This window comes from Rhodococcus sp. S3, from assembly GCF_058211795.1.
The window spans coordinates 1,319,315-1,550,000 of sequence record NZ_CM177074.1; the positions used below are offsets into that span (position 1 = coordinate 1,319,315).

Genomic DNA, 230,686 nt, shown 5'->3' on the forward strand with positions numbered 1-230,686 from the left:
GCCGGTCTCGTTCGTCCTACCGGGTGGTCTCGGGGTCAGTCGCCACCCTTGTACTCGACCTCGAACTCACCGGCCATGATCTTCTCGCGGTACTCCTCGAACAGTGCCATCGCCTCGGGCGAGATCTTGTCGACGAAGGCCGGATTGATGACGACGTCCAGGCCGCCTTCGGTGATGTCCACCTCGTAGTACTTCGCCGGGTCGACGTTGCCGGCCTCGACGTCGGCGATCATCGCGCGGAGGACCTCGTCGAGATTCCACACGACGGAGGAGACGACGTTCTCGGGGGCCAGCGGGGTCTGATCCATCGTGTAGCCGGCGACGCCGACACCGCGCTGCTTGGCGCCTTCGATGGTGGCCGCGTCGACACCGCACGTGGAGAACTGGTCGGCGCCCTGGTCGACGAGGGCGTTGACGGCCTCGAGGGTCTGGGCCGCTGCGTCGGACCATCCGCCGATGTAGGACGGACGCAACTGGATCTCACCGGGGCCCTTGTAGGTCAGGCGCGCGCCGTCGGCGAACGCCTCGATCTGGGCCTTGCACACCGGGATCTCGAAACCGGCGGTGCCGGCGAGGATGCCGGTCTCCGTCAGGTCGCCGGCGAGGATGCCGGTGAGGAACGAACCCTGGTAGAACGGCTGGCTGTAGTCGGCGAGGTTGGCGGTGATGTCGCCGAAGCCGCCGGGATAGGCGAACAGCACGTCGGGGTAGTCGGCGATGATGCCCTTGATGGGTTCGCCGTAGTTGAACGAGTGGCCGACGATGAGCTGGTTGCCGTCCTCCGCGAGGTCGGTGACGATCTGGGCGATCTGCTCCGAGGTCGCGCCCGAATCCTGTTGCACCACCGTCAGGTCGATGAGACCTTCCGCTTCGAGTTTCTCGGCGCCCTCGACCATGCCCTGGTTCCAGCCGACGTCGTTGACCGGACCCGAGGTGATGATCGCGGCCTTGACGACCCCGTCGGCCGAGCCGCTCCCACCGGAGTCGGAACTCGAACACCCGGTCACGGCGGCTCCGACGACGGCGGCGGCCGCCACAGCGGTACCCAATTTCTTCACGTGGTTCTCCTCGGGGAAGGGAGGGCTCGCGACTACGAGCCCCATGACTGACGGGAAAGCTGACGGAAAGCTATTTCGCGGGGACGAACGGGACGCCGAGCGCCTTCGGGGAATTGCTGCGCGAGAACCACACGGTGGTGGCGATGACCGCGAGCAGCGTCACCGCGTACGGCATGGCCTGGAACAGCTCGTACGGCACCGATGTGGCCTGCCCACCGGATGCGGCCTGCACGCGCAACTGGAAGGCGTCGACGAGACCGAACATGAAGCCACCGGCGATGGCGCCGAGCGGATTCCACCGGGCGAGGATGACGACACCGAGCGCGATCCAGCCGCGACCACCGGTGATGCCGTCCTGGAAGAAGCCCAGGCCGTCGATGACGAGCGCGCCGGCCATACCCGCTGCGGCGCCGGAGATCAGCAGCGTGCTCCACCGGGTACGGGGGACGGAGACGCCCACCGAGTCGGCGGCCTCGGGGCTCTCCCCGGCCGCGCGGATCGACAGGCCGAAAGCGGTGCGGGTGAGCACCCACCACAGGGCGACGACGATCGCGAGCGCGAGGTAGACGAGCGGGGACTGCGAGAACACGACCGGGCCGAGCACCGGCAGGTCGGACAGCACCGGAAGGTCGAGGGGCGTGGTGCCCTGGATGCGCGGCGGTGTGCCGGTCACGCCGAACACCTGCAGGTACAGGAAGGACGCGAGGCCGGTCCCGAGGATCACCACCGAGATGCCCGTGATGATCTGGTCGACGGCCATCGTGATCGTCAGATAGCCGACGATCGCGGCGATCACCAGGCCCGCGGCGGCACCGGTGGCGGCGCCGAGCATCGGTTGCCCGGTGTAGTACACCGTCACGAACGCGATGATCGCGCCGACCATCATCTGTCCCTCGATACCGAGGTTCATCAGCCCCGAGCGCTCGGCGAGGCACGCGCCGGCGGCGGCGAGGATGATCGGCACCGCCAGACGCAGCGCGGCGGTGAACAGCGGGACGAGCGCACCGGCGCCCAGGACGTCGGACCAGTTCATCGGGCACGCTCCACAATTCGGTTGGCGAGCAGCACCGTCAGGATCATCACTGCCTGGACGACGGTGCCGATGGACGCGGGGATCTCCTGGGTGCGCTGCACCGCCTGACTGCCGAGAGTGAGCCCGGAGACCAGCGCCGCGGCGAGGACGATGCCGAACGGATTGCGACGCCCGAGCAGCGCCACCACGATCGCGGTGAACCCGATCCCGGACGAGATCGCCAGGGACAGGCGGAACTCACTGCCCAGCAACATGATCGCTCCGGCGATACCGCCGAGGGCGCCGCTGATCAGAGCGGAGGTGACCACGGTGCGGGCGACGGAGATGCCGTTGGCCTCGGCGACGCTCGGGCTCTCACCGACGATCTGCGACGCGAAGCCGAACCGGGTCGAACGCATGAGCCACCACACCAGCGGCACCGCTGCGATCGCGACGAACACACCGATGTGGATGCGGGTGCCGGGGATCGTCGCGAGCACCGCCCAGTCGGGGATGCGCTCGGACTCGGGGGTGAAACCGTTGGGGTTGGCGAGGGGTTTGCGCACCGCCCACGCCAGTGTGTAGAAGACGAGGTAGTTGAGCATGAGCGACGAGATGATCTCGTTGACCCCGAGCCGCGCCTTCAGCACACCCGCGATGCCGCCGATGCACGCACCTGCGGCCGCGGCGGTGACGGCGACGATCGGGATCGCGATCCAGCTCGTCCCCAGCGGCATGCTCAGCACCACGGCCGTGGCGGTGATCGCGCCGACGTCGTAGTGGCCCTGCGCGCCGATGGTGATGAAGCCCGTGCGGTACGCGATCGCGTAGCCGAGCCCCATGAGCACGAGCGGCGTCATGCCCGTGAGCAGGCGACCGAGCTGCGTGTCGCCACCGAGCGCGGCGTCGAGCATCGTCGCGTAGGCCTGCCCGGGATTGCCGCCCGCGAGGACGATGAGGATCCCACCCGCCGCGAGACCGACGGCGACGGCGAGCAGCGGCACGCCGATGGTGGTCGCGAGGCCCCGGATCCGCGACGCAGTGGGCGGCTCGGGCGGTGTCGTCACCGGTGGACTGAGCGTGGCGGTCATGCTGCGGCCTCCTGGAATCCGCCCATGGCCGAGCCGAGGGCTTCGCGGTCGAACGGGCCTTCGTCGAACTCGGCGACGATCCGTCCGCGGTAGAGCACGACGATCCGGTCGGCGAGGCTGCAGATCTCGTCGAGATCGGACGAGATGAGCAGGATCGCAGCGCCCCGGGAGCGATGGTCGACGAGGGTGTCCCACACGAACTCGGTGGCACCGATGTCGAGACCGCGGGTGGGCTGGGCGACGACGAGGACGTCGGGCTCACCGTCGAGGACCCGACCGAGCACCACGCGCTGCGCGTGCCCACCGGACAGGGTGCCGGCGAGCGTGCGCGGGCTCTGGGCCTTGACCGACAGTGCGGCGATGATGCGCTCGGCGCGTTCACGAACGGCGGCCCGCGACAGGCGTCCCCAGCGACGCGCGAGCGGGGGATCGGTGTAGCTGTCGATCGCGAGATTGGTATCGATTCCCAGCGACTTGATCAGTCCTCGGGTGTAGCGGTCGGCGGGGACGACGCCGACACCGGCCTCGCGCATCGCGCGCGGCGACGAGGCGTCGATCTCCCGTTCGGCGACGACCACCGCGCCGGTGGAGTCGGGGGCGAGCCCGGACAGGACGTCCTCGAGGGCGGACTGACCGTTGCCCTCGACTCCGGCGACGGCGACGAGCTGCCCGGATGCGACCCGCAGGGTCACATCGTGCAACTGGCCGGGGACGGACACGCCGACCAGTTCGAGCATCCGGCTCCCGGCCGGTTCGGTGGCCGCACGACGGATACCGAGTCCGACCTCGCGGCCGACCATGTCGCGGGCGAGTTCGGCGGTGGTGACGCTCTCGGCGCCCTCCCCGCGGATGGGGCGTTCGGCGACGAGTCGCCCTCCTCGCAGCACACCGACCCGGTCGGCGGCCTCGAGGACCTCCTCCAGATGGTGGGTGATGAGCACGATCCCGACGCCTCGCTCGGTGGCGAGTCGGCGAACCTGTGCGAGCAGTGAATGCACCTCGGCCGGCGCCAGATTCGCGGTCGGTTCGTCGAGCAGCAGGTAGCCGGCGCCCAGGTGCAGGGCGCGCAGGATCTCGACGCGCTGTTGCTCGCCGACCGACAGGTTCTCCACGCGTGCGGTGGGGTCGCAGGCGAGGCCGGTGTCCTCCGCGAGGGCGGCGATCTCGGCCTCGGTGCGCCGCAGTCGTTTCCGGCCGACCACTCCGCGGGAGCGGCCGAGCAGGAAGTTCTCGGCGACCGTCATGCTCGGCACGAGCATGAAGTGCTGGTGGACCATGGCGATCCGCTCCCGGCCTCCGTCGGCGAGCGACTTACCATCCACGGCAATGGAACCGGAGTCCGGCGGGAGCAACCCGGTGAGGATGCGCATCAGGGTCGACTTGCCGGCGCCGTTCTCGCCGAGCAGCGCGTACACCTCGCCGGGCCGCACATGCAACGACACGTCGCGCAGGACGGTGTTCTCACCGAAGGACCGGTGGATACCGCGCATCACGACGCCCTCGGCGGGAACCGATTCCGTCGCTCCCGCAGCGGTGGTGATGCTCGCGGGCGAAGTTGCTGTCACCATACGGTGGGACCTTCCGAGTAATCGCTATGTGTTGAGTCGAGACGATCCAGGGTTGTAATTGAGCGGCCGTGTCCGATTCATGACGATTGTGTTTCGGGCGGCGGGAGGGGATGGAATTCGTGATGCCGACGGAGAGCGCAGTGCCGGAACAGGATCGCGTCGCCCGGGTGGGCAGCGTCATCCGCGCCGTTCGCAGACAGGAGGGACTCACCGCGCGGGCGCTGGCCTCGCGCGCCGGGGTCAGCCAGGCGTTCCTCAGTCAGGTCGAACGGGGCCTCAACGCGCCCTCGCTCGCGACGCTGTACAGGATCGCCGACGCGCTCGGACGGTCGCCGTCGGACTTCCTCGATCCGGCGCTTGCCGACGACGTACTGGTGGTGCGCGCCGAGGGACGCCTCGCGCGGGCGGTGATGGGAACCCCTGCGGCACCGGTGACCTGGATGGCCCGCGGCAACGGAGCGATCGCCGAGGTGTACCAGTACGAGATCGGCCCGGACGACGACATCGCCGGCTGGTTCCGTCGCTCGGACGATCTCGTGCTGGTCATGACCGGCGGACGGCTCGAGGTGGAGGTACGCGGACGCCCGGCGGTCGAGCTTGCGGAGGGGGACTGCCTGTTCGCCGCGGCGGGGACCGAGATGCAGTGGCGCCATCGGGGTTCGGTGCCGGCTCGCCTGGTGCTCTGCGTCGGAGCGCGTTCCCAGGATCCGTAACACGGTCCTCACCGCAGCGAGACGGACCCGCAGCATCGCAGGAATTAACTCAGAGCGATCATCGGTCCGTTCCTGCCAGGAGTCACCCATGGAATCCCTGCCTCTCATCGATCTGCATCCGCTGCGCGACGGGAGCGACCCGTATGCCGTCGCCGACGCGCTCGACGCCGCGTGTACCGACCTCGGCTTCTTCGTCGTCACCGGTCACGGACTCGACCCCGACCTCCGTGCGGCGACGATGGAGCAGGCGCGGCGCTTCTTCGCGCTGCCCTTCGAGGAGAAGATGGAGATCGCCATCGCGAAATCCACCTGCCACAGCGGATACGTGCCGTCGAAGACCGAGACACTCGACCCCACCGTCGGAGCCGACGGCAAGGAGGCCTTCGACATCACCACCGACCGTGCGGCCGATCATCCGGAGGTGATCGCGGGCACGCCGCTGCACGGTCCGGCACAGTGGCCGGCCTCGCTGATGCCCGGCTTCAAGAGCGTCGCCGACGAGTACGCGAAGGCATGCCTGGACATCAACGCTCACCTCATGCGCGGTCTCGCACTCGCTCTCGGTCTCGACGCCGACGCCTTCGTGCCGATGTTCACCGACCCGCTCGCGTCGCTCCGTATGCTGCACTACCCACCCGTTCCCGTCGGCGACACCGCACTCGGCATCGCGCCTCACACCGACTACGGCTCGTTGACGCTGCTCGCCCAGGACGACATCGGCGGGCTGCAGGTCGCCGCGCGGGGCGGCGGGTGGATCGACGTCGTGACCCCGCCCGACGCGCTGATCGTCAACCTCGGCGACATGATCGCCCGATGGACCAACCACCGCTACGTCTCCACCCGTCATCGCGTGCTCAATCCCACGCACGGACACCGCTATTCGCTGCCCTATTTCGTCACTCCGGACTACCACGCCGTGATCGAGGCGATCCCGACCTGTGTCGAACCGGGTGCGGAGCCGATCCATCCACCGATCGGGGCCGGCGAGTACCTGCAGTCGCGGTTCGAAGCGACGCACGCGTACCTCGGGGCCCCGACCGACGATCAGATCGACAAGCACACCGTCTTGGTCTCCAAGTAGTTCTCCAGCCCGGCGGCGCCGTTCTCGTAACCCCAGCCGGACTGCTTGTGGCCGCCCTTGACCAGTTCGGGGGAGAAGTAGGAGTGGCAGTTGATCCACACGGTGCCGGCGCGGATCGCGTCGGCCACCCTGTGGGCCCGCGACAGATCCGATGTCCACACGCTCGCCGCGAGACCGTAGTCGGTGTCGTTGGCCCAGGTGATCACTTCGTCGGGATCGTCGAAGGGTGTCACCGTCACGACCGGGCCGAAGATCTCCTCGCGCATCATCGGCAGATCCGGGGCGGCGTCGACCACCACGGTGGGCTCGTAGAAGCTGCCCGTCTCGCCCACCATGCGACCACCCGTCACGACCGTGGCACCCGCGCGGACTCCGTCGTCGACGTAGGACGCCACCGTCTCGCGGTGCCGCAGGCTCACCAGCGGCCCCAGGTCGGTGTCGTCGTCGAGTCCGTGGCCGAGCCGCAGGGTGTCCGCAGCAGCGGCGAGACCGTCGACGACCTGCTCGTAGACGCGCCGTTCGGCGTAGATCCGGGAACCGGCAACGCACACCTGCCCGCAGTTGGCGAAGATACCGCGCGCGAGACCGGGGATCGTCAGCGGCAGATCGGTGTCGCCGAAGACGACCGCCGGGGACTTTCCGCCGAGTTCGAGGGTGAGCCGCGAGAGATTGCGGGCTCCGGCCGAGGCGACGAGCTTCTTCCCGACCTCCGTGGACCCGGTGAACGTCACCTTGTCCACCCCCGAGTGTTCGGCCAGCATGCGCCCGACCTCGCCGCCACCGGTGAGGATGTTGACGACCCCGTCGGGAATTCCGCTCTGCGCGAGCAGTTCCCCGAACCGCAGGGCGGTCAGCGAGGTGTCCTCGGCCGGCTTGAGCACGACGGTGCATCCCGCGGCGAGCGCCGGCGCCAGCTTCATCGCGGCCATGAGCAGCGGTGAGTTCCACGGCACGATCGCAGCCACCACACCGACCGGTTCGCGCACTGTGTGCGCGACGACCTTCCGTCCCGGAGGTGCGTAGGTGATCGAGGGCGTGACGGTGGTCCCCGTGATCTTCGTGGCCCAACCCGCGTAGTAGCGGAACTGCTCGGCTGCGGAGGGGATCTCCGCGAAACGGGAGGTCGCCCAGGCTTTCCCCTGGTCGAGGGTCTCGAGTTCGGCGAGTTCGTCGGCGTGGGCGTCGATGGTCTCGGCGATCCGCCACAGCACGCGAGCGCGGGCCGCGGGGGTGCACGACGCCCACTCGTTCTGCAGGGCGCGGCGCGCGGCGGCGACCGCGGTGTCCACCTCGCCGGCTCCCGCCGACGCGAGCGTCGCGAGCGGCACGCCGGTGGCCGGGTCGATCGTCTCGAAGGGTTCGCCGGAACCGGGGATCCACCGGCCGTCGACGAGCAGCGATTTCGTGCCGTCGCGGAGGAAGTCGGCGCAGTACCGGGGGAGGGCGGAGGTGATCACGTGTCTGCTCCTCGGGGATGGACGGGACGGAACGGCAGGGCGCCCCAACGCAGTCCCTTGGCCTTGAGCCAGCGCCGGTAGGTGACCGACGAGGCGTCGGCGCGGGTGGGGATCTCGTCGCGCGGATCGAGCGGCAGTAGCAGCGGACGCTGGTTCTCGACGATGATGCGGTCCTGCAGGAAGATCACCTGCTCGAACTGCACCAGTTCGGTGTGCGTGGAATCCGGGTCGACGAGGTACATCACCGGTTGTGCGCGGCACAGGGTTTCGTCGATCGGCTGGATGAACAGGGCGATCGCGTCGAGACGGGTGGGATCGGAGGGCGAGACCCGGTAGAGCATCACCTGATACGGATTCGGGACGCGGTAGGTCAGTTGCGCGAACGTGCCTTCGGAGGCCGCGGAGATCTGCGGCTGGAAGAACGTGCAGTCGGTGGCCCACACCTCGTCGGTCTCCCGGCGGATCTCCCACTTGTAGCGTGCGACCTCCGTGGCGGCCTCGCCTCCGAGGATGCCGGTGTGCACGAACGGGAAGTGCGCCATGTCGAGGAAGTTCTCGACCACCCGGCCGGGCGACGACCGCAGCGTGACCCACCCGCACGGCACGTAGCGCCGGTCGGGTTCGTCGGCCTCGTCGATGGGGAAGACGTCCTTGTCGGGGGTGCCGAGCGTGGTCCACACGAACCCGTATCGGCGTTGCACCGGAAGCACGGCGTCGCCGTCGCGCACCGTCGGTTCGCCGTCGGCGTCGACGCTGCACTCGATGTCGGCGCCGAGCAGGCGGGTGCTCACGACGCCCTCGGCGACCTCCTGTTCGGAACAGACCGGATACCACTGGTTCAGCACGACCGGGTCGTCGCAGCGTGTGGTGATGCTGGTCGTCACGACAGTCTCCTCTCGGTTCCGGTGATCAGCGCGGCCGCGCGCTCGGCGAGGGCGATCACGGGGGCGTTCGTGTTGCACGACGGGAGCACCGGGATGACGGAGGCGTCGACGACGCGCAGTCCGTCCACGCCGTGGACACACAGGTCCGGGTCGACGACGGCGTCGGGTCCCACGCCCATCGCGCACGTGCCACCCGTGTGGAAGAAGGTCGCGCAGCTGGAGCGGACGAAGGCCTCGGCGTCGGTGCGGCCGAGACGACGGTCCGGTGCGGCGGGTGCCTCGACCAGTTCCTGTAGCGCGGAGGTCTCGGCGAGGTCGAAGATGCGGTCGAGGCCGGCGACGAGGGCGTCGAGGTCGCGGGGATCGGACAGATAGCGCGGATCGATGATCGGTGCTGTGCCCGGATCCGCGGACCGCAGGCTCAGCTGTCCGACGCTGTAGGAGCGCATGAGACCCGGGGAGATCGCGAAGACGTCGCCGGTGACGTCGTAGCGTGCGGCCACCTCCGGGGTGGCGTGCGCACCCTGGACGACGAAGGCGTGCAGGTCGGGCAGGTCCAGCGACGGGTCCGAGCGCCAGTTCAGGATCGCGCCGCCGCCGTTGTCGCGGACCGGCCCGAGCGGGTTGCGGGCCCGGAAGTTCACACCCATAAGCAGGGGATGGTCCTGAAGGTTGCGTCCGACACCGGGAAGTGCGGTGTGGACAGGGATTCCGTGTTCCTGCAGGTGCGCGGGATCGCCGATCCCGGAGAGCAGCAGCAGGTGCGGGCTCGAGATCGCACCGGCACAGAGCAGGACCTCGGCGTCGGCACGGACCACGGTGTCCGTGCTTCCACTGCCGTACCGCACACCGACGCACCGGTCGCCGTCGAACACCAACCCCGACACCGTGACGTCGGTGCGCACGGTGAGATTGGGCCGGGTCCGCGCCGGATCGAGATAGGCACGAGCCGTGCTGACGCGATGGCCGTCGTCGATCGTGAGGTTCGCCAGGGAGGCGCCTTCGATGTCCGGTCCGTTGCAGTCGTCGAGCACGGCCATGCCGAGTTCGGCTGCGGCGTTCAGCAATCCGGTGGCGATGGGATGCGGGTCGGCGGGCCGGGTGATGCGCACCGGGCCTCCGGCGCCGCGGAAGGCGGTGGCGCCGCCCTCCCAGTCCTCGGCACGGCGGAACCAGGGGAGCAGCGACGCGAAGTTCCAGCCCTTCGCGCCGGCGGTCTCCCACGCGTCGTAGTCCGAGGGGTGCCCGCGATACCAGAGCATCGCGTTGAGGCTGCTCGATCCGCCGAGAACCCGGCCGCGGGGGATGGGCACGGCGCGACCGTCGAGCAACGGGTTGGGCGCGTAGCTGTGCCCCCAGTCGTAGTCGCCGCCGAGCAGTCCCGCCCAGGTCGCCGGCGCGTCGATCGAGGTGAGACCGGCGTGGTCCGGTCCGGCCTCGAGGAGCAGCACGGTGGTGTCGGGATCCTCGGTGAGGCGGGCGGCGAGGACGCACCCCGCCGACCCGCCGCCGACGACGACGTAGTCGAATCCGTCGGTTGTGTTCACTTCAGTTGTGTTCACTGGGACCCATGATGGTGATGCCCTCCGTCGCCTCCACGTGGCGAACGAAGATGTACTTGTCCTCCCGGCCGTCGCTGTGCTTGCGCTTGATGCCCGGCTGCACGACGCTCGAGACCTTCGCGACGAGCACGTACGGCTCGTCGGCGGACAGCCCTGCGACGCAGTGCTTGTCGAACTCTTCGAGGGTCTCCGCGGTGTAGGCCTTCTCGATTCCCGCTCCGCGGGCGATCGCGGCAATGTCGACCTTGCCCTTCGCCGTGTGGGTCGGCGGCCCACCGATGGACTGGTAGCACTCGTTGTCCCACACCACCGTGAACAGGTTGCGGGGCTGCTCGTTGGCGAGGGTTGCGAGGATGCCGAGGTTGAACAGCATGCCGCCGTCGGTGTCGAGCGAGACGATGCGGCGGTGCGGCAGGCCCACCGCGAGACCGAACGCCTGCGGGGTCACGCAGCCGAGCTGCTGCTGGAACAGGCTGGCCTCGCGCATGTGCGGGGCGGCGTTGTACCACTCGTCGACGCTCGCGCCGAGGGAGAGGATGACGAGTTCGTTCTCGAGCCGGGCGGCGAGTGCCTGCATGCACTCGAATCGGGTCATGCGCATGGTGGTCATCGGACGAGTCCTCCTCCGAGGGCGATGGCGGAATGGTGGTAGGCGGAATAGGACCACTCGAACGCGTCGTGGATGGCGCGTTCGATCGCGTCCTCCTCCCGCACGATGCGGTACGGGATGCGCAGGGCATCGAGGATCGGCTCCATCGTGATGCCGTGCGGCACGGCCCACCAGTTGTTCTCGCCGAGCTCGCCGCGGTAGCTCATGAGCATGATCACCGGGATGCCGGCACCGAGGCCCATGCGGGCGAGGGGTTCGACGGACGCACGCAGGCCGGAGTTCTCCATGATGAGCGCGGCACGCTTGCCGGACAGGAAGATTCCGCCGCAGATCGCGGCGCCCTCACCCTCGTTGGTGACCTGGATGGTGCGGATCGTGGGGTGCGCGTCGAGGGCGGGGTAGAGCTCCTTGAACAAGGAGTCGGGCAGGTAGCACACGGTGGTGACGCCGGCCTTCTCCAGGCCGCGGATCACCGCGTCGACGGTGGACTGTTGCATGTGGCGTCCTTTCGGAATGTGGGCGGTCGGAAAGATCAGGGGAAGACGGGGATTCCGGGCATCTCCACGAAGCCGGGAAGTTGCTTGATGCGCCGGATCCAGCTGCGCAGGGCGGGGTAGCGGTCGTGGTCGATTGCGATGTCCCGGCTCAGGGCAGCGGCGGGGAACAGGGCGATGTCGGCGACGGTCGGCCGGTCGGCGGCCACCCATGCGTCGTCCGTCGTGCGGGACGCGAGGAGGTCGTCGAGCGACTGCACCACCGCGCGAGCGGCCGTGGTGTCGACGGGATCCGTCGTGTACAGCGATCGTTCCCGGCAGGAGTAGAACTGTTCGAGCGGTCCGGTCGCGAAGTCGATCCAGTCGTCGGACGGTGCGGCCCATGCGGTTCCGCCGGAGATGTGGACGAGGACGTCGATCGATCCGACGAGGGTCGCCGTTCCGGTCTCGAACACCGGAAGTACGCCGGTGGGGGTCAGCTCGCGGTAGGGCGGTTCGAGGTGGGCGCCACCGGGGAACACGTCGACCGGTTGCACGCGATGCTCGACGCCGAGCAGCGCCAGTGCCAGTCGTACGGAGTAACACCGCGGGTCGAGCGGGAAGTCGTGCAGGACAGGGATGCTCATGAGACCACTACCTCTCGCGCGGACGACACGGAGTCGCGGAGCTCGTGCAGTCGGTGGACGAGGGCGTTCACGGTGTCGGCCGGGACGACGCCGGCGGCGACGACGTGCACGGCCGTGGTGTGCGCGTCGATCGTCTGGATGCCGGCGATCACGTCGGTTCCGTCGATCGTGCCAGTGGCGACGGCACCGGTTCCGTCCAGGCCGAGGAGGGCGAGGGCGGTGTCCCGGTCACCGTCGATCCACACCGATCGCACCGGGGTGATCGCCGTGTCGGGAACGTCGGGTGCGCCGTCGGCATCGGTGGGGGCCACCCACACGAATCCGGCGCTCTCGACGGTCCGATACTGCTGCGGTTTCACGGTTTTCGGCGGTTCCATCCGCGGGTGGGCAGGGACGTGTCTGCACGCGCCGGCGCCGTCGAACTGCCACCCGTGGTAGAGGCAGACGAGGCGGTCCTCGCGGACGAATCCGAAGGACAGGCGCATGCCGCGGTGCGGGCAACGATCGGCCCACGCGTGCACGGCGCCGTCGGTGCCGCGCCACAGCGCGACGGAGTCCCCGTCGACGGTGGTGCCGGTCGCGGTGCCGGGCTCGATGTCGCGGGCGAGAGCGACGGGAGTCCAGACGGTCATGGGGTCGGGTTCCTCTCGGTCGAAGTGAGATCGAGGACGACATTGGTGCCGGGGGCGAGAGCGCAGGCCGTTTCGAGGGCGTCGACGAGGTCGGGGTCGCCCTCGGTGCGCAGCTCGATGCGATGCCGGGTCGCAGTGACGACGGTGGCACGTACCTGCAGCAGGTCGGCGCGGGCGGCGACGAAGTGCGCCATGGCGCCCGGATCGAATCGTCCTACCAGCGTGAGGGTGGACGAGATCGTGCCGCACATGTCAGCAGTGGGTGCGCCGGCCGTGGAAGGGGCTCGGTGTCGGGGAACATCGCATGGAAACCTCCGGGGACGTGGGGTGCTTCGTCTGCGACGGCCCTCGCGCCCGTCACCGGAGAGTCCTCCTCCGGAGGGGAGCTCCGGATCGTTCACCGGCCCTGGGCCGGACGGACATCATCGGTTCGATTCCCGATGTGGTTCAGTACTTTACACAGCGCGATGGGTCGAATCGACCCCGCTGCATCAACTTCGTGTTACGGCTGCGTTGCGTGTCCGGCCGTACAACGAACGAGACCGATGTCGTGTGCGAGATCCGGCCGGAAATCGCACACAACACCGGTCTCGACGGATCGGTCTCACTGCATGAGTCGCCAGATGCGGTCGCGGGACAGGGGCAGCTCGTGCGGCCGCACCCCGATGGCGTTGCGCACGGCGTTCGCCAACGCCGGGGCCACCGGGTTGAACGGGGCCTCGCTCATGGACTTCGCGCCCATGGGGCCGAGTTCGTCGTAGGTGTCGGCGAAGTAGACCTCGGTGCGCGGGACGTCCGCGAACTGCGGAATGTGGTAGTTGCGCAACACATCCGTCGTCACACGACCCGCGTCGTCGGAGATGATCTCCTCGTACAGCGACGCACCGAGCGCCTGCGCAGCGCCGCCTTCGATCTGCCCGCGGCACTGCTCGGGGTTGAGGACGGTGCCGGCATCGGCGGCCTGGACCGAGCGGAGGATCCGCACCTCGCCGGTACGGGTGTCGACGGCGACGCGGAATGCCTGCACGTTGAACGACAGCGACCGCGGCAGACCGCCGTGACGTCCCTCGGCGCGCAACCGGCCACCCGCGACCTGCAGCAGCTCACTGGGAGGGACGAGACGATCGCCGCACCGCACGCCGTCGGCTCGCAGTTCGGCCTGCTCCGGGTCGAGGCCGGTCAGCTCCGCAGCGGCCTTGGTCATCCGGCGTCGCAGTTCGTGGGAGGCTGCCAGCAGGGCCTTCGACGCGACGACCGTGCCCGACGACCCGAACGCGCCGGTGTCGTGGGTGGTGACGTCGGTGTCGGACTGGTGGACGATGATCCGGTCGGGGGTGGTGCCGAGAGCGGTGGCCGCGATCTGGGTGTGGACGGTGGTGGTGCCGTTGCCGAACTCCGCCGTGCCCACCCGAGCGAGATACCGGCCGTCGGGCAGAAGTTCGATCGACGCCTCGGAGATGTGCCCGTTGGGCGGGTTGGTCGCGATCATCGCGAGCGCCATGCCCTCGCCGATCCGCCAGTGATCACCGGTCGGCGCGGGCCGGCCACCCGTGCGCGCCATCGCCCGTTCGGCAAGGTCGAGACACTGGTCGAGTCCGTAGCTGCCGTACGTCAGGTCGGCGCCCTCGGGATGCGCGGCGACCAGCGGATCTCCCGGCAGGATGATGTTGCGGCGCCGGAACTCGTACGGGTCGATGCCGAGCTTGCCGGCGAGTTCGTCCATGGCCGACTCCACCGCGAAGATCACCTGGCCGAGACCGTAACCGCGGAAGGCACCCGACGGCCGGTTGTTCGTGTACACGGATTCGGCGTCGACGCGCTTGTTCGGGCACCGGTACACCGCGATCGACTCCGTGCAGCCGTGGAACATCACCCCGGGGCTGTGGTTGCCGTAGGCGCCGGCGTCGGCCAGCACGTCGATCGCGAGGGCGGTGAGGACACCGTCGGTGTCGGCGGCGAGGGTGACGTCGACCCGCATGGGATGCCGGCACGGAGCGACGGTGAGCTGATCGGAGCGGGTGAACTCCCACTGCACCGGACGGCCCGTCCTCAGGACCGCCGCCGCGACGACATCTTCGACCAGCATCTCCTGCTTGGCGCCGAAACCCCCGCCCACCCGGGCGGTGTGCACGCGCACCCGGTCCCGTTCGAGTCCGAAGATGTGGCACAGCTCGTCGCGCACCAGGAACGGAACCTGGGTGGAACTGCGGATGACGAGCCGTCCGGTCTCGTCGAGATACCCTATGGCCCCGTGGGTTTCGAGGTGGGTGTGCTGGACCCGGTGGGTCTGCCAGCGTCCCTGCACCACCGCCGCAGCGGAGGCGACCGCCGCGTCGACGTCCCCGCTGCTGCCGTGGATCGCGGCGACGACGTTGCGTCCGGGATCGGCGATGCGTGCGTCGGGGGACTTGTCGGCGTGCAGCAGGGGAGCCCCCGGCTGCCGGGCCTCGTCGGGATCGAGGACGAAGGGCAGCTGCTCGTACTCGACGTGGATCGACGCGAGCGCCTGGTGCGCGATCGCCGGGCTCTCGGCGACCACCGCGGCGACCCGCTGTCCCCGGAAGCGCACGACCCGGTCGAACAGGTAGGTGTCGTCGGGATCGTCGTTGCGGTTCTCGTGACGGGCCGTCGAGTAGGCGGTGGCGGGGGCGTCGCGGTGGTACAGCACCGCGTGGACACCGGGGAGTGCCTCGGCGGCCGAAGAGTCGACGGAGACGATCCGCGCATGGGTGTGCGGGCTGCCGAGGACGGCGATGTGCAGCAGGCCTTCGACGGTGGTGTCGAGGGTGTACGGCTCGGTGCCGGTGACGACGCGCGTCGCGGCGGGTGCGCGCTGCGAGCTGCCGCACGACGGGCCGTCGACCTGTTCGACGTTGGTGCGCGACCGCAGGGCGTCCTCGATCGACCGGTAGCCGGTGCACCGGCACAGGTTGCCCTTCAAGCGTTTCGGCAGGTCATCGAGATCCTCGTCGGTGAAGGTGGATGCGGTGACGATCATGCCGGCGGTGCAGAAGCCGCACTGGAAACCGGCGGCGTCGGCGAACTGCTGTTGGACGGGATGCAGGTCGTCGGGGGTGCCGAGACCGGCGACGGTGGTGACCTCCCGGCCCTCGACCCGCACGGCCGGGACCACGCAGGAGTGGACGGGTTCGCCGTCGAGCAGGACCGAGCACGCACCGCAGTCGCCGGCGTCGCAGCCCTTCTTGACCTCGAAGTGTTCGGTCTCGCGCAGCAGGGTGCGCAGACACTGGCCGGGCCGGGGGTCGACGTCGCGCTCGTGGCCGTTGACGGTGAGTTTCACGGCTGAACCTCCGTATTCGACAGCGCAGCGTTCGACAGTGCAGTATTCGGCAGTGCAGTGTTCGACAATTCGGCGCGGATCTCTTCGGCGAGAACCGCAGTGACGGCACGTCGCCAGTCGGCTGCGCCGTGCGCATCGGTGTAGTAACTCGTCGCCGGGACGAGACGAACCAGTGCGTCGGACAGTTCCTGTGCCGGCGGGACTTCCGTGAACCGCAGGAGACAGGGACGCACCGTCGACGCGGTGATCGAGAGCGTGACGCTGCCGTCGAGATCTCGTCGACCGATCACGACGGCTCCCGATCGTCCGAGCGGGGACAGCGCGATCTTGCGGAAGGCCGTGCGGGAGTTCAGAGCGTGCAATGGGATCCGGATGCTTCGCAGGATCTCGCCGGGTGCGAGGGCGTTGGAGGCGACTCCGAGAACGAAGTCGGCCACCGGGATCCGCCGTTCGCCGCAGTCGGTCGTCCAGATCACCGCGTCCGCGTCGAGTGCGGTCGCCAGCGAGATCATGGCGCCGGCGGGGAAGGACAGGCAGATGTTGCCGCCGACCGTGGCGCGTTTCCAGATCTTCCACGACGCCAGCAGTGCCTCGGCGCACTGCCGGAACAGCGGTGCCGCAGGATGTTCCGCTTCGTCCGAGAGTGCGGCCAACTGTTCGACCGTGCAGGTCGCGGCGATCTCCAGAGCGTCGGGATGCCGGGTCACCGCGGGCCAGTCGAGACCGGACAGATCCACGAGCCGGTGCAGGTGCGGTTGCGGTTCGGAGAACAGCCAGGTGCCACCGCCGAACGGGGCGGCGCCGTCCTCGAAGGTCAGATCGGCGCGGTCGCGGGCGATGTCATAGGCGGTGATGTTGTGCAGATCCATCGCTTTCACCCCGCCTTGGCGACCAGCGCGGCGTGTTCCGCCGCGACCTGCCGTGCCACGACGTTCTCGTCGACGGTCCGGACCTCGTCGCGGACGACCACCTCGCGGCCGTCGATCAGGAGCAGTTCGAGAGGAGGTGTGCTGCCGAGGACGAGGGCCGCGACCGGGTCGGCGATGCCGGAGTGGGCGAGGCCGTCGATGCGCCACAGCGCCAGGTCGGCGAGCTTGCCGGGTTCGATCGATCCGATCTCGTTCTCGCGTCCGAGGACCCGGGCGCCGCCGATGGTGGCGAGTTCGAGGCTCTGGCGCACGGTCATGGCGCGGGGGCCGCTGCGGGCACGGGCGAACAGTGCGGCGTGGTGGGCCTCTTCGAGCATGCAGCACGACTCGTTGCTCGCGGCACCGTCGACACCGAGGCCGAGCGGTACGCCCGCGGCGTAGAGGTCGGCGGCGCGGGCGATGCCGGCACCGAGCCGGGCGTTCGAGGTGGGGCAGTGGGCCGCACCCGTACCCGACGCGGCGAGCACACCGATGTCGCGGTCGTCGAGGTGCACGGCGTGCGCGTACCAGACGTCGGGGCCGGTCCAGCCCAGCGATTCCATGTACTGCACGGGCTTGCATCCGAACTTCTCGAGGCAGAAGTCCTCCTCGTCGAGGGTCTCGGCGAGATGGGTGTGCAGCCGCACCCCGAGATCGCGGGCGAGCAGCGCCGACTGCTTCAGGAGCTCGCCGGTCACCGAGAAGGGCGAGCACGGCGCGAGCGCGACCCGCAGCATCGAATCGAAGGACGGATCGTGCCAGCGGTCGACGGCCTCGCGGCTGCCCTCGAGGATCGCGTCGATGTCCTCGACGATGTGATCGGGCGGCAGACCCCCGGCGCTCGCACCGAGGTCCATCGACCCGCGGCAGGGATGGAAGCGGATACCGACCTCGGCCGCTGCGGCGATCTCCGCGCCGAAGACGTCCCCGCCCTCGCGGGGCACGACGTAGTGGTGGTCGGTGCTGGTTGTGCATCCGGTGCGCACCAGATGCGCGAGTGCGCCCTTGGCCGCGACGTGCACGGCGTCGGCGTCGATGCCGGCCCAGACGGGATAGAGGGTGGTGAGCCATTCGAACAGGGTGTGGTCGGCGGCGAGCCCGCGCGTGATCCATTGGTACAGGTGGTGGTGGGTGTTGATCAGGCCGGGGGTGAGCACGCAGCCGGTGCCGTCGACGATCTGCGCGTCGTCGTATCCGGTCGGTTCGCCCGAGCCGACCGCGACGATCCGGTTGCCGGAGATGACGACATATCCGTCGCGGTGTTCGGCGCGGGCGGCGTCCATGCTCACCACGTGTGCGCCGCGGATGACGAGCGGCCGGGTGGTGGGATGCGCGTGCATAGTCGACTCCTCGGATCGTCGGAGTCTCCAGTCAACTGCGCCGGGCAGATGTACCTCTGCGGCAGCACGCACGAAACACCTCGGAAATCCGCGGCTCGTACTGTGCGATCGTCCAAGACCGTCACCAGGAGGTGAACATCGTGCTTCTTCGAGATGTGGTGGAGGCGCCGGGGCTCGGAATCGGTGTACTGCACGGCGATGCGGAGGCCCTGAGCCGTCCGGTGCTGCGCGCGTGCACCACCGACATGCCCGACCCCACGCGCTACGTCAGCGCAGGCTCGCTCGTGTTCACCGGCCTGGTGTGGCGGCGCTCCGCCGAGGACTCCGATCTGTTCGTCAAACGGCTCGTCGGAGCGGGGGTGACGGCGATGGCCGCGGGCGAGGCCCTGCACGGCCGGGTACCCGACGACGTGGTCGAGGCGTGCGCGCGGCACCGTATGCCGCTGCTGGTCGTGCCCGACGAGGTGCCGTTCAGCCGGGTCATCGAATACATGACCGGGCAGATGGCCGGGGCGAGGATGGATCGCCTGCAGACGGGTCTGGCACGGCAGCGGCAATGGCTCGCCGCCGTCGCCGACGGCCGGAGCGTGGGGGAGCTGCTCGACGGACTCGCGCAGCAACTCGGGGTGGAATCGGCACTGATCACCTCCACGGGAGTGACGGTCGCGGGAGGCGCCGAGCTCGACGAGACCGAGCTCGACCGGATCACCGCAGCCGCGCTGATCGCCGACCGCTTTCCGCTGCGGCTCGTGGGCGATCTCACCGTCCTGCCGGTGGGACGCGGACTGACGGACCGGATCGACGCGTGGTTCCTGGTGATCCGGCACGATGAGAGCGGACCGGAGTGCGTCGAGGCGTTCTCCGAGCTCGCCGCGGTGGTCGCTCTCGATCGGATCCGGCGCGACGAACGGCGCCGGGTGGCATGGGAGATCACCGACCGGACCCCGACCGTGCGCGCTGCGGATTCGCGGGTCGCGGTGGTGGCCGAAGTCGAGGGCCGGATCTCGCCGGACGTCCTGCGCGGTCTCGTCGAGGACGTCCTGGACGGAGCGGTCACGTCGATCGACGCGGCGAACAGGGTGGTCGCCCCGGCGATCGGCAGCGACGTCGATGTGGCACGGCTGTTGAGCCGACGCCTCGGGCGTCTCGCGCCGGCGTTGCGCGGCGACCGGATGTTCGTCGGTGTCGGCGGACAGAGTTCCGACGACGACCCGGCCGGCGCGGTCCGTGCGGCGGCGTCGGCATGCGCTGCCGCACACAACGATCCGGGTCCGGTGTCGGTGCGACGCGCCGAACTCGATTCGGCGCTCGACCTGTTGTCGACCCTGCCCGACGAACTGCGGCGTGCCTACGCCGACCGGTTGCTCGGGGACGTCGTCGAGCACGACCGGCGCACCGATGCGGGTCTGCTCGCGACCCTCGAGGCATTCCTCGACTGCGACGGATCGTGGCGGCGCACGGCCGATCGACTGCACGTGCACCTGAACACGGTGCGCTACCGCATCGGACGGGTCGAAGCGCTCACCGGGCGTTCCCTCGCGCGCACCGGTGACCGCTTCGATCTGTATCTCGCGCTGCGTTCGCTGGAACCCGCTCTCGCGTGAGCGACATCCGTCGTGACTGCGTGAGCGATTACATGGCGCCGGTGTAGGGCTCCCAGGCGATGCCGGCATCGGGGGCGTCCTCGCGCAGCACGCTCGCCTGGATCAGTCCGTAGGGCCGGTCGTCGGCGTGGAAGACCTCACCGGCGTTCTCCACTCCGAAACGTGCCAGGTCGTAGAGGAAGTGGTGCTTGTTCGGTGCGGACAGGCGGATCTCGGCGATCGACGGGTACCGTTCGAGCACGGCGCGGCCCATCTCGTACAGGCTCTGCTGCAGGGCCTTCGAATGGAGGTTCGCGAACACCTCGAGCAGGGTGGCGCGCACGCCCGCGTACACGGTGTCCCACTCGACGTCGGTCGACGCGAACCGCCAGCGCGCCTGGAGGCTCGTCGCCATGATGCGATCCTCCGCCGGTTCGAGGACCGTGTAGGGGTCGGTGAGGAAGCCCTGGAACTCCGAGCCGGTGGACTTGAGGACGACGAGGTCCTTCAGGCCGCCGACCACCCATTCGCGTCGGTCGGTCCCGGTGCCCTCGACGGTGATCGCGGCGGTGCGGACCTCGGATCCCTTGCGTGTCCAGGTGTGGTCGTGCTCGGTGCCGTCGACGACGACCCGCTCCCAGGCGTACTCCTCGATCTCGATGCGCGCCGAGCGGACGGGTTCGACGTCGTCGACGAAGTGCCGTGCGAGCGCGAGGCCGTACTCCTCGACGAACTCGACGCCCTTCTCCTTGGCGTAGGAGTAGATGGTCTGCTTCTGGCTGTCGGTGGGCAGCACCGTGCCCTGATCTCCTTCGAGATGCGCGGCGTCGAAATCGCCGTGCAGGCAGGAGGAGACGTTCAGGTCGCGGATCTCGTGGCGGTCGGTGTCGCGCACGATGCGCACCACCCGGTTCTCGGCCTTGCCGTAGCGGTGCGGTCCGAGGACGATCTTGCCGGTCAGTTCGGTCATGGTGGTCAGCTCCCGCGGTAGGTGGAATACGAATAGGGCGACAGGAGGAGCGGCACGTGGAAGTGGCTGCTGCCCTCCGGGATACGGAAGGTGACGGTCACCTCCGGATAGAAGGACGCGACTCCGTGACCCGAGAACCACTCGCCGGTGGCGAAGGTCAGGTGGTAGGTGCCCTCGGGCAGTGCGTCGGTGAAACCGGCGAGGCGCCCGTCGTCGTCGGTGACACCGGCGCCCAACGAGGTTCCGTGCATGTCGGTGAGGGTGACGCGCAATCCCACTGCGGGCGTACCGGCTGTCGCGTCGAGGACGTGGGTACTCAGGGTGTTCATATGCGGCTCCCTGCGGTCTCGGTGACGATCCGCTCGAGGCGGAGTCGGGTGATCTCGGCGAGCGCGGCTCGCATCTCGGCTTTCTCGGTCTCCGGGTCGTTGCCGAGGCGCCGCTCGAGGATCTCCAGCAGTTCCGGCGCCGTGCGGCCTGCGGCGCGAACGAGGTAGACGTGCCCGAACCGTTCCTCGTATTCGCGGTTGCCGGCGGCGAGCCGGTCGAGGATGTCGGCGTCGGCCGTGGTGACGGCGGACTGCTCGCGGCGGGAGGCGGCGTGTTCGCTGCGTTCGCCGATGCGCGGGTGGCCGGCGAGGGCGTCGGCGAGGTCGTCACCGTCGAGGTTCTCGGCCGCAGCAGCGGCGGTGGTGAGCAGCACGGTGCGCGAACGGAACGGGCGCGCCGCGACGACGGAGTGCGCCCATGTCCGGCTCGAGCAGCAGTCGAGCAACAGTGCGACGGCGTCGTCCTCGGGCATCGCATCGAACCGGGCCGTTGTGAGCTGCACGGACCCTCCTTTCGTCGGTGCATTCGATACTGTCCGGTGGACGTGCGGCGGGGGAGGTGCAAGCGGTACAGAGTTCGGTCCGCCGCGGGTGCGCCGGTTGGATGATCGGCCAACGAGGTGGTTGCGTCTGGAACGTTTTTCTGGAATAGTTCCAGTTATTGGATTTATTCCAGAAAAAGTGGGCGACCCGGATGGGGTCGCAGGGGTTGAAGGAGTGATCACATGTTCACCGCCGACCGTCCTCGAGCAGTGACGCTTCCGCCGGTCGTGCTCGGCGGACTGCGGCCTCTCTACCGGCAGATGGTCCGCAACAACGTTCCGGCCGCATCGTTCGAGCACACCGCCGGACGGGCCGTCTTCGAGATCTGCCTGATCGCGGGGGAGCACGGTCCGCAGCTGCAGGTCCGCGCCCGCGACTTCGGAATCGACTTCACGCTCGCGATGACCACGCATTTCCGTATCGCGCCCGTGATGAGCGACGACCAGTACCGCGCACTGTGCTCGGTGCTGGCACCCGGCGCCGAACCGGCACCGGGCATCGTCCTCGACTTCCTGCAGCAGGTGGTCGTGCAGTCGCCCGCGGTGCTCGCGCGGACGCACACCTGCGCTGCCTGACGAGCACACGACGGTTCGAGCCCGGTGGGATCACTCCCGCCGGGCTCGACCCGTATCGGAGCAGGCGTCAGAGCAGAGCCGTGTCGAGCGTGGTGATCGCCTCGGGATCCGCGATCACCTCGAGCGCCACGATGCGACCGTCCTCGACGGTGAAGCGGAACACCGACCGCACGATCCCGCCCGGCGCCCACGCCGCCCCGGGTACACCGTCGATCGTCGCGGGCACCGCACCGCGTGCGCGGCCGTGGAAGGCGTGTGCCACCGCCTCGGCGCCGCGCAGTTCCGGCTCGAGCGCGGGGCCACCGTGCAGCCGACCCGTCTCGGCATTCGCTGCCGCCACGGTGTCGGCGCGGAGCACCACGTCGGGATCGAGCACCGCGAGCAGATCCTCGAAACGACCCTCGCGGGCCGCGACGAGGAAGGCGTCGACCACCCGACGCGGATCCCGGGCACCGGACGACGCCGTACGTGCACCGCGCACCCGCCGCCGGGCACGGCTGGCGAGCTGACGCGTCGCGGCAGGGGATCGGCCCACGACGGGCGCGATCTCGTCGAACGGCATGCCGAACATGTCGTGCAGCACGAAGGCGAGACGTTCGGCGGGTCCGAGCGCGTCGAGGACCACCATCATCGCGATACCGATCGAATCTGCAAGCACGGCTTCGTCTTCCGGAACCTCGGAGCTGTCGTTCCGTCGAGGTGTTTCGACGGGTTCGCCGACGACGACCTCGTGACGCGCCGAACGTGCCCGCAGCATGTCGAGGCACACGCGGCTCATCACGGTGGTGAGCCAGCCGCCGAGGTTGTCCACGGAATCGGTGTCGGCGCGGGCTACCTTCAACCACGTCTCCTGCACCGCATCGTCCGCCTCCGCAGCCGATCCCAGCATCCGGAAACCGACCGCGCGCAAGCGCTCGCGGTGTGCGTCGAACTCCCTGGCCAGAAATTCCTCGTCCATCGTCGTCACATTCTTCCGTCGGGATCCGTCAAGGAAATGACGGATCCCGAAGAACCGATGTGACAGGAGCAGACGATGGAAGCACGAATGAACAATCCCGTGATGGTGCTGCCCGGCACCCTCGATGCGTTGCAGGCCGCGGGCCGGACCTACGAGAACACCGGGCTTCCGGCCCTCACGGTCCACCTGGTGCACCTGCGGGCGAGCCAGATCAACGGGTGCAGCTTCTGCGTGGAGATGCACACGCGTGAAGCACTGGACGACGGGGAGAGCGTCGAGCGGCTCACGGCGGTCGCGGCCTGGCGCGAATCGCGACGGTTCACCGAGGCCGAGCGCGCCGCCCTCGCGCTCACCGAGGCCGTCACACGGATCGCCGATCGGCCGGAGTCCGTCTCCGACGAGGTGTGGGACGCCGCGGCCGACATCTACGACGAGAAACAACTGGCCGCGCTGGTCATGCAGATCGCGACGATCAACATGTGGAACCGGGTCAACGCCACGATCCGGCAACCGGCCGGAGCGGCACCCCGGAGCTGACATCACGAACGGCCCGGCAGGAATCCTGCCGGGCCGTTCGGGGTAGTGCGTCTACAGGGAGCCGGGTCTACAGACCGGGGCGCTTGCCGACCGTGAGCGTGACCTCGCCGGTGTGCGCGAAGAAGTCGTTGCCCTTGTCGTCGACGACGATGAAGGCGGGGAAGTCCTCGACCTCGATCTTCCAGACCGCTTCCATGCCGAGCTCTTCGTACTCGACGACCTCGACGTTCTTGATGCAGTCGAGCGCCAGGCGCGCGGCCGGGCCGCCGATGGAACCGAGGTAGAAGCCGCCGTACTTGTGGCATGCGTCGGTGACCTGCTTGGAGCGGTTGCCCTTCGCGAGCATCACCATCGAGCCGCCGGCGGCCTGGAACTGGTCGACGTAGGAGTCCATGCGACCGGCAGTGGTGGGGCCGAACGAACCCGACGCGAGACCTTCGGGGGTCTTCGCCGGACCGGCGTAGTAGACCGGGTGATCCTTCAGGTACTGCGGCATCTCCTCGCCGCGGTCGAGGCGCTCCTTGATCTTCGCGTGCGCGATGTCGCGCGCGACGACCAGCGGACCGGTGAGCGACAGGCGCGTCTTGACCGGGTGCTTGGACAGCTCGGCGAGGATCTCCGGCATCGGCCGGGTGAGGTCGATCCTGACCGCGGCGCCCTTGCCCGTGCCCGAGACGCCCGACGTCTCGGAGTCGAGCTGGCTGTCGGTGACCTCGGGCAGGAACTGGCCGGGGTTGAATTCGAGCTGCTCGAGGAAGACACCCTCGGGCGTGATCTTGGCCTTGGCCTGGCGGTCGGCCGAGCAGGAGACGGCGATCGCGACGGGCAGCGACGCGCCGTGGCGCGGCAGGCGGACGACGCGGACGTCGTGGCAGAAGTACTTGCCGCCGAACTGCGCGCCGATGCCGATCTTCTGGGTGAGCTCGAAGACCTTCTTCTCGAGTTCGAGATCGCGGAAGCCGCGGCCGGTGATGGCACCCTCGGTGGGCAGCTCGTCGAGGTAGTGCGCCGAGGCGTACTTGGCCGTCTTGAGCGCGAACTCGGCGGAGGTGCCGCCGACGACGATCGCGAGGTGGTAGGGCGGGCACGCCGCGGTGCCGAGCGAGCGGATCTTGGCCTCGAGGAACTGCATCATCGAGTCCGGGTTCAGGATGGCCTTCGTCTCCTGGTACAGGTACGACTTGTTGGCCGATCCGCCGCCCTTGGCCATGAACAGGAACTTGTAGGCGTTCTCGTGGCCCTTCGCGGTGTCCGCGTACAGCTCGATCTGCGCCGGCAGGTTGTTGCCCGTGTTCTTCTCGTCCCACATGGTCAGCGGGGCGTTCTGCGAGTACCGCAGGTTCAGCTTCGTGTACGCGTCGTACACACCGCGCGCGATGGACTCCTCGTCGTCGCCCGGGGTGAGCACCTGCTGGCCGCGCTTACCCATGACGATGGCGGTGCCGGTGTCCTGGCACATGGGCAGCACGCCGCCGGCGGCGATGTTCGCATTCTTCAGGAGGTCGAGCGCAACGAACTTGTCGTTGTTCGACGCCTCGGGGTCCTCGAGGATGCTCGCCAGCTGCTTCAGGTGATCCGTGCGCAGGTAATGGGAGATGTCGTGCAGCGCGGTCTCGGTGAGCAGGCGCAGGGCCTCGGGCTCCACCTTCAGGAAGGTGCGGCCGTCGGGTCCTTCGACGGTGGACACCCCCTCGGTGGTCAGCAACCGATACTCGGTGGGGTCTTCCCCGATCGGCAGCAGGTCCTCGTAGAGGAAGTCGGCCATTGTTTCTCCTGGAAGAGGGCTGATGATCGCCGTACACGTTAGCGGCGCCGACGCAAGGCCTTGACAACGGGGCATGTGACGGACTCGACCTGCAGAGTGAATGTGACCTGCGTCTCGCGACTTTCGGTGGCGTGTTTATGTCGCCGACGACCGGAAATCCCGGAAAGAAGTCGGGGCCGGAGTGTCCGCCGTCACGGCGGCCGGCAGGCCCCGAACCGTACACTTGACCGGATGTTCGAGAGTTTCCGGAGGGATCGCACGTGACCGTAGAAATCGAACGGTTGCCCTCGCCCGAGACCGGACGCCTGCCGTCGCTGGCCTGGCTTCCCCGTTTCCACGCCTGGATCGATCTCGCCGTCGTGATCGCGGTGCTCGTCACCACCAACCTGATCGCCCACTTCACCACGGCGTGGGCGTCGATCGCGACCGTGCCGATCGCAGCATGCGTGCTGGTCGCGATGATGCGCCGACGCGGCATGCGCTGGTCGGAACTCGGACTTTCACCCCGGCACTGGAAGAGGGGGACGCTCTACTCGGTAGCGGCCGTCGGCCTCGTCCTGGCGGTGGTCGCGATCGGCATCGCGTTGCCTTTCACCAGGCAGTTCTTCCTCTCCGAGCGCTACGCCACGATCTCCGGCGCCCTCCTCGCCTCGATGATCATCATCCCGCTCCAGACCGTCATCCCCGAGGAACTGGCCTTCCGCGGGGTGCTCCACGGAACCCTCGAGCGGGTGTGGGGCGCACGCGGGGTCTTCGCCGCGGGATCTCTGCTGTTCGGCCTGTGGCACGTCGCCTCGTCGTTCGGTCTCACGGCGGGCAACGCCGGCCTCAGCGCCTTCCTCGGAGCCGGGTTGCTCGCGCAGATCGCCGGCATCGTCGGTGCAGTGATCGCGACCGCCGCCGCGGGCTTCGTGTTCACGTGGCTGCGTCGCCGCAGCGGCAGCATCCTCGCGCCCATCGCCCTGCACTGGTCGCTCAACGGCGCCGGTGCCCTCGCCGCCGCGCTCGTCTGGCACGCCACACTCAACTGATGGCGCTGGCGGTCTGTCTCCTGTTCGACACCGAGACCGACCGCGCGATCCGGCGCCTGTGGGGCCGACTCGAGGAGAGCGGCATCCCCACCCTGCTCACCCATACGCACCGCAAGCACGTGCCGCACCTGTCGTACGCGGTGCTGCGGACCTACGACCGGGCCGCCGTCGTCTCGGCCCTCGAGGACATACCCGACGGGGGACCGGTCCCGGTCTACATCGACACTCTCGGATTGTTCCGGCGCGGCCGGGCGTCGCTCGTGCCCGCGCCCTCGGCCGAACTCGTGCAACGGCAGGATCGCGTCGTGCGGGTCGTGGAGACGACGGGGGCGGACCTGCACCGCTACTACGTCCCGGGGCGCTGGACACCGCACTGTTCGCTGAGTCCCCGAACGCGGCGCGAGGAACTCGACCGTCTGGGTGCGGTCGTCTACGACGTGCTGCCGATCGAAGCGACACTCGATCGCGCGGTGCTGATCGACACCGCCACCGGCGAGCACACGTCGCTACGGATGATCCCGTGAGGGAAACTCACTCCTCGGGGTTCTCCACCCACGGTCCGTACGGGGGTGGGCCCTCGCTCTGGATCTGCAGACCGAAGTGCGGACAGTGCTTCCACACGTAGCCGTGCAGGACGTGTTCTTCCGACGTCGCGGTGTTCATCAGTACGAGGTCGCCGCTGGGGCGGTGTTCGAGGGCGAAGCCGGACTCCCGCTGATCGAGAACCCACCATTTCGCAGTGCTCATGTCGGTGTCCTCCGCATGATCCGCTCGGCAGACGCGCACCTCCACGTTAGCGCGGAAACCGTTCGTGATCGGCCGATTCGGCGATCACGATCCGCTCAGCGCCCGGGCCGTCGCATCGTCGGCGGGATAGAACGCCTCGATCGCCAGTTCCGACACCGTCACGTCGAGCGGGGTCCCGAAGAGGGTGGTCGTGCTGAAGAACGACAACTCGCCGGCCTCGGTCCGCAACCGCATCGGCACGACCAGCGAATGCGGTTCGACCTCCTCGACCGGATCGTCGCAGGGGTAACCGGCGAGTTCGTCGTACAGGCGCAGCAGGACGGGGTCGGCCGTCGCCCCGATCTGGTGTTGCAGTCGGGCGAGCAGATGACCGCGCCACTGCCCGAGATCGACGATGCGCGGCGCCAGTCCCCGCGGGTGCAGGGTCAGTCGCAGCACGTTGATCGGCGGTTCCAGCAGCTCCGGAGCGCACCCCTCGACGAACACCCCGACGGCGTCGTTGGAATCGACCATCGTCCAGTGCCGGTCGACGACGAGTGCGGGAAAAGGACGGTGCGACGACAGGATTCGCGTGATCGCGTCGGAGATCGCCGCCATCGGCAGGTCGCCGAGGTGATGCTCGGGGTAGACGGGCGCGTGTCCCGCCGCGACCAGGATGGTGTTGCGTTCGCGCAGCGGGATGTCCAGCCGGTCGCTCAACTTCAGCACGGTCGCGCGTGACGGTCGGGACCGGCCGGTCTCGACGAAGCTGAGATGCCGCGACGAGATGCCGGCGGTGTGGGCCAGCGAGAGTTGGCTCAGGCCGCGCCGCTCGCGCCATGCCCGCAGCAGCGCTCCGGCGTGGGGAGTGTCGACCGTGGTCATGCACCCGACAGTAGAGCCGGCCGGGAACGGTCACCATTACTTCCGGGGTAATCGATTCCGTGCACGACGAGGCGCAGGGTGGTCCCCATGAACGCATACGCAGTGGCTCATCTCCGCACCATCGACCTCAACGACGACATCGTCCGGTACCTCGAGACCATCGACGACACCCTCGCCCCGTACGACGGTCGCTTCCTCGTCCACGGCGTCGATCCCGAAGGGATGGAGGGACCCTTCGAGGGGAACCTCGTGATCATCGAGTTCCCCGACGTCGACCGTGCCCGGACCTGGTACGAATCCCCGGAGTACCAGGCGATCCTCCCGCTCCGCACCGAGAACTCCGAGGGATGGGCGGTCGTCGTGCAGGGCACACCGACCGGCTACCGCGCCACGCACTTCCTCGACAAGGTGTTCGGCGCTCAGCGGTAGTTCAGGACAGGATGCCGGCCGCCCGGGCCGGTTCGGCGTAGGCCCGCGCCAGAGACTCCACCGTCTCGTGGGCATTCAACCCGCTCGGATTGGGCACCACCCACAACGGGACGTCGCCGATCGTGTCGTCCTGCCGCCCGGCCTTCGCCTTGCGCCGGCCGAAGGCCGCGCGGTAGGCGGTGATGCCCGCGACCGCCACGGCGCGAGGGCGGAACTCCGCCACCACGTTCGCCAGATGACGTCCGCCCTCACGGAGTTCCTCGTCGGTGAGCTCGTCGGCGCGGGCCGTCGCACGCGGCGCCAGGTTCGTGATGCCGACACCCCGCTCGAGCAGGTGATCGCGGTCGGCGTCGCTCATGCCGGACGATGCGTCGATCAGCCGGTCGACGATGCCGGCGCGGAACAGGGCGGGGTAGAAGCGGTTTCCGGGCCGCGCGAAGTGGGCTCCCGTCGCCGCGGTCCACAGTCCCGGATTGATGCCGACGAACAACAAGCGGCAACCGGGCGCGACGAGGTCGGGGATCACCGCATCGCGGAAGGACTCGAGTTCGGCTCGTGTGAAACCCATCCACCCAAACTAGCCGGAGCGACGCTCAGTCCGGCGGGAGCCAGGCTCCGTGCAGGCCGGCCGGAACGCGGATCGGCAGACGGACCCGCGCGATCGGCCCCGAGGCCGGGTCGGTCTCGGGGAAGACGAGGAACCAGCTCGTCATGTCCGCCCGGTCGGTCGCGATCGCGCCCCAGTAGCCGCCCGAATCACCCGTGAGATAGGCCGGTTCGCCGGGGGAGAGCGTCTCGTGTGCCCAGACCGATTCGGTTCCGGACGCCACATCGAACCAGAAGAGCGAATCGGCCGCTCCCGCAGGGAGTTTCTGCGTCCTGCTGCGTCCGATGGTCGCGACGACGGAGTGGCCGAGGGTCAGCGACCGGTCGTCGATGCGGGGGAACTCGATGTCGCGTTCGTGCAGGGTCGTGCGGGTCACCCCGTTGCGGCCGATCACGGCGCGTCGCAGGACGGACCGGTTCGGACCTGCCTTCTCGGTCAACGCGCCCGGATACGCCCACTCCACGTAGTCGAGTGCGACGTCACCGTCGGGCAGGTCGAACGCGTTGGCAGTGTGCCACATCCAGAAGGTGTCGGTCGAGAACCACCGCACCGCACCGCCGTCGCGGGGGACGAGCGCGACCCGCGTTCCGAGATCCGGCTTCCAGTCGAGCGGCGACCCGCCGGAGAAGATCTGCGAGAGGTCGAACACGAGCGGGGCCAGGACCAGGACGGCGTAGGTCGGCGTCAGCGCCATGTCGTGGATCATCAACGGCCGGTCGGCGCCGTCGATCGGGGTCGGCGCGCGCGTCACCGTCCCGTCCGGTGCGACCACCGACCAGGTCAGGTACGGCGGGTCGAGCATGTAGCAGAAGGCGACCATCTCGCCGGTGTGCGGATCGATCTTCGGGTGCGCGGTCAGCCCGACCGGCAGGGTTCCGTCGAAGGTCTCGCGCCCGAGCGTCTCGAGGTCGGAACCCAGCGTGTACGGCGGCGCTGCCTCGGCCATCGCCATGAGCCGCCCGCCGTGCCGGACGATGTTGATGTCCGGCAGTTCGCGCATGGTGTTCGCCAGGTCGGGCCCGACCTCCTCCTCTGGAGGGAAGTACGGATCGGTGATGCCGGCCCACAGTGCGCGACCGGCCTTCTCCTCCGCGACGACCTGCGGGGTGCGCACGAACCGGTTCGTGTAGCGCGCGGTGCCCTCGGCGATCTGCACGCGGTGGACCATGCCGTCACCGTCGATCGGATAGACGTAGTGGCCGATCGGGTCGAAGCGCGGATTGGGCCCGTTGCGGAGATAGCTTCCGTGCAGATCGGCGGGGAGTTCCCCGTCGACCTCGAGATCGCGGACGTCCACTTCCTCGCGTTGAGGCGCGAACAGGCCGCTGAGGTGCGGATGGTGTGCCAGGTCGACAGGCGCCGGACGTTGCATGGCGACTCGCTTCGGTGGAGGCGAAATTCTTCCGTGGGGAGATCGTAGGACCGGGGAGGGCGATCGGTTCGTGATTCGGCGCGCCCGATCCCGCACCCGCGGACAGGGGCCGTCCATCGGATAGGGTTGTTGCCTACGTGCAGGACTGATAGTGCGGCCGCACGGCCGCGACGTTAGGGGAAGGTGTGCAGCGCCGGAACGCGATCGGAAACTCCGTCCGGAACACCGGAGGTGGCGAGGCCACGTTGCCGCCGTACACGGATCTTCTCTGGCCGACCGTGCAGGCGGTGATCGAGCTCGGCGGATCCGGCGTCATCGAGGAGATCGACTCCGCCGTGATCGCCCGGACCGGACTGTCCGAGGAAGCGCAGGCGGTACTCCACGGCGACGGCCCCGGAACGGAGATCGAATACCGGCTGGCCTGGGCCCGGACGTACCTCAAGGGCATGGGTCTGCTGTCGAACACCCGCCGCGGTGTGTGGAGCGTGACCGACCGCGGCCGCGCCGTCCGCGAGTCGGAGATCAAGCCCATGCAGGTCGCGTACACGGCCGAGAAACGCCGCAAGCGCATGGTGCGGAACGTCTCGCAGGGCGCCCAGGTCGTGCCGCTCGCGGCCGCCCCCGAGGATCCCGAACTGTGGCGCGAACCGGTCCTCGGTGCCGTCGCCGACCTGTCGGAGGACGGATTCGAACGGCTCGCCACCGCGGTGCTGCGCGCGGCCGGATTCACCACCCTGACGATTCCGGCGCCGGGCGGATCCCATGAGCCCGAGGGCGCCGGCCACGTCGAGGGCACCGGTGTGCTGCGCGTGTCGCTGCTGAGCTTCTCCGTCTTCTTCCGTTTCCTGCGGGCACCGGAGAAGGCGGGTGCCGACGTGGTCCGCGAGTTCCGCGCCGCGATGGTCGGGCGGGGCGAGAAGGGCCTGCTCGTCACCACCGGATCGTTCACCGAGGACGCGCGCGCCGAAGCCCACCGGCACGGCGCGCCGCCGATCGATCTCGTCGACGGCGACGGGTTGTGCGATCTGCTCAAGGAGCACGGTCTCGGTGTCCGTTCCACGGTGCGGACGGTCGAGGACGTCTCCCTGGTGCCGGCCTTCTTCGCCGAACTGTCCGGCCGCTGACCTCGTAGCGCCGTCGCGATATCGGCTGCCGCGACCTGTCGAATTCCCGGTGTGGTCGGTGGGACGCCTGTGATTGTGATGCAATACGGCGGACGTACAGACGGCAATACGAAGGACAGGTTGCGATGACCCTTTCGCGGCGGGACATGTTGCGGTACGCGACGCTCGGATCGGGCGTCGCGTTGATCTCTGCGCTCGGAGCACCGGGCCTGGCCCAGGGACGGCCGGTGCTCGGCACCATCGTCGACTACTCGGCCGCCGTGCCGTCGCCCTCGTCGATCCGCGCCGCCGGCCATATCGGCGCCATCCGGTACGTGTCCGATGCGCGACCAGACGCCGCGTGGATGCGCGCCAAGCCGCTCACCGGACGGGAAGCGGACGCGCTGCTCGACAGCGGACTCGAAGTGGTCTCCTGCTACCAGTACGGCAAGGCCGCGACCGCCGACTGGCACGGTGGTTACGAGGCGGGTCTGAAGCACGCCCGGCGCGGCCTCGACCTCCACTACGCGGCCGGTGGCCCGGAGAACCGGCCGATCTACGCCTCGATCGACGACAACCCGACCTTCGAGCAGTTCACGCTCCAGGTCGTGCCGTACCTGCTGGGCTGGCAGGAAGTGGTCGGCGCCGGAAATCTCGGTGTGTACGCCAACTCGCCGACCATCGACTGGGCGTCGGCGGTCTCCCTCGGGTCCTTCTACTGGCAGCACGACTGGGGCACGCCGAAGGGCTACGTGCATCCGCGGGCGAACCTGCACCAGATTCCGGGCGAGGTCCGGATCGACGGCATCGGCGTCGACATCAACCACGTGCTCACGCCCGACTACGGCCAGTGGTCGCTCGCAGGCAGCGCACCGAGCTCCGAGCCCGGACTGCTGGGTAGTTAGCGGTCGGGGTCGGTCTCGTCGACGGGTCGCACGGAGCGGCCCGGCGGCGGGATGAGGACCGTGAAGACGAGCGCCACCACTGCCGCGCCGACCGCTACCAGGAAGCTGGCGCGGAACCCTTCGAGGGCGGGCACCACGGAGTCGCCGATGCGCTGGGTCATCGCCGCCAGCATCACGCCGACCACCGCTGCGGCGCTCGTCGTACCGATCGACCGCATCAGGGTGTTGAGGCTGTTGGCCGCGGCGGACTCGCGCAGCGGCACGGCACCCATGATGAGCGCGGGCATCGCGGCGTAGGCGAGGCCCACACCGGCGCCGATGAGCATCGAGGCGCCGACGATGTGCCAGACCTCCTGGTACAGCACGTACGCCATCAGGTAACCGAGGCCCACCAGTACCGCGCCGCAGCCGAGGGTCACGCGGGCACCGAACCGCGTCGTGATGCGCGCCGAGACGGGGGACAACGCCATCATGACGAGCCCGGCGGGGGCGAGTGCGATCCCGGCGGTGACCATCGTCTGCCCGAAGCCGTAACCGGTTTCCGTCGGTGCCATCAGCAGCTGCGGGAACGCCAGGATGTTCGAGTACATCGAGAAGCCGAGTGCGACCGACGCGAGATTCGTCATGAGGATCGGCCGGCGGGCGGACAGCCGAAGGTCCACGAGCGGTCGCGGTACCCGCAGTTCGTACAGGCCCCAGCCGACGAACACCGCGAGCGCCCCGGCGAGCATCCCGAGGGTCGCCGGGGCGGTCCAGCCCCAGTCGTTGCCCTTGGTGACCGGCAGGAGCAACAACACGAGGGCGACCGAGAGCAGCAGTGCCCCGGCAATGTCGAAGCGTCCCGGATTGCGTTGCGACGACTCGGGCACGACGAACAGGATCGCGGTGATCCCCACGAGCCCGAGGACCAGGGACGCGACGAAGAGCATGTGCCAGTCGGTCGCCTGGGCGACGAAGGCCGCGGCGGGCAGGCCGATCGCGCCGCCCACACCCATCGTGGCGCTGATGGTGGCCATGGCGCCCGGGAGTCGGCGGGAGGGCAACTCGTCGCGCAGGATCGCGATACCGAGCGGGATCGCGCCCATCGCGGCGCCCTGGAGGGCCCGACCGACCACGAGCGGGACGAGGCTCGTCGCGAGCGCGCAGACCGCCGAACCGAGCACCATCAGCGAGAGCGAGGTCAGCAGCATCCGGCGTTTGCCGAACATGTCGCCGAGACGACCGCTGATCGGGGTGACCACCGCGCCGGCGAGCAGAGTCGCCGTCACGGCCCAGGACGTGTTCTCGGGTGACGCACCGACGAGCACCGGCAGCCGGGGGAGGATCGGGACGATCAGGGTCTGCATGAGCGCGACGCTGATACCGACGGTCGCGAGGACCGGCACGATGCCGCGCGGGGCAGGGACCTCCCTGGTGGAGAGCGGTGTCTCTACGGCCATGCGGCTCCTCGGTCCGGGGGCCGGGGGTGACGCGGCCTACGACGACAATTTGTGCGCAATACGAACGACGCTGACATCGTGTCTAACACGGCAGGGCCGTCGATCCCTAGTACCCTCCCGCACTCCGGACCTGTGTGGCCGTTCGAGCGGCCTCGAGGTGTCAGGACTGACAGTGCTTGTCGGGCTCGGATTCGTCGACGGTGATCGAGAGCGGCGGATGCTCGTCGGGTGCGGCATGGTCGCCGCGCCACGCCAGCAGCGACCAGCGCGACAGGCCGGACAGTGCCGAGCCGAGACTCGCGAACGACAGCGAGGACAACGCCGAACCGAACGATCCGACGGAGCCGATGGACAGGACCGACCCGCAGCTACCGATCGACAGGATCGAGTACGAGGAACCGATCGACAGGATCGACCGCTCCGAGGCGATCGACAGGATCGAGCGGTGGGAGACGAGCGAACGGCGGGAATTCACGGACGCGGCACCGGCCGGGTGCCGCAGACGACGCTGCTTCGAGGGGATGCGCGACGCGGTGGAGGCCATGCTCCGGTCTATCACGCCCGACAGCGACGGGGGAAGAGACGCGAAGGCTGCCGGGAGAAACTCCCGGCGGCCTTCGGTGAGTACGTGAATCAGGGAACGGCGACGAGACCCACGGTGGGCAGGAAGGTGCACGAACGCGGATCGGCGCCCTCGTCCTGCGTGGTGATTCCACCGGAGATCACGGCGAGGACCTGACCCGAACCGGTGTCGGCGATCGTGCTCAGCGTGGTCGGGCCGTCGGGGTTGATCTTCGCGTCGTTGGTGAGCGGCTGCGTTCCCGTGCGTCCGTTGGAGACGTTGACCCAGCTCAGGGTGAGCGGCTGCTGCTGTTCGCCGGCGGCGGGTGCGGTGCCCAGCGCGGTGAAGACGAAGCCGGTCTGGCCTGCGCCCGGTCCGGGAGGGGGAAGGTGCGACGGACCCGCGACCGCGAGGGCGGTGCCCACGGAGTCCTGGCTGTCGCCGATGCAGCCCTTGCCGATCGTCGGGTAGAGGAACTGTGAGATCACCACGGCGCCGGGCTCGGGGATCTCGGGTCCGCCGCCGCCGCTGCCGTCGAGGAAGGTGATGACGCGCTGGAGCGTGCTCTTCACGGACTCGGGGAGCTCGGAGTTCGCGAGCAGTTCCTTGGCCTGCGCCAGCAGGTCGTTCTTGCCGTCGGCCGCGTCGGCGACATCGGCGGGGCCTGCAGCCGCACCGATGATCGCGGGTGCGAGGGAAGCCAGGGCCTCGACCTCTTCGGGGTTCGCCCGGACTCCGGCCAGAAGGTCGGTCAACGACTCGACGGACAGATCGGCGGGAATTTCGAACCGGGGCAGTTCGACGAGCCCTGCCAAATCCGGCAGCGCGGGTAGCGCCGGTTGCGCGACGGCCTGCGTAGGCACGGCCAATCCCGCGGTGGCGGCGAGTGCGCACAGCGTGAGCGCCCGTCGCATTCCTCGAGTACGAAGCACTGTTCCCCATCCTTGTCGTTGAAGCATCCGGTTGTTCGGGACGAACGACCGGATGCTGACGGCTCGAGGGGACACTCTATGGACCCCCCGCACACGGGACAAGCCTGCCGTTTCGGAACGGCGCGCCCATCGCTGGTTCGGGATTCTAACCACGGGGTGTTCCGTCCCTCGGATCCTGTCGAACATAACGCGTCCGACCTGAGAAGATTGTGACTGTAGATGAAATCGTTACGGGAGTGAACTCCGGTTCGTTTGCATGCCTATCGGAACGGTAATCTCCTTCGCCGGGTCCGGTTCACCGGACGGACGTTCGACGGGAGAGGCCGCACCGCAGTGCCACGAGGGTTTCCTTCGCACCGGATGTGGTGGTGCGCGGCGTTACTGGCGCTGTCCGTCGTCGTCCGCGTGGCCTGGGGATTCATCACTCCCAACGGCATGAACCTCGTCGACCTCCACGTCTACGTCGACGGATCCGCCGCTCTGCTGCAGGGCGACCTCTACGGATTCACCTATTCGGAGGACACCCCCGACTTCCCCCTGCCGTTCACCTATCCACCCTTCGCCGCGCTCGTCTTCCTTCCCCTGCACCTGATCCCGTTCGGGATCCTGGGCGTGGCCTGGCAGCTGCTGACGGTCGCGGCGCTGTTCGCCGTCGTGTGGATCTCCCTCGAACTCGTCGTGGGCGCGCGGGCGCGGAGCCGGTCGTGGATCGGTGTCGCGATGCTGTGGACGGCTGCGGGCATATGGACCGAGCCGGTACGCACGACCCTCGACTACGGCCAGATCAACGTCTTCCTCGTCCTCGGCGTGATGCTCGCGGCCCGCAGTTCCCGATGGTGGCTGTCGGGTGGACTCGTCGGCGTACTCGCCGGGATCAAGCTCACGCCCGCCATCACCGGGCTGTACTTCCTCGCGCAGCGACGCTGGCGGGAGGCGGTGTTCTCCGCGGTCGTCTTCGTGGGGACCGTCCTGGTGAGCCTGCTCGTGCTCGGCTCCCAGGCCGCCACCTATTTCGGGTCCCTCTTCGGCGACGCGGATCGGATCGGCCCGGTCGTCTCGGTGTGGAACCAGTCGCTGCGCGGAGCTCTGGGTCGTCTCGCGGGTGAGGACGTCGGGCTCGGTCCCGTGTGGCTGGTCGGCGTCGTCGTCTGCGCGGTCCTGGCGTTCGCGGCGTGGCGGTCGCTGGGACCGCTGCCCGACGGAACACAGCCCGACGGAACACAGCCCGACGGAACACAGCCCGACGGAACACAGCCCGACGGAACACAGGATCGTCTCGGCACGCTGCTGATCGTGCAGCTGTTCGGTCTGCTCGTCTCGCCCATCTCATGGGTTCACCACTGGGTGTGGGTGGTCCCGTTGCTGCTGTGGCTGGTCTACGGGCCCCTGGCGCGATCGCTCGGTGCCCGCATCGTCGCCGCGTGCTGGGCCGTGGTCACGCTGATCGGTGTCCCGTGGGTGCTGAGTACGGCGCAGAACTCGATCTGGGACGTCGAACGTCCCGCCCCGCTCGCCTGGCTCGGCGCCGTCAACGTGGTCGGTGTCCTCGCCGTCTACGTCGTCGTGATCCTCGCCGCCCGGCGGCGCGGGACGCACGGCGAGCCGGTGACTACAGACCCGAGCGCCGTGCCTCCTCGTCGATCCGACGCGCAAGAGCCGGATCCGACTCCGTGAGGCCACCGGCGGAATGCGTGCTCAACGCGAAGGTCACCTTCCGCCACCTGATGTCGATGTCCGGATGGTGATTCGCCTCCTCGGCGACGACGGCCACCCGGTCGACGAGCGCGATCGCATCGGGGAAGGTGGACGCTTCGATGGTGCGGACCAGCGACTGTCCCGCGCGGTGCCAGTGCGGCAACTCGGCCAGCGCGGCGTCGATCTCTCCGTCCGTCAGCAGCTGGGACATGACTCATTCTGGGACGATGCAGGTCATGTCTGCAAGCGCATCGTCTGCGAGTACACCGGCGCCCGACGGGCACGTCGTGGCCGGCGCCGTCATCCGGGACGGCCGCGTGCTGCTCGCCCAGCGCACGCGGCCCGTCGACCTCGCGGGCCTGTGGGAGTTGCCCGGCGGCAAGGCGGAACCGGGGGAGAGTGTGGAAGCGGCGCTCGTGCGGGAGCTGAGGGAAGAGCTCGGTGTCGAGGTGCGCGGTGCGGAGCGACTGGGTGTCGCGGTGCCGTTGGCGGGTGGTCGCGAGTTGTGTGCCTACAGGGTCGAACTCGTCTCGGGTGATCCCGAGCCGCTGGATCATGCGGCGTTGCGGTGGGTCGACGCGGACGAACTCGGGCAGGTCGATCTCGTCCCGGCCGATCGCGCGTGGATCCCCGATCTACGCGAACATCTGCGGCGTTGAGGTCATACGGCGCATGCCTTGTGGTCAGGCGGCGCGGGCCTTGTCGAGATATTTGCGCAGTTCCTTCTTGCTCAGGCCGTCGTTCTCGACCTTCTTCATGCGCATCACGACGACGGGGCATTTGAGGCACCGCGTCTTCTTGCGGCAGCACTTCTTCTTCGGCTTCAGGCCTGCGACCTTGCTCGCCTTCACCTTCCCCATACGTCCCGCCTGCCTTCCACGGTCCTGCGCGGCGAATCCACCGGCGGGCGAAGGTTAGCATCCCCTTACTTGTGAACCAAGGGGTGTATGTGGTGCCGGATTCGGCGGTTACGTCTCGTGTGGGAGTGTCGAGCGTCACCCCGATCGTCGCCGACCTGCAGGTATCGGATGAGGTAGAAGCGGCGACCGACAAGCGGCCTGTAAAGTGTATTGACGGCCGCAGTGCCTGCACGCCGAGAATCGGACGGGGCAGGTAGCTCGCAATCTCGCGTCGCGGCCATCGAGACGAACGCCGTACGGGCGAGGTGCCGACCGGGTCCAGTGCCGTGTGGCCGGACTACAGCCAGGAGAGCTATCGCGTGAGCACCGCTGATTTTCGGAACGTCGCCATCGTGGCGCACGTCGACCATGGAAAGACCACTCTCGTCGACGCCATGTTGCGCCAGTCGGGCGCGTTCGCCGAACGTGCGGAACTCGTCGACCGGGTCATGGACTCGGGCGACCTCGAGCGCGAGAAGGGCATCACCATTCTCGCGAAGAACACCGCGGTGCACCGTCACCACCCGGACGGCACCGTCACTGTCATCAACGTCATCGACACCCCCGGCCACGCCGACTTCGGCGGTGAGGTCGAGCGCGGCCTGTCCATGGTCGACGGCGTCGTCCTGCTGGTCGACTCCTCCGAGGGCCCGCTGCCGCAGACCCGCTTCGTGCTCCGCAAGGCGCTCGCCGCGTCGCTGCCGGTGATCCTCGTGGTCAACAAGACCGACCGACCGGACGCCCGCATCGCCGAGGTCGTCGAGGAGAGCCAGACCCTGCTGCTCGACCTCGCGTCCGACCTCGACGACGAGGCCGCCGAAGCCGCCGAGCTCGCCCTGGAGCTGCCCGTCCTCTACGCCTCCGGTCGTGAGGGCAAGGCCTCGAAGAAGCAGCCCGAGAACGGCCAGGTCCCCGACGCCGAGAACCTCGACGAGCTCTTCGAGGTCCTCATGGAGTGCATCCCCGCACCCAAGGGCGATCCGTCGGCGCCGCTGCAGGCCCACGTCACCAACCTCGACGCCTCCGAGTTCCTCGGTCGTCTCGCGCTGCTGCGCATCCACCAGGGTGAGCTGCGCAAGGGCCAGACCGTCGCGTGGATGCACGCCGACGGCGTCAAGAACGTCAAGATCACCGAGCTGCTCAAGACCGTCGGTGTCGAGCGGCAGCCCGGCGAGGTCGCGGTCGCCGGCGACATCGTCGCCGTGGCCGGTATCCCGGAGATCATGATCGGCGACACCCTCGCCGATCCGGAGAACCCGGTGGCGCTGCCGCGCATCACCGTCGACGAGCCGGCCATCTCGATGGTCATCGGCACCAACACCTCGCCGCTCGTCGGCCGGGTCAAGGGCCACAAGCTCACCGCCCGCATGGTCAAGACGCGGCTCGACTCCGAGCTCGTCGGCAACGTGTCGCTGCGCGTCCTCGACATCGGACGACCCGACGCGTGGGAGGTTCAGGGCCGAGGCGAACTCGCCCTCGCCATCCTCGTCGAGCAGATGCGCCGTGAAGGCTTCGAGCTGACCGTCGGCAAGCCGCAGGTGGTCACCCGCACCATCGACGGCAAGCTGCACGAGCCCTACGAGGAGCTGACCATCGACAGCCCCGAGGAGCACCTCGGTGCCATCACCCAGCTGCTCGCGAACCGCAAGGGCAAGATGGTCCAGATGACCAACCAGGGCACCGGTTGGGTCCGTATGGAGTTCATCATCCCGTCGCGCGGTCTGATCGGTTTCCGCACCGACTTCCTCACGGAGACCCGTGGCACCGGCATCTCGAACGCCATCTTCCACGGTTACGCGCCGTGGGCCGGCGAGATCCGCGCCCGCCACACCGGTTCGCTCGTCTCCGACCGTGCCGGCTCGGTCACCCCGTTCGCGATGATCCAGCTCGCCGACCGCGGCACGTTCTTCGTCGAACCGGGCAGCGACACCTACGAGGGCCACGTCGTGGGCATCAACCCGCGCGCCGAGGACCTCGACATCAACGTCACCCGCGAGAAGAAGCTCACCAATATGCGCTCTTCGACCGCCGACGTGATGGAGACCCTCGCCAAGCCGATCGAGCTGACCCTCGAGGCCGCGCTCGAGTTCTGTGCTGCGGACGAGTGCGTCGAGGTCACCCCGGAGGACGTGCGCGTGCGGAAGCTGCACCTCTCGCAGACCGACCGCGCGCGTGCGCGGTCGCGGGAGAAGGCCCGTAACAAGTAGTCCAGGTGTGGGGTGGCCCCGGCGAGCGCATGCTGGCCGGGGCCACCCATGTACCACCTGCCTCACGGAAGGAGCCCGAGTGTCGCGTACGCGCGCTCGTCGCCGACTGATCGGGGCGACGGCCGGCCTGGCCGTGGCTGCGCTGGTCCTCACCGGCTGCACCGCCGACCCGCCGCCTCCCATCGAGCAGACGGAGCCGACCACGACTCCCGCTCCCGCTCCGAAGCGCAGCACGGTGGTGGTCGCGATCGACGAGGTCGGCTCGGGATTCAACCCCCACCTGCTCGCAGACCAGTCGCCCGTCGCGAACGCCGTTGCCGAACTCGTGCTCCCGAGTGCTTTCCGGGCCGTGCCCGACCCGGAGAATCCCGCTGCCACACTGTGGGTTCCGGACGACTCGCTGCTGCTGTCCGCAGAGGTCACCGACGAGGCGCCGTTCACCATCAACTACCGCCTGCGCGACGAGGCCCAGTGGTCGGACGGAGCGCCGATCGCCGCCGAGGACTTCCGGTATCTGTGGCGGCAGATGGTCACCCAGCCCGGCGTGGTCGATCCCGCCGGCTACCGCCTGATCGACGACATCCGGTCGTCGGGCGGAGGCAAGACCGTCACCGTCACCCTGCGCGAGCCGTATCCGGCCTGGCGCGAACTGTTCACCAACCTGCTGCCCGCGCACCTGGTCAAGGACACTCCGGGCGGCTTCTCCACCGGCCTGTCCGAGACGATCCCCGTGTCGGGCGCGCGATTCCACGTCGACAACGTCGACCGCGGACGCGCCGAGGTACTGCTCGAACGCAACGACCGGTTCTGGGGCACCCCGGCCGGACCCGACGAACTGCTCATGCGCCGCGCCGGCACCGACGCCCAGGTGACCGAATCGGTGCGCAGCGACGACGCCCAGGTGGTCCAGAGCGCGGGCGGTGTCGCTCTCGAAGCGCAGCTCGCCGCCGTGCCGGGCGTGCGGACCGGCGTCCAGCTCCAGCCGCGCACCCTCGATCTGACCCTCAACACCCGCACCGCCGAACTGGCCGACCCGGTCGTCCGGCGAGGCGTGCTCGACCTGCTGGATCCCGAGCTGCTCGGACTCGTCGCCACGGCCGACAGCACCGAGGTCGTGCGGGCGCGGGCCCAGGTGCTCGCGCCGTCCGATCCGGGCTACACCGACACGATGCCGCCGCGTCTGCCCCGGGAGCAGGCCCTCGACCGTCTCGCCGAGGCCGGATATCTGCCCGTTCCGCCTGCCGTGCCCCCGGTGCCGGCAGACCCGGACGCACCCGACCCCGGAACACCCGGGAACGATGCACCGGAGACCGAGGCATCCGAGACCGGTACATCCGGGACTGCGGTGCCGACGAGCGCGACTCCCGAACCGGGAACCCCGAGCGGACCGGCCCTGCCCGAGGGCACCCTGGCCCGGAACGGCGTGCCGTTGACGCTGGTCGTGGGCGTGCCGGAGGGCGACGAGACCGCCCGCGCCGTCGCACGTACCGCCGTCGACCTGTGGCGCGGCGCCGGGATCGACGCGTCGGTCGACGAACTGCCCCCCGACGAGCTGTACGGCGAAGCCCTCGTCGAGGGCACCGTGCACGCGGTCGTCGGCTGGATGCGTGCCGGTGGAGACCCCGCCACCGCCGCGCTGTCCCGATTCGGATGCGTCCCGGTGGCCGCAGCACCCACGGCGGCGGGGGAGGACCTGCCGACCGCGCCCGAGTCCGGCCTCCCGGCGCAGCCCGACGCCCCCGGGACGACGGAGGCGGCACAGCCGTCGGACCCCGCGACCACCACGCTCGACGAGGACGACGTCGAGGAACGTGAGGATGCGCTCGCAGCGCAACTCGAAGCTCCGAGCAACCTCTCGGGCGCGTGCGATCCCGGTCTCGAGCCCGATCTGCTCGCTGGGCTGAACGGCACCACCGACCCGGCGAAGGTCGTCGCCGACGCACAGACCAGGCTGTGGGATCTCGCGGTGAACCTGCCGATCCTGCAGGACCGCGCCGTCGTCGCCGCCGGCCCCGGTGTCGAGAACGTCTCGCTGACAGCCGCTGTCGCCACCGGTATTCTCGGCGACGCCCATCTGTGGGGAAGGACCACACCGTGACCGATACTCCGGGGGCTCTCCCCGACGTTGCGGATCGACGACTTCTGCTCGTCCACGCCCATCCCGACGACGAAACCCTCACCACCGGCGGCACCATCGCCCGGTACGTCGCCGAAGGCGCCGAGGTCACCGTCGTGACCTGCACGCTCGGCGAGGAGGGCGAAGTGATCGGCGACGAGTGGGCACAGCTCACCGCCGACCGCGCCGATCAGCTCGGCGGGTACCGCATCCTCGAACTCACCCGGGCGCTCGGAGCGCTCGGCGTCGACCGGCCGCGCTTCCTCGGCGGTGCCGGGCACTGGCGCGACTCGGGAATGGCGGGCACCCCGTCCGCCGCCAACCCCCGCGCCTGGGTCAACGCCGACCGCGAGGAAGCGGTCGAGGCGCTCGTCGCCGTGATCCGTGAGACGCGTCCGCACGTGGTCGTCACCTACGACCCGTTCGGTGGCTACGGGCACCCCGACCACATCGCGGTGCACGAGAGGGTGACCGCGGCCGTCGAAGCGGCCGGCACCGAGGACTATCCGTCCGCCGGGGCGGCGTGGACCCCCGCGAAGGTCTACTGGACCGTCGCCGAACGGTCCGCGCTCGAACGCGGCATCGCCGCCATGGGCGCGCTGCCCGAGGGCTGGCGCCGACCGGAGCCCGGCGAACTGCCGAGCGTGCCCGACGACGAGGTCACCACCGTCGTCGACGTCCGTTCGGTCCTCGACGCGAAGCGGACCGCGATGGCCGCGCACGCGACCCAGGTGCTGGTCGCGGAGGACGGCGAGCAGTTCGTGCTCTCCAACCTCGTCGCCCAGCCCGTCTTCGACCAGGAGCACTTCGTGCTCGTGCGCGGGCAGCTCGGCCTGACCGACTCCACGGGACGAGAGGACGACCTCTTCTCCGGCATCGGCTAGTGTGATCCGCGTCATCAACGAGGCTTCGAGTGGCTCGCGCCACCCGGACTCGTGCACTACGCAGACACACCGTGCAGGGGGTTGTCGATGTACAACTGGTCCGTCCAGAACCAGATCGTCGCGTTCGTGGATTCGTTGAGGCCGTACGCCGACGAGATCCGGGCCGACTACTGGCACGCCCTGTACTCCTTCGCCGACCAGCAGAGCGCGCTGCTCACCATGCTCGGATACCCGCCGGTTCCCTGACATCCGGTGCCTGGTCCGCGGATGGTTCCGCGGACCCCGGTTGCGCTCGCGCGCGTCCGGTAGCGCACCATCGAAGCATGACGGTCGATCCAGCAACCGCTGCACCCCTAGCGTCACCGGTGGACGTCCAGCCCCGCCGGGGACTCGTCGCGCTGCTCGTGCTCGACGGTGCGCTGTGCGCCCTGTTGTCGGTCTTCTACCTCGGCCTGTACATCGCCGGGGTGCCCTTCCCGATCACCATCCTGTTGGCCGGCGCCGCGAATCTGCTCCTCGTGATGGCGGTCCGCGCCGAGACCGGCTCCCTGCGCAGCGCGGCCCTGCCGCTGCTGGCCTGGGCCGTCGTCTTCCTCGTCTGCCTCGTGGGCGGGCCGGGCGGCGATCAGCTCGCGCTCGGCGACTGGCGGACCCTGCTGCTGCCCGTGGCTGCGCTCGCCCCCGCCGGCGGATACCTGTTCTCGGCCCGTATCAAGGAGATCACTCAGGCAGTGGGAGGGACGCAGCCCGCGCCGCGTCCCTGAGCACGTCGGTCACCATCTCCTTCGTCAACCGGCCGGTGAAGGTGTTCTGCTGGCTGACGTGATAGCAACCGAACAGGTGCAGCGGGTGCTCCCGTGCCTCGGTGGGGGCCAGCAGCGCGTGCGCACCGTGTCCGAACTTCGGGCGGGGAACCGGGATCGTCCACCCCGCGGCCGACAGGACGGGCAGCAGCGCCTGCCACCCGAACCCGCCGAGGACGACGACCGACCGCAGTGTGGGAGCGAGCAGGTCGAGTTCCTGTTCGAGCCAGTGCCGGCAGGTGTCGCGTTCGACGACCGTGGGGCGATTGGCCGGTGGCGCGCAGTGCACCGGCGAGGTGATGCGGGTGCCGAACAGTTCGAGCCCGTCGTCGATGTGTGTCGCGGTCGGTTGCGATGCGAGTCCCGCGTCGTACAGGGCCGCATACAGCACGTCACCCGACCGGTCTCCCGTGAACATCCGTCCGGTGCGGTTCCCGCCGTGCGCGGCGGGCGCCAGCCCGACGATCAGCAGGGACGCATCGGCCGGACCGAAGCCCGGGACGGGCCGGCCCCAGTACTCCTCGTCGCGGAAGGCCGCTCGTTTCTCCCGGGCGACCTGCTCACGCCATGCGACCAGCCGCGGACACGCGTAGCAGTCGACGAGCGCGTCGTCGAGTTCGGTCAGCGTCGTCGGGGGAGTGCCGTGCAGGGGGCCTTTACCGGACGTGGGTTTCATCGGTCGATCCATGCTTCTCCCATACCCGGTGTGACCTCCTGGACAAGCGCCCACGCCTCGTCCACCGGGATGTCGATCACCTCGTAACGTCCCGCACCCGCCGGGGTCGCCGCGACGACGGTCGCGAGACCCGCACGGCGCTGGAAGAAGGTCTGCCGCACCGTCCAGCCGATCACACCGTCCGCGTCGAGGCAGATGCGCTGCCGGTCGATCGAGCCGCTGCGGGCGACGAGATGCCCGTCGACGACGGCGTGGCCGAGACCCCGGTAGCGGTCCTGCGCCAGCGCGCACGCCCCCGCGACCAGCACCACGACCACCGTGGCGATCACGGCGAACGGCACGCGCCGGTCGGTGACGGTCAGGGCGACGAGTCCGGCGACGACCACGACGGCCACCGGCGACAACGTCCGCGTGTAGCGGCGACGACGGGCACGGGGACCGTGGCTGCGCAGCGGAACCTCGAGCGGCAGCCGCCCGGTGAGCACCTCGGCCGCGACCCGCCGGACCTCCTCGTCGGGTGCGGACGGCAGGACCAGCGACGAACCGCCCTGCTGCGCGGTCCTGCCCGTCATGACGGCATCGAGCCGCGCGGCACCGACGAGCCGCAGCGCCAGGGGCTCGCGCAGCGCAACTCCACGCAGCCGCGCCTGGTCGAGGGTGGTGTGACGGGTCGTGAGCAGGCCGTGCGCGATGCGCAGGACCCGGTTGTCGTCGGTCACCTGCAGATCGCCGTAGAGCAGCAGGTACCGCACGCATGCGGCCGGGCTGGCGACGAGCACGACGACCAGCACGAGGATCACGAGCGCGACCACCAGGCCGAGGTCCTCTGCGGTCTCCACCGCGCGGCGGACGACCTGCGATTCTGCGATCCACCGGCCGAGCCCGAACTGGAAGGCGGCACCGGCGATGGCCGCGACGGCGAGCAGGCCCGTCGTGGAGAAGGGGGCGTAGCGCACCCAGGCCGGGTCGAAGCGCGCCAGCTGACGCTCGGTGACGGCAGGGGTCGGGGTCGCCTCGGCCGGCGCCTCGTCCTGCTGCCCGCCCCTCAGGAGAACGGCACGGAGCTCGGGGACGGCCGCGATCGGGATGCCGTTGAGTTCGAACCGGTTGCGATCGGCGCCCCCGCTCTGGCCCGTGCCGATCTTCACGAGCGCGAGGCCCAGCACGCGGTGCAGGAGGCGTTGCTCGACGTCCACCGACCGGATACGGCTACGGGGGATCGACAACTCGCGTCGTTGCAGCAGGCCGCGGCGGAGTTCGACGTGCTGCGGTCCCACGCGGTAGGTGGTGGTGAACCAGCGCAGCAGACCGACCAGCACGAGCACGCCCGTCGCTGCGAGGCCCCACACGGGATTGCCGCTGGTGGTCCCGATGACGAACGAGCCGGCGAGGACGGGCAGCAGGCGCAGGATCTCCTCGATCGGGTGGATCAGCAGCATCCGGCGATCGAGGCGCGACCACGGCACCTCCTCGTCCGTCCCGGCCACGGGCGCGACGGCCTCGTTCATGTCGCGTCCGCCTCCGAGCTCGCCGCGAGCGTGGTCAGACGGGCGACGGTCTCGTCGGCGACCCGGCTGTCGAGGCCGACGATCTCCACCGCACCCGCAGCGGAAGCAGTGGTGACGGTGACGGTGGTCAGATCGAGCCACCGGTCGAGCGGGCCTCGCTCGGTGTCGACGGTCTGGATCCGGGAGATCGGCGCGATGCGGTGTTCCTGCGTCCACCAGCCCGAACGCGTGTAGACCGCGGTCGCGTCCATCTCCCAGCGATGGACGCGGTAACGCCAGACCGGCACCACCGCGACGTGCAGCGCACCGAGGACGACGGTCGCGACCGCGGCGGCGATGTGCCATCCGGCGCCCACCGGTGCGACGAGCACCCACACGACCTGCGCGACGACCAGCGGCAACCACATCAGCGCTGCACTCACGGCCCACAGCACACGCGCCTTCGGGCTCGGCCGCCACGACGGTTCCCTCATCACCACGCTCGTCGCTGCCGTGTTGTCGGCCGACCCCGCCGGCGAACTCTCGTCGTCCTCCACCCGCACCTCCTGCTCCATCGGGCCCCGTGTCCGGTTCCACGCTAGGCTGGGATCCGTAGAACCGGCCGGACTCGCCCGATCCGACCTCGCGATCGGGCCCTACGAGGAGGAGATCGCAATGACGGAGTCGAATGCGCTCGACATCGAGATCCAGTCCGACAACGATTCCGAGGCCGACCGGATCGAGCAGGCCACTCCCGTCTACGACGATCCTGCCGACGACCTGCCTTCGGACGTGCCCCTCGAAGCCGACCCGGCAGACACCTACGAGCAGTCCCGCGAAGTCCCGGCGGACGACGACTACCCGCGCGGATAGACCCCGAAGTGGCATGGGGGTGCTCGTAGGCGCATGATCGGGCCCATGACCGATTCCGCAGACGACACCCCGCAGTCCGCGATGCTCCCGACCCCCACCGTGCGTCCCGGCGCTGCGCACCGATCCACGGCGACTCCCTCGGGAATGCGTCGAGCGTTGCGCCGGGCTCGCGACGGGGTCGCACTGAACGTCGACGAAGTGGCGGTCCTGCTGCAGGCCCGGGGTGCCGATCTCGAGGATCTCTGTGCGTCGGCGGCGCGGGTGCGCGATGCCGGCCTTCTCGCGGAGGGTCGACCCGGCACGGTCACCTATTCGCGCAAGGTCTTCGTCCCCATCACCCGGCTGTGCCGGGACCGATGCCACTACTGCACCTTCGTCACCGTCCCCGGCAAGCTCCGCGCCGAGGGTCACGGCATGTATCTCGAACCCGACGAGATCCTCGAGATCGCCCGTCAGGGAGCCGAACTGGGGTGCAAGGAAGCCCTGTTCACACTCGGCGACCGACCCGAGGACCGGTGGCCCGAAGCGAAGCAGTGGCTCGACGAACGCGGTTACGACTCCACCCTCGACTACGTGCGCGCGATGGCGATCCGCGTCCTCGAGGAGACCGGTCTGTTGCCGCACCTCAACCCCGGGGTGATGAGCTGGGCCGAGATCTCGCGGCTGAAGCCGGTCGCCCCGTCGATGGGCATGATGCTCGAGACCACCTCCGAACGGTTGTTCACCGAGAAGGGGCAGTGCCACTACGGCAGCCCCGACAAGGATCCTGCGGTGCGGCTGCGGGTGCTCACCGACGCGGGCCGACTCGCGGTGCCGTTCACCACCGGCATCCTCGTCGGCATCGGTGAGGACTTCACCGAGCGCGCCGAATCGATCCACGCGATCCGCAAGTCGCACAAGGCATTCGGTCACATCCAGGAAGTGATCGTCCAGAACTTCCGCGCCAAGGACGACACCGCGATGCGCGAGCACGACGACGCCGATCTCGACGAGTTCCTCGCCGCGATCGCCGTCGCACGGCTCGTCCTCGGACCGGGAATGCGCATCCAGGCCCCGCCGAATCTCGTCTCGCTCGACGAGTGCCGCGCGCTGCTCGGGGCGGGTGTCGACGACTGGGGTGGCGTCTCGCCGTTGACGCCCGATCACGTCAATCCCGAACGACCCTGGCCGAACCTCGACACCCTGGCGCGCCTGAGCTCCGAGGCCGGCTTCGAGCTCACCGAACGGATCGCGGCGCAGCCGAAATACGTGCTCGCCGAGCAGCCGTGGATCGATCCGCGCATCACTGCTCACGTGCACGCCCTCGCCGATCCGGACACGGGCCTCGCACGCGAGGTGATCCCGTCCGGACTGCCCTGGCAGGAGCCCGACATCGACTGGGAGTCGTCGGGCCGGGTCGACCTGAACTCCGAGATCGACGTGACCGGACGCAACACCGAGCACCGCTCCGATCTGGGGAGCGCCTTCGGCGACTGGGAGACCGTCCGCGAACAGGTGCTCGAACTGGGTGCCTCCGCGCCGGTGCGGCTCGACAGCGACGTGCTCTCGGCGCTGCGCTCCGCGGAACGGGATCCGGGCGGTTGCACCGAAGCGGAGTACATCGCCCTCGCCAACGCCGACGGCGCCGGTCTCGAAGCGCTCGTGGCGCTCGCCGACCAGTTGCGCCGCGACACCGTCGGCGACGACGTCACCTATGTCGTCAACCGGAACATCAACTTCACCAACATCTGCTACACCGGCTGCCGGTTCTGCGCCTTCGCGCAGCGCAAGGGCGACGCCGACGCGTTCACCCTCTCGGCGAGCGAGGTCGCCGACCGGGCGTGGGAGGCGCACGTCGCCGGCGCCACCGAGGTGTGCATGCAGGGCGGCATCGATCCGGAACTGCCGGTGACCGGCTACGCCGATCTCGTCCGCGCCGTCAAGGCGCGGGTGCCGTCGATGCACGTCCACGCGTTCTCGCCGATGGAGATCGTCAACGGTGTCGCGCGCAGCGGCACATCCATCCGGGACTGGCTCACCGAGCTGCGCGAGGCGGGGCTCGACACCATCCCGGGCACCGCTGCGGAGATCCTCGACGACGAGGTGCGGTGGGTGCTCACCAAGGGCAAGCTCCCGACCGCCGAGTGGATCGAGGTCGTGACCACCGCGCACGAGGTGGGACTGCGCTCGAGCTCGACGATGATGTACGGGCACGTCGACCAGCCGCACCACTGGGTCGGCCACCTCGAAGTGATCCGCGGGATCCAGGACCGCACGGGCGGATTCACCGAGTTCGTGCTGTTGCCCTTCGTGCACCAGTCGTCGCCGCTGTATCTGGCCGGCGCGTCGCGCCCCGGCCCGACCATGCGCGACAACCGTGCCGCGCACGCCCTCGCCCGGGTCATGCTGCACGGCCGGATCGACAACATCCAGACCAGCTGGGTGAAGCTGGGTGTCGCCGGGACGCAGGCCATGCTCGAGGGCGGCGCCAACGACCTCGGCGGCACGCTCATGGAGGAGACGATCTCGCGCATGGCGGGCTCGCAGCACGGCTCGGAGAAGACCGTCGCCGAACTCGTCGCGATCGCCGAGGGCATCGGGCGGCCGGCGCGCCAGCGGACCACCGCGTACACGCCGATCGAGCTCCCGGTCACCTCGGGCTGACCCGCCGCGGCGGCCGGCACTCCGAAGTAGGGGACCCTTACTCCGGAGGGTCGCACGGGGACGGGGGATACTGGAGGACCGTGGGCGTCGAGGGCGCCCGCTCGGGCGAGACCGCGCAGGTCGGCGGGCTTACAGAGAGGCAGGGAGAACAGCAGTGACGTACACGATTGCGGAACCGTGCGTGGACGTGTTGGACAAGGCATGCATCGAGGAGTGCCCCGTCGACTGCATCTACGAGGGCGGTCGCATGCTGTACATCCACCCCGACGAGTGCGTCGACTGCGGTGCGTGCGAGCCCGTGTGCCCCGTCGAAGCGATCTTCTACGAGGACGACGTCCCGGACGAGTGGTCCGAGTACGTCAAGGCCAACGTCGACTTCTTCAACGATCTCGGCTCGCCCGGCGGCGCCGCGAAGCTCGGCAAGGTCGACTACGACCCGCCGTTCGTCAAGAACCTCCCTCCCATGGGCGAAGAGTGACGAACGGACCGGTGGAACTTTCGTGAGCACGCGTGTCCGCCGTTCGGTGGCGAAGAGCCTTCCGGACTTCCCCTGGGATTCCCTGACCGACGCGAAGGCGAAGGCAGCGGCGCATCCCGACGGCATCGTCAACCTGTCGGTGGGCACACCGGTCGACCCGGTCGCCCCCGTGATCCGGGAGGCGCTCGTCTCCGTCGCGGAGGAGCCGGGTTATCCGATCACGCACGGCACCGCCGAACTGCGGCGGGCGGCCGTGGGTGCACTCGAACGGCGCTACGGCATCACCGGTCTCGACGACTCGGCGATCCTGCCGGCGATCGGCACCAAGGAGATGATCGCCTGGCTGCCGTCGCTGCTCGGCCTCGGCGCCGACGATCTCGTCGTGATCCCCGAACTGGCGTACCCGACCTACGAGGTGGGTGGCCTGCTCGCCGGTGCCCGCATCATCCGCGCCGACGGGCTGACCCGCCTCGGTCCCGAGGTCGCGTCGCTGGTCTTCGTGAACTCGCCGTCGAACCCCACCGGCAAGGTGCTCGGACCCGACCACCTGCGCAAGGTCGTCGACTGGGCGCGCGGCCGCAACGCGATCGTCGTCTCCGACGAGTGCTATCTCGGACTCACCTGGGAGGGTGAGGCCCTGTCGATTCTGCACCCGAGCGTGTGCGGGGGCGACCACACCAACCTCCTCGCGGTGCACTCGCTGTCGAAGACCTCGAATCTCGCGAGCTACCGGGCCGGTTTCGTCACCGGCGACGCCGACCTCGTCGCCGACCTGCTCGAGGTCCGCAAGCACTCCGGCATGATGCTGCCGCTGCCGATCCAGGCCGCGATGACCGCGGCACTGAACGACGACGAGCACGAGAACGCCCAGCGCGAGAAGTACCGCAAGCGTCGCGAGGTGCTCCTCGAGGCCGTGCGCGGCGCCGGCTTCACCGTCGACCACTCGGAGGCGGGCCTGTACCTGTGGGCGACGCGCGGTGAGGAATGCCGCGCGACCGTCGACTGGTTCGCCGAACGCGGCATCCTCGTCGCACCCGGCGAGTTCTACGGTCCCGGTGGTGTCCTGCACGTCCGGATCGCACTCACCGCGACCGACGAGGCCATCGACGCCGCCGCTGCGCGACTGCGCGGATAGAGCGCAGCCTCCGGCTCCGCACGAAGTTCGCCCGCCCCACGTGAATGCGGATCGTGGGGGAGGTTGTGTGCGGAATTCCCGAGAAACGCGCACACAACCTCCCCGTCGATCGTCCCGTCGGTAGCTCTCCTGTGTCGGACGTCGCCGACGCACCGCCGGGCGAGCGGCTCGCCGGTAGATTGGCCCCGTGAGTTCGTCCGGTGAGGATCCGCTGCTGTGGGTGCTCTATGTCGCTGTGGTGGCGATCGCTGCGGCGAGCGCGTCACGCTCCCACTCGGGAAGTGCCGCCCGCGCGACGACGCGATCGTTCTGGTGGCCCCCGCCGGTCGCGGCGACGATCCTGTGGTCGGTGGTCGCCGTGGCCTCGCTCGCTCGGCTCGTCTTTCCCGGACTGCTCGACGTCTTCCGGCGGCAGCCGGTGCGCACCCGTGACTCGGGGGAGTGGTGGCGCGTCCTCACCGCCGGTCTGATCGAGGACGGCGGCGTGCTCCTCACCGTCGTGAACCTGCTGTTGCTCGCGGTGGTCGCCGTCGCGATCGTGCGGGTGTGGCGGTGGTACCGCGCCCTCGGCCTGTTCGTGATCGGCCAGGTGATGTGGGGGTTGTTCACCACCTTCGTCTTCCCGTCCGACGGCGCGGGAACGACCGGCGCGACCCTCGCGTCCGCCGCGACCCTGGCGGGACTGTGGCCGGTCGTCGGAGCGACCCGCCCGTTGCTCGTCGCCTCCGCGGCGACCTTCCTGCTCGGTGTGGTCCTCGTGATCGCGGGCGACGCGCACGGCGTGGCCGTCCTCATCGGAATGCTGCTGGGCGCGGTTCTGGCCACCGTGCTTCCCCCGGTGCACCTCGCGCGGGCATCGGTGTCCGCGGCACGCGGCGACATCCGTACCTGACCGCCTCTGCGGGAGTGCCGCAGCGATATGGAATCGTGGCTGCTGTGTCTGCACTGCTTCGTTCGCTGAACCCGCTGGCCGTCGCGCGCGGCGACGATCTCCCGGACGCCGTTCGCATCGACGGCCACACCTTCTCCCGCAGCGATCTGCTCGGCGCGGCGACCGCGGTCGCGGCACGGGTGGCCCGCGCCGATCGGGTGGCCGTGCTCGCCACCCCGAACGCGACCACCGTCGTCGCCGTGACCGGTGCCCTGCTCGCCGGGACGACCGTGGTGCCGGTGCCGCCGGATTCGGGGCCCGCCGAACTCGCCCACATCCTGAGGGACTCGGGTGCGCAGGCCTGGCTCGGTCCGGCGCCGGAGGTGCAGCATCCCGACGTTCCACAGTTGCCGAGCCTGCCGGTCCGGTTGCACGCCCGCGACTGGCACCACCTGCCCGAGCCGAACCCGGCGCGAATCGCGTTCGTGCTCTACACCTCCGGGACCACCGGCCTGCCCAAGGGTGTGCTGCTGAGCCGCCGGGCGATCGCCGCGGGCATCGACGCCCTCGCCGAGGCGTGGGCCTGGACCGAACGCGACACGCTCGTCCACGGACTGCCGCTGTTCCACGTGCACGGACTCGTGCTCGGTGTGGTCGGAGCCCTGCGGGTCGGCAGCCGGCTGATCCATACCGGCAAGCCCACCCCACAGGCCTACGCCGAAGCGCAGGGATCGCTCTACTTCGGGGTGCCGACGGTGTGGACACGCATCGTCGAGGACGAGGACTCCGCCCGCGCGCTCAGCGGTGCACGACTGCTCGTCTCCGGCAGCGCGCCGCTGCCGGTGCCGGTCTTCGAACGGCTGCGTGAGCTCACGGGGCTGGTCCCGATCGAGCGCTACGGCATGAGCGAGACGATGCTGACCCTCAGCACGCGGGTCGACGGCGAGCGCCGTCCCGGCTGGGTCGGCACGCCCGTCGCCGGAGTCGAGACGCGACTGCGCGACGAGCAGGGCCGCGACGTGCCCCACGACGGGGAGAGCATCGGTGTCCTGCAGGTACGTGGGCCGATGCTCTTCGACGGCTACCTGAACAGGCCCGAGGCCACCGCCGCCGCGTGGACCGAGGACGGATGGTTCGTCACCGGCGACGTGGCGGCCGTCGACGAGGGTGGCTTCCACCGCATCGTGGGTCGCGAGTCGACCGATCTGATCAAGACCGGTGGTTTCCGGGTCGGTGCGGGGGAGATCGAGACCGTTCTGCTCGGTCATCCCGCTGTGCGGGAGGTTGCCGTGGTGGGCCTGCCCGACGACGATCTCGGTCAGCGGATCGTCGCGTTCGTGGTGCCCGCCGCGGACGGTCCCCAGGTCGACGAGTCGGAACTGATCGACCTTGTCGCGCAACAGCTCTCCGTGCACAAGCGGCCCCGGGAGGTACGTGTGGTGAGCGACCTTCCGCGCAATGCGATGGGCAAGGTGCAGAAGAAGAAACTGGGCTGACGGGGTCGGTGGGGAGCGCCCGCGGTCAAGTTCCTGTTACCGGAACTTCGTGGAAAATCGGTCACAGGGCTTGCATGTGTCACACTGCGAGGCGGATTCTCTACTGCACCGTATGTAGATCTACTCACTTCGATGGGGGTTCGAGGGATGTCTGTAACGGATCAGGTCCGGTTGCCCGGGCACGACCGTCGGGGGGACGGTGACAACGCCCCGCTCTTCCTGGTGGACGGCAAGCCCGCGTCCGTTCCGCTGCGCGATCTGCCGGCCGTGGCTCGCAAACTCGTGGCGCACTTCGCCGACAACGTGGCGCCGTGTTCGCTCCGACCGGGGGAATCGCTGCGCGGCGACGTCACCGAGGTCACCGTGCGCTGCCTGCGCATCGCGATCCATCTCCTGGACTCGGGAGAACTGCCGTCCGACGCGGAGCTCGCCGACCTGCGCAGCAGCGCCGCCCAGTGGGCCCGCGCCGGTTTCCGGCTCGAGTACATGCTCCGGATCTACCACGAAGGCATCCGTCTCGGTTGGGAACTGGTCACCGATCGGGCCCGGGAGGGCGACGTCTCCTCGGTCGCCGACGCGTCCCGCCTGTGGATGGCCCTGCTCGAGAAGGTCACCGTCGCCGCGACCACCGGTTTCGTCGCCGAACTCGACGCCATCCGCCGCGAACGCGACGTCGCCGCGCAGGAACTGGTCACCGCGCTGCTGAGCGGGCAGGACGCCGCGGCCGTCGCGCAGCGTTCCGGGCTGGTGCTCGCCGACACCTACACGGTGCTCGCGGTCTCGCTCACCCGTCATCCCGACGAACGCAATCCGCACGTGCGGCCGGAGGTCGTCGCGCGGCGCACGCTGCGCCGGGTCGAGACCGAACTCGAGGCGATCTGCGAGGGCCGCCATCTCGCGATGCTCGGCCCCGAGGGCGGCACCGTCCTGCTCCCCGAATCACCCTCGACGGAGGCGATCGAGGAGTTCCGGCAGCGCATCGAGACCGTGGCCGGGGTGTCCGTCACGCTCGCCCTCGTGCACGCTCCCGTCCGGGAGGTACCCACCGCGGCGAAGCAGGCCCACGAGCTGCTCGACCTCGTGCGACGGCTCGGCCGCCCGGTCGGGGCCTACGGCATGCAGGATCTCGCACTCGAATACCAGCTGACCCGGCCCGGACCGGCACGCCGCCATCTCGCGCGCGTACTCGATCCGCTCGAGGAATCACCCGAACTCGTCGAGACGCTGGAAACGCACATCGCCCACGATCTCAGTCGCCAGCTCACGGCCAAGACCCTGCACGTCCACGCGAACACTGTCGACTACCGCCTCAAGCGGGTCGCGCAACTCACCGGATTCGACCCCACCCGGCCCTCCGGACTGCGCCAGCTGCAGGCGGCGCTGATCGCTCGACGACTCGAACTGGAGAGCTCCGAACAGGGCTGATATCGCGTCGGATTCGGCTTCCCGAGGCGTGCCGGTCTATATCATCGGTCTCGGGCGACCGAGGGGCGTCACCCGGAGTGAGCACGAGGGGGCCGACGCATGGCGGGGGAGTCCGGACCGTCCGAGTCGGATCCGCCGAGCCGTCGTGGCGGCGTGAGTGGGGATGCACGGCCGGGCGGGGGTCGGGCGCGCTGGTTCGTCGTCGCCGTGATCCTCGTCCTCGCGGCCGGATCCGTCGCCTTCCTGTTCGTGGAGCGGCGGAGTGGGTGCGACGACTCCGAGCGCTACACCGTGGCGGTCACCGCCGACCTCGCACCGGTGATCGAGGGGACCTCGGTATCCGGATGTACGGAGTTCGAGGTCGTCGAACAGGAACCGGGGGAGGTGTCGGCGCGACTGGCGACCGACGACGTTCCTGACCTGTGGCTCCCGGCGGGCGGATGGTGGGCGTCGTGGGCGGGTGAGACCGCCACGGGCCCGGTGCGCACGGTGTCGACACCGCTGGCCACCACGCCGCTCGTGATCGCGGGTGCGCCGGGCACCGTCGAACCGGCGGCCGACTGGCAGGAGGCCCTGTCCGATCCCGGTCTCGTCTTCGGCAATCCATTGCGCTCCGGTCCCGCGGCAGGTGCCATCCGCGCCGTGCTGGCCGAGGCCGCCGACGATCCCGTCGCGATGGGCACGGTCCGTCCCGTCATGGCGCCGCTCGCCGAGCGGGAGGGGGTTCGCGACGAGGAGGTACCTACCGGATCGACCTTGCTCGAGGAGACCGTCGCCGATGGTGGGACGGTGGTGAGCACCGAACAGCAGGTCGAGACCTATCGCAGCGTCCACAAGCGCGAACTGGGCATCGAGGTACCCGCCACCGGGACGCTGCTCGTGGACTATCCGGTGGTCGTGACGGCGCGCGGAGAACGGCACGACGCCGCGGCGGCGGCCGCCACGGCGCTGACCGACGCGCTGCACACGTCCGAAGGACTCGACAGGCTGACCCGTCACGGCTTCCGGGACGGAGGCGGACGACCCCTGCCCGACGGCCGCGGTGTGGGAGCGGTGCCGGTGCTCGAACTCGACGACGAGACCGTCGCCGAGGAGGCGATGAACGTGTGGGCGTTGCAGGCGCTTCCCGTGCGCACCGTGTTCGCGGTGGACGTCTCCGCGTCGATGAACCGTAATCTCGGCGACGAGAGTCGGATCGAACTGGTCCGGCGCGCCGCGACCGCCGCCAACGAGGTCCTGCCCGGGAACGTCTCAGCGGGCCTGTGGTTCTTCGGTGGGGGAGTGAGCGACTACGCCACATTGCCGAACGACCGCGCCGAGGCAACGGGGGACTACATCGTGGCGGCACCGATCCGGCGCTTCGATGCGGTGGTGGACGACGGTACCCAACGCGACCTGCTCACCTCGCTCGTCGCGCAGATGGCCGGTACGGCCGACGAGACCACCGCGCTCTACGACACGATCCTCGCGGCCTTCCGGTACGTGCAGGACAGCTACGATCCGCGCGCGGCCAACAGTGTCGTCGTGGTGACCGACGGCGCCGACAACGGTTCCGCGATGTCGAAGGACGAACTGCTCGCGGTCCTCTCGAACGAGAACGATCCGTCCAGGCCGGTACGGATCGTGACGATCGGACTCGGTGAGGACGTGGACACCGCAACCCTCGAGCAGATCGGCGCGGCGACCGGAGGGGTGAGCTACCGGACGAGCGATCCGCTCGACATCACCGAGCTGGTGCTCACTGCGCTGGCCGATCGGACGGGTGGCTGACCGTCTTGTCGTCGTGGGTGCGGTGCCAGAGCAAGCCGAGCGCCGTGATGATCAGGAACAGCACGAAGGTCGACGCGAGCTGGACCCGGGCCGCGCTGTCGGACAGCATCAGCACGATGAAGCCGATGAGCATCGAGAGCGTGAACCAGCTGAGATAGGGGAACAGCCACATGCGCAGGCGGATGGTGCCTTCGCGCTCGAACTTGCGGCGCAGCCGCAGATGCGAGACGACGATGAACAACCAGATCGCGATGAGCGCCGATCCGACCGCGTTGAGCAGGATCCCGAGGATGGTGTCGGGCAGCAGCCAGTTGAGCCACACGCTGACGAAACCGAAGAACACCGAGACGAGCACCGCGTTGCGGGGCACTCCGTGGTGGGTGAGTTTGCTGAGCCAGGCCGGGCCGTCGCCGCCGCGTGCCAGCGAGTAGGCCATGCGGGAGGTGCCGTAGACGTTGGCGTTGAACGCCGACAGCAGCGCGATCACCACGACGAGTTCCATGAAGCCGGACACGTAGGGGATGCCGGCGATGTCGAGCACCGAGACGAACGGGGAGGTCTCGCCGCTCGCCGCGGTCCACGGCAGCACGAGCACCATGATCGAGATCGACCCGAGGTAGAAGATCGAGATGCGCCAGACGACGCTGCGCACGGCGGTCGCGATGGACCGTTCCGGGTCCTTGGATTCGGCTGCGGCGATCGTGACGATCTCGATGCCGCCGAACGCGAAGGCCACTGCGAGCAGACCGGCGGCGATGCCGGCGATGCCGTTGGGCGCGAAACCGTCGCCGTCCCCGAGCAGGTGGGTGGTGCCGACGGGTTCGGTGCCCGGGAGCAGACCGAACACGAGCAGGATGCCGATCACCAGGAATCCGAGGATGACCGTGACCTTCAGCGCCGCGAACCAGAACTCGAACTCGCCGAAGTTGGCGACCCGCGCGAGGTTGACGACCGCGAAGAAGGTGACGAACACCAGCGCGACCACCCATTGGGGTACGCCCGGTAGCCACGACTGCACGATCGCGGAGGCGCCGGTGATCTCGACACCGAGCACCATGATCAGCATGAACCAGTACAGCCAGCCCATCGAGAATCCGGCCCAGCGGCCGATCCCGATGCGCGCGTAGTGCGAGAACGAACCGCTCACGGGCAGCGCGGCACCCATCTCGCCGAGCATGCGCATCACGAAGATGATCATCACACCGGCGAGCAGGTACGACACGATGATGGCCGGACCGGCGGCGGCGATACCCACTCCGGAACCGAGGAACAGGCCCGCGCCGATGGCGGAGCCGAGTCCCATCATGGTCAGATGGCGGACCTTCAGGCCGCTCCCGAGATGTTCGACCTCGGAAGCGGGCCGCTGGGTTTCACTCACAGTTTCTCGGTTCCGAATCTGTCGTGGGGTGCAGAGCTAGTCGTTGGCGTGCAGAGCCGCGTTCAGTTCGACTCCGCTGCCCTTGTTCGGCACGACCTCGACCGCACCGCTCACCGAGTTGCGTCGCAGCAGGAGGTTGGAGGCGCCGCTGAGCGTCGCGGCCTTGACGACGGTGCCGTCCGGTCCGGTGACCTTGGTGCCGGCGGTGACGTACAGGCCGGCCTCGACGATGCAGTCGTCGCCGAGCGAGATGCCCACGCCCGCGTTCGCGCCGAGCAGGCAGCGCTTGCCGACGGAGATGACCTCCTTGCCGCCACCGGAGAGGGTGCCCATGATCGAGGCGCCACCACCGACGTCGGAACCGTCGTCGACGACGACACCCGCGGAGATGCGGCCCTCGACCATCGAGTTGCCGAGCGTGCCGGCGTTGAAGTTGACGAAGCCCTCGTGCATCACGGTGGTGCCGGACGCGAGGTGCGCACCGAGGCGGACGCGGTCGGCGTCGGCGATGCGGACACCGGCGGGAACGACGTAGTCGACCATGCGGGGGAACTTGTCGACACCGAAGACGGTCACCGGTCCGCGGATGCGCAGACGCGAGCGCACGGTCTCGAAATTCTCGAGCGAGCACGGGCCGTAGTTGGTCCACACGACGTTCGCGAGCAGACCGAAGATGCCGTCGAGGTTGAGTCCGTGTGGCTGGACGAGACGGTGCGACAGCAGGTGCAGCCGCAGGTAGACGTCGTGAGTGTCGACGGGGGGCTTCGACAGGTCTGCGATGTCGGTGCGCACCACGACCTGCTGGACCTCGCGCGCCTCGTCGTGACCGGCGAGCAGGGCGAGATCGGACGGGATGTCCGTGCCCTCGAGTCGCGTCGTTCCGGTTTCGCTCGGCTCGCCGAGGGCGGGTGCCGGGTACCACGTGTCGAGGACGGTCCCGTCCTCCGTGATGTTCGCGATGCCTACTGCTGATGCTCCGTGTGCACTCACGGGTGAGAAGCGTACGCGAGGCGGTCCTGCGCCTGTGTCCCCCCTGAGAAAATCGTGTGCGGGGTCTGAGGAACAGGCGCGTTTCGTATCGTGCAGGTATGCCCGTACCGCAGCTGGACCTGCACGCCGACCCCGTCGAACTGACCGCCGCGCTCGTCGACATCCCGAGCGTGTCGCAGGACGAGACGCTCATCGCAGACGCCGTGGAGACGGCTCTGCGCGAGCAGACCGACGGCTTCGAGATCGTGCGCAACGGCAACTGTGTCCTGGCGCGGACGAACCGCGGGCTCGGCAGCCGTGTGATGCTCGCCGGCCACCTCGACACCGTCCCGATCGCCGACAACGTGCCGTCGCGGCGCGACGGCGACCTGCTGTGGGGATGCGGCACCTCCGACATGAAGGCCGGCGACGCCGTCTTCCTGCACCTCGCCGCGACCGTCACCGATCCCGCGCACGACCTGACGATCGTGATGTACGACTGCGAGGAGATCGCGGCCGCGTACAACGGGCTCGGACGGATCGAGACCGAACTGCGCGACTGGCTCGACGCGGACGTCGCGATCCTCGGCGAACCCACCTCGGGTGAGATCGAGGCCGGCTGCCAGGGCACCCTGCGGGTGCGGATCACGACCGGCGGTGTGCGGGCGCACTCGGCGCGCTCCTGGCTCGGCGACAACGCGATCCACAAGCTCGCTCCCGTGCTGGACCGGCTGGCCCGCTACGAGGCGCGGTCGGTCGACATCGACGGCTGTGTGTACCGGGAAGGACTGTCGGCCGTGCGCATCGAGGGCGGTGTCGCCGGGAACGTGGTGCCCGACGCGGCCGCGCTCGACGTGAACTTCCGGTTCGCCCCGGATCGCAGCCCCGACGACGCACTCGCGCACGTCCGGGAGGTCTTCGACGGTCTCGCGATCTCGATGGAGCTCACCGACATGTCGCCCGGCGCGCTGCCCGGACTGTCGAACCCGGCGGCGGCCGCGCTCGTCGAGGCCGCGGGTGGGAAGTTCCGGGCCAAGTACGGCTGGACCGACGTCTCGCGGTTCGCGGCGCTGGGGATTCCGGCCGTCAACTACGGCCCGGGCGATCCGAACCTCGCGCACAAGCGCGACGAGCACGTCGAAGTGGGGCGGATCACCGAGGTGACCTCCGTTCTGCGCTCCTATCTCACCCGATAACGTGGCCGCCATGTCCGGCGACAACTCCTCCTCCGAACGCGGCTCCCGTCGCGAGGTCGTGCACCAGGGCCCGGTGCAGCTGCGCGGCTCTCTCGCCCGCGAGACGACGACGATGGACCAGCGGCTGCTCGATCGCCGGGGCCCGTCCGATTGGGTGCACACCGATCCGTGGCGTGTGCTGCGGATCCAGAGCGAGTTCGTCGAAGGCTTCGGTGCGCTCGCCGAGGTGCCTCGCGCCGTCACCGTCTTCGGATCGGCACGCACCCCGGCCGGTCACGAGGAGTACGAGATCGGCCGTGAGCTCGGCGCCGCACTCGTCCACGCCGGATACGCCGTCGTCACCGGTGGCGGCCCGGGCGCGATGGAGGCGGCCAACCGCGGTGCCAGCGAGGCCGGGGGACTGTCGATCGGTCTGGGGATCGAGCTGCCCTTCGAGCAGGGGCTCAACGAGTGGGTCGATCTCGGACTGAACTTCCGGTACTTCTTCGCGCGCAAGACGATGTTCGTGAAGTACTCGCAGGCGTTCGTGTGTCTGCCCGGCGGTTTCGGGACGCTCGACGAGCTGTTCGAGGCACTGACCCTCGTGCAGACCCGCAAGATCACGCAGTTCCCGATCGTGCTGTTCGGATCGGAGTACTGGAACGGTCTGGTGGGCTGGCTGCGCGAGACGCTGGTCCGCGGCGGCAAGATCTCACCCGCCGATCTGGACCTGCTGTACGTCACCGACAGCATCGAGGAGACGGTGGACATCATCCTCGAGGCGCATCGCGGCGAGGACGAGAACGAACTGTACGGAAACGGGAGTGGATGGTGACCGAATCTCTGTCGGTCTGTGTGTACTGCGCGTCGGGACCTGTCGACCAGAAGTTCCTCGAACTCGCCGCCTCGGTCGGCACCGAGATCGGCCGACGGGGCTGGCAGCTGGTCTCCGGTGGCGGCAACGTGTCGATGATGGGAGCGGTCGCCGACGCGGCCCGCGCGGCGGGTGCGCACACGATCGGGGTCATCCCGAAGGCGCTCGTGCACCGCGAGGTCGCGGACGTCGACGCCGACGAGCTGATCGTCACCGAGACGATGCGCGAGCGCAAACGCATCATGGAGGACCGCGCCGACGCCTTCCTGACCCTGCCCGGCGGCATCGGAACCCTCGAGGAACTGTTCGAGACGTGGACCGCGGGGTATCTCGGTATGCATGACAAGCCGGTCGTCCTGCTCGATCCCACGGGGCACTTCGACGGCCTGCTCGGCTGGCTCGGGTCGATGGTCGACACCGGCTTCGTCGCGCAACGCGCACTCGACGGTCTCGCGGTCACCACCGACCTCGCGGACGCGCTCGACCGCTGCGCTGCTCCGTACGCGGCGGTCTGAGGTGTTCCACTTCGCCGCGCGCTTATCTACTCTTCGGTAAGTTCGGGGGAACGCCGTGGGTGTCGCCCGAGCGAACCCGCCCGTCCCCGACGTCGCCGTGAGGAAAATTGTCGTGACCACTCGATCCGATCGAGGCAATGCCCCCGTCGTGTCCCTGCCCGGACTCGTCTCGAAACTGCCCCGGATGGCTACCGATCTCCCCATCGTGTTGCGCGGAGCAGCCGGGATGACCCGGAAGCCGACCGCCCGCGAGACGATCGGGTCGGTCTTCCAGAAGCTCGCCGAGCGTCACCCGGAGCGCCCCTTCATCCGGTTCGAGGGCGACTCCATCGGGTACGGCGAAGCCAACGCGCAGGTCAACCGGTACGCCGCGGTACTTGCCGATCGTGGGGTCGGCAAGGGCGAGGTCGTCGGCATCCTCATGGGCAACCGGCCCGAGACCCTGCTGGTCGCCCTGGCCGCGGTCAAGCTCGGTGCGGCCGCCGGCATGCTCAACATCAACCAGCGCGGTGAGGTGCTCGAGCACAGCCTGTCGCTGCTCGACAGCGCCGTCCTCGTGATCGGGGAGGAGTGCGAGGAGGCCGTCGACTCGCTCGGCGGCGAACCGCAGGCGCGCACCGTGCTGCGCTTCGACGAACTCGCCACCGCCGCCCGCGACGCCGATGCGTCGAATCCCGCCGTCACCGAGGACCTGCAGGCGTCGGAGACGGCCTACTACATCTTCACCTCCGGGACGACGGGGCTGCCGAAGGCCAGCCGCATGACGCATTTCCGGTGGCTGAAGTCGATGTCGGGTCTCGGCAGCCTCGGCGTGCGCCTGCGCCGCACCGACGTCCTGTACTCCTGCCTGCCGCTCTACCACAACAACGCCCTGACGGTCGCGTTGTCCTCGGTGCTCGCCGCCGGTGCCACCTTCGGGCTCGGCCGGAAGTTCTCCGCGTCCAACTTCTGGAACGACGGGGAGCGCAACGGCGCCACGGCCTTCATCTACATCGGCGAGATCTGCCGCTACCTGCTCAACCAGCCGCAGCGGGAGGACGACGCCGACCACGGGATCCGCCTGGCCGTGGGCAACGGCCTGCGCGCCGAACTGTGGGACGAGTTCACCGAACGCTTCGGCATCGACCGCGTCGCCGAGTTCTACGGCGCCAGCGAATGCAACATCGCCTTCATCAACGCGCTCGACCAGAAGCGCACCGCCGGCATCTGCCCGCTGCCCTACGCCGTCGTCGAGTACGACCCCGATTCCGGGCAGGCGCGTCGCGGCGACGACGGCCGGTTGAAGAAGGTCGGCAAGGGCGAGGTCGGACTGCTCCTCGCGAAGGTCACCTCGCGCGCACCCTTCGACGGGTACACCGATCCCGAGGCCACCGAGAAGAAGCTGCTGCGCGACGCGTTCTCCGACGGCGACGTCTGGTTCGACACCGGCGACCTCGTCCGCGACCAGGGCTGGATGCACGTCGCCTTCGTCGACCGGCTCGGCGACACCTTCCGGTGGAAGGGGGAGAACGTCGCGACCACGCAGGTCGAGGCCGCGGTGTCGTCGCACGAGACGGTCGCCGAGGCCGTCGTCTACGGCGTCGAGGTCGACGGGGCCGACGGCCGCGCCGGGATGGCCGCGGTCACGCTGAAGGAGGGCGCCGAACTCGACGGGGCGGCACTCGCGAAGTCGCTGCACGACGCGTTGCCGGACTACGCCGTCCCGCTCTTCGTCCGCATCGTCGACGAGCTCGAGTACACGACGACCTTCAAGAGCCGGAAGGTCGATCTGCGCAAGCAGGGCTACAGCGAGACCGGCGAGGACGAGGTGTACGTCCTCGCGAGTCGCAGCGAGGGTTACCGTCCGATCTTCGACGGCTTCGTCGACGGCTTCGTCGACGGCGTCGCGCGGGGAGAATTGCCCTGTCGCTGAGCATGTCAGGATGGGATCATGAGCGGCCCCGCGACCGATGTCGACGAGCAGACCCCCGTGACCCGTCCCGGTCCGGCACCGTCCACCCTGTGCGGGCGCCCCGTCGCCACCGACAGGGCGCTCGTCATGGCGATCGTCAACCGCACCCCGGACTCGTTCTACGACCGGGGAGCGACCTTCGAGGACGAGGCGGCGCTCGCGGCTGTCGACCGTGCGGTGGCCGAGGGTGCCGACCTCGTCGACATCGGCGGGGTGAAGGCCGGGCCGGGTGAGGTCGTCGACAGAGACGAGGAGATCCGGCGCGTCGTGCCGTTCGTCGCCGCGATCCGCGAGCGGTATCCGGATGTGCTCATCAGCGTCGACACCTGGCGCAGCGAGGTCGCGCGTCGCGCCGTGGGCGAGGGCGCCGATCTGATCAACGACACGTGGGCCGGTGCCGACCCCGAGCTCGTCGCGGTCGCCGCCGAACTCGGGGCCGGCATCGTCTGCTCCCACACCGGCGGCGCCGTCCCGCGCACCCGTCCGCACCGCGTGCGGTACACCGACGTCGTCGAGGAGGTCGTCGCGGAGGTCGTCACCGCCGCGGATGCCGCTGCCCGCGCCGGCGTCGCGAGCGACTCGATCCTCATCGATCCGACCCACGATTTCGGAAAGAACACCCATCACGGACTCGCTCTGTTGCGGCACGTGGACGTTCTTGTAAAAACCGGGTGGCCTGTGCTTATGGCGCTGAGCAACAAGGACTTCGTGGGGGAGACTCTGGGAGTCGAACTCGCCGACCGGTTGGAGGGCACATTGGCAGCGACAGCTTTGGCCGCAGCGGCCGGCGCACGGATGTTCCGGGTACACGAGGTGGCAGCCACACGTCGGGTGGTCGACATGGTCGCGGCGATCGCGGGCACACGCCCGCCGGCGCGCACGGTGAGGGGGTTGGCATGAGTGCACCTGCACGCACATGGAACGAGGTCAACAGCTGGGATCGGCCCGCCTGGGCGATCGACGAGCTGATCGCGGCCAAGGCCGGTCGCACGGTGACCGTGGTGCTGCCCGCCCTCAACGAGGAGGAGACCGTCGCGGGAGTGATCGACACGATCCACCCGCTGCTCGGTGGTCTCGTGGACGAACTGGTGGTCCTCGATTCGGGTTCCACCGACGAGACCGCCTCCAGGGCGCGCGCGGCGGGCGCCCGCGTCATGTCCAGGGAGGAAGCGGTACCGGGCATCGAACCGGTCCCCGGTAAGGGTGAGGTGCTGTGGCGGTCGCTCGCGGCGACCTCCGGCGACATCATCGCCTTCGTCGACTCCGATCTGATCGATCCCGATCCGGCCTTCGTGCCGAAACTGCTCGGGCCGCTGCTGCTCGGTGACAGTGTCCACCTCGTCAAGGGGTACTACCGGCGGCCTCTGCGCACCGGTGGTGGCGAGGACGCCCACGGTGGTGGCCGCGTGACCGAGCTCGTCGCACGACCGCTGCTCGCGGCCCTGCGACCGGAGCTGACCTGCGTGCTGCAACCGCTCGGCGGTGAGTACGCGGGGACGCGGGAACTGCTCGAGTCCGTCCCGTTCGCACCGGGTTACGGGGTGGAGATCGGGTTGCTGCTCGACACCTACGACCGGTTCGGTCTCCACGCGATCGCGCAGGTCAACCTCGGGGTCCGCAAGCACCGCAACCGGCCGCTGTCCGAACTCGGGGCGATGAGCCGGCAGATCGTGGGCACGATGCTCTCGCGATGCGGGATCCCCGATTCGGGGGCGCCGCTCACCCAGTTCCTGGTGGAGGGCGACGCGTTCGTCCCGTTCGACACCTCCGTCGATCTCACAGATCGCCCGCCGATGGTGACGGTCACCGGCTGAGCCGACCGTCCGGCACCGGTCCCGGCCGGTGTCGGACGCTCGTGCCAAGATCGGAGCATGCTCACGGTTCTGCTGTACGTGCTCGTGATGGCGGGCGTCGCCGCCGTGCTGTTCTTCGTCGCGAGCGCCGTCTTCGGCCGGGGCGAGACGTTGGCGCCGCTGCCTCCGGGCACCACTGTCACGGTGCTGCCGGCCACCGACGTCACCGGCACCGACATCCGCGACCTGCGGTTCCAGCAGACCGTGCGGGGTTACAAGATGAGCGAGGTCGACTGGGCGCTCGATCGTCTCGCCCGCGAGGTCGACGATCTGCGGGTCCGCCTCGCCGACGCCGAGGCACGCGCGGCCGGGGAACCGGTCGACGGCGCCGGGCAGGAGGTCGGGGCAGAAGAGCTCGAAGCGGAGGACGTTCCGGAGAGCGCTTCGTCGGAGTCGACGGGGGAGTCACGATGACGGCGGACGGGCGGGGGCCCGTGGCCGATACCGACGACCGCGTGCGGTGCCCGTGGGCCGTCGACGGTCCCGGTTCGTCGCTCTACCGCGACTATCACGACTACGAGTGGGGCCGGCCGCTCCACGGCCGCGACGAGATGTTCGAACGGCTCTCCCTCGAGGCGTTCCAGTCGGGACTGTCGTGGCTGACGATCCTGCGCAAGCGGGAGGCCTTCCGCGCGGCCTTCCACGGCTTCGACGTCGAGGCCGTCGCCCGCTTCACGGAGGCCGACGTCGAGAGGTTGCTCGCCGACCCCGGCATCGTGCGCAACCGCCGCAAGATCGAGGCGGTGATCGCCAACGCGCGGGCCGTGCTCGAACTGCCCACCCACCTCGACGAGCTGCTGTGGTCGTTCGCACCGCCGCGACGCGCGCGACGTTCGGTAACGGTCGAGGAGATTCCGGCGGTCACGCCGGAGTCCACGGCGATGGCCCGTGAGCTGAAGCGTCACGGCCTCCGGTTTGTGGGCCCTACCATTGCATATGCGCTGATGCAGGCCACCGGGATGGTCGACGATCATCTCGAATCGTGCTGGGTGTCACTCGACCCGTAGAACCCGGAGGAGTCTCTTACCCAGGAGTCAGCTACGCGCACGTATTCCGGATAGGGAAGAATGAGAAGGTGCGCGTCGCCGCGACCGGCGATGCAACCACACGGTAACCCACGCGCCCGGCGGTCGGGTGCAGATTTGGAGGGAGCAGAGGATGGCGGCCATGAAGCCCCGGACCGGGGACGGTCCCCTCGAAGCAACCAAAGAGGGACGAGGAATCGTCATGAGGGTTCCACTCGAGGGCGGCGGACGTCTGGTCGTCGAGCTCACGCCGGAAGAGGCTGCGGCACTCGGCGACGAACTCAAGAGTGTCACCAGCTGATCGGCCCCTCTCAGGGCACTCCGGGCCCCGCGCTCCTCGGCGCGCGGGGCCCGGTGTCGTCCTGAGAACACGATCGGAGGCGCGATGCTCGCCGACGTGATCGACCTTCTCGCGTGCCCTCACTGCGAGTCCGCGCTCGACCTCGACGACAACGTCGTGGTGTGCGATCGCGGGCACAGCTTCGACGTCGCACGCCAGGGCTACGTGTCGCTGCTCGCCGGCGGTTCGACACCGTTCACCGGCGACACCGCCGACATGATCGCCGCCCGCGCCGACTTCCTCGGTGCCGGGCACTACGACCCCATCCGCCGCGCGGTCGCCGACGCGTGCGTCGACACGGCCGATTCGGTGGACACCGGCGCCCATGCGGTGGACACAGCCGCCGACGCTGCGATCCTCGAGGTCGGGGCCGGTACGGGGCAGTACCTCGCGTCCGTGCTCGACGCCCTGCCGGCAGCGCGCGGCATCGGACTCGACGTCTCCAAGCCCGCGGTGCGACGCATCGCCCGCAGCCATCCCCGGACCGGAGCGATCCTCGCCGACGCGTGGCAGCGACTGCCCGTGAAGTCGGCGTCGCTCACTCATGTGCTGTCGGTGTTCGCGCCCCGCAACGCCGCCGAGAGCCATCGCGTGCTCGCCCCGGGCGGAACGCTCGTCGTCGCGACACCCACCTCGGAGCATCTGCGCGAACTGGTCGAGTTGCCCGGCATGGTGAGCGTGGACGACCGGAAGACCGAGCGGCTCTCGTCCGCCCTGTCGGGACGTTTCGGGCGGGCGGGACGGACGGACGTGCGTTTCACGGCCTCACTCCCGCGCGACGTGCTCGGTCTCGTCGCGGGGATGGGGCCGTCGGCCCACCACGTGACGTCCGACCGGCGCGCGGAGTTGCTCGCCTCTCTGCCCGACCCGTTCGACGTGACGGTGTCGGTCACCGTCACCACGTGGCGACGGATCGGAACGGCCGACCAACCTACCGCGCCGTGATCACCTGCTGGTAGACGGCGACGGTCTGGCGGGCGATCTGCGCCCACGAGAACTTGCTGACGGCGCGGTCGCGTCCGGCCCGGCCCCACTGCGCGGCACGGTCGCGGTCGCGTGCGACGTCGTTGACGGCATCGGCGAGCGCACGCTCGTAGGTCGCGGTGTCGAACGCGTCGTAGTGCACCAGACGCCCGGTGGTCCCGTCCTCCACGACCTCCGGGATGCCCCCCACGTCGGAGGCCACCACGGCGGTCTCGCAGGCCATCGCCTCGAGGTTGACGATCCCCAACGGTTCGTACACCGACGGGCAGACGAAAACCGTCGCCACCGAGAGCAGTTCGCGGACCGATTCGGTGGGCAGCATCTCGCGCACCCAGTGCACCCCGTCACGGGAATCCTGCAGGGCAGCCACCGCGCGTTCGGTCTCCGCGGCGATCTCGGGGGTGTCGGGCGCGCCGGCACACAGGACGAGCTGGATGTCGGGATCGAGGTGGTGCGCCGCGGAGATCAGGTGCCCGACGCCCTTCTGCCGGGTGATGCGGCCGACGAACACGACGATCGGGCGGTCCGGATCGAGACCGATGCGGGTGACGACGGACTCGTGGCCCGGCTCGGCCGGGCCCGGATGCCAGACGGTGGTGTCGATACCGTTGCGCACCACGTGGACCCGAGCGGGATCGACGAACGGGTAGGCGTCGAGCACGTCGAGGCGCATCCCGTCGCTGACCGCGATGATCGCATCGGCGTACCGGACGGCGTTGCGTTCGGACCAGGAGGAGATGCGGTAACCGCCACCGAGTTGCTCGGCCTTCCACGGCCGCCGCGGCTCGAGGGAGTGCGCGGTGAGGATGTGCGGGACGTCGTGGAGTTCGGCGGCGAGATGACCGGCCAGCCCCGTGTACCAGGTGTGCGAGTGCACCACGTCGACCCCGGCGGCAGCGTGCGCCATGCGCAATCCGGCGGACAGGGTCGTCAGGGCGGGATTGGCGTCGCGCAATGCCGGGTCGGGGGAGTGCACGAACGCGGTGTCGCGCGGTGCACCTGTGCAGTGCACGTCGACCTCGACCAGTCGACGCAGTTGTTCGACGAGTTCGGTGACGTGGACTCCGGCCCCGCCGTACACCTCAGGCGGATATTCCCGCGTCATCATTGCCACCCTCACCGCCTCAAAGTAGCGGGCCGCGCAGGTTCCGGCCACCCTGCCCCGACACTCCGATCGGCGTCGAGATCGCGCTTCGCTGGCGGCGGCCTGGGTCGGGGGATAGGTTGAAGCGTGTGAGGAGCCAGCCCCATGTGCTTGGAATCGTTCTCGCCGGCGGCGAGGGCAAACGTCTGTATCCGCTGACCGCGGACAGAGCCAAGCCGGCAGTGCCGTTCGGGGGCGCGTACCGCCTCATCGACTTCGTGCTCAGCAATCTCGTGAATGCCGGTTACCTGCGCATCTGCGTTCTCACGCAGTACAAGTCGCACTCCCTCGACCGGCACATCTCGCAGACCTGGCGCCTGTCCGGATTCACCGGTGAGTACATCACCCCGGTGCCGGCCCAGCAGCGACTCGGCCCCCGCTGGTACACCGGCAGCGCCGACGCGATCCTGCAGTCGCTCAACCTGGTCTACGACGAGGATCCCGAGTACATCGTGGTCTTCGGCGCCGACCACGTGTACCGGATGGACCCCGAGCAGATGGTGCGCCAGCACATCGAGTCGGGAGCCGGCGTCACCGTCGCCGGTATCCGTGTCCCGCGCAGCGAGGCCTTCGCGTTCGGCTGTATCGACAGCGACGAGAGCGGCCGGATCACCCAGTTCCTCGAGAAGCCCGCACACCCGCCCGGGACGCCCGACGACCCCAACGTCACGTTCGCGTCCATGGGCAACTACGTCTTCACCACGAAGGTCCTCGTCGAGGCGCTGCGGGCCGACTCGGAGAATCCCGACTCCGACCACGACATGGGCGGCGACATCATCCCCGCGCTCGTCGAGCAGGGCGAGGCCCACGTCTACGACTTCAACGACAACGTCGTCCCGGGCGCGACCGAACGCGACCGTGCCTACTGGCGCGACGTCGGAACGCTCGACGCCTTCTACGACGCCCACATGGACCTCGTGTCGGTCCACCCGATCTTCAACCTCTACAACCGGCGCTGGCCCATCCGCGGTGCCGCCGAGAACCTGCCGCCCGCGAAGTTCGTGCAGGGCGGTCTCGCGCAGGAATCGATCGTCGGCGCCGGCAGCATCCTGTCGGCCGCCACGGTCCGGAACTCGGTGCTGAGTTCGAACGTCATGGTCGACGACGGAGCGACCGTCGAGGGCAGCGTGCTCATGCCCGGGGTGCGCATCGGCAAGGGTGCGGTGGTGCGCCGGGCGATCCTCGACAAGAACGTCGTCGTCGGCGACGGCGAGATCATCGGCGTGGACCTCGAGCGCGACCGTCAGCGGTTCGCGGTCAGCAACGGTGGTGTCGTCGCCATCGGCAAGGGCATCTGGATCTGAGAACGTGCCCGCCCCGACGGCGGATCAGCTGAGGCGCACCGCGCAGAGCAGACCGTCGCCGAGGGGGAGGACCACCGGAGCGAGACGTTCGTCGTCGGACACCGCGCGGGTCGCCTCGCGCACCGCGAGCACCGTCGCGTCGCGGGCGGCGGGATCGGCAACGCGACCGTCGAGCAGGGCGTTGTGCAGCACGATCACGCCACCCGGCCGCAGCAGACGCACCCCTTCGCGCACGAAGTGCGGATGGTCTGCGGGAGTCGCGTCGACGAAGACCATGTCGTAGCCGGAATCGGCGAGTCGCGGCAGCACGTCCAGCGCGCGGCCGTTGATGAGCCGGGTGCGCGACGCCACGATGCCGGCTTCACGGAAGGCGATCTTCGCGGCCCGCTGATGTTCCGGTTCGCTGTCGATCGTGGTGAGCACGCCGTCCTCGCGCAGGCCGTGCAGCAACCACAGTCCGCTCACACCCGCACCGGTCCCGATCTCCACTACCGTCTTCGCGTCGAGCATGCGGGCGAACATCGCGAGGGCGGCTCCGACGGAGGGGGACACCGGGTCGGCGCCCAGATCTTCGGCACGGTCACGCGCCGCGGCGAGCTCGTCGTCCTCGACGACGATGTTCTCGGCGTGGGTCAGGATGCGATCGGCGTTGGTCTGCACCTCACTGAGGCTATCCTCGGCGATTCGTTCGCGCAGGCAGGCGCGCACGGAGTGGTGCCGTCAGTTGTGTGATTTCGGCGGATGAACATGCCCGGAGCGGTTTTCTCAGGGACGTTTCAGGTTACTCATACGGCGGCCACATCGCCGCGAGGAAAACTGACACTCGACGAACCGGACGATCGCACCGGTTCACGACTTCGAGGACGCACCGCCCTCGGGGAACGTTCCTGTGAAGGAATATTCCCAGCAGGGCGAGTGTTGTAGGCCCCGAAGCCCGTACCACCCTGCGATCCCGACGAGGAGGATCCACCGATCCACATGACCCGATCCCACACCGTTCCCGAGAACGACGCCTCGGCGCTCGAGGCGGACCTGAGCGGCACCGCGGCGTTCGACGCCACCGGGGACCGCGCGGCCATGCCGTCGTGGGACGAACTCGTTCGTGAGCACGGCGACCGCGTCTACCGACTCGCCTACCGCCTGTCCGGCAACGCCCAGGACGCGGAGGATCTCACGCAGGAGACCTTCATCCGCGTCTTCCGGTCGTTGCAGAACTACCAGCCCGGCACTTTCGAGGGCTGGTTGCACCGCATCACCACGAACCTCTTCCTGGACATGGTGCGCCGCCGGAACCGCATCCGGATGGAAGCGCTCCCGGAGGACTACGATCGTGTACCGGCCGCAGGGCCGAACCCCGAGGAGATCTACCACGACGCGCGTCTCGGCGCCGACCTGCAGTCCGCTCTGGACTCGCTCGGACCCGAGTACCGTGCCGCGGTGGTGCTCTGTGACATCGAAGGTCTGTCCTACGAGGAGATCGGTGCCACACTGGGGGTGAAACTCGGTACGGTGCGTAGTCGTATCCACCGAGGCCGCCAGGCACTCCGCGAGTACCTGCGCGAGCATGGAAAGGTCGAAAACGGTCGCGTCGATGCGGGGTAGCCGCCGGGAGGTAGTGATGACGATGGTGCAACCACCTCGCAGGTTCGGCTCCACGGAACATCTCGCCAGCGAGGCAGTTGCCGCATTCGTCGACGGCGAACTGCGCATGGCGGCCTACATGCGGGCCGCCCAGCACCTGTCGATGTGTCCGGAGTGTGCCGCCGAGGTCGAAGCCCAGCAGCAGGCCCGCCACGCCCTGCGGTCCGCTGCCGATCACGTACCGCGTATGCCGAGTTCTCTGCTCGGGACGCTCAGCAACATTCCTTCACACCTGTGCGATCCGTCCCCGCAGCCGCAGGCGGAGGAAGGCTTCGCCGCGCGCCGCTGGTCGATTCTCCGGCGCCGGTGACCGGACGGGCGGTAACAGGTGATCCGATGCCATCGGTGATACTGGGCTGCGTGACGGACCTAGACGGGGGAGACGGGCACGCGTGACGGCCGAATCTGCGCAGCACACCGAACGACGGGCCGGCGACGATCCTCGTCGCGACGACGAGCTGCCCCATGCCTCGTCGGGTAAGGACTCGTCGGGCAGAGGCTCGTCCGGCAACGCCTCGTCGGGGCTGCCCGACGGAGCGATCGCGCGCCCCGACGACGCTCCCCGTCTCGAACCCCGGCCCGTCTACCGGCCCACCGTCGATCCTGCATCGGCTCGTGTCTTCGGGCGCCCGGCCGGCGCCGAGGGATCGTTCGACTCCTCGGCCCATCCCCGCGTCGTCGACCCGCGCGTCCAGCAGGCACCTCCGACCGACGCGATCCTGGCCGAGGCCTACGGACGGCCGTCCGACGCCGACGAGACGCTCCAGCGTCCCCCTTCGCAGCCCGCGACCGAGGCCGAGGACGACACCGAACCCGATCCCTGGCGCGACCCCGACTCCGCGGTGCGGCTCGGTCCGCCCCTGGCCGGGCAGGCGGAGGAGAAGGAACTTCCCCCGGCTCCCGGACTCACCCTGCGTGAAGTGTTGTTCGACCGCCGCGTCCAGCCGCGCGCGCTCGCGACCCTGGCCGCGGTGGCTGTCGTGATCGGCATGGTCGGCGGACTTGTCGTGGCACTGGCGACCGCCGACAACGGCTCACTGACCAGTCGCGGCGTGACCCTGAGCCAGTCCGGTCCCGACGAGGAACTGCCGACCGGCGCGGTCGCTCGGGTCGCCGACACCGTGCTCCCCGCGGTCGTCTCCATCCAGACCACCGTCGGCGGCGACGCCGGCACCGGCTCGGGCGTGGTGATCGACGGTGCCGGTTACATCGTCACCAACAACCACGTCATCTCGATGGCCGCCGGAAATCCCGACGCGAAGGTGCAGGTCACCTTCGACGACGGCACGAAGGTGCCCGCATCGATCGTCGGACGCGACATCAAGACCGACCTGGCCGTGCTCGCCGTCGAGGACGTCGACAACCTGGTCGTCGCCGAACTGGGCCGCTCCGAGGACGTCCAGGTGGGCGAGGACGTCGTCGCGGTCGGTTCGCCGCTCGGCCTGAGCAAGACCGTCACCCGCGGCATCGTCAGTGCCTTGCATCGGCCCATGCGGCTCAGCGGACAGGGCACCGACACCGACGCGGTGATCGATGCCGTCCAGACCGACGCCTCGATCAATCCCGGCAACTCCGGCGGCCCCCTCATCGACATGGAGGGGCGCGTGATCGGCATCAATTCCGCGATCAAGTCGGAAACCGGCGGCTCGGTGGGTCTGGGCTTCGCGATCCCCATCGACGACGTCACCGAGGTGGCGCAGGAGCTGATCCGCACCGGCGAGATGCGCCACCCGGACATCGGCGTGAACGCGCGCTCGGTCGTCAACGACGTCGCGAGCGGCGCGGAGGTCGCCAACGTCCGTCAGGACAGCCCGGCCCAGCGCGCCGGCATCGTCGAGGGCGACGTCATCGTCAAGGTCGGCGACCGCGAGGTCACCAGCGCCGACGAACTCGTCGTGGCGGTCCAGCAGCAGGAGATCGACGAGCCGATCACCGTCCAGCTCGTGCGCAACGGCCGCCTCGTCGACGTCGAGGTCACCCCCGTCTCCGACTGAACGGTTCCCCTCGCGTGATGTGACCTTCCCCGTAGGTGATGCGATCCGGACGCGACCACGTACCCTGGATGCGTGTTCGGCAACATCGGTTGGGGCGAGTTCCTGGTACTCATCGTGGCGGCCCTCGTGGTTCTCGGCCCGGAGCGCCTGCCCGGCGCCGTCTCGTGGGTGGCCAAGTCGCTGCGTCAGGTACGCGACTACGCCACGGGTGCGCGCGACCAGCTCAAGCAGGAACTCGGGCCGGAGTTCGACGACCTGCGGCAACCGCTGTCCGAGCTGAACCAGCTGCGCGGCATGACACCGCGGGCCGTGGTCACGAAGCATCTGCTCGACGGCGACGACTCGATCCTCACCGGCAACTTCGACAAGCCGTCCTCGGCGACCCCGGGAACACCCACCAACGGCGCGGCCCGGCCGAATCTGTCGAAGCCGCTCGCTCCGGACGAGAAGCCGCCGATCGATCCCGACGCCACCTGACAGCTTTCCTACGATCGAGCCCCCGCCGTGAAGCACGGCGGGGGCTCGATCGATATGGGTCTCTACAGGTGACGCGTGGTGTCGATTCCCAGCGACATGCCGGCCAGTCCGCGCTTGCGCACCGCGAGCTTGTCGGAGACCTCCTTGAGCGCCACCGCGGGCGCCGAGTCGGGCGCCGCGAGGACGATCGGAGTACCGGAGTCGCCGGCCTCGCGCACGGCCGGGTCGAGCGGGATCTGGCCGAGCAGCGGCACCGTCGCGCCCACCGCGCGGGTGAGCCGCTCGGCGACGGCCTGACCGCCACCGCTGCCGAAGACGTCCATGCGGGTGCCGTCGGGCAGCTCCAGCCACGACATGTTCTCCACCACGCCGGCGATGCGCTGACGCGTCTGCAGCGCGATCGAACCGGCACGCTCGGCGACCTCGGCGGCGGCCTGCTGCGGCGTCGTCACGACGAGGATCTCGGCGTTCGGGATCAGCTGCGCGACGGAGATCGCGACGTCGCCCGTACCGGGCGGCAGGTCGAGGAGCAGGACGTCGAGGTCGCCCCAGAAGACGTCGGCGAGGAACTGCTGCAGCGCGCGGTGCAGCATCGGGCCGCGCCACACCACCGGGGTGTTGCCCTCGGTGAACTGCGCGATGGAGATCATCTTCACGTCGTGTGCGATCGGCGGCATGATCATCCGCTCGACCTGCGTGGGCTTCGCGGACGTGCCGAGCATGCGGGGGATCGAGTGACCGTAGATGTCGGCGTCGAGGACACCCACCGACAGTCCGCGCGAGGCCATGGCCGCGGCGAGGTTGACGGTGACCGACGACTTGCCGACACCGCCCTTGCCGGAGGCCACCGCGTAGACGCGCGTCAGGGACCCGGGCTGGGCGAACGGGATGACGGGCTCGGTGGAGTCGCCGCGCAGCGACTTGCGGAGCTCGGTGCGCTGCTCGTCGCTCATCACGTCGAGGGCAACCCGCACCTCGCCCACCCCGGCGACGTCGGCGACGGCCTTGGTGACGCGCTCCGAGATCTCGGTGCGCATGGGGCACCCGGCGGTGGTCAGATAGATCGCCACGTCGACGCTGCTGTCGGCGCCGATCTCGATGCTCTTGACCATTCCGAGATCGGTGATGGGCTTGCGGATCTCCGGGTCCTGGACCCGTGCGAGCGCACTGCGGACGTCGGACTCACTGACTGCCATGACGCCCATGGTAGGCGGCAGGCCGCTCGCGACCGGATACGGGTCGAGGTGACCCGACGACCGCCTTCGCCTGTCAGTGGATACGGGGCAGATCCGCGGGGCTCGGGTCGATGCCGGTGGAGTAGGCCGTCGACCAGGCGAGCACGTTCGCCACGTAGGCCATCGAGTTGTTGTAGCGGTGGATCGCCTTCGTCGAGTGCGCGATGTTGCGCATGTCGAGGCCGCCGTCGCACAGGTACTTCGCGGTGGTGAGCGTCGAGTCGTACAGGTTCTGGGGATCGGAGACCCCGTCGCCGTTGCCGTCGCCCGCGTACTGGTTCCACGTGGTGGGGATGAACTGCATCGGCCCGACCGCGCGGTCGTAGACGGTGTCGCCGTCGAGAGCGCCGCCGTCGGTGTCGTGGATGACGGCCTGGCCGGGCAGGCTGCCGTTGAGCGGCAATCCGATGACGGGCTCGAGCAGGTTGCCCTTGTCGTCGGCGCGACCACCGTTGGCGTGTCCGGACTCGACGCGGCCGATGCCGGCGAGGAGCGTCCAGTGCATGCCGCAGGCGGGATTCTCCTCGGCGAGGACGCGCTCGGCGTTGCGGTAGGCGGCGTAGTTGATCCCGGGGATGCCGAGCGGGCCCTCCTCGAGGACCTCGGGCTCGGGTTCCGGCTCGGGGGCGGCCTTGAAGGTGCGCACGGGTGCCGGTTCGGGCTCGAGCATGATCGTCTGCACGGCGGCGACCGCTTCGGGAACCGCGGCGGCGAGGTCGGCCGAGTCGGTCGACGACGCCGTCGGCTCGGTCTCGTGGTGAGCTGCACCCATCAGTGCTCGCGGCGACGCACCCGCAGTGGTCGCGGCTGCGGCGACCAGTCCGACCGGAACGAGTCCGGTCATCGCGATGACGGAATTTCGCCGAAGCTTCGAATCCGACGGTTTGGCGTGGCGGCCCAATGGATAACCCTCCCTCGGGTGCCTCGGAACGAGACACCTTCGTTACGTGCCGGGCCGAGGTTACAGCATTCGATGCTTTTCCGTTACTCAAACGTGATGTAACGGGGGTGCATGCGCACTGCTGTGGCCCATCCGTGCTGGTTCCGTGGGTCGGGTGGGGTGAAAGAAAAAGATGACGACACGCGTGTCGCGCGTGTCGTCATCTCGCTCGTGTGCCGGGAGTTATTCGCAGAAGGCGGGCACCAGGCAGGGGAGTTCGGGCAACTCCGGCATCGCGGGTGCAGCCGGGGCGGCCTGCTCCGGCGAGGGCTCTGCAGGCGCTTGCTCGCCCGATGGCTCGGCCGGCGGCGTTGCGGCCGGGGCGGGCATGGTGACCACCGGAGCCGGAGCGGGGGCCGCGACATCCGCGGCGTTCGGAACCGGCCGCGCCGGGATCGGGGCGAGATCGGCGGGAGCCACCTCGGCCGCCTTCGCATACGCGCCCGACCAGGTCCGGACGTTCGCCAGATAGTCAGGGGACGGATCGACCGCCGCCACCGCCCGCGCCTCACCGTCGGGCTCGCGCAGGTTTCCGCCCTCCGCGCACATCCGGGCACCGGCGGCCAGGGTCGCGTCGAAGATGTTCTGCGGATCGGCGGTGCCGTCCGCGTTGCCGTCGGCGGAGTACTGCTCCCACACCGCGGGGGCCAGGTGCATCGGCCCGAGCAGTCCCTCCGGGGTGACGACCGGCGTGGTCAGCGTGCCCAGGATGTCGGTGCGTCCCCCGTCCGCGTGCCCGGAGCTCAGCCGCCCGACGGCGGCGAGCAGATTCCACGGCAGGCCGCATTCGGGGGAGTCGATGGCCAGCTGCATCTCGGCCGCGCGATAGGCGTAGAAGACCAGTTCGGGGATTGCGAGCGGCCCGTCCCCGAGCACCGCCGCACCTCCTGCCGCGACCAGGGCCTCGGGCGGAAGCTGGGCGAGCGGGTCGCTCGGGCTGCGCAGTGGCTGCGCCTCGCGCACCTCGCCGGGGAGCACGCCCACCGCCGGGGCAGCGCTCGGCTCGGCCTCGGTGGACGTCGTCTCCGCCACCACTGTCGCCGACGACGCTGTCGCTGCGAGTCCGGCAGCGACGATCACCGGCATCGCCAGCGCGACCCTCCACCGCACGCGATCACCCTCCTCCGGTCGTCCGTCCGACTGCTGTGACGAAGGTTACAGAAGGATGTCGCGTTGTGTGCAACCGGGCGTGCCGGACAACAGGACGAGCGGGTGGGTTCCTTCAGCGACGGGGCGCGCGGCTGCGCGGAGGACCGGCGTCGTCCTCGTTCTCGTCGTCGACCAGCAGTGCACGCAGGTCGTCGAGTTCGCGACGCAGATAGTCGCGGGTCGCGACCTCGCCCACCGCGAGTCGCAGGGCCGCGAGTTCACGTGCCAGGAACTCGGTGTCGGCCTTGGTCTGCTCGGCGCGGGCGCGGTCCTCCTCGAGCGACACGCGGTCGCGGTTCTCCTGCCGGTTCTGCGCCAGCAGGATCAACGGCGCCGCGTAGGCGGCCTGCGTCGAGAACGCCAGGTTGAGAAGGATGAACGGATAGGGATCCCACTGCAGGCCGACGGCGGTGATGTTGAGGGCGATCCACACGATGACGACGATCGTCTGGATGGCGAGATAGCGGCCCGTTCCGAGGAACCGGGCGATCGACTCGCTGACCCGGCCGACCGCCTCGGCGTCGAAGTTGAACCGGAACCTCGACGCCTGGGGTGTCTCGAGGCGCGAGCGGCCCTGCGTGCTGCGGTCACTCATCCTCGATGTCCTCCTCGCGCCAGTCCTCCGGCAGCAGATGGTCGAGCACGTCGTCGACGCTCACCGCGCCGAGCAGGTGCCCCTCGTCGTCCACCACCGGGCCGCAGACCAGGTTGTACGTCGCGAAGTATCGGGTGACGGTGGTCAGGGCGTCGTCGGGGGCCAGGCGCGGCAGATCGTCGTCGACGACCCCTCCCACCAGGCTCGCAGGCGGTTCCCGGAGCAATCGTTGCAGATGGACGCAGCCGAGGTACTTGCCGGTGGGCGTCGCGGTGGGCGGCCGCACGACGAAGACCATCGACGCCAGGGCCGGACTCAGATCCGGATTGCGGGCGCGGGCGAGCGCTTCGGCCACCGTGGTCGCCGGTGTCAGCACGACCGGTTCGGGGGTCATCAGACCACCGGCGGTGTCGGGGGAGTGCTCGAGCAGGCGGCGCACCGGCTCGGAGTCCTCGGGGTCCATGCGTTGCAGGAACGACTCGGCGTCCGTGGCGGGCAGCTCACCGAGGAGGTCGGCGACGTCGTCGGGATCCATCGCCTCGAGCACCGCGACCGCCCGGTCGAGACCGAGCTGGGTGAGCAGATCGGTCTGATCGTCGGAGGGCAACTCCTGCACGATGTCGGCGAGGCGTTCGTCGTCGAGCGCCGCGGCGACCTCGGTACGTCTCTTGATCGGCAGGTCGCGCAGGGCGTTCGCGACGTCCGGCGGGCGCATGTCCTCGAACTGCAGGAGCAACTGCGCGACACCCTGTCCGGGCATCGACAGCGCCTGCTGGGTGAGTCCGTGCACGTGCGGCCATTCCACGATGTGGATGGGGGAGCGGCGCGCGAGCCGGCCGCGATGGCGACGCACCGCCACGCGGGCGACGACCCAGTCGCGGGTGCGCATGAGCTCGAGCCCCAGATCCACCACGACGGCGTCGACACCCATCAGGTCCGGCAGCTCCGGGTCGTCGACGCGCACACGCGAATCGAGGACCTGACCGAGGGCGAGCACCTCCGAGGGCCGTTGCGTGAACCGGCGCAGACTCACGTTGCCGGTGACGAGGGTGACCGCGCCGGGCTCGATCGCTGTCACGCGCAGCATCGGGACGAAGATCCGCTTGCGGGTGGGCAGTTCGACGACGAGCCCCAGCGCACGAGGAGGCTGACGCCCCACCCGGATGGTCAGCACGACATCGCGGACGCGGCCGATGGACTCGCCGTCGGGGCCGAGAACGACCAGTCCGGCCAGCCGCGCGACGAAGACCTTGCTCACTGCTGCCATGATTGCCAGGCTAGAGCGTGCCCACGCTGTTCCCGGAACTCGGAGGTCTGGTCAGGTCATGTCGTTTTCGTTCAGGCCCCGGAGGTCGGTACTCGCGGTTCCCGGCAGCAGCCGGAAGATGATCGACAAGGCCAAGGGCCTTCCCGCCGACGAGATCTTCCTCGATCTCGAGGACGCCGTGTCGCCGCTGGCCAAGGAACAGGCCCGCAACACCATCGTCGAAGCTCTGAACGAGGACGGCTGGGGCGACCAGATCAAGGTCGTGCGCGTCAACGACTGGACCACGGACGCGACCTATCTCGACGTCGCGACGGTCGTCGGTGGCGCCGGCGCGAACCTCGACGCGATCCTGCTGCCGAAGGTGCCCGACGCGAGCCACGTGAAGGCACTCGACCTGCTCCTCACGCAGGTCGAGAAGGCCCACGGTCTCGAGGTGGGACGGATCGGCATCGAACCGCAGATCGAGAACGCCATCGGGCTGACGAACATCGACGAGATCGCGACGGCGAGCCCGCGCGTGCAGACGCTCGTGTTCGGCCCGGCCGACTTCATGGCGAGCATCAACATGCGCACGCTCGTCGTCGGTGAGCAGCCCGAGGGTTACGACGTCGGCGACGCCTACCACCACATCCTCATGACGATCCTCATGGCCGCGCGCGCCCACGGGCTGCAGGCCATCGACGGTCCCTACCTCCAGATCCGCGACGTCGACGCCTTCCGCCGGTCGGCGCAGCGCACCGCCGCCCTGGGCTTCGACGGCAAGTGGGTGCTGCACCCGAGCCAGATCGACGCGGCCAACGAGGTCTTCAGCCCCCGGCAGGAGGACTACGACAAGGCCGAGATGATCCTCGACGCCTACGAGTGGCACACCTCGGCCGAGGGTGGCGCCCGCGGTGCCGCGATGCTCGGTGACGAGATGATCGACGAGGCGAGCCGGAAGATGGCTCTCGTGATCTCCGCGAAGGGCCGGGCCGCCGGGTTGCAGCGCACCCAGAAGTTCGAGCCGCCCACCTCCTGACGGGAACGACCAGGAAAAAGAACATATCGGGCGAACCATCGCGGCATGCCGGTCCCCGTCGAGGCAGAATGGAGACCGGCGCCGCGACCGTCGGCGTGCATCGCGAAGGAGCCGAAACGACATGACGAATCCCCTCGGACCCGGTCGCCAGGTACCCGGTCTGCCGACACCTCCCACGGGCTGGCCCGTCGGTTCGTACCCGACCTACGCCGAGGCGCAACGGGCGGTCGACCACCTGGCCGATCAGAACTTCTCCGTCGAGGACGTCACCATCGTCGGTGTCGATCTCATGCAGGTCGAGCGGGTCACCGGTCGGCTCACGTGGCCGAAGGTGATCGGCGGCGGCATCGTCTCGGGTGCATGGCTCGGCGTGTTCTTCGGTCTGCTGCTCGGCATCTTCTCCACCGACTTCCTCGGCCCGCTGCTCGTCGGCCTCGTCGGCGGCATCATCTTCGGCCTCATCTCGGCGAGCATCCCGTACGCCGCGACCCGCGGCCAGCGCGACTTCTCGTCCACCATGCAGCTCGTCGCCGGCCGCTACGACGTGCTGTGCCAGCCGCCCACCGCCGAGAAGGCGCGCGACATCCTCGCCAAGCTGGCCATCTGATCGTCGGGAGGTCGCGCGTTCGCCGAGAACGGCACTCGTCGCGACGGGCCTCGCGCCACTACTGTCGATCCCATGCCCGACCTCGATTCGGTGGCCGACGCCCTCTACGGCCTCGACCCAGGAGACTTCGTGGCGGCCCGCTCCGAATTCGCGGCGCAGGCACGCGAAGCGGGCGACCGCGAGCTGACGGCGGCCATCGGCAGACTGCGCAAACCGACGGTCGCGGCCTGGATGGTCAACCTGCTCGCCCGCGAACGGGCCGACGAACTCGCGGCGCTGCTCGACATCGGAGCTGCCCTGCGCACCGCGCAACGACGACTGTCCGGCAGCGAGATGCGGAAACTGTCCGAGCAGCGGCGCCGGGTGGTCGCCGCCCTCGAGCGCGACGCGGGACGGCTCGCAGCCGACCGCGGCCGCACCGTCTCGGAGAGCGCACTACGTGAGGTGGGGCGCACCCTCAACGCCGCGCTGTCGGATCCCGACATCGGGGAGCAGGTCCGGCAGGGCCGGCTCGACGCGATCGTCGAGTCCGACGGCTTCGGTGACCTGTCGGCGATGCCGCTCACCGTCGTCCGCGGAGGGTCGGAGGAGGACGACGAGGACGACCGGACAGCAGTGGGCAAGCCTGCACGCAAGAGCAAGGGCGAGCACGAACCCACCGAGCGCGAGAAGGCGGAGCAGGCGGCGCGCGAGGCGGAGATCGACGAGGCCGCTGCCGCTCTCGACTCGGCGCACAGCGCGGCCGAGGAAGCACGCGAAGCCGCGTCGGCGGCAGAGCAGGAGCTGGCCCGTCACGAAGACGAGGTCGCCGAGCTCCGGGCGAAGCTCGAACACGCAGAGCAGCAGCGCACCTTCGCGCGTCGCGCCGCCGCCGAGGCGAAGAAGCGGGTGGTCGCCGCCGAACGTGCCGTCTCGGCCGCCGAGGCCGACCTCGCCCGGACGAAGAACTGAGCCGTCAGGAGTGCGCCTTCGCGTGCGCGACGAATTTGCGCTGCCAGGGCGTCTCGACCGCGCGCGGATGGTAGTGCCGCCGAACGAAGTCGACCGCCTCCTCCGGGGAGAGCCCGTCGAGGACGGCGAGGCACGCCAGTGCGGTGCCGGTGCGGCCGCGTCCCCGCCCGCACGCGACCTCCACCCGCTGCCGTCCCGCCCGGATCCACGCCTCGTACAGGATGGCGAGAGCGTCCTCCGGGTCGCGCGGCGTGCGGAAGTCAGGCCAGTGGATCCACCGCGACTCCCACTCGAACGGTGCTGCCGGGGGTCGGCCGAGCAGATACACCCCGAAGTCGGGAAACGGCTCGTCGAACACCGGTCTGCGCATCCCGCGTCCCCGCACGAGTCGGCCGGAGGGCAGTTGCAGCACCCCGGTGTCTGCTGGATCCCACTCGCGTCGCACGCTGGAAACCTACCCGCCCGGAGCCGGTGTACCGAACGTCACGGCCGTTCACCCGCGGTGCAAGTTCGCGGTCGATAGTGTCGTTCCATGGGTGAGCGAACGGAACCGGAGATCAGAGTTCTGGAGTCGGAAGCCGAACTGCGGGAGGCGTCTGCGCTGTTCCGCACGGCGATGGTGGGTCTGCCCTCGTGGCCCGAGGTTCCCGACGGGACGGTGGGCCGTTACCTCGAGGCCGGTCGCACGTGGGGTGCCTTCCTCGACGGCATGCTCGTCGGGACCGTCGACGCCACGAGCGGAAATCTCACCCTGCCCGGCGGCGCCCGGGTGCCGCACGCGGCGGTCACCCACATCGGTGTGCTGCCCACCCACACGCGTCGCGGCGTGATCTCCGGACTCGTGCACCGGCAGTTGAGCGACGCGCGCGACCGCGGTGAGATCCTTGCGACGCTGCGTGCCTCCGAAGCGACCATCTACGGCCGGTTCGGCTACGGTGTCGCCTCGACCTCGGTGTCCGTCGACGTCGACGTGCGTGGTGCCGCGCTGCGTCCCGACGTGCCCGAGTCCGGAGCGGTGCGTCTGCTGACCTATCCGGATGCGTGGGACGTGCTGGCGCAGATCCATTCCCGTCATCTGCCGCCGCGCCCCGGCATGATCGATCGGTCGGAGTACTGGTGGAACTCGCGCCGATGGCGGGCCGACTCGCTCACCGATCCGATGTACGTGGCGGTGCACGGCGAACCGGGGCAGGAGGACGGCTTCGTCCGGTACCACCCGATCGACACGCAGGCGTGGTTCACCAGCCGCAACCGCACCGTCGTGGTCGACGACTTCTTCGCCCCGTCGCCCGCGGCGTACGCCGGTCTGGTCCGGTTCCTGCTCGACCTCGATCTCGTCGACACCCTGCGGTTCGCGGCACTTCCGCAGGACGACCAGCTCCCGCTCATGCTCGGCGACGCGCGTGCCGTGCACTTCCGCTCGGTCTCGGACGAGACGTGGTTGCGCATCCTCGACCTCGATCGGGCGTTGTCGGCGCGGAGTTATCGAGGGTTCGGCTCGGTGAGCGTGGAGGTGACCGATCGGTTGCTGACAGACAATGCCGGTGTCTTCGAGATCTCCGCCGACGGCGTGGCGCGCACCGCGGGACCGGCCGATCTGACCATCGACATCGCCGACGTCGGTGCGCTCCTGCTGGGCCGGCAGGGCTGGCACCGGATGGTCGACGCGGGTCGCGCCCGGGTGCACCGACCGGAGGCCGTCGACACCGCTGACCTGCTGTTCTCCTGGCCTCAGGCGCCCTTCTCGGGGACCTCCTTCTGACCTCGTCGTCGTGCCGATTCCGCTCCGGTTGTACGCCCTGCTCGTTTTGCTACGGCTGGCCGGTACGGGCGTTATCGTCGGATCACGAGGTCCCCGATACGAGCGGAGTCACGCATGAGACGGTCGGGCAAGACACGGCGGACGAGCCGGGCGGTCACAGCTTCTGCGGCCGCGGTGCTCCTGGCGTCGGGACTGGCCGCGTGCGGCAGCGACGACGAGGGTGTCGTCCTGTCCTTCTACACGGCCGCCGACGGTGCCGAGCAGTACGCGCAGGCCGCGGAGGTGTGCACCGCGGAGGCCGGCGGCCGATATCGCGTGCAGCAGAGGACACTTCCGAAGAACGCCGACGACCAGCGACTGCAGTTGGCGCGGCGGCTGACCGGTAACGACCCGGGCCTCGACCTCATGACCCTCGACGTCGTGTGGACGGCCGAGTTCGCCGAGGCCGGGTGGGCGCTGCCCTTGCCCGACGATGTGGCCGCCGAGGTCTCCGAGGGCACCCTCGAGGGTCCTCTCGAATCAGCGACCTGGCAGGACCGGCTGTATGCCGCGCCGCTCAACACCAACACCCAGTTGCTCTGGTACCGAAAGGATCTCATGCCGGACGGGCAACCTCCGGAGACCTGGGACGAGATGATCGAGATCGCGAGCGGCCTCGCCGAGGAGGGCCGGCCGTCGTGGATCGGTGTGCAGGGCCGGCAGTACGAGGGGCTGATGGTGTGGTTCAACACCCTGCTCTCGAGCGCCGGAGGTTCGGTGGTGGGGGAGGACGGTGTCACCGTCACCCTCACCGACAACGACGCGGCGGTGACCGCGCTCGACATCATGAAACGCGTCGCGACGGCGCCCGGCGCCGATCCCTCCCTGAACCAGGCCGACGAGGCGGCCGTCCGTCTCGGCATGGAGAGCGGGCGCACGGCATTCCAGGTCAACTGGCCGTTCGTCCTGCCGGGCATCCTGGAGAACGAAGCGGCCCTGCCCTTCATCGACGAGAACGGCAACGTCACCTCGCAGGACACCGGCAACACGGTCCTGACCGTCGACGGTGAGCAGAATTTCCTTCCCGCGCCGTACCCTTCGGTGATCCCCGGCGAGCCCGCCCAGGTCACCATCGGCGGGTTCAACATCGCCGTCGCCCGCACGAGCACCCACCCCGACCTCGCGTTCGAGGCGATGCAGTGCCTGCGCAACGAGGAGAACCAGCGCAACAACGCCATCGGTGGCGGCGTGCCGCCGACGCTTGCCGCGCTGTACGACGACCCCGAATTCCAGGAGGCCTATCCGGCCTGGCGTGAGGTCCGCGCCGGTCTCGAGAACGCCGCGGTGCGTCCCGCTTCACCGGCCTACCAGAGCATTTCGACGCTGGTGACGGCCACCCTCAACCCGGTCGACCAGATCGATCCGCCCCGCACCGTCGAGGAACTCGCCGAACAGGTGCAGAAGGCGGTCAATTCGGAAGGACTGATCCCGTGACCGCCGTCGAATCGAAACCGACCGACGAGACCCCGAAGGAACCGTCGACGAAGACGAAAGCAGCGCTGTCCGAGGGGAAGAAGGCCGAACGACGACTCGGTCTGATGCTCGTCGCGCCCGCCGCGATCGTGATGCTCGCCGTGACGGCCTATCCGGTGGGATACGCCGTCTGGCTCAGTCTGCAGCGCTACGATCTGCGGTTCCCCGACGAGCGCCGCTTCGTCGGACTGTCGAACTACGTCGCGGTGCTCAGCGACGGATTCTGGTGGCAGGCCTTCGTCGTCACCTCGCTCGTCACCCTGGTCTCCGTCGCGCTCGAGTTCGTGCTCGGTCTGGCGATCGCTCTCGTCATGCACCGCACGATCGTCGGCAAGGGCATCGTGCGCACGGTGGTGCTGATCCCGTACGGCATCGTCACCGTCGCCGCCGCCTACAGCTGGTACTACGCGTGGACCCCGGGCACGGGTTATCTCGCGAATCTGTTGCCCGACGGCAGCGCCCCACTCACCGACCAGATCCCATCCCTGGCGATCATCGTGCTCGCCGAGGTGTGGAAGACCACGCCGTTCATGGCGCTGCTGCTCCTCGCCGGCCTCGCGCTCGTCCCCGACGATCTGCTCAAGGCGGCACAGGTCGACGGCGCCGGAGCGTGGACGCGTCTGGTGCGGATCATCGTGCCGCTGATGAAACCGGCGATCCTCGTCGCCCTGCTCTTCCGCACGCTCGACGCCTTCCGCATCTTCGACAACATCTACGTCCTCACCCGCGGTGCCAATGGCACCGGGTCGGTGTCGATCCTCGGCTACGACAATCTGTTCCGGGCCTTCAACCTCGGCATCGGGTCGGCGATCAGCGTCCTGATCTTCCTGTGCGTCGCGATCATCGCGTTCGTGTTCATCAAGTTGTTCGGTGCATCCGCGCCCGGTTCGGACGAAGGGGGCCGATGATGGCCGAGACCAGGAAACGGACGCTGTCGTGGTCGGCGGTGAACCTGATCGTCCTGCTCTACGCACTCGTTCCGGTGTTGTGGATCGCGAGCCTGTCGTTCAAGCCGCCCGGCACCATCCAGGACGGCCGGTTCATCCCGCAGCAGTGGACGCTCGACAACTACCGCGGCATCTTCCGCACCGACGCGTTCACGAGCGCCCTGATCAACTCCATCGGCATCGGCCTGATCGCCACGGTCATCGCGGTGATCCTCGGGACGATGGCGGCCTACGCGATCGCCCGGCTCGACTTCCCCGGTAAGAAGATCCTGGTGGGCGTGGCGCTGCTCATCGCGATGTTCCCCCAGATCTCACTCGTCAGCCCGCTGTTCGAGATCATGCGCGGCCTCGGACTGTTCGACACGTGGGCGGCGCTGATCCTTCCGTACATCACCTTCTCGCTGCCGCTCGCGATCTACACCCTCTCGGCCTTCTTCAAAGAGATCCCGTGGGAACTCGAGAAGGCCGCGAAGATGGACGGCGCGACACCGGGTCAGGCGTTCCGGAAGGTCGTGGCCCCGCTCGCCGCTCCCGGCATCATCACGGCGGCGATCCTGGTGTTCATCTTCTGCTGGAACGACCTGCTGTTCGCGATCTCGCTGACCTCCACCGAACGGTCCATCACCGCACCCGCCGCGATCGCGAACTTCACGGGTGCCTCGCAGTTCGAGGAACCGACCGGGTCGATCGCGGCGGCCGCCGTCGTCATCACGATCCCGATCATCGTGTTCGTCCTGATCTTCCAACGTCGAATCGTCGCCGGACTGACCTCCGGCGCAGTGAAGGGATAACTACCGTGGCCGAGATCGTGCTCGACAAGGTGACGAAGGAATATCCGGACGGAGCGAAGGCCGTCAGCGACGTGGATCTCGAGATCGCCGACGGCGAGTTCATCATCCTCGTCGGCCCGTCCGGGTGTGGAAAGTCCACGACGCTCAACATGATCGCCGGTCTCGAGGACATCTCCGACGGCGAACTGCGCATCGCGGGGGAGCGGGTCAACGAGCGGGCGCCGAAGGACCGCGACATCGCGATGGTCTTCCAGTCCTACGCGCTGTATCCGCACATGTCGGTGCGCGACAACATCGCGTTCCCGCTCACCCTCGCGAAGGTGTCCAAGGACGAGATCGGCCGCAAGGTCGACGAAGCGGCCCGGATCCTCGATCTCACACAGCATCTCGACCGCAAGCCCGCCAACCTGTCGGGTGGTCAGCGGCAGCGCGTGGCCATGGGGCGGGCGATCGTGCGCAGCCCCAAGGCGTTCCTCATGGACGAGCCGCTGTCGAACCTCGACGCCAAGCTGCGCGTGCAGATGCGCACCGAGATCGCGCGACTGCAGAAGCGTCTCGGGACCACGACGGTGTACGTCACGCACGACCAGACCGAGGCCATGACGCTCGGCGACCGCGTCGTCGTGATGCGCGGCGGGCTCGTGCAGCAGGTCGGGGCGCCGCAGGAACTGTACGACCATCCGCAGAACCTGTTCGTCGCCGGATTCATCGGGTCGCCGTCGATGAACTTCGTTCCGGGACAGATCGAGAACGGTTCGATCCGCACCTCGTTCGGTGAGTTCCGGTTGCCCGACGAGCGGTGGGAGACCGTGCGCCGCAACAATCCGTCGCGCGAGGTGGTCGTCGGTATCCGTCCGGAACACTTCGAGGACGCCGACCTGCTCGACCCGGCCCAGCGGGAGGCGGGCGTGACCTTCTCCGCCGAGGTCGACGTGCTCGAGTCGATGGGCTCCGACAAGTTCGCGTACTTCTCGACCGAGGGTCCGGGCGTGCACTCGAAGGACCTCGACGAACTCGCCGCCGACGCCGGCGCCGACATGTCGGCCGAATCGCTGGTCGCGCGGTTGTCGGTGGAATCGCAGGCCACCAAGGGCGGGACCGTGCAGTTGTGGTTCGACCCGGCGAAGATCGCGCTGTTCGATCAGGAGACCGGCGCGAACGTCACCCTCTGACAAACCGACTTCGGTGGATCCGACCCCGGAAGGCGGGGCCGGATCCACCGAAGTCGTCAGCGGGGTGCGCGACTGCGGAGTTCGTCGACGATCTCCTCGCTCCACACGTGCCGCCGCACGAGTCGGTACCGCTCGCTCGCGATCCACAGATACACCTCGGCGTCGGTGCGTGAGCGCAGCATTCCCGCTTCGCGGGCCATCGCGACGACGGGGACGAACTCCTCCTCGTACCAGCGACGCGCGACCTCCTCGCGGGTGAGGTACTCGCCGAGATCCTGCATGAGCCGGAAACCCCACGCCTCGACGGCCTCGGCCAGTTCGGCGTACCCCCACGGGTCGGACACGCGGATCGCGTCCTGCTCGGCGCCGTGCAGGGGGACGCGGCCGAGGAACATCCGGAAGTGGTCCTTGCGCACGAGATCGGGACGGGCCCTGATGCCCTCCGCGGGCACCTTCGTGGTGATCTCGGTGACGTAGGCGTCGATCGTGTGATCGCCCTGCGCGTAGGCGATCGACACGCGGTGGTGCCCGTCCTGCACGAAGTGCATCGGCCCCACCCGGTACACGGAGATCGGCGGTATGGCCTCGCCGCGGCGCCGCGCGGCCGCGATGCGTTCCCAGCGTGCGCGCAGACGCGCCGAGGTGGGGCGGAAACGCCGGTCGAAGTCGTCGGCGCGGTCGACGCTGCCGACGATCGAGGCGACCTCGATGATCTGCAACCCGAGGCGTCGCTCGCCGATACGCCCGAGGGCGGCGACGACGTCGTCGAAGGGCAGCACCGTGTTGACGTCGGCCGGTTCGCGGCGCAGCCATGCGATCAGCCGGGCGTACTCGGCGCGCCGGCGTTGCCGGGCGAAATCGTCGCCGGCATCGGAGACCGGAAAACCGGTGTCGCGAGCCACGCTTCGACGGTACCGGGCAGTGCGGAGGTCCGGGTGGGAACCGCATGTGCGGGGCGGGGACTACATTGCAGGGGTGACCGACGCAGTTCTCACCGCAGTTCGCAGCCACCTCACCGAGCATCTGACCGCGCCGGGTGATCCGGAACCGGAATCGGCGTCGGTGACCTTCCTCGGTCTCGAACCGATCGAGGTGCTCCGATTCCGCGGCGCCGAACTCCTACGGTACGCGACCTTGGGATGTTCCCGGCACCCGATGGGCGACCCGACCGACATGGTGGCCGATCCGACGCGCGGGCCGCGTGCCGAACTGGTCCTCAGCCTGCGCGACGACGAGGGCGTCACCGCCGGCGTCCACCGCACCCTTGCGGTGCTCGCGGCGCTGCCCGCCGTGGAGGGCGTGGTCCTCACCGACGACGCCCTGCTCGATCTCGGGGAGCCGCTGTGGCCGGGTGCCCCGTTCACCGCGGTGTTGCTCGAGGCGGCCGACGTGCCGTCGCTGGAGTTGCCCGAGCCGTCCGACCCGGTTCACTTCTTCGAGGCCCGCCCGATCACCGGTACCGAGGCGGCCTGGAAGCGGCTGAAGGGAACCGAGGCGCTGCGCGAGGCGTGGGAGGAAGCGGGCATCGACCTGAGCGACCCGCGCCGGGCGCAAGCACGTCTGTGACCGTCCCGGTTCTCACCGACCGCGCGCTCGGACGCGCCACGCTGGCCCGCCAGCACCTGCTGCGGCGGAGCAGCACGGATGCCCTGTCGATGATCGAGCACCTGCTCGGGTTGCAGGCGCAGGCACCTCTCGCCCCGTATTTCGCGCTGTGGACCCGCATACGGAACTTCCGGCCCGACGCATTGTCGGAGCTGATGGAGTCGCGGGCGGTCGTCCGCATCGCGTTGATGCGCGGCACCGTGTTCGCGGTCTCCGGTGCCGACGCGCACGCGTTGCGACCGTGGGTGCAGCCGGTGCTCGACCGGGGCGTCGACGCGAACAAGGCCCACCGCCTCGGCCTCGAGGGGCTCGACAGGTCGGCGCTCGTGTCGGTCGCCCGGGAGCTGTTGGCGGGCACCCCGATGAGTCAGGCCGAGCTGCGGCCGTTGCTCGCCGAACGGTTCCCCGAGCAGGATCCGGCCGCGCTGGCACACGCGGTGCGGTGCCTGCTCCCGCTCGTGCAGGTGCCGCCGCGAGGACTGTGGGGACGATCGGGACAGCCACGATTGGCGCACCTCGACGAGTATGTCGGTCCATCGCCCGCGCTTCCCGGGCCCGATCGGCTGATCCTGCGGTACCTGGCGGCCTTCGGTCCCGCGAGCGTCAGGGACGTGCAGACCTGGTGCGGTCTGACCCGGCTCGCCGAGATCGTCGACCGGCTCCGCCCGCAACTCGTGGTCTTCCGGGACGAACGCGGAACGGAACTGTTCGATCTGCCCGACGCGCCGCGACCCGACCCGTCGACCTCTGCACCCGTACGGATCCTCGCGCCGTTCGACAACGTGCTCCTCTCGCACGCCGACCGCATCCGGTTCGTCTCGGACGAGCACCGCAAGCGCATCATGGCGGAGAACGGGATCATCGCGCCCCTGCTGCTCGTCGGAGGCACGGTCGCCGGTAGCGCCCGCGTGACGACCGACCGGAAGGCTGCCGCCGTGGAGATGACGCTGTGGCGGACGGTCACGGCGTCCGCGCGGTCGGCGCTCGAAGCCGAGGGCCTGCGGTTGCTGAACTTCGCGGCGCCGGAGACCGGCACACACGACGTGCGGTTCGTCGACGCCGATTGAGGCGCTCCCGGCCCGTCGTCATCCCTGCGGCACGACGACCCCGAGCGATCCGGCACCGAGGCACACGGTGGTGCCGGGAGTGGACGAGCGCGCCTGCAACGCCGAGCCGTCCCCGGAGACGCGGACGTACACCGTCCCGAGTCCTTCGGTGACGGGAACCGTGACGGATGCGTGGCCGGGGAAACCGAGGTCGATCGTGCCGTCGGCGGAGGCCCGATAGTTCACCTGCACGGTCCACTCCCAGTCGCCCGCAGGGGAGTCGAGCGGCACGGCCGTGACGGCGCCGGTGGTGACGCGATGACCGCAGTCGGGTTCGGGGCCGGGCGGGACGAAGCGCAGCGGCAGCAGGTCGGCGGGGGTGCGATGGCCGAGATCGTCGAGGACCCACAGGTCGGTCGCGTGGTCGCGGATGTCGGACCTGCCGGGCAGCGCGGAGAAGACGGACCCCACCAGGTTGTGCGGGTAGGTCACGGGCAGCAGGATCCACACCGACACCGGATGATCGAGCACGGGTTGGTCGGGCCGGGCCGTGAGCGCTGCCTTCGCCGCCGCGAGATAGTCGCCCGTCGGATTGTCCGACCAGCTGCGCGCGAACGTCACGGTCGACCACAGCGAGCCGACGGTGAACACGGCCGCGCAGATCCAGGCGGTCGCACGCACGGCACGCGGACGGGTCGTCGTGCCCCGTCGCGGGGCGCGCAGGATCAGCGCCGCGGCGATCGCGACGACCACTGCGGAGTCGGCGAAGTAGCGCAGCGTGCGCGCGAGTTCGTAAGTGGTCTCCGGGCCGAAGCGGGTGCTGATCATCGCGGTGAGGGAGGCGAGTACGTAGGCGATCGTTGCGAGCCACACCGGCCCGGTCCGTCGCCGCCGGCGCACCGTCCACACGGCCGCACCCGCGACGGCGAGCCACGCGACGACGACGAGCCCGAGCGGGGGATCGGCCCAGGGCGGACTCGGATTCCACCGTTCCCACTCCCACGGACCACCGAGCAGCGACGGCAACAGCCCGTAGGAGATGCCGTGATGGGTCAGCCCGGCCACCATCGACCACGGCGGGATCCCGAACCGGGATTCGACGATCGTCGCGTAACCGACCGCCCACACGACCAGCACGGCTGCCGAGCCGAGCCACAACGGGAGGGCCCGTGCCCACGTGCTGCGGATCGGCCGGGCGAGTCCGTCGACGTGGTGCGCGAGCGCGACTGTCGCGAACGCGACGAACGGAACGAGGACCGACTTCTCGAAGAACACCAGCGCCACAGCGGTGACGACGAGGGCGCTCACGAGATGACGCCGTCGACCGGTCCTGCTGTACTGCAGCGCATCTCCCGTCACCCAGGCCAGTGCCGCCTGCAGCGGCAGCGCGTTGAGCGCCGCCGCCCACCACGCGAACGCCGGAAGCGTGAGCGGTGTGAGGAGATAGAACAGCAGCGGCCCCCACAGCGCGCGTCGCGGGCCGAGCAGCAACCAGAGCACCCGCAACACCGCCAGCGACGCGAGCAGCTGACCGATCACGAGCGAGGCCGCCGCCGGCCACCATTCCAACGGCGCGATCGCCGTGGCGATCCCCGCCACGAGGAAGGCCGCGGGCATCAGGTGACCGTCGTGGTCGTACCGCAGGAAGAGATCGGACAGCAGCGGATACGACCCCGCCCGCCCGACGAGGATCAGGTCGTCCCAGTAGAACTCGCCGGTCGCGGCCACCACCGTCCGGAGGATCGTCTGCAGCAGGATCAGTGCGAGGGCGACGGCGAGCACGTGGCGCCGCGGCGATCGCGCCGCCTGCGCAGCGCGTGTCGGGGCTCGGTCGAGTTCGGTCGTCACAGCCAGTTGTTGCGCCTGAAGGTGACGAACAGTCCCACGGTGATCGCGACGATCGCGGCGAGCACGACGTAATAGCCGTACTCCCACTGCAGTTCGGGCATGCGATCGAAATTCATGCCGTAGATCCCGGCGATCATCGTCGGCACGGCGGCGATCGCGACCCACGCGGAGATCTTGCGCATGTCGGTGTTCTGCTGCACGGTGACCTTCGCGATCGCCGCGTCGAGCAGCGTGCCGAGCGTCTCGTCGAAGGCGGCGATGCGGTCGGACACCGTGGTGTGGTGGTCGGCGACGTCGCGGAAGTACCGCCGGACATCCTTCGGTATCGGGTTGCCCGGTGCCCGGATGAGTTGCTGCAGCGGTTCGGCGAGCGGCACGACGGCGCGGCGCAACTGCACGATCTCGCGCTTGAGCATGTAGATCTGGTCGACCGCGATCCGCGTGTCGGGGGTGAACACGAGCTCCTCGATGTCGTCGACGTCGGGCTGCACGGCCGTGGTGACGGCGAGATAGGAGTCGACCACGTGGTCGGCGATCGCGTGGAGCACGGCCGCCGGACCGCGGGACAGACGATCGGGGTCGCGTTCGAGGCGCTTGCGCACGTGCGAGAGCTCGGAGTGGTCGCCGTGCCGCACGCTCACGATGAAGTCGGGGCCGGTGAACAACATGATCTCGCCGGTCTCGACGATGTCCTTGGTGGTCGTCACCGACTCGTGCTCGATGTAGCTGACGGTGCGCAGCACCAGGAACAGCACGTCGTCGTAGCGCTCGAGCTTCGGCCGCTGGTGGGCGTGGACGGCGTCCTCGACCATCAGCTCGTGGAGTCCGAAGGTGTGCGAGACGTTCGTCATCTGCTCCTCGTCGGGGTGGTGCAGCCCGAGCCACACGAATCCCCTACCGCGCCGACGTACCTCTGCCACTGCCTCGGTGTGGCTGTAGCGGCCGGGCAGGCGGTGCCCGTCGACGTAGACCGCGCAGTCGACCACCGCGTGCTCGGTGGGGACCGAGGGAGTAGTGGGGCCGCGACGGGTGGCACGAGAAGGCTGGTGCGGCATGTTGTCCTTCCTCACGGCATGCCGCTGGGACGCGGCCCGGTCGCAGGCCCGCGACGCGGCGGTCGCCCGTCGACAGGGACCGGGCGGGGCAGCTCCAGTCATGCTAGCCCGCCGACCTGACAGACTGGTGGCGTGCGTATCGATCTCCACACCCACTCGTCCGCATCGGACGGCACCGACCGTCCCGCGGAACTGGTCCGTGCCGCTGCCCGGGCGGGTCTCGACGTCGTGGCCCTGACCGACCACGACACGACCGCGGGATGGGACGAGGCCGCGGCGGCCCTGCCGACGGGCCTGCGTCTCGTCCGGGGAATGGAGATGTCCTGCACTGGACGCGGGGAGGACGGCGCCCCGGTCGCCGTGCACCTGCTGGCCTATCTCTTCGACCCGCACGACGCGGTCTTCGTCGCCGAACTCGAGCGGCTCCGTGGCGAACGGGTGTCGCGGATCCGGGCGATGGGTGTACGGATGGCGGACGACGGTCTGCCGATCGACATCGACGCGGTGCTCGCCGAGGCGGGCCCCGCCGCGGGCCGGCCCCATCTGGCGCGGGCGCTCGTCGCCGCCGGCGTGGTGCCCACGGTGGCCGACGCCTTCACCGAGCTGCTGTCGCCGCGCGGCCGTTACTACGTACCGAAGGCCGATACCCCGCTCGCCGACGCGGTGAAGATGGTGACGGCCGCGGGTGGTGTACCGGTGGTCGCGCACGCCCGGGCACGTGCGCGTGGGCGGCTCCTCGCCCTCGACCACATCGAGGAACTCGCCGAACTCGGGCTCGGTGGTGTCGAGGCCGACCATCCCGATCACAACGAGCAGGACGTACGGACGATGCGCGACCTCGCGCGGTCGCTCGGCGTGGTCGTCACGGGATCGTCCGACTATCACGGCGACAACAAGACCGTGAGGCTCGGCAGCTTCACCACTGCTCCGTCGGCGTACGAGGCGCTTCTCGACCGCGCGACCGGCGTGGAGGTGCTCGAGGGATGAGGCGACGGGGCGCGCGGTATCCGGACGAGGAGTACGGGTCGCCGGACGACGAAAACTACTACGACAGTGAGTACTACACCGAGCCGTATTACCCGGACGACGGGTACTACGCCGATCCGTACGAATCCGCACCGCGCCGGGCGAGTCTGCCGGTCCGCGCCCTCCGCGCTCTCTCGGGCGTGGTGTGCGGAGCGGTGCTGGTCCTGACGCTCGTGGTGTGCGGCGCCCAGTACCTCGCCGGCGACCGCGGTTTCCCCGGTCCGGGGACCACCTCGGTCGCCGCGCACCTCGTCGCCGCGCTGGTGGCCGTGATCGCCCAGGTGACCGCGGATCGGCGGTCGGGTGGCGCAGCACTCCTGTCGAGCCTTGTGGTGATCTTCACTGCATCGATTCTGATGATCACCCAGTGGTGGGGATGACGGCCCCGAGTGCCATCTCGGCTACCCGCCGGTAGCCCTCGTGTAACTGCGGAAATTCATGCCGATGCGCCCGCGGCGCGGTGTTCACGGCACGTAAACTCACAGGTGAGGCGACAAAACCGTGAGACCTTCGCAATCGATGCCGATTTGATTGTTCGTCTGCGAAGGTGGCAAACTTGCGGCAATCCGAAAGCCGGAATACCCCGGAATCGGACGAAGGATGGCAGACCCACCCAGGGCTAGATCACCCAGGGCTCGATGCCAGGGCCACCCGCCCCGGCTCCATCACGTTCCGGAAGCCGTACAGCGTTGTACAGCGGCAGTCGTGATCGCGCCCGGAAGCTTCAACCCAATGTCCTTGGCGAAGCACTGCAACTCGATGCATGCACGTGTGTGAAATGCATTGAAATGCGGTGTTTTCGCAGCAACCGAGTCCAGAGGTCGACTCGGCACACGCAGGAGTGTCATCGTGTCAATTGTGTCTGATGCACCTACCCCTCAGAAGCTCGAGTTGACGGACGAGGAGATCTTCTCGAGTCACGTCGACGGCAAGCTGTCGGTCGAGCTGACCGCGCCGCTCGAGAACCAGCGCGACCTGTCCATCGCGTACACCCCCGGTGTCGCCCAGGTCTGCCGGGCCATCGCCGCCGACGAGACCCTCGTCGACCGATACACCTGGACCAACCGCCTGGTCGTCGTCGTCTCCGACGGCACCGCGGTCCTCGGTCTCGGCAACATCGGCGCACGCGCCTCGCTTCCGGTGATGGAAGGCAAGTCCGCGCTGTTCAAGAGATTCGCGGGCCTGAACTCCATCCCGTTGGTGCTCGACACCACCGATCCCGACGAGATCGTCGAGACCCTCATCCGGCTGCGTCCGTCCTTCGGCGCCGTCAATCTCGAGGACATCTCGGCTCCGCGCTGCTTCGAGATCGAGAAGCGCGTCATCGAGGCGCTCGACTGCCCGGTCATGCACGACGACCAGCACGGCACCGCGATCGTCGCCCTGGCCGCCCTCAAGGGTGCGCTCAAGGTGCAGGGTCGCGACATCGCCGACCTGCGCATCGTGATCTCCGGCGCCGGTGCTGCCGGCGTGGCGTGCACGAACATCCTGCTCGCCGCCGGTGCGCGCGACGTGGTGGTGCTCGATTCGAAGGGCATCATCTCCGCCGACCGCACCGATCTCGGTGAGATCAAGGCCGATCTGGCCTCCCGCACCAACCCCGAGGGCCGCAAGGGCGGTATCGCCGAGGCGCTCGACGGCGCCGACGTCTACCTCGGCGTGTCGTCGGGCACCGTGCCCGAGGAGATCGTCGCGACGATGGCCGACGACTCCATCATCTTCGCGATGTCGAACCCGGATCCGGAGATCCACCCCGACATCGCCCACAAGCACGCCGCGATCGTGGCGACGGGTCGCAGCGACTTCCCGAACCAGATCAACAACGTGCTGGCCTTCCCCGGTGTGTTCAAGGGCGCGCTCGACGCAGGTGCCCGCCGCATCACCGAGGGCATGAAGCTCGCCGCCGCCGAGGCCATCCTCTCGGTCGTCGGTGACGAACTGGCCGTGGACAAGATCGTCCCGAGCCCGCTCGATCCGCGCGTGGCGCCCGCCGTCGCCGAGGCCGTCGCGGCCGCGGCGAAGGCCGAGGGTGTCACCGACTAGGGATTCGCTCCCGGCGAGGTCGCACCGAACGCCCCGATCCGAACCGCACAAGGGTTCCGGACCGGGGCGTTCGGCGTCCCGGCGGGCCGGACGCCCCGGGCACGTGCGGACCGTGGCACACCGGTGGGCGACAATGACCGCCGTGGCGAACGAAGCGAGACGGATCCGGCCGGTCGCGGCGACGGGGCTCACCGCATGCGCGGCGGTGATTGTGCTCCAGGGATGCGCGTCACCCGTCCTCGACGAGGCGGCACCGTCGACGACGGTGATCGTCGGAGCGGGGGAGCGGCCCGACGAGGAACTGCTCGCGCAGCTGTACGCGGGAGCACTGCGCGGCAGCGGGATCGACGTGCAGGTCCGCTCCGACGTGGCCGACCCGCCCGCAGCGCTCGACGCCGCCGACCTCACGCTGATCCCCGGCTACACGGGACGGCTGCTCGCGTCCTACGACCCCGGTGCCGACGCGACCGACGCCGAGGACGTCTTCGAGGCGCTGGCGCGGGCACTGCCCGACGAACTGACGATCTCCGACTACGCCTCGGCGCAGGACCGCGCGGTGCTGCTCGCCGACCGCGAACGGCTCACACAATGGTCGGTGAGCCGCGTGGCCGACCTCGCCGACCGTTGCGCCGACCTGACGTTCGCGGTGACCGAGGACTTCGAATCCGCCGGTGGACTCACCGCACTCGAACGCGCCGACTGCCGCCCGCGCGAGGTGCGGCGGATCGAGGATGCGCAGTCCGCTGCCGTCGCATCGGAAGCCGACACGGTCGTCGGAACCACCACGACGTCACCCGCCCTCGCGGAGATCGACGCGGACTCGCCCGTGAGCACCGTGCCCGACGCCCCCGACCGCAACCCGCAGGACGATCCGGAGGCCGACGACGCCCCCGCACCGGTCCTGCCGGCCCAGAACGTCGTCCCGGTCTTCCGCAAGGGCGCACTCGACGAGGCGCAACTCGACGCGCTGCGGACCATCGCCGGTGAGCTCACCTCGAGCGATCTCACCGAACTGCGTGCGCGGGTCGACGAGGGAGACGATCCCGAGACCGTGGCCCGCGAGTGGATCGACGAACACGCCGGAGCGTGAACGGCACCCCGCTGGTACTCAGCCGGCGCGGGTGCCCATCCGGTCGCGGAGGAAGACGCCGAAATCGGAGATCGCCGCGGCGGCCTCGGGAACGAGCGACGCCTGCAACGGCGCGACGTGCCACAGTTCGGGTTGCTCGACGAGGGTGACGTCGACGCCCGCCGCCCGGAGCTTCTCGGCGTACTGCCGCACCTGCGGGTAGAACATCTCCGCGGTGCCCACCTGGATGAGCGTCGGCGGCAGACCCGCGGGATCGGCGTGCATGGGCGCGTAACCGGGATCGGTGGGATCGCCGCCGTCGAGATATGCCTCGGCCGAGGCGTACAGCCAGCCGGTGTTGATCACGACGTCGTTCACCTCGGGCAGGTCGCGGACACCGGGATCGGTCCACGGCGACAGCAGACCGAGCGCGGGCGGGGTGATCCCGTGGCGATCGATGAGCCGGTGCGTGGTGGCCGCAGCGAGACCACCACCGGCCGAGTCGCCGGCGATCGCGGTGCCCGGCACCTCGAAGCCGTGCTCGCTGACGAGTTCGAGATAAACCGCTTCGGCGTCGTTCAGCGCCGCCGGATAGGGATGCTCGGGAGCGAGCCGGTAGTCGAGGACGTACACGGCCGACCCGGACGCGGCCGCGAGATACGCCGCGAGCGAGCGGTGCGTGGCGAGCGACCCGCCGGTGTACGCGCCGCCGTGCAGATACAGGATCGCTGTGGTCCGCTCGGTGGCGCCCACGGTGATCCGCTCGGCGGGGCGTCCCGCCAGACGGATCGGGCGCACCACGGTGTCCTTCGGGAGGAACTGCAACGGCGCCGCGAGATCGAGCAACCGGCGCTGCGTGGCGAACGACCAGCGCGGCGACAGCAGCGCACGGAAGAGAGGACGCAGGGCGGTACGCGCCACCCGCGGTGACATCTGGGGTGTCGGAGGCATGCCGCAGCCTATCCCTTCGGCACGACCCGGGAGGTCACGGTCGCGACGACACGCTGATAGGCCGGTCCGGCGACGCGGACGAAGGCGTCGAGCAGCTTCGCGTCGGCGCCGATGAGCACGCGGGCCTTGTTCTTCCGCACACCGGTGAGGATGGTCTTCGCCGCGTCCTCGGGGGTGGTGCGTGCGAGCTTGCGGTCGAAGAACTCCGCGAAGGTCGCCTGGTCGTCGCCGTCCGGGACGGCGGCGTTGCGCGCGATCGCGGTCTTGATGCCCCCTGGATGCACGCACGTGACCTGTACGGGATGTCGCGCGACGAGCATCTCCTGCCGCACCGCCTCGGTGAAGCCGCGCACGGCGAACTTCGCCGAGTTGTACGCTGCCTGGCCCGGGATGCTCAGCAGGCCGAACAGGCTCGAGACGTTGATCAGGTGACCGTCGCCCGACGCGATGAGATACGGCAGGAAAGCCTTGGTGCCGTTGACGACTCCCCAGAAGTCGACGTCCATCACGCGTTCGATGTCCTTGAACTCGGTGCGCTCGAGGTCGCCGTGATAGGCGATGCCCGCGTTGTTGTACACCTGGTGGACCGCACCGAAGTGGGCGGCGACCTGCTCGGCGTATTCGAGGACCTTCTCGCGCTGGGTGACGTCGAGATGGTCGGCCTTCACCTCGGCGCCGAGTTCCCGTGCGCGACGCGCGGTCTCCTCGAGCCCTGTGGTGTCGACGTCCGAGATCGCCAGGCGGGCACCGTGGGCCGCGAGCGCGAGGACGAGGGCACGTCCGATCCCGGAACCCGCGCCCGTGACGACGACGACCCGGCCTGCGAAATCACTCATCGAACTGCTGCCTCTCGGGACGTGCGCTCCTGCGCGGGACGGTCGGTGGCGACGGGGAGATCCGACTCGGCGACGCTACGGTACGCCTCGAGGTCGAATCTGCGGGTGATACGGCGGAATTCGAAGGTGAATCCCGGCCACAGCGTGGTGTTGTTGCCGTGCTTGTCGAGATACCAGCTCGCGCACCCACCGTTGTTCCACACGCTCGACCGCAGCGCGCGCTGCAGGTCGCGGTTGTACTCGTCCTGCACGTCCGCGCGGACCTCGACCGTGCCGATGCGGTTGCGGTCGATCGTGCGGATCGCGTCGACGACGTAGTCGAGCTGCGACTCGATCATGTACACCATCGAGGTGTGGCCGAGTCCGGTGTTCGGGCCGACGAGGAAGAACAGGTTGGGGAAGCCGGCGACCGAGCTGCCCTTGTACCCCTGCATGCCGGTCTCGTCGAAGACCTCGGCCAGCGAGCGTCCGTCCTTGCCGAAGATGCCGGCGAAGGTCGGGGAGTCGGTGACGTGGAAGCCGGTCGCGACGACGATCGCGTCGACCTCACGTTCGGTGCCGTCCTTCGTGACGATGCCGCGCGGGGTGACGCGGGCGATGCCGTCGGTGACGAGGTCGACGTTCGGCCGGTCGAGGGCGGGGTAGTAGTTGTTCGAGATCAGCATGCGCTTGCAGCCGATGCCGTAGTTCGGCGTGACCTTCCGGCGCAGTTCCTTGTCGCGGATCTGGCGGCGGACCTGGATGCGCGCGGCGAGTTCGAGCGGCTTCATGAAGGCTTGCGCCTTGGCCAGGCCCAGCACCTGCGTCTCGCGAGCGGTGTACTGCAGGGCGCGCGAGAGACGCTGGAAGCCGGGAATGTAGCGGAAGGCGAACCGCTCGGGAGCGGTGTACTCCCGGTCGAAGCGGGGGAGGATCCACGGTGCCGTGCGCTGGTACACGTCGAGCCGGCCGACGGTGCCCGCGATGGCCGGCACGATCTGGATGGCGGAGGCGCCGGTGCCGATGACCGCGACGCGCTTGCCGGTGAGGTCTGCGTCGTGGTTCCACCGTGCCGAGTGGAAGATCTCGCCCTCGAACCCGGAGATGCCCTCGATGTCGGGCAGCGACGGCTCGCACAGGGCACCGACCGCGGAGATCACGACCTTGGCGCTGTACTTCCCGCGCGTGGTGGCCACGTCCCAGCGGTGCGTCGCGGTGTTCCAGCGGGCCGTCTGCACGTCGCATCCGAAGACGGTGCGTCGCCGCACGTCGTACCGGTCGGCGACCGAGCGGATGTACGCCTGGATCTCCGGCTGCGGCGAGAAGGAGCGCGTCCAGCCGGGGTTGAGGGCGAAGGAGTAGGAGTACAGGTTCGACGGCACGTCGCACGCCGCGCCGGGGTAGGTGTTGTCGCGCCAGGTGCCGCCCACCTCGGAGGCGCGTTCGAGCACGAGGAAGTCCTTGCCCGCCTGCGACAGTCGGATGGCCGCGCCGAGCCCGGCGAACCCGCTGCCGATGATCAGCGTGTCGACCTGACGGATCTCCGCGTCGGCGACGGTATCTGTTACCGGAAGACTCATGTACTTGAGGCTAGAGCGTTCCAGTGACCTGGTCAACACTTGTTGACCATAATTCAATAACGGTGTTTGCATGGTGGACGTGGCAGAAGACAGTCCCGGACCCCGCCGGACCCGCCTCGGTCCCGCCCAACGCCGAGCCCAGCTGATCGAGCAGGGCCTCGAGCTGCTCGCCGACCGGCCCCTCGAGCAGATCTCCGTCGACGAGGTCGCCGAACGGGCCGGTGTCTCGAAGGGGCTGCTGTTCCACTACTTCGCCTCGAAGCACGACTACCACGTCGAACTCGTGCGATGCGTCGGCCGGGATCTCGTCGAGTACACCGCACCGGACGAGGGACTCGAACCGATCGAGATGCTGCGCGGCACGCTCGTGGCATACGTCGACTACGTCACCCGGCGCCGCGACATGTACGTCTCGATCCTGCGCGGCGCGACCAGCGGCGACCCCGACATGTGGGCGGCCTTCGAGGACACCCGCACGGCGCTCGTCGACCGGACCGTCGCGCACCTGCCCGCCATCGGGATCGAGCCGACACCGGCCGTGCGGCTCGCCGTGCGCGGCTGGGTGGCCTTCGTCGAGGACACGACCGTCGCATGGCTACGCGATCCCGAACTCACGCGCGACGAGTTCGTCGAACTGGCCATCGCGGCGCTGTCCGGCGTTACGCTGGCGGCACATTCGCTCCACTCTCCGGCCGGCGACGCAGCTCCGGCCGGAGGGGATCTCAGCGATCGTTTCCGGGAAGGTACTCCTGCAGCTTCGTCTTGACGCCCTGTTTCACGAAGCCCCAACGGTTCTCGTCACCGGCGAGCACGGCCTTGGCGACGTCGGTGAACTGCTCCCACGTCGCGTGCGGCGGGATCGGCGGCATGTCCGGATCGGTGTACACGTCCAGCACCGTCGGACGATCCGCGGCCAGCGCGCGATCCCAGGCCGAGCCCATCTCGTCGGAAGACTTCACGGTCTCACCGCCCAGTCCGAGGCTGCGCGCGAAGGCGGCGTAGTCGACGTCCGGAAGCGACTGGGACTCCGCGAATTTCGGTGCCCCGCCCATCGCACGCATCTCCCAGGTGACCTGGTTCAGATCGTTGTTGTGGATGATCGCGACGACGAGCCGCGGGTCGGTCCACTGCTGCCAGTACCGCTGGATGGTGATCAGCTCGGCCATGCCGTTCATCTGCATCGCCCCGTCGCCGGCGAACGCGACCACCGGACGGCCCGGATGTGCGAACTTCGCGCCGATCCCGTACGGCACGGCCGGACCCATCGTCGCGAGGGTTCCCGACAGCGAACCGCGCATGTCGCCGCGGAACCGCAGTTGGCGCGCATACCAATTGGCGGCCGAACCGGAGTCCGCCGTGACGATCGCATCGTCCGGCAGTCGCGGTGAGGCCTCGGCGAACATCCGCAGCGGGTTGACGAACTCCGTCTCGACCTCGGCCTGCTGTCCCATGGTCTGCCACCAGCGCTGCACGTTCTGTTCGATGCCCTCGCGCCACGACCGGTCCTCCTTGCGCTGCAGCAGCGGGACGAGCGCGTCGAGTGCGGCGGCGGCATCCGCGACGAGGTTGACCTCGTTCGGATAGCGCATCCCGATCATGTTCGGGTCGATGTCGATCTGCACGCAGCGGGCCTGATCGTATTCGGGCAGGAACTGGCTGTAGGGGAGGGACGAACCGACGATGAGCAGGGTGTCGCAGCCGGTCATCATCTCGTGGGTGGGCCGTGTGCCCAGCAACCCGATCGATCCGGTGACCCACGGCAACTCGTCCGACAGCACATCCTTGCCCAGCAGGGCCTTCGCCACCCCGGCGCCGAGCAGATCCGCGACCTGTTCGAGTTGAGCACGGGCACCCCGGGCGCCGCTGCCGACGAGCATCGCGACCTTGTTCCCGGCGTTGAGGATCTCCGCGGCCCGCCGGATCGCGTCGTCGTCCGGCGCGATGCGGGGACGGTCGAAACCGACGCTCGACGGCACCATCTTGAACTCGTGGCCGGGCGGGGAGTACTCGAGTTCCTGCACGTCGCCGTGGATGATCACGGCCGTGGGCGTGCGGTAGGCGATGGCGGTGCGCATCGCCCGATCGAGGACGTTCGGCAACTGCTCGGGCACCGTCACGGTCTCCACGAACGCCGACGCCACGTCCTTGTACAGCGTGTGCAGGTCCACTTCCTGCTGGTACGAGCCGCCCATCGCGGAGCGGTCGGTCTGACCCACGATCGCCACCACCGGAACGTGGTCGAGTTTCGCGTCGTACAGACCGTTGAGCAGATGGATCGCGCCCGGGCCGGAGGTCGCCGTGCACACCCCGGGCCGGCCCGTGAACTTCGCGTAGCCGACCGCCTCGAAGGCGCTCATCTCCTCGTGCCGGGACTGCACGAAGACCGGATCGTTGCCGGTGCGCGTCCAGGCGGCGAGGATCCCGTTGATGCCGTCCCCGGGATATCCGAAGACGTGGTCCACCCCCCACGCGCGCAGGCGGTGCAACAGGTAGTCGGCCACGGTCGGATTCGCCATCGGTAGCTCCTCGCAGGACGCGATCGGGGGTCCTCCGAAGGGTGCCCGTCGTGCCCGGTCCGAAACACACCGGAAAGGCGTGAGCCGGCCCGAAACACACCGCACAAGGCGTGAGCCGGGTCGATCGCCCCTCGCGGGGACGAACCGACCCGGCTCACATGAGAACCGTCAAGGACCCGAAGGATCCGAAACGGAGCTTCTAGCGACCGAAGGCCTTCTCGATGATCTCCTGCTGCTCGACAGCGTGGACCTTGCTCGATCCGGACGACGGTGCCGACATCGCACGACGCGACACGCGCTTGATGCCGCTGAGCTTCTCGGGCAGCAGTTCCGGCAGCGCGAGGCCGAGGAACGGCCAGGCACCCTGGTTAGCCGGCTCCTCCTGGACCCAGAAGAACTCGGTGGCGTTCGGGTACTGCTCGAGCGTCTCGGCGATGCGGCGGCGCGGCACCGGGTACAGCTGCTCGATGCGCACGATCGCGACGTCGTCACGACCTTCCTTCTGCTTCTTCGCCAGCAGTTCCCAGTAGATCTTGCCGGAGGTGAGCAGCACGCGGGTGGCCTTCGACCGGTCGGCCGTGCCCTCCTCGTAGGGGACCTCTTCGAGCAGCGAACGGAACTTGCCCTGCGTGAAGTCCTCGACGTTGCTGACCGCGGCCTTGTTGCGCAGCATCGACTTCGGTGTGAACACCACCAGCGGGCGGCGGATGCCGTCGAGGTGATGGCGACGCAGCAGGTGGAAGTAGCTCGCCGGGGTCGACGGAACCGCGACCGTCATCGAGCCCTCGGCGCACAGCTGCAGCCAGCGCTCGATACGGCCCGAGGTGTGGTCGGGCCCCTGGCCCTCGTGGCCGTGCGGCAGCAGCAGCACGACGTCGGAGAGCTGGCCCCACTTGGCCTCACCGGACGAGATGAACTCGTCGATGATGGACTGTGCGCCGTTGACGAAGTCGCCGAACTGCGCCTCCCACAGCACGAGCGCGTCGGGGTTGCCCACCGAGTAGCCGTACTCGAAGCCCAGGCCCGCGAACTCGGTCAGCGCCGAGTCGTAGACCATGAAGCGGCCGCCGTTGCCGGCCTGGTTGGCCAGCATGGCGAGCGGGCTGTACTCGTCGCCGGTCTTGCGGTCGATGATGACCGAGTGGCGCTGCGTGAACGTGCCGCGGCGCGAGTCCTGACCGGCCAGGCGCACCAGGGCACCCTGCTCGGCCAGCGAACCGAACGCCAGCAGCTCGGCGAACGCCCAGTCGATCTTGCCGTTGCGCGACATCTCGCGACGCTTCTCGAGCACCGGCTTGACGCGCGGGTGCACGGTGAAGCCCTCGGGCGCCTCGGCGAAGGCATTGCCGATCCGCTCGAGCACCGAGCGGTCGACGGAGGTGTCGAGACGCTTCGGCGGGGTCTGGTCGAGCTCGACCGACTCCGACGGCTCCGGCGGGTACTTCTCGAGTTCGCGGACCTCGTTGAAGACCCGTTCGAGCTGTCCCTGGTAGTCGCGCAGGGCGTCTTCCGCTTCCTTGAGCGAGATGTCGCCGCGGCCGATCAGGGCCTCGGTGTAGCTCTTGCGGACGCTGCGCTTGGTGTCGATCACGTCGTACATCGCCGGCTGGGTCATCGACGGGTCGTCGCCCTCGTTGTGACCGCGGCGGCGGTAGCAGATCATGTCGATGACAACGTCCTTGTGGAACTTCTCGCGGAAGTCCACGGCGAGCTTCGCGACCCACACGCAGGCCTCGGGGTCGTCGCCGTTGACGTGGAAGATCGGCGCGCCGATCATCTTCGCCACGTCGGTGCAGTACTCGGACGAACGCGAGTGCTCCGGTGCGGTGGTGAAGCCGACCTGGTTGTTGACGACGATGTGCACGGTGCCGCCGGTGCGGTAGCCGCGCAGCAGCGCGAGGTTCAGGGTCTCCGCGACGACGCCCTGACCGGCGAACGCGGCGTCGCCGTGCAGCAGCAGCGGCAGGACGGTGAAGCCGTCCTCACCCTTGTCGAGGATGTCCTGCTTGGCGCGGACGAGGCCCTCGAGCACCGGGTTGACCGCCTCGAGGTGCGAGGGGTTCGCGGTGAGCGAGACCTTGATGTCGTTGTCGCCGAACATCTGGATGTAGGTGCCCTCGGCGCCGAGGTGGTACTTCACGTCGCCGGAACCGTGCGCAGCGGCCGGGTTCAGGTTGCCCTCGAACTCCGAGAAGATCTGCGAGTACGGCTTGCCGACGATGTTCGCGAGCACGTTCAGGCGTCCGCGGTGCGGCATCGCGATGGCGACCTCGTCGAGCGTGTGCTCGGCGGCCTGGTCGATGATCGCGTCCATCATCGGGATGACGGACTCGGCGCCTTCGAGCGAGAAGCGCTTCTGACCGACGTACTTGGTCTGCAGGAACGTCTCGAACGCCTCTGCGGCGTTGAGGCGGCTCAGGATGTACTTCTGCTGGGCGACCGTCGGCTTGACGTGGTGCGCCTCGACCCGCTCCTGCAGCCACTGCTGCTGCTCGGGCTCGAGGATGTGGGTGTACTCGACACCGACGTGGCGGCAGTACGCGTCGCGCAGCACCGACAGCACGTCGCGCAGCTTCATCTTCTGGTTGCCGTGGAAGCCGCCGACGTTGAACTCGCGATCGAGATCCCACAGCGTCAGGTCGTGGGTCGTGACGTCGAGGTCGGGATGCGACCGGAACTTGTCGCGCACGAACTGCAGCGGATCGGTGTCGGCCATGAGGTGGCCGCGGCTGCGGTAGGCGGCGATGAGCTCGAGCACGCGGGTGTGCTTGTCGACGAGGCCTTCCGGCACGTCCTTGCGCCAGCGGACCGGCTCGTAGGGGATGTGCAGGGTGTGGAAGATGCCGTCGTAGAAGTCGTCGCTGATGAGCAGCTCGTGGATCTTCTTCAGGAACTCACCCGACTCCGCGCCCTGGATCACGCGGTGGTCGTAGGTGGAGGTGAGCGTCAGCAGCTTGCCGATGCCCATCTCGGCGATCCGCGCGTCGGACGCACCCTGGAACTCGGCCGGGTACTCCATCGCGCCGGCGCCGATGATCGCGCCCTGACCCTGCATCAGACGCGGAACCGAGTGCACGGTGCCGATGCCGCCCGGGTTGGTCAGCGAGATCGTGACACCCGAGAAGTCGTCGCCGGTGAGCTTGCCGTCGCGGGCGCGGCGCACGATGTCCTCGTAGGCCGAGTAGAACTGCGCGAAGTTCATCGTCTCGCAGTTCTTGATGGCCGCCACGACCAGCGAACGCTGACCGTTCTTGCCCGGAAGGTCGATCGCGAGACCGAGGTTCGTGTGCGCGGGCACGACGAGGTTCGGCTTGCCGTCGACCTCGGCGAAGTGGTTGTTCATGTTCGGGAACGCCTTGACCGCCTGGACGATCGCGTAACCGAGGATGTGGGTGAACGAGACCTTGCCGCCCCGGGTGCGGGCGAGGTGGTTGTTGATGACGATGCGGTTGTCGAACATCAACTTCGCAGGCACCGCGCGAACACTGGTGGCCGTCGGGATCGACAGCGAGGCGTTCATGTTCTTCGCAACGGCAGCAGCGGCGCCGCGCAGAACCTTCTTCTCCTCGGTGGCCTGGCCCGACGGGGCCGCGGCGGGCTTGGGAGCCGGCTTCGCAGGCGCGGCCTTGGCCTTCGGCTGCGCCGCAGGCTTGGTCTCCGCCTTCGGCGCAGGCTCGGCCGGTGCGGCCTCGGCCTGCGGTGCGGGCTTGGCCGACGCGGTCTCGGCCTTCGGTGCAGGCTTGGTGGGGGCCGAAGCGGAGGAACTCGGCGCAGATGCTGTGCTCGGCGCGGGCTTCTCGGTCGTGGCGGTGTCGGAGCCGTTGGTGCCTCCGGCCACCGCGGCTTCCGGCGAATAGTCGGTGAGGAATTCGTGCCAACTCGCATCCACGGACGAAGGGTCGTCCTGGAAGCGCTGGTACATCTCGTCAACCAACCACTGGTTCTGTCCGAACTGTGATGTAGAGCTGCTGCTCACGGCAGTTGTTCGCCTCGTTTCTTTCTTCGGTACCCGATCGGAGCGCCTGTGAATATGAGGCTAGCCCGTGGCATGTGACGATCCGAACTGACCGCGCATGTCGGTGGGCTACCTCACAATCTGGTGCGATGGGGTCTCCATCGATGACGGTTCTCGAGAGCCGATTATTCCCTCTAAGGTGCATCGGCGCAGCGCGCACCCCGTTACAAACGTGAGGACGATCTCATGTTCGATCCTTCCGTCGTCGAAGTGAGCAGGACCTCGGGCTCCTCAGGAACGAGACCACCGGTAGCGAGTTGCCACAAAGTGGTGTACAGACCTCCCGCTCGGCGGAGCTCGTCGTGGGGCCCGCACTCGACGATACGGCCGTCGTCGACGACCACCACCAGATCGGCGCGCGCGGCGGTCGCGAGACGGTGCGCCACCACCACGGCCGTGCGCGAGCGGGCCACCCGCGCACCCGCCTCGAGCACCGCTTTCTCGGTGGCGGGATCGAGGGTCGCGGTGGCCTCGTCGAGCAACAGCAGATCGGGATCCACCAGTTCGGCGCGCGCGAGCGCGATGAGCTGACGCTGCCCGGCCGACAGACCCTGACCGCGCTCACCCACCGGATGGTTCATGCCGCCGGATAGTCCCGCGAGCATGTCGAGCGCCCCCACGGCACGCGCGGCCGATTCGATCTCCTCGCGCGTCGCGTCGGGCCGGCCGTAGGCGATGTTGGTCGCCACCGTGCCCGTGAACAGGTGCGCCTCCTGCGGCACCACACCGAGCCGGCCCCGGTAGTCGCGCAGGCGGTAGCGGCGCAGATCGGTGTCGTCCACCCGCACCGAACCGGACGTCGGGTCGTAGAACCGGGCGAGCAGTTTGACGACCGTCGACTTCCCGGCGCCGGTGCGCCCCACCAGGGCGACCGTCGACCCGGCCGGGATCGACAGGTCCACATCGCTCAGCGCCTCGCGATCGGCCTCGCTGTACCGGAAACCCACCTGCCGCAGATCGACGTCGCCGCGGAGGTGCCCGGTGATGGCGACCGTGCCCTCCTCGGCCGACTCGAGCGAACTCTCGGTCCGGAGCAGGTCGCCGATCCGGCGCAGACCGACCCGCGCCTGCTGGTACCCGTCGAAGACCTGGGAGAGCTGCTGGATCGGCGCGAACAACAGGTTCAGATACAGCACGAACGCGATCAGCACACCCGGCCCGACCGCACCCGAGGCCACCTCACGGGCGCCGACGAAGACGACCGCCGCGAGCGCCAGATCGGACAGGAAGGTGATGAACGGGAAGTACAGCGAGATCGCCCGCTGCGACCTCAGGCGACTGCGCCGATAGGCCTCCGCGCGCTCGGCGAACCTGCGTGCGGCGGTCTCCTCCCGGCGGTAGGCCTGAGCGGCGCGCAGACCCGTGACGTTCTCCTGGAAATCCGCGTTCACCAGGGAGATGCGTTCGCGGGACTGCGCGTACGCCGTGCCGGAGACCTTCCGGAACCACAGGGTCGCGCCGACCAGCACGGGCAGCACCGCCAGCACCACCAGGGCCAGCGACAGATCGGTCGCGATCAACGCGATCGAGATACCGGTGAGCGTGAGCACTGCCACGACCGCGGTGGACAGGCCGGTCTGGATGAACTGCGACAGCGCGTCCACATCGGTCGTCATCCGCGTCATGATCCGGCCCGACAGCTCGCGTTCGTAGTAGTCGAGCCCGAGTCGTTGCAGGTGCGCGTACGAGCGCACGCGCAGCCCGAACAGCACCCGTTCGCCCGCCCGGGCGGTGAGCACGGTGAGGATCGCGACCACGAACCAGCCGAGCAGCGCGAGCACCACACCCGCGGCGGTCGCCTGCCACAGCCGGGACGGATCGCCCGGCGTCACCCCGCGGTCGACGGCGTACCGCACCAGCGACGGGAACGCGATGCTCGTCAGCGACTCCACCGCCAGGCACAGCACGACGACCGCCAGCAGTGCGCGCACCGGGCGCAGGGTCGTCCACAGCCGGAACTGCGGGTCGGGCAGGCGCAGAGCCTCGGACTGCAGCGCCGGATCGCGGCCGGGGGTCTCGGTGGCCGGGGGAAGCGCGTCGACGGCCGCGCGCAGTTCCGGGGTCGGGGCGACCGCACCGAGCGCACCGGACACCGGCCCTCCACGGCCGCCACCGCCCGCCGGTCCGCCGCGACCTCCACCGACGGCCGGTGGGTTCCGGACGGTCCCGGACGGCTCGTCGTCGTCCGGTTCCTCGGGCCACAACACGCCGGCCGGAACCGGGCGTTCCGGTGCCGGTGCGGCCTCGTCGTCGGTCGAGAGCAGACGCCGGAAGACGCGACTGCGCTCGTCGAGTTCCTCGACCGTCCCGATGTCGACGATGCGTCCCTCGTCGAGCACGGCGACCCGGTCGGCGAGTGCGAGCGTCGACCGCCGATGGGCGAGCACGAGAGTCGTGCGGCGCCGGCCGGCCCGTAGCGCGCCGTAGATCGCGGCCTCCGTCTCGGCGTCGACCGCAGAGGTCGCGTCGTCGAGGATCAGCACCCGCGGATCGACGAGCAGCGCCCGCGCCAGCGCGACCCGCTGCCGCTGCCCGCCGGACAGCGTCAGGCCGCGTTCGCCGACGACGGTGTCGTATCCCTCGGGGAGGGCCTCGATGAAGTCGTCGGCACGTGCCGCCGCGGCCGCGGCGCGGATCTCGTCGTCCGATGCGTCGGGCCGGCCGAGAGCGATGTTGGACGCGACCGTGTCGGAGAACAGGAACGGCTCGTCGAAGACGAGGCCGACCGCCCCGCGCAGATCGTCCGCGCGGAGCGTGGCGACATCGAGGTCGCGGCCGTCCGCCGTCAGGCACACCGATCCACGGTGCGGCGCGTAGAAGCGGGGGAGCAGCAGCGACAGCACGGTCTTGCCCGAACCTGCCGGGCCGACGATCGCGACGGTCTCGCCGGGCGCGATCTCCAGGTCGAGGCCGCGCAGCACGTCCCGGTCGTCGTCGAAGCCGAAGGTCACGTCCTTCAGGTGCACCCCGAGCGAACCGTCGGGCAGCTCGACGGGATGCGGGGGATCGGCGACGTCGGGTTCGGTGTCGATCACCTCGTACACCCGCTCGACGGCGGCGCGGGACAGCTGCGCCATGATCACGACCTGCGAAAGGGTGCGGGTCGTCGCCGTCATCGTCGCCACATAGGCGGTGAACGCCACGAAGGTGCCCACGGTGATCCCGCCCTCGAGGGCGAGCCAGCCGCCGAGCGCGATGGTGGCGACGAGCCCGAACTGCGGGATCGCACCCATCGGCGCCGAGAACCACGCGTTGATCCGGGCGGCGCGCAGACGCTCGGCGTACAGCCTGCGACCGTGTCCCTCGAGCTGGTCGACCGCGTGCGACTCCTGCCCGAATCCCTTCACGACCCGCACGCCCGTGACGGTCTCCTCGACGTGCTGGGCGAGGTCGGCCGCGCGCTGCTGCGCCGACCAGGTCGCCGCGAACAGCTTCGGGCGTACGACCCGCACGATGCCCGCGATGATCGGGACGATGATCACCGCGACCAGCGTCAGCAGCGGCGAGAGTGTCGTCATGATCACCAGCGCGAGCACGAACTGCAGCAGCGCACCCGCCGACATCGGCACCATCGCGAGCAGGCCCTGCACGAGTTGCAGGTCGGTGATGGACCGCGAGACCACCTGGCCCGTGCGGATGCGGTCCTGGCCGTGGCCGTCGAGACGTTGGAGCGAGCCGAGCAGACGCAGCCGCAGGTCGTGCTGGACGTCGAGCGACAGGCGTCCGGCGAGCATGCGACGCCCGTACTGGCAGCCGAACCGGATCACCGCACCGCCTGCGATCGCCGCTGCGGCCAGACCGATCAGACGCAGGTCGTCGGCGGGCACGTCGCCCTGCCCGGTCGCGCTGTCGACCGCGACTTTCGTCAGCAGCGGAAAGGTGATGTCGATCAGGGCGGCGACGACGGTGACGGCCAGCGCCCCGACGGCTGTTCTGCGGTGCTTCAGGCATTCGGCGACGAGCCGGGAAATCCATCCCGGCGAGCGCGGAATCGGGTCGTGTGCCATCGAACCGACATTAGCGCCGAGCGACGACAGGGCAGGGCGGAGCCGCTCGACCAGGGACGGAGACGCAGGTCGCCGGAGGTGTCAGAGGACGTCGGCGGTGCGGGCGCGCCACCAGCCGAGGCCGCTGAGCACCACGGTCCACAGGACCAGGAGCAGCGGAGCCGCCGGCCATGTCATCTCCAGCGTGACGTCCTCGGGCATCGACACCGCCGAGAACAGCACGTACCAGGTGACCTGCGCCGGCAGGTACGACGCGATGGCGCCGAGACCGAGACCGTGCAGGACGACCGAGACCATCAGCTCCCCGAACGGCACCCACGCGCAGATCGCGAGCACACTGCCCGTCGTCGACCGCGTGAGCAGACCCAGCCCCGCTCCGATCAGCGACCACAACAGCGCGCAGAACAGGCCGATCCCCATCACCTTGACGACCGATCCGAGATCGGCACCGTCGAAGCCCCCACCGAACAACACGAGCGTCGCGGCCGCCGCGACTTCCGTGACGAGGCAGTACAGCAACCCGATCACGGCGACGGTCGCGAACTTCACGCCGACGACCCGGTCGCGTCCCCGCGCGGTGAGGAAGGTCGTCACGATCGTGCGGTGCGCGAACTCGCTGCCCGTCGCCACCGCACCGAAGATCGCGGCGAACAGGAACACCAGCGACAGCGAGAGGGAGATGCCGACCGCGGCGGCGACGGCCTCGGCGAAACCGTCCCCGAAGCCGAGTTCGAGTTGCCGCGCGACCGGCAGCGTCAGTGCCCCGCAGAACAGTCCCACCAGCAGCGGTGCGATGCCGAGGATCCACCAGTAACGCAGGCTCAGGACCTTGCGGAACTCGGCGGTGAGAAGCGCGGTCATGCGGTGGGACCTCCTTGCCCGGTCGGCGGTCGGTTCGGCTGCCCCCACTGCGACTGCGGGTACTGCTGCGACTGCGGGTACTGCTGCGACTGCGGGTACTGCTGGGCGTTCGGATACTGCTGTGCACCCGGGTACTGCGGGCCCTGCGGATGGTGGGGGCCGTGCCCCGGATACTGCGCGACCGGCGCGGCCGCGTAGCGACCGGCCGTCATCGAGAGGTAGACCTGCTCGAGATCGACGTGCTCGACACTCGTCCCGAACAGCGTCACCTCCGCGGTCGCGGCGATCTCGGCGATGCGGTCGGGAGTCACGCCGACCACCGCGAGCCGTCCGTCCTGCTGCACCTGCGCGTCGGTGTGCCCGGCCGCGGCGAGTGCGGTCGCGAGGCGGGCCGGGTCGGAGGCCGCGACGAACACCCGCGAGCGGTAGGCGTCGCGCAGGTCGGTCATCGAGGTCTCCGCGACCAGGTGCCCGTTCGCGATGATCACGAGACGGTCGGCCATCTGCTCGATCTCCCGCAGGATGTGGCTCGAGATCAGCACGGTCCCGCCGTTGGCGGCGAACGCGCGGAGGAAGTCGCGCAGCCAGGCCATGCCCTCGGGATCGAGCCCGTTCGCCGGTTCGTCGAGCACGAGATAACGCGGCTGTCCGAGCAGGGCCGTCGCCAGGGCGAGTCGCTGCCGCATGCCGAGGGAGAACTCGCCGATGCGACGCCGCGCGACAGGCCCCAGGCCGACGAGATCGAGCATCTGCCTCGCCCGCTCGTCGTGCACGCCGATCGCGGCGCAGTAGACCTGCAGGTGCGTCAGCGCCCGGTGTTTGGGATGGGCGCTGCGCGCGTCGAGCACCGCTCCGACGACCTGTGCGGGCTGCTGCAGGGAGGTGAACGGCACGCCGTCGACGAAGGCGTTCCCGGCGCTCGGCCGGACGAGGCCGAGCATCATGCCGAGCGTGGTGGTCTTGCCCGATCCGTTGGGGCCGAGGAAACCGGTGATCGAGCCCGGCGGCACCGTGAACCACAGATTCGATACCGCCGTGTGGTCACCGAACGTCCTGCTCAGGCCGTGGACGGCGATCCCCGCGCCCGGTGCCCCCGAGGGCACCCGGGGATCGGGTGTGCCGTACGGCGGTTGCGCTGACGGTGCTGTCACGGATTCGGACCCCCGCGTCGTCGAGATGTGGGTGCGGCTCGTACCGCGGTCGCCGTGAGCTTACGGGTCAGTCGAGGAAGGGCAGGACGGCGTCGAGGAATTCGCGGGGCGCGTCGAGCTGAGGACAGTGCCCCGCATCGGGGATGATCACCACCCGTCTTCGGCCGCCGGCCTGCACCCGCCGCGCCGCATGAGCGGGCGTCAACCGGTCGCGTGCGCCCCACACCAGCAGTGCCGGCATGTCGAGGGCGTGCACCATCTCCGGGATCGGCAGCCGGCCGAGCTCACCGATCGCGTGCCGGCCCACCGTGAGCAGCGTGTCGACCTGCTCGCGGGTCGCGTAGTTCGCCGCAAAGGCCGTACGCGCCGCCCGGTCGAAGGTGCCGCGTCGGTGCACGGCGGCCCGCGCATACAGGGCACCCATGGCCTGCTGCATCACCGGAGCGGGCAGCGGACGCAGCAACAGGCGCGACAGCTCGACCGGCATGCGCACACCTCGCGTCCACCACCGGGGGATCCCGGCGAGACCAGGCATGTCGGCGAGCACCACGCGGTCGACCCGGGACGGATGGACCGACGCGAACACCAGCGCGGTGACCGCACCGAGCGAGTTCCCGACCAGCGACACCGGCTCGGGCACGTCGTCGACGAGGTCGGCCAGGACGTCGACGTAGTGGTCGAGCACGGGTGTCTGCCAGTGCTGCGCGCTGCGTCCGAAACCGGGCAGGTCGACCGTGAGCACCCGGTGCCGTTCGGCGATCGCCGGCGCGACCTTGCACCACGTACCGCCGTGATCGGAGAAGCCGTGCAGCAGGACGACGGTGCGCGGTCCCGCACCGGACTCCCGCACGAACACCTTGCCGTCGGCCGGCACGGTCAGTCCTTCGTGACCGGAACACCGGCGTCGAGCGCCGGCGCCTCTCCGCTCGCCGGGAGGACGGGACGGGCGGAAGGCCACGCGGCCGGAGGCGGACCGAAGGCGTCGCGGGCGTTCTGGATCGTGCGCTTGCCCAGCGCGCGGTTGCCGACGCCACCGATCGCGGCACCGATGCCGGCGGGGACGAGCTTGCCGATCAGCAGCGGACTGCGTTTGGCGAAGTACCGGCGGATGAACTTCTTGACCAGGGAATTGTTCAGCGTCTTCAGCTGGGTGCCGCCCGCGCCGGTGGTCAGGGCCTTGGGCCAGTTCCGCAGCGACGCGCCGGTCGCGGTCGCGACGATCTCCCGGCCGGCGTCGCCGAGGGAGACGGCGAGTACCAGCGCGCGGCGCTGCTCGTGGTTGTGGGGTTCGATCCCGTGCACCGACGCGATGGCCAGGGTGAGCAGCGCGGACGCCTCGAAGAAGAAGGCCGTCTCGGCGCCCACCGCGCCGATGGCCGCGAGTGTCCCGATGCCGGGGAAGGCCGCGGTCGCACCCGCCGCGGACCCGCTGCCGGTGACGGTGAGCAGGAACTGCTTCTCGAGCCGCTCGATGATCTGCGCCGGGGACTCGTCGGGGTGTGAGCGCCGCACGAGATCGACGTACTTGGCCACCGCAGGGCCCTGCAGTCTCGCGCCGTTGTCCAGCATCTTGACGATAAAGGCCTCTGCGACGCCTGCCTTGCTGCTCATCGTGCCCCTGTCCTCCGGTGCTCTTGTCTTCCGGACTGCTCTCACTACGCTGGTGCCATGACCGGGTCCGCAGTCGGTGTGTCGGACGGCGCCAGGCGGCGTCCGGCACCCCTGCTGACACCCTACGTACGGTCGTACGAGGGGTATCGGCTCGACGGTTTCCCGCCGGGGACCCATCTGGGTATGCCCTCTCCGGAGGTCACCGTAATCCTCACGATCTCCGAACCCGTCGAACTCTCGCGGGGCGACGGACGGTGCCCGGAACGTTTCGACGCACTCGCCGGAGGGTTGTCGACGCAACCGGTGCCCATCGTCCACCACGGACGGCAGCACGGGATCCAGCTCGCGCTCACCCCCGCGGGTGCCCGCGCCCTGCTGGGTGTGCCCGCCGCCGCACTCGGTCCGTGGGCCGTCGATCTCGAGGACGTCATCGGCGCCGACGGCCGGGAGCTGTTCGACCGGATCTCCGCGGCCGGATCCTGGGACGAGCGGTTCGCCGTCCTCGACCGGATCCTCGCTCGCCGCCTGGTCTCCGCGCGGTCGACGAGTCCGGAGGGGCACCTCGTCCGCGCCTGGCACCTGCTCGTGACGGATCCGGCCCGCCCGGTCCGCGCCGTCGCGGACGAACTCGGATGGAGCAGGCGGCACCTCGCGAACCGGTGCGCCGCCGAGTTCGGACTGTCCCCGAAGGACGTGGCCCGGGTGGCGCGCTTCGACCGGTCGCGACGGATGCTGCGGGCCGACCCCGGCCGCCGCCTCGCCGATGTCGCCGCCGAGTGCGGCTTCTACGACCAGGCGCATCTCGCCCGCGACTGGCGCGATCTGGCGGGCGTCCCGCCGTCGCGGTGGCTCGAGGACGAGGTGTTCCCATTCGTCCAAGACGATCGAGACTTTCCGGGCCGACACTCGGAGGCATGACGAACACAACGAATTCCACGCAGCAGTCGGCCACCGTCGCACCCACCCTCGACACGGTGTGGCCGTGCTTCTCCTACACCGACGCCCGGGGCGCGATCCGTTTCCTCGTGGAGACCCTCGGGTTCGACGAAGCGGAGGTCTACGGGGTAGGGGACCGCGTCGACCACGCAGCCCTGCTCTGGCCGCACGGCGGAGGGGTCATGCTCGGCTCGACCGGTCGCGGGTCGCCGCTCGACCAGCACGCCGACAAGGGCACCGCCTATCTCGTGCTTCCCGACGACGCCACCGTCGATGCCCTGTACGAGAGGGTGCTCGCCTCGGCGCAGGCGGAGGACCCGGCGGTCCGCGCGACCGTGACCGTCGAACTCCGCGACGAGGATTACGGATCGCACGGGTTCACCTGCCGCGACCCGCACGGCGTGTACTGGACGATCGGCACCTACCGACCTCGTCGGCCGTAGGAACCGTCGCAGGGGATCAGCGTCGCAGGGGATCAGCGGGCGACCGCGCCGTGCCCTTCGGGGACCACCTCGCTCGGACGCGGCGGGGGCGGCGGTGTGCCGTCCCCGAACGGCCGCCCGCCGAGCGCCTCACGGCCGTGCGGATCGAGCCAGTTCGACAGATCCGGTCCCTTCGGCACGATGCCCGTGGGATTGACGTCGGTGTGCACGAGATAGTAGTGCTGCTTGATCTGCACGAAGTCGATGGTGTCGCCGAAGCCGGGTGTCTGGAACAGATCGCGCGCATAGGCCCACAGCGCCGGGAAGTCCGCCAGCCGGTTCCGGTTGCACTTGAAGTGCCCGTGGTAGACGGGATCGAACCGGACGAGCGTGGTGAACAGGCGCACATCGGCCTCGGTGATGGTCTCGCCCACGAGATAACGCTGCGCCCCGAGGCGTTCCTCGAGCCAGTCGAGGCGGGCGAAGAGCCGATCGAAGGCCTTGTCGTAGGACTCCTGCGAACCGGCGAAACCGCACCGGTACACGCCGTTGTTGACGTCCTGGTAGACGAGCTCCGCCACCTCGTCGATCTCGTCCCGCAGCTCCTCCGGATACAGATCAGGGGCGCCCTCGCGGTGGAACTGCGTCCACTCGGTGGAGAAGTCGAGGGTGATCTGCGGGTAGTCGTTCGTCACGACCTGCCCGGTGGGCACGTCGACGACGGCCGGGACGGTGATGCCGCGGTCGTATCCCGGGAAGCGCGCGAAGTACGCGTCCTGCAGTCGCGGGATGCCGAGGACGGGGTCGACCCCACCCGGGTCGAGGTCGAACGTCCAGCTGCGCTCGTCGTGCGTCGGGCCGCACAGTCCCAGCGACAGAGCGTCCTCGAGACCGAGCAGCCGCCGCACGATCAGGGTGCGGTTGGCCCACGGACACGCCCGGGCGGCGACGAGCCGGTACCGCCCCGACTCGACGGGATAGCCGTCACGCCCGTCCGCGGTGATGCGGGTGGGGATGTAGTTGGTGTCGCGGGTGAACTCCGCACCCGGCTCGACGTACTTGTTCTCGGTCACCTACGCATCCTTCCGCGCACACTCGTCACTTCCCGGGTGGAACCCGAACCGTCACGAGGGTTCCCCAGATGTCGTATCCCGACACCGCCGCGACCGTCCGGGCACCGCGGTTGTCGCGGCGCATGCGGGCCAGCGGGACGAGGCCGGCATCGAGCGCGTCGTGGGTCGCCAGCGTCGCGACCGTCGAGGCGAGCCCGAGCCGGCGCGCCGGCGGTGTCGTCAGCACCCGCACGTCGGCCAGCAACGACCCGAGTTCGCTGTAGGCCGCGCCGGCGAGGGGACGGTGATCGTCGTCGAGCAACACGAACACGCGCGACGGTCCCGTCGGCGACAGTTCTGCCTCGGTGACGTCGTCGGGCGGGCAGCACCGCAGTAGCTCGGCGAGGTCCTCGGGGTCGTCGGAGATGAGCGGGTTCTCGACGCGTGTCGCGTCGATCCAGTCGGTGCACAGAGCGAGGATCTCCGTGCGACCCGCGTGGCCTGCCACGACGAGCTCGGCGTTCGGGGCGTCGATCTCGGCCGGGTCGGGTTCGGCCGCGAGGCGGAAGACCGCGGTGCCGGGTCCGACGATCGCGGTGGTGCGTCCCACGGCGAGCAGTCGGACGTCGCGGACCGAGTCGTCGATGCGCGTGACGCACCCGGGTTCGACGAGAGCGCCGTCGGGTAGGCCCAGTGCACGACACCACGCGAGGGCGGCGATGCTCGAGATGTGCGGGTCCACCCCGCTACCGTAGACCGCCGACGAGGGGAGAGGTCCGGTGAGCGACGACAGCGAGGTGGGCACGCGCGAACGCGGGTCCGATGTGGCGGTGGAGATGTCCGACGGTGCCCGATGGGCGGCGTTGGGCGCCCTGTGCCTGGGCTTCTTCATGATCCTGGTGGACAGCACGATCGTCGCCGTCGCCAACCCGGCGATCATGCGGACCTTCGGGGCCGACATCGCTGCAGTCGTGTGGGTCACGAGCGCGTATCTGCTCGCCTATGCGGTGCCGCTGCTCGTGACGGGTCGCCTCGGTGACCGCTTCGGTCAGCGCCGGGTCTACCTCTGCGGGCTGGTGCTGTTCACGATCGCGTCGTTGTGGTGCGGTTTCTCGTCGACGATCGAGATGCTCATCGTCGCCCGCGTGTTCCAGGGGTTCGGCGCGGCGCTCATGTCGCCGCAGACCATGGCCGTGGTGACGCGGATCTTCCCGCGTGAGCGGCGCGGGACCGCGATGGGCCTGTGGGGCGCCGTGGCCGGGGTCGCGACACTCGTCGGGCCGCTCGCCGGCGGTGTCCTGGTCGACGGACTGGGCTGGGAGTGGATCTTCTTCGTGAACGTGCCCGTCGGGATCGTCGGGTTCGCGCTCGCCGTGCGGTACGTGCCGGTGCTGCCCACGAGCCCGCACCGGTTCGACGTGCTCGGCATGCTGCTCAGCGGTGCCGGCCTGTTCTGTCTCGTGTTCGGGATCCAGGAGGGCAACTCGTTCGAGTGGACCGCCCGCGTGTGGGCGCTGATCGGACTGGGCATCGTGTTGCTCGTCGTGTTCGTCGCCCAGCAGTCGCGCAACCGCGGTGAACCGCTCGTACCGTTGTCGCTGTTCCGGGACCGCAACTTCGGGCTGGCGAACATCGGCATCGCGACGATGGGATTCGCCATCACCGGCGTCATGCTGCCGATCATGTTCTACGCCCAGTCGGTGCGCGGTCTGAGCCCGACCGGCGCCGCGATGCTCATGGTGCCGATGGCGGTGTTCAGCGGTGTGCTCGCGCCGCTCGTGGGCAGGCTCGTCGACCGGGTCCATCCGCGGCTGATCGCCGGCACCGGCTTCTCGCTGCTCACGATCGGGCTGGGTTGGCTCGCGCTGGTGATGACTCCCGACGCGGAGATCTGGCAGTTGTTGCTGCCGATCGCCCTGATCGGAGTAGCGAACGCGGGCATCTGGTCGCCGCTCTCCGCCACCGCGACGAACGGTCTCGCACCGAGCCGGGCCGGGGCGGGTTCCGGTGTGTACAACACTACGCGTCAGGTGGGCGCGGTGATGGGCAGTGCCGCTCTCGGCGCGATCATGGCGGCGCGGTTGAGTGCCAACGGTGTCGGCGGGGGAGGAGGAGGTGTGGCGGAGATGGAGACGTCCGGCGCGGTCCTGCCGGAGCCCCTGCGCGAACCGTTCGCCGCGGCGATGGCCGAATCGTTGTGGTTACCCGCCGGCATCCTGCTCGTCGGGCTCGTGGCCGTGCTCGCCTTCGACCGGCCCGCGAGCCAGGAGGAACAGCGTGCCGCCGAGGAGCGTTCGGCGCCGGCGAGCGCCTGACGGCTGATCCGTCGACCACCCGCGGCGCCCTCCGAGGTGTCCGTGACCCGTCGTTTCCTCACATGGCTGTGATCCACGCCATATAGTGCAGGCACGCACGCCGGGTGGGAGGTGGCATATCGGTGGCCGTAGTGGAAATTCCTGCAGGGAGTCGTTGGCTCCGGGACGATCGGGTCACTCGCCGCGACAGCGGCATCCTCCAGTACGACTGCCTGGAGCCGTGCCTCGCCGAGCTGCTCGACCGGAGTGCGCTGCGCTTCGCGAACCGCGTCGCCGTGGTCGACCGATGCGGCCGCACCCTCACCTACCGCGAACTGTGGGCCGCCGCCGCCCGCGTCGCCGGTGGCCTCCTCGATCAGGGCGTCGGCCCCGCCGACCGGGTGGTGATCCACCAGCCGAACGGCGTCCGCTGGCTGATCGGTTTCCTGGGCGTGGTCCTCGCCGGCGGTGTCCCGGTGCTCCCCGACCCGAGCTGCAGCCCCGAGGAGGCGGCGGAGGTCGAGGTCCACAGCGGGGCGGTACTCACCCTCGACTCCGATCTTCCCGACGGCGTCGCCTTCCTCGACGGTGGCGCGTCACCGGACGAACTCGCGGTGCTCTACTACGTGCGCGTCGCCGGTGGTGGACTGCGCGGCGTCGAACTGACCAACACCAACGTGCTGTCGACGATCGAAGCCGTCGCCCACGCCATGGATCTCGTCGGCGACGGCGTACGGACGGTGCTGACCGCGCCGCTGTCCACGGCGGTCGGATGCAGCGTCCAACTGCTGCCCACACTCGCCTTCGGGGGAACCGTCGTGGTCTCGGGATCCCGCGTGATCCGCGCACCGTGGCGCCATCTCCGCGCCGCCTTCCCCGCCTCACGTTTCGTGCGGGGATGGGGTGTCGCCGAGACGGGCGGCATCGGCCTGCTGCTGCCCTCGGAACACCGCGCCCGCCACCCCCGCAGTGTCGGCGTGCCGTTCGGAGGGATCGAGGTCGCACTGCTCGGACCCGACGCCGAGCACGGCGTCGGCGAACTGCTCTGCCGCGGACCGAGCGTGGCCCGCCGCTACTGGCGCGATCCGTGCGCCGCGGACGAGGCGTTCACGGACGACGGCTGGTTCCGCACGGGCGATCAGGTGCGCATCGACGACGAGGGCTTCGTCGATCAGATCGCCGTCCGGGTGTCGTGAACCCTGGAACAGGTTCTCGTCGGGTATACAGCCTGTAACCGGGTGAACCGGCATTTTCCGTAGTGGAGAGGTGTGTCCATGTCCGACGTAGTCCTGCTCGAACGACGCGATCGCGTTCTCGTCATCACCATCAACCGGCCCGAGGCGCGCAACGCCGTCAACGCCGCCGTGAGCCACGCGCTCGCCGAGGCGGTCGACCAGCTCGACAGCGACGACTCCCTGTCGGTCGGTGTGCTCACCGGCGCCGGCGGCAACTTCTGCGCGGGCATGGACCTCAAGGCGTTCGTCGCAGGCGAGAACGTGGTCGTGCCCGGCAAGGGCCTCGGCTTCACGGAGGCGCCGCCGCGCAAGCCGCTCATCTCCGCCGTCGAAGGATTCGCCCTCGCCGGCGGAACCGAACTCGTCCTGGCCACCGACCTCGTCGTCGCCGCGAAGGACGCGAAGTTCGGCATCCCGGAGGTCAAGCGCGGCCTCGTCGCCGGTGGCGGTGGCCTGTTGCGCCTGCCGTCGCGCATCCCCTACCAGAAGGCCCTCGAACTCGCCCTCACCGGGGACGCGTTCACCGCCGAGGAAGGCTACGGATACGGTTTCGTCAACCGCCTCACCGAACCCGGTGAGGCACTCGAGGGCGCATTCGAACTGGCCGAGCGCATCACGGCGAACGGACCGCTCGCCGTGGCGGCGACCAAGGAGATCATCGTCCGCTCGGCCGACTGGTCGAGCGAGGAGGCGTTCGCGAAGCAGATGGAGATCATGGGGCCCGTGTTCACCTCGGAGGACGCGCGTGAAGGCGCCACCGCCTTCGCCGAGAAGCGGCCTCCCGTGTGGAAGGGTCGCTGAGCTCCTGACACTCGAGGGCAACCGAACGAGAGATGGCGAGGATCAGGTGACCGACGGATTCGCAGAACTGCACGTGCACATCGAGGGCACGCTCGAACCCGAACTGATCCTCGCCCTCGCCGAGCGGAACCGCGTCGAGCTGCCCTATCGCGATCTCGACGATCTGCGCAGGCGCTACCGGTTCACCGACCTGCAGTCGTTCCTCGACCTGTACTACGCGAACATGGAGGTCCTGCGCACCGCACAGGACTTCGCCGACCTCGCCCGCGCCTATTTCGCTCGTGCGGCGCGGGCGGGCGTCACCCGCGCGGAGTTCTTCTTCGATCCGCAGGCCCACACCTCACGCGGTGTCCCGCTGCCCGAGGTCGTGGCCGGGCTCTCCGACGCCGTCGCCGGGGCACACCGGGAGTTCGGGGTCGACGCGGCGATGATCGCGTCGATCGTGCGTGATCGTCCCGTGCCCGAAGCCCACGAGGTGTTCGGCGAACTGCTGCGCCTCGGCGCGCCGATCATCGCGCTCGGCCTCGACTCGGCGGAGGTGGGCCACCCGCCGTCGCTGTTCGAGGACGTCTTCGCGCGGGCACGGGCCGAAGGCCTCCACATCACGGCGCACGCGGGGGAGGAGGGACCTCCGGAATACGTGTGGCAGGCCCTCGATCTGCTCGGTGCCGAGCGCATCGACCACGGCATCCGCTCGCTCGAGGATCCCGAGCTCGTGGCGCGCCTGGTCGACGAGAGTATTCCGCTCACCGTCTGCCCGTTCTCGAATGTCCGCCTCCGCGTGGTGGATACGCTCGCCGACCATCCGCTGCGCCGCATGCTCGAGGCGGGCCTGTCGGTGAGCGTGCACTCGGACGATCCCGCCTATTTCGGCGGTTACGTCGACGACAACCTCGCGGGACTGAAGGACCAGCTCGGTCTCACCGACGCCGAACGGGATGTGCTCCGGCGCAATTCGTGGGACGCCGCCTTCCTCTGAGTCCGTCCGGGTGCCCGCGGGGTCGCATGCCCAATTTCAGGTTCTCGGGCCGGATCGTCTCCACAGAGCCAGCACCGCGGCGCGCAGGCTCGCGGAGATGATGCGGTGGTCGCGGTGCAGGCGCGGGTTCGAGTGACCGCGGTCGGTGAGGATGCACGTGGCGTCGGATATGGCGATGGGGTCGAGGTCGGCGCGGGCGCGTAACCGGTAGGCCAGGGCGTGGCGGGTGTGGGGGATGCGGTGCGGGCCGGTGTCGACGACGGCCGGCGGGTCCGGCCGGGTGTCGTCGTCGCTGATGCGGATCACGACGTCGCCGGGTTCGAGGCGGGTGCGGCGGTCGGGACCGGGGTTGTCCTCGCGGACCCAGTGGGTGCGGTAGCGCGGGTCCGGTCCACCGGTGCCGGGCGCAGGTGACGTCCGGTTGGTCTCGTCGTCGGTGGGTGTGTAGTCGTGAAGGTGTCGCAGGAACATCCGGTGTACGGGTGTGGGCAGGAAGTCGTGCTCGAGACGCGCGCGGCTGCCGATGCCGGCCAGGGGTACGACGCGGCCGATCTGCCAGATGGCGGTGGCGCTGTCGAGGAACACCTCATCGACTAGGGCGGTGTCTTCGAGCTGGTCGAGGAAGGCATGTGCTGCGGCGAGGGCGTCGGGGTCGTCGGTGATCAGCGCGGTTTCGTCGGCGATGGTGGAGGCGTGTGAGGCGCTGGCCGGGCCGACGATGACCTTCTCTGCGGTGACGATCAGGCCGGTGTGCAGGTTCGCAGTCGACAGTACCTGCACCCCGGCGTCGAGGAAGTGGGCGAGGGCGGTGGGGGAGGTGGCGTGTGCGCGCACCGCGGGGCGGGCGGCGTTGACGATCAGCTGGTCCCCGCTGCGCAGCGGCAGCAGGTCGGGCGCGGTGTGGTCGAGGTAGGCGATGGCCACGCGCCGGGGGCCGCGGCCGCGTAGAGCGGCGGTGATGGCCGGCCAGGGGTGCGGTGCGTGCAGGACGGTGTCCACAACCGGTCACCCTATCGGCCGGCACGTTCCGGATGGGCCGGATGGCAGCCGCGCCGAGGGTGTGTGTTTCCGGCGCCCGGCGGCGTGTCAGCCCAGGCCGGGGGACGTGTCATCAGTGCAGCTCAGAGCGCAGTGTCGCAGCGGCCCACATGATCTGACCGATCTCCGTGCTCCACACAGGCAGGCTGTTCGGATATCGCCGAAGTGCGGCCGGTGGTCAGGTTCTTGCGGGTTCGATGGCCCTGTGCCGGTGCCGGTGTCGGCTCTGCGTTGCGGTGTTGGGTAGCGTCGACGCGTCCGGAACATGAGGGGTCGGGACTATCTGGCTATTCGGGCCGGGGGTGAGGGTGAGGGGAGTCGACGTGCGAAGTCGAGCATCGATGGGGACGAGACGGGCGAGGATGCTCGCCGCGGCGGTGGCGGCGATGATGCTCGTGCCTCTGGGCGGTGGGGTGGCGTCGGCGCAGGACCGCGACGTCGATCCGATCGTGGCCTCGCAGGCTTTGCTCGCTGATCCGGTCGCCTCGAACGGCTCCCACATCGTCTCGAGTGAGATCGACGGCCAGTACCTGACGGTGCAGGTGTACTCGGCGGCGATGGACACGACCATCCCGGTGCGGGTGCAACGCCCCCATGATGCGTCCGAGCCGCGTCCGGTGCTGTATCTGGTCAACGGTGCCGGGGGTGGCACCGATTCGGCGACGTGGTGGGCCAACACCGATGTCGGCGAGTTCCTGACCGGTCAGAATGTCAATGTGGTCATGCCCCTCGGCGGGGCGTTCTCCTACTACACCGACTGGAAACGCGAGGACCCGAACCTCGGGATGAACAAGTGGCAGACGTTCTTCCTCGACGAACTCCCCCCGCTGATCGACGCCGCATTAGGCACCAATGGCGTGCAGGCCATCGCGGCGAACTCGATGACCGCCACGGCGGTGTTGCAGTACGCGATCGCCAGGCCCGGCTTCTATTCGGCGGTGGCCGGGTACAGCGGATGCGCGCAAACCTCGGATCCGATCGGCCGCGAGTTCGTCAAGTTGGTCGTCGAGACCTGGGGCGGCGGCGATGTGCGCAACATGTACGGCGAGGACGATGATCCGGCGTGGGTGGCCAATGACCCGGTGGTCAACGCCGAAGGGTTGCGCGGGACCCGTCTGTTCATCTCGGATGCGACGGGTTTGCCCGGTCCGCACGACACCCTGGGCAACGAGTTCACCATCGGGGAGCAGGACGCGCCTCTCGATCAGCAAGGGCTGGCGTTGGCCAATCAGGTCGTCGTCGGCGGGGTGATCGAAGCGGCCGTGCACTGGTGCACCACCAATTTGCAGACCCGCCTCAACGAGCTCGACATTCCCGCGACGTTCGATTTGCAGCCGGCCGGGACGCATTCGTGGGGTTACTGGCAGGACGCGTTCCACCGGTCCTGGCCGCTGCTGGCCGAGGAACTGGGGTTGCCGCAGCCGCAATGACCCAACCTTGCCGGTGACCGCTCACCGGGATCGTCAGGTACCCGGCACGACTGCATCCGCATGCGCCCGTCTGTGTCGTGATCGCGCGTGTACTGGAGTGCCCGGAACGGGTTCCCTTCATGCGGGGTGGGGACATGCCGTCCGGCCAGTTCAGCGCGTGTTATATGGCGGGGACGGACGCCCCGTTTTGTCAGACGGCGGGGTGATCGTCGTGGCCGGCGGACGTGGCGGCTGCGACGGCCGAAGGCTCGAAGGACAGGATCGCCAGACCCGACATCTTGAGTCGCGGACGGACCTCGTGGTGCCGGGGCTCGGCATCGGGGTGGGCCAGATCGCGCACCCGCACATCGAGGAAGCGGGCCAGCGCGACGGTCTGCTCCCAACTCGGATATTCGACACCCACTTCCCAGCGGTCGACCGCCGGCTCTTCGGCCAGACATGCGGTATCGACCTCGGGGCCGAAGTGTCCTCCCGCATTGAGCAATTCGGTGAGATAGAAGGGGACGAGCTTGCCGGCCCTCCACAGTTCGTACTCGTCCTCGCCGGGCTCGGCGAACGGTGCGGTGTCATGACAGGCGGTCAGGAGCCGTTGCGCATGCTCGAGTTCGTCCGGCGTCGCGGTGCCGATGCATCGGCCCATCCACGACTCGGTCGACGGTGTTGCACGGCGGCGCTTTCGGCGGAAGAACTCGAGCACGGTTTCTCCTTCGGTGCTGTTAGGGGAAGGTCTGGTTCGGGGAGGCGGACCCGGCGTCGTGGGCTGCATCCATGCCCTGTGGGAGGGGCGGCTCGCGCCCCTGTGCGGGGCGTGGGTTGCTCGGACGTGTGGATCACGGCGTTCACGGTAGCCGGGGTGTTCTCCAGCGGTGTCGGCGTTCTGTCCGCGTAGGTGTCGGGGCCGGTAGCCGGCGGGGTCGGTTGTGCGTCCGAGGGTGTCTCGGGCCCGGGTATCAGGGTGGATCGCGCGCTTTTCGCTCACCCGCTGAGCTCAACCTCGTGGGGACGTGTCGTTTATGCAGGTAGAGCGGTCGATGTGCAGTCACGGGTCGGCGCCGGTCGCGTACGCGTGTGCGCCAGCGCGGCTAGGTCGGCGAGCAGGATCGTGGTGACGATCCAGGCGAGGCCACACAACGCCGGGACTTCGACCGTCATCCGGCAGTGTCAGCCGGGGTGCCCATCAGCGCGGAGGTCAGCCGAATGGACAGCAGCCGTGCTTCCTCGGTCAGATAGACCGTGAACGGGGAGAGCCGGCGCATTTCCTCGCCGCGTTCGTCGTCGGTCAGGACGATGCGTGTGATCTCGTCGAGATCGCCGGTGTCGATGAGTTGTTCCCACAGGTCGATGTACCGGCCGTACATCGGATGTGCCCATTGCTCGCGGGTGGTGGCCAGCCGCGCCCGGATGGCGGGACTGTCGATCGGCAGGTTCTGTGCCTTGATCTTCAGCAGCAGCCCGGTGTGCACGAGCTTGCGCCGGACCATCGTCCTGGTCACCACGGCCACCTCCACGCTCCTTCCGCTCTCGCTCCGAGGCTATGTGGTCGACCCCGCGGGCCGGATAGATCCGCCCGGTGTGGGCGTCGGCGGCGGTGTACGTCTACCTCGTGCGGGACTGTCCGGGCCGGCGCCGGGGCCGGGGCCGGGACATGGCGGGTGGGTCCTGTTCTTCCGAAGGTCAGCGGCGGCGGTTGTCCAGTGTCGAGAGCAGGACGAACTTGGTGCCCATCAGATCGAACGCCGCGGCGCTGTCCCCGGCGATGAGGAGTTCGCGTTCGCGGGCGTGCAGCGCCGCGATGGCCTGTTCGAGTTCGTCGTCGGTCATCGCATCGGCTGTGTCCCCGATGGCCTGCTTCGTTGCGTCTACGCGGCCACGCTAGCCGGTGCCGGACGATCCGCCGGTATCGGGAACTGTGCTGCTGCTCGGCGCATCTCACTGAGTGACACCGGTGCGGCAAGGACACCGGGTCCACCACGGCCGGACGATCCGGCCGGGGTGCGTGTCGACAACAGGAGCAAACCAACAATGCGACGTTCGATCATCGCGCGGGGCTCTGGTCACGGCGGCCACGGGGGCGCCGTCGGCCTGACCGGTGCCGGGCTGGCCCAGGCCGCCACCGGAGGCGACTACGTCGACAGCGGCTGGACCGAGTCGACCATCGCTCTCGGCGTCGAGGGCCAGGTTCTGATGCTCGAGACCGGCAAGTAGACCGGCTCTTTCCTGCGGCGAAGTGCCGTGCCCGAGGGGTGCGCACGTACCTCCCGTCCGCGTGCCCGGCGATCGGGAACGTCAAAAGGATGGGCCGGCACGTGCCGCGGCACGGCACTTCGCCGCAGGCGCCCCCTCGCCGGCGTCTCACCGCAGCCGGCGGGTACGACCACGGCCCGCGCGTCGCGCGGTCGTGGCGGGTGGGTCGGTGGGATGTGCTGTGCTCGTGGCCATGCCAGCACCCCACAAGACCGAGGCCGAGGCCCGCGCCGCTGTCGCGCAGATGGAACCGATCATGGCCATCGAAGGCCGGCAGATGAGCGATCGGGACAAGGACCTGCTCGTCGATCTGATCCGCGGGGTGATCACCCCCAGCGAGGTCGCGGCCGTCATCGCCGGCGAGGCGGGCTACGAGCTCGACTGAGCCACCGCCCCTGCCGCTCTCACATCCACCGGTGTCGGTGCTGGTGTCTACGGTCGCCGGGCGCGCACAGCTCGCGCGTGCGGCCATAGAGGCAGTAGCCGCACCACGACAGGGGAGGGGGAGTGGTTGATGCTCGACGACGAGGACCGCGGCTATCGGGACGGCCGCCGCGCGGGGGCGCGGTTCGCGCGCAACCCGACACGCGAGCCGAAAGATCCGGCGATCCCGCGGTGGGTGAGCGATCCGCATGTCTACCTGCGCTTCTGGCAGGAAGGCTGGGTGCAGGGCATGTCCGATCCGGACGGCACCCGGCTGCGGCATCCCCCGCAGCCGATCCGAATCCACACCACCGCACCGACACCGTCCGCGACCGAGCAACCCCGCCCCATGAAGGAGAACTGAACCGTGCCGCGAAGTGTCATCGAAGACCGGCTGCGCACCGAGGTACTGAAGGCGATGCCGCTGCCGGACCTCGCCCTCGACGCCGTGGTGGCCGGCATTGTGCTGCTGACCGGTCAGAACACGACGCGGGGCGGGGGGGGTCCATCGACCTCGCCTGGGGACCGGAGAGCCCGAACCCGTGGGATGAGCACGGCCCCGGCTGGCTGTAGCCCCGTACTCAGATCCCGCGCCCATTGCGGAGGCACCGGTCGCGGCCGGTCCCCGCAGGACCGACCCGCCGGTACCCCGGCGGGATGTCCCTGCGCGCGATGCGGGGGCATGCCATCTACGCAGCTCACAGCACGTGTTCGGTGCCGCGCAGCGGGTCGGTCGGGCCTGTGGGCTGTGGCTGTGCGGGTCCACACGAATCTCGCGAGCAATACCAGCGTGCCGGCCAACAGGCCCTCACACGTGCCCCGATCCTCGGGTTCGCGCTGTCCGCGTGGGTGAATCCGGCGTGGTGCACAGTCCGGGACCCGTCACAGAAACCGGGTGGCGATCGCCGCTGCGACCTCGCCGGGGGCCTGCTCGGGGAGGAAGTGCCGTGCGTAGGGCAGCTCGACGACGTCGAGGTCGGTGAAGGCCGAGCGGATGTGGGGAAGGCAAGCTGCGGGACGGAAAGACGAGGTCGCGCATGCCCCACACGGCCAGCGTGGGTGTCGAGCCGAGCAGGGCGGGGACGTCCTGGGTGAGCCCGGCCAGCAGGGGTGGGCGGCGCGGATCTCCCGGGGCATGACTGTCAGGGCTTGTCGGGCCGAGGCGTCGGGTTGTAGATCCCACCGGACAGATCACGCTCAGAGCACCGGTGCGGGGCTGCACACCGCGCACCGACTCAATTACCACAGCGCCACGGGTACCGGCGCGCCGGGGCAACGTGCAGCCGCTGCCCATGACTGGGGACATGCCATCGATGCAGACAGCCGGACTGAATCTGCGCTGTGTCGCGCGCGGCGCATGAGGGGTCGGTCAAGAGAACTGCGCCAGCCGGACGGAGGGGCCGGTGTCGTGCCGGGTGGCGCAGACGAGCCGACCGGCAGGGACGAGACGTTCAACGGGACGGGATTCACCGTGTCAACCTGCCATTCCCGGGTTCCGGCACACCGACGGGCTGCGAGAGAGACAGTCCTGTGTCGGTACGGAAAGGGATCGATCCGACTGCCGTTGACACCAGGAACACGAAGATTCGCCGGGGTATGCCACATACAGGTGGCATAAGGCTGCTACCTTTCGTGCATGGATCGACTCGACAAAGCGCTCGCAGCTCACACTCGTGCGCAACGACGCGTGGAGGAAACACGCGATGAGTTGTATTCCGCGATCAGATCCGCATTGCGTGACGGGGCACGGCAGTCGGATCTGGTGCGCAGGACCGGATACACCCGCGAACACCTGCGCCGCATTGCACGAGAGGAACCCCAGGTTCCGGCCGGCGGGGTATGACCACTGGGCCCGGATCGCTCGACTCGAGAAAGCCCCACCGCCTATAGCGGCGGAACGACCTGTCCAGGCCGACCACGAGCCTTCGGACAGCACCAGAAGTGAAAGCAGGAAGTAGCGGAAGATGGCAGATTCCGACAATGCTGGGTTGGCAACGCTGCGAACGGTGTGCGTACCGCGAGAAGACGTGCTATCGGGAGGTTTGGCCGACAACCACTTCGCCGCCCAGCTCGACAAAGTCGTCCGCGACGCCTCCCACTACCCGGTCTACGGCGACCCCGACGCCTTCTTCGCCCAGACCTACCCGACGACTGGTCTGCGCACCCTGCTGACCAAGACGTTCGGCCGCGTCAGCGGCACCAAAGGTGTCGCTGCCGAGAACGGCGTGCTGCGACCGACAACCTCGTTCGGTGGCGGCAAGACCCACGGCCTGACCGCGGTCTACCACCTCGCCCGCGGCGCACGTCCGGCGAACATCGCCGACTTCGTCGATCCGGCGGTTCTACCTGACGGTCCGGTGCAGATCGCCGCCCTGGTCGGTGACGCACTCGATCCGGTCGCCGGCGTCGAAACCGGCGGCCACCGCACCTACACCCTGTGGGGCGAGATGGCCGCACAAATCGGCGACGGTGCCTTCGACGTGATGAAGGCCAGCGACGTCGAACGCACCGCACCCGGCACCGCCACGATCAAATCCGCGCTGGGCGGCCGACCGACGATCGTGATCATCGACGAGATCGCCAAGTACATCCGCCAGGTCACCTCCTCCGGCAGCGAAGACGTGCGCCGGATGGCCAAAGCGATTCCGGTGTTCCTGGGTAACCTCTTCGAGGTCGCCTCCGACCCCACCAACCAGGTGTCGGTCATCATCACCCTCGCCGCGGCCACCAACGCATTCGGGGAAGAAACCACCGAGATTACCGAACTGCTCGACGACGGCTCGTCCGCAGCGAGCGACGCCGTGGCCGAGACCGCCGATGTGCTCACCCGCGCTGTCCAACCGGCCGCGGTCATCAAACCCGCCGCCGACAACGAGATCGGCGAGATCCTCAAGACCCGTCTGTTCCAGAGCGTCGACCCGACTGCAGCCCGCGGCGCAGCAGACGCCTACCGAAACTTCTACGAAACCCTCGGCAAGACCGAAACACTGGCCGGCGGCCCGGAACAGCCAGTCACCTACGGCGACCAGGTCGCCGCAACGTATCCGTTCCACCCGGAGCTGGTGCGAGTACTCGACAAACGCCTCGGCGACATCCCCCAGTTTCAGCGCGCCCGCGGCGCGCTGAAACTGCTCGCCGAGGTCGTCGCCGGTATCTACCGCGACGGCAAGGACATCGCGATCATCAACGTCGGCGACATCGACTACTCCGACGCCCCGGTCCTCAACCACCTCACCGACGGCCTCGGCCGCGGCGAATTCGCCTCAGTGGCGATCGGTGACTTCGCCGGACCACAGTCCCACGCCGCCGCGGTCGACGCCGACATCTTCCCCGGCAAGCCGCACTACGCGACCCGCGTCGCCCGCACGGTGTTCACGCACTCGCTGGAGATGAAAACGAACACCGGCGCCGGCCGCAACGACTGGCTCATCGGCACCCTGCGCCCGGGCGAGGACGCAAATGTCTTCGAGAAGGCACTGACCGAGTCGGAGAAGGTGTTCTGGCATCTGTCCTTCGACGGGGCCAGGTGGCGATTCAACGTCGAACCCAACGTCAACGCCATCATCGAAGCCGAAAAACGCAACGTCGCCAACACCCGCGTCGCCGCGGTGGTCGACGAACTCGTCACCCGCGCCTTCACCAACGACGGCGGAGTCAACGCCGTGCACTTCCCGTCCGGACCGGTCGACATCGCCGACGAAGCGAAACTGCGCGTCGCCGTCCTCGACTATCGCGTGCTGTCGGTGAACTCGCGCAGCGCCGAATCCGCCCCGACGCTCGTGGTCGACATGTTCGACAAATCCGGGTCGGTGGGCTCCCCTCGCAAGTTCCGCAACGGTGTGGTCTTCGCGATCGCCGACACCGACCAGATCGACACCCTCAAAGACCGAGCCCGCGCGCTCATCGCCGCGGACAGTCTCGCCGCCGATACCCCCCGGTTGAGCCAGTTCAGCGCCGAGATCCGCAAGAAAATCGAGGCGTACCAGAAGCAGGCCTCACTCGAAGCTCGCATCGCTGTCAACCGCTGCTACAAGCACATCTACTATCCGGTCAACGACAAAGCCAACCACCATCTGCGGCACAAAGAACTTCCCCCGCAGGCACAAGGCGACACCAAGAACGCCACCACCGCGGTGATCACCCTGCTCAAGGACGAGCTCAAGATCCGCTCCGACTCGTTCACCGCCTCCTACCTGCGGTCGAAGACCTGGCAAAAGATCGAGTCCGTCACCACCGCCGACCTGGTCGACTACTTCTGGATCGACCACAGCGTGCCCATCGTCCAGAACGCCTCCCTGCTGCGGGAAGCTTTGACCAACGGCATCAAGAACGAAGGCTGGGTCTACTACGACGGCAGCACCGGCAAAGCCTTCACCGCCCACACCATGGCCGGCATGAACATCGCCTTCCGCAGCGACGCCGAGATCATGACCGCCGCCGAAGCCCAAAAACGGGGCCTGCTGGTCCGCAAACCCACCCAAGCCGACCTTCGGGCCGTGTTCACCGGCGACCGAATCACCGGAGCGGAACTTCGGACACGCCTGGAAGCCGAGTGCGGCGGCGAACCGTCGAAGAGCGACGTCCTCGAGGTGCTCGCAACAGCGGTCCAGGCCGGCGACTACAAGACGATCATCGTCGTCGACACCGAACCGGCTTCCGGTGTCCGGGCACTGTCACCGAGCGCCATCAAAGACAAAGGCCTCGACTCCCTGCACATCCTCACCCGCGAGGACGCTGACAATCTCGGCATCGAGATCCCCACCCGCACCGTGAACACCAAGACGTTCACTGCCACTGGGGCCGGAGGCACTGCGATCGACACCCTCATCGATCAGGTCTCGGACTTCACCATCCGCACCATCCGCCGACTGACTGTCAAGGTCACTGCCGACAGCGACAAAGGCACCAGCGATCTCGATCTCGCTGTCGCAGCGCTCGGGATGCTCCCCAAGTACGCGGTGACGGTCAAGAGCACCATCCGAGCCGAGTACAAGAACGTCCAGGGCGGCGTGCAGTTCAGCGGTACTGCCGAGCGCGCCGACTTCCAAAGTGCCTATGGCAACGTGAAGAAGGCACTGACCGGCGCCGCGAAGATCGCCGGAGACCTGACCCTCGACATCACCTTCGAGCCCCCAGTCGTGGTGGACAGCCCCGAGATCGAGCAGATCCGAACGGTGATCAAGAACCTGCAGCTTCAGCACACCCAGATGAGCGCGGAGGCAGCCCGATGACCGCACAAGCAAAGCGCACCGAGCGCACCCCTCATTTGACGGCCGTAGCGGCGACACGGGCCTTCCGGATCACCGTTGTTCCCGGCCGCGCAGATACCTTTGGTTTGGTTCTCGACGAAACCTACGGCGAGGATGACAGCGCCTTGTCCGCTCGGGTCACCAGTACCGGACCCGCTCAGGTCGGGCGGATCACCGACGCGGTGTTCGCCGCGGTCCGTGGTTCCGGGCATGCCCCGAGTGTCCTGGCGTTCACGCGGAAAAAGCCGATCCGAATCCACGAGGTCGAAGGCGTTCGGCTGGCGCTGATCCTGCTCACCACTGCGCCGATCACCAAACACGCACGCGTCCGGGAAATTGTCGCCGGCATCAACGCGATGAGCGTTGAGGAAACCTATTACTGGTACTCCAAGTGCATCGGAGCCGAGTTTTCCCGAGCTCGTAAAGCACTCCGAATCCTTCTCTCCGGCGACCGCGACTGAAAGACGAATATGACCAACACCAAACCCCGTGTCCTCATCGAAGACTGGCTCCCCGTCGCCGAACTTGGCATCGAATCCCGCCGCGAACGAGCAGCCTCATCCGCACTACCCCCGCTGTCGTATCTGCACATATGGTGGGCGCGCCGTCCCCTCGTGGCATCCGCTGCGGTTGTTCTCGGAGGAGTGCTGCCTCCATGGTCAGAGGAGCTCGCAGCTGCGTTCCCCGCTGCGCCACAAGTACAGTCAGTAAGCGCCTACCGGCGTTGGTTGTTGCACCTGGTAGGAATCCGTGGAGATGTCCTGGGAGCGCATGCAGAGAAAGAAGCCGCCGCGCTGGCCGGAATTCGGCTCAAGCATAACCCTTTCGGCTACAAACAAGCCTATCGGTATAATCCGGACGAATCCGACTTGCAAATTCTCCATCAGATCCTTGTCTGGACTTGGGGTGAGTTGCCAGTAATCGCGGATCCCACTGCTGGGGGTGGAAGCATCCCTTTCGCTTCGGCAAGGCTTGGGCTCCCAACTTTTGCGAACGACCTCAATGGTGTTGCAGCGTCTGTTCTGCACGCAAGTGTGGCCTTGCCAGCCAAGTTCGGAAGTGAACTCAACGCCCCGTTGAAAAAATGGGGCGGGATACTTGTGGACCGGGTGACCGAAGCGTTGGCACCGTATTTCCCTGCGCAACCTGGAGAAAAAATAGCTCGGTACATTTGGGTAAATGCGGTGCATTGCCCTCGTACGGGACGAATCGTCCCTCTTCTTCCGGACAAGTGGTTGAGGAAGGCGAAAGACCAGGAGTCTGCTGTGGTTCTCGTTTTCGAGGAGAACGGAATTCCCCTCGAAGAGCCTCGTATACGTGTAGTTTCTGGCAGAGGGGTCGATAAAGAAGACGCGGCACGGGGGACGATCCGGCGGGGGAGTGGAATCAGTCCGTACGATAACCTGGTTATCGACAGTGAATACATAAAGAGCGAAGCGCAATCCGGGCGAATGTATCAGATGCTGTACGCCGTATCTGTGGTGAAGCCGAACGGGGATACTGATTTTCGTGCTCCTACAGACGGGGATAGGGAGGCGTTGCGCGCCGCAAGTGAGCGCTTGCGGGAAGTGCGCGCGTTGTGGGAGGCGCAAGGAATCCTCCCGACCGAAGATTTCCCGGAGGGGAACGATATGCGCCCCCTCATGTACGGGATGAAAACGTGGGCGGACTTCTTTACAGACCGTCAACTGCTGGTTCATGGAACGTTCGGAGCGGAGTTCAGAGAAATTATTTCCGAGGTCCGTGAGGATCTTGGAAATGATTGTGCGAACGCTGTTCTTTTTGAGTTGGCGGCGATGCAGGGCAAGGCGCTCAACTGGAATAGTAGACTTTCCTCGTGGAACGTGAACTATCAGCGCATGCGTAGCGTATTCGATAGTCACAACTTTGCGATGAAATGGACATTTGCGGAGATGGAGGGGGCTCATGATATTTATGGATGGGCGTTAAGTCAAGCGCTGAAATCATATAGGGACCTATCCGCAATGTTTGCTGTGGGTGAATCCGAGACATTGACGTCGGGTGCTGGCAGGCGGAAAACTGCAGTGGAAGTTCGCCAAGGAAATGCCGCTGAACTTCCGTGGGCAACTGGATCTATTGCTCACGTCTGTATGGACCCTCCCTACTACGACAACGTAATGTACGCGGAACTCGCTGACTACTTCTATGTCTGGGAGAAGGGCACACTGGGCGCTCTAGTCCCAGAGTTCTTCAACGACGCGCTCACTGACAAAGAGAATGAGGCAGTCGCAAACCCTTCGCGTTTTGCGGCCATGGGGCGTCGAAGGAAGGAGCTGGCGGATCTCGACTATGAGTCGAAGATGACCGCAATCTTCACCGAAGCGCGTCGTGTATTGCGGGATGACGGTGTGTTATCGGTGATGTTCACCCACAAGCGGGCCGAGGCCTGGGACACCCTCGGTATGGGTCTACTCCAGGCTGGATTCACCATCGAGACCTCATGGCCAGTCAATACGGAGTTCGAGCACTCGCTGCATCAGGCGAACATGAACTCCGCGGCCTCGACGATCATGCTGGTGTGCCGCAAGCGCGATGACAATCGTGACCGGGGGCGTGTGTACCTCGACGACATCGAAAGTGAGATCCGCGACGCCGCGCGAACAGCAGCCCGGCGGTTCCAGCAGGACGGTATCGACGGTGTCGATCTGTTGCTGTCGACCTACGGTCCGACATTGTCGGTGATCTCGCGGAACTGGCCGGTGTACTCGTCGGTCCCGGATGACGAGGGCCGAGATAAGCTGCTTCGTCCCGAAGATGCCCTCGATCTGGCACGCGAGGAAGTTGTGCAGTTGCGGCGTGCCCGGCTGATCGGCAAGGCTGCTCACGTCGACGATGTGACCGATTTCGTGCTCATGGCATGGGACATCTTCGGGGCGCGTGAATTCCCCTACGACACTGCGCGGCTGCTTGCTCTTGCGGTCGGTGGTCTGGATGTGGAAGCCCTGGAACGAGCGAAGATCGTGAAGAAGAAGTCCGGTTCGGTGGAATTGCTCGCACCGGCCGATCGGCTGCGCCGCGACGTCGACAGTGAACTGCCGGGTGTGCGGCCGGAAGCAGCGAAGTTCGAGTACATGATCGATGCGGTCGACACCGCGCTGTACATCGCGGATGTGGACGGCATGCCGGCGGCGAAGCGGTTCCTCGACCGCCACGGATACACCTCCGATGGCGGGTTCCTCGCCACTGTGCAGGGTTTGGTCAACGCAATTCCACGGACGAAGGCGAAAGGCACCTGGGTCATCCCGGAGGCCGGGCTGCTCGATACCTTGTGCACCCTGTACTTCCCCACGGTCACACTCCCGGAAGCCGAAGATCTAGTGGCGGCCGCGGAGCAGGGATCGTTGTTCGAGGCCTGAACCGATGCCGCCTGCTGCACACGAAGCCTCGCTGTGGGGGCCGTCTGATACGGGGCGGCCCCACCAGCAGGCGCTGGATATTCCCGACGGGAACGACGGCGACTCGTTCCCGAGTCTGCCGATCCAAGCCCGGTACACACCGGACGATCGGCCATTGACGACCTTCTACATTCCGATGCTCTCGCGTGCGATCGCCTACGACCGGGCAGTGGGGTACTGGTCGGCGGCGGAACTACAGTTTGCTGCCCAGGGGACGGCCCACTTCTTGGCCAATGGGGGCAGGATGCGGCTCATCGTCGGCGCGCAACTGACCCGCTCCGACATCGACGCGGTGTTGTCCGGCACACCGCTGGACGAGGCGTTGGCTGCCCGGATGTTGGCCGATCCGGATCTGGAAGGCGCGAAGATCGTCGAAGACGCGCATCTGAGTGTCCTGGCGTGGATGGTGGCGCACGATCATCTGGAGATCCGGGTCGGCGTGCCCTGTGACGGGGATCGTCTGCTGACCTACGCCGAGTCCGGACGCTACTTCCACACCAAATACGGGGTGTTCACCGACCGCTACGGCCACAAGGTGGCCTTCACTGGATCCAACAACGCCTCCGGCCGGGCCTGGGTGGCCAATCACGAGACCTTCGATGTCTACCCGTCCTGGATGACCGCGGTGTGGGAGTGGAACGGTAAGACGGCCACCGATGACTTCGAGCAGCACTGGAACTCCAAACCCGACCAGGGATGGGCCGTGGTGCCGCTGCCGCAGGCCGTTCGCCAACGACTCATCGAGCACGCTCCGGACGCACAGCCCCTGCCCCCCTCCAGGGAGCAGGCCGACACCGACGCCGAGGTCGTCGTCGATGAGCCGCAGACGGTCAACGACGAACAGGCATGGGCACAGCTGGTCGAGCTCACTGCACGTCCGACCCGCTCTGCCTATGTGGGGGTCGGTACCGCACAGGTGGAACCGTTGCCGCATCAGGCGGTGCTGATCGACCGCGTGGTGCGCACCTATCCGCGTGGCTACCTGTTCGCCGACGAGGTCGGCCTCGGCAAGACGGTCGAAGCAGGCCTGGTCTTGCGGGAGTTGTTCCTGTCCGGCAAGGCCCGCACCGCGTTGCTTCTGGTTCCTGCCTCGGTGATGCGGCAGTGGCAGGAAGAGCTCCACGAGAAGATGAACCTCGATGTGCCGCGCTACGACAAAGGCGAGTTCGTCGACCGGCACGACCAACCGATACCCGTTGCACCCGGCACCAATCCGTGGTCGGCGTTTCCGATCGTGCTGGCGTCGAGCCACCTGGCACGTCGGCGGGACCGCCGCCGCGACATCCTCGCCGCCGGCCCATGGGATGTCGTGCTCGTCGACGAGGCACACCATGCCCGGCGTCGCGGCGCAAAACCGACCGACACCCCGAACTCGCTGCTTGCGTTGCTGCTGGAGATGCGCGAGAAGCAGATGTGGAAGGCGCTCTACCTCGCGTCGGCGACACCGATGCAGATGAACCCGCATGAGGCGTGGGACCTGATCTCCCTGCTCGGCCTGACGGGCCGGTGGGCGGAATCGGCCCACAACTTCCTCGAATACTTCGAGCGGCTCCGCGTCAGTGCGCAGGTGCGCAACTGGAAATTGCTGTGCACGATGCTCAACGACTATTTCGCCGACCCGGCCGCCGAGCGCGACACCCGGCTCGAAGCACAGGTCGACGAGGCACTCGGATTCGTCGACGCATACGCGGTCACCGCGCTGGCCGACAACCCGCCTTCGTCGGAGGCACGAGCACAGATGCCGAATGAGACGTCCGAATGGATGGATCGGTGGCTGCGCCGTCATACCCCGATGCGGGACCGGGTCTTCCGCAACACCCGATCGACACTGCGCGAATATCAGAACGCCGGGATCATCGCCGAGGACGTGATCATCCCGTATCGGCACGTCGACGATGTGTTCATCGAGCTCGCGCCGGCCGAGCGCCGGCTCTACGACCGGATCGAGCAATACATCCGCCGGCACTACAACGCGTACAAGAGCGATCAGTCCAGCCAGGCTCTCGGCTTCATCATGACCGTCTACCGCCGACGCTTGACGTCGTCGTTCGAAGCGATCAAGAAATCACTGACCCGCCGTCTCGACGTCCTCGAGAACGGTCTGAGCCTGGCCGAGTTGCTCGCCGACGACGACAACGCCGACGTCGAGGACGCGCTGTTCGACCCGGAAACCTTCGATGCATCCTCCGCGCTCCTGCACGGCGAGTTGCACGAGCTGCGCCTGTTCCTGGCGGAGCTGAACAAGATCACCGGTGAGGACACCAAAGCAACACGGTTGGTCACCGACGTGAACGAATCTCTGCTCACCTACGACAGCGTCGTGGTGTTCACGCAGTACACCGACACCATGGACTACATCCGCGAACGCCTCATCGCCGCCGGCATCACCAGGATCGGCTGCTACTCCGGGCGCGGCGGTCAGATCTACGACCCCGCCACCATCAGCTGGCAGGAGGTCAGCAAAGCCGAGATCAAGGAACGGTTCCGCAACCGGGACCTGACCGTGCTCATCGGCACCGATTCGATGAGCGAGGGCCTGAACCTGCAAACCTGCGGTCGGTTGATCAACTACGACATGCCGTGGAACCTCATGCGCGTCGAACAGCGCATCGGTCGCGTCGACCGGATCGGAGCCAGCTACGAGCACATCCAGGTCACCAACTATTTCTACGCCGACACCGTCGAGCAACGCGTCTACGAAGGCATCGCCGAAGACTACGGCGACTTCACCGACATCGTCGGTGACGCCGCCCCGGTCCTGGGCAACATCGAAAAGGCCATCGAACAACTCGCGTTGGGCGACGGCAGCGACGAAGCCGTCGCCGACCAGGTCGACGCACTCAAGGGCGAAGTGGAACAGCTCCACACTCGCGCGGTGCAGGTGACCGATCTCGGCACCGCCCCGGACTCGGCCGACGAGGTAGAACCTCCCCCCATGCTGCAGGGGGATCTCGGACTGTCCGATCTGGAACAGATCCTGACCACGAATCCGTTGACCGCACCATTGTTGGAGCCGGTCGAGGAGAAGCCCGGCGTGTACCGGCTCACCACGCCCACACCGGTACCCACCCATTCGTTCTCGAGCCAAGCCGGGACAACCTCTGCCGGCGCCTACCGCACCTCAGAGGGCCCTGAAGACACGCGCGCTGTGACCTTCGACCGCGACGTGAGTGACCACAGCACGGAAGACATTGCACTGCTCACCTATGGAACTCCAGAGCTGGAAGCGCTTCTTCCGAGAAGGATCGACACCCGGGCTGGCTCATTCGGTTAGACGGTATGAGGGGTTGGGGACCTCACCCACCTGCGGATGTGGGTCGGTGCGATGTGGGCACTTGCCGCGGGCGTACTAACGGTAGGTTCGGCCGGTCCACTCCGACGTTTCGCCTTCGTGTAGGACACCGACGATCGTCCTGGCCAGCTCGACCCAAGCCTGCGGTTCATACAGTGCATCCTCTGGATGTTCGCCTTCTTCCCCTGGCGCACCGCCGGGGACGTGCGCCCATCCGTCGATGGAGACTTCGGGCCAGGTGTAGGCCAGGAGCAGATCGGATCCATTGCTCCACGAGGCCCAACCATGCACCGGGGAACTCGAGCCGGCGGACAGTCCGCCTTCGTGTTCGGAGATGTCCTGGGACCAGGTGAGCCACGCGACACCCTCCCAGTCGAACGTGATGTCTTGTGCAGAGAATCCGTCTCCGGTGTCGAACATGAAGGTGAACGCGACCTGTCCTAGCTCGACCTTGTCGGGAAGACCGAGGGTGGCGGATCCTTCGTCGCCCGCGGCGGCGATAGCTTCCTCGAGTGCGATAGTGCGCCCGCTGGCGGCTCGCTTCGGCATTCTGTCCTCCGGAGTCGGGCTTTGCTCCACGGTATCGAGGACCGGCGTCCCAGTGCCAACGATCCGCCATCACGATCCGGGTTTGATGGTGATGGCGGAATCTCGAACTGGTGTGCGGCAACACCGGCCGAGCCAGATCGTCGATTGCGGCGGTCCGAATCTGGAGATGCTGTCGGACTTTCTGCGCCTGCTGGAGCGGGTCATCCAGGAGTCATCGTGGAGCGGGGAGGTCGATCTGTCGGATGTGGTGTGCTGGCCGGGGTGTGAGCCGTATTCGTGTCATCGCGGCCCCTCCCCTCACTGGCGGCAGCGTCCCATCTGTTAGCCGGAGAATGATTGGCCCGACGATATGACACGCCTCAGAACCCGGCTTTGGCGGTCGGCGTCCATTCGCGACACCTGCGGTCTCGAGCAACGCAGGGAGGCCAGCTTCTGATCCGAGAGAGCCTGCGGGTAGATCAGATATGGCCGCCATATCCGCCTCAGCCACGACTGTCACTCCAGTCGATGCAAAATCGTTATATTTCACTGTCGCAACGAGCATCCCCGCCCCTCTTTGCGGTCGGGCGGATGCTGCCGAGACGAGGCGCATCGGAGAGCATTGCCGCTGGTCGTCGAATTTTCTTTATATTTCCAGCTTTTTGGCGGCAAAGCCTACAAATAATCACCGTCCCCGCCTCGCTTCTATGCCTTCTATGAAGAAAATGGACCGCAAACAATCGTTTCATTGAAGTATTGCGGCGCAGTCGATTTCGCGCGTGCGGCCTGCCCCTCGGGTGCGCTAACGTCGTGTCTGCCGGCACCGAAACCACCAAATTCCGCAACACCATTCGGATCGAGGATCACCATGAGCATTTCCCCGTTGTCCCATCCTGTCCGCACCATCCGCCCCCAGCTGCGCCTGGTGCCCACCCCGGACCCGCAGGATCGGTCGATCGGATCCACCTCCGGTGTCCGGGACCGTGTCGATGTGTTCCTCGACATGGGGTACGTGATCCGTTCGGCACGTACAGCCTTCGGTTGGCGCGTGGGCTCTCGCACCCCCGATCCTCTCGCCACTGCCTGCGAGATCCTGGCGTTGCGCCACCGGTCCAGCGAACTCGGTACCGTGCACGTCTTCGACGGCCTCCACGACCCGGACCGCCGACCGCTCGACCACCACCGAATGCTCGCCTGGAAACACCAGGTCGAAGCTTCCGGCGAGGTGATCGTTCACCTGCGACCGCTGCAGTACCTGCCCGACGGCGGGTTCCGGCAGAAGGAAGTCGATACCAGTCTGGCGTTCGCCATGGACGATGCGGCCCGCTCCGGACGCACCGAGGCGATCGTGGCGTTCACCGGTGACCGGGACCTGCTTCCCGCAGCACGACGAGTGATCGCCGCCGATGTCCGCTTCGAGTCCGCATGCTGGGGGCAGCGCGGCGGGATCTTTTTGCCGGAGGAACGCACCTGGACGCATAGGCTCGGCCGAGCCGCCTACCAGCGCTGCACCGCCACGGGAGAATTCGGAGACGCCGCGTGAACATCTCGCACCGACCGGTGGGGGAGCTGCTCGACGCGTTCGTCGCGCAGCTCCCCCGCGCGCGCACCGCCGACCGCCGCATCGACCGCACCGCCCGCATCGTCGCCGCCACCGTCACCACCGTGCAGGCATCCTTCGACGTCCCGCTCGAGGCGCTGCGCAGCGAAGCACGTACCCGACTGGCCGGCCACACCGCGCCGCTGCTGCCCGAACCCGACCTGGAAGTCACCTGCAGCGCCGCCCTGTTCGGCCGGATCTGCACCACCGTGTCCGACGCCGCCGCCTTGATGACCCACTGCCACCACAGATCGACGTCGGCGGTCCTGACCGCCGCCGCGGCGGACCTGCGCACCTTGACCCGGCTGGCGACCTCCCCGCTCGTCGACGCCGGCAGCATGCTGGCCCTCGACTCGCTACGCGCCGAGAACATGCGCAGCGCTCACATCGCGCAGATCCTCGGCGTGGACACCGCACCCCCGACCCCACCGATCGAGTACCCGATGGTGGACTCCCGGCCCGGCAGCGGATGTTTCATCGTCGACGAGCTGATCCGGTCCGTACACGCAGCAGCTGATATCGAGGCCGGCCGACTGCCTGCCTCAGCGGTCGATGTGCACGCCGTTCCGGACCGGAGCGACTACCCCGACGATGAGCCCACCATCGTTGCCCAAGCATGCCTGGCCTTCGACCTGCTCACGCACGCCACCACCGTGCTGTGCGCGCAGCTGGCCGAGCTCTACTGCGACGACTGGTGGACCACCAGGGCAGAGGAGATCGCCGAGACCATCGACGCCATGAAAAAACAGGTGTGCCCCCGGGCTGTCCCTCCACTTCGAAACTGACCGCCCCGCTCCACCCCCTCGAGCGGTGACAGTAAATGTGCGATTCTCGTCGGTTGGATATGGCACGCTTTGTCCACTCCGGCGCACTGGTAGGAAAGGGAGTCGCCATGAGCAACGGGATTCACCACACCACTGCCGTGCGGCACCGAGAAGTCAACATCGTGATGAAGAAGGCCCAGGCAATCGCAGACCGATGTCGGACACTCGGGATCAAAGACAAGCGGCTACCGCAGATCGAGACAGCCATCGCGACGGCGAACGAGATGCAGTGCTCGCGTAACCGGGAGATTCTGCGCCCACGCGCATTCCGCCATGCTGTGGTCGCGCTCAACCTCGCCGAGGAACTCGAGGATCACCTCGGGATCTCCGCGTCTTCGAGCTACGCTGCCAGCGAATTGGTCGGGCTGATCAGCCGCACACTGCGCATCGAGGTGCCATCGGACCAGCTGTCTGTTCAGGCGCGTGTACGCCTCGATGAACGGAATGCTGCACTACTGCAAGCGCAGCGAGGCACGCTAGGCGACTCGGACCCACGCCAGCGACGGCGGGCGATTCGGGCGGCGCGCTACGCGCTGGCTATCACCCACGAGCTGCGAGAAGACGGGATACGCCCCGCATCGGCCAGCACGCCGAACACGTCGGCCTCTGTGGACGCATCACGAGCTTCTTCGGGTGAACCGCAACGCGGGAAACCTCAGAAGCAAAACCCGCAGAGGAAATCGAAGAACGTTCACCGCGGCTCGCGTAGCACGAACCATACTGGTCGGGGCATGGAGGCTGCAGGGCGCCGCAAAAGGGCGCGCACCGCCGACATGCAACACGACACATTCGGGCTTCGAGCCGGGGAAGTAGAACGTCTGCGGAAGAATGCACGCGAGCAGCTGCCTGCCGCAGCGCCGGTCTCGGGTGCTGTTCACCGTAATCCGCGGGCGGTCAAGGCTGCGAACGGTGTCGGCCGTGTGGTCTCCGGAGGGCTCCCTGGGACCGCGAAAGGACATTAACCCTCAACCGCCCGAATGCTGCAACGATGACGAGAACCCGCCGACACTACATAGCCGAACATGAGCTGCACGTCGAAGGTGTATCGATCTCGGGTGGCTGGTCTAGAGGTCACACCTTCGCCCGTCTATCAACCCACTGTTCGACGGAGGAGTCAAGGCACCCCTTCCTTGCGGTTTTGCAGTGTGCCTACCTAGTGGTCGGCATCGTCGTGCACGTCTACAATTTGGGTCAACTGTCTGTTGGTCTGAGCGATGTAGGCGAGGCCATGTATGGGCTCAAAAAATGGATCGAACTATAGACTGCCGCGGATAACCTGCGGTTACCGGTCGTATTACCCGGAAAATGATTTGCTGTCTCCAAGGGGCAACTATTATGTCTGCCGCCCTCGATGCTGCAGTCCGCGAGTTCGCTCGCAAGGGCTGGCGAGTCACCACCGTCAGCCGTACTTGCAAGATTGCCAGGCACTGCGAGACCCATAAAGCTCCGCTGATCAGTCGGAAGTACAATCCGGCCAGTGTCATGCTTACCGAGGTGTCGCCGGGCCGGATCGAGATCGAGATGCTCGACAAGTTGAGCTTTCCGCCGGAGTGGTATGGCAAGTACCTACGCCTGTCGAGGAGAGCACGAAAGGCGGCCGAGCGGGCGGCCGGTGTTGTCGACTCGACCACGCGTCGCAACCTCACCCCGCCGGATAATCCTCGCCCGAAGTGGTCGAACGGGTATGGCCTGCTGAGGTGATGGCCTGGCCTGCGGGAGACGGCGGCACGGGTATCCCGCTACCGGTGTGAGAGCGCTTCGTGTGAGCAGAATATATTGCAGCACAGAACCGGTCGGCTCGCGCGTCCCGGTGGGTCGGCTATCGGACGATGCGCCCGGAGCATTCTGCGCTATTGATGGTCCCCCGCGTCAGCGGACTCGACCGCTTCGGCGCCACCGCTGTGCTTCTGGGTTCAACTGGTGCCACTGCGATCAGTGGGCGGTTTGCATTTCCTCCGCCTCGTACTTGGCGACGTAGCGTCGGACTTGAGCCGAGATGTGGTTGCGCAATTGTTCTACCAGGCGATCGCCAGGCTCGGATCGTGGAGCGTCACGTAGGGCTATAGCGGCCATGCGAGCGGTGAGGGTTCCGTGATCGTCCAGGAGTCGTTCCAGTAGTGCCGAAAGCCGTGGGTCGTCGTGCTGGGAGGCGGCGAAGGTGAGCTGATTGACCACGATCGCGCGTATCCAGGGGTCTTTGTCGCGGGAGAGCGCCCACAATGTGTCGACGGCTCTGTCGAGTCCTCGGGCGGCGATGATTTTGATGGCAGCTTCCTTGTGTTCGCGGGTGGGGCCGCACATCAACTCCCGCAGTTCAGTGTCGGTGATGGAGTCGGGATCGATCGCGGCGAGGGCACCGCCGGCAAGGCCACGCACGTCCTCCTTGACCGGATGGTCTGAGACGCCGGTGAGCATCAGGGTTCGAAGTGGGCCGACCAGAATTACGCGTATGTCGTTGGGGATGTGGTCGGCGAGGCGTCGTAGATGGGTCAGCATTCCGCTGAGATAGGTCATCCAGGTCGGGGCGCTGAAGGTCAGAAGCTTGCGGACGGGTTCCCATCGGGCGTGGTCGCGGTGCCATACGTTGATCAGGACCAGGGTGGCGCCGATATCGGGGGCGGAGATGCGGAATGTTCCCCGTCCCATGTCCGTGATCATGCTGTCGATACGACGTTCGAGATGGTCACAAAGCCCGTCGACGGTCTCGGAGTCGAGATCGCGCACGTCTCCGAACGACTCGAGAGCATCGAGGTTCCCTTCACGAATTTCGGCGCGAAGCCGGTCGCGGTGGGAGGGGCTGCCTTCGGCCACGACCGTGGAGATGGCATGGCGGAGCTCGGAATCGTCGTTGTCTCGGGCAGCAAGTGCTACGTGATCGTCCGGGGTCCACGCTGTGGAGGGGATCGCCTTTACGATCCGAGCCCAGTCATGTCCCCACCCCACGTCTCCATTCGAGGACAGAGACAGAATATGGTCGATCAGCTCCCGCAGAGTGGTGTCGGACAGTACCGGCACAAGGCGTGTCAAAGTCTCGAGCAGTGCATGGTCTGCGGAGAAGATGGGTTGAAAGCGCTCGACGAAACCGTCGAGATCGGCGAGGTTCGACAGGATCCATCGGCACGTTCGATCCGCGGTGTCGTGGTCGAGTACATCGGCCGCCTCGGCGAGGAGCTTGAGATCAGCAGGAAGTGATGTCCGGGTCGACGTGTTGAGGTCGACCTCGGCGGCGGCGTCCTGTGCGGCAGACGCGGGACCGGCATCGAGAAGTCTCTTGACGGCGAGTTCGAGCGCTTTGCTATCGCCCGCGCGGCATAGCGCTGTCAGCGCTGTGGTGGTCTTGCCTGCATCTGACGAAGCCGCTTCGAAGGTGAGGATGTGCTTGGCCAGAAGCGCAGAGGCATGACGCCAGGCGGAATGCTCGGCCGCGATGCCTGCGATCAGGCTGGCCGCGCGTAGCCGGAACCATGTCTCACCGTCGCCGTGTATGGCGGCGGTGTGTGTCGTCCAGTTGCGGAAGTGGTCGTCGAAGTGTTGCTGAAGCCCGGAGGAGATCTCTTGGCTGCGCCACCACGCGGCGAGTGTGTCGCGGCCGGCGATCACTTTCGATAGGTCGCTGCGCCACCCGCTGACGTTGAAAATGATGTCGGTGCCGGCACCGGCGATTGCGGTGGCGGTTGGGTCGTTGGGTTCGAGGGTGCGCAGGCGCTGCACTTCGATCGCGAGCTTGCTGGCTTGGTCGAGTTCTCCGAGTTCGGTGAGGCAGCGTGCCTTGTGCACGAGCAGCCAGTAGCGGTCGGCGGGGGTGTAGTAGTCGTCGGCGGTGTCGAGTGCCTGCTCGATGATGACCAAGCCTGCTCGAGGATCTTGATTTTCGACGTGTAGTGCGCAGACGATTGCGCTGGCTGCGGCCCGCTCGTGTGGCTTGGACGTTGCCTCGATGAGGTTTCGGACCGCATCGATGTCCTTGCCGTCGACGAGCACGTCGTACAAAGCCGCATACAGACGCCACAGCCATTCGGATGAGGTCCGGCAGGTATCGAGGTCGGGAACGGCGGCTTCCCGACCCGGGAGAGGAGGTTGAAGGGGGCGAAGTCGCATCTTGACGAGCAGAGCGATGGCTTCGAACGGGGTAGCCTTGTTCACCCCGAGATTAGGGTGAGGCGCGACCAACCGCGGCGTGAGTAAGGCATAGCGGAGCCGATTGACACGCCCGATAGGTGTGTGGCTGTTCCAGGCGCTGCCTTCCCAGATTGACGCCGGTCGTCCACTGGCAGCGACGTCCATCAAAGCATCGACGTGGTCCAGGTCGATGGTCGAGTCCTTCGGTACAAGGATCTTCATTCCTAGTCCGGTGGACTGGATCGAGTCGGCGGTGACGTGCACCCAGTAAGAGGTCTCGGTGTCTTCGTCGTGGAGGATCAGGATGGTGGGCAGCACGTGGTCACGCCAATATGGCAGGTGCTCGCCCTTGGTGTCTTCGAACCACCATCCCATGATTTCTCCGGTGTGGTCCTTCTTGGGGTTGAACTGCGAAGGGCCTGTCTTGACTTGCGCTGCGATCATGAGGCCGTAATCGAAGAGGCCGTCGTCGCGAGCCTCGATGAGAAGGTCGATACCGAGCTCTCCCTGGGAGGTCCTGTATGGCTGCCATCCCATCTTGGTGAGCTGATAGTCCACTGCAGCCATACCGGCATTGCCGGTGCGTTCGTTCTGGTTCGCCCTCCTGGCCACGGCTCTTCCTTCGCTGCTGATCCACCGTAAGGTCATCGTCGTGTGTTGTTGACAGCATCGACGAGATCCACATTAGGGGCCACTACCGACAGCAACGATGAGTGATTGAGCGAAGATCGCGGCTGGAAGTATCGGCGACTCCGCATGCTTTTGGCAGCGGCTCAATGCGCGCGGTGGTGATCGGAGTGGACCGAGGTGGCGACCCGTAGCGTCGTGGTGAACGTTCCAGACCCTGCCATGTCGGCGATGGTGCCGGCGGGTGTGGGTGGGGTCGGTGTAGGGGGTGTGTGGGGTGGTGGGGGCCCTGCGTGTCAGGCTGAGTTGAGGCCAGCGGTTCACAGCAACTCCGCCTGCAGGGCGAGATACGGATCAACCCAACGATGACGATGCCCACCCCTACGGCGGTCGAGGACAATGACCGCATGGCCTCCACTCACCCCCGAGCCGACGGACCCCGCCGGCGCGTGTTCAGCCCCGCCGACAAGCTCGCCCACCTGGTCGCGTACGAGCAGGCCTGCGCGACGAATGAAGGCGGCGCGTACCTGCGCCGTGAAGGCCTCTACTCGTCGCTGATCAGCGAGTGGCGCAAACAACGTGACGCCGGTGTGCTCGACGGCAAGCAACCCGGCACGAAGATCGGCAAGCTCACCGCCGAGCAGGCCGAGATCGCCCGCCTCAAGCAAGAGCTCGCCCGCGCGAACAAGAGACTGACCACCACCGAGGCCGCCCTGGGCATCATGGGAAAAGCTCACGCTCTCTTGGAATCTCCCTGAAGAGAGAGCGGATGTCGACGACAGGCCGAACAAGCGCTGACCGCCGTGTGGTGCAACCTGACCGCGGCCGGGGTGTCGACGAGAACCGCGAGTGCGTTGACCGGTGTGGTTCGTTCGACCGCAGGCCGGCGCCGCGCCGCAGCCACCGCACCGACACCGCCGGTGGCACCGGCGGTGTCCGAACCGGCGAACAAGCTCACCGACCTCGAACGCCGTCGCATCCTCGAGGTGCTCAACAGTGATCGGTTCGTTGATCGGGCACCGCTCGAGGTGTATGCGCAACTGCTCGACGAGGGCGTCTACCTGTGTTCGGTGTCCACGATGTACCGAGTGCTGCGTGACAACGCGCAGGTCAGCGAACGTCGCCGGCTTGCGCGGCACCCGGCGAGGACCTGCCCGGAGCTGGTCGCGACCGCGCCGCGGCAGGTGTACTCGTGGGACATCACGAAGCTTGCCGGACCTACGAAAGGAAAGTACTTCGATGCGTACGTGATGATCGACATCTACTCGCGGTACATCGTCGGAGTCCATGTTCACGCTCACGAATCGGGTGTGCTGGCGCGGGAGTTGATGGAGCAGATCTTCGCCGTACACGGCATTCCACAGGTCGTGCACGCCGACCGTGGTACGTCGATGACCAGCAAGTCCGTCGCCGCGTTGCTGGCTGATCTCGAGGTCACCCGTTCGCATTCGCGGCCGCGGGTGTCGAACGACAATCCGTACTCCGAATCGATGTTCAAGACCCTCAAGTACGGGCCAGGCTTTCCTGAATGTTTCGGATCCCTCAGTCAGGCAAGGGGGTTCATGATCGAGTTCACCGAATGGTACAACCACGAACATCGCCACACCGGCATCGGGTTGCACACGCCCGCTGATGTCCACTTCGGTCTGGCTGCCGGCAAGGCCGCCGAACGCCGAGAGGTACTCGATACTGCTCGTGCCCGGCATCCACATCGCTTCGGCACCACGGCGGCGCCGAAGATCCTCGACCTGCCCGACACTGTCTACATCAACCGGCCAGGCGATGATCCCGAAGCCACCGTGGAGGACGAAACGGCAGCCGCCTGACACCCATTGGACTCAAACTGCTTGACACATTCCGAAACGGTCGATTGTCTCTCGGAGTGTTCAGAGTTTTTTGTTTGTGGGACTCATCCGGTGTTTTCCCTTGCCTGATGGGCGCGCACCGGACGCTATGTACCGCGACCAAGAGATGTTGAGGTCGACCGTCCTATAAGTGGTCTTAGAACTCGCCATCATTGCAACACTGCACAGATATGTATAGAGTTGCAGCATGACCTCGACCATGAACATGCCCGTGTCCCTCGCGGCGCGCAAGGGCGTCTCCGCCCTCGCCGAGCTGAGCGAGGAGAAACGAGTGGCCCTGACCAGTCACGGTCGCGTGGTCGCCGTCGTGGATTCTCCTGCCCGTGTTGACGCCGAAGTCCGCGAGGTCCGCGACGCCGCCTGGGCTGTGGTTGAAGCCGCGGCTGATCTGGCCTCTCAGCGTTCCCGCCGGTACAGCCTCGACGAGCTGTGCGCGAAGGTCGGCGTCGACGCCTGTCGTGTCCGAGAGCGCGCGGCGCAGCTGCGCACGCAGTCGGATGCGCGGTAACGAACGACTGCCTGATGATCAGGCGGAAATCGTCTTCTCCGAGCCGTTCCTGCTGTACCTCGACGAGCTGACGGCCGACGAACGGGAGTCGGTGATCTCCGACGTCGTGGCACTCTGCGGCAATCCGGTCGGTAAGCACCCGTTGAGCAACAAGTCGGCCACCGACCGCCTCGCGGGCCTGAACACCGTAGAGGTGCTGAACAAGAGGCACCGCGTCATCTTCGCCGCGCGCATCGAACAGGACGTCGGGCTCATCGAGGTGATCTGCGCAGGCCCCCGAACCGGGAACGCGGTGTACGACGTCGCGAACGCCCTCGTGCGGTCGGGACAGCTCACCGAGGAGGAGGCCACGCAGGTCTGGGACGCCCTCGCGTTGCTGGACATTATTGCCGAGACTGTGGGGCTCGATAGCTGGGACTACACGCCCCAACCTGCCGAGGCGCACCTAGTCCGCGCGCTAGTGCAACTCGGACTTCTCCCCGAGGAACTCGCCGTGGTTGTGTCCCGCCCCGAGGCCGAAGCGGCGATGCGCGACGGATACGACGAGTCGGGCCAGCCCAACCAGTACGCTGCTCTAGCAGCAGTGATGCGCGCGGCCCGCAGTCGATCAGACTACGGCGACGCGACCGACGTCCTCAAGCGTCGGACCGAGGAACGTTGCGGTGCGGATATGCCGCGGGCGCGAGCGACGTGCATCCGCCGTGTCGGCCACCCGGGGCCACACCGCGCTACTGCCTGAACCCGGGACCGGGTCCCGTAGTGGGGATGCCCCGAGCTCCGTGGACCTTCAGTGGCGGCCCGGTGAGAATCAGGCCGCGTTCTCCTGATCGTTACGCATGACGGGTGCGACAGTTTCGGTGGACTCGCCCTTGCTGCTAGGGGCAGGTCTGGTTCGGGGATGTGGACCCGGCGTCGTGGGCTGCATCCGCGCCCCGCGGGAAGGGCGGCTCACGCCCGGTGCGCGGGGCTTGGGTGTGCTGTGGCACGGCACTTCGCACGTGCGCCCCTCGCCGGCGTCTCGCCGCATCCGTCGGGTACGACCAGGGCCGCGTGTCGTGCGGTCGTGGTGGGTGGTCGGTGGGATGTGCTGTGCTGGTGGCCATGCCAGCACCCCGTGTGACCGAGGCCGAGGCCCGCGCGGCTGTCGCGCAGATGGAACCGATCATGGCTATCGAAGGCCGGCAGATGAGCGATCGGGACAAGGACCTGCTCGTCGATCTGATCCGCCGGGTGATCACCTTCGATGAGGTCGCAGTCGTCCTCGCCCGTGAGGCGGGCTACGAGCTCGACTGAGCCATTGTCGCTGCTTTCACACCCGCCGGTGTCGGTGCTGGTGTCTACGGTCGCCGGGCGCGCACAGCTCGCGCGTGCGGCCCCAGACGAAACGGCCGCACCACGACAGGGGAGGGGAGTGGTTGATGCTCGACGACGAGGACCGCGGCTATCGGGACGGCCGCCGCGCGGGGGCGCGGTTCGCGCGCAACCCGACACGCGAGCCGAAAGATCCGGCGATCCCGCGGTGGGTGAGCGATCCGCATGTCTACCTGCGCTTCTGGCAGGAAGGCTGGGTGCAGGGCATGTCCGATCCGGACGGCACCCGGCTGCGGCATCCCCCGCAGCCGATCCGAATCCACACCACCGCACCGACACCGTCCGCGACCGAGCAACCCCGCCCCATGAAGGAGAACTGAACCGTGCCGCGAAGTGTCATCGAAGACCGGCTGCGCACCGAGGTACTGAAGGCGATGCCGCTGCCGGACCTCGCCCTCGACGCCGTGGTGGCCGGCATTCCGCTGCTGACCGGTCAGAACACGACGCGGGGCGGGGGGGTCCATCGACCTCGCCTGGGGACCGGAGAGCCCGAACCCGTGGGATGAGCACGGCCCCGGCTGGCTGTAGCCCCGTATGCGCCCATCACGGAGGCACCGGTCGCGGCCGGTCCCCGCAGGACCGACCCGCCGGTACCCAGCCGGGATGTCCCCGCACCCACGGCGCGCGGGGACGTGTCATCTGCGCAGTTCACGGCAGGTGTTCGGGGTCGCGCAGTGGGTCAGTCGGTGCTCTGGCTGTGCTGGCGGGCACGCCGGTAGGCGTAGGTGCAGGCAGTCAGCAGGATCGTCGAGCTGAGCAGGATCGGTAGTTTCGCGGTCCAGGACGAGGCGGAGGCGAGCGCGGCCGCGCCGAGCATTAATGCGCCGCAGGCTTGGACGGCGAGCGCGGCGATCTTCGGGGCGGGTTCGGTGGCGGTGCGGGTTCACACGAATCCGGCCAGCAGCACCAGCGCTCCGAGCATCAGCACGACGGTCACGATCACAGGGGCCTCCTGGCAGATAGGGGATCAGCGGCGGGTGTACCGGCGCTGCTGGTGCTCGGCGAGGACGAGCGTCACGACGTCGTCGCCACTGTTCTCGCCGCGCAGCCGACGGCGCGCGACGGCGCTGCCGAGTGCGTGTCGGTGCGATCCCTCGCTGGTTTCCGCTTCGGCTGCTTCCCCGCGCATCGGTTCTCGATCTTGCCGGCTGGCTATGACAACGAGATCCCGCCTCGACCGACGCCGGATCGTTCCGCCGCGTACTGCGTCTGCCCGTGCAAACACGCTGACAGGAGCCTGCGCGCCATATCTCGGGTGCAGTCGGTGTGGCCGGTTCGCCGCCCGGGGTATCGGCAGGTGATGCGCGACCGCCGGATTGCCTATGCAGCAGCGCTCACTTGGTCCGCGCCGATGATCCTTGGGTCGTCGAAATTCGTGTTGTCGACGATGATCGTGGCCTGTTCCCACGGGCGTGCCTGCTCGAAGTAGATGCGTTGGCCCCCGATATAGCGGCGCATGGAGTCGTGTCGAGGGTCCGGGTGGGTTCCGTCCCGTGCCGCCATCCGACGCGCCGTCTCCTCGAACGGCACGTCGAGAAAGATCGACAGGTCCCACAGGTCCACCAGTTCCTCACGGTGAAGAAACAATCCCTCGACCAGTACCAACGCGTCGTCAGGGGCGCGGAGGAGTGGCGGGCAGATGACGGTATCGGTTTCCGAGTCGTACGAGGCCGGGCGGTACCGGCCGTCACCACCAGGTCGCAACGGGTCGAGGGCGTACGACATCATCGCGGGATAGTTGTACAGGTTCGTCCAGAAGCCTTGTGGAGAGTGTTTGCCTTTGGCGTGCCGGACAGGGGCCGGATTGAGGAAATCATCGGCGTGCAACACGACAACGAGCCGTGGATGTAACTGCTGCACGAGTTTCGCCGAAAAGGTGCTCTTACCGCTTCCGTCGACGCCATCGACAGCGATGAACGCTCGACCGGGCGGACAGATCCGATGCACCTCTTCTGCGATGAGCTCGACGACCATACTCACAACTACCTACCTAGTGCGTGTCGATGGGATGGTTTGAACACTATCGCTGTGTCTGCCGGCGCAGACACCGACAGGGTCGTGCGCGATACATCTCGGGTGCGGCCGGTGCGCCGCGCGGCCGAGTCCGGGCGTCGACACCGCCACCGCAGTCGTATTCGTTCCCTTTCCGCCGGCGCGCTCACCATCCAGCATGGGGACGTGTCATCTGTGCAGTTCACCTCGATACGTCCGGGCCTTCGAGTGCACCGCCTGCGCGAAGACGGTGACCGTCCCAATCGCATGGATGTCAGGGGGTGTGAAGTCGCTGTACGTCGGTCTTCGTAGTGTGGGCGTCTATGACGGCTTCTGCTCCTTCGGATTCTCCTTCCACCGGCACAGACTCGTCCGAACGCAGGCCGCGGCGTCGGTGGCCGGTAGTGCTGTCGGTGCTCAGCGCCGTGGTGGGGCTGGTCGGGGTCTCGGGTGCGTGGACGGTGCATGAGTTCGGTCCGCGTGTCGGTGTGTATCTGGGGGCGCCGTCGCCGCAGCGCTACGCCGAGATCGCTCTGGACCTGATGGAGAACGGGTACTACGCAAGCGGTCCGGAGTGGGAAGCGCAGCGCGCTCGTGTGCAGGCTGCCGCCGACGGCGCTGCGAGCATCCAGGAGTTGCATGGCCCGCTGGCGGCGGCGGTGAAAGTAGCCGGTGGCAAGCACTCGTTCTTCCTCGATCCGGCGAAAGCGGCCCGGTCGTCCTCGACTGCCACCGCCGAGTTTTCCGAACCGACGGTCACCACGGTGGACAGCATCACCACCGTGACGATTCCTGCCTTGGGCGCGGTGTCGGACGAGTTGCAGCAGCGCTACGCCGACGCCGCAGCTGTCGGCATTCTCGGCGCGGCGGATCGGACCTGCGGGTGGATCGTCGATCTGCGCGGCAACACCGGCGGCACGATGTACCCGATGCTGTCCGGCCTGACCCCGCTGCTCCCGAACGGGACCGCGATGACCTTTCGCACCCGCGCGGGCGAGGACATGCCCGTGACCATCTTCGACGACGGTGCCGGGATGGGTGGCACCGTCATCTCGGTCGGTGCTGTCGCGAAGATCGCCGATCAGCCCGTGGCGGTGCTCCAGGACGGTGACACGGTCTCGAGTGGCGAGACGGTGCTCACGGCATTCCGTGGGCTCGACAACGTCAGCTCGTTCGGAGCAGAGAGCGCGGGATACACGTCAGCGAATTCGGTGCACCCGCTCTACGACGGAGCACGCTTGGTTCTCACCGAGAGTATGTACGTCGACCGCGACGGCGTGAATCTCGCTGAGGAACCCGCCGCTACCGTCCCCACCACCGCCAGCGTCGTCGGCGTTCAGTCCGTCGGCGGGCGTGGGGTGAGGCCCCCGGGCACCGCGCGGTTGAGCCATTTTCGCGGCGCGTCGATTTCCTCGAAGTGCTCGCGCCCCCCCAGACGGGTCTATCGGAGACGGATTGCAGCCTGAGTGTGGCATCGCCGGCCGCGGTGGTCAGCACGGTCACGCACATACCGCCCGTGGTGGTCAGCACGGTCACGCACATACCGTCCGTGGCGCAGGCGCAGTCATCGGATTCGACCCGCATAGCCAGGCCCCAGGTCGCATCGGTCAACGCCGACACCAGCGCATCGTGCCGTTTCGGTACTGCGGGATCGTATTCGAGCCACATCTTGGTGGTGTCCGGGCCGCCGGCATACGCATAAGTGCGGTGGGCGGAGCCGAACGAGGTGAAGATCGCGATCCGCCGCAGGAGCATCGACTCCATCCGCACGCGGGGTTCCGGTGACACCGATGAGGGATGGTCCCTGAGCGCGAGCTCTGCGGGGGTCCACCGCTTCTCGTGCCACAGCGGTGTGCCGTAGCCCTGCACCTGCCGAGAATATGCGCTCCGCACCGCATTCCAGTCGGTGTCGGCGGAACCTCGAATGATCACGCGCGCATCCGTTTCGACGAGTCCCAGCACAAGATCGCGACCGTGGATGTGCAGAATGCGCACTCCGAATCCGGCCGCCGGACTCCCGCCGTCTGCGCCCGGGAGACAGACCTCGAGGAATGTGGCGCTGACGTCGACCTTTCCGGTCGCCCCGTCCAGGAAGACGATCGGCACGTGGGCCTTGCTCAGCCGGATGCGTTTGACGTGGAAAGGATGTGCGGACGGGCTTCGGATCTCTCCCAAGGCGCGGAACACGGTGGCTTCGAGTTCCTGCTGGGCGGGATCAGTCGAGTGGAGAAGCGCCGGGCAGGGGCGATGTTGCATGCGAAAGGCGATGTAGGAGCGGGATTCACCGGTGCACGCCTGAAAATTGACGGTGGGCATGTGTCAGACCAGTCTCTGCGTTGCTCACCTCAACGCGGTTCTGTAGACGGGGGCACCAGCCGAACACTCGGGAACATCACTTGTCTCTGTCCCAGCGTCACGGTGAGTGTCGCCACTGGGAAACGGTTCACAAGCAACCGCCGCACAGCGTAGCGGCACCGGTGAGGCCGGGCAATGCGGAGGGGAAGGATCGCCGGCTGCCTCCAGTCGGACTGTGCCCCGGAGCCCGAACGCCGGACCTGTTCGGAGTCGTCCACCCCGGCGCCGTCCCCGCGCAGTCGCTCAAGGTGGGAACCTCGACGGCATCAAGGCTGTGATTTACCATGTGATCAGGAGGTGGATTGCTATGACGACCGCACACCCACGCCCCGACCTCGCCGCCTACAACGACGCCGCCCGCATGACCCAATCACAGCTGGTCACCGCGCTGCGCGACCTGCTCGGCGCCAAGCTCGTCGCCTACCTGGGCAAGGTCAAGGAAACCCGCGCGGTGCGCCAGTGGGCCGAAGGCACCCGCACCATCAACAACGACACCGACGTCGAACGCCTGCGCATCGCCTACCGCGCCGCCCGGCTGATCGCCGAACGCGACACCCCCGCCGTAGCGCAGACCTGGTTCCAGGGCCTGAACCCGATCCTCGACGACCGCCCGCCGGCGCTGCTGCTGCGCGAAGGCGAGCTGTCCGATGTCGGCCCGAAGGTCCTCGCCGCGGCCCGGCAGTTCGCGGCGGTCGGATGAGCGCACCGGACCGCACGCTGATCTCCACTCCGCGCGGTGATGTCCGCTGCGTCCACGTCGCCGGCGCGGCCGCCTACCGGGTGGGCTACCCGCCGACCTCGTGGGAGTGGACACCGTGGGAGTTCGCCACCGACGGGCGTTTCACCGGCCGCTGGGACGATCCGGCGGGGGTGTGGCGAACCCTGTACGTCGGGGCGACCCGCCTGTCCTGCTATCTCGAGGTCCTCGCCTACGCCCGTACGAGCGACGAGCTCAGCGCTGCGCTCGATGAGATCGTCGACGACGACGGTGGTGAGTTCCCCACCATCGCGCCGGGTCGTGTCCCGCGGTCGTGGATGTCGTCCCGGGTGACCGGCAGCGGCACGATCACCGGATGGTTCGTCGTGCCCGGCGACCCCGAGTCGGTGGCCACCTTGCGAACCCTGTTCCGGCCGCATGCGATCCGGCTCGGTCTGCTCGATCTCGACACCGCGGCGATCCGCGACGGCCGCCCGCGTGCCCTGACCCAGGCGATCTCGCAGTGGGTCAACACTCTTTCCGATCCCGGCGGTGAGCCGGTGGCCGGCATCGCGTTCGAGTCCCGGCACGGTGACGGGCTGGTGCTCTGGGCGCTGTACGAGCGTCCCGGTGACGGACCGGTCAGCAAGAACGTCACGGTGCTCGACTACGGCCCGGTCGAGGAGCACGACCCGGACCTGATCGAGGCGATGCGTCTGCACGACCTGGTCTGGGAGGACGACTGAATCATCTGTCCGCCCAGCGGCCGACGTCGCAGGCGCAGTCGTACTCGCGTCCCTGTCCACCGCTGCGTTCATCACCGGGGCAGGGACGTGTCATCTATGCAGGTCGAAGTGCGAAGCCCTGCCGCTTCGCGTCAGTCGGTGGCAGGGTGCGTTCCGGGGCCGCGTCGTCCGAACGCGTCGGGCACCGAAATGAGGTGACGACGAAACGGGGAGACCTGGAGACGGCGGAATGAATGCCGGTTGATTCGTGAGACCGGATTGTCGGTATCGCTCGTTACGGTCGTTTCATGGACATGCCGACGTCGCCCTACGGCTCAGCTGCTGATCTCCCCAGCGTCGTCGAACTCGATCGGCGACTCGAAGAGTTCAAGGCGTTCGCGGAGTCGGTGCCGGTGGACGATGCCGTGCGGGAGCAGATCGCATCCTTGGAGGCGAAGCGTCACCGCGTCGTCTCGGTCGTCGACAGGTTCTACGAGCTGCTGGGGCCTCGGAACTGGGTGTTCACCGACTACCTCGCTCTGGATGAGGTCGAGGACATCGTCGATACCGCCGACGTCGACGTCGCCGAACGGCGCTTGATCGACTACTACAAGTCCGCTCGACGAATCGACTCCCAGCTGCTTCTACTGAACACACTTCCCGCCATACGACCGCGCATGGCTCTGCTCGACAAGGCACTCGCGGATTACCGTGCGGGTCGCTACTACAGCACCGTGCTCGTCCTGCTCACCGTCATAGACGGGTTCGTCAACGACACCGACCGGCAGAACGGCCGCAAGAACCTCAACAGCCGTGACCCCGCGGAGATGGTGCCCTGGGACAGCGTCGCCGGCCACCACATGGGACTGAGCCACGCTCACCGCACCTTCAACGGCGGTATCTACAAGACGACGACCGACCCGGCGACCGAGCTGCTACGCAACGGGATTCTGCACGGCATGGTCATCGACTTCGACAACGACATCGTCGCGACCAAAGCATGGAACCGACTGTTCGCGGTCGCGGACTGGGCGGGCGCGCACAGCTCGCGCGTGCGGCCATAGAGGCAGTAGCCGCACCACGACAGGGGAGGGGGAGTGGTTGATGCTCGACGACGAGGACCGCGGCTATCGGGACGGCCGCCGCGCGGGGGCGCGGTTCGCGCGCAACCCGACACGCGAGCCGAAAGATCCGGCGATCCCGCGGTGGGTGAGCGATCCGCATGTCTACCTGCGCTTCTGGCAGGAAGGCTGGGTGCAGGGCATGTCCGATCCGGACGGCACCCGGCTGCGGCATCCCCCGCAGCCGACCCGAATCCACACCACCGCACCGACACCGTCCGCGACCGAGCAACCCCGCCCCATGAAGGAGAACTGAACCGTGCCGCGAAGTGTCATCGAAGACCGGCTGCGCACCGAGGTACTGAAGGCGATGCCGCTGCCGGACCTCGCCCTCGACGCCGTGGTGGCCGGCATTGTGCTGCTGACCGGTCAGAACACGACGCGGGGCGGGGGGGGGCCATCGACCTCGCCTGGGGACCGGAGAGCCCGAACCCGTGGGATGAGCACGGCCCCGGCTGGCTGTAGCCCCGTACTCAGATCCCGCGCCCATTGCGGAGGCACCGGTCGCGGCCGGTCCCCGCAGGACCGACCCGCCGGTACCCCGGCGGGATGTCCCTGCGCGCGATGCGGGGGCATGCCATCTACGCAGCTCACAGCACGTGTTCGGTGCCGCGCAGCGGGTCGGTCGGGCCTGTGGGCTGTGGCTGTGCGGGTCCACACGAATCTCGCGAGCAATACCAGCGTGCCGGCCAACAGGCCCTCACACGTGCCCCGATCCTCGGGTTCGCGCTGTCCGCGTGGGTGAATCCGGCGTGGTGCACAGTCCGGGACCCGTCACAGAAACCGGGTGGCGATCGCCGCTGCGACCTCGCCGGGGGCCTGCTCGGGGAGGAAGTGCCGTGCGTAGGGCAGCTCGACGACGTCGAGGTCGGTGAAGGCCGAGCGGATGTGGGGAAGGCAAGCTGCGGGACGGAAAGACGAGGTCGCGCATGCCCCACACGGCCAGCGTGGGTGTCGAGCCGAGCAGGGCGGGGACGTCCTGGGTGAGCCCGGCCAGCAGGGGTGGGCGGCGCGGATCTCCCGGGCCAGGGCCTTGACCCCGGTTCTTGGACACGCTGAATCCAGCATCTGCTGGGGAAGCGAGATGATCTTCAGTCATGTCACGAAAGAACTACTCGGAGGAGTTCCGGCGCCAGGCGGTCGAGTTGTACGAGTCCACGCCGGGCGCGACGATCCGAGGTATCGCCGCTGACCTCGGGGTCGTGCGCGGCACCTTGACAGGCTGGATCGACCAGTACGGGACCGGCACCAAAACCCACGTCGACGGCACCCGGGTGCATACTCCGGCACGGCCTCATAGCCTGAGCTCCGGCACGGGTAGCGAATCGGAGACCGTCGAGCAGAAACTCGCCCGTCTCGAAGCCGAGAATGCCGCCCTACGAGCGGAAGCAACCAAGCTCACCACCGAACGCGAGATCCTTCGTAAGGCGGCCAAGTATTTCGCCGGGGAGACGAACTGGTGACCCGCTTCGAAGTTCGTCGCCGACCACTCCGACACCTATCAGGTGAAGCGGTTGTGCGAGCTCGTCGAGCTCGAGCGTTCGTCCTACTACGCCTGGAAGTCCGCCGAGCCGGACAGGACCGCTCGCGCCGCGGCCGACGCGCAGCTGGCCGAACGAATCCGGGCGATCCATACCGAGGACAACACCTACGGAGCACCCAGGATCACCGCAGAACTCAACGATGGCGTCACCGTGAACGAGAGGGTCAACCACAAGCGGGTGGCCCGGGTGATGCGTCAGAACAGCATTGTCGGCTACCGCCGTCGACGACGGGTCACGACCACCGTCCCAGAACCTGCGGACCAGAAGGTGCCCGACCTGCTCGAGCGGGACTTCACCGCCCCTGCACCGAACTGTATCTACGTCGGCGACATTACATATTTACCGATCGAGGGCGGTGCCAACCTGTATCTGGCGACGGTGATCGATTGCTACTCCCGCAAACTCGCCGGCTGGGCGATCGCCGACCATATGCGCACCGACCTCGTCGCCGACGCTCTCCTTGCTGCTCATGGAGATCGTAATGGATTGTCCGGGTCTATCTTTCACTCCGATCACGGCGCGCAATACACCTCGAAGGATTTCGCTTCCCTCTGCGCCGACCTCGGCGTCACCCAGTCGATGGGTAAAGTCGGCACGAGCGCCGACAACAGTCTCGCCGAATCCTTCAACGCCGCCCTCAAACGAGAAGTCCTCCAGAACGCGAACGTCTGGTCGGACGAAGCCACGTGCCGGCGTCAGGTGTTCCGTTGGGTCACCCGCTACAACACCCGACGACGACATTCCTGGTGCGGACACCGGTCCCCGAACACCTACGAGACCCTCTACATCGCTACGCTGGCATCCGCGGCGTAATCCACCACCCGTGTCCATTTGCTGGGGGTAAGGCCCCTCAAGCCCGTCGACGGCCGCATCCACACCGTGCACCCAGGCCCCGACAATTTCATTGGGCTATTGCGCCCCGGTGCGAACACCGACGACGCGCACACCCAGCTGTTCGCTCTCGACCCGAATGGGCACCTGCACCTCGGTCCGCCTCTGCCGGCAGGGACGGGCACAGTCATCGTCGGAGGCGAACCTGCGTGGTTGGTCGATCCCCGAGGGCAGTGGGTGCCGATCTGTCCGGATCTGACCGTGGGTGAGGTCGAATCCCCTGGGATCAGGGGAAGTTCGGCCGGAACGGTCGGGCCGTGGGTATGGGTCGTGCATCCCGCGGGTGATGATCGGAGGATCGAGCCGAACCCCTATAGCGATTGGCACTGCCTGCTGTCGATTCTCGATCCGGCCACCTTTGCTCTGCAACGCCGTCTGGTGATTCATTCGCCGTACCCGGAGGTGTCCTACGACGGCGACGGGCGGATCTGGATCGTCGCCGGGAAGGTATGGGCCGTCGACCCACAATCGTCGGAGCCGGCACAGCAGCTGTCCCTCGACCGGCTCCTGGGAGAGTAAGCCCGCCTGATCATCTTAAGCAGCACCGGCCGGCCCTCGTCCTGATCGGCACTCAGCTGAACAACGCAGCCAGCCACGCCGCGGCGAGCAGCACGTCCGGTCCGCGAAGCCATTGCCGGAGCAGATCGACAGGGATTTGTCCCACGGCGGTTTCCAGGATCAACCCGTCATAGCTGATCGACGGCCGGGTGCGTACCCGGTACGCGGCCGCGCAGCCCCCGACCAGCCCGATCGCCAGCGTCGTCACTGTGCCACCGGCGTTTGCCCGGGCGTCACTCGCCCAGGACGCGGCGCAGATACGGGTTCGTGAAGGTGCGGTGCGGATCCACGCGGTCGCGCACGGCGAGGAAGTCGTCGAACCGGGGATAGAGCTCGCGCAGGTCGTCGGCGGTGAGGGAGTGGAGCTTGCCCCAGTGCGGGCGTCCCTGCGCCGCACGCAGGATCGGCTCGACACCGTCGAAGTAGGCCGCGTGGTCGCGCCGATGGTACTGGTGCACGGCCACATAGGCGGTGTCGCGGCCGTGGGCCGTCGACAACCACACGTCGTCACCCTGCGCGAACCGCACCTCCACCGGAAAACCGACGCGAACGTCCTTGCGCTGCAGCCACGCATCGATCTCGCGCAGGACCTCGGGCAGGTGCTCGGCGGGGAGCGCGTACTCCATCTCCCGGAACCGCACCCGGCGGATGGAGGCGAACACCCGGTAGCTGCGGTCGACGAAGGTGCGCGGGGACAACGCCCGTGACGCGACCCGGTTCAGCGCCGGGATGGTGGCCGGAACTCGCGTCCCGACCTGCTGGAAGAGTGCGAACGCGCCGTTGGAGAGCAGTTCGTCGTCGAGGAGGGTGCGCACCCGCCCGACCGGCTGCACCGGTGCCTCGCCGGGGAGTCGGGTATTGCGTTTGACGAGCACGCCGTCGGTGTGCGGGAACCAGTAGAACTCGAAATGGTCGACACCGCTGCGCAGTTCGTCGAGGGCGGTGAGTGTCGTGCGGAGCGACGAGGGTGCTTCCTCCGCGCGCAGACGGAACGCGGGGACGCAGTCGAGCGTCACGGTCGCGAGCACGCCGAGAGCGCCGAGGCCGAGCCGCGCGGCCTCGAACAGGTCGGGTTCGTGTTCGGGGGAGCAGTCGACGATCCGGCCGTCGGCGAGCACGATCGTCGCACCGCACACGGCTGCCGCCAGTCCGCGGAAGGTCGCACCGGTGCCGTGGGTGCCGGTCGAGATCGCGCCGGCGACGGACTGGACGTCGATGTCGCCGAGATTCGGTACGGCGAGGCCCTGCGTCCACAGCAGGTCGCTCAGGTCGTGCAGTCGCGTCCCTGCCCGCACGGTGACGCGCGCGCCGGTGGCCGACGGTTCCACCGCGACGAGACCGGACATCCGGTCGAGCGAGATCAGCGTGCCGTCGGTGACGGCCGCGCCGGTGAACGAGTGCCCGGCGCCCACGGCCTTGACGTGTTCGCCTCGCTCGGAGGCGCGGACGACGACGCGCGCGAGGTCGTCGACGCTGCCGGGAGTCTCGAAACGGCGGGGTGTCGCGCGCTCGGTACGCGCCCAGTTGCGCCAGGTGGCCATGCCTCATCTTCGACCTGGACGAGCGTCCAAGTCAACTCCTGCTCGCGAATCTTTCCCGACCTCTACCATCAGGTCATGCCGAATCGGTTGCCTGCTGACGAGCGCCGCGCCCAACTCGTGGGTGCAGCACTGGAACTGGCGGAAGGTGGGGGAGTCGGGGCCGTCACGGTCCGCGCCGTCGCCGAGAAGGCCGGAGTGTCACTGGGCGTCGTCCACTACTGTTTCGACAGCAAGGAAGCCCTCGTCGTCGCCATGGCGAACGCCGTCGTGGGCGAACTCGCCGGGGCCATGCATGCGGCCTTCGACGTGCCCGTCGACACGCAGCAGGCCGGCGGCGTCGACTGTCTCCGCTCGATGCTTCACACCGGTCTTCGTGCCATGTGGTCGGCGATCGAATCCACGCCGGGGTTGCAGACCCTCACCTACGAGATCACCGCCTACTCGCTCCGGCAGCGCACCGACGGCAGTCCCGCCGGCGGCGACATCGCCATCGAGCAGTACCGCCTGATGGACGAGCAGGCCCGGTTGTTCCTCGACTCCTGTGCCGAGCGGTGCGGTGTCGAATGGTCGCTGCCCACCGAGACGCTCGCACGACTGTCGTTGTCCGTGCTCGACGGAGTCGTACTCCGGTGGCTCGTCGATCGGGACGGCGACGCGGCCACGACCGAACTGGGAGTCGTCGCCGACATCATCGCGACCCGTGCCGTAGAACGTTCCTGACCCGACCCGACCTTTTCCGAAGGGATCGCCCGTGCTCCGTGCTGCTTCCGCTCACGACGACGCCCTCGACCGGGTGCAGGCGGCGACGGCCGACCTCGACCCGCCGTTCGCCGCCGTCGATCTGCCCACCCTGCGGCGCAACGCCGACGACCTGATCCGCCGCGCGAACGGTGTGCCCGTGCGGGTCGCGAGCAAATCGGTGCGGTGCCGCGCCGTCCTGTCCGAGGTCCTGGGCCCGGAACTGACCGCCCGCGGCGGTTTTCGCGGCATCATGGCGTATTCGCTGCGCGAGGCCCTGTGGCTCGTCGAGCACGGCGCCCGCGACATCCTGATGGGATATCCGACGGTCGACCGGACGGCACTCGGGCGTCTCGCGGCGTCGCCCGAAGCGGCACAGGCGATCACGCTCATGATCGATTCGGCGGAGCATCTCCGCGTCATCCACGAGGCAGCTCGTGAGGCAGTGGGGGAGAACGACTTCCGCCCGAGGGTCTGCCTGGACATCGATGCGTCGCTGCGAGTGGGCCCGGTCCACCTCGGGGTGCGGCGTTCGCCGATACGCACCCCGGAGACCGCGGCCGAGCTGGCCCGTCGCGCCGAGTCCGCCGGGTTCGATGTCGTCGGCGTGATGTTCTACGAGGCCCAGATCGCGGGTCTGCCCGACTCCTCGTTGCCGGTCCGGCTCGTCAAGGGTCTGTCGGCGCGAGAACTCGCTTCGCGCCGACGCGCCGTGGTCGAGGCGGTCCGAGCGGTCGTGGGCGGACTCGAACTGGTCAACGGCGGCGGCACCGGCTCGCTCGAGGTGACCACCGCCGACCGGGTCGTCACCGAGGCCACGGCGGGATCGGGACTGTACGTCCCCACCCTGTTCGACGGCTACCGCGCGTTCACGCCGAAGCCGTCGATGTTCTTCGCGCTGCCCGCGGTGCGGAAACCGGCCCCGTCGATCACGACGCTGTTCGGCGGCGGCTACATCGCATCCGGCCCGCCCGGGGTCTCGCGGGTCCCGCGTCCGGTCCGCCCCGCGGGACTGAAGCTGCTGGGGACGGAAGGCGCGGGGGAGGTGCAGACCCCGGTGCGCGGTCGCGCGGCCGCGTCGATCCCCATCGGCGGACGGGTGTGGTTCCGCCACGCGAAGGCCGGCGAACTGTGCGAGAGGTTCGACCGGGTGTATCTCGTCGACGAGCACGGACGCACCGAGGCGCCCACCTACCGCGGCGAGGGCGGCTGCTGGTGACCTCTCGCCTCCGGCGAGAATGAGTCCATGCCGTTGACGTTCTTCCCCGGATCGGTGGGCCGGGTCCACTGGCGGTCTTGGCCGGTCGACGATGCGCGTGCCGGTGTCGTGTTCGCCCACGGCTTCGGGCAGCACACCGGGCACTACCACCGTTTCGCGTCCGGTCTCGCGACCCACGGCATCGCGCTGTGGGGTCTCGACCTCGCCGGACACGGACTGTCGGAGGGAGAACCCGGTTCACCGGGCGATGTCGGGCGCCATGCCGAGGACTTCGGCGTGCTCGCCGGGATCGCCTCCGAGTCGGGTCTGCCCCTGGTGGCGATGGGGCACTCGCTCGGTGCGGCCACCGTCCTGACGGCGCTGAGCAGGGGCGTCTCCGGCGGTACCCGTTTCGCGGGTGTCGTCCTGTGCGGTACGCCGCGCACCGCGGCGCTGCCGGCGACGGCCGAAGCCCTTCGTGCGAGCGACCTGCCGGTCCTGCTGGTCCACGGCGTCGACGACCGGCTCGCCCCGATCGATCCGGTGCGCGCCTGGGCGGCGGCGGTGCCGCGGGCGCAGTTGCTCGACTATCCCGATGCCGGTCACGACCTGCTCCACGAGCCCGTCCATCGCAGGGTGACCTCGGACGTCGCCGAGTTCGTGGGCGGCCTGTCCGTCTGACACCGCAGTCCCCGGAAGACCACCGGGCCCCTCGCGGTGGCGGTTGCGAGGGGCCCGGTGGTGTTCGGAGCGTCAGTTGTAGATCGCTGCGATCTCGGCGCCGTGCTTGTCGTGGATGATGTTCCGCTTGAGCTTGAGCGTCGGGGTCAGCTCACCGCTCTCGATGCTGAAGTCGGTCTCGAGGATGCGGTACTTGCGGATCGACTCGGCCTTCGAGACCTTCTTGTTGGTCTCGGCGACGGCCTCGTCAATCTCGGCGATCAGGTCGGGGTTCTTGATCAGTTCCGCGACCGTCGTGCCCGCCGGCAGGTTGTGGCGCTCGAGCCAGCCCGGCAGTGCCTCCGGGTCGAGGGTGATCAGCGCGCCGACGAACGGCTTGGAATCGCCGACCACGATGACCTGGCTGATCAGCGGGTGGGCGCGCAGCGAGTCCTCGAGGACCGCCGGTGCGACGTTCTTGCCGCCCGCGGTGACGATCAGTTCCTTCTTGCGGCCGGTGATCGAGATGAAGCCGTCCTCGTCGATCGCACCGATGTCGCCGGTGTGGAACCAGCCGTCGCGGATGGCTTCGTCGGTGGCCTTGTCGTTCTGCCAGTAGCCGTCGAACACCTGGGGGCCCTTGAGCAGCAGTTCGCCGTCCTCGGCGATCTTCGCGGCGCAGCCGTTGAACGGCTTGCCGACGGTGCCGATCTTCTGGGCGGCGGGGGTGTTCATGATGATGCCGCCGGTGGTCTCCGTCAGGCCGTAGCCCTCGTAGATGGTGACGCCGACACCGCGGAAGAAGTGACCGAGACGTGAGCCGAGTGCGGCACCGCCCGAGACGGCCCGGGTGACGTTGCCGCCGAGCGCGGCCTTGAGCTTGCCGTAGACCAGCTTGTCGAAGACGAAGTGCTGGATCTTCAGGGCGAGGCCGGGGCCGCCGTTCTCGAGTGCCTTGCTGTACTCGATCGCGACCTCGGAGGCCTTCTCGAAGATCTTGCCCTTGCCGCCGTCGTAGGCCTTCTGCTTCGCCGAGTTGTAGACCTTCTCGAACACGCGGGGCACCGACAGGATGAAGTTCGGCTTGAAGACCGCGAACTGGTCGAGCAGCGTCGACAGGTCGGAGGTGTGGCCCACGGTGACCTTGCTGTCGAAGGCCGCGAAGGAGATCAGGCGAGCGAAGACGTGCGCCATCGGGATGAACAGCAGGGTGCGCTGACCCTCGTGCATCGAGTCGGGCAGGGCGAGACCGCAGGCGGCGGACTCGGAGGCGAAGTGACGGTGCTTGAGCTGCACGCCCTTCGGCCGGCCCGTGGTGCCGGAGGTGTAGATGAGGGTCGCCGCGGATTCGGCCGTGACCGAGTTGCGCCGTTCCTCGACCTGCTCGTCGGTGACCGCCGTGCCGCGTGCGATGAGCTCGTCGACCGCGCTCTTGCCGCCCGGCGCGGGTTCGATCTGCAGGACCTCGCGCACGGTCGGGGCGTTCTCGGCGACCTCGCGGACGGTGTCGACGTGACCGGAGTTCTCGACGATGAGCAGCTTGGTCCCGGAGTCCTCGAGGATCCACTGGGCCTGGTCGGCCGACGACGTCTCGTAGATCGCGACGGTGGCACCGCCCGCGGTCCAGATGGCGTAGTCGAGGAGCACCCACTCGTAGCGGGTCGCTGCCAGCACCGCGACGCGGTCGCCGAGCTCGATGCCCGACGCCATCAGGCCCTTCGCCACGGCGCGTACCTCGGATGCGAACTGGCGCGCGGTGACGGGAACCCACTTGCCGTCGACCAGCCGCTCGAACGGCACGAACTCCGGCGACTCCTTCTCGTGGCGGAAGACGCTGTCGGCCATCGACGTGTTCTCGGGGATCGAGAACGACTGTGGCACGGCAATCTCACTCACTGTGACCCCTCCATCGTTAGATACTGTCGGTGTGCATTGCATCACATGTCATCGGGAAATGCATTACCCCTCGGACCGATTTGCCCTTTTTTTACAGTCCGATAAGCAGTGATCTACGTAACAATGCTACCCGCCGGTAACGAGGATTACCACTATCGGATAGTCTCGTCGGCTTTTCCGGTACCCGAAGTACCGGTATCGCGGAGGAGGCGGACGGCCTCGTCGTCGTCGAGTTGATGGAAATCGGCGTACGCAGCGCCGACGCTGTCGGTGTCCACCGGCGTCCACGGGCAGATCACCTCGTCGGCCGCCCGGCCCACACGGCGCAACGCCTCCGGGGAGGCCACCGGCACCGCGAGGATCACGCGGGTGGCGCCGGATGCGCGCGCGGCGAGACAGGCCACCGCCGCCGTCGCGCCCGTGGCCACCCCGTCGTCGACGATGACCGCCGTGCGGCCCTCCAGTGGTATGCGGGCGCGACCGGCGCGCAGGAAATCGGCGCGGCGGGCCAGTTCGGCGAGTTCGCGCCTCTCGATGTTGTCCACGGATTCGGGGGCTATCCGCCCGCGCCGGATCACGTCCTCGTTGAGGACGCGGAAGACGCCGTCTGTCGGCTCCCCGGACTCGAGGTCCGGGCCTTCGGCGATCGCGCCCATCGCGAGTTCCGGATGCCAGGGCACGCCCAGCTTGCGGACGACGAGGACGTCCAGTGGGGCGTCGAGGGCGGCGGCGAGTTCGCGGGCGACGGGGATGCCGCCGCGGGGAAGTGCGAGAACCACCAGGTCGGCGTCACGCAGGTGCCCGGCCGACCGGGCGAGTCGCCGGCCCGCCTCCTCGCGCGTGGCGTACCGCACACGTCCAGTATGGGACGGTCCGCCCGGGCGGGCGAGCATTCGCCGCCCGGACGGACCGACGGGGATCTCAGTCGAGCTCGCCCGACATGTAGGAGTGGTAGGCGGGCAGATCGAGCTGGCCGTGGCCGGACAGGCCGATCACGATCACCTCGGGCTCGGTGAGGCCGCGCGCATACTCCGCGGCCGCCGCGATCGCGTGTGACGACTCCGGCGCCGGCACGATGCCCTCGTTGCGGGCGAAGAGCACCGCCGCGGAAAAGGCGTCGGTCTGTGCCACGGACTGTCCCTGCACGTAGCCGAGCTCGACCGTGTGGCTGAGCAGCGGCGCCATGCCGTGGTACCGCAGCCCGCCGGCGTGGATCGGATCCGGGATGAAGTCCTGGCCGAGGGTGTGCATCTTCAGCAGCGGCGTCAGACCCGCGATGTCGCCGTGGTCGTAGCGGTACTCACCGCGGGTGATCGACGGGCACGCCGCGGGCTCGACGGCGACGACACGCGTGGTCGCCCGCTCGTGGATGACCTCGCGCAGGAACGGGAACGACAGGCCGGCGAGGTTCGAACCGCCGCCCGCGCAACCGAAGACCACGTCGGCCTGGTCCTCACCCGCGGCCCGCAGCTGCTCCACGGCCTCGAGTCCGATGACGGTCTGGTGCAGCACCACGTGGTTGAGCACGCTGCCGAGGGTGTAGCGGGCGGCGGCGTCCTTCACCGCGACCTCCACGGCCTCCGAGACCGCGATGCCGAGCGAGCCGGGTGTGTCCGGGTGCTCGGCGAGGACGGCGCGACCGGCCTCCGTCAGATCGGACGGGCTGGGATGCACTGTGCCGCCGTAGGTCTCGATGAGGAAGCGGCGGTAGGGCTTCGAATCGTAGGAGGCGCGGACCTGCCACACCTCGAGATCGATACCGAACTTCGCGCACGCGAACGACAGGGCCGAACCCCACTGGCCCGCACCGGTTTCCGTCGTCAGTCGGGTGACGCCGTCGAGCGAGTTGTAGTACGCCTGGGCCACCGCCGAGTTCACCTTGTGGCTGCCCACCGGGCTCACACCTTCGTACTTGACGTAGATGCGGGCCGGGGTGCCGAGTGCCTTCTCGAACGAGCGGGCGCGGAACAGGGGAGTGGTGCGGTATCCGGCGTAGACCTCGAGCACGGCCTCCGGGATCTCGATGTCGGTCTCGGTCGACAGTTCCTGCTCGATCAGTCCCGAGGCGAACAGCGGCGCCAGATCGTCGGCGGTGATCGGTTCGCGGGTGCCGGGGTGCAGGTGCGGCGGCGGGGCCACCTCGAGGTCGCCGACGATGTTGTACCAGTGGGTCGGAATGCCGGAATCGGCGACGGACGGGGGCGTCGTGGATGCCTGCGCGGAGGGGGTGGCCGTCACTGTGGAATCCTTCGGTCGGGGACACGGAACCCGCCCAGTGTGACGCGCCCCGGATGTCGCAGACGGGGTGGGGTGTGTCATTATCTGCGCGCTCGAGCCCAGGTCGTGGCCGGGTCCGGGCGCGAAGAGGTGGGTTCATCCGATAAACTGCTGGTCAAATGAGTGAAATTCAAGACGCCCCCGACCAGGAGACCGCAGCTCTCACGTTTGCCGATCTCGACATCGACGCCCGTGTGCTGCAAGCTCTTTCGGATGTGGGTTACGAGTCCCCGTCGCCGATCCAGGCGGCGACCATCCCACCGCTGCTGGAGGGACGGGACGTCGTCGGTCTCGCTCAGACCGGCACCGGCAAGACCGCCGCCTTCGCAGTGCCGATCCTCTCGCGTATCGACACCTCCGTGAAGCGGCCCCAGGCGCTGGTGCTGGCGCCCACCCGAGAGCTCGCGCTGCAGGTCGCGGAGGCTTTCGGTAAGTATTCCGTCCATATCCCGGGCCTGAACGTCCTGCCCATCTACGGTGGCCAGGCATACGGTGTACAGCTGTCCGGTCTCCGCCGCGGCGCCCAGGTCATCGTCGGTACCCCCGGACGTGTGATCGATCACCTCGCCAAGGGCACCCTCGACATCTCCGAGCTCGAATTCCTCGTCCTCGACGAGGCCGACGAGATGCTCACCATGGGCTTCCAGGAGGACGTCGAGCGCATCCTCGCCGACACCCCCGACACCAAGCAGGTCGCGCTGTTCTCCGCGACCATGCCGGGCGCGATCCGACGGCTGTCGAAGCAGTACCTGAAGGATCCGCAGGAGATCACCGTCAAGTCGAAGACGACGACGTCGGCGAACATCTCCCAGCGCTGGGTTCTCGTCTCCCATCAGCGCAAGCTCGACGCGCTGACCCGGGTCCTCGAGGTCGAGACCTTCGAGGCCATGATCATCTTCGTGCGCACGAAGCAGGCCACCGAAGACCTGGCCGAGCGGTTGCGGGCCCGCGGTTTCTCCGCGGCCGCGATCAACGGCGACATCGTGCAGGCCCAGCGCGAGCGCACGATCAACCAGCTCAAGAACGGCACGCTCGACATCCTCGTCGCCACCGACGTCGCCGCGCGTGGTCTCGACGTCGAGCGCATCAGCCACGTCGTCAACTACGACATCCCGCACGACACCGAGTCGTACGTGCACCGCATCGGCCGCACGGGCCGCGCCGGCCGCACCGGCGACGCGCTGCTCTTCGTCGCTCCGCGCGAGCGCCACCTGCTCAAGGCGATCGAGCGGGCCACCCGCCAGCCGCTCGCCGAGATGCAGCTGCCCACCGTCGAGGACGTCAACGCCCAGCGCGTGTCGAAGTTCAACGACTCGATCACCGAGGCGCTCGCCTCCGATCACCTGCAGCTGTTCCGCACGTTCATCGAGGACTACGAGCGCGAGCACGACGTGCCCCTCGCCGACATCGCCGCCGCGCTGGCGGTGCTGTCGCGCGACGGCGAGTCGTTCCTCATGGAGGCCGATCCCGAGCCGTTCGTTCCGCAGCGCCGCGAGCGCGAACAGCGCGAGCGTCCGCCGCGTCGCTTCGACGACGGGCCGAAGGTCGGTCGCGACGGCCAGGAGATGACCACCTACCGCATCGCCGTGGGCAAGCGTCACCGCGTGCAGCCCGGTGCGATCGTCGGTGCCATCGCCAACGAGGGCGGGCTGCGCCGCGGCGATTTCGGGCACATCAGCATCCGTGCCGATCACAGCCTCGTCGAGCTGCCGAAGGATCTGTCGCCGCAGACCCTCGAGGCACTGCGCTCGACCCGCATCTCGGGTGTGCTCATCCAGCTGCAGCCCGACTCCGGCGCACCGTCCGGACGTCCGAGCTCGTATCGCGGACGCGACGACCGTCGCGGCGACGATCGACGCGGGGGAGACCGGCGCGATCACGGCAAGCGCGACCGCGGCGGCAAGCGCGAGTACGGCGACAGCCGTGGTGGCCGCTCCGGCGACTTCACACACCGCAGCGACCGCAACGACCGTGGTGGTCGCGGCGGTTACCGCGACTGACGGCCGTCAGCTCGTCCGTTGCGCCAGGACGTCGGCGGTGGCTCCGTCGATCGACTCGCGGATGATGTCGGCGTGCCCGGCGTGGCGGGCCCACTCCTCGATCTGATGCAGGATCAGGAACCGGACTGTGAACGGTTCGCCCTGATCGAGCCACTGCGCGACGCCGGGGGAGATCTCGACGACCCGGCCGAGATCGGCTTCGCCGTGAACCGTCGCGGCGAACCGCTCGGCCTCGGCGTCGAGACGGGCGAGCTGGTCGGCGACCGTCTCGCTCTCCTCGACCCGCCACCCGGCCTGCCACGCCGCGACCGGGTCGGCGTCGCGAGGGTTGTCGCCTCGGATCCGGCCGTCCGTGGCGACGAGACCGTCGACGAGATGGTTGACCAGCGACGCCAGGCTCATCGACGATGCGCTCGGCGCGCTGCGGGCCTGATCCTCGGTCAGGCCCGACAGCGCGTTGCGCAGGGCGTCGAACTGGTTGGAGAGCAACTTCAGCAACAGGTCGTGTTCTCGGGCGCTCATGCGTCGAGTATGGGGGCTCCCGCCGACACCTTCGGTCCCGAATCGGCGAACTGCGTGCGGTACAGCTCCGCGTAGCGGCCGCCCGCCGCCAGGAGATCGTCGTGGTTGCCGCGTTCGACGATGCGTCCGGCCTCGACGACCAGGATCTCGTCGGCGGCGCGGATGGTCGACAGACGGTGTGCGATGACCACCGAGGTGCGACCTTCGAGTGCCTCGGTCAACGCCTCCTGCACGGCGGCCTCCGAGGTCGAATCGAGATGGGCGGTGGCCTCGTCCAGGATCACCACCCGCGGATGGGCCAGCAGCAGCCGCGCGATCGTCAGTCGCTGACGTTCACCACCCGACAGGCGGTAGCCGCGTTCGCCGACGACCGTGTCGAGTCCGTTCGGCAACGACGCGATCAGGGGCTCGAGGCGTGCGCGACGCAGGGCGTCCCACAGTTCGTCCTCGCCTGCTTCGGGGCGGGCGAGCAGCAGGTTGTTGCGGACCGTGTCGTGGAACAGGTGACCGTCCTGGGTGACGAGCCCCACCGTCGCGCGGATCGAATCCGCGGTGAGTTCGCGGACGTCCGCTCCGCCGAGCAGCACGGCACCGGAATCGACATCGTACAGTCGCGGGATCAGTTGGGCGATGGTCGATTTGCCTGCACCGGACGATCCGACCAGCGCGACCATCCGGCCCGGTTCCACGCGGAACGACACGTCGTGCAGCACCTCTTCGCCGCCCCGCGAATCGAGCACCGCAACCTCCTCGAGGGAGGCGAGCGAGACCTTGTCGGCGGACGGATACGCGAAGGCGACGTCCCGGAGTTCCACTGCGACCGGGCCGCCGGGCACCGGCCGGGCGTCGGGCGACTGCTCGATCAGCGGCTTCAGATCCAGGATCTCGAAGACCCGCTCGAAGCTCACCATCGCACTCATGACGTCCATGCGGGCACTGGCCAGCGCCGTCAGCGGCGAGTACAGGCGAGTGAGGAGCATCGCCATCGCGACCACCGAACCGGGATCGAGCTGATCGCGCAGGGCATAGAAGCCGCCGAGGCCGTAGACGAGCGCGAGCGCGAGCGCGGACACCAGTGTCAGGGCCGTGACGAACACGCTCTGCAGCATCGCGGTGCGCACCCCGATGTCGCGGACCCGCTTCGCCCGGACGGCGAACTCCCTCGACTCCTGCGCCGGACGGCCGAACAGCTTGACCAGGGTGGCGCCCGGAGCCGAGAACCGTTCGGTCATCTGCGTGTTCATCACCGAGTTGTGGTTGGCCGCCTCCCGGCTGAGCTGCGCGAGCCGGGCACCCATGTGCCGGGCAGGGACCACGAAGATCGGGAGCAGCAGCAATGCGAGAAGTGTGATCTGCCAGGAGATCCCGACCATCACCACCAGGGTGATCGCGAGGGTGACGATGTTGCCGACCACGCCGGACAGGGTGTCGCTGAAGGCGCGCTGCGCACCGATGACGTCGTTGTTCAGGCGCGAGACGAGCGCGCCCGTACGGGTTCTCGTGAAGAAGGCGACCGGCATGCGCTGCACATGGTCGAAGACCGTGGTGCGCAGATCGAGGATGAGATCCTCGCCGATGCTCGCCGACAACCAGCGGTTCGCGATCCCGAGGCCGGCCTCGATCAGTGCGATCGCGGCGATGATCACCGCGAGCAGCACCACGACCGAGACCGCGGCACCGTCGACGATCGCGTCGATCACCCGCCCCGCGAGCACCGGTGTCGCGACGCCGAGCGCCGCGATGGTCACGCTCAGGACGAGATAGAAGGTGATGTTGCGGCGGTGCGGCCGGGCGAACTCCGCGATCCGCCGCAGGCTCGCTCGGGCGAACGGCCTGCGGTCGCTCTCGGCGTGCATCGCGTTGTACATCGCGTTCCACGCGGTGACTTCCATGCTCATGGTGTCGGCCTCCTCGGGTCGCAGCCGAGGCTAGGACCTCGAGTGCGCTCGAGGTCAAGCCTAGGCTCGCGCCACGACAGGACGAGGCGTCAGCGGGCCACGTCGATCACCACGCGGGTCGGCCCGGTGAGGGAGTACACCGAGAACGGGGTGCCGTGCGCGGCGACGCCGATGAACGATTGGGTGACACCTTCGAAGACACCGGACCCGCTGACCTCCACCACGGATCCGCCGGCATCGGCGAGCACGGGATCCGGGCCGTCGTACTGCTCGACACCGCTGTCGAACGGATAGGCCGAGCCGTCGATGAGCACCTGCAGCACGGCGTCGCCGGCGACGGGGACCTCGTTGCCGCTGCCCTGCTGGAGCGCCTCGTCGACGTAGCCGACCCGCCATCCCGGTGTGCCCTCGCCGCCGAGTTCGTAGACCACGCGATCGAAGCCCTCGTGACGTCCGGTGCGGATGTCGACGACGGTGAGTTTCGCGCCCTCTCCGGCCGGGGAGACCTTCTCGCGCGCGTCGCGCGGGACCTCGTCGAAGGTGGTGGTCTCGGGAGCCGAGGACGTCGGCGTGTCGACCGAGACGGCGGGGGAGGGCGCGGGCTCGTCGCCGCCGGCGGAGCATCCCGCCAGGACCAGTGCTGTTGCGGTGACGGCCAGAGCGAGACGCGTGTGCTTCATGGGGCTCATGGTACGTCGGAGCTCCCGGCGGTCCCTGGCGACGCTCGCGGAGGTTGACCGGATCGAGACGTGAGGCGCACAATTCATCCGAGGATGATTTCAACACTCGATGAATTGAGTGGACCATGACCATCGACCACATCTCCGACGCCGTCGACATCCGCGACCTGCATGTCCGGCGTGGCACCCACCGAGCTCTCGAGGACGTGAGCGTGCGCGTCCCGCGCGGGTCGATCACCGGACTGCTCGGGCCCTCGGGCTGCGGGAAGACCACCCTGATGCGCACGATCGTCGGCACCCAGATCGTCGAATCCGGCACGGTCACGGTGCTGGGCCTGCGCGCGGGCAGCGCCGAACTGCGCCGCCGCATCGGTTACGTCACCCAGTCGCCGAGCGTCTACCCCGACCTGACCGTCACCGAGAACGTCTCCTGTTTCGCCTCCCTCTACGGGCGGAAGGGCGCCGCGGTCACCGACACCCTCGCGGCGGTCGGGCTCACCGACCACGCCGGCAACCGGACGGCGGCCCTCTCCGGCGGCCAGCTCGGCCGGGTGTCGCTCGCGTGTGCACTCGTGGGCGATCCCGAACTGCTCGTGCTCGACGAACCCACCGTCGGACTCGACCCGTTGCTGCGCGCCGAACTGTGGGAGCACTTCCGCGCACTCGCCGACCGCGGCACCACCCTGCTCGTGTCGAGCCACGTCATGGACGAGGCCGACCACTGCGACGAGCTCGTCCTCCTGCGCGAAGGCCGGCTGGTCGCCCAGCTGACCCCGGCCGAACTGCGCGAACAGACGGGGGAAACGGGCCTCGAGAACGCCTTTCTCCGACTCATCCGGAACCGGACGGGAGCACGACCGTGAGCGCCGTCATCTATGCCACCACGACCACCCGCATCCTGCGTCAGCTGCGGGCCGACCATCGCACCGTCGCGATGATCGTGCTCGTCCCGAGCCTGCTGATGACGCTGCTGTACTTCATGTACCAGAACGCCCCCACCGGTCCGGGCGGAGTCTCGCTGTTCGACCGGATCGCCGTCACGATGCTCGGGATCCTCCCGTTCGTCGTGATGTTCCTGGTCACCTCCATCGCGATGCAACGCGAACGCAGTTCGGGCACCCTCGAACGGCTTCTCACCACACCGCTGACGAAACTCGACCTGCTCGCCGGTTACGGCAGCGCCTTCTCGCTCGCGGCGGCCGTCCAGGCCGGCCTCGCATGTGTGGTGGCCTTCTGGTTGCTCGATGTCACCAGCGCCGGATCGGTGTCGTGGGTGCTGGTCGTCGCGGTTCTCGTCGCCGTCCTCGGGGTCTCCCTGGGGCTGCTGTGCAGCGCCTTCGCCCGCACCGAGTTCCAGGCCGTGCAGTTCATGCCGGTGATCGTCATTCCGCAGTTCCTGCTGTGCGGGTTGCTCGTCGCCCGGGACGATCTGCCCGACTGGCTGCGCTGGATCAGCAACGCACTGCCGTTGAGCTACGCGGTGGAGGCCCTGCAGGAGATCACCGTGAACCCGGGGATCACCGGCGTCATGGTGCGGGATCTGATCGTCGTCGCGGCGTTCGCCGCCGCGGCCCTCGCGCTCGGTGCGGCGACACTGCGCCGCCGCACCCCGTGACGAGCGAGGCCGGGACGCGACGCCCCGGCCGCCGTCCCGGGAACTCGGGCGCGCGCGACGACATCCTCGCGAGCGCCCGGGAACTGTTCGCCGCCAACGGCTTCGACAAGACGACCGTGCGTGCGGTCGCAGCCCGTGCCGGGGTGGACCCGGCACTCGTGCACCACTACTTCGGCACCAAGCTGCAACTGTTCACCGCGTCCATCGCGCTGCCGGTCGATCCGCGCGACGTCCTCGCCCCCGTCTACGCGGCGCCGCCCGAGGATCTCGGTCGTGCCCTCACGACCGCCCTTCTCGGTGTGTGGGACTCCCCGCATCGCGACGCGGCCGTGGCGATGTTCCGTGCGCAGATCGCCGGGGGCGACAGCGGTCTGATCCGCTCGTTCCTGCTGGAAGTCGCGCTCGCACCGCTGTTCGAGCGTATCGACCGTCCCGTCGGCACCGGTCGGCTGCGGGCCGAACTGGTGGCCACCCAGATGACCGGGATCATGCTGGTGCGCTACATCATCGGACTCGAACCGCTCGCGTCGATGCCGTCGGAGCAGCTCGTCGGGATCGTCGCCCCCACCGTGCAGCGCTATCTGACCGGCGACATGCCGGAGACGTGACGGTCGATCGGATCACCACGGCACGACGCCGTGGCGGTCGACGAACAGGCCCTCGAGGGTCTCGGCGAAGCAGGCCGTCAGGATGGCGTCGGTGCCCTCCTCCACCGACTGGGTGCCGGAGAAGCCGTTGAGTGCCGTCGCGGTGTACCCCGGGTCCACGGCCACGACACGCACGTCGGGCAATGCCTTGGCGTACATCGTGGTCACCATGTTGAGGGCCGCCTTCGACGAGGTGTACACCAGGCCGGGCAGGGTGGATTCGACCCGCTGCGGATCGGAGGTGACGGCGAACGATCCCATGCCGCTCGACACCATCACCAGCCGAGGTGTCGACGACCGGCGGAGCAGCGACAGGAAGGTGTGGGTGACGCGGACCGGTCCGAGCAGGTTCACCCCGAAGACCGGGAGGAAGTCGGCGGGAACGGTGTCGACGGGATCGCCGAAGTTGCCGAGGATCCCGGCATTGTTGACGAGCACGTCCAGGCCTGTTGCCGACGCGCTCACGACATTGTGTGCGGCGGTGACGGATTCGTCGTCGGTCACGTCGAGTTCGACGACCCGCAGATCGGCGTCGGGGTGGTCGGCCCGGATCTTCGCGGCGGTCTCCTCGCCGGCGTGGGTGTCGCGCACGCCCATCCAGACGGTATGACCGGCTGCGGCGAGACGGCGTGAGGTCTCGGAACCCAGTCCACCGGTCGCACCGGTGACGAGAACGGACAGGGACGGTTGCGTGGAATTCTGCGTTGTCATGGATTCCACCATCGGAGCCCGCGGCGGCCCGTGCCAGGACGTGACGATCGTGGGATCGGCGGTCCTACCCATACCGCCGGACCACAGGTCATGCTGGTCGATGTGAGTGTCGATCGCACCGAGCTTGCAGCAGCGCTCCGGCGGGCCCGCGAACGGGTGGATCCGGGCGACGTCGGGTTGCCCTCCGGCCGACGCCGCCGAACTCCGGGGCTCCGCCGCGAGGAGGTCGCGATGCTCGCCGGGATCAGCGTCGACTACGTCGTGCGCCTCGAACAGGGGAGAGGCCCGGTCCCGTCGGTGCAGGTCCTCGGTGCCCTCGCCCGGGCGCTGCGACTCGACCTCGACGGGCGGAACCAGCTGTTCCACCTCGCCGGGGTCTCCCCACCCGGCCCGGGCACGATCGACATGCACGTCCGACCGAGCGTGCTGCGCCTGATCGACCGGTTCGCGGACCTCCCGGTGGTGGTGATGAGCGCGAAAGGGGACGTACTCGCGTGGAACGCGATGGCGTCGGCACTGCACGGCGACTGGTCGGCCGTGGCGCCCGAGCGGCGCAACATCCACCGGCTGCGGTTCCTGCCCGACGACGCGGACCCACCGCTCAGCAGTGTCGGCGGCACGGAGGCGGAGTTCGCGGCGACGGCGCACCAGTCGGTCGCGAGCCTGCGGTCCGCGTCAGCACGTTATCCCCGTGATTCGGGACTGCAGGAGCTGATCGACGAATTACGGAGCGGGTCCGAGCACTTCGCGGAGCTCTGGGCGACGGCCGAGCCGGGTGGGTGGCGCACGCACACCAAGACCGTGAACCACCCGGCCCTGGGGCCGATCGTCCTCGATTGCGACACCCTGCACGTGCCCGACGTCGACCAATCCGTCATCGTCTACTCGGCCGCGCCCGGTACCCCTGCCGCGGAGTCGCTCGCGTTGCTGCGCGTGGTGGGTACGCAGCAGTGGGGCGGTACGCAACAGTGGGGCGCCGAGTCGTCCCGCCCGTAGGGACCTGCGGTCGTACTCAGGCGCGGGATGCGTGCTCGCGCAGGAAGGCGATGTCGTCGGCGAGTCCCTCCGCCGGGGTCTCGAGCACGATCGGTGCGTCGGCCGCCACCGCGATCTCCGCGAGCAACTGCGGATCGATCTGCCCGTCGGCGAGATTGGCGTGCCGGTCGCGGGCCGAATCGAACTCGTCACGCGAATTGTTCAGGTGCACCAGGTCGATCCGCCCGGTGACCGCACGCACCCGTTCGACGACACCGACGAGATCCTCCCCGGCCGCCCAGGCGTGGCAGGTGTCGAGGCAGAAGCCGGGACCGTAGTCGCCGATGGCGTCCCACAGACGTCCGATCGCGTCGATGTAGCGGGCCATCGCGAAGTCGCCGCCCGCGGTGTTCTCGACGAGGATCGGCACCCCGAACCCGCCCTTGTCCTCCTGCCGTTCGAACAGCTTGCGCCAGTTCTCCACCCCGGCGGCGACGTCCTCACCCGCGCGGACGTGCCCGCCGTGGACCACCAGCCCGAGCGCGCCGATCCGCGCGGCCGCCTCGGCGTGGTCGGCGACGGCCTTGCGCGACGGCATCCGCACCCTGTTGTTCAGGCTCGCCACGTTGATGACGTACGGCGAGTGCACCACCACGTCGACGTCCGACGCGAGGATCTCCTCGGTGCGCGGATGCTCACCGGGCTTCGTCCACTTCTGCGGGTCCGACAGGAACACCTGCACCAGATCGGCACCGAGATGCTCGCCCTGCCCGATGGGATCGTCGTCCTGCCGGACGTGCGCACCTATCCGCATGTGCCACAGGTTAGGGCAGTGTCCCGCCGACCGGGACCGCAACACCCGGACGTGCCCGGAATCTGCTCGACTCCTCGCATGGGCACACTCGAAGGCGGGAAACTCGACGGCAGGGTCGCGCTGATCACCGGCGCAGGTCAGGGGATCGGTCAGGGGGTCGCGTTCGCGCTGGCCCGCGAAGGCGTGGCCATCGCGGTCGCCGGCCGGACCGAATCGAAGCTGATCGACACCGCCGAGCAGATCCGCGCGTTCGGTGGCATCGCCGAGCCGGTCGTGTGCGACATCGCCGATCCGGAGGCGATCGCCGCCGCGGTGGACCGGACGGTCGGGGCGTTCGGAGGTGTCGACATCCTCGTCAACAATGCGAGCTTCAATCCGCTCGGGCCGCTGCTCGACCTGAAGCCGGCCGTGCTGGAGAAGGCGTACCGCTCGGGTCCGCTCGCGGCGCTGCACGCCATGCAGCTCGTCCACCCGATCATGAAGGAACGCGGCGGCGGATCGATCGTCAACATGGTCACCTCCGCGGCGGTGCGCTGGGACATGAGCGGCTACGGCGGCTACGCCTCGACCAAGGAGGCGCTGCGGTCGCTCACCCGTACCGCGGCAGCGGAATGGGGGACCGACGGCATCCGCGTCAACGCCATCGCCCCGCACGCCCTGTCGCCCGGCCTGAAATGGTGGACGGAGACGAACCCGGAGGAGGCCGCCGAGTTCGTGCAAACCATCCCGCTCCGCCGCATCGGCGACCCCGAGCAGGACATCGGGCGCGCCGTGGCGTGGATTGTGAGCGACGACGCACGCTATCTCACCGGCGCGACGATCCCGCTGGACGGAGGCCAGGCACGCTGGGCCTGAGCCACCGCCCCGGCATACACCCGTATCCCCGAATCGAAGATCGGGGTCCTCCCCGATGGTGCAGTGGTCCCGGCACCGGGAAGATGGGTGCATGCCACTGCACTCGGCCCCAGCAGCCCGCGCCCAGGACCTGAAGAAGATCTACGGCACCGGAGAAACCGCGGTACACGCCCTCGACGGTGTGACCGCGGATTTCGCCGCCGGTGAGTTCACCGCGATCATGGGTCCCTCCGGATCGGGCAAGTCGACTCTCATGCACTGCCTCGCAGGTCTCGACAGCGCGACCTCCGGAGCGGTCTTCATCGGCGACACCGATCTGACGACCCTGTCCGACAAGGGGATGACCCAGCTGCGGCGCGACCGCATCGGCTTCGTCTTCCAGGCGTTCAACCTCGTCCCCACCCTCACCGCGCTCGAGAACATCACCCTCCCGGTGGACATCGCGGGCCGCAAGGTCGATCAGGAATGGCTCGACACCGTCGTCACCCGTCTGGGTCTCACCGACCGTCTCGGACACCGTCCCGGCGAACTGTCCGGTGGCCAGCAGCAGCGTGTCGCGTGCGCGCGTGCCCTCGCGGGCCGGCCCGAGATCATCTTCGGCGACGAGCCGACCGGCAACCTCGACTCGCGTTCGTCCGGTGAGGTGCTGTCCATCCTGCGCGCGGCCGTCGACGAGTTCGACCAGACCGTCGTGATCGTCACCCACGACCCGCGTGCCGCCGGCTACGCCGACCGCGTGGTGTTCCTCGGCGACGGACGCATCGTCGACGAGATGCGCGAACCGACGGCCGAACGTGTGCTCGACCGGATGAAGCAGTTCGATCCCGCCTCCGCGGCTCCCGTGGCGGAATAGGAGACACCGCGATGAGTGGGAATCCCATCCGCAGGGTTGCCCTGCGCAACCTCGCCGCACACAAGGTGCGGCTCGCCCTGACCGTGCTCTCCGTGGTGCTCGGCACGGCCTTCATCACCGGTTCGTTCGTCTTCACCGACACGCTCCAGCGCACCTTCGACGGCATCTTCGGCGACGTCGCCCAGGGCGTCGACGTCCGCGTCAGCACCGAGCAGTACGGCACCAGCGGTGTCCCGATCGAGGCCGTGGACCAGGTCGCCGCCCTCCCCGGCGTCGAGCGCACGTCCCCGTCGATCGGGGGCGGCATCATCGTCCTCGACTCCGAGGGCGCCGCGATCCAGACCGGAGGCGCACCCGCCGAGGGCTACGCCTACATCCCGCCCGACCGTCTCGTCGGCGATCCGGAGACCTTCGTGGCCGGTGGACCGCCGGCGGAGAGCGGGCAGATCGCGCTCAACGAGAGCGCGGCCGAACGCGGTGATCTCTCGATCGGCGACAGCACGACCGTGCTCACCATCTCGCAGGGCATGGTGCCGGTGACCGTCAGCGGCATCTACGAACTCGAGACCGACACCGGCGGCTACATCGGTGCGTTGTTCACCGAGGAACAGGCCTCCCAGTTGTTCACCGACGGCCGGCACGTCGGCTTCCTCGACGTCGCGGGCGACGGTTCGCTCTCGCCCGAGCAGCTGCGCGACGAGATCGCGGCGGCGCTGCCCGATCTGAAGGTGCAGACCGGAGCCGAGGTCACCGAGGAGACCAAGTCGCAGGTCGCCGAGGCTCTGAACTTCCTCAACTACTTCCTGCTCGCGTTCGGCGCGATCGCACTGCTCGTCGGCACGTTCATCATCTACAACACCTTCTCGATGATCGTCGCCCAGCGACTGCGCGAACTCGCCCTGCTCCGCGCGATCGGCGCGAGCCGCAAGCAGGTCGGCCGGTCGGTCACCCTCGAGGCCTTCGTCGTCGGCCTGATCGGCAGCATCATCGGTATCGCCGCGGGCGTCGCCCTCGCCTACGGTCTGCGCGCGGCACTGAACGCCGCGGATCTCGGACTGCCGTCCGGGCCGCTGCAGCTGTCCCCGCGCACCGTGATCGTCGCGCTGCTCGTCGGCGTGGTCGTGACGATGGTCAGCGCCTACGCCCCGGCGCGGCGCGCGACCCATGTTCCGCCCGTCGCCGCGATGCGCGAGGAATCCACGGCGACCGTCGAGTCGCTGCGCATCCGCACGATCATCGGTGTGCTCTGCGCGATCGTCGGTGCGGCGCTCGTCGTGGTGGGCGCACAGCAGGTCGGTGGTGGCGCGGCCGCGACCGTCGGTATCGGTGCCTTCCTGCTGATCCTGTCGGTGCTGTTCGCGGCACCGGCGTTGTCCCGACCCGTCGTGAACGCGCTCGGCGCGGTCTTCGCCCGGCCCTTCGGGGCGATCGGCCGTCTCGCGCGCACCAACGCGACCCGCAATCCACGTCGCACCGCCGCGACCGCCTTCGCCCTCACCCTGGGTCTGATGCTCGTCTCCGTCATCGGTGTGTTCGGGTCGTCGGCGAAGGCCAGTGTCGACGCGCTCGTCGACAACGGTGTCGAAGCGGACTTCATGCTCACCGGGCCGCAGATGTTCGGCGTCCCGGCCCCCGCCGCCGAGGCGGTCCGCGGGGTGGACGGCGTCGAGGAGGTCGTGCCCGCCTACGGCGTGCAGGCCAAGATCGACGAGGACTTCGAGTTCGGCACCGGAGCGGGCGGACCCCTCCAGGACGTTCTCGACCTGGACATGGTCGCGGGTGCCTTCGAGGTGACCGGGAACGAGATCCTCGTCTCGCAGACCTCGGCGGACGACCGCGGCTGGGAGGTGGGCTCCACCGTTCCGCTCACCAGCCGCGACGGCGACACCGTCGACACCACCGTCGCCGGCATCTTCACCGACAACCAGCTGATCGGTCCGTGGGTCGTCTCGCAGCAGCTGTTCGAGCAGTTCACGCCGCCGAACAACCGGTCGGCGCTCGTCGTCCTCATGAACACCGTCGACGGTGCCGATCCGGAGACCGTGCGCGCGTCGATCGAGGAGGCGGTCAAGGACTACGTGATCGTGCAGGTCCTCGACCGTGAGCAGTTCAAGGGACAGCAGGCGCAGCAGATCGACATGCTCCTCGCGATCCTCTACGGCCTGCTCGCCCTCGCCGTGGTCATCGCCATCCTCGGCATCGTCAACACCCTGGCACTGTCGGTGGTGGAACGGCGGCGGGAGATCGGCATGCTCCGCGCCGTCGGTATGCAACGCGCCCAGGTGCGTCGCACGATCTACCTGGAGTCGCTGCTCATCGCAGTATTCGGTGCGGTCGTGGGTGTCGTGCTCGGTCTCGCGTTCGGCTGGGCGTTCGTGCGCACCCTCGCTGATCAGGGACTCGACATCATCTCGGTGCCGTGGTCGCAGGTCGTCGGCATGCTCGTCGCGTCCGGCATCATCGGTGTCCTCGCGGCGCTGTGGCCCGGCCAGCGTGCGGCGAAGACGCCGCCGCTCGAAGCGATCAGCGACATGTAGGCAGAAAGTGCAGGTGGACACGAGTTGTCCACAGGCAGTGGAGTTGTCCACAGCAACCGGCCCGCGGAGCATTCCGTGGGCCGGTCGTCGTCGGTGCCCCCTATGCTTCCGCGGCAGGGGGTGGTGGTATGCGGGTGGACGATCTGGCGGGGTGGGATCCGGATGCGCTCGAGCGCATGGCGACCGAACTCGCGGCGTGCGCCGACGCGGTGGACGCCGTGGCCGGCGACGTGGTGCGGTCGGCATCCTTCGGCGACGCCTGGAGCGGTGCGGCCCACGATGGAGCAAGGTCCGTATTCTCCTCGTGCGGGCGGGATCTCGCGGCGCAGGCCGAGGCGTACCGGCAGGTGTCCGCGTGTGCGCGGTTCGTCGTGCCGCGACTGCGGGCACTGCACGCCGAACTGGGCGAGCTGCAGGCCAGGGCCGCTGCACGGGGTTTCCCGCTCGACGGCGACGAACTGCTCGCGGCGTCGCTGCGATCATTGCTCGTCCGTGCCGATGGGCTCGACCGCGAGGCCGCCGCTCGCCTGAGTGCCGAATCCGAGCCGTCGGGAACGGTTCTCGGCGAACAGGATCGCCTCCGCACCGCGATTCCACGGTCGGGATCGACGACGCTGCCGGCCCTGCCCGATCCGGCCACCGGTCCCGTGCAGGTCGCGCAGTGGTGGAACGGTCTCGACGACACGGCACGCACCGCGCTGGTCGCCGAACATCCTCAACGGATCGGTGCCCTCGACGGAATACCCGCCGTGGCTCGCGATCTCGCCAATCGTGCCTTGCTCGACGACGAACGTCGCCGCCTCGAATCCGTGGCGACCCAACTGCGGGCCGAACTCGACGCGATGTTCCTCGGTGGCACCGTGATCGACCCTCTCGGCGTCACCGGACTGTTCACCGACGCCGATGCCGGGCTCGAACAGACAGTGCGGAAGATCGAGGCCCTCGACGCGATCGACGCGACCCTCGCCCACGGCGACCGGCAACTGATCGCCCTCGACCTGTCCGGACGCGAAGCGATGGCGGCGGTGGCCGTCGGGGACGTCGACACCGCCGACCACCTGGCCGTCTTCGTCCCCGGCGCCGGCTCGACCGTGCAGGGCAATCTGCAGGGTTACGACGCGCAGGTCGCGGCGCTGCGCGACTCCGCTCGGCTCCACCTCACCGGCGGCGATCCCTCCGTCGCGGCGGTCACCTGGCTGAATTACCAGGCGCCCCACTGGGGATGGGGTCTCGCGTTCACCGAGCGCAGTCCGGTCTCCGACCTCGCCGCCCGAATCGCCGCGCCTCGCCTGGTCGACTTCCTCGACGGCATCGCGGCCTCGCGCCCCGACGACCCGCGTATCACCACGGTCGGGCATTCGTACGGGGCCGTCGTCTCCGGTTTGGCGCTGAGGGAGACCGGTGCGGTCGACGCCGCGGTGTTCGTCGGGGCTCCCGGGATCGGGACCGGCGACGTGACCGACCTGCGGATCCCGCCCGGCTCCGCCTATCTCGTCGAAGCCGAATGCGACATCGTCGCCGACGTCGGAACCTTCGGGGGCGACCCGAGCTTCCTCGACGGCCTGACGCATCTTCCCGCCGGTCCCGGCACCACCATCGCCGGAGTCCCGCTCGCGGGCATCACCGGCCACAGCTCGTATCTCACCCCCGGAACGTCGAGTTCCCACCACATTGCCGGTGTCGTCGCGGGCACCGCGGAACGGAGTACGCCGTGACCTCTGCGTGGACTTCCCGGCTCGGGGCGAGCGTCGTCGTTCCGGCAGCACTGCTCGCCGCGTGCACCACTACGGTGACCCCGGTCGCGATGCCCGAACCGGTCGCCACGACCAGCGCGGGCGCGGTCGAGTTCTACACCGCTGTGCAGCGCGACGTCCTCACCGCACTGTCCGCCGAGTTCCCCGGCGTGCGCTTCGAACCGAAGTACGCGAGCACCACGGCGGGATGCACGTTGCCCGACGGCACCTCGGGTCTGACGGTGCATCTTCCGATCCACGGGTCGGGACGGCCGGTGCCGGTCGACGAACTCGACCGTGCGGCCAGGGTCTTCGAGGACACCGCCGCGCGGGCGGGCTTCCACGGTCGCCATGTGCTGCCTCCGGATACCGGTTTCGCCGTCCGGATGTTCGCGGCCGACGGCTCGTACATCACCTTCGGCAGTTACGTCGCCGCGACCGTCGGACTCACCGTCGGTTGTTACCGGGAGTAGGCCCGGATGTCGGTTAGGCTCGTCCGAGCGACGGCCGCTCGGGCCGTCGTGATTCGTGCTGGCAGCCGTGGAGGGACGAACAGATGCGCCCGATGCTCGGCATCTCCGTCGACGAGGGTGAAGTGTGCGCGGTCCTCGTCGATGCCGACGTTCCGAGTCTCGGTCCGTTCGACTCCCAGCGGGGCTTCGGCGCACCCGGGGACACACCGGCCGAGGCCGCCGCCGCTGCCGCCTCCGCCATGGCGGAACGTGCCGCCGCGGCGTCACTGACGCTGTCCGCGGCCGCGGTGGTGACCGGTCCCGAGAACGACGAGGACGCCGCACCGGTCACCGAGGCGGTGCGGGCCGTGCTCGGTATCGACGTCGACACGGTCCTGCTCGACGACGCGCGACTGGCCTTCCTCGCCGGCGCACCCGAACTCGCGGAACTGCCGGTCCTGGCTCTGCACACCCGCACCTACGGCGTCGAATCGGCTTCGATGGTCGACGTCCCCTCGCGCACGGTGCTGTCCACGGTCAGCCCCGACGGCGACGAGTTCGGTCCCTACACACAGTCCCTGCCCGAGGCGATGGACGAAGCGGTCGCCCGCGCCGGAACCTCGCCCGACGCCGTGGTCTTCCTCGATCTGCGTCCCGGCGACGCCCGTCCGGCACGGGAACTCGCCACCGTCCTCGGTGTTCCCTTCGTGACTCCGCACGGAGTGCCCTGGCACCGCGCGACCGGTGCCGCACTCGTCGCATCCGCCCGCCGTGCCCCGACGGTCGTCGCCGCGCCCACGAACCGTCGTCGCGGCACCGTCCTGCTGGCCACGCTCGTCGCGCTCGTCGCCCTGCTGGGTGGGGGACTGGCCGTCGCGGTGAGCAGCGGTGTGCAGGCGGAACGCTCCGCGCCCGGTCTGCAGACCGCCGTGGCGCCCCCGCCGTCTCCGGTGCCGTCGCCCGACCGCACACCCGTCGCCGACCCGTGCTCCGAGGCGCGACCGGCATCGTGGCCGGCCCACGCGTCCGATCCGGTCGACCCGGTGCCGACGCCCGAGACACCCACCGAGATCCCCTGCGGCAGCGCGCCTCCCACCGCGCCGTGAGCGACCGGTGATCGGGCGCGCCTCTCAGGCACGCTGTGCCGAAAGGCGCATCCCTCAGGCGCGCAGTGCCCGACCGGCGCGCGTCAGCGCTTCCGCATCGGATGCGACGACGACGTCGGCGAACCGCTCGCGGTAGTCGCCGAGGTCGTCGCCGACCGAACCGACCACCGCGACCACCGGAACGTCGCCGCAGCGCGCGAGGATCGCCGAGACGATCTTGCCCGCCCGCGACTGGCCGTCGAGTCGCCCCTCGCCGACCACCACGAGATCGGCGGAGCGCACGGCGTCGTCGAATCCCACTGCGTCGAGCACGAAGTCGGCTCCCGACCGCAGTTCGGCACCGAACCGTGACCACATCCCACCGGAGAAACCCCCGGCCGCTCCGGTGCCGTCGACCTCCCGCGGGTCGCGGGGGAGCGTCAGTGCCGTCTCCTCGAGGCGGCGAGTGAGCAGCGCGACGGCCGCCGCGTCGGCGCCCTTCTGCGGCCCGAAGATCCGTGCCGCATCGGTGTAGCGGGTCGTCACGTCGGACAGCACGGTCACGCGGGCGTCGCCGAGGCCACCCCGCTCGTCGATCGCGGCGATCGCACCCGCACCACCGTCGGTCGTCGCCGATCCACCGGCCGCGACGACGATGTGCCGTGCTCCGCGCCGGACGGCTGCGGCCATGACCATCCCGGTGCCGTAGGTGTCGGCGGTGACGGCGTCGCGCAGACCGTCGTGCGGAGTGGTGATGCCGCTCGCCGTCGCGAGTTCGACGACCGCCGTGCCGTCCGCCGACATCCCCAGCAGCCCGCGGCACGGTGCCCGCCAGGGGTTCACGGCCTCGACCTCGATCCGGGCGAGACCGAGCGGCCCGACGAGCGCGTCGAGGGTGCCCTCGCCACCGTCCGCGACGGGCATCCGGATCGCGGTGTGTCCGGCGCTCTCCGCCCCGGAAGCGATCGCGTCGGCGACCTCGACGGCGGTGTAGGTGCCCTTGAAGCTGTCGGGGGCGATCAGGATGCGGGTCACCGGAGCACCCAGTCGAAGGCCTCGGCCTCGGAGCGGGCACCCTGCCGGGCACGCGATCGGTTCGGTTCGTCCAGTTCGGCGACGATGTCCTCGCCGAGGCGGACCAGGGAGCCGAAGACCTCCGGATCCAACCACGACGGACGGGTCGCGAACAGCAGGTCCTCGCTCGCGGTGTTGCCGCTCGCGCCCGGTGCGAACGGACATCCGCCCAGGCCGGCGAGTGCGCCGTCGACGACGGTCGCCCCGGCGTCGATCGCGGCGAGGCTGTTGGCGACACCGAGACCCCACGTGTCGTGACCGTGGTAGACGATCCGCCGGTCGGGGGATTCGGCGGCCAGCCTCGCGACCAGCGACGACACCTGGCCGGGCACGGCCTGACCCAGGGTGTCGGCGACGACGATGTCGGCGGCTCCGTCCGTGCGCGGGTCGCACGCGATCTCCACGACCCGGTCGGGGTCGACCGGCCCGTCGAACGGGCACGTGAACGACGTGGCCAGGCACAACTGGATGCTGCCGCCGGCGGCGTGGGCGCGTTCGATCGCCGCCGGCATCGCGGCGATGCTGTCCTCGGTGTTGCGGCCGATGTTGGCGCGATTGTGGGCGTCGGAGACCGAGAAGCAGTACTGGAACCGTCGGGCACCGGCCGCGATCGCCTTCTCGACGTGGCGCGGGGTGGCGACCCAGATCCAGCAGCGGTCGAGTTCCTCCTCGGTCAGCGCCGCCACGAGGTCGAGGGTGTTCGCCATCGGTGGCACGAGGTCGGCGCGTGCCAGGGACCCGATCTCGAGTTCGGGCACGCCCGCTGCGAGCAGCGCCCGGACGATCTCCACCTTGCGTTCGGTGGGGAGCAGTTTGCCGGTCAGTTGCAGTCCGTCGCGCAGCGTCACGTCCCGCAGGATCACGTCCGTGCGTGCTCGGTCACTCGTCGGTCCCGTCACTGTTTGCGCCTCCCCGTCGTGTTCCTGCCGACCCCACCGTCTCGAACCGCACCAGTATGCCCCGGTCACCGTGGGGGCACGATCCGTCGACACACCGATGGACTTTCGCGAGGACTGTGACAGATGACACTATCCTCACCGTTCTGATCGTGAATTGCCGGAAGGTGCGGGGAAATGGCTTCGGTCCTGGGAAAAGTACTGCTCTGGATCGCTCTGCTGGGGGGACTGGCCGGGGCGGTGATCGCCGTGTGGGCGCTGCACGTGAACGGGCTGGTGGCCTCGCTCATCGTCGCGTCGGTGACGGGACTCGTCCTGTTGCGGCTGCGTCCGGAGGCGCGTGACGACTCCGACTCCGACATTGCGCTCACCTGAGCGGTCGACACTGCGCTCACCTGACGGGAAACAGGGCGTTCGGACTGTAGGGTGAGAACCGGCGTCCGGGTCGAGGACGCCTCGCGTGGACGCGCTGCACGAGCGCGGCGTCGACGCCGGAGAGGGGGCCCGCGGCCTCCGCCGGGCGTGGAAGAGGAGCATCGGTCAGTGTCGCTGTGGTCTCGTGCCTTGTCGTCGGACGAACTCGACAGTCGTCGCTGGGTGGATCTGATGCCGTGGATCGACCGCTACGGATCGGCCCGCACCGCCGCCCTCGGGGCGCTCGTGTCGTCGCCCCGCTGGTGGGAGAACGAGTCGCCCGCCGAGACCTGCGAGCACGCCGAGATCCCCGAGCTGTGCGCCGAACTCGCCCACATCTACGTCACCGACCACCCGGAGCTGCGCTTCGCGGACGGTCTGCTGCGTGAGGACGAAGTGCCCGTGGCCGCACTCGATCTCGGTCCGGCCGCCGCGACCCTCGTCGCGCGCCTTCCGCACGCACCCACCACCGCCGAGTTGTTCAGTCGCAGTCCGGCCGATCTGCTCGGGATCCGCGGCGCCGACCGCGACGCGGTGGAGGAGATCGTCTGCGCCGCGCTCGTCGCGACTGTGCTCCGTGAACCGGCCACCCTCGAAGCCGATCCGCGTGCCGCGCGGGTGCCCGCCGCGGCGCTGCTCCTCGACGACCTGGCGGCGCTGGCGCGATGGAGTCGCGTGTGCGGCCGCGACGATGCTCCTCTCCTGCAGGCAGTGATCGACGACGGGGCGCCGGAGGAGATCCAGGACGCCGCGGCCCGGGTGCGGGCACTCACCGCCCGCGACCTGCCGGTGGCGGCGCCGGCCGATCCGATCGCCGAACTCACCGACTACCTGAAGGGCTTGCCCGACGCGGAACGCACGGCCCTGCGCCGCCGCGTCCACGACGGCGTCGACGACCCGGCCGCGCCGTCCACCTTCCCGTTCGGCACGGCGGTCGGCGACCTGCTCGCGGCATTGCGCGTCGACGTGCGGCCGGTGGCGGCCTTCGACCGGATGGTGCGCACCCATCCGGTGCTGGGCCGGACCGTCCCGGGTTTCGACGTGCCCCTGTGGCGGGTGCTGCACCGCCTCGACGATCGTTTCGAGGTCGCGGACGGGTGGATCGCGGTACCGGATCTGCCCGACGCCGAGAAGCAGACGCGCGGACTGCTCTCGGAGTTCGAATCACCGAACGGTGTGGTCGAGCCCGCCGCCGTGAAGGCCGTGTGGTCGCTTCCCGACGACGAGTTCGAGGCGTGGACCCGGTACTGCGGGACGACGACCTTCGAAGGCCGTCTGCTGTCCCCGCCGGACGGACTCGCCGGTCGCGCCGCCCAGGTCCTCGAGGTGCTCGGCGACCCGCTGACCGCCGACACGCTCGTGGCGCGCATGGGGGTCAACGCCGACGTCCACACCCTCGTCTCCGAACTCGCCGACGACGAGCGCTTCACGTCCGACGGTGAACGCTGGGCGCTGGCCGAGTGGGACGTCGACGTGGTCACCGCCATCCGCACGCGCATCGCACGGCTGGTCGATTCCCGCGGCGGAAGTGCCGATCGCGACATGGTGGTCGCCGCACTCGTCGACCGATTCGGCATCTCCGAGGATTCCGCCCGGACGTTCACGGCCGGAGGAGATTTCGAGGTCGTCGACGGCCGTGTCCGGCGTCGTCACCGCGCGCACGTCCCGATCGCCGTGCCCGAGCGCACGCGCCGCCTCTACCGGTTGGGCGAGGCCTGGCGCCTGCGGATCCCCGCGACCCGCGACCATCTGCGGGGAGCCGAGTTCACGGTTCCGTCCGCCGTCGCCGCGATCGCCGGGTGCGCACCGGGTGGGCACGTGGTGCTCCCGTCCCGTCTGGGCGGCCAGACCCTGCGCTGGACGGGACCGGTGCCGCGTCTGTCGTCGATCCGCCGGTTCCTCGAGGACGTCGGGGTGGAGGAGGACAACGAGCTGCTGCTCGAGGTCCGCACCGACGGCCGGTTCGACGTCCTGCCGCTGCGCACGGTCGCCGACAACGCCGAACCGTTGCGCAAGGCGCTCTCGCTCATCGGCCACACCGAACCGGAGACCGTCCCCGAGGAACGGATCGCGTCGGCGCTGGCGTCCGCTCTCGGCCTCGACGGGGAGTCGCGCCCGCGCCGGATCCTCTCGGCCTACCGGGCCCGCAGGGAGACCGAAGTGGTGGCCCTGCTCGAACAAGCCTGGGTCCGCGTCCCGAACTGAGCGGGAAATGGGTCCGTGTCCCGAACCGAGCGGGAAGTGGGTCCGCGTCCCGAACCGACCCGGAAGACGTGATGCATCCGGCCCTCCGACGTAGCACGATTGGGGAATGGCCGACACGTCGAAACCCACCGCTGCAGTCCCCACCGCCCCCGACGCGGTCCTCGAAGCGTTGCGGGGAGCAGTCGCGTCGGTGGAGGCCGCCGTCGTGCGTCTCGAAGGCGACGACGCGGCGCCCGGAACCGTCGACCGCGTGCTCGACCTGGCCGGTGCAGAGCCGGCCGGCGACATCGTCGCGACCCACAATGCTCTGACCAGGGCGGCATCGATCGTCGACCACACGGGCGGTCTGCCCGACCGGGACTGGCAGACGATCGCCGACCTCGGGGAGGTCCTCGCCCGGACGGTGACGCGGCTGCGCGGGCACGTCTCGTCGTCGCTCGACGATCTCGGACTCGACGCGGCGGTGGGTGAGCACGTCGAACTGCTGCAGAAGGTCGCGGTGGAGGAGGCGCTGGGGGAGACGCTGCAGTTGCTCGTGATCGTCGAGGACTGCCTGTTCCTGTGGCATCGCGTGCATCTGGCGCGCACGTCCGACGACGAACTGCGCGACGCGCTGGCCTCTGCCCGTCAGGTCCTGGCCGACCACTTCACGCAGGACGCCGAACTGCTGCGCCGCGCCCGTGCCGCGCTCGCCCGGTTCGCGGAGGGCACCCCGATCGAGGTCGTCCGCCGCCTGTCGTCGGGACGGACGACGAAGGTGCTCGCGGGTCTGCGTCAGGACTTCGACGACTTCCGGTGGGCGTGCCGCGCCGACGAGGCGGGCTGGCTCGACGACGAGGACCCGGTGATCGCCGAGGCCCTGGACTCGATGAGCAGCCCGCTCAAGGCGGTCGGGGGAGTCCTCGGCGACGTGTTCGAACGCGGGCGGGCGCGGGTGACGGAGACGTGGAGTCGCTCCGACGCTTCGGAATCTTCCGCTTCGGGATCTGCCGATTCCGCAACCGCCGGATCCGACGACCGGCAGTAGACGCTTTCGCACCGCTTCGCGGAGAGCGCTCGGTCCTCATACCTAGATCTGCTAGGGTCACCGTTATCCATAGAACTTCTATGTATGAGGACGACATGTTCATCGAGAAGGATCTGGTGGCCGCGTCCGCCACCCCGCTCGTGCTCGGCATCCTCGCCGAGGGCGAGTCGTACGGGTACGCGATCATCAAACGCGTCAACGAGCTGTCGCAGGGCCGGATGCAGTGGACCGACGGGATGCTCTATCCCCTCCTGCACCGTCTCGAGCGGGCGGGGCACGTGTCCGCCGCCTGGCGTGTCGCCGACAACGGCCGCCGTCGCAAGCACTACGCCATCACCGATGCGGGCCGCGAGGTCCTCGCCGAACGGGCGGCGCAGTGGACGGTCGTCGCCGAGGCGCTGCACCAGGTGTGGCAGTCGGCCCAGTTGCCTCCCGCCGTCGCGCCGGGGTGATCGTGATGACACTCGACGCACCTCTCGAGGACCGGATTGCCGGCTGGCGCAGCTACGTCGCCGACCATCGGGTCATCTCGTCCTCGGACATCGACGAGATGGAAGATCATCTGCGGGAACAGATCTCGGATCTCGTGTCGGTCGGACTGTCGGCCGACGAGGCATTCCTCGTCGCGGTCGGCCGGATGGGCGGTCTCGACGAGATCTCCCGCGAGTTCGCCCAGGAACACTCCGACCGGCTGTGGAAACAGCTCGTCCTCTCGGGTGGTGGCCGCGATGAGGAATCCGGAACCCCTCGGCGCCGTAGGGAACTCGCGGTCGTCCTCGCCTGCGCGCTCGGTGCCGGTCTGGCCGTCCGGGCCGGATTCGAATGGCTCCCGGAGACCGCGCTGGTGCGCAACGCCGCCGTGCTCGTGCTGCCCTTCCTCGCACTGTACTTCGCGTGGAAGCGGGAGATGAGCGCGAAGAGCAGTGCGCTCCTTGCTGTTCCGTTCGTCCTCGCGGCGATCGTGCTCAACGCCTTCCCGTTCGAGCCGGGCGGCGCCACCGAAATCATCGCGGCGATCCACGCCCCGGTCGCCCTGTGGTTCGTCGTCGGAGCGGCCTACGTGGCGGGGCAGTGGCGATCCCATCGCCGTCGCATGGACTTCGTGCGTTTCACGGGGGAGTGCGCCGTGTACCTGGCGCTGCTCGCGCTCGGAGGTGGCGTGCTCATGGGGCTGACCGCGGGTGCCTTCAGCGCCCTGGGAATCGATATCGAACCGTTCTTCGAACAGTGGATCGTCCCGTTCGGGCCGGCCGGAGCGATCGTCGTCGCGGCCTGGCTCGTCGAGGCGAAACAGCAGGTCGTGGAGAACATCGCACCCGTTCTCACCCGGGTGTTCACGCCCGTCACGATCCTCATGCTGGTCGCGCTGTTCGTCGCGGTGATCGCGTCCCACAGCGTCCTCGACGTCGACCGGGGCCTGCTGATCCTCATGGACCTGATCCTCGTGCTCGTCCTCGGGCTCCTGCTCTACTCGATCTCCGCCCGCGACCCGCACGCCGCACCGGACGTCTTCGATCTGCTGCAGGTCGTGCTGATCGCCGCGGCGCTCGCCGTCGACCTGCTGATGCTCACCGCGATGGCCACCCGCATCGCCGAGTTCGGTTTCACCGCCAACAAGGTCACCGCCCTCGGTCTGAACCTCGTCCTCCTGGTGAACCTCGTGTGGGCGGCGTGGCTCGGCATCTCGTTCCTGCGGGGCCGCTCGGGTTTCGCGGCGGTCGAGCGGTGGCAGATGCGGTACCTGCCCGTCTACTGCGGGTGGGCGGCACTGGCGGTCGTCGCGATCCCGCCGCTCTTCCGGTTCGTGTGAGCTTCCGCCCGCAAGAGCGGCCGGGACCCGGGACTACGGTAGGACCATGCCCAGGACGGACGCGGTGCCCACGTACACGATGAGGCAACTCGCCGCGTTCGTCGCCGTCGCCGAGTGGGGCACCATCACCGCGGCCGCCGACGCGATGCACATGTCCCACTCGGCGCTCTCGTCCGCGATCACCGATCTGGAGAAGGCTCTCGCGGTCAAGCTCCTCGTCCGGCAACGCGCGCGGGGCGTCAAGCTCACACCGACCGGTCACGTGGTGCTCGAGCGGGCGAAGATGCTGCTGCACCATGCGAGCGAACTCGAGAGCGACGCGCGGTCGGAGGCGGGCGACATCGTCGGTCCGGTGGCGGTGGGGTGTTATCTCTCCCTCGCGCCGACGCTGTTGCCCGCCCTCATCGCCGAGTTCACCCGCGCCCATCCGCGCGCCGACGTCGACTTCCGCGAGGACACCCAGAACCGTCTGCGGATGTTGCTCGACTCGCACGAGCTCGACGTGGCCTTCCTCTACGATCTCGATCTCGATCCGGGACTCGAGACGGTCACCCTCGACGTGCGCGAGCCGATGGTGCTCGTCTCGGCCGATCATCCGCTCGCCGGAGCCTCGCAGGTACGCCTGCGCGATCTCGCCGACGAGCCCATGGTGCTCCTCGACGCCCCGCCGAGTTCGGGGCACGCCCTGCGGGTGTGCGCGGAGGCCGGCTTCACCCCGTCCATCGCATACCGGACGCAGACCTTCGAGACGGCACGATCGTTCGTGGGGCGCGGACTGGGGTGGACCCTGCTCGTGCAGCGACCCGCCGTCGACGTCACCTACGAGGGCCGGAAACTCGTCCTGCTGCCCGTCGTCGACCCGACTCCGGAACCGGTGCCGGTCGTGCTCGCGTGGCGCAAGGACGCCCTTCCGAGCCGTGTTGCCCAAACTTTCACGGACTTCGTCGTCGACGTCGCGAGGACCTCGCAGGCACTCTGACGTGGCCGAACGTCCCTATCCACGGAATTTCCGAGGATATTCACCGACTTTGTGCGCTTTGCAAACGATGTGACCGCTCTCATGATTGGTCCCACTGCGTCCGAACGCTCGTTAATCGGATGCCTCGGATCGACCGCCGGAGAGGGCACTGAACATGACAGTCCTTGACTCGACGCCGCAGACGTCGGCAAGAGCCGCACGCAAAGCGGCGCTCGGCAGCTTCGTCGGTACCGCCATCGAGTGGTACGACTTCTTCATCTACGGCACCGCCGCGGCACTCGTGCTCGGCCCGCAGTTCTTCCCCGGCTCGTCCGAGGTCGCCGGAACTCTGGCCGCCTTCGCCACGCTCGCCGTCGGCTTCATCGCGCGCCCCATCGGCGGCGTCGTGATGGGCCACTTCGGCGACCGCATCGGCCGCAAGTCCATGCTCGTCGTCTCGCTGCTGCTGATGGGCTTCGCGACCGTGGCGATCGGCGTGCTCCCGAACTACGCGGCCATCGGCGTCGCGGCACCGATCCTGCTCGTCGCCCTGCGATTCATCCAGGGTCTCGGCGTCGGCGGTGAGTGGGGCGGAGCGGTGCTCGTCGCCACCGAGAACGCCCCGGCCGGCAAGCGCGGCCTCTACGGCGCGGCACCGCAGATCGGTGTGCCGGCCGGTGTGCTGCTCGCGAACCTCGTCTACCTGCCGCTGACCGCCTTCCTCAGCGAGGAGACCTTCAACGCGTGGGGCTGGCGCATCCCGTTCCTCGCCTCGGCGGTGCTCGTCTTCGTCGCCATGTGGATCCGCCTGGGTCTCGAGGAGAGCGAGGAGTTCAAGGCCGCCAAGGACGCCCCCGCGGCCGAGGAGAAGCTGCCGATCCTCGAGGTGCTCACCCAGCACTGGAAGACCGTGCTGCTCGCCGGTGGCACCTTCATCGCCACCAACGGCATCGCCTACGCCTACATGGTCTACGTCCTCAAGTACGGCGAGGCCACGCTCGGGTTCAGCAAGACCACGATGCTCGCGCTGCTCATCGCCTCGTGCCCGTTCTGGATGGCCGGCATGGCCTTCGCGGCCTGGCGCTCGGATCTCGTCGGACGCCGCACCGTCTACATCCGGTCCTCGGCCGGCCTGGTCGTCGCCGCCGCCCTGTTCTTCCCCCTGATGGACACGGCGCTCCTGCCGGTCATGCTCCTCGCGATGGTCGGCCTCGGCTTCACCCTCGGCTGCTGCGCCGGTCCGCAGTCGGCACTGTTCGCCGAACTGTTCCCCGCCAAGATCCGCTACAGCGGTGCGTCGCTCGGCTACCAGGTCGGCGCGATCCTCGGCGGCGGTCTCGCACCGATGGTGGCGACCTCCCTGTTCGCCGCGACGGGCACCTCGATGTCCATCACCGGTTACTTCGTGCTGATCGCGCTGATCAGCCTCATGAGCATCCTGCTGCTGCGCGTGCCGTCCGCCGGGCACGCGAACACCACCGACTCCCGCCGTTCTCCCGAGGAAGGTGCCTGATCATGTCGACCTACTACCAGCCGCCCAAGTACCCCGCCTCGAAGTTCGAGTCGATGACTCCCGCCGACGAGACGCTGCCCGTCGTCGTGGTCGGTGCCGGCCCGGTCGGCATGGCCGTCGCCCTCGGGCTGGCCCAGCGCGGTGTGCCCGTCACCATCCTCGAGGCCGCCGATCAGGTGTCCTTCGGCTCGCGTGCCATCTGCATCTCGCGCCACAGCCTCGAGGCCGCCGCCCGCCTCGGCTTCGGCGACGAACTCGAGAAGATCGTGCTGCCGTGGGTCGGCGGTCGCAGCTTCTACCGCGACCAGCAGGTCCTGCACTTCCAGATGCCGCAGCGTGACTTCGACGTCCGCCCGCCCATGATCAACGTCTCCCAGTCGGAGTTCGAGCAGATCATGGTCGACACCATCGAGCAGAACCCCCTCGTCACCCTGCACTGGCAGGCGCCGATCGCCGGGATCCTGCGCGGCGAGGACGAGGTCACCCTCGAGGTCGACACCGCCGCCGGCAAGCGGCACCTGCGCGCACGCTGGGTCGTCGCCGCCGACGGTGGCCGCAGCCGCATGCGCGAACTCGCGGGCCTGCGTCTGCAGGGCACCAGCTACGAGGGCCGCTACGTCATCGCCGACATCCACTGGGAGTCCGATCTCCCCGCGGAGCGCATGGTCTGGTTCGACCCGCCGAGCAACCCCGGCTCGACGATCATCATGCACAAGCAGCCCGGCAACATCTGGCGCATCGACTACCAGCTCGACCCGTCCGAGGACGCCGAGATCGAGACGCAGGAGGAGGCGATCCGCGCCCGCATCGCCAAGCACCTCGACTGGCTGCAGAACGACCTGCCGTGGACCCTCGAGTGGAAGGGCTTCTACAGCGCCCGCGCACTCGCCCTCGACGAGTTCACCCACGACCGTCTCCTCTTCGCCGGTGACGCGGCCCATCTCGTGCCGATCTTCGGTGTGCGCGGGCTCAACTCGGGCATGGAGGACGCCGAGACCCTCGCGTGGCAGCTCGCCGCGGTCGTGAACGGCAACGCCGAACCCGCCCTGCTGACGGCGTACTCGTTCGAACGCCACAACGCGTGGGAGCAGAACGTCGCCAACGCCGGCAAGTCCACGCTCATCATGAGCCCCGGCAGCCACGGCTACCGCACCACGCGTGACGCGATCCTCGCGCTCGCCGTGGGACGCCCCGAGTTCGGGCACCTGATCAACCCGCGTCAGTCCAGCGCCACGCACGCCCGACTGTCGCCGCTGACCTGGTCGGTCGCCCCCGGCACCGAAGGTGTGCTCCCGGGCGATCCCGTCGAGGACCGCCGGATCCGCATCGGGGGGGAGGAGACCTCGCTGAACAACGCTCGCGGCACCGGATTCGCCGTGCTCGGCGTGGGCCTCGACGAGGCAGGCAGCGCCGCACTCGCCGCCGCCGCGACCGAACTGGCGCACGCGCTCGCACCCGAGGGCGTGCGAGCTCTCGCCGTCGGCAGTGCTGCCGTGGACGGCGTGACTCTTCTCGAGGCGCCCGATCTCGCCGACGCGCTGGGTGCGACGCCCGGTGAAGCCTTCGTAATCCGTCCCGACGGTCTGCTGCTGTGCCGCGTGCCGGTCGCGGACCTGCGCGGGGTCGCCGACTCCCTGCGGTCCGGTTCCGCCCCGGCCGGAGCGCAGCTGCCGGCCAGGCCGGCCGAGCAGGCCACGGCGGACGAACAGCGTCGTGAGAACGTGTGGCTCGGCCTGTCCACAGCCCTGGACCAGGCCGCGGAGAACGACCGTGAGGGTTTCCTGACGCGACTCGCTCTGGTGCTCGGCTCGCAGGTGGACCGCCGGCAGTTCGAGGAGGCCATTGCGGCCGCTGCCGACACCTCGCCGCTGCGCGTGGAGGAACTCGCGCCGCAGGCCTGACCGATCGTTCGCCCCGGCGGCCACTGGCCGCCGGGGCGAACGGCTCTCACGGATCGGTCGGGGAGACCAGCCCGGTGCGGAAGGCGAGTGCGACGAGATTGGCCCGGTCCCGTGCCCGGAGTTTCGCGAGGATCCGGGTGACGTGGGTCCGTACCGTCGCAGGACTGATGAACAACTTGCGCCCGATCTCGTCGTTCGACAGACCCGAGCCGATCTCCGCGAGGATCTCGCGTTCACGCTCGGTGAGCACGTCCAGTGCCCGCGTGTCCCGTACCCGGGGACTGCGCGCAGCCGCCTGCATGACCCGGCGGGTGACCGTCGGGGAGAGCATCGCGTCGCCGTCCGCGACGGTGCGGACCGCGGCGCGGAGTTCCTCGGGGGCGGAGTTCTTCACGAGGAATCCGACGGCGCCCGCGCCGATCGCGTCGAGAATGTTGTCCTCGCTGTCGAAGGTGGTCAGCACGACCACTCGTGTCCCGGCCGACGAGGCGGCACCGACGATCCGCCGCGTGGCGGTGATCCCGTCGGCCCCCGGCATCCGGATGTCCATGAGCACCACATCCGGTGCCGTACGCGCGACCACCCGCACCGCGTCGTCCCCGTCGGCAGCCTCGCCCACCACCTCGATATCGGCGGCGCGATCGAGCAGCGCACGCAGCCCTTCCCGGACGAGGGCCTGATCGTCGACGATCACCACCCTGATCACGACCGGCCCCCCGCCGGGATCCGCGCGGCCACGAGAAAACCCCCGCGGTCGGCCCGTCCGGTCTCGATCGTCCCGCCGAGCAGGCCGACGCGTTCCCGCATACCGGCGAGTCCCCAGCCGGTCGAGCCGTCCTCGCCCGGTCCGCGACCGTCGTCCTCCACGCTCACGGTGAGGACGTCGTCCCGAAGAGACAGCCCCACAACAGCCTTCGTGGCATCGGCATGTCTGAGGACGTTGCTCAGCGCTTCCTGCACCACACGATAGGCGGTCGCGGCGACGACCGAGGGAAGGTCGTCGGCCGGGTGGTCGCGTTCGAGGCGCACATCGACCCCCGCAGCGGCCACCGTGTCGAGAAGGTGGGGAAGTTGTGCGAGCGAAGGCGTCGGGGCGCGACGGGAATCGTCGGGGGAGCGGAGAGCTTCGACCGTGGCGTGGAGTTCGTCCACGGCACGCGAACAACAGGTGCGTACCGCGACCAGCGACCGCCGGGCCAGAAGCGGATCGTCCTCCATCGCCTCCGCCGCGACACCGGCGTGCAGCGAGATCACCGAGACCGTGTGTGCCAGCAGGTCGTGCAGGTCGCGGGCGATCTCCACCCGCTCCCGCTCGACCCGCCGCGCGGTCTCGTGCTCGCGTTCGAGTCGTGCCGCGTGTTCCCGCCGCACCATCTCCGCGCGGAGGGCCCGTCGCGCGCGGACACCGTCGCCCAGTGCGATCACCGCGACCATCAGACCGGCCTGTCCCCCCACCTCGAAGCCGAGGAGATAGGCGGGGTCGTCGCCCTGCGCCCACCGCACACTCGTCGACAGCACGATCAGCGTGACGGCGACCGCCACGGCCCAGCGCACGTGTTCCCGTTCCGCGGCGGAGTACAACGCCACCGCGAGCGGAACGGCCAGACCGATGGGTGGCAGCGACAGGCTGTAATACCCGACGAGCACGACGGCGGTGAAGAGCAGCACCGCGACCGGATGCCTCCGGCGGAACAGGATCGCACCGGCGACGAGTGCGGCGAGGCCGTAGGCGAGCGGCACCGGTGCGGTGGGATCGCCTCCGAGATCGGCGACGATCGCACCGACGAGGACGACGAAGACCGCTGCCGCGAGGAGCGCGTCGACCACCGCTGCGCGTGCGCAGACCTCACGTCGGCGACGTTACCGCTCGGCAGTGGGACGGGCGATCCGAACGCCGCCTCCGGTGGCCGGCTTTCCGATGCCGGCGGGTGCAGCGGAGGTGAGCACCCGGTACAGGCCGCCGAACGCGAGCGCGGCGGTGACCCCGCTCATCGCGAGCCGGACCAGGTGTCCGGTTTCGAACTCGACCGCCACCCGGCGCAGTGTCTCCGCGGAATGCACCGCGATTCCCTCGTCGAACATGATCGTGTTGCGGGGCCAGAAGTAGAGGGCGGAGAAGGCGAATTCCCCCAGCAGCAGGACGGTCACGCTCGCCGTGATCCATCTGCGTGCCACCCGGTCGCGGCGGACGGCGACGAGGGCGGCCAGACCGAGGCCGACGGTGAGCGCCCCCATGGGTGGGAAGAAATCGGCCGGGCCGGTCTGCGAGAAGAACCGGACCGCCTGATCGAGAGATCCCGGCGGGTCGTGGAAGACGTTGGGATACAGGATGATCGTCTCGGCGAGAATGCCCCCGAATGCGATGAGCGCGACGCAGGAATAGGCCGCGCTCAGCGCGATACGGGGGTTCACCGCGGGAAGTGTGGTCATGGGATCGACGCTAGGAGCCGAGCGGGTCGCGGTCGTCCACCCGAGATCGTGATCGGTGTACGACTTCCGACGTATCCGCTCTACCGGAGGGCATCGAGCGCGTCGTCGATGGGGACGTCCCCGTTGTTGAACTCGATCGTGCGACCTGACGTTCCCGGGCGCTCGAGCACGGCCGCGATGACGGCGGCGACATCGGCGCGCGAGACCTGGCTCCCCTTGCTCGCCCCGTATCCCTCGATCTCGATCCGGCCGGTGGGCGGGTCGAGGGTCAGCGCGCTGGGGCCGAGGATCGTCCACTCGAGATCGGTCCCGCGCAGATGGGTGTCCGCGGCCGCCTTCGCTTCGGCGTAGGCATGGAAGGGGTTGTCCTCGGGGACTCCGTGATCGGGACGGGATCCGAAATACGACACCATCACGTACCGGCGTACACCGGCCTCCTGCGCTGCGGTCATCGACGCTATCGCCGCATCGCGGTCGACCGCGTAGGTGCGAGCCGGATCCCCTCCACCCGCTCCTGCCGACCAGACGACCGCGTCGTGGCCGCGCACCAGATCGGTGATCTCGGCGATGCCGAGTTTCTCGACATCGGCCACCACGGGTGTGGCGCCGGCTGCGCGTATGTCGTCGGCGTGGTCGGGATTGCGGATGAACGCACTGGTCTCGTGACCGGCGTCGGCCAGCAACCGCTCGAGATGCAAGGCGACCTTGCCGTGTCCTCCGAAGAGTGCGATTCGTGCCATGGGCCCTCCTGACGATGATGTGCGGTACCCCTGCAGCATGCCCCGAACGACCGGCGGTGAACCGTGCGCCGCGAGGGGCGCGACCCGCATACGGCGAATGCCGCCCCCGATCGGCGTGATCGGGAGCGGCATTCGGTGCGGAGGAGACGACCTCAGCGGTTGCGGTCGGAGCTGTAGCCCCACAGCCAGTCGGTGTACTTGTAGCTCGAGGTGTCGCGGATGCGGAACAGTTCGTTGCGGGCCTCACGGCCGGCACCGTCGAGATGCCACAGATCGCCCCACATCCGGCCGGTGGTGAGGATCCGGTTGCAGCGCGGTGCCCGTTCGGCGTTGACGTCCTTCAGGATCTTCGGCCAGTTCGCGCTGTCGCCCTGCAGGTCCTCGGCAGCGTAGTCGGCGAAGCACTTCGCATCCTCGAGCGCCATGACGGCACCGGAGGCGAGGTACTGCAGCGGCGGGTGCGCGGCGTCGCCGAGCAGGATCATCCGGCCGTCGACCCAGTTGTCGATCGGGTTGCGGTCGAACATCGGCCACCAGCGATCGGTCCACAGGTACTTCAGTGCGGTCTGCACGCTCTCGTGGCAGTGGTCGTAGGCGTGCGCGAGTTCCTCGGGACTGCCCCACTTCTCCTCACCGCGGAGGAATGCGGGGGACTGGAAGACCGCCACCTGGTTGAGCATCTCGCCCTGGCGCAGCGGATACTGGATGAAGTGGCAACGCGGGCCGATGTAGCCCACGACGTCCTCGATCTCTTCCTCGAGCGGAACCTCGTTCATCGGGAAGGTGCCGCGGAAGGCGACGTAACCCGAGCCGACGGGCTGGTCGTCGGACAGCTTCGGACGCAGGCGCGAGTGCAGGCCGTCCATGCCGAGTGCGACGTCGCCGACGTGCTCCTCACCGTTCTCCAGGATCACCCGCACGGTGTCGCCCTCGGTGACCACGTCGGTCACCGTGGAGTTCGTCCGCAGATCCGCTCCGGCCTTGCGGGCCGCCTCGACGAGCACCGAGTGCAGATCCGAGCGGTGCACGACGAAGTACACACCGCCGTAGTGCTGCTGGTAGTCGCGTCCGAGATCGACCTTCGTGAGGATCTCCGCGGTCACGGCGTCACGGAAGACGAGGTTCTTGGGCAGCACGCCCTTCGCGATGACCTCGTCGTAGACACCGAGCGACTGCAGGATGCGCGAGCCGTGCGGGCCGATCTGGAGTCCTGCGCCCACCTCACCGAACTCGGGGGCACGCTCGAACAGCGTGACCTGGGCGCCCTTCTGCGCGAGAGCGAGGGCATTGGCGACACCGCCGATGCCGCCACCGGCAATGAGAACTCGAGCGTCCTTCAGATCGGACATGACACTCCTTCGGATCGTGTGAAGCAGAGGGGAACGGGGCGCGGTCAGCGCGTATCGATCGCGGCGCGATCGACCGCGGTGTGATCAGTGAGCGGAGACCGGGCGGAGCGATTCGTGGCGTGCGGGGAACTTCTTCCAGATCACCGTCAGCAGCAGCGACGAGATCAGGGCGCTGACACCGAAGAGGACGAAGTTCGAGTGGGCACCGAGGCCGGCGGCGAGCAGCCAGCCACCGATCTGCGGGGCCGCGACGGCACCGATGCGTCCGACGCCGAGGGCCCAGCCGAGGGCGGTACCGCGCAGGTGGTCGGGATAGTAGGACGCGACCGCGGCGATGATCAGTGCCTGCGTGCCGTGGGTGCCCACACCTGCGAGGACGAAGATCAGGTAGACCGCGGCGACCGGCGGGTCGAGCAGCAGGGTCAGCAGGGCGACGCCGGCGATGAGCGCGGCGATGATGCTGGTGGGGACCGAACCCCAGCGGACGCCGCCCCAGGCGGTGATGAACGAACCGGCGACGGCGCCGAGGTTCAGGGCCAGGGAGAACGTGAGGGCGTTGCCGAGATCGGTGCCCTCGCCCTGCATGAGCTTGGGCAGCCAGGTGCCGAGGCCGTACCAGGCGAGCAGGGTCACGACGGTGACGGCCGCGAACATGATGCTGATGGTGCGGAAACGCGAGCCGAGCAGTTCCTTGAAACCACCCGCGGAGTTGTCCGGATGGGCGTTCGAGACGGCGTGCTTCGGCAGCACCTTGATCGCCAGCGGGACGAGGACGAGCAGGGGGATCAGCGCGAAAGCGAACATCGGGCGCCAGCCCCAGTTGGGGATGACCGGGATGCCGATGAGGGCGGCGATCGAGCCGCCGATCGGGACGCCCGACATCATCATCGTCGCGACCGCGGCGCGCCACTTGTCCGGCACCAGTTCGGCGGCAAGAGCGTTCGACGTCGGTACGAGTCCGCCGAGTCCGATACCGGCGACGAGGCGCAGGAGACCGAAGATCACGGGCCCGGGTGCCACCGCGCACAGGGCGGTGAAGACGGAGAGGACGACGACGCAGCCGATGACGGCGTTCTTGCGTCCGATCGCGTCGGAGAGCCGGCCGGCGAGGACCGCGCCGATCATCATGCCCACGAACGCCAGGCTTCCGAGGGTACCGGCGGTGGAGGCGCTGATGCCCCACTCGCCCTGGAGGCTCGATATGACGTTGCCGTAGACGATGAGGTCGTAGCCGTCGAACACGACGAACAGCCAGCAGACGATCACCGCCATGACGTGAGCACGGGGGAGTGTGATGTTGCCTCCGGCCCGCGTCGGTGAAGCCTCGTTCTCCAGATGCATTCTTCAACGGTGGGCGCGCGCCGCCCGGCGATGCAATAAAGTTCTGCTATGCAGAATAAGCCGATGGGCACGATCCGCAAGCCGACCTACATGCTCGAGTCGGTCGACAACGCGTTGCGGCTGCTGCAGTTGCTCCGCGATGCGGGTGCGATCCGGCTCAAGGACGCGGCCGCGGAACTCGGCACGGCGCCGTCCACCGCGCACCGTCTGCTGGCGATGCTCGTCTATCGCGGCTTCGCCGTGCAGGACGAGAAACGGATGTACCACCCGGGGCCGGCGCTCGGCGTCGGCCCGGCCAGTCAGGGGTGGACGCGGGACTTCACCGACCTCTGTCGCCCGCACATGGAAGCTCTCGCCACGCTCGCCGACGAGACCGTCAACCTCGTGATCCGGGTGGGCTCGCAGGCGCGTTTCCTGTGGACGGCGGAGGCGGCATCGATCCTGCGTGTGGGCGATCGCCGAGGTCAGGTGCTCCCCGCCGAGCTCACCGCGGGCGGACGGATCCTGCTCGCCGAGCTTCCCCGTGCGGTGCTCGAACAGCTCTATCTGCGACCCGCGGACGAGCCCCACATCAGTCAGGGGCCGAGCCCCGCCTACGCGACCGACCGCCGGATGGCCATCGGGGAGTTCGAGGAGTTCGCGCACGAACTCGAGGCGGCACGCAAGCTGGGTTTCGCGGTCAACGTCGAGCAGACGGAGGAGGGTGTCGCGGCGATCGGGGTGGCGATCCGCAACGGCCGGGGCACTGCGATCGGTGCCCTGACGGTAGCCGTGCCGGTCACCCGCTACCGGCAGCATCTGCGCGGAAGGCTGGTCGCGCAGATGCAGGCGGCGGTGCGGGGCATCGAGGTCGACGTCGCCGATATCGCCGGTCCGGACGTCCCGAATTCCACTGTGCAGAAATAGATGGATTCCCCGGTTCCGGCGCCCCTAGTTTGGAGACAACGCCGGACAAGGAGATTTCATGACTGCCACCGAGCCTGTCGATCCCGAGCTCCAGAAGCTGTACGACGACTTCGAGACCGAACACCTCAACCCGTTGTGGACCCAGATCGGCGACCTGATGCCGATGGTCCCGACGTCCAAGGCCGTCCCCTTCGTCTGGAAGTGGTCGACGCTGTACCCGCTGGCCCAGCGCGCCGGAGATCTCGTGCCGGTCGGCCGCGGCGGTGAGCGTCGCGCCATCGCGCTCGCGAACCCGGGTCTCGGTGGCGTCCCGTACGTCACCCCCACGCTGTGGGCGGCGATCCAGTACCTCGGCCCGAAGGAAACCGCTCCCGAGCACCGGCACTCCCAGAACGCCTTCCGCTTCGTCGTCGAGGGTGAGGGCGTGTGGACCGTGGTCAACGGAGACCCGGTTGCCATGCGCCGCGGCGACTTCCTGCTCACCCCGGGCTGGAACTTCCACGGTCACCACAACGAGACCGATCGGCCGATGGCGTGGATCGACGGCCTCGACATCCCGTTCGTGCACTACACCGACACCGGGTTCTTCGAGTTCGGCTCCGACGGTGTCACCGACGAGGGCACCCCGGACATCTCCCGGTCCGAGCGACTGTGGGTCCACCCCGGTCTGCGCCCGCTCGTGGGTCTCGACCGCAAGACCAGCTCGCCGATCGCGTGCTACCGCTGGGAGCACACCGACCGCGCGCTGAACGAGCAGCTCGCCCTCGAGGACGAGGGTTACGCCGCCACCCCGGAACCCGGCCACGCCGCAGTCCGCTACACCAACCCCACCACCGGCGGCGACGTCATGCCGACGATCCGCGCCGAGTTCCACCGACTGCGCGCCGGCGCGCACACCCGCGCCCGCCGCGACGTCGGATCCGTGGTCTTCCAGGTCTTCGACGGTGAGGGCCGCTTCCATCTCGCAGACAAGAGTCACGACGTCACCAAGGGCGACATGATCGTCGTCCCGTCCTGGGTCGAGTGGTCGCTCGAGACCGACAAGGGTGTCGATCTCTTCGCCTTCTCCGACGCGCCGATCGTCGAACGTCTGCACTTCAACCGCACCATCATCTCCGAAGGAGCCTGAACCCCATGCGTCTCGCCACCCTCCGCCTCGACGGCGGCACCGCCGCCGTCCGCGTCGACAGCGACTCCAGCGCCACCGTCATCGACGGCTACGCCGACCTGTCCGCACTGCTCGCCGATCAGAACTGGAAGTCGGTCGCCGAGCAGGCATCCGGAAAGACCGTCGACCTCGGCTCCGCCGACTACGCCCCGGTCGTCCCCGCCCCGGGCAAGATCGTGTGCGTCGGCCTGAACTACGCGACCCACATCAAGGAGATGGGCCGCGACCTGCCGGAGTACCCGACCCTGTTCTCGAAGTTCAAGGAAGCCCTCACCGGCCCCTACGACGACGTGGTCGTTCCCGCCTACGCAGGTTCGCAGCTCGACTGGGAAGCCGAGCTCGCCGTGGTCATCGGCAAGCAGGCCTACCAGGTCTCCGAGGCCGACGCCGCCGAGTACATCGCCGGCTACTCCGTGATCAACGACTACACGATGCGCGACTACCAGTACCGCACGCTGCAGTGGGATCAGGGCAAGACCTTCGAGAAGACCAGCGGTTTCGGTCCCTTCCTCGACACCGACTACCAGCTCGGCACCGCCATCGAGACCCGCCTCGAGGGTGAGGTCATGCAGTCGTCGAACACCAACGACCTGGTCTTCACCCCGGCCAAGCTCGTCGACTACATCTCGCACATCGTGACCCTGCAGCCCGGCGACGTCATCATCACCGGCACCACCGGCGGTGTCGGCCACGCCCGCAAGCCCGCGCGGTACATCGGCAACGGCGAGGTCTGCGAGGTCACCATCGAGGGCCTCGGCACCGTCCGGAACAAGACGATCATCAAGTAGGAGAAGCCGACCGTGGGATTCAACGATCTCGACCTGTCCGAGCGACTCCTCATCGCCCGCCGGGGCACGGCGTACCTGTCGCAGCGCCTGGCCGAGCTGACCGACGACGAACTCGACGGTCCCACCCTGCTCGAGGGGTGGACGCGCCGGCATCTCGTCGCGCACATCGGCTACAACGCGGCAGCGCTGTGCCGGCTCATGGACTGGGCGGCGACCGGTGTCGAGACACCGATGTACTCCTCCACCGAGCAGCGGGCACAGGAGATCGCCGAGGGCGCGACCCTGAATCCCGCCGCTCTGCGGAACCTGTTCTCGCACACCGTCGCCCGTCTCGACGAGAAGTGGCGGCACCTGCCGGAGACCGCGTGGCAGGCGCAGGTGCGCACCGCACAGGGCCGGCTCGTGCCGGCCGAGGAGACCGCCTGGATGCGCACGCGCGAAGTGTGGATCCACGCCGTCGATCTCGACAACGGTGGACGCTTCGGCGACTTCCCGCCCGTCGTCCTCGACTCGCTGCTCGACGACATCGTCGGAATGTGGCGCAAGAAGGACCTCGGTGCGGGCATCGCGCTCGAGGTCGAGGGACGCGACGCGGTCCGGGTGAACGGCGACGCCGAGACCACCCACACCGTCCGAGGCGATCTCGCCGGTGTCGTCCGCTGGGCGGCCGGTCGCGGAGCCGTCGGCGTCGCCGGCGGAGAACTCACGCCGCCGCGGTGGCTCTGAGGTTCCTGCACGTACGAACGGGCGAAGGCCCTTCCGTCCCCTGGAGGATGGAAGGGCCTTCGCCCGTTCATCGGACGGACCGATCAGCGCGGATCGCGCTCGCAACCGATCCCGTCGTTGTCGCGGTCGAGACGCGGAGCGTATCCGGGGTCGTTGCGGTGGACCGGAGCAGCGCCCGCGTTCCATGCCTCGGTGCAGTTCTTGAACCCGCCGCTCGGTGCGGACGGAGCCGGACGGGGAGCCGGGGGAGCCGGTGCGACCTGCGGAGCCGCCTGAGGTGCAGGCGCGGCCGGGGGAGCCGGAACAGGCGCCGGCGGCGGAGCGAACGGATTGAACGATCCGCTCGGAACGAGATCGGCGATGCCCTTCGGGAGCAGGTCCACGAGAGGGAAGGCGCTGGCGGTCGAGGGTGCGGCGACCGTCAGAGCCACACACCCCAGCGTCGCAGCGACGATGCGGCGGAACTTCATGCGCGAGGCCTTTCTGTACTTCGTCCGGATCCGATTTGCCGGATCCGAACGAAATGTCGGCCTGGATGTCGCGGATGTTACGTCGCCAGGTCGCAGACGACGATCGGCCCGCTCGCGACCGGATGTCGCGAACGGGCCGATGTACTCCGGGCCTGCCGGGGGACGGCCCGGATGCCTGTCGTACGCCGGGATCAGCCGGCGTCGGTCCATCTGCCGGCTCAGCCGGCGGTCATCATCTGCCGGCTCAGCCGGCGGTGGTCTCCTCGAACGGCACGACCACCTTCGGGTCGACCCGCATGACGGTGTACCCCGCCACCGCTCCGGCGCCGAAGCCGGGAGCGAAGATGCGCACCGGTTCGGTGATGACCCCCTCGCGGACGGCGTCGTGGATCGCGAGCGGGATGCTCGCCGACGACGTGTTGCCGACCTTCTCGATGTTGAAGTACAACCGGTCGGCCGAGAGTCCGGCGTTCGCGGCCAGCTCGATGACCATCGTCTTGTTCGCCTGGTGGGGAACGATGAGATCGATGTCGTCGAGCAGCGAACGCTCGGCGTCGTCGGGGGACGGAATGGCCTTGATCTCGTCGAGCATCTGCGTCAGATAGCGACCGGCGAGCGTCTTCACCTCGGGTCCGTAGACCGTGATGAAGTTGTCGAAGTCCGGATTCGGCCAGATGATCGAGTTGACCTCGCTCGTCGGGCCGCTCGCGTAGCTGTTGAAGAACTCGAGGTCGGGTGCCTCGCCCTCGGTGGCCGGCGAGATGACCATCGCCGCGGCGCCGTCACCGAAGATCATCCGGGACGGCCGGACGGTGCCGATCTTGTCCGAGAACTTCTCGACGCACACCACGAGGACGGGGCGCTTGACCTGCTGCAGGATCCGGGTCGCCTCGGCCAGGCCGTAGGGCATTCCCGCGCACGCCGCGATCAGGTCGAACGAGGTATGGGTCTGCCCGATGCCCAGTTCGCCCGAGATCCATGTGGCCAGCGACGGGATCAGCCGGCCGCTCGTGCACGTGCAGGTGATGACCGCGCCGATGTCCTGCGGGCCGACACCGGCGTGGGCGACCGCCTGCTTCGCCGCCGTCAGGGCCAGGTCCTCGAAGGTTCCCGAGGTGTACCGGCGCTGCTCGATCCCGGTCTTGGCCGTGATCTCGTCGGCCGACATGGGCGACCAGTTGTAGGCGGTGTTGCGGATCAGGTCCTCGTTGGTGCACACCTGGTCGCCGTGCGCGACCGCGATCGCGTCGATGCGCGGTGCGATCGCGAACTCCGAGCGCACGTCGACGGCCGGGTAGGGCGCAGACGGGGCCACCGGTTCGTGCCGGGTGTACGAGGTGGCCTTGCGGATCTTGCCCGACATGACGCGGTTGATGAACCGCTGGACCTCGCGATTGCGCGGATGGGACGCCACGACGTAGTCGTCGTCCTTCAGGTCCGCGACCCGGACGAGTTCGGTTTCGCTTCCGTCCCAGGGCTGCTGGTTGTGCAGAACCATCGACCAGCGGCTCAGGGCCTCGAGTTCGGCGACGTCCTCGTGGCAGTCGAGGATCTCGTCGTATCCGAAGACGGGGTGGTTCGGATCGTAGTGGTGAACGCGCAGGGTGATGTTCTCCGGATCGGAGAGCAGTTGCGGCACGGTCGGTTTGACCGTGGGAAGGTCGCCGGCGAAGTGACGGCGCGAACCGAAGACCGCGAAGAGCCGATCGAAGATGCGGTCCTCGGCGGCACTGTCCCATGCGCGGGGGAGAGCGCGGTAGGCCTCCTCGACCGCATCCAACCGCTCTTCGGCCTCGGGCCAGGGAGTCAGGCGAGGCATGTAGACGTCGTCGCGGTTGCGGGGAACGTCGCCCCAGCGGATGACGCGCCGCTCGAACATCATCAGCGGGAATCGGTCGGCCCAGAAGACGTTCAGAGCCATGTCCCGCATGATCTCGAACTTCGAACCGTAGTTACCCAGTTCGTGTCGGGCGAGGATCTCCGAGACTGTGGGCGCCTTGGTGTCGAAGTCGCGGCGGATGACGGCGTCGAGGTGGTCGACGCTGCTCAGTGTGGAGAAGTCGAGTTCGGGAATAAAATTGGAGGGGAAGACGATTCGGCCGTGCCGATTGAGCTCGAAGGGCTGCATGTGCGAGAAGGACCGTTCGATTCGAAGTTGTGGTGGGAAGGCCGGATCACATGTCCAGGCCGCCGTTGACGCCCCACACCTGACCGGTGATGTACGAGGAGGCGTCCGCGGCGAGGAAGTGCACGACCCGGGCGATCTCCTGGGGGTCGGCGAGTCGCTTCACGGGGATGGTGTCGGTGATGCGCGCGAGAACCTTCTCGGGGATGGATTCGACCATCTCGGTGGCGACGAAGCCCGGGGTGACGGTGTTGACGGTGACGCCGATGCCGTTCGGGTCCAGCTTGTCGTTCTTGGCCAGGTAGAAGGCCGCTTCCTTGGCGAGGGTCTTGGTGAGACCGAACAGGCCGGCCTTCGACGCCGCGTAGTTGGCCTGGCCGATGTTGCCGGTCTCGCCGATGACGGAGGAGACGTTGACGATGCGTCCGGTGCCGCGCTCGAGCATGTGCCGCAGTGCGGCTTGTGCCAGGTAGAACGCGCCCGAGAGGTTCACGCCGAGGACGGTGTCCCAGTCCTCGTCCTGCATCTTCAGCACCGTGCGGTCGATGGTGATGCCGGCGTTGTTGACCAGGATGTCGAGGCGACCGTGCGTTTCGATGACCTCATCGATGGTGCGGCGGCAGTCGTCGGCGTTCGCGACGTCGCCGCGGTGCACCGAGTAACGGACGTCCTTGCGGCCCTTCTCGTTCAGGTCTGCGAGGAACTGATCCGCCTGAGCCGTGTTGCGTCCGTAACCTGCGGCGACAGTGGCGCCCTGGCTCGCCAGGCTGCGGCTGATCGCCGCACCGATGCCGCGCGTGCCGCCGGTGACGAAGGCGACGCGTCCGCGGAGCTTGTTTCCGCCGGCAGCGATCTGCGAAGTGGGTTCGATGGTGCTGGTCATGCTGATCTCCTCGCTGTGCGAGGGGGCGACGGGCGCGGCTGTTCGCCGACGTCGCACAAACGCCCCCTGCGCGTTGATTTCCCTGTGGAGGAGCACGTTTCGAATCCCCCTGACTCGAACGCGTGTCCCCTGAATACGAGCCTCCGTTGGCTCGTAACTCCCTGCAGCAACAATCATGCACCACCTCGATCATGTTGTCACCAGGAACAATTCGGACTCCGAAATCGCGCCGATTTGTCCGGTTGAATCGAGAAAGCATGTACTGCAATGGAATGCGGTCGGAAAAATGGGTTACCGCGCGGTACGAACATGCTGAATGTCCGTACCCGTCATGGACGTACAGCCTGCACGAATGCGAGTGTTCCAGAATGGCACAACGTACTACCGGCAAGTCAGGTACGACTGTGTGCACATGGCATGAACGAGAAGCTGTTTCGTGAGCGACTGCGAAATATGTTGCAGTAGAACGGATTCTGCGACGAATCGTGTGCGGAGGCTGTCGCCGGGCGTTCCTCGGGGAGGGGCGCACTCCGTGCCGCCGGACTGCAATCGAGACGAGCCTCCCTGCATTCCCCGTTCGAAAACGCGCCACACCTCGCATCGGTGTGATTCTCGACACCATGCCGGGTGATTGTGTCGAAGCACAGCTCTTCCGGCGATGAGAGGATGGCCCCGTGAGCAGCATTCGTCTCGTCGAAACACCGGTGGCCGAACTCGAGGTGCGTCTCGACGGGGAAGGACCGGCAGTCGTCCTCCTTCCCTCCCTCGGACGCGATTCCTACGAATTCGATCCGATCGCAAGCGACCTCGCGGCAGCGGGATTCACCGCTCTGCGACCGCAACCCCGAGGTATCGGTAGCAGCCGCGGACCCATGACCGACCTCGACCTCCATGATCTCGCGGGCGACGTCGCCGCCGTCATCGAGCACTTCGACGCCGCACCCGCCGTGGTGGCCGGTCATGCGTTCGGGCACTACGTGGCCCGGGTGCTCGCCGCGGACCGGCCCGAACTCGTCCGGGGGGTCGCCGTGCTCGCCGCCGGCGCCCGCCGGTTCCCGGCCTCGCTGACCGAGCGTGTCGCCAAGTGCTCCGCCCTGTCGCTGCCCGACGACGAACGGCTCGTGCACCTGCGCGACGTCTTCTTCGCCGAAGGGCACGATCCGGCGGTGTGGCTCGACGGGTGGTGGCCCGACGCGATCGTCTCGCAGCGGGCAGCGATGGCCGCGACCGACAAGGAATCGTGGTGGACGGTGGCACCGTCACCTCTGCTCGACGTACAGGCGGGAGAGGACGTCTTCCGGCCCGCGGAGACCCGGGGCGAGCTCGTCGAGGAGTTCGGAAGCGGACTCGTCTCCACGGCCGTCGTGCCGGGGTGCGGGCACGCCCTCGTCCCGGAGGCTCCTCACGAGGTGGCCCGGATCCTGGTCGAGTGGATCCGTACGCGTCTCGGATGAAGATTTCGTCATCTTCGGCCCACCGACATCCCCTACATCGACGTCACGACGTGCGACGCGTGGGTTCGAGGACTGGGAGGACACGGCGGCGGACCACGTCGAGGACTTCTACGACGTGGGACGACCGCTGCGACAACCTGCACGACGACGACCGGGACGACGACCACGACGACCGGGACGACGATCACGACGACCGACCCGCACGACGGCCCCACGACGACGAGACCCCACCGGAAGTGTTCCGGTGGGGTCTCGCTCTACTTGCGTGGGTTACGCGAGCGTGCGTGCCATGCCGCGCTCGACGGCCGCGATGATCTGCGGCCGCAGCTCGACCGCCGGCACGATCGCGTCGACCGAGCCGACCTGCTGTGCGCGCTGGATGTTGTGGATCGCCTCGAACTCGGCTGCCACCTCACCGAGCTTCTCCGACCGCACCGCGGTGCGCAGAGCGGTGAGCTCGACGCCCAGTCGTGCCTTGTCGCCGTCCTCGGCGGCCCGCAGCTGGGCCTCGAGTTCCACGACCCGCGGATCGCTCGCGGTGCGCTTGTTGACGTCGCGGGTGAAGACCACCGCGGCCGCCGGAGCGCCACCGAGCACCGAGGCGAACGAACCCTCCACGGCGAGGACTTCCATGTTCTCGTTCAATGCGCCCGAGAACACCACGAAGGCACCACCGTGGTAGCGGGAGACCACGACGAACACGATCGGACCGTCGAAGTTGACGATCGCCCGGCCGATCTCGGCGCCGTACTCGAGCTGCAGGTTGCGCAGCGACTCGGGGGAGCCGTCGAAGCCCGACAGGTTGGCGAGCACCACGAGCGGGCGGTTGCCGCTCGCCGCGTTGATCGCCCGCGCCGTCTTCTTCGACGACTTGGGGAACAGCGTGCCCGAGGTCCACTGGTCCGGTCCGTCGGCCGGGAACCAGCCCTTGCGCGGGATCGCGCGGGACTCGATGCCGATGACCGTCACCGGGTTTCCACCCAGATGTGCGTCGAACACGACCGAGGTATCGGCGTCGGCCATGTCGGCCCACCGCTCGAGCACGGCGTGGTCCTGGTCGACCACCGAACGCATCACCGTGCGGATGTCGAACGGCTTCTTGCGATCCGGGTTGGTCTCGGACGAGAAGATGTCGCCCACGGTGGTGAAGTCGCTGGACGGATGCACGTGCGGGTACACGCACACGTTGCGGTCGACCGGGTCGGTGGACGTGGCCTTGCGCGGGAAGCGCTCGCCCGGCGCGACGTAGGCGTGGGCATAGTGCGCGAACAGCGTCTCGATGGCGGCACTGAGGTTGGGAGCCCAGTACTGCGCCTGACCGTTGGGGCCCATGACGCGGTCGTAGCCACCGATACCGAAGTTGTCCTCGGCGGAGACGCCACCCGAGTAGTCGAGCGACTGCTTGCCGGTGAGCACCATGGCGCTGTCCGGGGTCATCACGAGGATGCCCTTGGTGTGCATGAGCATCGTCGCCTCGGCGTTCCAGTACGGCTGCGCGCCGACGTTGATGCCGGTGACCACGACGTTGATCTCGCCGCCGTTCTGCGTGAACGTGATGATGCGGCGCAGACCGCGCGACACCCAGTCCATGTTCTCGGTGCCCGAGTCCATGGAGATCGTCGCGCCGGATGACAGCGCGAACCACTCGACGGGGGCATCGAGGCTCTCCGCCAGGTCGATCGCGGCGACCACGCGGGAGCACTCGGCCTCCGCGACGGTGCCCAGCGCCTTCGTGGGATCACCGAACAGCGCGACGCGCTTCATGCCCTCGGGGTAGCGCGGGGTCGGGGTGTCGACGACACCGACGATCAGACCCGCGGTGTTGCGGCCGTAGGGGCGGTCGACGGGCACGAGGGCGCCCTGCTCGTCGAAGTCGTACTCGACGAAGGTGCCCTCGCTGCCGGTGAGCAGCGGGATCAGCTCGTACGGGTAGACGGTGCCGCGGGCACGGGACCGCTGGACCTTCTGGGTGTACTCGTCGAGCGGCTTCAGCGGCTCCTTCGGCGGCTCGGTGACCCGCACGATGACGCCCGCACCGGAGCGGTACGAGAAGCGCAGGGCGACCTCGCGTGCCGGCTCGTCCTGGCGATCACGCCACGACCCGATGACGGTGATCTCCTCGAGACCGGCGCCCACGGTCAGCGGCGCGGCGTTGCGGCCGATGCGGCGCAGATCCTCCATGTCGAGATCGACGGCGGGCCACACGTAGAGCACCACGCGGTTCGCGTCGAGACGTCGCCCTCCGCGGTTGGCCTGGGCGCGGCGCATGCCGTCGAGCGAGCTCGCGAGAGCACGTTCGAAGGCCGGCAGTCCGACGATGCGGCCGGACTCGTCGCGCTGCGGCGTCAGGTCGCGCACCTCGGCGAGGGCGATGAACCGCTCGTCGGACGGATTGTCCTGCGACACCAGGTGATACAGGTAGGTGTCCGGGTTGGCGGGCAGGCGGGTGCCGTCGAAGTTCTTCAGGCGCCACAGATCCAGACGCTGACCCGTGAGTGGGTGGATGTCGCGGATGTTGGCCTCTTCCGCGTACCCGGTCTCGTAGGGGCGGAAGGTGAACACGTGCTCTTCTGCCGTGTCGGTGTGGCAGACCGTCACCGTCACGCGACGGGCCGCACCGGTCACCGGGCGTGCGGCGAGTTCGGCGCGCAGCGCGTCGGCCTGGGCGTCGGCATCGGCCGGAGCGTCGTCCCACGCGAGGTACAGGTCGATCACGAGGTTCTTCGTGTCGGGAACCGAAGCCGCCGACTCCTCGACGGCGTCGAGCAGCGACGCGAACTCCGCCTGCGGAGCCTCCGCGGACATCAGGTACAGACGTGTGCCGCGCAGATCGAAGTTGCCGGTGACGAACTGATGCCCGCCGACCGTGGACGAACGCACGTCCTCGAGGGTGCGGATCTTGTACGCCCGTCGGACGATGACCTCGAGCAGCGGGCCCGGAACGGACTCCGGACGCGTGATCTGCTGTGCGAGAAGATCGATCAGCGGCTCGGGCGTGGCGACCAGCGAATCGATGCGCTGCGCGTAGTCCGTCGCCTGCGGATGCTCGGCGAGGTACGCGAGCGAACCGCGGACCCCGTCGTAGACCTGCTCGCGGGCCTTGCGGATCACCGGCTCCTCGAAGTACCGGTACCGCAGGTTGCGGGCGGTGTCACCGATGACCGGGAAGCGGACCTGGGTCGCGACGATCAGCCGGTCGAGGACCTCGTTGAGCTCGTGGGAGATCCCCACCTCGGTGTCGTCGCGCTCGACCCAGCGGTCGAGCAGCGAGGTGACCACGGGGACGTGGGCCTCGATGCGCTCGAGCGCGAGGAACAACCGGTAGACGGCCTCCTCGAGCTCCGGGGTGCGATCGAGTTCGAGGACGTCGTAGTGCCGCAGGGCGCGGGCGAGACGTGCGCGGAAGCTGTCGGGCAGACCCCCGACCTCGACGTCGAGCGACTGCAGGTAGCCGTGGAAGAACTCGCGGGGGCTATGGACCCGGTCGTCGCTGTTCTTCTCCTCCTCGGTCGGACGGTTGCGCGACAGTTCGCACACGTCCGCGAAGGTCGTCAGCAGCGCGAGCTCGGCGCGGACGAGCGCGCACGAGTCGACGGAGCCGGACAGACGCTCGTATTCGGCGAGCAGGGCCGCGGTGCGCTTGGCGGACACGTCGTATCCGGTGACCAGAGCGGCGAGCGAGTCGAGACGGGCGAGAGCGTCGGCCGCGACGTCGTCGCTGACCGAGGGTGCCGGTGCGGCGAACTCCACACGCTCGACGGTCTCGGTGACGACCTCCTCGACGATCTGGTCGACCCGCAGGAGCGGGGCGCCCGCGTCGACCTGCGCATTGACGACGGCGAGGATCTCGCGGACCTTGCCGGCGAAGGGAGCGCGGACCGCGGTCTCCATCTTCATCGACTCGAGCACGACGAGCGTCTGGCCGGCCTCGACCTCGTCACCCACGGCGACAGGAACCGCGACGACCACGGCCGGGGCAGGGGTGCGCACCACGCCGGCCTCGTCCTGGCTGATCTGGTGGCTGATGCCGTCGACCTCGACGAGGAAGTGGGCGGGACCGGCGATCGAGACCACGTTGTGGCGGTGTCCGCCGAGGGTCAGGCGCGACTCGTAGTCGCCCAGCCGCTCGACGTCGACGTCGAACTCGGCAGAACCGGTGTCGACACGGTAGCGGTGCGGGCCGACCTGGCCGACGACGAGTTCGTAGGCCTGGCCCTGGTAGCTCAGCTCGATCTTGCGTCCGACGGCGTGTCCGGCACGCGGGCGACCGCCGCGGGCCGAGGCGAGGAAGGCGGAGCGCTCGCGGGCCTCGTCGGTGTCGTAGACGTCGACAGCGGTCGCGATGAGTGCGACGTCGGCGACCTTGGACGGACCGGTCTCGGTGCCGGCACCGGTGCGGTCGAGCCAGCCGGTGTCGGCGGAGGCATCGATGACCTCGGAACGATCGAGCAGATCGAGCAGGAACGACTTGGTGGTCGTGCCGCCGTCGAGGACGACGGTGGTCTCGCGCAGAGCGGTGCGCAGGCGGGCGAGTGCCTCGTCGCGGTCGCGGCCCCACGCGATGATCTTGGCGACCATCGAGTCGTAGTCGGGCGGGATGACGTCGCCCTGGGCGATTCCGGTATCGACACGCAGGCCGGAGCCGAGCGGGAACTTCAGCAGCTGCACGGTGCCGGGGGCGGGCGCGAAGCCGTTGGCGGCATCCTCGGCGTTCAGGCGCGCCTCGACGGCGTGACCGAACTCGGAGGGGCACTCGCCGGGCAGCTTCTCCCCGGAGGCGACGAGGATCTGCAGCTTCACGAGGTCGATGCCGGTCGTGGCCTCGGTGATGGGGTGCTCGACCTGCAGGCGGGTGTTGACCTCGAGGAAGGTGAAGATCTTCAGGTCGGGCTGGTAGAGGTACTCGACGGTACCGGCACCGGCGTAGCCGGCGGCACGGACGAGATCGGCCGAGACCGCGCGCAGGTGGTCGGACTGCTCCCTGGTGAGCAGCGGCGAAGCGGATTCCTCGATGACCTTCTGGTTCTTGCGCTGGATCGAGCAGTCGCGCACGCCCGGGGCCCACACGTTGCCGTGCTTGTCGGCGATGACCTGGACCTCGACGTGGCGCGCGTCGGTGACGAGACGCTCGATGAACACGACGGGGTCGCCGAAGGAACGCTCGGCCTCACCCTGGGTGCGCTCGAGGGCGAGCTCGAGCTCGTCCTCGGCGTAGACCTTGCGGATGCCGCGGCCACCGCCGCCGGAGCGGGCCTTGATGATCAGCGGGTAGCCGATGGCCTGCGCGTGACGGCGCGCGTCGGCGCGGGAATCGACCGGTCCACCGGACCACGGTGCGACGGGAACGCCGACCTTCTCGGCGAGGAGCTTCGCCTCGACCTTGTCGCCGAGCAGGCGCATGGCGTCGGCGGAGGGGCCGATGAAGGTGATCCCGAGGCGGGCGCACAGCTCGGCGAAGGCGGGATCCTCGGCGACGAAGCCCCAGCCGACCCACACGGCGTCGGCCTTCGCCTCGAGGAGCGCGCGCTCGAGTTCTGCATGATCGATGTAGGGGGTCGCCGCCGTCGTCGACGGACGGAGGGTCACTCCTTCGTCGGCCTGACGGACGAACATCGCCCGTCGTTCGGCGTCGGTGTGCAGAGCGATCGTCCTGATGTCGTAACCGTGCTCGGAGTTGAGCTCCCGGACTGCCCGGATGAGGCGTACGGCCGCCTCACCACGATTGACCACTGCGATCCGCTTGAACATACTCGTTGCCACCGTTCTCCATGGTTTGTGCACGCATCGGGCGCGCGTCTCGAAGCTCCACCCCAATGAGGAGGACAAACTAACCGGTCCTACGTCCCACGTCTCGTGTTGGCGACGCGAGCGGGAACATGTAGCGGTCGGCTCCTCGTGGTTGGCATGGGCATGCGTGTTCGTCGTCGATCCACCGGGCAACATCCGCGGTGTCCGAAGGACCGTTTCGAACAGGTCTCCGCAGCTACGGCCGTCGGTTGCGACGGTCACGTCCCCCTGGGCGAAGGCTCCGTTCGGATAACAGCATGGAGGAAACATGAGGGTTTGTCACGTTTTGCTTCCATACGGGGCGATCGGCGGCCTTCTCGTGGCCGGCTTCTCTCACAGGCATTCGCGCGCAGAGGCTTTCGCTCGGGAGTGGGTGCCGGCGAGGGGGTCTCCGGTCCCGGACGCCGCCGGTACTGTGCAGTAACACCGATCGGTAACTTCCGGAGGGGTCAGGGACCCGTCTCCGGCGTCCCCTCGTTTCCGCTGGTACGCACCGGTTCTCGCGCGCCCCGGAGCGGGCGCGATCCAGGATCGGACAAATCGTTCGGAGTTGCCCCGACAATGCTGTGACATCCATCACGAGGGGCGAAAAGGTGAAGGTCTCAACCGAACCGGAGCGCGGCCGTGGACGTGTCGGATCGTGACCGTCGAACGCGCGGGATCGGGGCCGTTACCGGGCATTTCTCCGAGCCCGCGCCGAATCTGGAACAGTGGACGGTACATGCCTGCGGACGAGCCGCGAGGAGGATCCCCGTGTCCGAAGCCGATCGACCCCACCTCCCGGGGCGCGACGACGCGCCCGGCCGGGACATCCCGTCGGTGGACCGGCGGACGCGCATCGCCGGGCAGGTCCGCCGGTGGTGCGAGACCGGCAGCATCGAGGGCGGGCACGCTCCGCTGTCGGATGCCGCGGCGGTCGCACTGGCCGCCGGCTACCTCGACGAATCGGCACGTGCGGTGCTGGCGAACCGCCGGCGGGCCGGGCGTCGACTGCCTTCCCTCGACGGCTTCGGTGAGTTGCGCCGGCTGTCCGACGAGCACGCCCGCCTCCGTGCACGCATCGACGGTCTGCGTCCCGGTGCCGCGCGACTCGCACTCGAATACCGGGCCAACGAACTCGGCAAACGCATCCGGGGGGCGCGGCAGACCGTCGTGCACTCACCGCTGCACTACGCCCAGGGCGTCCGCGCCGTGCGCCGCGACCGACGCGACGGCCTGCACCTCGAGATCGAACAACGCGAGGCACTGTTCGCCGCACTGCAACGCACCCCCGCGCCCCTGCCCGTCGCGCCCGTCGAACAGGCCCGGGGGATGGTGCTCGGTGTCGCCGTCGACCGCGTGGGTCGCTGGTCCGAGCGCACTCCGCTGGCCGAGGCGGGTCGCCGCGTCGCCGAGCGGCTCGGGCGTGAGGTGCCCTCCGGCGACGACCGCTTCGTCGACCGCTACGACACACTGCTCTTCCTCGCCGGGTCCCTGTACGACCGCATCGAGGCGTCGGCCGCGTGGCGTTCGGGGTACTTCGAGGTTCAACGAGCTCAGCTCGACCTCGCCGAGGAACTCACCCAGATCGCGGTGGACACCGTCGCCCTGCGCGACCTGCTCGACGAGCTGCAGTCCGCGATCCGATCGGCACCGGAGGCGCGGTCCGGTCTCGAATCCCGTGTGGCAGCGCTCGAACCGGTATGGGATCAGATCCTGGCGCGGGTCACCGCGCTCGCGCGTATCGGAGACCTGCTCACGCGGGCGGAGGACCATCTGCATCTCGCGCACATCGCGCAGCGCACCGCAAGCCTCGACCAGCGGATCGACGATCTGATCGGCAGGTCGGGCGCGCGCGAGTTGTCTGCCGAGAACACCGATTTCGTCGGCGACCAGCTCGGCGCTGCGGCCGAACCGATGGTCGCGCTCCGCAGTGCTCTGTGGACGGACATCGCCGAGCTCACCGCAAAGGAGTAACTCGGAGTTACTGTCATCGGTCACATCGATTCGGCTGTGCTTCGGGCCGGATCCCCGAACTCGTGAAAAGTGACCGGCTTCACTGGTGCATTTGTCCGAACCGGTGGTAGCTTCCTCGCGTCCTATCGGGGGTCGATACACAGGGGGGGCGCGGTGGCGTCGCGGTTCGTGCGTACTGGTTTTGCGCTGGCTGTCGCTGCGGCGCTGGCGGTCTCGGGTTGTTCGGGAGCGACGAGCGTGTCCGTCGTCGACGACCCGAGGCTCGAGGCCGAGTTCGAATCGGTGCTCGTCTCCGGGCAGTCCCGCACGCTCGGGGAGGTCGCGGCCGCAGCGGGTATCGAGTCGTGGGACCGCATGTACTACTTCCGTGTCCCGGTGCTGATGAGCGAACTCAACCGCGTGATGCACACACCGGGGGTCACTTGGCGGAACATGCCGGGATCCGATGCCGAAGGACTCATCGTCTTCGTCTCGGAGGGGAAGATCGTGCGCGCGGTCGCCGACCTCGAGCCACCGCTGTATCTGAGCGGGTTCGCGACCTCCGATTCGTACGTCACGCCCGACGAGCTCGCCGGCATGCCCCGCCTCGCGGTCGAGTCGAGGGGCCGCTGATCCGGCAGCTGCCACCCGGCTGCCCCGTATGTCCGCCTTCGGGTAGTTTTGCTCGCAACAACGAGTAGTGAATTTCTTTCCCGAAGAGGTGTGGGGTGGCACGGGTAATCGCGACGATCAACCTGAAGGGTGGCGTCGGCAAGACCACGACGACGGCCGCGCTGGGCGAGTTCATGGCGGCGGAGTTCGGGCAGCGGGTGCTCATGATCGATCTCGACCCGCAGACCAACCTCACCACGATGATGGTGGGGGAGGAGCGCTGGCATGAACTGAACGAGCTCGGTCTGACCCTCGCGACGCTCTTCAACAAGGCGATCACACCCGACGCCGACGCGTTCGACATCGAGAAGGCCGTCCAGAAGGGCGTCTCACCCGTACGTGCGGTCCGCGATCTCGACCTGCTCGCGTCGTCCCTGGATCTCATGGACATCCAGGAAGGCCTCACCCACCAGCAGTACGCCGATCCCGGCTCGCACCGTCCCGTCGAGGTACTTCTCTCCGCTGTCCGGCCCATCGCCGACCGGTACGACTACATCCTGATCGACTGCCCGCCGAATCTCGGGATCCTCACCCTCAACGGGTTGCGTCTCGCCGACGGCTATCTCATCCCCACGATTCCCGACATCCTGTCCACCTACGGAATTCCGCCGCTGCAGACGAAGATCCAGCAATTCGCGAAGCGGACCGGACACTCGGTGCGGGAGATCGGCCTCGTCATCACGAAATATCGCAGTGCCTCGAATCTGCACCGCACGATCATCGAACAACTCCAGCGCGATGAGCGCATTGCGAACGTCGTTCCCGCCTGGGTGCCCGAGGCCAACCAGATCGCGGCGTCCGCCGAGTTCGTGCCCTACGGCACGCTCAAGCGCAAGTACGGCAACACCGGTCAGTACGACGCACTGCGGATCCTCACCGAGACGATCATGATGAATGCGCAGGTGTACCTGTGACGAATCCCGGCACCGATACCGACATGGCACAGGCGCGTCTGCGGGTGCGCATCGGCGAGGCGAGCTCGGCACTGCTCCGGCTCGACGAGGCGGCCCCCGGTACGGCCGGCTCGCTCGTCGCTCTCGTCCAGGTGATCGCAGACGAGGCCGCACGCACGCCGCGCTTCGCAAAGGCACTCGCGGGAGCGCTCTCGGTCACCGCGGACCCGAGTGCTCCGATCCCTGCTCCCACTCCTGTTGCGCGGCCCGCCGCGGCCCGAACCTCGGCGCGTCGCAGCCGGCGCGCACCCGGGGCCTTCGACCCGTTCGTGGTGTACCGCGAGAGCGGGGAGGCGACTCTCCGGGAGAGACTGTCGTCCCTCGGGGTCGAACAGCTCAAGGACATCATCGCCGAGCACGCCATGGACTACGACAAGCTCGCGATGCGCTGGCGTACCCCGTCCAAGCTGCAGGACCGCATCGTCGAACGGGTCAAGGCGCTCACCACGAAGGGTGATGCTTTCCGGTGATCGGTCACAGACGGTTCTTCTTCCGCTCGTAGCAACGTATGGTCGCAGCAGACCTCCGGTCTCGACGAGACCGCGCAGGACGTGGGCACATCGCGCGTCGATCCCGAGTCACCGCTCGATGTGCGCACCGAGAAGAGGAGTCGAGATGGGGGACATCGTTCGGCAGGGAGTCGTGGCCTTCGTGGCCGAGGTTCTGGCGCGCGGCGGCCGCGCCGAGCCGATCCCAGGACAACGCGACGTCCGCGTACAGGGCGCGGACGGATCCGAACGTGTGGTGCGGGTGTGCTCGACGGCGAGCGATCCGTGGCTCGCGCGACGCCGGGACGGGGTTCCCGCCGCCGACGGTGCAGGCGTGTCGCATTGGGTCTTCGTGGATCTCGCGCCCGCGGTACCGGAGTTCTACGTGGTGGACGCGGAGGACATCGAAGCGGGGATCGAGGAGGAGGTCGCGCTCTGGCTCGCCGACCGCCCCGGCCGCACCCCGACCGGCAGTCATCCCATCCAGCGCAGCAATGTTGTTCACGGGCACGACCATTGGGACCTGCTCGGTCTCGACGCGGTCAAGGATCCCGACCACGACGCGACTCCGGTACCGGCTGCGCGGGCCCGCGCCGAACGTCCGGTCGTACGTACGGTCGCGGAACCCGAGGTCGTCGACGAGCGACGCGCAGTGGTGGCGGACATCGGCGGGTATCGCGTGCAGGGGCGCCTCGATCCGGCCTCAGGGATGCTCGAGATCACCCGGGGACCGATGGAGGGGCGTCGCTTCCCGGACGCCGCGGCAGCCGCACAGGCGCTCGTCACCTTCTTCGACGACCACGAGACCGTCCCCGACGGCAACACCTTCTGGCGGAGCGAGATCCTCAAGTGAGAACGCACTCCCGATAGCGGCTTCGGCTCGTTTCGATCTGGCTGACCACAACCGTCGACTCTGCCGACGGATGGCGGTGAACTGAACCGGCGCAATCAACAATGCCCGGTTCAGATCATCGAAGGGGAGATCGCATGACCATCACCGAACTCGATCGCGACACGACCACCGCCGAATCCGTCTACACCGCCGGGGGCATCGTCGTCACCAAGCTGGGGGAGCACATCGGTGCGCGGATCGACGGAGTGCGGTTGTCCGGGTCGTTGGCGCCCGAGACCGTCGACGCCATCCGCTACGCCCTCGCTGTGCACAAGGCGATCGTCTTCCGCGACCAGCATCATCTCGACGACGAGCAGCAGTGGGCCTTCGCGGGTCTGCTCGGCACGCAGACCCAGTCGCACCCCACGGTCCACTCGAAGGGCAAGCGGCTGTTGCCCATCGAGGGTGCCGCGAACAGCTGGCACACCGATGTCAGCTTCGTCGACCGCATTCCGAAGGCGTCGATCCTGCGGGCGGTGACCCTGCCGCCGTACGGCGGTGCGACGACGTGGGCTTCCACGACCGCAGCCTACGAGCAGTTGCCGGACGCGTTGAAGGCGCTCGTCGACAACCTGTGGGCCCTGCACACCAACCTCTACGACTACGCCGAGAAGCTCGACGCGGGCAGCTCGGATCCGGCGCTGACCGAGGAGCGCCGCCGCTACCAGGACGAGTTCCGCCGCAACACCTACGAGGCGATCCACCCGGTGGTGCGGGTCCATCCCGAGACGGGTGAGCGCACCCTGTTGCTCGGTCACTTCGTGAAGGAGTTCGTCGGTCTCAAGCCGTCGGAGACCGCCGCGCTGCTCCAGCTGCTGCAGAACCGGATCACGAAGCTGGAGAACACCTTCCGCTGGTCGTGGGAAAGCGGCGACGTCGCGATCTGGGACAACCGCGCCACCCAGCACTACGGCATCGCCGACTTCGGCGACCACACCCGCCGCCTGCACCGCATCACCCTCGCCGGCGACATCCCCGTCGGCGTCGACGGCACGCGCAGTCGGGTTGTGCAGGGCGACGCGAGCGAGTACTCGGTGGTCGAGGAGCCGTCGCGGCTGCCTGGCTTCGACGCGAACTGAGGCAGCAGAGCGCGAAACGGTCGTAGGAGCGCGAAACATCCCGCGCCGATGACCGTTTCGCGCTCCGCAGCATCAGGCCACGACGTACTTCTCGTTCTCGCGGACCCACAGCACGCCGTCGCCGGCCGTGGGTCCTTCCTTCTCGAGCGCGCGCTTGAGGATCTTGTTGGTGGCCGTGGTGGGCAGATCCGCCGCGATCCGCACGTATCTCGGCCACGCCTTGGGGGACAGATCGGCCTGCTCGGAGAGGAACTTCTCGAATTCCTCGGGGACGAGCGACGTCTCGTCGCGCAGCACGAGCGCGGTCATGACCTGGTCGCCCACGTGTTCGTCGGGCACACCGTAGACGGCGACGCGACTCAACTGCGGCAGTCGCTGCAGGATGCGCTCGATAGGAGCGGCGGCGAGGTTCTCGCCGTCCACGCGCATCCAGTCTGCGGTGCGGCCGGCGAGGTAGATCCAGCCGTCCGCGTCCTTGTAGGCGAGATCGCCAGACCAGAACATGCCACCCCGCAGACACTCGTCGGTGGCGGCCTCGTCGTTGTAGTAGCCGGTGAAGAATCCGGCGCCCTGCGTGTTCACGAGTTGACCGACGGCCTTGTCGGCGTTGATCAGGGCGCCGTTGTCGTCGAACTCCGCGTGAGCGCAGGGGGTGAGGGTCTCCGGATCGTAGACGTCCACACCCGGCAGTCCTCGACCGATCGATCCGGGTGGGGTGCCTTCGTCGCGGGTGATGATCACCGCAGCCTCGGTCGACCCGAAACCGTCCCAGACGGTGCAGTCGAAGCGCCGGCCGAACTCCTCGATGTCGCGGTCGGTGGCCTCGTTGCCGAACGCCACCCGGAGGGGGTTGTCGGCGTCGTCGGGTCGTTCGACGGTCGCGAGAATGTACGCGAGGGGCTTGCCGACGTAGTTCATGTAGGTCGCGCCGTAGCGGCGCACGTCGTCGAGGAAGTGCGAGGCGGAGAACGACGCCGGTGCCATCGCCGCGCCGCTGCACAGCGACACGCACCACCCGGCGAGGATCGCGTTGGAGTGGAACAACGGCATCGACAGGTAGACGACGTCGTCGCTCGTGATCGAGAACCGCGGGACGAGGGTGTCGCCCGAGAACAACACCATCATGTGGGCGAGCATCACCGGCTTCGGATCCCCGCTCGTCCCCGAGGTGAAGATCAGCATGAACGGATCGGTCGGACCGACCTCCCGGTACGGCTCGAGCGCGCCGGCGCCGTCGACGAGCGCCCGCCACTCCGGGCTCGCGACGTCGAAGACGATGACGTCGCCGAGGTCCAGACCGTCGAGCAGTGGGGCGTGCTCGGCGTCGGTCAGCAGGATCTGGCAGTCCGCCCGCAGGATGTCGCGTGCCAGGCCCTCACCACGTCGGGTGTTGTTGATGCCGACGAGCGGGAACCCCGCGAGCCCGGCCCCGGCGATCGCGTGGAGGAAAGCGGGGGTGTTGCCGAGCAGTGCTCCGACATGCACCGGCCGGTCATGGTCCATCAGCGACAGCAGTGCCGCCGCCTGGGCGGATGCCTCCTGCAGGTGTTCGCGCCAGGTCCACCTGCCGGTGTCGTGGACGATGGCCGCGGTGTCGTTCTCGAGCAGGTCGCGGAGTGCCTGCTGGACGGTCTCTGCCATGGCTACCTCGGATGTGCGAAGGGAAGGGATCCGCGAAGACGGATCCCTCGGGGTTACTGCGCAGCGAGATGTCGGGTCAGGAAGTGGATCTGATGCTCTACGGCCGGGTCGAACCAATCCTTGCCGGGCCACACGTCGAAGTGGTCGCACGGATAGTGACGCACCTCGGCGCGGGCGCGGAAGGCTGCGCGCGCCGCGGCGTGCGGGGGAGCGCTGCGATCGAAGTCCGCGATCTGCACCAGGACGGGGCACGCAACGGACGACGCGTGTCTCGCGGGACGGTAGGTGCCGAGCGACAGCACGACGTCGGCATCGATCTCGTTGCGCCAGGTCGGGCCCGCCAGGGAGAGATAGTCCTCGCGGTAGCCGTCCAACGACAGGGCGGCGACCGTGCCGGGTGGACCCACGATCGGGATGGTGGTCGACGAGCGTCGCGCCACCCGGCTGCGGAGCCCCGCTGCCGTCGAGCGGGCCAGCGACGAGGGCGCGTGATGCCGGGCCGCGAGGACACCCGCAGCCGGTCCGTCGACGAGCGGTGTCACGGACACGACGGCCGCGACGTCCCGGTCCTGGGCCGCGACGGACAGGACGTGTCCGCCCGACAACGACACGCCCCACAGCACGGCGCGACGCGGATCGGCGCCGTCCAGTCGTCGCGCAGTCGAGACGGCTGCGCGGTAATCGGCGATCTGTCCCGCGACGTCGACGCGCTGACGGTCGGTGCCTCCGGACTCACCGAATCCCCGGTAGTCGAAGGCGAGCACGTGCATGCCCGCGGCCGCGAGCCGCTCGGCGAACGGGGCGAGACCGGAGTCCTTCGTCCCGCCCAGACCGTGGGCCATGACCACGACCGGTGCCCCGTCGGCGCTGCCGAGCACGTCGGATCCGGGGGTGAAGTGCCAGGCGTGGACCGTCTCGCCCCCGGAGGGGAAGGTCAGTGAACGCGGGTGCACGAGGCGTCCTCCTTCGATGCCCGGCCGGCACGGGCGATTCCGGCGGGCAGCTCGCGCGTCCGGATGTCGAACTCGTAGGCGAAATAGTCGAGCTGCTGTGTGTGCCGGGGGCGGTCGAGCATGTGCCCGGTGAACGTGCGCTGATCCTCGACGATGACGCGGCGCATCTCGTCCTCGGACGGAAGGGCGTAACGGCCGATCGCATAGGCCGCGATCAGTCGCCCCTGGCATTCGACAAACGGGAACAGAGTGGGCGTGGCCTGCGCGAAACCGGCGAACGCGAGGTCGGGGATGCCCGGGGCGAAGATCCGCTTGTACAGCGCGATGTGGTTGTCGGGAGCGCTGATGAACTCCGGATCGAAGAACGGGAAGGTGATGTTGTAGCCGGTCGCGTAGATGACGACGTCGAACTCCGCTGCGGTTCCGTCCACGAAGTGGACCGTGTGGTCGTCGAACCGTTCGATGTCGGGTTTCGCGACGATGTCGCCCGAGCCGAGGCGCAGCGGCAGTTCGACCGACTGCGTGGGGTGCGCCTCGAAGAACTTGTGGTTCGGAGTGGGCAGCCCGTACCGCTCGGGACGTCCCGACAGCAACGGCTGGCCCCACTGCGCGACCTTCCGTTGCCACGACATCGGTATGTACGGAACGGTGCGGTAGAACTTGTCGGCCGGCCGGCCCGCGATGTACTTCGGGACGATCCACGCACTCGAGCGCGTCGACAGCGTCACCTCGGTCTGCAACGCCTTCGACGACAACTCCACGGCGATGTCGGCCGCGCTGTTGCCGAGCCCCACCACGAGGATGCGCTTGCCCGCGAAATCCATCGGGGTGCGCGGGTCGATGTAGTGGTGGGAGTGCAGCGACTCGCCGGCGAAGTGCCCGGGGAACTCCGGCACGCGGGGATCCCAGTGGTGACCGTTGGCGACGACGAGGAACTCGAACGCGCGCGTGCTGCCGTCCTCGAGGTCGAGCTCCCACCCGCCTTCGGGTCGCCGTCGTGCTTCGCGGACACCGTTGCGGAACTCGATGTTGCCCCGCAGTCCGAAGGCGTCGGTGTAGCCGTCGAGGTACTCCTTGATCTGCGTGTGATGCGGGAAGTCGGGATAGGACTCCGGCATCGGGTAGTCCTTGAACGACAGCTGATGCTTCGACGTGTCGATGTGCAGCGAGCGGTACGCGCTGCTGTGGCCGTTGGGATTGCCGAAGGCCCAGTTGCCGCCCACCCGATCGGAGCTCTCGAAGCAGGTGTAGGGCACCCCGTAGTCGCACAGCATCTTTCCGGCGGTCAACCCGCTGATACCGGCGCCGATGACCGCGGTGGTAGGTGCCGACATGGTGTCCCTTCGACGCGGTGGTGCAGGTGCTCGGAGCGACGACCTGCAGTGACGACGGTCACAATGTAGAACACGTTCTCTTCCGTGTACACGGGACGTTCCGCTCGCCCGTCGTCGCGTCGCAATTCGGTCCGCGAACCCGGTGCGCGTGTGAGGTGGAACGCCTACTCTGAGTTCACCTGCAGCATCGCGGGTGGTGATCGTCGCGCGCCGTCGATCCCGTCCGCGCCGCACCGTTGCCGCCTTCCCGGCGGCTCGAGGAGGCCCGATGAACGCGGTTGTCGCTCCCGTCAAGCCCACGCGGCCGTATCCGCCGCGGTACCACTCCAAGGGCGCGGTCCTCTACGACCTGATCACCACGACAGACCCGAAGAAGCTCGGACTGATGTACATCTTCACATCGTTCGCGTTCTTCCTGTTCGGTGGTCTGCTCGCCCTGTTGATGCGCGCGGAGCTCGCGGTCCCCGGCCTGCAGTTCCTGTCGAACGAGCAGTACAACCAGCTGTTCACCAACCACGGCGGCATCATGCTGCTGATGTACGCGACGCCGGTCGTCTTCGGTTTCGCGAACTACATCCTGCCGCTGCAGATCGGCGCTCCCGACGTCGCCTTCCCGCGCCTGAACGCCTTCAGCTACTGGCTGTACCTGTTCGGCGCGCTCACCGTGGCATTCGGGTTCATCACTCCCGGTGGTGCCGCGGACTTCGGCTGGACGTCCTACATGCCGCTCGCCGACGAGATCCACTCACCCGGTATCGGCGGCAACCTGTGGTTCCTGGGTCTGGCGGTGATGGGTCTGGGCACCATCCTCGGCGGCGTCAACATGATCACCACCGTGGTCTGTATGCGTGCACCGGGGATGACCATGTTCCGCATGCCCATCTTCACGTGGAACATCTTCATCACGATGATCCTCGTGCTCCTCGTCTTCCCCCTCCTCGCCGCGGCGTTCATGGGGGCTTTCGTCGACCGCGTGATCGGTGGCAACATCTACGACCCCGCCACCGGCGGCGTGCTCCTCTACCAACACTTGTTCTGGTTCTTCGGTCACCCCGAGGTGTACATCATCGCACTGCCGTTCTTCGGCATCGTCTCGGAGATCTTCCCGGTCTTCTCCCGCAAGCCGATCTTCGGAT

The 230,686-nt window shown here is 68.5% G+C and carries 210 protein-coding genes and 2 pseudogenes (1 of these 212 only partly in view); 120 read left to right on the forward strand and 92 right to left on the reverse strand.

Translation table 11 applies throughout. The annotated features are described in order from the left end of the window. Positions 1–35: 35 nt before the first annotated feature. The 4 genes from AC0LPE_RS06220 to AC0LPE_RS06235 form a co-directional block, all read right to left on the reverse strand. A complete protein-coding gene (locus AC0LPE_RS06220; RefSeq protein WP_253249921.1) occupies positions 36–1,058 on the reverse strand; it encodes a BMP family protein in 1,023 nt (340 codons plus the stop codon). Between the two features lie 70 nt (positions 1,059–1,128). After that, the gene (locus tag AC0LPE_RS06225) at positions 1,129–2,091 is read right to left on the reverse strand and encodes an ABC transporter permease (protein ID WP_145692698.1); all 963 of its coding nucleotides are present in this window, start codon (positions 2,089–2,091) and stop codon (positions 1,129–1,131) included. Continuing rightward, positions 2,088–3,161: an ABC transporter permease gene (locus tag AC0LPE_RS06230; RefSeq protein WP_490605812.1), complete on the reverse strand. Its 1,074-nt coding sequence runs from the start codon at positions 3,159–3,161 to the stop codon at positions 2,088–2,090. The genes AC0LPE_RS06225 and AC0LPE_RS06230 overlap by 4 nt, the downstream gene beginning before the upstream one ends. Further along, entirely contained in the window at positions 3,158–4,729 is a 1,572-nt protein-coding gene (locus AC0LPE_RS06235) for an ABC transporter ATP-binding protein (protein ID WP_490605813.1), read from the reverse strand. The genes AC0LPE_RS06230 and AC0LPE_RS06235 overlap by 4 nt, the downstream gene beginning before the upstream one ends. A gap of 140 nt (positions 4,730–4,869) precedes the next feature. Here AC0LPE_RS06235 and AC0LPE_RS06240 point away from each other — a divergent pair, with 140 nt between their 5' ends. Together AC0LPE_RS06240 and AC0LPE_RS06245 are read left to right on the forward strand one after the other, a co-directional pair. Further along, complete coding sequence (locus AC0LPE_RS06240) at positions 4,870–5,442, forward strand: helix-turn-helix domain-containing protein (RefSeq protein ID WP_490605814.1); 573 nt, start codon at positions 4,870–4,872, stop codon at positions 5,440–5,442. 88 nt (positions 5,443–5,530) lie between these two features. Beyond that, complete coding sequence (locus AC0LPE_RS06245; RefSeq protein WP_301846895.1) at positions 5,531–6,523, forward strand: isopenicillin N synthase family dioxygenase; 993 nt, start codon at positions 5,531–5,533, stop codon at positions 6,521–6,523. Here the strand turns inward: AC0LPE_RS06245 and AC0LPE_RS06250 are convergent. The 11 genes from AC0LPE_RS06250 to AC0LPE_RS06300 form a co-directional block, all read right to left on the reverse strand. Then, positions 6,487–7,980: an aldehyde dehydrogenase family protein gene (locus tag AC0LPE_RS06250; RefSeq protein ID WP_301846897.1), complete on the reverse strand. Its 1,494-nt coding sequence runs from the start codon at positions 7,978–7,980 to the stop codon at positions 6,487–6,489. The genes AC0LPE_RS06245 and AC0LPE_RS06250 overlap by 37 nt on opposite strands. Continuing rightward, on the reverse strand, positions 7,977–8,864 hold the full coding sequence (locus tag AC0LPE_RS06255; protein WP_490605815.1) for an aromatic ring-hydroxylating dioxygenase subunit alpha: 888 nt from the start codon (positions 8,862–8,864) through the stop codon (positions 7,977–7,979). Before AC0LPE_RS06255 ends, AC0LPE_RS06250 begins: the two co-directional genes overlap by 4 nt. Beyond that, entirely contained in the window at positions 8,861–10,411 is a 1,551-nt protein-coding gene (locus AC0LPE_RS06260; protein WP_490605816.1) for a GMC family oxidoreductase, read from the reverse strand. The genes AC0LPE_RS06255 and AC0LPE_RS06260 overlap by 4 nt, the downstream gene beginning before the upstream one ends. Position 10,412: 1 nt before the next feature. Next, a complete protein-coding gene (locus AC0LPE_RS06265; protein WP_016693650.1) occupies positions 10,413–11,036 on the reverse strand; it encodes a thiamine pyrophosphate-dependent enzyme in 624 nt (207 codons plus the stop codon). Beyond that, entirely contained in the window at positions 11,033–11,533 is a 501-nt protein-coding gene (locus tag AC0LPE_RS06270; protein WP_016693649.1) for a thiamine pyrophosphate-binding protein, read from the reverse strand. The genes AC0LPE_RS06265 and AC0LPE_RS06270 overlap by 4 nt, the downstream gene beginning before the upstream one ends. 35 nt (positions 11,534–11,568) lie before the next feature. Further along, positions 11,569–12,156 (reverse strand): glutathione S-transferase family protein, encoded by a 588-nt coding sequence (locus tag AC0LPE_RS06275; RefSeq protein WP_301846911.1) that lies wholly within the window; start codon positions 12,154–12,156, stop codon positions 11,569–11,571. Continuing rightward, on the reverse strand, positions 12,153–12,788 hold the full coding sequence (locus AC0LPE_RS06280) for a Rieske 2Fe-2S domain-containing protein (protein ID WP_490605817.1): 636 nt from the start codon (positions 12,786–12,788) through the stop codon (positions 12,153–12,155). Before AC0LPE_RS06280 ends, AC0LPE_RS06275 begins: the two co-directional genes overlap by 4 nt. Then, positions 12,785–13,039: a hypothetical protein gene (locus AC0LPE_RS06285; protein WP_255027380.1), complete on the reverse strand. Its 255-nt coding sequence runs from the start codon at positions 13,037–13,039 to the stop codon at positions 12,785–12,787. The genes AC0LPE_RS06280 and AC0LPE_RS06285 overlap by 4 nt, the downstream gene beginning before the upstream one ends. A 353-nt stretch (positions 13,040–13,392) precedes the next feature. Then, positions 13,393–16,089: a molybdopterin-dependent oxidoreductase gene (locus tag AC0LPE_RS06290; RefSeq protein ID WP_490605818.1), complete on the reverse strand. Its 2,697-nt coding sequence runs from the start codon at positions 16,087–16,089 to the stop codon at positions 13,393–13,395. After that, positions 16,086–16,958, reverse strand: coding sequence for an FAD binding domain-containing protein (locus AC0LPE_RS06295; RefSeq protein ID WP_490605819.1), 873 nt, complete (start codon positions 16,956–16,958; stop codon positions 16,086–16,088). The genes AC0LPE_RS06290 and AC0LPE_RS06295 overlap by 4 nt, the downstream gene beginning before the upstream one ends. Positions 16,959–16,963: 5 nt before the next feature. After that, positions 16,964–18,337: an 8-oxoguanine deaminase gene (locus tag AC0LPE_RS06300; protein WP_490605820.1), complete on the reverse strand. Its 1,374-nt coding sequence runs from the start codon at positions 18,335–18,337 to the stop codon at positions 16,964–16,966. Positions 18,338–18,477: 140 nt separating this feature from the next. Here AC0LPE_RS06300 and AC0LPE_RS06305 point away from each other — a divergent pair, with 140 nt between their 5' ends. Continuing rightward, positions 18,478–19,941: a PucR family transcriptional regulator gene (locus AC0LPE_RS06305; protein WP_253249922.1), complete on the forward strand. Its 1,464-nt coding sequence runs from the start codon at positions 18,478–18,480 to the stop codon at positions 19,939–19,941. Positions 19,942–19,969: 28 nt separating this feature from the next. Here the strand turns inward: AC0LPE_RS06305 and pucL are convergent, their stop codons facing one another. Genes pucL through uraD form a run of 3 tightly spaced genes read right to left on the reverse strand, consistent with a single transcriptional unit; the run spans position 19,970 to position 21,722 of the window. After that, on the reverse strand, positions 19,970–20,890 hold the full coding sequence (gene pucL / locus AC0LPE_RS06310) for a factor-independent urate hydroxylase (RefSeq protein WP_016693641.1): 921 nt from the start codon (positions 20,888–20,890) through the stop codon (positions 19,970–19,972). Positions 20,891–20,895: 5 nt separating this feature from the next. Further along, a complete protein-coding gene (gene uraH / locus AC0LPE_RS06315; RefSeq protein ID WP_145692687.1) occupies positions 20,896–21,219 on the reverse strand; it encodes a hydroxyisourate hydrolase in 324 nt (107 codons plus the stop codon). Next, positions 21,216–21,722 carry a 2-oxo-4-hydroxy-4-carboxy-5-ureidoimidazoline decarboxylase gene (uraD, locus tag AC0LPE_RS06320; RefSeq protein WP_145692686.1) on the reverse strand — a complete coding sequence of 169 codons (507 nt, stop codon included), beginning with the start codon at positions 21,720–21,722 and terminating at the stop codon, positions 21,216–21,218. Before uraD ends, uraH begins: the two co-directional genes overlap by 4 nt. 222 nt (positions 21,723–21,944) lie before the next feature. On the opposite strand from uraD, the gene AC0LPE_RS06325 reads away from it, so the two are divergent. Continuing rightward, positions 21,945–22,337, forward strand: coding sequence for a DUF6037 family protein (locus tag AC0LPE_RS06325; RefSeq protein ID WP_016693638.1), 393 nt, complete (start codon positions 21,945–21,947; stop codon positions 22,335–22,337). A 67-nt stretch (positions 22,338–22,404) separates the two neighbouring features. On the opposite strand, the gene AC0LPE_RS06330 is transcribed toward AC0LPE_RS06325, so the two are convergent. Next, positions 22,405–23,295, reverse strand: a complete 891-nt coding sequence (locus tag AC0LPE_RS06330; protein WP_301846931.1) for a sigma-70 family RNA polymerase sigma factor — start codon at positions 23,293–23,295, stop codon at positions 22,405–22,407. Between the two features lie 75 nt (positions 23,296–23,370). On the opposite strand from AC0LPE_RS06330, the gene AC0LPE_RS06335 reads away from it, so the two are divergent. Beyond that, the gene (locus AC0LPE_RS06335; RefSeq protein WP_172414827.1) at positions 23,371–23,832 is read left to right on the forward strand and encodes a carboxymuconolactone decarboxylase family protein; all 462 of its coding nucleotides are present in this window, start codon (positions 23,371–23,373) and stop codon (positions 23,830–23,832) included. A 67-nt stretch (positions 23,833–23,899) separates the two neighbouring features. On the opposite strand, the gene AC0LPE_RS06340 is transcribed toward AC0LPE_RS06335, so the two are convergent. Next, on the reverse strand, positions 23,900–25,597 hold the full coding sequence (locus AC0LPE_RS06340) for a fumarate hydratase (protein ID WP_490605821.1): 1,698 nt from the start codon (positions 25,595–25,597) through the stop codon (positions 23,900–23,902). Between the two features lie 281 nt (positions 25,598–25,878). On the opposite strand from AC0LPE_RS06340, the gene AC0LPE_RS06345 reads away from it, so the two are divergent. Both AC0LPE_RS06345 and AC0LPE_RS06350 read left to right on the forward strand, forming a co-directional pair. Next, positions 25,879–26,628, forward strand: a complete 750-nt coding sequence (locus AC0LPE_RS06345; RefSeq protein WP_085989384.1) for a CPBP family intramembrane glutamic endopeptidase — start codon at positions 25,879–25,881, stop codon at positions 26,626–26,628. Next, a complete protein-coding gene (locus AC0LPE_RS06350) occupies positions 26,628–27,152 on the forward strand; it encodes a 2'-5' RNA ligase family protein (protein ID WP_490605822.1) in 525 nt (174 codons plus the stop codon). The genes AC0LPE_RS06345 and AC0LPE_RS06350 overlap by 1 nt, the downstream gene beginning before the upstream one ends. A 7-nt stretch (positions 27,153–27,159) precedes the next feature. Here the strand turns inward: AC0LPE_RS06350 and AC0LPE_RS06355 are convergent, their stop codons facing one another. Together AC0LPE_RS06355 and AC0LPE_RS06360 are read right to left on the reverse strand one after the other, a co-directional pair. Further along, on the reverse strand, positions 27,160–27,375 hold the full coding sequence (locus AC0LPE_RS06355; protein ID WP_026061451.1) for a hypothetical protein: 216 nt from the start codon (positions 27,373–27,375) through the stop codon (positions 27,160–27,162). Positions 27,376–27,459: 84 nt separating this feature from the next. After that, positions 27,460–28,239, reverse strand: a complete 780-nt coding sequence (locus AC0LPE_RS06360; protein ID WP_016693631.1) for a helix-turn-helix domain-containing protein — start codon at positions 28,237–28,239, stop codon at positions 27,460–27,462. 87 nt (positions 28,240–28,326) lie between these two features. Here AC0LPE_RS06360 and AC0LPE_RS06365 point away from each other — a divergent pair, with 87 nt between their 5' ends. After that, the gene (locus AC0LPE_RS06365; protein WP_016693630.1) at positions 28,327–28,668 is read left to right on the forward strand and encodes a DUF1330 domain-containing protein; all 342 of its coding nucleotides are present in this window, start codon (positions 28,327–28,329) and stop codon (positions 28,666–28,668) included. 1 nt (position 28,669) lies between these two features. Here the strand turns inward: AC0LPE_RS06365 and mug are convergent, their stop codons facing one another. Together mug and AC0LPE_RS06375 are read right to left on the reverse strand one after the other, a co-directional pair. Next, the gene (gene mug, locus AC0LPE_RS06370) at positions 28,670–29,236 is read right to left on the reverse strand and encodes a G/U mismatch-specific DNA glycosylase (protein ID WP_060651724.1); all 567 of its coding nucleotides are present in this window, start codon (positions 29,234–29,236) and stop codon (positions 28,670–28,672) included. A gap of 25 nt (positions 29,237–29,261) precedes the next feature. Beyond that, positions 29,262–30,647 carry a carotenoid oxygenase family protein gene (locus AC0LPE_RS06375; RefSeq protein WP_490605823.1) on the reverse strand — a complete coding sequence of 462 codons (1,386 nt, stop codon included), beginning with the start codon at positions 30,645–30,647 and terminating at the stop codon, positions 29,262–29,264. 185 nt (positions 30,648–30,832) lie between these two features. Here AC0LPE_RS06375 and AC0LPE_RS06380 point away from each other — a divergent pair, with 185 nt between their 5' ends. Both AC0LPE_RS06380 and AC0LPE_RS06385 read left to right on the forward strand, forming a co-directional pair. After that, complete coding sequence (locus AC0LPE_RS06380) at positions 30,833–31,771, forward strand: restriction endonuclease (protein ID WP_160874851.1); 939 nt, start codon at positions 30,833–30,835, stop codon at positions 31,769–31,771. Positions 31,772–31,896: 125 nt separating this feature from the next. Further along, on the forward strand, positions 31,897–32,655 hold the full coding sequence (locus AC0LPE_RS06385) for a DUF1906 domain-containing protein (RefSeq protein WP_423660320.1): 759 nt from the start codon (positions 31,897–31,899) through the stop codon (positions 32,653–32,655). Here the strand turns inward: AC0LPE_RS06385 and AC0LPE_RS06390 are convergent. The 3 genes from AC0LPE_RS06390 to AC0LPE_RS06400 all read right to left on the reverse strand — a co-directional run bounded on the left by AC0LPE_RS06390 (position 32,652) and on the right by AC0LPE_RS06400 (position 35,570). Further along, positions 32,652–34,094, reverse strand: a complete 1,443-nt coding sequence (locus tag AC0LPE_RS06390; protein WP_016693625.1) for an MFS transporter — start codon at positions 34,092–34,094, stop codon at positions 32,652–32,654. The two genes, AC0LPE_RS06385 and AC0LPE_RS06390, sit on opposite strands and share 4 nt — an antisense overlap. Positions 34,095–34,254: 160 nt before the next feature. Beyond that, positions 34,255–34,638, reverse strand: a complete 384-nt coding sequence (locus AC0LPE_RS06395; RefSeq protein WP_301846953.1) for a hypothetical protein — start codon at positions 34,636–34,638, stop codon at positions 34,255–34,257. A gap of 89 nt (positions 34,639–34,727) precedes the next feature. Then, positions 34,728–35,570, reverse strand: a complete 843-nt coding sequence (locus AC0LPE_RS06400; RefSeq protein WP_160874965.1) for an Rv1157c family protein — start codon at positions 35,568–35,570, stop codon at positions 34,728–34,730. A 378-nt stretch (positions 35,571–35,948) separates the two neighbouring features. On the opposite strand from AC0LPE_RS06400, the gene AC0LPE_RS06405 reads away from it, so the two are divergent. Then, positions 35,949–37,262 (forward strand): mannosyltransferase, encoded by a 1,314-nt coding sequence (locus AC0LPE_RS06405; RefSeq protein ID WP_490605824.1) that lies wholly within the window; start codon positions 35,949–35,951, stop codon positions 37,260–37,262. Here the strand turns inward: AC0LPE_RS06405 and AC0LPE_RS06410 are convergent. Beyond that, positions 37,198–37,494: a 4a-hydroxytetrahydrobiopterin dehydratase gene (locus AC0LPE_RS06410; RefSeq protein WP_490605825.1), complete on the reverse strand. Its 297-nt coding sequence runs from the start codon at positions 37,492–37,494 to the stop codon at positions 37,198–37,200. The genes AC0LPE_RS06405 and AC0LPE_RS06410 overlap by 65 nt on opposite strands. Positions 37,495–37,519: 25 nt before the next feature. On the opposite strand from AC0LPE_RS06410, the gene AC0LPE_RS06415 reads away from it, so the two are divergent. Then, a complete protein-coding gene (locus AC0LPE_RS06415) occupies positions 37,520–37,942 on the forward strand; it encodes a (deoxy)nucleoside triphosphate pyrophosphohydrolase (protein WP_172414829.1) in 423 nt (140 codons plus the stop codon). A gap of 24 nt (positions 37,943–37,966) precedes the next feature. Here AC0LPE_RS06415 and AC0LPE_RS06420 read toward each other — a convergent pair whose 3' ends face one another. Continuing rightward, positions 37,967–38,143, reverse strand: a complete 177-nt coding sequence (locus AC0LPE_RS06420; RefSeq protein ID WP_006550584.1) for a hypothetical protein — start codon at positions 38,141–38,143, stop codon at positions 37,967–37,969. A 359-nt stretch (positions 38,144–38,502) separates the two neighbouring features. On the opposite strand from AC0LPE_RS06420, the gene typA reads away from it, so the two are divergent. From typA to AC0LPE_RS06445, 5 genes are all read left to right on the forward strand, one after another. After that, complete coding sequence (gene typA, locus AC0LPE_RS06425) at positions 38,503–40,389, forward strand: translational GTPase TypA (RefSeq protein ID WP_006550583.1); 1,887 nt, start codon at positions 38,503–38,505, stop codon at positions 40,387–40,389. Positions 40,390–40,468: 79 nt separating this feature from the next. After that, positions 40,469–42,487, forward strand: coding sequence for an ABC transporter family substrate-binding protein (locus AC0LPE_RS06430; protein ID WP_490605826.1), 2,019 nt, complete (start codon positions 40,469–40,471; stop codon positions 42,485–42,487). Beyond that, on the forward strand, positions 42,466–43,389 hold the full coding sequence (gene mshB / locus AC0LPE_RS06435; RefSeq protein WP_016693617.1) for an N-acetyl-1-D-myo-inositol-2-amino-2-deoxy-alpha-D-glucopyranoside deacetylase: 924 nt from the start codon (positions 42,466–42,468) through the stop codon (positions 43,387–43,389). The genes AC0LPE_RS06430 and mshB overlap by 22 nt, the downstream gene beginning before the upstream one ends. An 87-nt stretch (positions 43,390–43,476) precedes the next feature. After that, a complete protein-coding gene (locus AC0LPE_RS06440) occupies positions 43,477–43,635 on the forward strand; it encodes a hypothetical protein (RefSeq protein WP_016693616.1) in 159 nt (52 codons plus the stop codon). Between the two features lie 77 nt (positions 43,636–43,712). After that, positions 43,713–44,153, forward strand: coding sequence for a hypothetical protein (locus tag AC0LPE_RS06445; RefSeq protein ID WP_088896679.1), 441 nt, complete (start codon positions 43,713–43,715; stop codon positions 44,151–44,153). Here the strand turns inward: AC0LPE_RS06445 and AC0LPE_RS06450 are convergent. Genes AC0LPE_RS06450 through AC0LPE_RS06460 form a run of 3 tightly spaced genes read right to left on the reverse strand, consistent with a single transcriptional unit; the run spans position 44,110 to position 46,930 of the window. After that, positions 44,110–44,868, reverse strand: a complete 759-nt coding sequence (locus AC0LPE_RS06450) for a uracil-DNA glycosylase (protein ID WP_160874845.1) — start codon at positions 44,866–44,868, stop codon at positions 44,110–44,112. The genes AC0LPE_RS06445 and AC0LPE_RS06450 overlap by 44 nt on opposite strands. After that, complete coding sequence (locus AC0LPE_RS06455) at positions 44,865–46,376, reverse strand: PH domain-containing protein (RefSeq protein WP_490605827.1); 1,512 nt, start codon at positions 46,374–46,376, stop codon at positions 44,865–44,867. Before AC0LPE_RS06455 ends, AC0LPE_RS06450 begins: the two co-directional genes overlap by 4 nt. Further along, positions 46,373–46,930, reverse strand: coding sequence for a PH domain-containing protein (locus AC0LPE_RS06460; protein WP_088896682.1), 558 nt, complete (start codon positions 46,928–46,930; stop codon positions 46,373–46,375). The genes AC0LPE_RS06455 and AC0LPE_RS06460 overlap by 4 nt, the downstream gene beginning before the upstream one ends. A 100-nt stretch (positions 46,931–47,030) precedes the next feature. Here AC0LPE_RS06460 and AC0LPE_RS06465 point away from each other — a divergent pair, with 100 nt between their 5' ends. The 8 genes from AC0LPE_RS06465 to AC0LPE_RS06500 all read left to right on the forward strand — a co-directional run bounded on the left by AC0LPE_RS06465 (position 47,031) and on the right by AC0LPE_RS06500 (position 57,046). Beyond that, complete coding sequence (locus AC0LPE_RS06465; RefSeq protein ID WP_490605828.1) at positions 47,031–47,228, forward strand: Rv3202a family protein; 198 nt, start codon at positions 47,031–47,033, stop codon at positions 47,226–47,228. Between the two features lie 45 nt (positions 47,229–47,273). Next, on the forward strand, positions 47,274–49,871 hold the full coding sequence (locus AC0LPE_RS06470; protein ID WP_490605829.1) for a bifunctional FO biosynthesis protein CofGH: 2,598 nt from the start codon (positions 47,274–47,276) through the stop codon (positions 49,869–49,871). A 154-nt stretch (positions 49,872–50,025) separates the two neighbouring features. Then, positions 50,026–50,349, forward strand: a complete 324-nt coding sequence (gene fdxA / locus AC0LPE_RS06475; RefSeq protein WP_006550573.1) for a ferredoxin — start codon at positions 50,026–50,028, stop codon at positions 50,347–50,349. 22 nt (positions 50,350–50,371) lie between these two features. Next, positions 50,372–51,484 (forward strand): succinyldiaminopimelate transaminase, encoded by a 1,113-nt coding sequence (gene dapC, locus AC0LPE_RS06480; protein WP_423660307.1) that lies wholly within the window; start codon positions 50,372–50,374, stop codon positions 51,482–51,484. A 187-nt stretch (positions 51,485–51,671) separates the two neighbouring features. After that, positions 51,672–52,376 (forward strand): rhomboid family intramembrane serine protease, encoded by a 705-nt coding sequence (locus AC0LPE_RS06485; protein ID WP_088896684.1) that lies wholly within the window; start codon positions 51,672–51,674, stop codon positions 52,374–52,376. Between the two features lie 44 nt (positions 52,377–52,420). Then, positions 52,421–53,851 (forward strand): acyl-CoA synthetase, encoded by a 1,431-nt coding sequence (locus AC0LPE_RS06490; protein WP_160874843.1) that lies wholly within the window; start codon positions 52,421–52,423, stop codon positions 53,849–53,851. A 171-nt stretch (positions 53,852–54,022) separates the two neighbouring features. Continuing rightward, positions 54,023–55,276, forward strand: a complete 1,254-nt coding sequence (locus tag AC0LPE_RS06495; protein ID WP_016692052.1) for a PucR family transcriptional regulator — start codon at positions 54,023–54,025, stop codon at positions 55,274–55,276. Positions 55,277–55,429: 153 nt separating this feature from the next. Then, positions 55,430–57,046: a substrate-binding domain-containing protein gene (locus AC0LPE_RS06500; RefSeq protein ID WP_490605830.1), complete on the forward strand. Its 1,617-nt coding sequence runs from the start codon at positions 55,430–55,432 to the stop codon at positions 57,044–57,046. Here the strand turns inward: AC0LPE_RS06500 and AC0LPE_RS06505 are convergent. Next, positions 57,015–58,352: an amino acid permease gene (locus AC0LPE_RS06505; protein WP_490606315.1), complete on the reverse strand. Its 1,338-nt coding sequence runs from the start codon at positions 58,350–58,352 to the stop codon at positions 57,015–57,017. The two genes, AC0LPE_RS06500 and AC0LPE_RS06505, sit on opposite strands and share 32 nt — an antisense overlap. Positions 58,353–58,460: 108 nt before the next feature. After that, the gene (gene dapD, locus AC0LPE_RS06510) at positions 58,461–59,414 is read right to left on the reverse strand and encodes a 2,3,4,5-tetrahydropyridine-2,6-dicarboxylate N-succinyltransferase (RefSeq protein WP_016692049.1); all 954 of its coding nucleotides are present in this window, start codon (positions 59,412–59,414) and stop codon (positions 58,461–58,463) included. Positions 59,415–59,512: 98 nt separating this feature from the next. Here dapD and dapE point away from each other — a divergent pair, with 98 nt between their 5' ends. The 10 genes from dapE (at position 59,513) to AC0LPE_RS06560 (ending at position 68,071) form a co-directional block, all read left to right on the forward strand. Beyond that, positions 59,513–60,589, forward strand: a complete 1,077-nt coding sequence (gene dapE, locus AC0LPE_RS06515; protein WP_301846992.1) for a succinyl-diaminopimelate desuccinylase — start codon at positions 59,513–59,515, stop codon at positions 60,587–60,589. Positions 60,590–60,599: 10 nt separating this feature from the next. Further along, positions 60,600–61,403: an LOG family protein gene (locus tag AC0LPE_RS06520; RefSeq protein ID WP_490605831.1), complete on the forward strand. Its 804-nt coding sequence runs from the start codon at positions 60,600–60,602 to the stop codon at positions 61,401–61,403. After that, positions 61,397–61,957 carry a cytokinin riboside 5'-monophosphate phosphoribohydrolase gene (gene log / locus AC0LPE_RS06525; RefSeq protein ID WP_016692046.1) on the forward strand — a complete coding sequence of 187 codons (561 nt, stop codon included), beginning with the start codon at positions 61,397–61,399 and terminating at the stop codon, positions 61,955–61,957. Before AC0LPE_RS06520 ends, log begins: the two co-directional genes overlap by 7 nt. Before the next feature lie 148 nt (positions 61,958–62,105). Further along, positions 62,106–63,869 carry a long-chain-acyl-CoA synthetase gene (locus AC0LPE_RS06530; protein ID WP_490606316.1) on the forward strand — a complete coding sequence of 588 codons (1,764 nt, stop codon included), beginning with the start codon at positions 62,106–62,108 and terminating at the stop codon, positions 63,867–63,869. An 18-nt stretch (positions 63,870–63,887) separates the two neighbouring features. Continuing rightward, positions 63,888–64,808, forward strand: coding sequence for a dihydropteroate synthase (folP, locus tag AC0LPE_RS06535; protein WP_490605832.1), 921 nt, complete (start codon positions 63,888–63,890; stop codon positions 64,806–64,808). Next, a complete protein-coding gene (locus tag AC0LPE_RS06540; protein ID WP_106200388.1) occupies positions 64,805–65,722 on the forward strand; it encodes a glucosyl-3-phosphoglycerate synthase in 918 nt (305 codons plus the stop codon). Before folP ends, AC0LPE_RS06540 begins: the two co-directional genes overlap by 4 nt. A gap of 57 nt (positions 65,723–65,779) precedes the next feature. Continuing rightward, entirely contained in the window at positions 65,780–66,175 is a 396-nt protein-coding gene (locus tag AC0LPE_RS06545) for a DivIVA domain-containing protein (protein ID WP_106200387.1), read from the forward strand. Beyond that, complete coding sequence (locus AC0LPE_RS06550) at positions 66,172–66,768, forward strand: DNA-3-methyladenine glycosylase I (RefSeq protein WP_490605833.1); 597 nt, start codon at positions 66,172–66,174, stop codon at positions 66,766–66,768. The genes AC0LPE_RS06545 and AC0LPE_RS06550 overlap by 4 nt, the downstream gene beginning before the upstream one ends. A gap of 151 nt (positions 66,769–66,919) precedes the next feature. Next, the gene (locus AC0LPE_RS06555; RefSeq protein ID WP_006554284.1) at positions 66,920–67,087 is read left to right on the forward strand and encodes a DUF3117 domain-containing protein; all 168 of its coding nucleotides are present in this window, start codon (positions 66,920–66,922) and stop codon (positions 67,085–67,087) included. An 84-nt stretch (positions 67,088–67,171) separates the two neighbouring features. After that, positions 67,172–68,071 (forward strand): putative RNA methyltransferase, encoded by a 900-nt coding sequence (locus AC0LPE_RS06560; RefSeq protein ID WP_490605834.1) that lies wholly within the window; start codon positions 67,172–67,174, stop codon positions 68,069–68,071. Here the strand turns inward: AC0LPE_RS06560 and glgA are convergent. Next, on the reverse strand, positions 68,058–69,230 hold the full coding sequence (gene glgA, locus AC0LPE_RS06565) for a glycogen synthase (protein ID WP_490605835.1): 1,173 nt from the start codon (positions 69,228–69,230) through the stop codon (positions 68,058–68,060). The two genes, AC0LPE_RS06560 and glgA, sit on opposite strands and share 14 nt — an antisense overlap. Before the next feature lie 113 nt (positions 69,231–69,343). Between glgA and glgC the strand changes: the two genes are divergently transcribed. Further along, positions 69,344–70,558, forward strand: a complete 1,215-nt coding sequence (gene glgC / locus AC0LPE_RS06570) for a glucose-1-phosphate adenylyltransferase (RefSeq protein WP_037190186.1) — start codon at positions 69,344–69,346, stop codon at positions 70,556–70,558. Positions 70,559–70,582: 24 nt separating this feature from the next. On the opposite strand, the gene AC0LPE_RS06575 is transcribed toward glgC, so the two are convergent. Next, on the reverse strand, positions 70,583–71,218 hold the full coding sequence (locus AC0LPE_RS06575; RefSeq protein WP_026061109.1) for an O-methyltransferase: 636 nt from the start codon (positions 71,216–71,218) through the stop codon (positions 70,583–70,585). Positions 71,219–71,536: 318 nt separating this feature from the next. Between AC0LPE_RS06575 and sigE the strand changes: the two genes are divergently transcribed. The 4 genes from sigE to tatB all read left to right on the forward strand — a co-directional run bounded on the left by sigE (position 71,537) and on the right by tatB (position 74,670). Next, the gene (gene sigE / locus AC0LPE_RS06580; RefSeq protein WP_490605836.1) at positions 71,537–72,160 is read left to right on the forward strand and encodes an RNA polymerase sigma factor SigE; all 624 of its coding nucleotides are present in this window, start codon (positions 71,537–71,539) and stop codon (positions 72,158–72,160) included. 16 nt (positions 72,161–72,176) lie between these two features. After that, entirely contained in the window at positions 72,177–72,509 is a 333-nt protein-coding gene (locus tag AC0LPE_RS06585; RefSeq protein ID WP_016692034.1) for an anti-sigma factor family protein, read from the forward strand. 214 nt (positions 72,510–72,723) lie between these two features. After that, positions 72,724–74,193 (forward strand): S1C family serine protease, encoded by a 1,470-nt coding sequence (locus tag AC0LPE_RS06590; protein WP_423660410.1) that lies wholly within the window; start codon positions 72,724–72,726, stop codon positions 74,191–74,193. Between the two features lie 72 nt (positions 74,194–74,265). Next, positions 74,266–74,670 (forward strand): Sec-independent protein translocase protein TatB, encoded by a 405-nt coding sequence (gene tatB / locus AC0LPE_RS06595; RefSeq protein ID WP_490605837.1) that lies wholly within the window; start codon positions 74,266–74,268, stop codon positions 74,668–74,670. 62 nt (positions 74,671–74,732) lie between these two features. Here tatB and AC0LPE_RS06600 read toward each other — a convergent pair whose 3' ends face one another. The 5 genes from AC0LPE_RS06600 to AC0LPE_RS06620 all read right to left on the reverse strand — a co-directional run bounded on the left by AC0LPE_RS06600 (position 74,733) and on the right by AC0LPE_RS06620 (position 79,856). Then, positions 74,733–75,866 carry an Mrp/NBP35 family ATP-binding protein gene (locus AC0LPE_RS06600; RefSeq protein ID WP_490605838.1) on the reverse strand — a complete coding sequence of 378 codons (1,134 nt, stop codon included), beginning with the start codon at positions 75,864–75,866 and terminating at the stop codon, positions 74,733–74,735. 73 nt (positions 75,867–75,939) lie between these two features. Further along, positions 75,940–76,806, reverse strand: coding sequence for a lytic transglycosylase domain-containing protein (locus AC0LPE_RS06605; RefSeq protein WP_172414831.1), 867 nt, complete (start codon positions 76,804–76,806; stop codon positions 75,940–75,942). 222 nt (positions 76,807–77,028) lie between these two features. After that, positions 77,029–77,955 carry a lysozyme family protein gene (locus AC0LPE_RS06610; RefSeq protein ID WP_490605839.1) on the reverse strand — a complete coding sequence of 309 codons (927 nt, stop codon included), beginning with the start codon at positions 77,953–77,955 and terminating at the stop codon, positions 77,029–77,031. A gap of 112 nt (positions 77,956–78,067) precedes the next feature. After that, positions 78,068–78,589 (reverse strand): DUF1003 domain-containing protein, encoded by a 522-nt coding sequence (locus tag AC0LPE_RS06615; RefSeq protein ID WP_088896697.1) that lies wholly within the window; start codon positions 78,587–78,589, stop codon positions 78,068–78,070. After that, entirely contained in the window at positions 78,582–79,856 is a 1,275-nt protein-coding gene (locus AC0LPE_RS06620) for a magnesium transporter MgtE N-terminal domain-containing protein (protein ID WP_006554297.1), read from the reverse strand. Before AC0LPE_RS06620 ends, AC0LPE_RS06615 begins: the two co-directional genes overlap by 8 nt. A 58-nt stretch (positions 79,857–79,914) precedes the next feature. Here AC0LPE_RS06620 and AC0LPE_RS06625 point away from each other — a divergent pair, with 58 nt between their 5' ends. The 3 genes from AC0LPE_RS06625 to AC0LPE_RS06635 all read left to right on the forward strand — a co-directional run bounded on the left by AC0LPE_RS06625 (position 79,915) and on the right by AC0LPE_RS06635 (position 82,432). Next, positions 79,915–80,874: an HpcH/HpaI aldolase/citrate lyase family protein gene (locus AC0LPE_RS06625; RefSeq protein ID WP_229567556.1), complete on the forward strand. Its 960-nt coding sequence runs from the start codon at positions 79,915–79,917 to the stop codon at positions 80,872–80,874. Positions 80,875–80,995: 121 nt separating this feature from the next. Next, positions 80,996–81,481, forward strand: a complete 486-nt coding sequence (locus AC0LPE_RS06630) for a YflT domain-containing protein (RefSeq protein WP_006554299.1) — start codon at positions 80,996–80,998, stop codon at positions 81,479–81,481. A 72-nt stretch (positions 81,482–81,553) separates the two neighbouring features. After that, positions 81,554–82,432 (forward strand): hypothetical protein, encoded by an 879-nt coding sequence (locus AC0LPE_RS06635; RefSeq protein ID WP_490605840.1) that lies wholly within the window; start codon positions 81,554–81,556, stop codon positions 82,430–82,432. A gap of 4 nt (positions 82,433–82,436) precedes the next feature. Here AC0LPE_RS06635 and AC0LPE_RS06640 read toward each other — a convergent pair whose 3' ends face one another. Then, a complete protein-coding gene (locus AC0LPE_RS06640) occupies positions 82,437–82,877 on the reverse strand; it encodes a protein-tyrosine phosphatase family protein (RefSeq protein ID WP_016692024.1) in 441 nt (146 codons plus the stop codon). An 87-nt stretch (positions 82,878–82,964) separates the two neighbouring features. Here AC0LPE_RS06640 and AC0LPE_RS06645 point away from each other — a divergent pair, with 87 nt between their 5' ends. The 5 genes from AC0LPE_RS06645 (at position 82,965) to AC0LPE_RS06665 (ending at position 88,616) form a co-directional block, all read left to right on the forward strand. Further along, positions 82,965–84,194, forward strand: a complete 1,230-nt coding sequence (locus AC0LPE_RS06645; protein ID WP_490605841.1) for a GNAT family N-acetyltransferase — start codon at positions 82,965–82,967, stop codon at positions 84,192–84,194. A gap of 114 nt (positions 84,195–84,308) precedes the next feature. Beyond that, complete coding sequence (locus AC0LPE_RS06650) at positions 84,309–85,667, forward strand: ABC transporter substrate-binding protein (RefSeq protein WP_301847038.1); 1,359 nt, start codon at positions 84,309–84,311, stop codon at positions 85,665–85,667. Positions 85,668–85,732: 65 nt separating this feature from the next. Beyond that, a complete protein-coding gene (locus AC0LPE_RS06655) occupies positions 85,733–86,614 on the forward strand; it encodes a carbohydrate ABC transporter permease (protein WP_490606317.1) in 882 nt (293 codons plus the stop codon). Next, on the forward strand, positions 86,614–87,444 hold the full coding sequence (locus AC0LPE_RS06660) for a carbohydrate ABC transporter permease (RefSeq protein ID WP_006554305.1): 831 nt from the start codon (positions 86,614–86,616) through the stop codon (positions 87,442–87,444). Before AC0LPE_RS06655 ends, AC0LPE_RS06660 begins: the two co-directional genes overlap by 1 nt. Positions 87,445–87,449: 5 nt before the next feature. After that, positions 87,450–88,616, forward strand: coding sequence for an ABC transporter ATP-binding protein (locus AC0LPE_RS06665; RefSeq protein ID WP_016692020.1), 1,167 nt, complete (start codon positions 87,450–87,452; stop codon positions 88,614–88,616). A 56-nt stretch (positions 88,617–88,672) separates the two neighbouring features. Here the strand turns inward: AC0LPE_RS06665 and AC0LPE_RS06670 are convergent, their stop codons facing one another. Continuing rightward, positions 88,673–89,518: a chromosome partitioning protein ParB gene (locus AC0LPE_RS06670; RefSeq protein ID WP_490605842.1), complete on the reverse strand. Its 846-nt coding sequence runs from the start codon at positions 89,516–89,518 to the stop codon at positions 88,673–88,675. Positions 89,519–89,591: 73 nt separating this feature from the next. Here AC0LPE_RS06670 and AC0LPE_RS06675 point away from each other — a divergent pair, with 73 nt between their 5' ends. Further along, entirely contained in the window at positions 89,592–90,182 is a 591-nt protein-coding gene (locus AC0LPE_RS06675; RefSeq protein ID WP_490605843.1) for a suppressor of fused domain protein, read from the forward strand. Further along, the gene (locus tag AC0LPE_RS06680; RefSeq protein ID WP_490605844.1) at positions 90,179–91,288 is read left to right on the forward strand and encodes a winged helix DNA-binding domain-containing protein; all 1,110 of its coding nucleotides are present in this window, start codon (positions 90,179–90,181) and stop codon (positions 91,286–91,288) included. Before AC0LPE_RS06675 ends, AC0LPE_RS06680 begins: the two co-directional genes overlap by 4 nt. 18 nt (positions 91,289–91,306) lie before the next feature. On the opposite strand, the gene AC0LPE_RS06685 is transcribed toward AC0LPE_RS06680, so the two are convergent. After that, a complete protein-coding gene (locus AC0LPE_RS06685) occupies positions 91,307–93,115 on the reverse strand; it encodes a hypothetical protein (RefSeq protein WP_490605845.1) in 1,809 nt (602 codons plus the stop codon). Next, positions 93,112–94,170: a magnesium and cobalt transport protein CorA gene (locus AC0LPE_RS06690; RefSeq protein ID WP_490605846.1), complete on the reverse strand. Its 1,059-nt coding sequence runs from the start codon at positions 94,168–94,170 to the stop codon at positions 93,112–93,114. Before AC0LPE_RS06690 ends, AC0LPE_RS06685 begins: the two co-directional genes overlap by 4 nt. Positions 94,171–94,302: 132 nt before the next feature. Here AC0LPE_RS06690 and AC0LPE_RS06695 point away from each other — a divergent pair, with 132 nt between their 5' ends. The 4 genes from AC0LPE_RS06695 (at position 94,303) to AC0LPE_RS06710 (ending at position 98,329) form a co-directional block, all read left to right on the forward strand. Then, on the forward strand, positions 94,303–95,157 hold the full coding sequence (locus AC0LPE_RS06695) for a PHP domain-containing protein (protein ID WP_490605847.1): 855 nt from the start codon (positions 94,303–94,305) through the stop codon (positions 95,155–95,157). Next, positions 95,154–95,576, forward strand: coding sequence for a hypothetical protein (locus tag AC0LPE_RS06700; RefSeq protein ID WP_490605848.1), 423 nt, complete (start codon positions 95,154–95,156; stop codon positions 95,574–95,576). Before AC0LPE_RS06695 ends, AC0LPE_RS06700 begins: the two co-directional genes overlap by 4 nt. A 469-nt stretch (positions 95,577–96,045) precedes the next feature. Then, positions 96,046–97,239, forward strand: a complete 1,194-nt coding sequence (locus tag AC0LPE_RS06705; protein ID WP_490605849.1) for an NAD(P)-dependent malic enzyme — start codon at positions 96,046–96,048, stop codon at positions 97,237–97,239. A 133-nt stretch (positions 97,240–97,372) separates the two neighbouring features. After that, entirely contained in the window at positions 97,373–98,329 is a 957-nt protein-coding gene (locus tag AC0LPE_RS06710) for a glycine betaine ABC transporter substrate-binding protein (RefSeq protein WP_088896702.1), read from the forward strand. Positions 98,330–98,347: 18 nt separating this feature from the next. Here the strand turns inward: AC0LPE_RS06710 and AC0LPE_RS06715 are convergent, their stop codons facing one another. From AC0LPE_RS06715 to AC0LPE_RS06725, 3 genes are read right to left on the reverse strand one after another with little or no spacing between them, the layout of a single operon-like run. Next, positions 98,348–99,259: an alpha/beta hydrolase gene (locus AC0LPE_RS06715; RefSeq protein ID WP_490605850.1), complete on the reverse strand. Its 912-nt coding sequence runs from the start codon at positions 99,257–99,259 to the stop codon at positions 98,348–98,350. 8 nt (positions 99,260–99,267) lie between these two features. After that, complete coding sequence (locus tag AC0LPE_RS06720) at positions 99,268–100,095, reverse strand: SDR family NAD(P)-dependent oxidoreductase (protein WP_016692009.1); 828 nt, start codon at positions 100,093–100,095, stop codon at positions 99,268–99,270. Further along, positions 100,092–101,654, reverse strand: coding sequence for a flavin-containing monooxygenase (locus AC0LPE_RS06725; protein ID WP_490605851.1), 1,563 nt, complete (start codon positions 101,652–101,654; stop codon positions 100,092–100,094). The genes AC0LPE_RS06720 and AC0LPE_RS06725 overlap by 4 nt, the downstream gene beginning before the upstream one ends. Positions 101,655–101,724: 70 nt before the next feature. On the opposite strand from AC0LPE_RS06725, the gene AC0LPE_RS06730 reads away from it, so the two are divergent. Further along, positions 101,725–102,420, forward strand: a complete 696-nt coding sequence (locus AC0LPE_RS06730; RefSeq protein WP_490605852.1) for a TetR/AcrR family transcriptional regulator — start codon at positions 101,725–101,727, stop codon at positions 102,418–102,420. On the opposite strand, the gene AC0LPE_RS06735 is transcribed toward AC0LPE_RS06730, so the two are convergent. The 7 genes from AC0LPE_RS06735 to AC0LPE_RS06765 all read right to left on the reverse strand — a co-directional run bounded on the left by AC0LPE_RS06735 (position 102,377) and on the right by AC0LPE_RS06765 (position 115,815). Then, entirely contained in the window at positions 102,377–104,170 is a 1,794-nt protein-coding gene (locus AC0LPE_RS06735) for a thiamine pyrophosphate-requiring protein (RefSeq protein ID WP_490605853.1), read from the reverse strand. The two genes, AC0LPE_RS06730 and AC0LPE_RS06735, sit on opposite strands and share 44 nt — an antisense overlap. Before the next feature lie 199 nt (positions 104,171–104,369). Further along, complete coding sequence (locus AC0LPE_RS06740; RefSeq protein WP_160874802.1) at positions 104,370–108,146, reverse strand: multifunctional oxoglutarate decarboxylase/oxoglutarate dehydrogenase thiamine pyrophosphate-binding subunit/dihydrolipoyllysine-residue succinyltransferase subunit; 3,777 nt, start codon at positions 108,144–108,146, stop codon at positions 104,370–104,372. 203 nt (positions 108,147–108,349) lie between these two features. Then, positions 108,350–112,192 (reverse strand): ABC transporter ATP-binding protein, encoded by a 3,843-nt coding sequence (locus AC0LPE_RS06745; RefSeq protein ID WP_490605854.1) that lies wholly within the window; start codon positions 112,190–112,192, stop codon positions 108,350–108,352. Between the two features lie 81 nt (positions 112,193–112,273). Further along, positions 112,274–113,053: an ABC transporter permease gene (locus AC0LPE_RS06750; RefSeq protein WP_160874798.1), complete on the reverse strand. Its 780-nt coding sequence runs from the start codon at positions 113,051–113,053 to the stop codon at positions 112,274–112,276. Beyond that, complete coding sequence (locus AC0LPE_RS06755) at positions 113,050–114,156, reverse strand: ABC transporter ATP-binding protein (protein WP_490606318.1); 1,107 nt, start codon at positions 114,154–114,156, stop codon at positions 113,050–113,052. The genes AC0LPE_RS06750 and AC0LPE_RS06755 overlap by 4 nt, the downstream gene beginning before the upstream one ends. A gap of 115 nt (positions 114,157–114,271) precedes the next feature. Beyond that, positions 114,272–115,078 carry an alpha/beta fold hydrolase gene (locus AC0LPE_RS06760; RefSeq protein WP_160874794.1) on the reverse strand — a complete coding sequence of 269 codons (807 nt, stop codon included), beginning with the start codon at positions 115,076–115,078 and terminating at the stop codon, positions 114,272–114,274. Positions 115,079–115,080: 2 nt separating this feature from the next. After that, positions 115,081–115,815 (reverse strand): hypothetical protein, encoded by a 735-nt coding sequence (locus AC0LPE_RS06765; RefSeq protein ID WP_016691999.1) that lies wholly within the window; start codon positions 115,813–115,815, stop codon positions 115,081–115,083. 57 nt (positions 115,816–115,872) lie between these two features. On the opposite strand from AC0LPE_RS06765, the gene AC0LPE_RS06770 reads away from it, so the two are divergent. After that, positions 115,873–116,733, forward strand: coding sequence for an AraC family transcriptional regulator (locus AC0LPE_RS06770; RefSeq protein WP_490605855.1), 861 nt, complete (start codon positions 115,873–115,875; stop codon positions 116,731–116,733). Then, positions 116,730–117,194 carry a VOC family protein gene (locus tag AC0LPE_RS06775; protein ID WP_301847083.1) on the forward strand — a complete coding sequence of 155 codons (465 nt, stop codon included), beginning with the start codon at positions 116,730–116,732 and terminating at the stop codon, positions 117,192–117,194. Before AC0LPE_RS06770 ends, AC0LPE_RS06775 begins: the two co-directional genes overlap by 4 nt. A 32-nt stretch (positions 117,195–117,226) precedes the next feature. On the opposite strand, the gene AC0LPE_RS06780 is transcribed toward AC0LPE_RS06775, so the two are convergent. Both AC0LPE_RS06780 and AC0LPE_RS06785 read right to left on the reverse strand, forming a co-directional pair. After that, positions 117,227–118,246 carry a glutathione S-transferase family protein gene (locus tag AC0LPE_RS06780; RefSeq protein WP_159418872.1) on the reverse strand — a complete coding sequence of 340 codons (1,020 nt, stop codon included), beginning with the start codon at positions 118,244–118,246 and terminating at the stop codon, positions 117,227–117,229. A gap of 25 nt (positions 118,247–118,271) precedes the next feature. After that, positions 118,272–118,967 carry a GNAT family N-acetyltransferase gene (locus AC0LPE_RS06785; protein WP_120284080.1) on the reverse strand — a complete coding sequence of 232 codons (696 nt, stop codon included), beginning with the start codon at positions 118,965–118,967 and terminating at the stop codon, positions 118,272–118,274. 94 nt (positions 118,968–119,061) lie between these two features. Between AC0LPE_RS06785 and AC0LPE_RS06790 the strand changes: the two genes are divergently transcribed. The 4 genes from AC0LPE_RS06790 (at position 119,062) to AC0LPE_RS06805 (ending at position 123,534) form a co-directional block, all read left to right on the forward strand. Next, positions 119,062–120,540, forward strand: a complete 1,479-nt coding sequence (locus AC0LPE_RS06790; protein ID WP_490606319.1) for a DHA2 family efflux MFS transporter permease subunit — start codon at positions 119,062–119,064, stop codon at positions 120,538–120,540. Positions 120,541–120,671: 131 nt separating this feature from the next. Next, entirely contained in the window at positions 120,672–121,715 is a 1,044-nt protein-coding gene (locus AC0LPE_RS06795) for a class I adenylate-forming enzyme family protein (protein ID WP_016691993.1), read from the forward strand. A gap of 78 nt (positions 121,716–121,793) precedes the next feature. Further along, complete coding sequence (locus tag AC0LPE_RS06800) at positions 121,794–122,555, forward strand: crotonase/enoyl-CoA hydratase family protein (protein ID WP_016691992.1); 762 nt, start codon at positions 121,794–121,796, stop codon at positions 122,553–122,555. Between the two features lie 46 nt (positions 122,556–122,601). Then, on the forward strand, positions 122,602–123,534 hold the full coding sequence (locus AC0LPE_RS06805) for an adenosine deaminase (protein ID WP_145692648.1): 933 nt from the start codon (positions 122,602–122,604) through the stop codon (positions 123,532–123,534). A gap of 36 nt (positions 123,535–123,570) precedes the next feature. Here AC0LPE_RS06805 and AC0LPE_RS06810 read toward each other — a convergent pair whose 3' ends face one another. After that, positions 123,571–124,533 carry a phosphatidylserine/phosphatidylglycerophosphate/cardiolipin synthase family protein gene (locus tag AC0LPE_RS06810; RefSeq protein ID WP_490605856.1) on the reverse strand — a complete coding sequence of 321 codons (963 nt, stop codon included), beginning with the start codon at positions 124,531–124,533 and terminating at the stop codon, positions 123,571–123,573. A gap of 401 nt (positions 124,534–124,934) precedes the next feature. Here AC0LPE_RS06810 and AC0LPE_RS06815 point away from each other — a divergent pair, with 401 nt between their 5' ends. Continuing rightward, entirely contained in the window at positions 124,935–126,002 is a 1,068-nt protein-coding gene (locus AC0LPE_RS06815; RefSeq protein WP_490605857.1) for an alpha/beta hydrolase, read from the forward strand. A gap of 190 nt (positions 126,003–126,192) precedes the next feature. Here the strand turns inward: AC0LPE_RS06815 and AC0LPE_RS06820 are convergent, their stop codons facing one another. From AC0LPE_RS06820 to AC0LPE_RS06830, 3 genes are all read right to left on the reverse strand, one after another. Continuing rightward, positions 126,193–126,699 (reverse strand): hypothetical protein, encoded by a 507-nt coding sequence (locus AC0LPE_RS06820; RefSeq protein WP_490605858.1) that lies wholly within the window; start codon positions 126,697–126,699, stop codon positions 126,193–126,195. Positions 126,700–127,150: 451 nt separating this feature from the next. Then, positions 127,151–127,504 carry a hypothetical protein gene (locus AC0LPE_RS06825; protein WP_147430456.1) on the reverse strand — a complete coding sequence of 118 codons (354 nt, stop codon included), beginning with the start codon at positions 127,502–127,504 and terminating at the stop codon, positions 127,151–127,153. A gap of 172 nt (positions 127,505–127,676) precedes the next feature. Further along, positions 127,677–127,823, reverse strand: a complete 147-nt coding sequence (locus tag AC0LPE_RS06830; protein WP_024100472.1) for a hypothetical protein — start codon at positions 127,821–127,823, stop codon at positions 127,677–127,679. 201 nt (positions 127,824–128,024) lie between these two features. On the opposite strand from AC0LPE_RS06830, the gene AC0LPE_RS06835 reads away from it, so the two are divergent. The 7 genes from AC0LPE_RS06835 to AC0LPE_RS06865 all read left to right on the forward strand — a co-directional run bounded on the left by AC0LPE_RS06835 (position 128,025) and on the right by AC0LPE_RS06865 (position 140,608). Continuing rightward, positions 128,025–128,207, forward strand: a complete 183-nt coding sequence (locus AC0LPE_RS06835; protein ID WP_490605859.1) for a hypothetical protein — start codon at positions 128,025–128,027, stop codon at positions 128,205–128,207. A gap of 232 nt (positions 128,208–128,439) precedes the next feature. After that, positions 128,440–128,631, forward strand: a complete 192-nt coding sequence (locus tag AC0LPE_RS06840) for a hypothetical protein (RefSeq protein ID WP_041804457.1) — start codon at positions 128,440–128,442, stop codon at positions 128,629–128,631. 129 nt (positions 128,632–128,760) lie between these two features. After that, positions 128,761–129,033 (forward strand): hypothetical protein, encoded by a 273-nt coding sequence (locus tag AC0LPE_RS06845; protein WP_450118333.1) that lies wholly within the window; start codon positions 128,761–128,763, stop codon positions 129,031–129,033. A 1,600-nt stretch (positions 129,034–130,633) separates the two neighbouring features. Next, positions 130,634–133,900 (forward strand): ATP-binding protein, encoded by a 3,267-nt coding sequence (locus AC0LPE_RS06850; protein WP_490605860.1) that lies wholly within the window; start codon positions 130,634–130,636, stop codon positions 133,898–133,900. Then, on the forward strand, positions 133,897–134,379 hold the full coding sequence (locus AC0LPE_RS06855; RefSeq protein WP_490605861.1) for a DUF7680 family protein: 483 nt from the start codon (positions 133,897–133,899) through the stop codon (positions 134,377–134,379). The genes AC0LPE_RS06850 and AC0LPE_RS06855 overlap by 4 nt, the downstream gene beginning before the upstream one ends. Positions 134,380–134,388: 9 nt before the next feature. After that, complete coding sequence (locus tag AC0LPE_RS06860; RefSeq protein WP_490605862.1) at positions 134,389–137,295, forward strand: DUF1156 domain-containing protein; 2,907 nt, start codon at positions 134,389–134,391, stop codon at positions 137,293–137,295. 283 nt (positions 137,296–137,578) lie between these two features. After that, positions 137,579–140,608: an SNF2-related protein gene (locus AC0LPE_RS06865; RefSeq protein WP_490605863.1), complete on the forward strand. Its 3,030-nt coding sequence runs from the start codon at positions 137,579–137,581 to the stop codon at positions 140,606–140,608. A gap of 75 nt (positions 140,609–140,683) precedes the next feature. Here the strand turns inward: AC0LPE_RS06865 and AC0LPE_RS06870 are convergent, their stop codons facing one another. After that, on the reverse strand, positions 140,684–141,175 hold the full coding sequence (locus AC0LPE_RS06870) for a hypothetical protein (RefSeq protein ID WP_024100481.1): 492 nt from the start codon (positions 141,173–141,175) through the stop codon (positions 140,684–140,686). A 693-nt stretch (positions 141,176–141,868) separates the two neighbouring features. Continuing rightward, on the reverse strand, positions 141,869–142,024 hold the full coding sequence (locus AC0LPE_RS06875) for a hypothetical protein (RefSeq protein ID WP_490605864.1): 156 nt from the start codon (positions 142,022–142,024) through the stop codon (positions 141,869–141,871). Between AC0LPE_RS06875 and AC0LPE_RS06880 the strand changes: the two genes are divergently transcribed. The 4 genes from AC0LPE_RS06880 to AC0LPE_RS06895 all read left to right on the forward strand — a co-directional run bounded on the left by AC0LPE_RS06880 (position 142,023) and on the right by AC0LPE_RS06895 (position 145,279). Then, entirely contained in the window at positions 142,023–142,697 is a 675-nt protein-coding gene (locus tag AC0LPE_RS06880; RefSeq protein WP_490605865.1) for an NYN domain-containing protein, read from the forward strand. The genes AC0LPE_RS06875 and AC0LPE_RS06880 overlap by 2 nt on opposite strands. Further along, positions 142,694–143,539 carry a hypothetical protein gene (locus AC0LPE_RS06885; protein ID WP_490605866.1) on the forward strand — a complete coding sequence of 282 codons (846 nt, stop codon included), beginning with the start codon at positions 142,694–142,696 and terminating at the stop codon, positions 143,537–143,539. The genes AC0LPE_RS06880 and AC0LPE_RS06885 overlap by 4 nt, the downstream gene beginning before the upstream one ends. A gap of 107 nt (positions 143,540–143,646) precedes the next feature. Next, entirely contained in the window at positions 143,647–144,540 is an 894-nt protein-coding gene (locus tag AC0LPE_RS06890) for a hypothetical protein (protein ID WP_490605867.1), read from the forward strand. A 373-nt stretch (positions 144,541–144,913) separates the two neighbouring features. Then, complete coding sequence (locus AC0LPE_RS06895; protein ID WP_490605868.1) at positions 144,914–145,279, forward strand: hypothetical protein; 366 nt, start codon at positions 144,914–144,916, stop codon at positions 145,277–145,279. Between the two features lie 231 nt (positions 145,280–145,510). Here the strand turns inward: AC0LPE_RS06895 and AC0LPE_RS06900 are convergent, their stop codons facing one another. Next, positions 145,511–148,309 carry a DUF4365 domain-containing protein gene (locus AC0LPE_RS06900; protein WP_490605869.1) on the reverse strand — a complete coding sequence of 933 codons (2,799 nt, stop codon included), beginning with the start codon at positions 148,307–148,309 and terminating at the stop codon, positions 145,511–145,513. Between the two features lie 422 nt (positions 148,310–148,731). Between AC0LPE_RS06900 and AC0LPE_RS06905 the strand changes: the two are divergent. The 6 genes and pseudogenes from AC0LPE_RS06905 to AC0LPE_RS06930 all read left to right on the forward strand — a co-directional run bounded on the left by AC0LPE_RS06905 (position 148,732) and on the right by AC0LPE_RS06930 (position 152,574). Next, positions 148,732–150,150 (forward strand): annotated as a pseudogene (locus AC0LPE_RS06905) (IS3 family transposase). A 226-nt stretch (positions 150,151–150,376) separates the two neighbouring features. After that, positions 150,377–150,697 (forward strand): hypothetical protein, encoded by a 321-nt coding sequence (locus tag AC0LPE_RS06910; RefSeq protein ID WP_490605870.1) that lies wholly within the window; start codon positions 150,377–150,379, stop codon positions 150,695–150,697. Next, positions 150,687–151,436 (forward strand): hypothetical protein, encoded by a 750-nt coding sequence (locus tag AC0LPE_RS06915; RefSeq protein WP_490605871.1) that lies wholly within the window; start codon positions 150,687–150,689, stop codon positions 151,434–151,436. The genes AC0LPE_RS06910 and AC0LPE_RS06915 overlap by 11 nt, the downstream gene beginning before the upstream one ends. Positions 151,437–151,798: 362 nt before the next feature. Beyond that, entirely contained in the window at positions 151,799–151,990 is a 192-nt protein-coding gene (locus AC0LPE_RS06920) for a hypothetical protein (protein WP_490605872.1), read from the forward strand. Between the two features lie 125 nt (positions 151,991–152,115). Continuing rightward, entirely contained in the window at positions 152,116–152,388 is a 273-nt protein-coding gene (locus AC0LPE_RS06925) for a hypothetical protein (protein ID WP_450118333.1), read from the forward strand. A 3-nt stretch (positions 152,389–152,391) separates the two neighbouring features. Beyond that, positions 152,392–152,574: a hypothetical protein gene (locus tag AC0LPE_RS06930; RefSeq protein ID WP_490605873.1), complete on the forward strand. Its 183-nt coding sequence runs from the start codon at positions 152,392–152,394 to the stop codon at positions 152,572–152,574. Between the two features lie 173 nt (positions 152,575–152,747). Here the strand turns inward: AC0LPE_RS06930 and AC0LPE_RS06935 are convergent, their stop codons facing one another. From AC0LPE_RS06935 to AC0LPE_RS06945, 3 genes are all read right to left on the reverse strand, one after another. After that, positions 152,748–152,885, reverse strand: a complete 138-nt coding sequence (locus AC0LPE_RS06935) for a hypothetical protein (RefSeq protein ID WP_490605874.1) — start codon at positions 152,883–152,885, stop codon at positions 152,748–152,750. 150 nt (positions 152,886–153,035) lie between these two features. After that, positions 153,036–153,197, reverse strand: coding sequence for a hypothetical protein (locus AC0LPE_RS06940; protein ID WP_247848515.1), 162 nt, complete (start codon positions 153,195–153,197; stop codon positions 153,036–153,038). Positions 153,198–153,388: 191 nt separating this feature from the next. Beyond that, the gene (locus AC0LPE_RS06945; protein ID WP_247848516.1) at positions 153,389–154,042 is read right to left on the reverse strand and encodes a nucleoside/nucleotide kinase family protein; all 654 of its coding nucleotides are present in this window, start codon (positions 154,040–154,042) and stop codon (positions 153,389–153,391) included. A 614-nt stretch (positions 154,043–154,656) separates the two neighbouring features. Between AC0LPE_RS06945 and AC0LPE_RS06950 the strand changes: the two genes are divergently transcribed. From AC0LPE_RS06950 to AC0LPE_RS06980, 7 genes and pseudogenes are all read left to right on the forward strand, one after another. Further along, a complete protein-coding gene (locus tag AC0LPE_RS06950) occupies positions 154,657–155,526 on the forward strand; it encodes a S41 family peptidase (protein ID WP_490605875.1) in 870 nt (289 codons plus the stop codon). 1,196 nt (positions 155,527–156,722) lie between these two features. Beyond that, positions 156,723–157,115: a hypothetical protein gene (locus AC0LPE_RS06955; RefSeq protein ID WP_060655249.1), complete on the forward strand. Its 393-nt coding sequence runs from the start codon at positions 156,723–156,725 to the stop codon at positions 157,113–157,115. Next, complete coding sequence (locus AC0LPE_RS06960; protein WP_490605876.1) at positions 157,112–157,858, forward strand: RES domain-containing protein; 747 nt, start codon at positions 157,112–157,114, stop codon at positions 157,856–157,858. The genes AC0LPE_RS06955 and AC0LPE_RS06960 overlap by 4 nt, the downstream gene beginning before the upstream one ends. Before the next feature lie 287 nt (positions 157,859–158,145). Beyond that, positions 158,146–158,901: a hypothetical protein gene (locus AC0LPE_RS06965; protein WP_490605877.1), complete on the forward strand. Its 756-nt coding sequence runs from the start codon at positions 158,146–158,148 to the stop codon at positions 158,899–158,901. Positions 158,902–158,941: 40 nt separating this feature from the next. Continuing rightward, the gene (locus AC0LPE_RS06970; protein ID WP_490605878.1) at positions 158,942–159,214 is read left to right on the forward strand and encodes a hypothetical protein; all 273 of its coding nucleotides are present in this window, start codon (positions 158,942–158,944) and stop codon (positions 159,212–159,214) included. 841 nt (positions 159,215–160,055) lie between these two features. After that, positions 160,056–161,315: pseudogene (locus AC0LPE_RS06975) on the forward strand (IS3 family transposase). Positions 161,316–161,594: 279 nt separating this feature from the next. Continuing rightward, entirely contained in the window at positions 161,595–161,912 is a 318-nt protein-coding gene (locus AC0LPE_RS06980; protein ID WP_490605879.1) for a hypothetical protein, read from the forward strand. Between the two features lie 52 nt (positions 161,913–161,964). On the opposite strand, the gene AC0LPE_RS06985 is transcribed toward AC0LPE_RS06980, so the two are convergent. Then, entirely contained in the window at positions 161,965–162,159 is a 195-nt protein-coding gene (locus AC0LPE_RS06985) for a hypothetical protein (protein ID WP_490605880.1), read from the reverse strand. 25 nt (positions 162,160–162,184) lie between these two features. Next, a complete protein-coding gene (locus tag AC0LPE_RS06990; RefSeq protein WP_490605881.1) occupies positions 162,185–163,492 on the reverse strand; it encodes a D-arabinono-1,4-lactone oxidase in 1,308 nt (435 codons plus the stop codon). A gap of 75 nt (positions 163,493–163,567) precedes the next feature. Between AC0LPE_RS06990 and AC0LPE_RS06995 the strand changes: the two genes are divergently transcribed. The 3 genes from AC0LPE_RS06995 to AC0LPE_RS07005 are packed head-to-tail and all read left to right on the forward strand — an operon-like array spanning position 163,568 to position 166,109. Continuing rightward, entirely contained in the window at positions 163,568–164,212 is a 645-nt protein-coding gene (locus tag AC0LPE_RS06995; RefSeq protein WP_026061099.1) for a TetR/AcrR family transcriptional regulator, read from the forward strand. Positions 164,213–164,243: 31 nt separating this feature from the next. Then, positions 164,244–165,449 carry an alanine racemase gene (locus AC0LPE_RS07000; RefSeq protein ID WP_160874790.1) on the forward strand — a complete coding sequence of 402 codons (1,206 nt, stop codon included), beginning with the start codon at positions 164,244–164,246 and terminating at the stop codon, positions 165,447–165,449. Positions 165,450–165,476: 27 nt separating this feature from the next. Further along, positions 165,477–166,109, forward strand: coding sequence for an alpha/beta fold hydrolase (locus AC0LPE_RS07005; RefSeq protein WP_160874788.1), 633 nt, complete (start codon positions 165,477–165,479; stop codon positions 166,107–166,109). Positions 166,110–166,181: 72 nt separating this feature from the next. On the opposite strand, the gene AC0LPE_RS07010 is transcribed toward AC0LPE_RS07005, so the two are convergent. From AC0LPE_RS07010 to AC0LPE_RS07020, 3 genes are all read right to left on the reverse strand, one after another. Next, positions 166,182–167,984 carry an AMP-dependent synthetase/ligase gene (locus AC0LPE_RS07010; protein WP_145692645.1) on the reverse strand — a complete coding sequence of 601 codons (1,803 nt, stop codon included), beginning with the start codon at positions 167,982–167,984 and terminating at the stop codon, positions 166,182–166,184. A gap of 152 nt (positions 167,985–168,136) precedes the next feature. Further along, a complete protein-coding gene (locus AC0LPE_RS07015; protein ID WP_423660265.1) occupies positions 168,137–168,838 on the reverse strand; it encodes a phosphoribosyltransferase in 702 nt (233 codons plus the stop codon). A 67-nt stretch (positions 168,839–168,905) separates the two neighbouring features. Continuing rightward, positions 168,906–170,222, reverse strand: coding sequence for a TrpB-like pyridoxal phosphate-dependent enzyme (locus AC0LPE_RS07020; RefSeq protein WP_490605882.1), 1,317 nt, complete (start codon positions 170,220–170,222; stop codon positions 168,906–168,908). A gap of 158 nt (positions 170,223–170,380) precedes the next feature. Between AC0LPE_RS07020 and AC0LPE_RS07025 the strand changes: the two genes are divergently transcribed. Beyond that, complete coding sequence (locus AC0LPE_RS07025; RefSeq protein WP_145692643.1) at positions 170,381–172,261, forward strand: DEAD/DEAH box helicase; 1,881 nt, start codon at positions 170,381–170,383, stop codon at positions 172,259–172,261. Positions 172,262–172,267: 6 nt separating this feature from the next. Here AC0LPE_RS07025 and AC0LPE_RS07030 read toward each other — a convergent pair whose 3' ends face one another. The 3 genes from AC0LPE_RS07030 to AC0LPE_RS07040 form a co-directional block, all read right to left on the reverse strand. Next, positions 172,268–172,783 carry a mycothiol transferase gene (locus AC0LPE_RS07030; protein ID WP_016691982.1) on the reverse strand — a complete coding sequence of 172 codons (516 nt, stop codon included), beginning with the start codon at positions 172,781–172,783 and terminating at the stop codon, positions 172,268–172,270. After that, positions 172,780–174,681 carry an ABC transporter ATP-binding protein gene (locus AC0LPE_RS07035; protein WP_490605883.1) on the reverse strand — a complete coding sequence of 634 codons (1,902 nt, stop codon included), beginning with the start codon at positions 174,679–174,681 and terminating at the stop codon, positions 172,780–172,782. Before AC0LPE_RS07035 ends, AC0LPE_RS07030 begins: the two co-directional genes overlap by 4 nt. 89 nt (positions 174,682–174,770) lie before the next feature. Next, complete coding sequence (locus tag AC0LPE_RS07040; RefSeq protein ID WP_490605884.1) at positions 174,771–175,361, reverse strand: AMIN-like domain-containing (lipo)protein; 591 nt, start codon at positions 175,359–175,361, stop codon at positions 174,771–174,773. 125 nt (positions 175,362–175,486) lie between these two features. On the opposite strand from AC0LPE_RS07040, the gene AC0LPE_RS07045 reads away from it, so the two are divergent. Genes AC0LPE_RS07045 through AC0LPE_RS07055 form a run of 3 tightly spaced genes read left to right on the forward strand, consistent with a single transcriptional unit; the run spans position 175,487 to position 177,584 of the window. Next, entirely contained in the window at positions 175,487–176,224 is a 738-nt protein-coding gene (locus tag AC0LPE_RS07045; protein WP_490605885.1) for an ABC transporter ATP-binding protein, read from the forward strand. Beyond that, on the forward strand, positions 176,221–176,976 hold the full coding sequence (locus tag AC0LPE_RS07050) for an ABC transporter permease (RefSeq protein ID WP_490605886.1): 756 nt from the start codon (positions 176,221–176,223) through the stop codon (positions 176,974–176,976). Before AC0LPE_RS07045 ends, AC0LPE_RS07050 begins: the two co-directional genes overlap by 4 nt. After that, entirely contained in the window at positions 176,973–177,584 is a 612-nt protein-coding gene (locus AC0LPE_RS07055; RefSeq protein WP_490605887.1) for a TetR/AcrR family transcriptional regulator, read from the forward strand. The genes AC0LPE_RS07050 and AC0LPE_RS07055 overlap by 4 nt, the downstream gene beginning before the upstream one ends. Before the next feature lie 12 nt (positions 177,585–177,596). Here the strand turns inward: AC0LPE_RS07055 and AC0LPE_RS07060 are convergent, their stop codons facing one another. Then, the gene (locus tag AC0LPE_RS07060; protein WP_490605888.1) at positions 177,597–178,334 is read right to left on the reverse strand and encodes an SDR family NAD(P)-dependent oxidoreductase; all 738 of its coding nucleotides are present in this window, start codon (positions 178,332–178,334) and stop codon (positions 177,597–177,599) included. Between the two features lie 102 nt (positions 178,335–178,436). Between AC0LPE_RS07060 and AC0LPE_RS07065 the strand changes: the two genes are divergently transcribed. Beyond that, entirely contained in the window at positions 178,437–179,330 is an 894-nt protein-coding gene (locus AC0LPE_RS07065) for a helix-turn-helix domain-containing protein (protein ID WP_253249933.1), read from the forward strand. Positions 179,331–179,346: 16 nt separating this feature from the next. Here the strand turns inward: AC0LPE_RS07065 and AC0LPE_RS07070 are convergent, their stop codons facing one another. Then, the gene (locus AC0LPE_RS07070; protein WP_016691974.1) at positions 179,347–180,123 is read right to left on the reverse strand and encodes a deoxyribonuclease IV; all 777 of its coding nucleotides are present in this window, start codon (positions 180,121–180,123) and stop codon (positions 179,347–179,349) included. A 78-nt stretch (positions 180,124–180,201) separates the two neighbouring features. On the opposite strand from AC0LPE_RS07070, the gene AC0LPE_RS07075 reads away from it, so the two are divergent. The 6 genes from AC0LPE_RS07075 (at position 180,202) to AC0LPE_RS07100 (ending at position 187,659) form a co-directional block, all read left to right on the forward strand. Next, positions 180,202–180,978, forward strand: coding sequence for an SDR family NAD(P)-dependent oxidoreductase (locus AC0LPE_RS07075; RefSeq protein ID WP_160874778.1), 777 nt, complete (start codon positions 180,202–180,204; stop codon positions 180,976–180,978). Between the two features lie 91 nt (positions 180,979–181,069). Beyond that, positions 181,070–181,831, forward strand: a complete 762-nt coding sequence (locus AC0LPE_RS07080; protein ID WP_160874776.1) for an ABC transporter ATP-binding protein — start codon at positions 181,070–181,072, stop codon at positions 181,829–181,831. Positions 181,832–181,842: 11 nt separating this feature from the next. Next, positions 181,843–184,368: an ABC transporter permease gene (locus tag AC0LPE_RS07085; protein ID WP_160874774.1), complete on the forward strand. Its 2,526-nt coding sequence runs from the start codon at positions 181,843–181,845 to the stop codon at positions 184,366–184,368. A 128-nt stretch (positions 184,369–184,496) separates the two neighbouring features. Then, positions 184,497–186,083, forward strand: a complete 1,587-nt coding sequence (locus tag AC0LPE_RS07090; protein WP_490605889.1) for an alpha/beta hydrolase — start codon at positions 184,497–184,499, stop codon at positions 186,081–186,083. Further along, positions 186,080–186,574, forward strand: a complete 495-nt coding sequence (locus tag AC0LPE_RS07095) for an LppA family lipoprotein (protein WP_160874770.1) — start codon at positions 186,080–186,082, stop codon at positions 186,572–186,574. Before AC0LPE_RS07090 ends, AC0LPE_RS07095 begins: the two co-directional genes overlap by 4 nt. Before the next feature lie 83 nt (positions 186,575–186,657). Then, a complete protein-coding gene (locus tag AC0LPE_RS07100) occupies positions 186,658–187,659 on the forward strand; it encodes a hypothetical protein (protein ID WP_490605890.1) in 1,002 nt (333 codons plus the stop codon). Between the two features lie 54 nt (positions 187,660–187,713). On the opposite strand, the gene AC0LPE_RS07105 is transcribed toward AC0LPE_RS07100, so the two are convergent. Continuing rightward, on the reverse strand, positions 187,714–188,673 hold the full coding sequence (locus AC0LPE_RS07105; RefSeq protein WP_490605891.1) for a glycerate kinase: 960 nt from the start codon (positions 188,671–188,673) through the stop codon (positions 187,714–187,716). Further along, positions 188,670–189,575, reverse strand: coding sequence for a hydroxymethylglutaryl-CoA lyase-like TIM-barrel protein (locus AC0LPE_RS07110; protein WP_430716147.1), 906 nt, complete (start codon positions 189,573–189,575; stop codon positions 188,670–188,672). Before AC0LPE_RS07110 ends, AC0LPE_RS07105 begins: the two co-directional genes overlap by 4 nt. Before the next feature lie 210 nt (positions 189,576–189,785). Between AC0LPE_RS07110 and AC0LPE_RS07115 the strand changes: the two genes are divergently transcribed. From AC0LPE_RS07115 to AC0LPE_RS07150, 8 genes are all read left to right on the forward strand, one after another. Continuing rightward, positions 189,786–189,983 carry a hypothetical protein gene (locus AC0LPE_RS07115; RefSeq protein ID WP_059382923.1) on the forward strand — a complete coding sequence of 66 codons (198 nt, stop codon included), beginning with the start codon at positions 189,786–189,788 and terminating at the stop codon, positions 189,981–189,983. A gap of 168 nt (positions 189,984–190,151) precedes the next feature. After that, positions 190,152–192,227, forward strand: coding sequence for a hypothetical protein (locus AC0LPE_RS07120; RefSeq protein WP_490605892.1), 2,076 nt, complete (start codon positions 190,152–190,154; stop codon positions 192,225–192,227). Between the two features lie 106 nt (positions 192,228–192,333). After that, positions 192,334–193,254, forward strand: a complete 921-nt coding sequence (locus AC0LPE_RS07125) for a hypothetical protein (protein WP_490605893.1) — start codon at positions 192,334–192,336, stop codon at positions 193,252–193,254. A 95-nt stretch (positions 193,255–193,349) separates the two neighbouring features. Continuing rightward, the gene (locus tag AC0LPE_RS07130; RefSeq protein ID WP_490606320.1) at positions 193,350–193,706 is read left to right on the forward strand and encodes a PadR family transcriptional regulator; all 357 of its coding nucleotides are present in this window, start codon (positions 193,350–193,352) and stop codon (positions 193,704–193,706) included. Between the two features lie 5 nt (positions 193,707–193,711). After that, positions 193,712–195,064, forward strand: a complete 1,353-nt coding sequence (locus AC0LPE_RS07135; RefSeq protein WP_145692629.1) for a permease prefix domain 1-containing protein — start codon at positions 193,712–193,714, stop codon at positions 195,062–195,064. A gap of 46 nt (positions 195,065–195,110) precedes the next feature. Next, the gene (locus tag AC0LPE_RS07140; protein ID WP_490605894.1) at positions 195,111–196,043 is read left to right on the forward strand and encodes a LysR family transcriptional regulator; all 933 of its coding nucleotides are present in this window, start codon (positions 195,111–195,113) and stop codon (positions 196,041–196,043) included. A gap of 154 nt (positions 196,044–196,197) precedes the next feature. After that, the gene (locus tag AC0LPE_RS07145) at positions 196,198–197,535 is read left to right on the forward strand and encodes an MFS transporter (protein ID WP_145692628.1); all 1,338 of its coding nucleotides are present in this window, start codon (positions 196,198–196,200) and stop codon (positions 197,533–197,535) included. 2 nt (positions 197,536–197,537) lie between these two features. After that, positions 197,538–199,436 carry an FAD-dependent monooxygenase gene (locus tag AC0LPE_RS07150; RefSeq protein WP_490605895.1) on the forward strand — a complete coding sequence of 633 codons (1,899 nt, stop codon included), beginning with the start codon at positions 197,538–197,540 and terminating at the stop codon, positions 199,434–199,436. A gap of 46 nt (positions 199,437–199,482) precedes the next feature. On the opposite strand, the gene AC0LPE_RS07155 is transcribed toward AC0LPE_RS07150, so the two are convergent. The 6 genes from AC0LPE_RS07155 to AC0LPE_RS07180 form a co-directional block, all read right to left on the reverse strand. Beyond that, the gene (locus AC0LPE_RS07155) at positions 199,483–200,142 is read right to left on the reverse strand and encodes a response regulator transcription factor (RefSeq protein ID WP_308196976.1); all 660 of its coding nucleotides are present in this window, start codon (positions 200,140–200,142) and stop codon (positions 199,483–199,485) included. Further along, the gene (locus tag AC0LPE_RS07160) at positions 200,139–201,263 is read right to left on the reverse strand and encodes a sensor histidine kinase (RefSeq protein ID WP_490605896.1); all 1,125 of its coding nucleotides are present in this window, start codon (positions 201,261–201,263) and stop codon (positions 200,139–200,141) included. Before AC0LPE_RS07160 ends, AC0LPE_RS07155 begins: the two co-directional genes overlap by 4 nt. A 33-nt stretch (positions 201,264–201,296) precedes the next feature. Beyond that, positions 201,297–201,866, reverse strand: a complete 570-nt coding sequence (locus tag AC0LPE_RS07165) for a DUF1772 domain-containing protein (protein WP_490605897.1) — start codon at positions 201,864–201,866, stop codon at positions 201,297–201,299. A gap of 80 nt (positions 201,867–201,946) precedes the next feature. After that, on the reverse strand, positions 201,947–202,606 hold the full coding sequence (locus AC0LPE_RS07170) for an SDR family oxidoreductase (RefSeq protein WP_490605898.1): 660 nt from the start codon (positions 202,604–202,606) through the stop codon (positions 201,947–201,949). 152 nt (positions 202,607–202,758) lie between these two features. Next, positions 202,759–203,955: an FAD-dependent monooxygenase gene (locus AC0LPE_RS07175; protein ID WP_490605899.1), complete on the reverse strand. Its 1,197-nt coding sequence runs from the start codon at positions 203,953–203,955 to the stop codon at positions 202,759–202,761. A gap of 84 nt (positions 203,956–204,039) precedes the next feature. Next, complete coding sequence (locus AC0LPE_RS07180) at positions 204,040–205,227, reverse strand: MFS transporter (protein ID WP_129977702.1); 1,188 nt, start codon at positions 205,225–205,227, stop codon at positions 204,040–204,042. 117 nt (positions 205,228–205,344) lie between these two features. Between AC0LPE_RS07180 and AC0LPE_RS07185 the strand changes: the two genes are divergently transcribed. From AC0LPE_RS07185 to AC0LPE_RS07200, 4 genes are read left to right on the forward strand one after another with little or no spacing between them, the layout of a single operon-like run. Continuing rightward, positions 205,345–206,202 carry an IclR family transcriptional regulator gene (locus AC0LPE_RS07185; RefSeq protein WP_160874742.1) on the forward strand — a complete coding sequence of 286 codons (858 nt, stop codon included), beginning with the start codon at positions 205,345–205,347 and terminating at the stop codon, positions 206,200–206,202. A 58-nt stretch (positions 206,203–206,260) separates the two neighbouring features. Further along, the gene (locus tag AC0LPE_RS07190) at positions 206,261–207,331 is read left to right on the forward strand and encodes a cupin domain-containing protein (protein WP_016695624.1); all 1,071 of its coding nucleotides are present in this window, start codon (positions 206,261–206,263) and stop codon (positions 207,329–207,331) included. A gap of 5 nt (positions 207,332–207,336) precedes the next feature. Further along, positions 207,337–208,158, forward strand: coding sequence for a fumarylacetoacetate hydrolase family protein (locus AC0LPE_RS07195; RefSeq protein ID WP_016695623.1), 822 nt, complete (start codon positions 207,337–207,339; stop codon positions 208,156–208,158). Between the two features lie 12 nt (positions 208,159–208,170). Then, positions 208,171–208,884, forward strand: a complete 714-nt coding sequence (locus tag AC0LPE_RS07200; RefSeq protein WP_160874738.1) for a maleylpyruvate isomerase family mycothiol-dependent enzyme — start codon at positions 208,171–208,173, stop codon at positions 208,882–208,884. A gap of 83 nt (positions 208,885–208,967) precedes the next feature. Here the strand turns inward: AC0LPE_RS07200 and AC0LPE_RS07205 are convergent, their stop codons facing one another. From AC0LPE_RS07205 to AC0LPE_RS07215, 3 genes are all read right to left on the reverse strand, one after another. Beyond that, on the reverse strand, positions 208,968–209,354 hold the full coding sequence (locus tag AC0LPE_RS07205) for an excalibur calcium-binding domain-containing protein (protein ID WP_016694206.1): 387 nt from the start codon (positions 209,352–209,354) through the stop codon (positions 208,968–208,970). Between the two features lie 244 nt (positions 209,355–209,598). Next, on the reverse strand, positions 209,599–211,482 hold the full coding sequence (locus AC0LPE_RS07210; RefSeq protein ID WP_490605900.1) for a ketoacyl-ACP synthase III: 1,884 nt from the start codon (positions 211,480–211,482) through the stop codon (positions 209,599–209,601). Positions 211,483–211,528: 46 nt separating this feature from the next. Next, positions 211,529–212,362 carry a 3-oxoacyl-ACP reductase family protein gene (locus AC0LPE_RS07215; RefSeq protein ID WP_145692618.1) on the reverse strand — a complete coding sequence of 278 codons (834 nt, stop codon included), beginning with the start codon at positions 212,360–212,362 and terminating at the stop codon, positions 211,529–211,531. 674 nt (positions 212,363–213,036) lie between these two features. Between AC0LPE_RS07215 and AC0LPE_RS07220 the strand changes: the two genes are divergently transcribed. Continuing rightward, the gene (locus tag AC0LPE_RS07220) at positions 213,037–213,816 is read left to right on the forward strand and encodes an alpha/beta fold hydrolase (RefSeq protein ID WP_490605901.1); all 780 of its coding nucleotides are present in this window, start codon (positions 213,037–213,039) and stop codon (positions 213,814–213,816) included. A 270-nt stretch (positions 213,817–214,086) separates the two neighbouring features. Here the strand turns inward: AC0LPE_RS07220 and AC0LPE_RS07225 are convergent, their stop codons facing one another. Next, positions 214,087–219,564 (reverse strand): ATP-binding protein, encoded by a 5,478-nt coding sequence (locus AC0LPE_RS07225; protein ID WP_490606321.1) that lies wholly within the window; start codon positions 219,562–219,564, stop codon positions 214,087–214,089. A gap of 792 nt (positions 219,565–220,356) precedes the next feature. Between AC0LPE_RS07225 and AC0LPE_RS07230 the strand changes: the two genes are divergently transcribed. The 6 genes from AC0LPE_RS07230 (at position 220,357) to AC0LPE_RS07255 (ending at position 225,622) form a co-directional block, all read left to right on the forward strand. Beyond that, positions 220,357–221,559, forward strand: a complete 1,203-nt coding sequence (locus AC0LPE_RS07230) for a hypothetical protein (RefSeq protein ID WP_160874732.1) — start codon at positions 220,357–220,359, stop codon at positions 221,557–221,559. A 168-nt stretch (positions 221,560–221,727) separates the two neighbouring features. Then, positions 221,728–222,171 carry a hypothetical protein gene (locus AC0LPE_RS07235; protein WP_229567615.1) on the forward strand — a complete coding sequence of 148 codons (444 nt, stop codon included), beginning with the start codon at positions 221,728–221,730 and terminating at the stop codon, positions 222,169–222,171. A 95-nt stretch (positions 222,172–222,266) separates the two neighbouring features. Next, positions 222,267–223,124 (forward strand): ParA family protein, encoded by an 858-nt coding sequence (locus AC0LPE_RS07240; protein ID WP_490605902.1) that lies wholly within the window; start codon positions 222,267–222,269, stop codon positions 223,122–223,124. Then, a complete protein-coding gene (locus tag AC0LPE_RS07245; RefSeq protein ID WP_490605903.1) occupies positions 223,121–223,633 on the forward strand; it encodes a hypothetical protein in 513 nt (170 codons plus the stop codon). The genes AC0LPE_RS07240 and AC0LPE_RS07245 overlap by 4 nt, the downstream gene beginning before the upstream one ends. 145 nt (positions 223,634–223,778) lie before the next feature. Next, on the forward strand, positions 223,779–224,504 hold the full coding sequence (locus AC0LPE_RS07250; protein WP_490605904.1) for a hypothetical protein: 726 nt from the start codon (positions 223,779–223,781) through the stop codon (positions 224,502–224,504). Between the two features lie 134 nt (positions 224,505–224,638). Continuing rightward, complete coding sequence (locus AC0LPE_RS07255) at positions 224,639–225,622, forward strand: TauD/TfdA dioxygenase family protein (protein ID WP_490605905.1); 984 nt, start codon at positions 224,639–224,641, stop codon at positions 225,620–225,622. A 72-nt stretch (positions 225,623–225,694) separates the two neighbouring features. Here AC0LPE_RS07255 and fadD1 read toward each other — a convergent pair whose 3' ends face one another. The 3 genes from fadD1 to AC0LPE_RS07270 are packed head-to-tail and all read right to left on the reverse strand — an operon-like array spanning position 225,695 to position 229,550. Beyond that, positions 225,695–227,263 carry a fatty-acid--CoA ligase FadD1 gene (fadD1, locus tag AC0LPE_RS07260; RefSeq protein WP_490605906.1) on the reverse strand — a complete coding sequence of 523 codons (1,569 nt, stop codon included), beginning with the start codon at positions 227,261–227,263 and terminating at the stop codon, positions 225,695–225,697. A gap of 53 nt (positions 227,264–227,316) precedes the next feature. Beyond that, positions 227,317–228,216, reverse strand: coding sequence for an alpha/beta hydrolase (locus AC0LPE_RS07265; protein WP_088896738.1), 900 nt, complete (start codon positions 228,214–228,216; stop codon positions 227,317–227,319). Beyond that, on the reverse strand, positions 228,198–229,550 hold the full coding sequence (locus tag AC0LPE_RS07270) for a flavin-containing monooxygenase (protein ID WP_490605907.1): 1,353 nt from the start codon (positions 229,548–229,550) through the stop codon (positions 228,198–228,200). The genes AC0LPE_RS07265 and AC0LPE_RS07270 overlap by 19 nt, the downstream gene beginning before the upstream one ends. 268 nt (positions 229,551–229,818) lie before the next feature. Between AC0LPE_RS07270 and ctaD the strand changes: the two genes are divergently transcribed. Continuing rightward, on the forward strand, positions 229,819–230,686 hold the 5' portion of the coding sequence (gene ctaD, locus AC0LPE_RS07275) for an aa3-type cytochrome oxidase subunit I (RefSeq protein WP_490605908.1). The gene runs 881 nt beyond the window's last position; 868 of the gene's 1,749 nt are visible here — the first part of the coding sequence; it begins with the start codon at positions 229,819–229,821; its stop codon lies off the right edge, out of view.

Excerpts from the sequence above, each read along its gene's own strand:
- AC0LPE_RS06225 (WP_145692698.1), bottom strand. The coding sequence starts at position 2,091 with ATGAACTGGTCCGACGTCCTGGGCGCCGGTGCGCTCGTCCCGCTGTTC.
- AC0LPE_RS06230 (WP_490605812.1), bottom strand. The coding sequence starts at position 3,161 with ATGACCGCCACGCTCAGTCCACCGGTGACGACACCGCCCGAGCCGCCC.
- AC0LPE_RS06235 (WP_490605813.1), bottom strand. The coding sequence starts at position 4,729 with ATGGTGACAGCAACTTCGCCCGCGAGCATCACCACCGCTGCGGGAGCG.
- AC0LPE_RS06245 (WP_301846895.1), top strand. The coding sequence starts at position 5,531 with ATGGAATCCCTGCCTCTCATCGATCTGCATCCGCTGCGCGACGGGAGC.
- AC0LPE_RS06265 (WP_016693650.1), bottom strand. The coding sequence starts at position 11,036 with ATGACCACCATGCGCATGACCCGATTCGAGTGCATGCAGGCACTCGCC.
- AC0LPE_RS06270 (WP_016693649.1), bottom strand. The coding sequence starts at position 11,533 with ATGCAACAGTCCACCGTCGACGCGGTGATCCGCGGCCTGGAGAAGGCC.
- AC0LPE_RS06275 (WP_301846911.1), bottom strand. The coding sequence starts at position 12,156 with ATGAGCATCCCTGTCCTGCACGACTTCCCGCTCGACCCGCGGTGTTAC.
- AC0LPE_RS06280 (WP_490605817.1), bottom strand. The coding sequence starts at position 12,788 with ATGACCGTCTGGACTCCCGTCGCTCTCGCCCGCGACATCGAGCCCGGC.
- AC0LPE_RS06285 (WP_255027380.1), bottom strand. The coding sequence starts at position 13,039 with ATGTGCGGCACGATCTCGTCCACCCTCACGCTGGTAGGACGATTCGAT.
- AC0LPE_RS06295 (WP_490605819.1), bottom strand. The coding sequence starts at position 16,958 with ATGGATCTGCACAACATCACCGCCTATGACATCGCCCGCGACCGCGCC.
- AC0LPE_RS06300 (WP_490605820.1), bottom strand. The coding sequence starts at position 18,337 with ATGCACGCGCATCCCACCACCCGGCCGCTCGTCATCCGCGGCGCACAC.
- pucL (WP_016693641.1), bottom strand. The coding sequence starts at position 20,890 with ATGACCGAACTGACCGGCAAGATCGTCCTCGGACCGCACCGCTACGGC.
- uraH (WP_145692687.1), bottom strand. The coding sequence starts at position 21,219 with ATGAACACCCTGAGTACCCACGTCCTCGACGCGACAGCCGGTACGCCC.
- AC0LPE_RS06325 (WP_016693638.1), top strand. The coding sequence starts at position 21,945 with ATGTTCACCGCCGACCGTCCTCGAGCAGTGACGCTTCCGCCGGTCGTG.
- AC0LPE_RS06330 (WP_301846931.1), bottom strand. The coding sequence starts at position 23,295 with ATGGACGAGGAATTTCTGGCCAGGGAGTTCGACGCACACCGCGAGCGC.
- AC0LPE_RS06335 (WP_172414827.1), top strand. The coding sequence starts at position 23,371 with ATGGAAGCACGAATGAACAATCCCGTGATGGTGCTGCCCGGCACCCTC.
- AC0LPE_RS06340 (WP_490605821.1), bottom strand. The coding sequence starts at position 25,597 with ATGGCCGACTTCCTCTACGAGGACCTGCTGCCGATCGGGGAAGACCCC.
- AC0LPE_RS06350 (WP_490605822.1), top strand. The coding sequence starts at position 26,628 with ATGGCGCTGGCGGTCTGTCTCCTGTTCGACACCGAGACCGACCGCGCG.
- AC0LPE_RS06355 (WP_026061451.1), bottom strand. The coding sequence starts at position 27,375 with ATGAGCACTGCGAAATGGTGGGTTCTCGATCAGCGGGAGTCCGGCTTC.
- AC0LPE_RS06360 (WP_016693631.1), bottom strand. The coding sequence starts at position 28,239 with ATGACCACGGTCGACACTCCCCACGCCGGAGCGCTGCTGCGGGCATGG.
- AC0LPE_RS06365 (WP_016693630.1), top strand. The coding sequence starts at position 28,327 with ATGAACGCATACGCAGTGGCTCATCTCCGCACCATCGACCTCAACGAC.
- mug (WP_060651724.1), bottom strand. The coding sequence starts at position 29,236 with ATGGGTTTCACACGAGCCGAACTCGAGTCCTTCCGCGATGCGGTGATC.
- AC0LPE_RS06375 (WP_490605823.1), bottom strand. The coding sequence starts at position 30,647 with ATGCAACGTCCGGCGCCTGTCGACCTGGCACACCATCCGCACCTCAGC.
- AC0LPE_RS06385 (WP_423660320.1), top strand. The coding sequence starts at position 31,897 with ATGACCCTTTCGCGGCGGGACATGTTGCGGTACGCGACGCTCGGATCG.
- AC0LPE_RS06390 (WP_016693625.1), bottom strand. The coding sequence starts at position 34,094 with ATGGCCGTAGAGACACCGCTCTCCACCAGGGAGGTCCCTGCCCCGCGC.
- AC0LPE_RS06395 (WP_301846953.1), bottom strand. The coding sequence starts at position 34,638 with ATGGCCTCCACCGCGTCGCGCATCCCCTCGAAGCAGCGTCGTCTGCGG.
- AC0LPE_RS06400 (WP_160874965.1), bottom strand. The coding sequence starts at position 35,570 with ATGCGACGGGCGCTCACGCTGTGCGCACTCGCCGCCACCGCGGGATTG.
- AC0LPE_RS06405 (WP_490605824.1), top strand. The coding sequence starts at position 35,949 with ATGTGGTGGTGCGCGGCGTTACTGGCGCTGTCCGTCGTCGTCCGCGTG.
- AC0LPE_RS06410 (WP_490605825.1), bottom strand. The coding sequence starts at position 37,494 with ATGTCCCAGCTGCTGACGGACGGAGAGATCGACGCCGCGCTGGCCGAG.
- AC0LPE_RS06415 (WP_172414829.1), top strand. The coding sequence starts at position 37,520 with ATGTCTGCAAGCGCATCGTCTGCGAGTACACCGGCGCCCGACGGGCAC.
- AC0LPE_RS06420 (WP_006550584.1), bottom strand. The coding sequence starts at position 38,143 with ATGGGGAAGGTGAAGGCGAGCAAGGTCGCAGGCCTGAAGCCGAAGAAG.
- AC0LPE_RS06440 (WP_016693616.1), top strand. The coding sequence starts at position 43,477 with ATGTACAACTGGTCCGTCCAGAACCAGATCGTCGCGTTCGTGGATTCG.
- AC0LPE_RS06445 (WP_088896679.1), top strand. The coding sequence starts at position 43,713 with ATGACGGTCGATCCAGCAACCGCTGCACCCCTAGCGTCACCGGTGGAC.
- AC0LPE_RS06450 (WP_160874845.1), bottom strand. The coding sequence starts at position 44,868 with ATGAAACCCACGTCCGGTAAAGGCCCCCTGCACGGCACTCCCCCGACG.
- AC0LPE_RS06455 (WP_490605827.1), bottom strand. The coding sequence starts at position 46,376 with ATGAACGAGGCCGTCGCGCCCGTGGCCGGGACGGACGAGGAGGTGCCG.
- AC0LPE_RS06460 (WP_088896682.1), bottom strand. The coding sequence starts at position 46,930 with ATGGAGCAGGAGGTGCGGGTGGAGGACGACGAGAGTTCGCCGGCGGGG.
- AC0LPE_RS06465 (WP_490605828.1), top strand. The coding sequence starts at position 47,031 with ATGACGGAGTCGAATGCGCTCGACATCGAGATCCAGTCCGACAACGAT.
- AC0LPE_RS06470 (WP_490605829.1), top strand. The coding sequence starts at position 47,274 with ATGACCGATTCCGCAGACGACACCCCGCAGTCCGCGATGCTCCCGACC.
- AC0LPE_RS06505 (WP_490606315.1), bottom strand. The coding sequence starts at position 58,352 with ATGATGGGACTCGGCTCCGCCATCGGCGCGGGCCTGTTCCTCGGTTCC.
- dapE (WP_301846992.1), top strand. The coding sequence starts at position 59,513 with ATGCCCGTACCGCAGCTGGACCTGCACGCCGACCCCGTCGAACTGACC.
- AC0LPE_RS06520 (WP_490605831.1), top strand. The coding sequence starts at position 60,600 with ATGTCCGGCGACAACTCCTCCTCCGAACGCGGCTCCCGTCGCGAGGTC.
- log (WP_016692046.1), top strand. The coding sequence starts at position 61,397 with ATGGTGACCGAATCTCTGTCGGTCTGTGTGTACTGCGCGTCGGGACCT.
- folP (WP_490605832.1), top strand. The coding sequence starts at position 63,888 with ATGAGCGGCCCCGCGACCGATGTCGACGAGCAGACCCCCGTGACCCGT.
- AC0LPE_RS06540 (WP_106200388.1), top strand. The coding sequence starts at position 64,805 with ATGAGTGCACCTGCACGCACATGGAACGAGGTCAACAGCTGGGATCGG.
- AC0LPE_RS06545 (WP_106200387.1), top strand. The coding sequence starts at position 65,780 with ATGCTCACGGTTCTGCTGTACGTGCTCGTGATGGCGGGCGTCGCCGCC.
- AC0LPE_RS06550 (WP_490605833.1), top strand. The coding sequence starts at position 66,172 with ATGACGGCGGACGGGCGGGGGCCCGTGGCCGATACCGACGACCGCGTG.
- AC0LPE_RS06555 (WP_006554284.1), top strand. The coding sequence starts at position 66,920 with ATGGCGGCCATGAAGCCCCGGACCGGGGACGGTCCCCTCGAAGCAACC.
- AC0LPE_RS06560 (WP_490605834.1), top strand. The coding sequence starts at position 67,172 with ATGCTCGCCGACGTGATCGACCTTCTCGCGTGCCCTCACTGCGAGTCC.
- sigE (WP_490605836.1), top strand. The coding sequence starts at position 71,537 with ATGACCCGATCCCACACCGTTCCCGAGAACGACGCCTCGGCGCTCGAG.
- AC0LPE_RS06585 (WP_016692034.1), top strand. The coding sequence starts at position 72,177 with ATGACGATGGTGCAACCACCTCGCAGGTTCGGCTCCACGGAACATCTC.
- AC0LPE_RS06600 (WP_490605838.1), bottom strand. The coding sequence starts at position 75,866 with ATGGCAGTCAGTGAGTCCGACGTCCGCAGTGCGCTCGCACGGGTCCAG.
- AC0LPE_RS06615 (WP_088896697.1), bottom strand. The coding sequence starts at position 78,589 with ATGAGTGACCGCAGCACGCAGGGCCGCTCGCGCCTCGAGACACCCCAG.
- AC0LPE_RS06620 (WP_006554297.1), bottom strand. The coding sequence starts at position 79,856 with ATGGCAGCAGTGAGCAAGGTCTTCGTCGCGCGGCTGGCCGGACTGGTC.
- AC0LPE_RS06625 (WP_229567556.1), top strand. The coding sequence starts at position 79,915 with ATGTCGTTTTCGTTCAGGCCCCGGAGGTCGGTACTCGCGGTTCCCGGC.
- AC0LPE_RS06630 (WP_006554299.1), top strand. The coding sequence starts at position 80,996 with ATGACGAATCCCCTCGGACCCGGTCGCCAGGTACCCGGTCTGCCGACA.
- AC0LPE_RS06635 (WP_490605840.1), top strand. The coding sequence starts at position 81,554 with ATGCCCGACCTCGATTCGGTGGCCGACGCCCTCTACGGCCTCGACCCA.
- AC0LPE_RS06645 (WP_490605841.1), top strand. The coding sequence starts at position 82,965 with ATGGGTGAGCGAACGGAACCGGAGATCAGAGTTCTGGAGTCGGAAGCC.
- AC0LPE_RS06650 (WP_301847038.1), top strand. The coding sequence starts at position 84,309 with ATGAGACGGTCGGGCAAGACACGGCGGACGAGCCGGGCGGTCACAGCT.
- AC0LPE_RS06660 (WP_006554305.1), top strand. The coding sequence starts at position 86,614 with ATGGCCGAGACCAGGAAACGGACGCTGTCGTGGTCGGCGGTGAACCTG.
- AC0LPE_RS06690 (WP_490605846.1), bottom strand. The coding sequence starts at position 94,170 with ATGCCGCACCAGCCTTCTCGTGCCACCCGTCGCGGCCCCACTACTCCC.
- AC0LPE_RS06700 (WP_490605848.1), top strand. The coding sequence starts at position 95,154 with ATGAGGCGACGGGGCGCGCGGTATCCGGACGAGGAGTACGGGTCGCCG.
- AC0LPE_RS06710 (WP_088896702.1), top strand. The coding sequence starts at position 97,373 with ATGACCGCCGTGGCGAACGAAGCGAGACGGATCCGGCCGGTCGCGGCG.
- AC0LPE_RS06715 (WP_490605850.1), bottom strand. The coding sequence starts at position 99,259 with ATGCCTCCGACACCCCAGATGTCACCGCGGGTGGCGCGTACCGCCCTG.
- AC0LPE_RS06720 (WP_016692009.1), bottom strand. The coding sequence starts at position 100,095 with ATGAGTGATTTCGCAGGCCGGGTCGTCGTCGTCACGGGCGCGGGTTCC.
- AC0LPE_RS06725 (WP_490605851.1), bottom strand. The coding sequence starts at position 101,654 with ATGAGTCTTCCGGTAACAGATACCGTCGCCGACGCGGAGATCCGTCAG.
- AC0LPE_RS06730 (WP_490605852.1), top strand. The coding sequence starts at position 101,725 with ATGGTGGACGTGGCAGAAGACAGTCCCGGACCCCGCCGGACCCGCCTC.
- AC0LPE_RS06735 (WP_490605853.1), bottom strand. The coding sequence starts at position 104,170 with ATGGCGAATCCGACCGTGGCCGACTACCTGTTGCACCGCCTGCGCGCG.
- AC0LPE_RS06745 (WP_490605854.1), bottom strand. The coding sequence starts at position 112,192 with ATGGCACACGACCCGATTCCGCGCTCGCCGGGATGGATTTCCCGGCTC.
- AC0LPE_RS06750 (WP_160874798.1), bottom strand. The coding sequence starts at position 113,053 with ATGACCGCGCTTCTCACCGCCGAGTTCCGCAAGGTCCTGAGCCTGCGT.
- AC0LPE_RS06765 (WP_016691999.1), bottom strand. The coding sequence starts at position 115,815 with ATGAGCAGCAAGGCAGGCGTCGCAGAGGCCTTTATCGTCAAGATGCTG.
- AC0LPE_RS06770 (WP_490605855.1), top strand. The coding sequence starts at position 115,873 with ATGACCGGGTCCGCAGTCGGTGTGTCGGACGGCGCCAGGCGGCGTCCG.
- AC0LPE_RS06775 (WP_301847083.1), top strand. The coding sequence starts at position 116,730 with ATGACGAACACAACGAATTCCACGCAGCAGTCGGCCACCGTCGCACCC.
- AC0LPE_RS06790 (WP_490606319.1), top strand. The coding sequence starts at position 119,062 with ATGTCCGACGGTGCCCGATGGGCGGCGTTGGGCGCCCTGTGCCTGGGC.
- AC0LPE_RS06800 (WP_016691992.1), top strand. The coding sequence starts at position 121,794 with ATGTCCGACGTAGTCCTGCTCGAACGACGCGATCGCGTTCTCGTCATC.
- AC0LPE_RS06815 (WP_490605857.1), top strand. The coding sequence starts at position 124,935 with ATGCTCGCCGCGGCGGTGGCGGCGATGATGCTCGTGCCTCTGGGCGGT.
- AC0LPE_RS06830 (WP_024100472.1), bottom strand. The coding sequence starts at position 127,823 with ATGACCGACGACGAACTCGAACAGGCCATCGCGGCGCTGCACGCCCGC.
- AC0LPE_RS06835 (WP_490605859.1), top strand. The coding sequence starts at position 128,025 with ATGCGACGTTCGATCATCGCGCGGGGCTCTGGTCACGGCGGCCACGGG.
- AC0LPE_RS06840 (WP_041804457.1), top strand. The coding sequence starts at position 128,440 with ATGCCAGCACCCCACAAGACCGAGGCCGAGGCCCGCGCCGCTGTCGCG.
- AC0LPE_RS06845 (WP_450118333.1), top strand. The coding sequence starts at position 128,761 with ATGCTCGACGACGAGGACCGCGGCTATCGGGACGGCCGCCGCGCGGGG.
- AC0LPE_RS06850 (WP_490605860.1), top strand. The coding sequence starts at position 130,634 with ATGGCAGATTCCGACAATGCTGGGTTGGCAACGCTGCGAACGGTGTGC.
- AC0LPE_RS06855 (WP_490605861.1), top strand. The coding sequence starts at position 133,897 with ATGACCGCACAAGCAAAGCGCACCGAGCGCACCCCTCATTTGACGGCC.
- AC0LPE_RS06860 (WP_490605862.1), top strand. The coding sequence starts at position 134,389 with ATGACCAACACCAAACCCCGTGTCCTCATCGAAGACTGGCTCCCCGTC.
- AC0LPE_RS06865 (WP_490605863.1), top strand. The coding sequence starts at position 137,579 with ATGCGGCTCATCGTCGGCGCGCAACTGACCCGCTCCGACATCGACGCG.
- AC0LPE_RS06870 (WP_024100481.1), bottom strand. The coding sequence starts at position 141,175 with ATGCCGAAGCGAGCCGCCAGCGGGCGCACTATCGCACTCGAGGAAGCT.
- AC0LPE_RS06880 (WP_490605865.1), top strand. The coding sequence starts at position 142,023 with ATGAGCATTTCCCCGTTGTCCCATCCTGTCCGCACCATCCGCCCCCAG.
- AC0LPE_RS06875 (WP_490605864.1), bottom strand. The coding sequence starts at position 142,024 with ATGGTGATCCTCGATCCGAATGGTGTTGCGGAATTTGGTGGTTTCGGT.
- AC0LPE_RS06890 (WP_490605867.1), top strand. The coding sequence starts at position 143,647 with ATGAGCAACGGGATTCACCACACCACTGCCGTGCGGCACCGAGAAGTC.
- AC0LPE_RS06895 (WP_490605868.1), top strand. The coding sequence starts at position 144,914 with ATGTCTGCCGCCCTCGATGCTGCAGTCCGCGAGTTCGCTCGCAAGGGC.
- AC0LPE_RS06910 (WP_490605870.1), top strand. The coding sequence starts at position 150,377 with ATGACCTCGACCATGAACATGCCCGTGTCCCTCGCGGCGCGCAAGGGC.
- AC0LPE_RS06915 (WP_490605871.1), top strand. The coding sequence starts at position 150,687 with ATGCGCGGTAACGAACGACTGCCTGATGATCAGGCGGAAATCGTCTTC.
- AC0LPE_RS06920 (WP_490605872.1), top strand. The coding sequence starts at position 151,799 with ATGCCAGCACCCCGTGTGACCGAGGCCGAGGCCCGCGCGGCTGTCGCG.
- AC0LPE_RS06925 (WP_450118333.1), top strand. The coding sequence starts at position 152,116 with ATGCTCGACGACGAGGACCGCGGCTATCGGGACGGCCGCCGCGCGGGG.
- AC0LPE_RS06935 (WP_490605874.1), bottom strand. The coding sequence starts at position 152,885 with ATGCTCGGCGCGGCCGCGCTCGCCTCCGCCTCGTCCTGGACCGCGAAA.
- AC0LPE_RS06940 (WP_247848515.1), bottom strand. The coding sequence starts at position 153,197 with ATGCGCGGGGAAGCAGCCGAAGCGGAAACCAGCGAGGGATCGCACCGA.
- AC0LPE_RS06945 (WP_247848516.1), bottom strand. The coding sequence starts at position 154,042 with ATGGTCGTCGAGCTCATCGCAGAAGAGGTGCATCGGATCTGTCCGCCC.
- AC0LPE_RS06955 (WP_060655249.1), top strand. The coding sequence starts at position 156,723 with ATGACGACCGCACACCCACGCCCCGACCTCGCCGCCTACAACGACGCC.
- AC0LPE_RS06960 (WP_490605876.1), top strand. The coding sequence starts at position 157,112 with ATGAGCGCACCGGACCGCACGCTGATCTCCACTCCGCGCGGTGATGTC.
- AC0LPE_RS06965 (WP_490605877.1), top strand. The coding sequence starts at position 158,146 with ATGGACATGCCGACGTCGCCCTACGGCTCAGCTGCTGATCTCCCCAGC.
- AC0LPE_RS06970 (WP_490605878.1), top strand. The coding sequence starts at position 158,942 with ATGCTCGACGACGAGGACCGCGGCTATCGGGACGGCCGCCGCGCGGGG.
- AC0LPE_RS06990 (WP_490605881.1), bottom strand. The coding sequence starts at position 163,492 with ATGGCCACCTGGCGCAACTGGGCGCGTACCGAGCGCGCGACACCCCGC.
- AC0LPE_RS06995 (WP_026061099.1), top strand. The coding sequence starts at position 163,568 with ATGCCGAATCGGTTGCCTGCTGACGAGCGCCGCGCCCAACTCGTGGGT.
- AC0LPE_RS07005 (WP_160874788.1), top strand. The coding sequence starts at position 165,477 with ATGCCGTTGACGTTCTTCCCCGGATCGGTGGGCCGGGTCCACTGGCGG.
- AC0LPE_RS07025 (WP_145692643.1), top strand. The coding sequence starts at position 170,381 with ATGAGTGAAATTCAAGACGCCCCCGACCAGGAGACCGCAGCTCTCACG.
- AC0LPE_RS07030 (WP_016691982.1), bottom strand. The coding sequence starts at position 172,783 with ATGAGCGCCCGAGAACACGACCTGTTGCTGAAGTTGCTCTCCAACCAG.
- AC0LPE_RS07035 (WP_490605883.1), bottom strand. The coding sequence starts at position 174,681 with ATGAGCATGGAAGTCACCGCGTGGAACGCGATGTACAACGCGATGCAC.
- AC0LPE_RS07040 (WP_490605884.1), bottom strand. The coding sequence starts at position 175,361 with ATGAAGCACACGCGTCTCGCTCTGGCCGTCACCGCAACAGCACTGGTC.
- AC0LPE_RS07045 (WP_490605885.1), top strand. The coding sequence starts at position 175,487 with ATGACCATCGACCACATCTCCGACGCCGTCGACATCCGCGACCTGCAT.
- AC0LPE_RS07060 (WP_490605888.1), bottom strand. The coding sequence starts at position 178,334 with ATGACAACGCAGAATTCCACGCAACCGTCCCTGTCCGTTCTCGTCACC.
- AC0LPE_RS07070 (WP_016691974.1), bottom strand. The coding sequence starts at position 180,123 with ATGCGGATAGGTGCGCACGTCCGGCAGGACGACGATCCCATCGGGCAG.
- AC0LPE_RS07075 (WP_160874778.1), top strand. The coding sequence starts at position 180,202 with ATGGGCACACTCGAAGGCGGGAAACTCGACGGCAGGGTCGCGCTGATC.
- AC0LPE_RS07080 (WP_160874776.1), top strand. The coding sequence starts at position 181,070 with ATGCCACTGCACTCGGCCCCAGCAGCCCGCGCCCAGGACCTGAAGAAG.
- AC0LPE_RS07085 (WP_160874774.1), top strand. The coding sequence starts at position 181,843 with ATGAGTGGGAATCCCATCCGCAGGGTTGCCCTGCGCAACCTCGCCGCA.
- AC0LPE_RS07090 (WP_490605889.1), top strand. The coding sequence starts at position 184,497 with ATGCGGGTGGACGATCTGGCGGGGTGGGATCCGGATGCGCTCGAGCGC.
- AC0LPE_RS07100 (WP_490605890.1), top strand. The coding sequence starts at position 186,658 with ATGCGCCCGATGCTCGGCATCTCCGTCGACGAGGGTGAAGTGTGCGCG.
- AC0LPE_RS07115 (WP_059382923.1), top strand. The coding sequence starts at position 189,786 with ATGGCTTCGGTCCTGGGAAAAGTACTGCTCTGGATCGCTCTGCTGGGG.
- AC0LPE_RS07125 (WP_490605893.1), top strand. The coding sequence starts at position 192,334 with ATGGCCGACACGTCGAAACCCACCGCTGCAGTCCCCACCGCCCCCGAC.
- AC0LPE_RS07130 (WP_490606320.1), top strand. The coding sequence starts at position 193,350 with ATGTTCATCGAGAAGGATCTGGTGGCCGCGTCCGCCACCCCGCTCGTG.
- AC0LPE_RS07135 (WP_145692629.1), top strand. The coding sequence starts at position 193,712 with ATGACACTCGACGCACCTCTCGAGGACCGGATTGCCGGCTGGCGCAGC.
- AC0LPE_RS07140 (WP_490605894.1), top strand. The coding sequence starts at position 195,111 with ATGCCCAGGACGGACGCGGTGCCCACGTACACGATGAGGCAACTCGCC.
- AC0LPE_RS07145 (WP_145692628.1), top strand. The coding sequence starts at position 196,198 with ATGACAGTCCTTGACTCGACGCCGCAGACGTCGGCAAGAGCCGCACGC.
- AC0LPE_RS07150 (WP_490605895.1), top strand. The coding sequence starts at position 197,538 with ATGTCGACCTACTACCAGCCGCCCAAGTACCCCGCCTCGAAGTTCGAG.
- AC0LPE_RS07165 (WP_490605897.1), bottom strand. The coding sequence starts at position 201,866 with ATGACCACACTTCCCGCGGTGAACCCCCGTATCGCGCTGAGCGCGGCC.
- AC0LPE_RS07170 (WP_490605898.1), bottom strand. The coding sequence starts at position 202,606 with ATGGCACGAATCGCACTCTTCGGAGGACACGGCAAGGTCGCCTTGCAT.
- AC0LPE_RS07175 (WP_490605899.1), bottom strand. The coding sequence starts at position 203,955 with ATGTCCGATCTGAAGGACGCTCGAGTTCTCATTGCCGGTGGCGGCATC.
- AC0LPE_RS07180 (WP_129977702.1), bottom strand. The coding sequence starts at position 205,227 with ATGGCGGTGATCGTCTGCTGGCTGTTCGTCGTGTTCGACGGCTACGAC.
- AC0LPE_RS07185 (WP_160874742.1), top strand. The coding sequence starts at position 205,345 with ATGCAGAATAAGCCGATGGGCACGATCCGCAAGCCGACCTACATGCTC.
- AC0LPE_RS07190 (WP_016695624.1), top strand. The coding sequence starts at position 206,261 with ATGACTGCCACCGAGCCTGTCGATCCCGAGCTCCAGAAGCTGTACGAC.
- AC0LPE_RS07195 (WP_016695623.1), top strand. The coding sequence starts at position 207,337 with ATGCGTCTCGCCACCCTCCGCCTCGACGGCGGCACCGCCGCCGTCCGC.
- AC0LPE_RS07205 (WP_016694206.1), bottom strand. The coding sequence starts at position 209,354 with ATGAAGTTCCGCCGCATCGTCGCTGCGACGCTGGGGTGTGTGGCTCTG.
- AC0LPE_RS07210 (WP_490605900.1), bottom strand. The coding sequence starts at position 211,482 with ATGCAGCCCTTCGAGCTCAATCGGCACGGCCGAATCGTCTTCCCCTCC.
- AC0LPE_RS07215 (WP_145692618.1), bottom strand. The coding sequence starts at position 212,362 with ATGACCAGCACCATCGAACCCACTTCGCAGATCGCTGCCGGCGGAAAC.
- AC0LPE_RS07225 (WP_490606321.1), bottom strand. The coding sequence starts at position 219,564 with ATGTTCAAGCGGATCGCAGTGGTCAATCGTGGTGAGGCGGCCGTACGC.
- AC0LPE_RS07250 (WP_490605904.1), top strand. The coding sequence starts at position 223,779 with ATGGGGGACATCGTTCGGCAGGGAGTCGTGGCCTTCGTGGCCGAGGTT.
- AC0LPE_RS07255 (WP_490605905.1), top strand. The coding sequence starts at position 224,639 with ATGACCATCACCGAACTCGATCGCGACACGACCACCGCCGAATCCGTC.
- fadD1 (WP_490605906.1), bottom strand. The coding sequence starts at position 227,263 with ATGGCAGAGACCGTCCAGCAGGCACTCCGCGACCTGCTCGAGAACGAC.
- AC0LPE_RS07270 (WP_490605907.1), bottom strand. The coding sequence starts at position 229,550 with ATGTCGGCACCTACCACCGCGGTCATCGGCGCCGGTATCAGCGGGTTG.